Source organism: Archangium lansingense (genome assembly GCF_026626635.1).
Taxonomy (GTDB): Bacteria; Myxococcota; Myxococcia; order Myxococcales; family Myxococcaceae; genus Archangium; species Archangium lansingense.
In genome coordinates this window covers 11,603,318-11,834,003 of record NZ_JAPNKA010000001.1, presented here as the reverse complement: position 1 = coordinate 11,834,003, position 230,686 = coordinate 11,603,318, and the positions used below count along the sequence as shown (strand labels likewise).

167 protein-coding genes, 6 tRNA genes, 2 pseudogenes and 1 riboswitch (2 of these 176 cut by a window edge) are annotated in these 230,686 nt (G+C 68.7%); of the genes and pseudogenes, 105 read left to right on the top strand and 70 right to left on the bottom strand.

Translation table 11 applies throughout. From position 1 onward, the window contains the following. Together OV287_RS47215 and OV287_RS47210 are read left to right on the top strand one after the other, a co-directional pair. A tRNA-Leu gene (locus tag OV287_RS47215) sits at positions 1-2 on the top strand; it begins 73 nt to the left of the window's first position. A gap of 28 nt (positions 3-30) precedes the next feature. Further along, positions 31-105: transfer RNA gene (locus OV287_RS47210), tRNA-Leu, on the top strand. 46 nt (positions 106-151) lie between these two features. Here OV287_RS47210 and OV287_RS47205 read toward each other — a convergent pair. Continuing rightward, a complete protein-coding gene (locus tag OV287_RS47205; protein WP_267540638.1) occupies positions 152-1,657 on the bottom strand; it encodes a glycosyltransferase family 4 protein in 1,506 nt (501 codons plus the stop codon). Positions 1,658-1,779: 122 nt separating this feature from the next. Here OV287_RS47205 and OV287_RS47200 point away from each other — a divergent pair, with 122 nt between their 5' ends. From OV287_RS47200 to OV287_RS47185, 4 genes are all read left to right on the top strand, one after another. Beyond that, entirely contained in the window at positions 1,780-1,932 is a 153-nt protein-coding gene (locus tag OV287_RS47200; protein WP_267540637.1) for a hypothetical protein, read from the top strand. A gap of 96 nt (positions 1,933-2,028) precedes the next feature. Beyond that, positions 2,029-2,100 (top strand) — tRNA-Glu (locus OV287_RS47195). A 94-nt stretch (positions 2,101-2,194) separates the two neighbouring features. Then, positions 2,195-2,268: transfer RNA gene (locus OV287_RS47190), tRNA-Gly, on the top strand. 28 nt (positions 2,269-2,296) lie between these two features. Then, positions 2,297-2,371 (top strand) — tRNA-Leu (locus tag OV287_RS47185). Between the two features lie 9 nt (positions 2,372-2,380). Here OV287_RS47185 and OV287_RS47180 read toward each other — a convergent pair. Further along, positions 2,381-3,274 carry an ankyrin repeat domain-containing protein gene (locus tag OV287_RS47180; protein WP_267540636.1) on the bottom strand — a complete coding sequence of 298 codons (894 nt, stop codon included), beginning with the start codon at positions 3,272-3,274 and terminating at the stop codon, positions 2,381-2,383. Between the two features lie 84 nt (positions 3,275-3,358). After that, positions 3,359-3,578, top strand: a riboswitch (cobalamin riboswitch). Between the two features lie 142 nt (positions 3,579-3,720). Between OV287_RS47180 and OV287_RS47175 the strand changes: the two genes are divergently transcribed. The 6 genes from OV287_RS47175 (at position 3,721) to OV287_RS47150 (ending at position 11,899) form a co-directional block, all read left to right on the top strand. Next, on the top strand, positions 3,721-5,007 hold the full coding sequence (locus OV287_RS47175) for a hypothetical protein (RefSeq protein ID WP_267540635.1): 1,287 nt from the start codon (positions 3,721-3,723) through the stop codon (positions 5,005-5,007). Positions 5,008-5,009: 2 nt separating this feature from the next. Next, entirely contained in the window at positions 5,010-5,696 is a 687-nt protein-coding gene (locus OV287_RS47170; protein ID WP_267540634.1) for a cell surface protein, read from the top strand. Continuing rightward, the gene (locus tag OV287_RS47165) at positions 5,693-6,178 is read left to right on the top strand and encodes a QcrA and Rieske domain-containing protein (RefSeq protein ID WP_267540633.1); all 486 of its coding nucleotides are present in this window, start codon (positions 5,693-5,695) and stop codon (positions 6,176-6,178) included. The genes OV287_RS47170 and OV287_RS47165 overlap by 4 nt, the downstream gene beginning before the upstream one ends. A gap of 93 nt (positions 6,179-6,271) precedes the next feature. Then, complete coding sequence (locus OV287_RS47160; protein ID WP_267542563.1) at positions 6,272-7,960, top strand: adenylate/guanylate cyclase domain-containing protein; 1,689 nt, start codon at positions 6,272-6,274, stop codon at positions 7,958-7,960. Positions 7,961-8,064: 104 nt separating this feature from the next. Further along, on the top strand, positions 8,065-11,082 hold the full coding sequence (locus tag OV287_RS47155) for a serine/threonine-protein kinase (RefSeq protein WP_267540632.1): 3,018 nt from the start codon (positions 8,065-8,067) through the stop codon (positions 11,080-11,082). Positions 11,083-11,104: 22 nt separating this feature from the next. Further along, positions 11,105-11,899: an ABC transporter ATP-binding protein gene (locus OV287_RS47150; protein WP_267540631.1), complete on the top strand. Its 795-nt coding sequence runs from the start codon at positions 11,105-11,107 to the stop codon at positions 11,897-11,899. Between the two features lie 4 nt (positions 11,900-11,903). Here the strand turns inward: OV287_RS47150 and OV287_RS47145 are convergent, their stop codons facing one another. The 4 genes from OV287_RS47145 to OV287_RS47130 form a co-directional block, all read right to left on the bottom strand. Continuing rightward, positions 11,904-12,164: a hypothetical protein gene (locus OV287_RS47145; protein WP_267540630.1), complete on the bottom strand. Its 261-nt coding sequence runs from the start codon at positions 12,162-12,164 to the stop codon at positions 11,904-11,906. 123 nt (positions 12,165-12,287) lie between these two features. Further along, the gene (locus OV287_RS47140; RefSeq protein ID WP_267540629.1) at positions 12,288-13,049 is read right to left on the bottom strand and encodes a YoaK family protein; all 762 of its coding nucleotides are present in this window, start codon (positions 13,047-13,049) and stop codon (positions 12,288-12,290) included. Positions 13,050-13,166: 117 nt separating this feature from the next. Further along, entirely contained in the window at positions 13,167-13,511 is a 345-nt protein-coding gene (locus tag OV287_RS47135; protein WP_267540628.1) for a histidine triad nucleotide-binding protein, read from the bottom strand. A gap of 60 nt (positions 13,512-13,571) precedes the next feature. After that, on the bottom strand, positions 13,572-15,038 hold the full coding sequence (locus OV287_RS47130; protein WP_267540627.1) for a glycosyltransferase family protein: 1,467 nt from the start codon (positions 15,036-15,038) through the stop codon (positions 13,572-13,574). 61 nt (positions 15,039-15,099) lie between these two features. Between OV287_RS47130 and hprK the strand changes: the two genes are divergently transcribed. The 9 genes from hprK to ptsP all read left to right on the top strand — a co-directional run bounded on the left by hprK (position 15,100) and on the right by ptsP (position 24,601). Further along, a complete protein-coding gene (gene hprK, locus OV287_RS47125) occupies positions 15,100-16,065 on the top strand; it encodes an HPr(Ser) kinase/phosphatase (protein WP_267540626.1) in 966 nt (321 codons plus the stop codon). After that, positions 16,062-16,928: an RNase adapter RapZ gene (gene rapZ / locus OV287_RS47120; RefSeq protein WP_267540625.1), complete on the top strand. Its 867-nt coding sequence runs from the start codon at positions 16,062-16,064 to the stop codon at positions 16,926-16,928. Before hprK ends, rapZ begins: the two co-directional genes overlap by 4 nt. Positions 16,929-17,058: 130 nt before the next feature. Next, positions 17,059-19,686 carry a DUF5916 domain-containing protein gene (locus OV287_RS47115; protein ID WP_267540624.1) on the top strand — a complete coding sequence of 876 codons (2,628 nt, stop codon included), beginning with the start codon at positions 17,059-17,061 and terminating at the stop codon, positions 19,684-19,686. A 347-nt stretch (positions 19,687-20,033) separates the two neighbouring features. After that, positions 20,034-20,486 carry a PTS sugar transporter subunit IIA gene (locus OV287_RS47110; protein ID WP_267540623.1) on the top strand — a complete coding sequence of 151 codons (453 nt, stop codon included), beginning with the start codon at positions 20,034-20,036 and terminating at the stop codon, positions 20,484-20,486. A 33-nt stretch (positions 20,487-20,519) separates the two neighbouring features. Next, on the top strand, positions 20,520-21,005 hold the full coding sequence (locus tag OV287_RS47105; protein ID WP_267540622.1) for a PTS sugar transporter subunit IIB: 486 nt from the start codon (positions 20,520-20,522) through the stop codon (positions 21,003-21,005). Between the two features lie 4 nt (positions 21,006-21,009). Continuing rightward, the gene (locus OV287_RS47100; protein WP_267540621.1) at positions 21,010-21,732 is read left to right on the top strand and encodes a PTS sugar transporter subunit IIC; all 723 of its coding nucleotides are present in this window, start codon (positions 21,010-21,012) and stop codon (positions 21,730-21,732) included. After that, positions 21,729-22,496, top strand: coding sequence for a PTS system mannose/fructose/sorbose family transporter subunit IID (locus OV287_RS47095; RefSeq protein WP_267540620.1), 768 nt, complete (start codon positions 21,729-21,731; stop codon positions 22,494-22,496). Before OV287_RS47100 ends, OV287_RS47095 begins: the two co-directional genes overlap by 4 nt. Positions 22,497-22,520: 24 nt before the next feature. Next, the gene (locus OV287_RS47090; RefSeq protein WP_267540619.1) at positions 22,521-22,796 is read left to right on the top strand and encodes an HPr family phosphocarrier protein; all 276 of its coding nucleotides are present in this window, start codon (positions 22,521-22,523) and stop codon (positions 22,794-22,796) included. 41 nt (positions 22,797-22,837) lie between these two features. After that, complete coding sequence (gene ptsP, locus OV287_RS47085; RefSeq protein ID WP_267540618.1) at positions 22,838-24,601, top strand: phosphoenolpyruvate--protein phosphotransferase; 1,764 nt, start codon at positions 22,838-22,840, stop codon at positions 24,599-24,601. Positions 24,602-24,654: 53 nt separating this feature from the next. Here the strand turns inward: ptsP and OV287_RS47080 are convergent, their stop codons facing one another. The 11 genes from OV287_RS47080 to OV287_RS47030 form a co-directional block, all read right to left on the bottom strand. Further along, positions 24,655-25,185, bottom strand: a complete 531-nt coding sequence (locus OV287_RS47080; protein WP_267540617.1) for an MgtC/SapB family protein — start codon at positions 25,183-25,185, stop codon at positions 24,655-24,657. Positions 25,186-25,191: 6 nt separating this feature from the next. Further along, on the bottom strand, positions 25,192-25,785 hold the full coding sequence (locus OV287_RS47075; RefSeq protein WP_267540616.1) for an MXAN_6521/LA_1396 family lipoprotein: 594 nt from the start codon (positions 25,783-25,785) through the stop codon (positions 25,192-25,194). A 61-nt stretch (positions 25,786-25,846) separates the two neighbouring features. Further along, a complete protein-coding gene (locus OV287_RS47070; protein ID WP_267540615.1) occupies positions 25,847-26,872 on the bottom strand; it encodes an inorganic phosphate transporter in 1,026 nt (341 codons plus the stop codon). After that, complete coding sequence (locus tag OV287_RS47065) at positions 26,872-27,498, bottom strand: DUF47 domain-containing protein (protein ID WP_267540614.1); 627 nt, start codon at positions 27,496-27,498, stop codon at positions 26,872-26,874. The genes OV287_RS47070 and OV287_RS47065 overlap by 1 nt, the downstream gene beginning before the upstream one ends. A gap of 106 nt (positions 27,499-27,604) precedes the next feature. Continuing rightward, the gene (locus OV287_RS47060; RefSeq protein ID WP_267540613.1) at positions 27,605-27,958 is read right to left on the bottom strand and encodes a response regulator transcription factor; all 354 of its coding nucleotides are present in this window, start codon (positions 27,956-27,958) and stop codon (positions 27,605-27,607) included. Positions 27,959-28,034: 76 nt separating this feature from the next. After that, positions 28,035-30,482 carry a hypothetical protein gene (locus OV287_RS47055; protein ID WP_267540612.1) on the bottom strand — a complete coding sequence of 816 codons (2,448 nt, stop codon included), beginning with the start codon at positions 30,480-30,482 and terminating at the stop codon, positions 28,035-28,037. Between the two features lie 57 nt (positions 30,483-30,539). After that, positions 30,540-32,066: a pyridoxal phosphate-dependent decarboxylase family protein gene (locus OV287_RS47050; protein ID WP_267540611.1), complete on the bottom strand. Its 1,527-nt coding sequence runs from the start codon at positions 32,064-32,066 to the stop codon at positions 30,540-30,542. Between the two features lie 26 nt (positions 32,067-32,092). Then, positions 32,093-33,706: a xylulokinase gene (locus OV287_RS47045; RefSeq protein ID WP_267542562.1), complete on the bottom strand. Its 1,614-nt coding sequence runs from the start codon at positions 33,704-33,706 to the stop codon at positions 32,093-32,095. Positions 33,707-33,858: 152 nt separating this feature from the next. Continuing rightward, the gene (locus OV287_RS47040; RefSeq protein WP_267540610.1) at positions 33,859-36,516 is read right to left on the bottom strand and encodes an efflux RND transporter permease subunit; all 2,658 of its coding nucleotides are present in this window, start codon (positions 36,514-36,516) and stop codon (positions 33,859-33,861) included. Positions 36,517-36,730: 214 nt separating this feature from the next. Further along, complete coding sequence (locus tag OV287_RS47035) at positions 36,731-38,827, bottom strand: site-specific recombinase (RefSeq protein WP_267540609.1); 2,097 nt, start codon at positions 38,825-38,827, stop codon at positions 36,731-36,733. 90 nt (positions 38,828-38,917) lie between these two features. After that, on the bottom strand, positions 38,918-39,493 hold the full coding sequence (locus OV287_RS47030) for a Tgt2/MlaC family protein (RefSeq protein WP_267540608.1): 576 nt from the start codon (positions 39,491-39,493) through the stop codon (positions 38,918-38,920). 244 nt (positions 39,494-39,737) lie between these two features. Here OV287_RS47030 and metK point away from each other — a divergent pair, with 244 nt between their 5' ends. Continuing rightward, the gene (gene metK / locus OV287_RS47025) at positions 39,738-40,919 is read left to right on the top strand and encodes a methionine adenosyltransferase (RefSeq protein WP_267540607.1); all 1,182 of its coding nucleotides are present in this window, start codon (positions 39,738-39,740) and stop codon (positions 40,917-40,919) included. 110 nt (positions 40,920-41,029) lie between these two features. Further along, positions 41,030-42,337 carry an adenosylhomocysteinase gene (gene ahcY, locus OV287_RS47020; protein ID WP_267540606.1) on the top strand — a complete coding sequence of 436 codons (1,308 nt, stop codon included), beginning with the start codon at positions 41,030-41,032 and terminating at the stop codon, positions 42,335-42,337. Here ahcY and OV287_RS47015 read toward each other — a convergent pair. From OV287_RS47015 to OV287_RS47005, 3 genes are all read right to left on the bottom strand, one after another. Beyond that, positions 42,303-42,650, bottom strand: coding sequence for an oxidoreductase dimerization domain-containing protein (locus OV287_RS47015; RefSeq protein ID WP_267540605.1), 348 nt, complete (start codon positions 42,648-42,650; stop codon positions 42,303-42,305). The genes ahcY and OV287_RS47015 overlap by 35 nt on opposite strands. After that, the gene (locus OV287_RS47010) at positions 42,533-43,720 is read right to left on the bottom strand and encodes an FAD-dependent oxidoreductase (protein ID WP_267540604.1); all 1,188 of its coding nucleotides are present in this window, start codon (positions 43,718-43,720) and stop codon (positions 42,533-42,535) included. Before OV287_RS47010 ends, OV287_RS47015 begins: the two co-directional genes overlap by 118 nt. Before the next feature lie 119 nt (positions 43,721-43,839). Then, positions 43,840-44,643: a penicillin-binding transpeptidase domain-containing protein gene (locus OV287_RS47005; protein WP_267540603.1), complete on the bottom strand. Its 804-nt coding sequence runs from the start codon at positions 44,641-44,643 to the stop codon at positions 43,840-43,842. A gap of 341 nt (positions 44,644-44,984) precedes the next feature. On the opposite strand from OV287_RS47005, the gene OV287_RS47000 reads away from it, so the two are divergent. The 5 genes from OV287_RS47000 to OV287_RS46980 all read left to right on the top strand — a co-directional run bounded on the left by OV287_RS47000 (position 44,985) and on the right by OV287_RS46980 (position 52,281). Beyond that, entirely contained in the window at positions 44,985-46,334 is a 1,350-nt protein-coding gene (locus OV287_RS47000; RefSeq protein ID WP_267540602.1) for a glycoside hydrolase family 1 protein, read from the top strand. A 9-nt stretch (positions 46,335-46,343) separates the two neighbouring features. Then, complete coding sequence (locus tag OV287_RS46995) at positions 46,344-47,276, top strand: aldose epimerase family protein (RefSeq protein WP_267540601.1); 933 nt, start codon at positions 46,344-46,346, stop codon at positions 47,274-47,276. Next, positions 47,273-48,433, top strand: coding sequence for a galactokinase (gene galK / locus OV287_RS46990; RefSeq protein ID WP_267540600.1), 1,161 nt, complete (start codon positions 47,273-47,275; stop codon positions 48,431-48,433). The genes OV287_RS46995 and galK overlap by 4 nt, the downstream gene beginning before the upstream one ends. 92 nt (positions 48,434-48,525) lie before the next feature. Continuing rightward, positions 48,526-50,700, top strand: a complete 2,175-nt coding sequence (locus tag OV287_RS46985; RefSeq protein ID WP_267540599.1) for a mucoidy inhibitor MuiA family protein — start codon at positions 48,526-48,528, stop codon at positions 50,698-50,700. Between the two features lie 12 nt (positions 50,701-50,712). Further along, positions 50,713-52,281 carry a mucoidy inhibitor MuiA family protein gene (locus OV287_RS46980; RefSeq protein ID WP_267540598.1) on the top strand — a complete coding sequence of 523 codons (1,569 nt, stop codon included), beginning with the start codon at positions 50,713-50,715 and terminating at the stop codon, positions 52,279-52,281. A gap of 17 nt (positions 52,282-52,298) precedes the next feature. On the opposite strand, the gene OV287_RS46975 is transcribed toward OV287_RS46980, so the two are convergent. Together OV287_RS46975 and OV287_RS46970 are read right to left on the bottom strand one after the other, a co-directional pair. Further along, a complete protein-coding gene (locus tag OV287_RS46975) occupies positions 52,299-53,102 on the bottom strand; it encodes a hypothetical protein (RefSeq protein WP_267540597.1) in 804 nt (267 codons plus the stop codon). 83 nt (positions 53,103-53,185) lie between these two features. Beyond that, a complete protein-coding gene (locus tag OV287_RS46970) occupies positions 53,186-53,926 on the bottom strand; it encodes a hypothetical protein (protein WP_267540596.1) in 741 nt (246 codons plus the stop codon). A 197-nt stretch (positions 53,927-54,123) separates the two neighbouring features. Here OV287_RS46970 and OV287_RS46965 point away from each other — a divergent pair, with 197 nt between their 5' ends. Further along, entirely contained in the window at positions 54,124-56,301 is a 2,178-nt protein-coding gene (locus OV287_RS46965; protein WP_267540595.1) for a serine/threonine protein kinase, read from the top strand. A 64-nt stretch (positions 56,302-56,365) separates the two neighbouring features. Next, entirely contained in the window at positions 56,366-57,310 is a 945-nt protein-coding gene (locus OV287_RS46960) for a DUF2381 family protein (protein WP_267540594.1), read from the top strand. 63 nt (positions 57,311-57,373) lie between these two features. On the opposite strand, the gene OV287_RS46955 is transcribed toward OV287_RS46960, so the two are convergent. Next, on the bottom strand, positions 57,374-58,657 hold the full coding sequence (locus OV287_RS46955; RefSeq protein WP_267540593.1) for an SEC-C domain-containing protein: 1,284 nt from the start codon (positions 58,655-58,657) through the stop codon (positions 57,374-57,376). 193 nt (positions 58,658-58,850) lie between these two features. Here OV287_RS46955 and OV287_RS46950 point away from each other — a divergent pair, with 193 nt between their 5' ends. Next, complete coding sequence (locus tag OV287_RS46950; RefSeq protein WP_267540592.1) at positions 58,851-60,392, top strand: Do family serine endopeptidase; 1,542 nt, start codon at positions 58,851-58,853, stop codon at positions 60,390-60,392. Between the two features lie 51 nt (positions 60,393-60,443). On the opposite strand, the gene OV287_RS46945 is transcribed toward OV287_RS46950, so the two are convergent. Next, complete coding sequence (locus tag OV287_RS46945; protein WP_267540591.1) at positions 60,444-60,947, bottom strand: YchJ family protein; 504 nt, start codon at positions 60,945-60,947, stop codon at positions 60,444-60,446. Between the two features lie 77 nt (positions 60,948-61,024). Here OV287_RS46945 and OV287_RS46940 point away from each other — a divergent pair, with 77 nt between their 5' ends. From OV287_RS46940 to OV287_RS46920, 5 genes are all read left to right on the top strand, one after another. Beyond that, positions 61,025-61,918: an undecaprenyl-diphosphate phosphatase gene (locus tag OV287_RS46940; RefSeq protein ID WP_267540590.1), complete on the top strand. Its 894-nt coding sequence runs from the start codon at positions 61,025-61,027 to the stop codon at positions 61,916-61,918. Positions 61,919-61,920: 2 nt separating this feature from the next. Beyond that, entirely contained in the window at positions 61,921-62,520 is a 600-nt protein-coding gene (locus tag OV287_RS46935; protein ID WP_267540589.1) for a CoA pyrophosphatase, read from the top strand. Between the two features lie 311 nt (positions 62,521-62,831). Continuing rightward, positions 62,832-63,209 (top strand): response regulator, encoded by a 378-nt coding sequence (locus OV287_RS46930; protein WP_267540588.1) that lies wholly within the window; start codon positions 62,832-62,834, stop codon positions 63,207-63,209. A gap of 20 nt (positions 63,210-63,229) precedes the next feature. Next, positions 63,230-64,576: a sensor histidine kinase gene (locus OV287_RS46925; RefSeq protein ID WP_267540587.1), complete on the top strand. Its 1,347-nt coding sequence runs from the start codon at positions 63,230-63,232 to the stop codon at positions 64,574-64,576. A 226-nt stretch (positions 64,577-64,802) separates the two neighbouring features. Beyond that, positions 64,803-66,050: a hypothetical protein gene (locus OV287_RS46920; protein WP_267540586.1), complete on the top strand. Its 1,248-nt coding sequence runs from the start codon at positions 64,803-64,805 to the stop codon at positions 66,048-66,050. Position 66,051: 1 nt separating this feature from the next. Here the strand turns inward: OV287_RS46920 and OV287_RS46915 are convergent, their stop codons facing one another. Beyond that, on the bottom strand, positions 66,052-67,476 hold the full coding sequence (locus OV287_RS46915; protein ID WP_267540585.1) for an MBOAT family O-acyltransferase: 1,425 nt from the start codon (positions 67,474-67,476) through the stop codon (positions 66,052-66,054). Position 67,477: 1 nt separating this feature from the next. Next, on the bottom strand, positions 67,478-70,228 hold the full coding sequence (locus OV287_RS46910; RefSeq protein ID WP_267540584.1) for a GDSL-type esterase/lipase family protein: 2,751 nt from the start codon (positions 70,226-70,228) through the stop codon (positions 67,478-67,480). A 107-nt stretch (positions 70,229-70,335) separates the two neighbouring features. On the opposite strand from OV287_RS46910, the gene OV287_RS46905 reads away from it, so the two are divergent. The 5 genes from OV287_RS46905 to OV287_RS46885 all read left to right on the top strand — a co-directional run bounded on the left by OV287_RS46905 (position 70,336) and on the right by OV287_RS46885 (position 77,833). Next, the gene (locus OV287_RS46905) at positions 70,336-71,400 is read left to right on the top strand and encodes a mannose-1-phosphate guanylyltransferase (protein WP_267540583.1); all 1,065 of its coding nucleotides are present in this window, start codon (positions 70,336-70,338) and stop codon (positions 71,398-71,400) included. Between the two features lie 9 nt (positions 71,401-71,409). Next, entirely contained in the window at positions 71,410-72,942 is a 1,533-nt protein-coding gene (locus tag OV287_RS46900) for a pre-toxin TG domain-containing protein (protein ID WP_267540582.1), read from the top strand. A 9-nt stretch (positions 72,943-72,951) separates the two neighbouring features. Further along, the gene (locus OV287_RS46895; protein WP_267540581.1) at positions 72,952-73,746 is read left to right on the top strand and encodes a hypothetical protein; all 795 of its coding nucleotides are present in this window, start codon (positions 72,952-72,954) and stop codon (positions 73,744-73,746) included. A gap of 255 nt (positions 73,747-74,001) precedes the next feature. After that, positions 74,002-75,816 (top strand): serine/threonine-protein kinase, encoded by a 1,815-nt coding sequence (locus OV287_RS46890; protein ID WP_267540580.1) that lies wholly within the window; start codon positions 74,002-74,004, stop codon positions 75,814-75,816. 130 nt (positions 75,817-75,946) lie between these two features. Beyond that, complete coding sequence (locus OV287_RS46885; RefSeq protein ID WP_267540579.1) at positions 75,947-77,833, top strand: CotH kinase family protein; 1,887 nt, start codon at positions 75,947-75,949, stop codon at positions 77,831-77,833. A gap of 186 nt (positions 77,834-78,019) precedes the next feature. Here the strand turns inward: OV287_RS46885 and OV287_RS46880 are convergent, their stop codons facing one another. Both OV287_RS46880 and OV287_RS46875 read right to left on the bottom strand, forming a co-directional pair. Further along, the gene (locus tag OV287_RS46880; protein ID WP_267540578.1) at positions 78,020-78,832 is read right to left on the bottom strand and encodes a hypothetical protein; all 813 of its coding nucleotides are present in this window, start codon (positions 78,830-78,832) and stop codon (positions 78,020-78,022) included. Then, on the bottom strand, positions 78,829-79,713 hold the full coding sequence (locus OV287_RS46875) for a DUF2381 family protein (RefSeq protein ID WP_267540577.1): 885 nt from the start codon (positions 79,711-79,713) through the stop codon (positions 78,829-78,831). The genes OV287_RS46880 and OV287_RS46875 overlap by 4 nt, the downstream gene beginning before the upstream one ends. 296 nt (positions 79,714-80,009) lie before the next feature. Between OV287_RS46875 and OV287_RS46870 the strand changes: the two genes are divergently transcribed. From OV287_RS46870 to OV287_RS46835, 8 genes are all read left to right on the top strand, one after another. After that, entirely contained in the window at positions 80,010-81,170 is a 1,161-nt protein-coding gene (locus tag OV287_RS46870) for an LOG family protein (RefSeq protein ID WP_267540576.1), read from the top strand. Positions 81,171-81,307: 137 nt separating this feature from the next. Continuing rightward, on the top strand, positions 81,308-86,617 hold the full coding sequence (locus tag OV287_RS46865) for a trifunctional serine/threonine-protein kinase/ATP-binding protein/sensor histidine kinase (RefSeq protein WP_267540575.1): 5,310 nt from the start codon (positions 81,308-81,310) through the stop codon (positions 86,615-86,617). Positions 86,618-86,838: 221 nt separating this feature from the next. After that, positions 86,839-88,209 carry a phosphomannomutase/phosphoglucomutase gene (locus OV287_RS46860; protein WP_267540574.1) on the top strand — a complete coding sequence of 457 codons (1,371 nt, stop codon included), beginning with the start codon at positions 86,839-86,841 and terminating at the stop codon, positions 88,207-88,209. Positions 88,210-88,227: 18 nt separating this feature from the next. Further along, positions 88,228-88,782, top strand: coding sequence for an NADPH-dependent FMN reductase (locus OV287_RS46855; protein ID WP_267540573.1), 555 nt, complete (start codon positions 88,228-88,230; stop codon positions 88,780-88,782). Positions 88,783-88,803: 21 nt separating this feature from the next. Beyond that, a complete protein-coding gene (locus OV287_RS46850) occupies positions 88,804-89,733 on the top strand; it encodes an ROK family protein (RefSeq protein ID WP_267540572.1) in 930 nt (309 codons plus the stop codon). Between the two features lie 54 nt (positions 89,734-89,787). Then, positions 89,788-90,975: a BMP family lipoprotein gene (locus tag OV287_RS46845; RefSeq protein ID WP_267540571.1), complete on the top strand. Its 1,188-nt coding sequence runs from the start codon at positions 89,788-89,790 to the stop codon at positions 90,973-90,975. A 101-nt stretch (positions 90,976-91,076) separates the two neighbouring features. Next, on the top strand, positions 91,077-91,913 hold the full coding sequence (locus OV287_RS46840) for a hypothetical protein (protein ID WP_267540570.1): 837 nt from the start codon (positions 91,077-91,079) through the stop codon (positions 91,911-91,913). Positions 91,914-91,926: 13 nt separating this feature from the next. After that, positions 91,927-93,015, top strand: coding sequence for a Gfo/Idh/MocA family protein (locus tag OV287_RS46835; RefSeq protein WP_267540569.1), 1,089 nt, complete (start codon positions 91,927-91,929; stop codon positions 93,013-93,015). A gap of 15 nt (positions 93,016-93,030) precedes the next feature. Here the strand turns inward: OV287_RS46835 and OV287_RS46830 are convergent, their stop codons facing one another. Together OV287_RS46830 and OV287_RS46825 are read right to left on the bottom strand one after the other, a co-directional pair. Next, on the bottom strand, positions 93,031-94,251 hold the full coding sequence (locus tag OV287_RS46830; RefSeq protein WP_267540568.1) for an OmpA family protein: 1,221 nt from the start codon (positions 94,249-94,251) through the stop codon (positions 93,031-93,033). A 50-nt stretch (positions 94,252-94,301) separates the two neighbouring features. Next, a complete protein-coding gene (locus OV287_RS46825) occupies positions 94,302-94,658 on the bottom strand; it encodes a DUF4398 domain-containing protein (RefSeq protein ID WP_267540567.1) in 357 nt (118 codons plus the stop codon). 328 nt (positions 94,659-94,986) lie between these two features. Between OV287_RS46825 and OV287_RS46820 the strand changes: the two genes are divergently transcribed. Both OV287_RS46820 and OV287_RS46815 read left to right on the top strand, forming a co-directional pair. After that, positions 94,987-96,105: a TIGR03118 family protein gene (locus OV287_RS46820; protein WP_267540566.1), complete on the top strand. Its 1,119-nt coding sequence runs from the start codon at positions 94,987-94,989 to the stop codon at positions 96,103-96,105. Between the two features lie 160 nt (positions 96,106-96,265). Further along, positions 96,266-97,225: pseudogene (locus tag OV287_RS46815) on the top strand (endonuclease/exonuclease/phosphatase family protein); the annotation flags it as partial. A gap of 95 nt (positions 97,226-97,320) precedes the next feature. On the opposite strand, the gene OV287_RS46810 reads toward OV287_RS46815, so the two are convergent. After that, a complete protein-coding gene (locus tag OV287_RS46810; RefSeq protein ID WP_267540565.1) occupies positions 97,321-97,596 on the bottom strand; it encodes a mersacidin/lichenicidin family type 2 lantibiotic in 276 nt (91 codons plus the stop codon). A gap of 195 nt (positions 97,597-97,791) precedes the next feature. Between OV287_RS46810 and OV287_RS46805 the strand changes: the two genes are divergently transcribed. Together OV287_RS46805 and OV287_RS46800 are read left to right on the top strand one after the other, a co-directional pair. After that, complete coding sequence (locus OV287_RS46805) at positions 97,792-98,418, top strand: hypothetical protein (protein ID WP_267540564.1); 627 nt, start codon at positions 97,792-97,794, stop codon at positions 98,416-98,418. Positions 98,419-98,568: 150 nt separating this feature from the next. Continuing rightward, positions 98,569-98,988 carry a hypothetical protein gene (locus OV287_RS46800; protein WP_267540563.1) on the top strand — a complete coding sequence of 140 codons (420 nt, stop codon included), beginning with the start codon at positions 98,569-98,571 and terminating at the stop codon, positions 98,986-98,988. Positions 98,989-99,007: 19 nt separating this feature from the next. Here the strand turns inward: OV287_RS46800 and OV287_RS46795 are convergent, their stop codons facing one another. Together OV287_RS46795 and OV287_RS46790 are read right to left on the bottom strand one after the other, a co-directional pair. After that, complete coding sequence (locus OV287_RS46795) at positions 99,008-99,817, bottom strand: aldo/keto reductase (protein ID WP_267540562.1); 810 nt, start codon at positions 99,815-99,817, stop codon at positions 99,008-99,010. 43 nt (positions 99,818-99,860) lie between these two features. Continuing rightward, entirely contained in the window at positions 99,861-100,193 is a 333-nt protein-coding gene (locus tag OV287_RS46790; protein ID WP_267540561.1) for a tellurite resistance TerB family protein, read from the bottom strand. Positions 100,194-100,398: 205 nt separating this feature from the next. Between OV287_RS46790 and OV287_RS56845 the strand changes: the two are divergent. The 3 genes and pseudogenes from OV287_RS56845 to OV287_RS46780 form a co-directional block, all read left to right on the top strand. Continuing rightward, positions 100,399-101,019: pseudogene (locus OV287_RS56845) on the top strand (hypothetical protein); the annotation flags it as partial. Between the two features lie 354 nt (positions 101,020-101,373). Continuing rightward, positions 101,374-101,670 carry a hypothetical protein gene (locus OV287_RS46785; RefSeq protein WP_267540560.1) on the top strand — a complete coding sequence of 99 codons (297 nt, stop codon included), beginning with the start codon at positions 101,374-101,376 and terminating at the stop codon, positions 101,668-101,670. 17 nt (positions 101,671-101,687) lie between these two features. Then, positions 101,688-102,416, top strand: a complete 729-nt coding sequence (locus OV287_RS46780; protein WP_267540559.1) for a hypothetical protein — start codon at positions 101,688-101,690, stop codon at positions 102,414-102,416. Here OV287_RS46780 and OV287_RS46775 read toward each other — a convergent pair whose 3' ends face one another. Genes OV287_RS46775 through OV287_RS46765 form a run of 3 tightly spaced genes read right to left on the bottom strand, consistent with a single transcriptional unit; the run spans position 102,417 to position 104,391 of the window. Then, a complete protein-coding gene (locus OV287_RS46775) occupies positions 102,417-103,220 on the bottom strand; it encodes an energy transducer TonB (RefSeq protein WP_267540558.1) in 804 nt (267 codons plus the stop codon). 16 nt (positions 103,221-103,236) lie between these two features. Further along, a complete protein-coding gene (locus OV287_RS46770; RefSeq protein WP_267540557.1) occupies positions 103,237-103,671 on the bottom strand; it encodes an ExbD/TolR family protein in 435 nt (144 codons plus the stop codon). A gap of 3 nt (positions 103,672-103,674) precedes the next feature. Continuing rightward, complete coding sequence (locus OV287_RS46765) at positions 103,675-104,391, bottom strand: MotA/TolQ/ExbB proton channel family protein (protein ID WP_267540556.1); 717 nt, start codon at positions 104,389-104,391, stop codon at positions 103,675-103,677. 480 nt (positions 104,392-104,871) lie between these two features. On the opposite strand from OV287_RS46765, the gene OV287_RS46760 reads away from it, so the two are divergent. Next, complete coding sequence (locus tag OV287_RS46760) at positions 104,872-107,130, top strand: M4 family metallopeptidase (protein WP_267540555.1); 2,259 nt, start codon at positions 104,872-104,874, stop codon at positions 107,128-107,130. 586 nt (positions 107,131-107,716) lie between these two features. On the opposite strand, the gene OV287_RS46755 is transcribed toward OV287_RS46760, so the two are convergent. From OV287_RS46755 to OV287_RS46735, 5 genes are all read right to left on the bottom strand, one after another. Beyond that, positions 107,717-110,659: a DUF4215 domain-containing protein gene (locus OV287_RS46755; RefSeq protein WP_267540554.1), complete on the bottom strand. Its 2,943-nt coding sequence runs from the start codon at positions 110,657-110,659 to the stop codon at positions 107,717-107,719. 21 nt (positions 110,660-110,680) lie between these two features. Next, positions 110,681-111,946 carry a PEGA domain-containing protein gene (locus OV287_RS46750; protein WP_267540553.1) on the bottom strand — a complete coding sequence of 422 codons (1,266 nt, stop codon included), beginning with the start codon at positions 111,944-111,946 and terminating at the stop codon, positions 110,681-110,683. Positions 111,947-111,954: 8 nt separating this feature from the next. Continuing rightward, positions 111,955-115,038, bottom strand: coding sequence for a serine/threonine-protein kinase (locus OV287_RS46745; protein WP_267540552.1), 3,084 nt, complete (start codon positions 115,036-115,038; stop codon positions 111,955-111,957). 232 nt (positions 115,039-115,270) lie between these two features. Next, the gene (locus OV287_RS46740; protein ID WP_267540551.1) at positions 115,271-116,965 is read right to left on the bottom strand and encodes an NHL repeat-containing protein; all 1,695 of its coding nucleotides are present in this window, start codon (positions 116,963-116,965) and stop codon (positions 115,271-115,273) included. Positions 116,966-117,020: 55 nt separating this feature from the next. Next, positions 117,021-117,443 carry an SET domain-containing protein-lysine N-methyltransferase gene (locus OV287_RS46735; protein ID WP_267540550.1) on the bottom strand — a complete coding sequence of 141 codons (423 nt, stop codon included), beginning with the start codon at positions 117,441-117,443 and terminating at the stop codon, positions 117,021-117,023. 312 nt (positions 117,444-117,755) lie between these two features. On the opposite strand from OV287_RS46735, the gene OV287_RS46730 reads away from it, so the two are divergent. Then, positions 117,756-119,543: a M20/M25/M40 family metallo-hydrolase gene (locus tag OV287_RS46730; RefSeq protein WP_267540549.1), complete on the top strand. Its 1,788-nt coding sequence runs from the start codon at positions 117,756-117,758 to the stop codon at positions 119,541-119,543. 86 nt (positions 119,544-119,629) lie between these two features. On the opposite strand, the gene OV287_RS46725 is transcribed toward OV287_RS46730, so the two are convergent. The 4 genes from OV287_RS46725 to OV287_RS46710 all read right to left on the bottom strand — a co-directional run bounded on the left by OV287_RS46725 (position 119,630) and on the right by OV287_RS46710 (position 126,210). Continuing rightward, the gene (locus tag OV287_RS46725; RefSeq protein ID WP_267540548.1) at positions 119,630-121,162 is read right to left on the bottom strand and encodes an Hsp70 family protein; all 1,533 of its coding nucleotides are present in this window, start codon (positions 121,160-121,162) and stop codon (positions 119,630-119,632) included. Between the two features lie 77 nt (positions 121,163-121,239). Continuing rightward, a complete protein-coding gene (locus OV287_RS46720; protein WP_267540547.1) occupies positions 121,240-122,616 on the bottom strand; it encodes a RagB/SusD family nutrient uptake outer membrane protein in 1,377 nt (458 codons plus the stop codon). A gap of 5 nt (positions 122,617-122,621) precedes the next feature. After that, a complete protein-coding gene (locus OV287_RS46715) occupies positions 122,622-125,651 on the bottom strand; it encodes a SusC/RagA family TonB-linked outer membrane protein (protein ID WP_267540546.1) in 3,030 nt (1,009 codons plus the stop codon). Between the two features lie 486 nt (positions 125,652-126,137). Beyond that, positions 126,138-126,210: transfer RNA gene (locus tag OV287_RS46710), tRNA-Cys, on the bottom strand. A gap of 161 nt (positions 126,211-126,371) precedes the next feature. Between OV287_RS46710 and OV287_RS46705 the strand changes: the two genes are divergently transcribed. From OV287_RS46705 to OV287_RS46675, 7 genes are read left to right on the top strand one after another with little or no spacing between them, the layout of a single operon-like run. Next, on the top strand, positions 126,372-127,772 hold the full coding sequence (locus OV287_RS46705) for a hypothetical protein (protein ID WP_267540545.1): 1,401 nt from the start codon (positions 126,372-126,374) through the stop codon (positions 127,770-127,772). A gap of 14 nt (positions 127,773-127,786) precedes the next feature. Further along, a complete protein-coding gene (locus OV287_RS46700; RefSeq protein WP_267540544.1) occupies positions 127,787-128,782 on the top strand; it encodes an AAA family ATPase in 996 nt (331 codons plus the stop codon). After that, positions 128,775-130,601, top strand: coding sequence for a hypothetical protein (locus tag OV287_RS46695; RefSeq protein WP_267540543.1), 1,827 nt, complete (start codon positions 128,775-128,777; stop codon positions 130,599-130,601). The genes OV287_RS46700 and OV287_RS46695 overlap by 8 nt, the downstream gene beginning before the upstream one ends. Further along, a complete protein-coding gene (locus tag OV287_RS46690) occupies positions 130,598-131,581 on the top strand; it encodes an ABC transporter ATP-binding protein (RefSeq protein WP_267540542.1) in 984 nt (327 codons plus the stop codon). The genes OV287_RS46695 and OV287_RS46690 overlap by 4 nt, the downstream gene beginning before the upstream one ends. Further along, positions 131,578-133,080, top strand: a complete 1,503-nt coding sequence (locus OV287_RS46685; protein WP_267540541.1) for an ABC transporter permease — start codon at positions 131,578-131,580, stop codon at positions 133,078-133,080. The genes OV287_RS46690 and OV287_RS46685 overlap by 4 nt, the downstream gene beginning before the upstream one ends. After that, complete coding sequence (locus OV287_RS46680) at positions 133,077-133,943, top strand: DUF58 domain-containing protein (RefSeq protein ID WP_267540540.1); 867 nt, start codon at positions 133,077-133,079, stop codon at positions 133,941-133,943. Before OV287_RS46685 ends, OV287_RS46680 begins: the two co-directional genes overlap by 4 nt. Then, entirely contained in the window at positions 133,940-135,673 is a 1,734-nt protein-coding gene (locus OV287_RS46675; RefSeq protein WP_267540539.1) for a vWA domain-containing protein, read from the top strand. The genes OV287_RS46680 and OV287_RS46675 overlap by 4 nt, the downstream gene beginning before the upstream one ends. 440 nt (positions 135,674-136,113) lie before the next feature. Here the strand turns inward: OV287_RS46675 and OV287_RS46670 are convergent, their stop codons facing one another. Next, entirely contained in the window at positions 136,114-137,481 is a 1,368-nt protein-coding gene (locus OV287_RS46670; protein WP_267540538.1) for a D-arabinono-1,4-lactone oxidase, read from the bottom strand. 491 nt (positions 137,482-137,972) lie between these two features. Here OV287_RS46670 and OV287_RS46665 point away from each other — a divergent pair, with 491 nt between their 5' ends. From OV287_RS46665 to OV287_RS46655, 3 genes are all read left to right on the top strand, one after another. Then, positions 137,973-142,130 carry a protein kinase domain-containing protein gene (locus tag OV287_RS46665; RefSeq protein ID WP_267540537.1) on the top strand — a complete coding sequence of 1,386 codons (4,158 nt, stop codon included), beginning with the start codon at positions 137,973-137,975 and terminating at the stop codon, positions 142,128-142,130. A 269-nt stretch (positions 142,131-142,399) separates the two neighbouring features. Further along, complete coding sequence (locus OV287_RS46660; protein WP_267540536.1) at positions 142,400-142,957, top strand: hypothetical protein; 558 nt, start codon at positions 142,400-142,402, stop codon at positions 142,955-142,957. Between the two features lie 135 nt (positions 142,958-143,092). Beyond that, the gene (locus OV287_RS46655) at positions 143,093-145,846 is read left to right on the top strand and encodes a VWA domain-containing protein (protein ID WP_267540535.1); all 2,754 of its coding nucleotides are present in this window, start codon (positions 143,093-143,095) and stop codon (positions 145,844-145,846) included. A gap of 9 nt (positions 145,847-145,855) precedes the next feature. Here OV287_RS46655 and OV287_RS46650 read toward each other — a convergent pair whose 3' ends face one another. Further along, entirely contained in the window at positions 145,856-149,440 is a 3,585-nt protein-coding gene (locus OV287_RS46650) for a hypothetical protein (protein ID WP_267540534.1), read from the bottom strand. A gap of 232 nt (positions 149,441-149,672) precedes the next feature. On the opposite strand from OV287_RS46650, the gene OV287_RS46645 reads away from it, so the two are divergent. After that, the gene (locus OV287_RS46645) at positions 149,673-150,722 is read left to right on the top strand and encodes a hypothetical protein (RefSeq protein ID WP_267540533.1); all 1,050 of its coding nucleotides are present in this window, start codon (positions 149,673-149,675) and stop codon (positions 150,720-150,722) included. Between the two features lie 36 nt (positions 150,723-150,758). Here OV287_RS46645 and OV287_RS46640 read toward each other — a convergent pair whose 3' ends face one another. Next, complete coding sequence (locus OV287_RS46640; RefSeq protein WP_267540532.1) at positions 150,759-151,628, bottom strand: YIP1 family protein; 870 nt, start codon at positions 151,626-151,628, stop codon at positions 150,759-150,761. A 37-nt stretch (positions 151,629-151,665) separates the two neighbouring features. Beyond that, a complete protein-coding gene (locus OV287_RS46635; protein WP_267540531.1) occupies positions 151,666-152,877 on the bottom strand; it encodes a cytochrome P450 family protein in 1,212 nt (403 codons plus the stop codon). Positions 152,878-153,142: 265 nt separating this feature from the next. Here OV287_RS46635 and OV287_RS46630 point away from each other — a divergent pair, with 265 nt between their 5' ends. The 5 genes from OV287_RS46630 (at position 153,143) to OV287_RS46610 (ending at position 159,830) form a co-directional block, all read left to right on the top strand. Continuing rightward, the gene (locus OV287_RS46630) at positions 153,143-153,595 is read left to right on the top strand and encodes a response regulator (RefSeq protein ID WP_267540530.1); all 453 of its coding nucleotides are present in this window, start codon (positions 153,143-153,145) and stop codon (positions 153,593-153,595) included. Further along, positions 153,595-154,119, top strand: coding sequence for a DUF3592 domain-containing protein (locus OV287_RS46625; protein ID WP_267542561.1), 525 nt, complete (start codon positions 153,595-153,597; stop codon positions 154,117-154,119). Before OV287_RS46630 ends, OV287_RS46625 begins: the two co-directional genes overlap by 1 nt. A gap of 36 nt (positions 154,120-154,155) precedes the next feature. Further along, a complete protein-coding gene (locus tag OV287_RS46620) occupies positions 154,156-156,231 on the top strand; it encodes a HEAT repeat domain-containing protein (RefSeq protein ID WP_267540529.1) in 2,076 nt (691 codons plus the stop codon). Between the two features lie 66 nt (positions 156,232-156,297). Further along, complete coding sequence (locus OV287_RS46615; protein ID WP_267540528.1) at positions 156,298-158,874, top strand: fused MFS/spermidine synthase; 2,577 nt, start codon at positions 156,298-156,300, stop codon at positions 158,872-158,874. A gap of 152 nt (positions 158,875-159,026) precedes the next feature. Next, complete coding sequence (locus tag OV287_RS46610; RefSeq protein WP_267540527.1) at positions 159,027-159,830, top strand: hypothetical protein; 804 nt, start codon at positions 159,027-159,029, stop codon at positions 159,828-159,830. A 34-nt stretch (positions 159,831-159,864) separates the two neighbouring features. Here OV287_RS46610 and OV287_RS46605 read toward each other — a convergent pair whose 3' ends face one another. Both OV287_RS46605 and OV287_RS46600 read right to left on the bottom strand, forming a co-directional pair. Further along, a complete protein-coding gene (locus tag OV287_RS46605) occupies positions 159,865-164,604 on the bottom strand; it encodes a translocation/assembly module TamB domain-containing protein (RefSeq protein WP_267540526.1) in 4,740 nt (1,579 codons plus the stop codon). Then, positions 164,601-166,910, bottom strand: coding sequence for an autotransporter assembly complex protein TamA (locus tag OV287_RS46600; protein ID WP_267540525.1), 2,310 nt, complete (start codon positions 166,908-166,910; stop codon positions 164,601-164,603). The genes OV287_RS46605 and OV287_RS46600 overlap by 4 nt, the downstream gene beginning before the upstream one ends. Positions 166,911-167,074: 164 nt before the next feature. Here OV287_RS46600 and OV287_RS46595 point away from each other — a divergent pair, with 164 nt between their 5' ends. Beyond that, positions 167,075-167,437, top strand: a complete 363-nt coding sequence (locus OV287_RS46595; RefSeq protein WP_267540524.1) for a hypothetical protein — start codon at positions 167,075-167,077, stop codon at positions 167,435-167,437. 68 nt (positions 167,438-167,505) lie between these two features. Here OV287_RS46595 and OV287_RS46590 read toward each other — a convergent pair whose 3' ends face one another. Then, complete coding sequence (locus OV287_RS46590; RefSeq protein ID WP_267540523.1) at positions 167,506-169,056, bottom strand: 4-alpha-glucanotransferase; 1,551 nt, start codon at positions 169,054-169,056, stop codon at positions 167,506-167,508. Between the two features lie 146 nt (positions 169,057-169,202). On the opposite strand from OV287_RS46590, the gene OV287_RS46585 reads away from it, so the two are divergent. From OV287_RS46585 to OV287_RS46560, 6 genes are all read left to right on the top strand, one after another. Then, positions 169,203-169,784 carry a DNA-3-methyladenine glycosylase gene (locus OV287_RS46585; RefSeq protein WP_267542560.1) on the top strand — a complete coding sequence of 194 codons (582 nt, stop codon included), beginning with the start codon at positions 169,203-169,205 and terminating at the stop codon, positions 169,782-169,784. A 35-nt stretch (positions 169,785-169,819) separates the two neighbouring features. Continuing rightward, positions 169,820-170,434 carry an RNA polymerase sigma factor gene (locus OV287_RS46580; protein WP_267540522.1) on the top strand — a complete coding sequence of 205 codons (615 nt, stop codon included), beginning with the start codon at positions 169,820-169,822 and terminating at the stop codon, positions 170,432-170,434. Between the two features lie 60 nt (positions 170,435-170,494). Next, on the top strand, positions 170,495-170,734 hold the full coding sequence (locus OV287_RS46575) for an anti-sigma factor family protein (RefSeq protein ID WP_267542559.1): 240 nt from the start codon (positions 170,495-170,497) through the stop codon (positions 170,732-170,734). Beyond that, positions 170,731-171,798 (top strand): radical SAM protein, encoded by a 1,068-nt coding sequence (locus OV287_RS46570; RefSeq protein WP_267540521.1) that lies wholly within the window; start codon positions 170,731-170,733, stop codon positions 171,796-171,798. The genes OV287_RS46575 and OV287_RS46570 overlap by 4 nt, the downstream gene beginning before the upstream one ends. Before the next feature lie 11 nt (positions 171,799-171,809). After that, positions 171,810-172,436 carry a DedA family protein gene (locus OV287_RS46565; protein WP_267540520.1) on the top strand — a complete coding sequence of 209 codons (627 nt, stop codon included), beginning with the start codon at positions 171,810-171,812 and terminating at the stop codon, positions 172,434-172,436. A gap of 79 nt (positions 172,437-172,515) precedes the next feature. After that, complete coding sequence (locus tag OV287_RS46560; RefSeq protein ID WP_267540519.1) at positions 172,516-174,630, top strand: hypothetical protein; 2,115 nt, start codon at positions 172,516-172,518, stop codon at positions 174,628-174,630. A gap of 3 nt (positions 174,631-174,633) precedes the next feature. Here the strand turns inward: OV287_RS46560 and OV287_RS46555 are convergent, their stop codons facing one another. After that, on the bottom strand, positions 174,634-177,792 hold the full coding sequence (locus OV287_RS46555) for an ABC transporter substrate-binding protein (protein WP_267540518.1): 3,159 nt from the start codon (positions 177,790-177,792) through the stop codon (positions 174,634-174,636). 67 nt (positions 177,793-177,859) lie between these two features. On the opposite strand from OV287_RS46555, the gene OV287_RS46550 reads away from it, so the two are divergent. The 4 genes from OV287_RS46550 to OV287_RS46535 all read left to right on the top strand — a co-directional run bounded on the left by OV287_RS46550 (position 177,860) and on the right by OV287_RS46535 (position 183,709). Then, positions 177,860-178,882: a lasso peptide biosynthesis protein gene (locus tag OV287_RS46550; protein ID WP_373371880.1), complete on the top strand. Its 1,023-nt coding sequence runs from the start codon at positions 177,860-177,862 to the stop codon at positions 178,880-178,882. A gap of 175 nt (positions 178,883-179,057) precedes the next feature. Continuing rightward, the gene (locus OV287_RS46545) at positions 179,058-181,250 is read left to right on the top strand and encodes a DUF4132 domain-containing protein (protein WP_267540517.1); all 2,193 of its coding nucleotides are present in this window, start codon (positions 179,058-179,060) and stop codon (positions 181,248-181,250) included. Between the two features lie 147 nt (positions 181,251-181,397). After that, on the top strand, positions 181,398-182,951 hold the full coding sequence (locus OV287_RS46540) for a Tox-REase-5 domain-containing protein (RefSeq protein WP_267540516.1): 1,554 nt from the start codon (positions 181,398-181,400) through the stop codon (positions 182,949-182,951). Between the two features lie 14 nt (positions 182,952-182,965). After that, positions 182,966-183,709, top strand: a complete 744-nt coding sequence (locus OV287_RS46535) for an Imm52 family immunity protein (protein ID WP_267540515.1) — start codon at positions 182,966-182,968, stop codon at positions 183,707-183,709. 143 nt (positions 183,710-183,852) lie between these two features. Here OV287_RS46535 and OV287_RS46530 read toward each other — a convergent pair whose 3' ends face one another. Together OV287_RS46530 and OV287_RS46525 are read right to left on the bottom strand one after the other, a co-directional pair. Continuing rightward, positions 183,853-184,779, bottom strand: a complete 927-nt coding sequence (locus OV287_RS46530; protein ID WP_267540514.1) for a DUF2381 family protein — start codon at positions 184,777-184,779, stop codon at positions 183,853-183,855. Positions 184,780-184,866: 87 nt separating this feature from the next. Next, a complete protein-coding gene (locus tag OV287_RS46525; protein ID WP_267540513.1) occupies positions 184,867-186,903 on the bottom strand; it encodes a serine/threonine protein kinase in 2,037 nt (678 codons plus the stop codon). Positions 186,904-187,323: 420 nt separating this feature from the next. On the opposite strand from OV287_RS46525, the gene OV287_RS46520 reads away from it, so the two are divergent. After that, positions 187,324-188,877 (top strand): Tox-REase-5 domain-containing protein, encoded by a 1,554-nt coding sequence (locus OV287_RS46520; RefSeq protein WP_267540512.1) that lies wholly within the window; start codon positions 187,324-187,326, stop codon positions 188,875-188,877. Between the two features lie 12 nt (positions 188,878-188,889). After that, positions 188,890-189,633: an Imm52 family immunity protein gene (locus tag OV287_RS46515; protein WP_267540511.1), complete on the top strand. Its 744-nt coding sequence runs from the start codon at positions 188,890-188,892 to the stop codon at positions 189,631-189,633. 13 nt (positions 189,634-189,646) lie between these two features. On the opposite strand, the gene OV287_RS46510 is transcribed toward OV287_RS46515, so the two are convergent. Beyond that, the gene (locus tag OV287_RS46510; protein ID WP_267540510.1) at positions 189,647-190,672 is read right to left on the bottom strand and encodes an arginine N-succinyltransferase; all 1,026 of its coding nucleotides are present in this window, start codon (positions 190,670-190,672) and stop codon (positions 189,647-189,649) included. Positions 190,673-190,939: 267 nt separating this feature from the next. Between OV287_RS46510 and OV287_RS46505 the strand changes: the two genes are divergently transcribed. Continuing rightward, entirely contained in the window at positions 190,940-192,457 is a 1,518-nt protein-coding gene (locus OV287_RS46505) for a pyridoxal-dependent decarboxylase (protein WP_267540509.1), read from the top strand. 15 nt (positions 192,458-192,472) lie between these two features. Here the strand turns inward: OV287_RS46505 and OV287_RS46500 are convergent, their stop codons facing one another. Then, complete coding sequence (locus tag OV287_RS46500) at positions 192,473-192,964, bottom strand: hypothetical protein (RefSeq protein ID WP_267540508.1); 492 nt, start codon at positions 192,962-192,964, stop codon at positions 192,473-192,475. Here OV287_RS46500 and mug point away from each other — a divergent pair. The 3 genes from mug to OV287_RS46485 are packed head-to-tail and all read left to right on the top strand — an operon-like array spanning position 192,963 to position 195,001. Then, positions 192,963-193,469 carry a G/U mismatch-specific DNA glycosylase gene (gene mug / locus OV287_RS46495; RefSeq protein WP_267540507.1) on the top strand — a complete coding sequence of 169 codons (507 nt, stop codon included), beginning with the start codon at positions 192,963-192,965 and terminating at the stop codon, positions 193,467-193,469. The genes OV287_RS46500 and mug overlap by 2 nt on opposite strands. 33 nt (positions 193,470-193,502) lie before the next feature. Further along, entirely contained in the window at positions 193,503-193,697 is a 195-nt protein-coding gene (locus OV287_RS46490; RefSeq protein WP_267540506.1) for a ferredoxin, read from the top strand. Positions 193,698-193,744: 47 nt separating this feature from the next. Then, positions 193,745-195,001: a cytochrome P450 gene (locus OV287_RS46485; protein ID WP_267540505.1), complete on the top strand. Its 1,257-nt coding sequence runs from the start codon at positions 193,745-193,747 to the stop codon at positions 194,999-195,001. 37 nt (positions 195,002-195,038) lie between these two features. Here the strand turns inward: OV287_RS46485 and OV287_RS46480 are convergent, their stop codons facing one another. After that, a complete protein-coding gene (locus OV287_RS46480; protein WP_267540504.1) occupies positions 195,039-196,187 on the bottom strand; it encodes an aromatic ring-hydroxylating oxygenase subunit alpha in 1,149 nt (382 codons plus the stop codon). A gap of 301 nt (positions 196,188-196,488) precedes the next feature. On the opposite strand from OV287_RS46480, the gene OV287_RS46475 reads away from it, so the two are divergent. Then, positions 196,489-197,823, top strand: a complete 1,335-nt coding sequence (locus OV287_RS46475; RefSeq protein ID WP_267540503.1) for a pyridoxal-dependent decarboxylase — start codon at positions 196,489-196,491, stop codon at positions 197,821-197,823. Between the two features lie 79 nt (positions 197,824-197,902). After that, positions 197,903-199,186 (top strand): TIGR04013 family B12-binding domain/radical SAM domain-containing protein, encoded by a 1,284-nt coding sequence (locus OV287_RS46470; RefSeq protein WP_267540502.1) that lies wholly within the window; start codon positions 197,903-197,905, stop codon positions 199,184-199,186. Here the strand turns inward: OV287_RS46470 and OV287_RS46465 are convergent. After that, positions 199,183-199,692 carry a GNAT family N-acetyltransferase gene (locus OV287_RS46465; protein ID WP_267540501.1) on the bottom strand — a complete coding sequence of 170 codons (510 nt, stop codon included), beginning with the start codon at positions 199,690-199,692 and terminating at the stop codon, positions 199,183-199,185. The genes OV287_RS46470 and OV287_RS46465 overlap by 4 nt on opposite strands. 91 nt (positions 199,693-199,783) lie before the next feature. Next, positions 199,784-205,090: a chitobiase/beta-hexosaminidase C-terminal domain-containing protein gene (locus tag OV287_RS46460; RefSeq protein WP_267540500.1), complete on the bottom strand. Its 5,307-nt coding sequence runs from the start codon at positions 205,088-205,090 to the stop codon at positions 199,784-199,786. A 212-nt stretch (positions 205,091-205,302) separates the two neighbouring features. Between OV287_RS46460 and OV287_RS46455 the strand changes: the two genes are divergently transcribed. Continuing rightward, complete coding sequence (locus OV287_RS46455) at positions 205,303-206,559, top strand: metallophosphoesterase family protein (protein ID WP_267540499.1); 1,257 nt, start codon at positions 205,303-205,305, stop codon at positions 206,557-206,559. Beyond that, positions 206,556-209,759 carry an ATP-binding protein gene (locus OV287_RS46450; RefSeq protein WP_267540498.1) on the top strand — a complete coding sequence of 1,068 codons (3,204 nt, stop codon included), beginning with the start codon at positions 206,556-206,558 and terminating at the stop codon, positions 209,757-209,759. The genes OV287_RS46455 and OV287_RS46450 overlap by 4 nt, the downstream gene beginning before the upstream one ends. A gap of 75 nt (positions 209,760-209,834) precedes the next feature. Here OV287_RS46450 and aceA read toward each other — a convergent pair whose 3' ends face one another. Together aceA and aceB are read right to left on the bottom strand one after the other, a co-directional pair. Further along, complete coding sequence (gene aceA, locus OV287_RS46445; RefSeq protein WP_267540497.1) at positions 209,835-211,121, bottom strand: isocitrate lyase; 1,287 nt, start codon at positions 211,119-211,121, stop codon at positions 209,835-209,837. A gap of 74 nt (positions 211,122-211,195) precedes the next feature. Beyond that, the gene (aceB, locus tag OV287_RS46440) at positions 211,196-212,842 is read right to left on the bottom strand and encodes a malate synthase A (protein ID WP_267540496.1); all 1,647 of its coding nucleotides are present in this window, start codon (positions 212,840-212,842) and stop codon (positions 211,196-211,198) included. Positions 212,843-213,094: 252 nt separating this feature from the next. Here aceB and OV287_RS46435 point away from each other — a divergent pair, with 252 nt between their 5' ends. Then, entirely contained in the window at positions 213,095-213,460 is a 366-nt protein-coding gene (locus OV287_RS46435) for a PspC domain-containing protein (RefSeq protein WP_267540495.1), read from the top strand. Between the two features lie 132 nt (positions 213,461-213,592). Here OV287_RS46435 and OV287_RS46430 read toward each other — a convergent pair whose 3' ends face one another. Beyond that, on the bottom strand, positions 213,593-214,075 hold the full coding sequence (locus OV287_RS46430; RefSeq protein ID WP_267540494.1) for an MOSC domain-containing protein: 483 nt from the start codon (positions 214,073-214,075) through the stop codon (positions 213,593-213,595). Between the two features lie 114 nt (positions 214,076-214,189). On the opposite strand from OV287_RS46430, the gene fumC reads away from it, so the two are divergent. Both fumC and OV287_RS46420 read left to right on the top strand, forming a co-directional pair. Next, on the top strand, positions 214,190-215,587 hold the full coding sequence (gene fumC, locus OV287_RS46425; RefSeq protein WP_267540493.1) for a class II fumarate hydratase: 1,398 nt from the start codon (positions 214,190-214,192) through the stop codon (positions 215,585-215,587). A gap of 51 nt (positions 215,588-215,638) precedes the next feature. Then, positions 215,639-215,809: a hypothetical protein gene (locus OV287_RS46420; protein WP_267540492.1), complete on the top strand. Its 171-nt coding sequence runs from the start codon at positions 215,639-215,641 to the stop codon at positions 215,807-215,809. Between the two features lie 16 nt (positions 215,810-215,825). Here OV287_RS46420 and OV287_RS46415 read toward each other — a convergent pair whose 3' ends face one another. From OV287_RS46415 to eutB, 3 genes are all read right to left on the bottom strand, one after another. Continuing rightward, positions 215,826-216,407 (bottom strand): type 1 glutamine amidotransferase domain-containing protein, encoded by a 582-nt coding sequence (locus OV287_RS46415; RefSeq protein WP_267540491.1) that lies wholly within the window; start codon positions 216,405-216,407, stop codon positions 215,826-215,828. Between the two features lie 159 nt (positions 216,408-216,566). Beyond that, on the bottom strand, positions 216,567-218,933 hold the full coding sequence (locus OV287_RS46410) for a glycoside hydrolase family 88 protein (RefSeq protein WP_267540490.1): 2,367 nt from the start codon (positions 218,931-218,933) through the stop codon (positions 216,567-216,569). 167 nt (positions 218,934-219,100) lie between these two features. Further along, positions 219,101-221,503: an ethanolamine ammonia-lyase subunit EutB gene (gene eutB / locus OV287_RS46405; RefSeq protein WP_267540489.1), complete on the bottom strand. Its 2,403-nt coding sequence runs from the start codon at positions 221,501-221,503 to the stop codon at positions 219,101-219,103. A 212-nt stretch (positions 221,504-221,715) separates the two neighbouring features. On the opposite strand from eutB, the gene OV287_RS46400 reads away from it, so the two are divergent. The 3 genes from OV287_RS46400 to OV287_RS46390 are packed head-to-tail and all read left to right on the top strand — an operon-like array spanning position 221,716 to position 223,767. Further along, the gene (locus OV287_RS46400) at positions 221,716-222,819 is read left to right on the top strand and encodes an alanine racemase (protein WP_267540488.1); all 1,104 of its coding nucleotides are present in this window, start codon (positions 221,716-221,718) and stop codon (positions 222,817-222,819) included. Continuing rightward, positions 222,816-223,316, top strand: coding sequence for a DUF1905 domain-containing protein (locus OV287_RS46395; protein WP_308809797.1), 501 nt, complete (start codon positions 222,816-222,818; stop codon positions 223,314-223,316). The genes OV287_RS46400 and OV287_RS46395 overlap by 4 nt, the downstream gene beginning before the upstream one ends. A 55-nt stretch (positions 223,317-223,371) precedes the next feature. Beyond that, a complete protein-coding gene (locus OV287_RS46390) occupies positions 223,372-223,767 on the top strand; it encodes a hypothetical protein (RefSeq protein WP_267540486.1) in 396 nt (131 codons plus the stop codon). Positions 223,768-223,838: 71 nt separating this feature from the next. On the opposite strand, the gene OV287_RS46385 is transcribed toward OV287_RS46390, so the two are convergent. Then, a complete protein-coding gene (locus OV287_RS46385; RefSeq protein ID WP_267540485.1) occupies positions 223,839-224,525 on the bottom strand; it encodes a phospholipase D-like domain-containing protein in 687 nt (228 codons plus the stop codon). Positions 224,526-224,621: 96 nt separating this feature from the next. Here OV287_RS46385 and clpP point away from each other — a divergent pair, with 96 nt between their 5' ends. Further along, positions 224,622-225,239 carry an ATP-dependent Clp endopeptidase proteolytic subunit ClpP gene (gene clpP / locus OV287_RS46380; RefSeq protein ID WP_267540484.1) on the top strand — a complete coding sequence of 206 codons (618 nt, stop codon included), beginning with the start codon at positions 224,622-224,624 and terminating at the stop codon, positions 225,237-225,239. Positions 225,240-225,469: 230 nt separating this feature from the next. Continuing rightward, positions 225,470-225,745 (top strand): hypothetical protein, encoded by a 276-nt coding sequence (locus tag OV287_RS46375; protein ID WP_267540483.1) that lies wholly within the window; start codon positions 225,470-225,472, stop codon positions 225,743-225,745. 99 nt (positions 225,746-225,844) lie between these two features. On the opposite strand, the gene OV287_RS46370 is transcribed toward OV287_RS46375, so the two are convergent. From OV287_RS46370 to OV287_RS46360, 3 genes are all read right to left on the bottom strand, one after another. Next, positions 225,845-226,831 carry an alpha/beta fold hydrolase gene (locus OV287_RS46370; RefSeq protein ID WP_267540482.1) on the bottom strand — a complete coding sequence of 329 codons (987 nt, stop codon included), beginning with the start codon at positions 226,829-226,831 and terminating at the stop codon, positions 225,845-225,847. A 90-nt stretch (positions 226,832-226,921) separates the two neighbouring features. Then, the gene (locus tag OV287_RS46365) at positions 226,922-228,595 is read right to left on the bottom strand and encodes a bifunctional metallophosphatase/5'-nucleotidase (protein WP_267540481.1); all 1,674 of its coding nucleotides are present in this window, start codon (positions 228,593-228,595) and stop codon (positions 226,922-226,924) included. Between the two features lie 72 nt (positions 228,596-228,667). Further along, positions 228,668-229,873 carry an SRPBCC family protein gene (locus OV287_RS46360; RefSeq protein WP_267540480.1) on the bottom strand — a complete coding sequence of 402 codons (1,206 nt, stop codon included), beginning with the start codon at positions 229,871-229,873 and terminating at the stop codon, positions 228,668-228,670. 168 nt (positions 229,874-230,041) lie between these two features. Between OV287_RS46360 and OV287_RS46355 the strand changes: the two genes are divergently transcribed. Beyond that, entirely contained in the window at positions 230,042-230,344 is a 303-nt protein-coding gene (locus OV287_RS46355) for a hypothetical protein (RefSeq protein ID WP_267540479.1), read from the top strand. Between the two features lie 39 nt (positions 230,345-230,383). Then, positions 230,384-230,686 carry the 5' portion of a signal peptidase I gene (gene lepB, locus OV287_RS46350; protein ID WP_267540478.1) on the top strand. The gene runs 267 nt beyond the window's last position, so only the first 303 of its 570 coding nucleotides appear in the window; the start codon lies at positions 230,384-230,386; its stop codon lies beyond the right edge, outside the window.

The window sequence follows — 230,686 nt, the reverse complement described above, 5'->3', positions numbered from 1 at the left end:
CACTTGCAGTCCCCTGCAGTGCAAGCACATGCCGCGGTAGCCCAACCTGGTAGAGGCGCTGCGTTCAGAACGCAGAGGTTGCGGGTTCGAATCCCGCTCGCGGCACTCACAACAACTCGCTACACGCGCTCCCCGTTCGCCTACCGGCCCGTCACGGCCGCCATCTGGCCAGGGTCTCCCGGAGCCGGTGGCGCAGTCCCTGGGATTGGCTCGCTTCGACGCTCCGCGTGAGGGTCGCGGTTGTCTCCGTGAGCGTCCTCAGCTCCGCACTCAGGGCTCCCACCTGCTCCTCCAGCGCCAGCATGCGCGCTCGCATCTGAGCCAGCTCCTCCTGCTGCTGGCCCGCGGTTCGCGCGACCGAGGCTTCGAGGGCCGCACGGCTCTCGTCGACTCGCGACCCGAGCGCTCCCTGGGCATAGGAGAGGGACTCGCCGATTCGCCGCTGGAGCTCCGGCTCCGTCGGGCGCCGGAGGATGAGCGCCAGGGTGCTCTGCAGATCCGGATCGACGAACCAGGGGTGGGCGTGCCGTTGCCTCGTGCGGCGCATCAGGGAGACGACCTGGAGGAGCCTGGCCCGGGCCTCCTCGTTGATGCTGGCCGAGTCGATGGAGCGCAGATGCCGGGTGACCAGCCTCGCCTCGTCGTGTTTCTCAACCATCAGGCTTCGCAGGTCCGTGAGCATCTCGTCGGACACCTGGGCGAGCCCACGCCGCACCACGTCGAGGCTCGCCGCGGGGATGCCTCTCCCGGAGAAGTTGCTCCAGGCCAGCTCGTCGAGGTTGGCCGGGGTGACAACGCCGTGGACCTCCTCGTAGCCGAGGAGGACGCAGGGCAGGCGCATCGCCACCGCTTCGAGCACCACACGCCCCATTCCGGCCACTCCTGCATAGCCCTGGGCGAGCTGCGCGGCCGGATCGTCACACCACGGGTGCAACTCCACCAGCTCCCCGAGTCCCTCGGCGGCAATCGCCTCCTGGAACCGCGCCTCACTCTGGCCCCCCCCGAAGATGTGTACCTTGGAGAAGCCGAGCTGCCTCCCCATGCGGAGGAACTCCAGAATGGCCTGCTCCTTGCCATCTTCGAGCCGCGAGAACACGGCCCAGGGGCCACTCTCCACGCGCTTCACTGGCGGGAACAAGGTGAGGTCCACGCTGTTCGGCATGACGCTCCGTCGCGGTGCGAGCGCCTGGGGGACGAAGCTTCCGAGCTCCTCGGACACGACGTGAATCTCCGACGCGTACGGGAGCACGAAGTCGAAGAGTGTCACGTCGTAGTTTGGCCCTCCCAGGAAGGAGCTCGCGCCATGGAGCGTGACGAGCATGGGCACCTGGGCGAGGGCCGCGGCCATGGCGCCCGGGAGGAGGGATGCGAACGGGTGCGCGTGCACGAGTCCGATCTCTTTTTCCGCGATGAGCTTCGCGAGCTGGCGACTGGCCTCGGCACATTCGAACGCCGTCGCCGCCGCACCGAGGGAGAGTCCGGGATGGACGCTGCTGGCGATGGCCTCGAGGGGGGCGGGAACCGTCGAAGACGAGGTCGCGAAGTGCACCCGACAGCCCGCGGCGACAAGCGCGCGCGACTGGGTCAGCACTCGGGTCTCGAGTCCGCCGCGTAGGAGGTTCTCCGAAACGATGAGGATGTTTCGTCTGTCAGCCATGGGTACCTCCTCGAGAGACATTGTCCGAGTGGTACTCGAAGTAGCGCGAGCGCCGTAATGTTTTCTGCGTTGTCAGGAACGTATTCACGCTGCGTCTATTTCCGCTGAAAGGAGCGGTGACCATGACGACGGTGACGAAGCAGAGCCCGATGAACCTCAAGTCCCTGAACGATACTGACACTGGCATCGACGCGCTCTCGCGTACCGATCTGGCTACCGCTCTGGACCTCCTGCTCGGACTCGAGCTGACGGGTGGTCTACAGCCCGGACTCTGAAGCTTCCGTGCCTTCGTCTCAGACGAGGCACGGGACTCAGAGGCCGGGCTCCCAGAAAGGGACCCGGCCTTTTGCATTTCCGGGTCCTGCTCTCCTGCCCCGTTCGTCTATCGGCGAGGACACCGCGCTCTCAATGCGGAAAGACGGGTTCGATTCCCGTACGGGGTACACGCAACACAAGCTCTTGGATGCGATTGGATCGCAGCACGGCCGTCTACCGTGTGAACAGGGTTCGATTCCCTGCAGGAGCGCAGCAACAAACGCGGCCGTGGCCGAGAGGCTCGAGGCCCCTGAGCGCCACTCAGGGTTACGCGGGTTCGAATCCCGCCGGCCGCTCTTCGCAGTCCCAGCAGTGGAAGCACATGCCGTGGTAGCCCAACCTGGTAGAGGCGCTGCGCTCAGAACGCAGAGGTTGCGGGTTCGAATCCCGCCCGCGGTACTCGCAAGTCTAGGGCGCGATGAGCGCCGCTACAGCCTGATGTCCCGCGTGCTCGGCCCAGCCCTGCGGCGTGGCATCGAATGAGGTGTCGCGCACCGTGCGGTCCGCACCGCGGTCGAGCAGGAGTGACGCCACCTCGGCGTGTCCGCGCAGCGCAGCCCAATGGAGCGGCGTTGCGGCATGATCGAACGGCGGCCGCGCTTGTACGCTGGCACCACGATCGAGCAGCCACGCTGCCGCATCGCGGTTTCCGCCCATGCTCGCGAAGATCAGCGCAAGGCCCAGGATGTCGGCGCGTGATGCGGGGCGGTCTCGCACCTGGCTGTAGTGGACCAGGGCATGTGCGTCCGGCGTGAGTGTCCCATCGTCGCGGACGAACCGAGCCATCAGCTCGATGCGGCCGAGCCCCGCGGCGGTCACGAGGTCGTACCGTGCGCCACGCTCGACGAGGAAGCGCGCCGCCTCGGCTTCGCCGTAGTAGAGCGCGCCCACGAGCGGCCCTCCGTTGCGGAAGTCGATATTGGCGCTGTACGCGAGCAGCAGCTCGAGCAGCTGCCGCTGGTGGCTGGCACTGCGGGCGGCGTCGCTGGTTGCCACCAGGCCGAGGGTGCTCCACCCGATGTCATCGGGCTGCGCGGGTCCTGGCTGTGTGGCGGCGTCGACCTCGGCGCCGAGCTCGAGGATGAGCCGGGCAAGCTCCGTCGTCGTCGCCGGCAGCGGCTGGATGAGCGGGTTGCCGGCAACGTGGTGCAGCAATGTCGCCTGGTGGAAGTAGCCGCAGTAGGGGCCTTCAGCCGACGTCACGCGCGCATGTAGCAACGCTGGATTGGCGCGTAGCAACCGCTCGAGGGCCGCAGCATCGCCCGCGTAGAGTTCGTCCAGCGCCGCATCGAGAGCCGCCATACGCGAAGTTTAGTCGGAGCCACACCAGACGGGTTCGAGTCCTGCCCGTAGTGCTCGCAGTTGACAAAGCTTCCCCGTCGCCATATCCCGCGCCCCGTCTTCGGTTTCTTCACTTTCGGGTGGGGACTCGAGGGAACCCGGTGAGAGTCCGGGACTGCCCCGCAGCGGTGAACGGGAACGAAAACCGTCAGGATGCACTGGTCCTCTCCGAGGACTGGGAAGCGACGGCCAGTAGACAGGGTGGTCTCCATGCGAGGCCACGAGGCCCGTGAGTCCGAAAACCTGCCGAGGACCCGTGCCGATGGCACGGACAACACCGAGGCCTCCGAGGGGAGGCAGCGGGTGCGCCTCCGTGTGCGTCCTCTGTCAGGCCGTTCCCGGTGCGCATCCCGCTCCCGCTCCTCCTCGAAGGCATTCCGCCCGAGGGGGCGAGGAGCAGGACGAGAATGAAGACGGGAACGATGGGTTCGGGGCGGTTCGGCCGCTTCGCGGTGGTGCTGGGTGCTCTGTCGCTGGGGCTGCTGGCCACGGGCTGTGGCGAGGAGTGCGTGGACCAGTTCGACTGCGTGAGAGAGCGGGGCACTCCCGCCGAGGGCAAGCGCTACGTATGTGAGGCCAACCGCTGTGTGGTGCGGGACCTCGCTGATGCGGGAACTGGGGGCACGGATGCCGGGAGCGACGCGGGGACCGATGCCGGCACCGACGCGGGCGTCGCGTGCGCGGACCTGCCGCATGACCCGAAGCTCGGCACGCTCCAGCTCCAGACGGGCTACGCCGCCACCGAGTCCGTGGCGCTCCCGGATGGAATCGGCGCGGTGACCGCCGTTCAGGGTGGGAGCGAGTTCAAGCTGTATGGCCTGCACGGTGCCGATAACAGTCTCTATAACCTCGGCACCTGGCCGACCATCGCCTCCAGCACGACGCCCCTCCAGGCCGTCATTCCCGAGGATGATCGTGGCAGCAGCACCTTCCCGGGCGGGTACCTCACCAACGACGGCACCCGGCTGCTGACGGGCTACACCATGGCGGGGGCCGGCTTCCCCGGCAAGGTGCTCGTCTATGACTCAGCCACCCCGGGCAACACCGTCTATCTCTCCGCGCCTGGCAACTACACCGCCGTGGGCGTCTCCGGTGGCTTCCTCATCAACGGGACGGGCCTCGAGGGTGTGGCCGAGGGCGGCGCCGCCGTCTACGCGTTGAAGACGGACGCCCGGCCCTTCTCGGGCTTCAAGCTGGCCACCTTCCCGGTGGCGAACCCCGCCAGCGGCTATACGGCGCTCGCCAGCAATAATGTGGCGGTGCTCGGGTATAGCGACACCGACCAGGGTTACGCCAACTTCCTGCGCGCGGTGGCCCCCGCCACGTACACGCCCGCCTTCTCGGGTGGAACGACGTTGGCTCTCTCCGACGCCAATGCGCCCAGCATCTACGCCTCGTCCGAGCACCCGGAGGCCAGCCTCGCGGAGATCGACGGTTTCGGTGAGGGCGTGGCCATCCGCCGCAGCGTCTACGACTCCTCGTTCAACGAGTTCACGCACGATGTCTCGCGCATCTCTCTGACGGTGGGGGGCATCACTCCTGGAACCGTTACCGCTGGCGACTTCTCGCCCGTGCTCACCACCAGCAACCGCTGCACCTCGGTGGTGCTCATGGCTCCCATGGGCGCGGACCTCCTCGTTGGCGTGAAGGACAAGAACGGCCGCCGGATCGTCCGTCTCCAGCTGCCGCAATAGTCATGAAGACGCACGGCACCCTGGCGCGCTGGAGCGCCTGTCTCGTCCTGGCCGTGTTCGCCGTGGGCTGCGGGGGTCCCTCCGAGGAGGAGAAGGACCCCCCGGTCCCGGTGGTCTGCGCGAGCGAGAACAACCCGTTCGCCGACAAGGTGGCCTCCTTCCAGCCCGGCGCCTCCGCCGGCTTCGGCCAGGACGGCTACCCCACCATCGTGCTCGGACCGCCCCACGGCGGTGGCTCCGGCATGGGCTCGCTGGACGTGCTCTCGCTGGGCCAGGGGGGGCAGATTGTCCTCGAGCTCACCGACCTCGGCGTGGTGGACGGGCCCGGCGTGGACCTGCTCGTCTTCGAGAACCCCTTCGGCAACTATGCGGAGACGGCCTTCGTCGCGGTGAGCGAGGACGGCCAGACGTGGCACGAGTTCCCCTGCGCCCCCGCGGACAAGGCCAACGGCTACCCCGGCTGCGCGGGCGTGAAGCACGTCTTCTCCTCACCGGAGAACGGCCTCAGCCCTACGGACCCTGCCGTGGCGGGCGGTGACGGCTTCGACCTGGCCACCCTCGGCGTGGCTCGGGCTCGCTTCGTCCGCATCAAGGACAGCGGGGAGAACTCCTATGGCTTCACCTCCGGCGGCTTCGACCTGGATGCCATCGCCGTGGTGAACGCCTCTCCCATCTGCGAGTGGAAGTGAGGTCCGAGCTCGACCGGCGCGCCGTGCTCGGCTCGCTGCTGCACGGTACCTGTGCCCTCGCCGCGCTCTGTGCCGGCTGCGGTCCCGAGTGGCGGGAGGCCACCGTGCTCCCGTACTCCGATGCCGAGGCCTGCGGTGTCACCCCCGGCCGTCCCGAGGAGGGGTGGGTGGAGGTGAAGCTCTCCGAGTACCCGGCGCTGAGGAAGCCGGGGGGCTCGGCGGTGGTGCGCGTCCCCGAGGCCCTGCTCGACGTGGTGGTGATTCACACCGCGTCGGGCTGCCTCTCCGCCGTCTGGCACATCTGCACCCATGGCGACTGCCATGTGGATTACGTGCCCGGGCAGGCGCTCCTGGAGTGCCCCTGCCACGGCTCGCGCTTCGCCGAGGATGGCCGGGTGTTGCTCGGCCCCGCCACCCGCCCGTTACAAGCCTTCAGGGTGGCACGGGTGGATGACTCGGTGTGGATCCACCGGCCGCGCTGACGGCGTGGATCCGCCCGGGGCGGATTTGACTCCGGGTGTCAATGGTTACCCCAGGCGAACGGCGTGGCCGGGTCGTGTAATCTCCCCGCCGCGATGTGGCAGATCATCATCAACGGCCCGGGTTACTTCGACACTGCCTACGAGCTGCCCGAGGGCGTCACGCACCTCGGCCGCGCGGATGAGAACGACATCGTTCTTGGTGGCGACCTCGTCTCTCGCCGGCACGCCCGCCTCGTGGCCGAGGGGGACAGCCTGCGCATCGAGGACCTCGGCAGCCGCAACGGCAGCCGCGTCAACGGAGCACCCCTGCAGGGCAGCATCGACCTGCACCCCGGTGACACCATCTCCCTGGGTGAGAACACCCTCTCGGTACGCCAGCCCAACCAGGTGGAGAATGCCGCCACCGAGATGGTGGACCTGGGCGCCGGAGGCGTGCGCCGCTTCGGCCATGGCGACGACGTGGGGCCCTCCGTCATCCTCGCCAAGAACCTCAAGAACGTGGACCTGTTGCGGGCGCTCGACAACTTCTCCAGCCCCTTCGACGAGACCCCGGCCACCGCCGCACCTTTCGCACCGGTCACGCCCCAGGCTCCCCGCGGCGCCTACGAGACGCTCCTCCTCCTCTTCCACACCGCCGAGGCGCTCGCCACCTCCACCACCCTGACGGCCTTCCTCGAGGCCACCATGGACCGGGTGCTCGAGCGCATCGACGCCACCACCGCCGTGGTGCTGCTGCGTCACCCCACCGGGGTCCTCGTGCCCGCCGCCGTGCGCCACCGCGGCAAGCTCGCCAAGGGCGAGGTGCCCGTCTCCGATGGCATCATCGAGCAGGCCATGAGCGAGGGCCGCGCGCTCCTGGTGGGCGATGTGCGCGACGATCGCCGCTTCGCCGGCCGCGAGAGCGTCATCCTTTATGGTGTGGACCGGGTGCTCTGCATCCCCATTGGGCTCGAGCCGCCCTTCTCCGGCGTCCTCTACGTCAACACCTCCGCGAAGAACGAGACCGAGCTGGAGATCATGCTCGATACCTGCACCGCCGTGGCCCACCTGGTGGCCACTGGCGTGCAGAAGTTCTCCGCCTCCTCGGGCGGGGGGGCGCCTCCACTGCGCCACCACCTGGAGCGCTTCTTCGGGCCCGAGGTCGCCGATCGGCGTGCGGCCGAGGCCCAGCGCTCCGGTGGCAGGCTGCCCGCGCTGGCGGAATGCAACCTCACCATCGTCCACGCCGAGCTCGCCGGCTTCGGCTCGCTGGGCTTGAAGCTCGGTGCCCTGCGCACCACCGAGCTGCTCAACGACTTCCACTCGCGCCTGGGCGGGCTCGTCTTCAGCTTCGAGGGCATCGTGGAGAGCTTCTTCGGCGAGTCGCTGCGCGCCCTCTTCGGCGCTCCCGCCTCCAAGCCGGACGACGCCGTGCGCGCCGTGCGGGCCGCGCTCGCCCTGCGCGAAGACTGGGAGCGCCACATGGCCCGCCGCCCCGCGGAGGAGCGGTGCGAGCTGCGCATCGGCATCAACACCGCCCGCGTCCTGGCGGGCTTCGTGGGCCCCGAGTCCCGCCCCTCCTTCTCCGCCGTGGGCGACGGGGTGAACGTGGCCTCGTTGCTGGCCGCCACCGCCTCGCCCGGCCAGGTGCTCATCACCGGCAAGACGCTCGCGGTGATCGGCGCCCGCTTCGACGTGGTTCCCCTCGGAGAGCGCCTCCTGCGCGCCCCTCGCGACAAGGTCGCTGCCTTCGAGGTCGTGGACGAGGAAATCCCCCAGCTCACCAATCCCGGTGTGCGCTGAGGTGGGGTGGTGTGGTTGTGGTGTTGGGCTGAGGCTCGCACTCGGACCCAGAACAATGCGAGCATGGGTGCCCCCCTTGCGAGCATGAGCGCCCAGCGTCCGGCATGAACCCGTCGTCTTCGAACGCTCGACTGCGTCCGTTCCGGCCCGTGCCGTTCGGCCGCTACACGCTGCTGTCCCAACTCGCCACCGGCGGGATGGGAGAAATCTTCCTCGCACGGCTGGAGGGCGCACAGGGCTTCGAGAAGCTGTGCGTCATCAAGAAGATACTGCCGCAGCTCGCGGAGGACCCGGAGTTCGTCGAGCGCTTCGTGGGCGAGGCGCGCACGCTGGTGAAGCTGTCGCATGGCTCCATCGCGCAGGTGCTGGACATGGGCCTGCACGAGGGCGATGCGTACATGGCCCTCGAGTACGTGGACGGCAAGGACCTGCGCAAGGTGGCGGCGCGGGCCAGGGACAGGCAGAAGCCGCTGCCTCTCACCTTCGTCCTGTTCGTGATGGGCCGGGTGCTGGACGCGCTCGCCTACGCGCACCGCAAGAAGGGAGATGACGAGGGCGAGCTCAACCTCGTGCACCGGGATATCTCTCCGCAGAACATCCTCATCTCCTACGAGGGGGAGGTGAAGGTCATCGACTTCGGCCTGGCCAAGAGCCGGCTGAGCGCGGCGAAGACGAACCCGAGCATCATCCTCGGCAAGTTCCTCTACATGTCGCCGGAGCAGGCGAAGCACCAACCGGTGGACAGGCGCAGTGACCTGTACGCGGTGGGCCTGTGCCTGTACGAGCTCATCTCCGGGAGGAACCCCTTCGACTTGCTGCCCCCGGGCGAGCTGATGTCCGCGGTGGGGCAGCCGAACGTGCAGCCGCTGGGCGAGGTGGTGCCGTTCGCGCCGCCCTCGGTGACGCAGCTGGTGATGAAGGCGCTGGCGGTGGACCCGGCCCAGCGCTTCCAGACGGCGGAGGAGCTGCGCGGGAAGCTGAACGCCTGCCTGCTGGAGTTGGACCCCGCCGCGGGCCCAGAGAGCGTCAGCCGGTACATGCATGAGCTGTTCGGCCCGGAGTACCAGGGTGAGCGGCGGCTGCTCATGAGCCTCCGGGAGGCGGGACGTCCGGCCGAGCCGGAGCCCGTGGTCATCGGAATGCCGGAGGGTGTTCCTCCGAGGCCTCCATCGGAGCTGCCACCGAAGACAATCCGGTTGGATGGCTCCATCGAGCCGCTCTCCTTCAAGCCCACGCCGCGCACCCGCGAGGGTGGCCCGGTGCGGGATGACGGCGAGACGCGGCCGGCCGTGCCCGCCACGGTGGTGGATGAGCCCACTCGGCCTGCTGTCGCAGTGGAGGCCATCGAGGAGTCCAGGAAGGAGCGCCATTCGCCTTCAGGGGGCTCGCCCACGGTGGACATCTCGGGGCTCACGGCGCCCGTGGCTCCTCGGAATCCAGTCCCCGCTCCCAGTGCTCCGCGTGCTCCCGCCGCTTCTCCGCTGCTGTCTCCGGAGCCGGGCTCCGGTGCCTCGAGGGCCGCGGGAATGTCTCGGACCGGCATGCCCGCCGTTCCGCCAGTGCTCTCCTCCGAACCGGGCTCCGGTGCCTTGAGGGCCGCGGGAATGTCTCGGACCGGCATGCCCGCCGTTCCGCCAGTGCTCTCCTCCGAACCGGGCTCGGGTGCGGCACGGGCCGCGATGGCTCGGGCTTCTGTTCTCTCCGGCGGACTGGCGCCTCCCGCGCCGCGGGTCCCGCTTGTGCCGTCTGTGCCGACCCTCGGTGGGGCTCCGACGCGCGAGGTGCAGGTGTCCTCTGGAGCGGTCACCTTGCCGGCGATGCCCCTGGCGGAGCAGCCGCTCCCGGACGAGCCCGGCCCGGTGCGCATCGAGGACACCCCCATCTGGTCGGAGCCGCTCCGCGCGGACGAGGAGCTGAGCGCCAGCGAGTCGGCGCAGGAGTCTCGCTTGGCGCCTCCGGTGTCCTTCGAGACGGGTGAGGCTGGGGGGGCGGCATGGGGGGAGTCCCAGCCCCAGTGGGAGGCTGAGGAGCCGGACTCCGCCGCGCCAGTCACTGGCATGGAGTTGGGCGATGACATCGGTCTGGCGGACACGAACCCGCGCATGCAGGTGCCGGCTCCGGGCCACGAGGACACACAGCCGCGCGTGGTGCTGCAGGACGTGTATCGCCAGGACACGCAGCCGCGCGTGGTGCTCGATGAATCGCTGACGCGCGACTCGGACGATGAGGTGTCGCAGGGAGGCAAGACGCGGCGGCCTCGTCGTCGCGTGACGTCGACGGGCACGCCCGTGGTCTCCCCGCGCCCGACGTCCTCCAGTTCGAGGGTGGCGGCCATCAGCGCTCGGAGCAACGAGACGCGCGAGGCCACGAGTGACACTCCTGGTGAGGTGGAGCCGCAGGTTCCGCAGGAGATCACCCGCCGCACGGCTACCCCGACACGGCCGTTCGCGTGGAAGTGGATCGCCGGGGTGCTCGCCGCGCTGCTGCTGGTGGGCGGTGGTCTGGGGGCCGTCTCCTTCTTCATGCATCAAGAGCCGGAGCCGGTGGTGGAGCCTCCGCCAGCGCGTCCTCTCTTGCCGCCGAAGAAGGCGGCCCAGGCTCCGAAACCCTCCGAGGCCGCGGCGCCTGGCGCCGAGGCTGGCTCCCCGCAGGTCGCTTCTGCGAATGCGGAGCGCACCGGGACGGTGGAGCCCACGTCCGTCCCGGCCGACGTGGGGACGGCTGCTGCTCCGGCGGAGGCGCTCGCCGCGGCTCCCGAGGCTGCACCGGCTGGGGGCACAGGTTCTCCCCTGGGCGAGGACCTGTCCCCGGAGCAGTCCCTGCTCGCTCCGCTCGCGGCTCCGCCCAGCGCGACGGCGTCCGCTTCGAGCAAGCGTCCCGTCTCGCGCAAGCGCGTGTCCTCGCGCAATCAGTCGATGCTGCAGAAGGAGTGGGCCCGCACGCGCGTGGCCTACAAGGCACTCACCCGCATCTACGCCTGCGAGAGTCTCGATCTGCTGTGCAGCCGCTATGAGGACCTCGAGTCCGAGGTGATGGACATGGGGGATGTCGAGAGCGCCGAGCTGCTCGGCAAGGTGCGGGCGCTGCAGCGGGAGATTCAGAAGAGGAAGAAGGGCTCCTGAAGCGGAGCCCTGCCGACGCGCCGTGGACACGCTCCTCGACATTCAGGGCCTCAGCGCCGGTTATGGGCCCGCCCCCGTGCTCCGCGGCGTGGACTGCGCTGTGCGGGCCGGCGAGCTGTGGGTTGTGCTTGGACCCAACGGCACTGGCAAGAGCACGCTGCTGAAGAGTGTGCTCGGGGCCATGCCATGGACGCGCGGCCACATCCGGCTGCTGGGGCGGGAGCGGGCGGAGTGGGAGGCGCGGGCACTCGCCCAGAACGTGGCGTGGGTGCCGCAGAGCTTCGAGCCTGCCGAGGGCTTCAGCGGGCTGGAGCTGGTGTTGATGGGGCGCAGTCCGCACCTCGGCCTGTGGGGCCTCACCTCAGCGAGCGACGAGGCGGTGGCACGCGCGGTGTTGGAGGAACTCGGGGTGGCGTACCTGGCGGAGCGCTCCTGCGAGGCCATGTCAGGGGGCGAGCGCCGGATGCTGTTGCTGGCTCGTGCTCTGGTCCAGCAACCGAAGCTGTTGCTGCTGGATGAGCCTACTGCGTTCCTCGACGTGGCCCACCAGGTGGGCGCGCTGGAGCGGGTGCGCGCACGGGTGGACAAGGGCCTGGGCGCGGTGGCGGTGCTCCACGACGTCAACCTGGCGGCGGCCTTTGCCACCCACGTGCTGCTGTTGCGCGATGGGCACGTGCTGGCCCAGGGCCCCGCGCCGGAAGTGCTCCAGCGCGAGCGGCTCGAGGCCCTCTATGGCGTGCCCATGGAGATGGCGAGCGCGCCCTCGGGAGCGCGGCTGTTCGCCCCGCGCGCACGGTGGACGGCCGAGGGGCGTTAGCGACTCACGGGTTCTTGAGCTGCTCCAGGGCCATCCTTCGGGCGTTGTCCGGCCCCGCGCCTACGCCCAGGGGGGCGTTCCTTCGCTCACGCGGAACTTCCTGCGGGGCGCTGATCTTGTAGGGCCCGAGGTTCTCTCGGACCGCCATGGAGACGCCCTGGTCTCCAGACCCACCCGTTCCGGTGCCCTCCTGCCGGGAGGCACAACCCGTGGCGAGCGCCCCGCCCAACCCCAGAACCATCGTCCATCCCAACCAGCGCTTCATCGTCTCTCTCCTGACGGAAATGCGGCTGTGCTGTCCCATGAAGGTAGGGATGGAGAGGGGAGCGACCACACCGGGCAGGAGCGCTCGCCCGCCCGGTTGTTCCTCGACGCACGGGAGCCTGCTCTAGAGGCTCGTGGCGGGCGCGTGGCTTCCGGCGGGGCTGACGTCGAGCGCCATCACCAGCAGCAGCACCACGCAGGGCATGGCCATGGCGGGTGCGCCGTAGCGCAGGTAGAGCGCCGAGCCGAGGATGCTGCCCAGCAAGAAGGCGAGGGCCAGGCCCACGTGCAGCCGGGTGCGCTCGAACTGCTCGGCGGAGGGCAGGTCCAACATCTTGCGCCAGAGGCCCCGCAGGCCCCGCTCGCGGGCCCCGTCGCGCACCCAGACGGCCATGCGCACCAGCTGGATGCCGATGTCCGTGAGCACGCCGGTGAGGTGGGTGGTACGCACCACGGCGCCGGAGACGCGGGTGACGAGAGCGTTCTGCAGGCCCATCGCGAACGCCAGGCTCCACATGAGCGTGGGCTCGTTGCTGTCGGGGTGCTCGTGGAACCACAGGCCCACCCCGCCGAGCGTCACCAGTTCCACGAGCAGGGCTCCAGCATGGCGGCCCCGCTGCCGGTGGCGCGAGGCATCCAACAGCGCTGCGGCGGTGATGGCACCCACCACGAAGGCGAGCACCATCTGGCCGGCCAGCAGGGCGCCCTCCCACTTCCCGCTGGCGACCGCCTCGCCCACCGCGGTGACGTGCCCCGTCATGTGGGTGAGGTGCTGGCCGAAGGCGAAGAAGCTGGTGGCGTTGACAGTCCCAGCGGCCGCGGCCAACAGCAGGGCGAGCGTGGAATAGGCGAGGCGACTGCGACGCGGTGTCGCTGCGCTGAACATGGTTTGCGAGTCACCCCCGTGAGCGGACGGCGTCGTCCGTGAATAGCATGCCGCACCTCATGGTGCCGATGTGGAGGTGCGGGGACTCCTGTCCGTGGAGCAGCCGGGTGGGCGCCTCTACCCCGGAGGCCACTCCATGGGGCGTCCACCGAGCAGGTGCAGGTGGATGTGGAACACCGTCTGCCCGGCATCGCGCCAGGTGTTGAACACCAGCCGGTAGCCCCTGTCGGCGATACCGCGCTGGCGGGCCAGCTTCGCGGCGGTGAGGTGCAGGTGGCCCACCAACTCACGGTGCGCCTCGGTGAGGTCGTTCATCGTGGGGATGTGCTCGAGCGGGATGACGAGCAGGTGCGTGGGCGCCTGGGGGTTGATGTCCTCGATGGCCAGGCAGTGCTCATCCCGGTGAACGATCCTGGCGGGGACCTGGCCGTCGCGAATCTTGCAGAAGATGCAGTCGGGCATGGGGCCTCGGCTTAGCAGGGCCGTACTCGTGGGGAAATGGTCTCGCGGGCGGACGTCGATTCACGGAAGGCGCGCGGACCAGGCCGGATCCGGAGCGCAGTGGCCACTGGGCAGGCGCACCAGGGCGAAGGGGCCCTCGGAGGCCACCACCTGGCCATCGGCCACGGCGCCGGACACGGTGAGCACGTGGCTGTAGAGGCCGGACTCGCGCCCCGGACCGTTGTGCGCATAGAGGGGCACGTCGCGGTGGAAGTAGCTGTAGCCACCCGTCCATGCCAGGTGCGCCGCCTCCACCTTCAGGCCGCACACGTCCGGGAGCCGGCCGGCGGTGATGAGCAGGCGGTTGACGGGACCGAAGTCGTCCCAGGCGTTCTGGAGGGACTTCGGCCCCGGGTACTGCCCGAGGTCCCGGAAGGTCAGCCCGCTTATGCGCAGGCCGGAGAAGCCCGCCACCGCCACCACCACCAGTGGCAGGGCGAGCCGGGCGGGGGAGGGCGGCAGGTGGCGCATCACCGTGTCCAGCCCCACGCCGGCGATCGCGGCGAACAGGGGCAGCACGGGGACCAGGAAGCGCAGCTCCTTGTGCGGCTGCAGTGCGTGGAGGAGGTAGAAGGCGGCGGCCACTCCGAGCAGCCCAGGGGCCCGCCGCGCCGCGAACAGCGCCAGCACCACCGTCACCAGGGTGACACCGCTCATGGCCCGGAACAGGACGCGGTTGTAGAAGTGGAAAGGCTCGGTGCCGAAGCCAGCGGCCCCGTTCTTCACGACGTTGAAGTCCAGGTACACCAGGGCCGAGTGGAACCAGCGGCCCCAGGTGAGCCTGTCGAGCAGCCCGAAGAGGAGCGCCCACCCGGCGAGCACGGCCAGCGCGTCGCGCAGGGCCCTCCAGTCGCGCCGGGCCGCCAGCACTCCGAGCAGACCCACGCAGAAGACGCCATTCTGCAGGCGCAGCAGCACGGCGAGCCCCAGCAGCGAGGCTCCTGCCACCCCCGCGCGGCGCGAGGCCCCCGGAGCGAGCGCCAGCGCCAGTCCCAGCACCACCGGCAGCGCGGAGGCGTTCTCGCTCATGGCCCGGGGGGCGAAGTACAGGGGCACGGCCGCGAGCGCGAAGAGTGAGGCCCCCGCGGCCGCCGCCAGCGCCGAAGCTCCGTACGCTCGGGCCAGCCGCCAGCTGCCCCACGCAGTTGCAGCCCCTATCAGTCCGAAAACGCCTCGGGTCACGCCCAGGTATCCCCGGGGTTCCTCCAGGCCCACCAGCGTGGACAGCTTGAACAGCGCGGCCACCAGCCCGGGCAGCGTCCAGTTGCGGGCCCCTTCGATGAACTCCCAGGCCTGCATCCCGTAGCCGAAGACGAGCCGGTGCGCTGGCTCCAGGCTCTGGTAGATCTCATCCGGCCACGAGAGCCCGTCTTCCGTGAGCGCCAACCACACTCGGAGTGCGGCCCCCACCCCCAGGCTCAGGACGAGAACAGCCCGGGCGAGGAGCCGCTCGGCGGGGGCTTCAGCGGTGGGGGGGGAGGCGGACATAAGGGTTCACCACAGGGTTCACCACGCAAACGGTCCGGCGGGTGATATTCCACCCTTGCCGATGAACTCAATCCGGGTCTCACAGCTTCTCGAGGATCGCGAGTACGACCTCCGGCTTACCCTGGTGGCGGGCGAGCGTGGGCTGCAACGCCGCGTCAACTCCTCACGCATCCAGAAGCCGGGCCTGGCGCTCACGGGCTTCACCGAGCACCTCCACCCGCATCGGGTGCAGGTGTTCGGCAACACGGAGGTCTCCTACCTGCGCACGCTCTCCGAGGAGCGGCAGCGCGAGGTGCTGGACTCGCTCTTCCAGGAGGAGCTGGCCTGCGTGGTGGTGACCAAGGACATCCCCCCGCCCACGGCCCTGGTGGAGGCGTGCGAGAAGGCCGGGCTGGCGCTGATGCGCTCCCCGCTGCTCTCCAGCCAGTTCATCCAGCAGGTGCAGGCCTGCCTGGAGGAGGCCCTCACCGAGTCCAGCAGCCTGCACGGCGTGCTGATGGACGTGTTCGGCGTGGGCATCCTGCTGCTGGGCAAGAGTGGCATCGGCAAGAGTGAGATTGCCCTGGACCTGGTGATGCGCGGCCACCGGCTGGTGGCGGACGACATCGTGGACGTGACGCGGCGCCGGCCCGGCGTGGTGTATGGCACGGGCAACCCCGTCATCCGCCACCACATGGAGATCCGCGGCCTGGGCATCATCAACATCAAGGACCTGTTCGGCGTGGCCTCGGTGCGCGAGCGCAAGAAGATCGAGCTCGTGATTGAATTGCACGAGTGGGACCCGCAGCAGGAGTATGACCGGCTGGGGGTGGAGGACCGGTTCATGAACATCGTGGGCGTGGACATCCCGCTGTCGGTGGTGCCGGTGCGCCCGGGTCGCAACATGACCACCATCATCGAGGTGGCCGCGCGCAACCAGTTGCTCAAGCAGCAGGGTCACCACTCGGCGAGGGAGTTCGCCGAGCGGCTCAACCGCGCCATCGCCGAAGGGGCGATGCGCCGCTCCATGGGTGAGGAAGTCGAGTGAACACGGCCCCCGCCAAGCACGTCGTCATCATCACGGGCATGTCCGGCTCGGGTAAGTCCACCGCCATTCGCGCGCTGGAGGATGTCGGCTTCTTCTGCATCGACAACCTACCCATCCTGCTGCTGCCCAAGCTGACGGAGCTGGCCGGGGGCGGGCAGTTCGAGCACCTGGCGCTGGTGGTGGACGCTCGCGAGGGCATCTTCCTGCTGGATGCGCCGCGGGTGCTGGACGAGGTGCGCCGGGCGGGGCACCACGTGGAGGTGCTCTTCCTGGACGCGAGCGACGAGAGCCTCATCCGACGCTTCAGCGAGACGCGCCGCCGTCATCCGCTGGCGCCCACCGGCAGCGTGTCCGAGGGGATTCAAGCCGAGCGCGAGGCGCTCCATGACTTGAGGGAGCTGGCGGACCAGGTCATCGACTCGTCGGTGCTCAACGTGCACGACCTGAAGCGCATGGTGCAGGCGCGCTTCAACCCGGAGCCGACGAGCGGTCCGTCGCTGTCCGTCATGTCCTTCGGCTTCCGGCACGGGGTGCCGCCGCAGGCGGACCTGGTGTTCGACGTGCGCTTCCTGCCCAACCCGTACTTCGTCCCGGAGCTCAAGGGGCTCACGGGGAAGGATCCGCGGGTGGCGGCGTACGTGCTGGACCGCGAGGAGACGCAGCAGTTCGTGGAGAAGGTGGTGGACCTCTGCCAGTTCCTCTTCCCGCGCTACCAGAAGGAGGGCAAGGCCTACCTGACGGTGGCGCTGGGGTGCACGGGCGGCAAGCACCGCTCGGTGGCCATCGCCGAGGAGCTGCGCAAGCGCCTCGTTGGGGAGCATCAGCGCGTGCAGCTGTGGCACCGCGATGTCGAGAAGGAGTAGCCGCGCGGCGCTACCTCCTGGTTCGCGGGTTCTGAGGCGCCTCGCTTCGAGAACCGGCGGGGCGAGCCTCCCGTGCGGGCCCTCTTGTTCTGGCTCGCATCCGGGGTCGAATGTGATTCTTCGCCCCGCCATGCCGCGCTCCGCCCTCGTGCTCGCCGCATTCTTCGTCCTGCTCCTCGGGGGACTCTCCGCCCGGGCCCAGCCCTCCGCTCCCGTGAGCGAGCGGCGTCTGGCGGCAGTGCGCGTGGAGCAGGCTCCTCGGGTGGACGGGGTGCTCGACGACGACATCTGGCGGCGCATCCCCTTCACCAGCGACTTCCTGCAGAAGGAGCCCGAGCAAGGCAAGCCGTCCACGCTGCGCACCGAGGTGGCCTTCGTCTACGACGCGGAGGCCCTCTACGTGGGCGCGCGCATGGCCAGCGACAAGCCCGAGGACATCGAGACGGTGATGACCCGGCGCGACGAGAGCGGCTCCGCTGAGCGCCTCATCATCTCGCTGGACACGTATCGGGACCGGCGCACCGCCTACAGCTTCGCTGTCACTGCCGCGGGTGTGCGCGTGGACTGGTACCACCCACAGGACCACGAGTACGTCCGCGACTCCTCCTACAGCCCCGTCTGGGAGGCCCGCACCACGCAGACGTCCGAGGGCTGGGTGGCCGAGCTGCGCATCCCCTTCTCGCAGCTGCGCTTCAACGCCGCTGAGGAACAGGTGTGGGGCTTCAACATCAACCGCTACATCCCCCGCCGCAACGAGGACGCCTTCTGGGTGGTGGTGCCGCGTGATGTCACTGGCTGGGCCTCGCACTTCGGCGAGCTGACGGGCATCCGCGGTGTGGCGCCCTCGCGCCGCATCGAGGTGGTGCCCTACGTGGCCGGGGACCTCCAGGCGGTCTCGGGTACCAACCCACGTGCGGGCACGCCCTTCGAGAGCCGACGCCCGTACTCGGGCCGCGCGGGCCTGGACGCCAAGATTGGCCTGGGGCCCAACCTCACCCTGGACACCACGGTGAACCCGGACTTCGGACAGGTCGACGCGGATCCGGCCCAGGTGAACCTCACCGTCTTCGAGAACTTCTTCGAGGAGCGCCGCCCCTTCTTCACCGAGGGCGGCCAGCTCCTCAACAACAGCAGCGGCTACGGGCCCGTCTACTTCTACTCGCGCCGTGTCGGGGGGGCGCCGCGTCTCTCCGCGAGGGCGGACTTCGTCGAGTCCCCTCGGGCCAGCACCATCTGGGGCGCGGCGAAGCTCACGGGGCGGTTGTCCTCGGGCCTGTCGTTGGGGGCCCTGGGCGCCTTCACCGGTGACGCGTTCGCGGACACCTACGACTTCGCCTCCCAGGCGCAGGGCCGGGTGAAGCTGGATTCGCGCACCGGCTTCGGCGTGCTGCGCGCGCAGCAGGAGCTGGGGCCCGGCGGCTCGGTGGTGGGGGCCACCCTCACCACGATGTACCGGCACATCGGTGATGGGCAGGGCCTCACGCGGCAGCTCGCCCGTGAGGCGTACTCGGGGGGCGCGGACTTCCGGCTGCGTCTGGGCACCGACTACTTCATCTCCGGCTACGCGGGCGGCAGCCTGGTGCGTGGAGACCCCGAGGCCATCACCCGCCTCCAGGAGTCCAGCGCGCGCTACTTCCAGCGACCGGACCAGACGTACGTGGGTGTGAATCCCGAGGCCACCTCGCTGTCCGGCTACGCGGTGGGCGCGAAGGTGGAGCGGGTGAGTGGCGAGCACTGGCTGTGGAACGCCAGCGCCAACGCGCTGTCCCCCGGCTTCGAGCTCAACGACCTGGGCCGGCTCAACACCGCGGACGACCTCGACGTCAACCTGGGCCTCACCTACCGCGAGACGAACCCGGGCCGCCTGCTGCGCAACTGGGAGCTGGGCCTGTCCGCCGCCTCCAACTGGAACTACGGCCTCACACGCCAGTCCAGCTACCTCGAGCTGACCGGCTCGGCCACCTTCCCCAACTTCTGGGCGGGCGAGTTCCGGGTGACGTACCTGCCGCGTGCCTTCTCCGACTCACTCACCCGAGGCGGGCCGCTCATGCAGACGGGGCAGGGCGTGGACGGGGAAGTCATCCTCGAGAACAGCTTCAACGACACCACGCGCTGGAACGTGAGCGGTGGGGCGTGGGCGTACGAGCTGGGCACCCGGGGCGGCTTCGTGTCGGCCTCGCTCACCCTGCAGCCCCACCGGCGCCTGCGCCTGGGCCTGGAGCCCTCCGCCTCGCTCTACACCGAGGGCGTGCAGTACGTGGACACGCTGGCGGGCGGCCGCGCGGAGACGTTCGGCAAGCGCTACGTCTTTGGCGCGGTGCAGCGTCGCGAGGTGGCGCTGCGGCTGCGCGCCAACCTCTTCCTCTCCCCGGACCTGAGCATCGAGGCCTACGCCGAGCCCTTCGCCTCCAGCGGCTCCTTCAGCGGCTTTGGCGAGCTGGAGCGGGCTGGTGGCCTCACCTTGCGCCGCTATGACTCTTCCTCGCGCCTGGCTGACGGGGGGCTGGAGCTGGTGGATGGGGGCACCACCCTCCGCCTGGACGACCCGGACTTCAACCTGCGCTCCTTCCGCAGCAACGTGGTGCTGCGCTGGGAGTGGCGCCCGGGCAGCACGCTCTTCCTCGTGTGGCAGCAGGACCGCTCCATGCGCTCGGCCCAGGGCAACCCGCTGTCGCCTCGCTTCCTGGGGGATTCGCTCACCTCTCCTGGTGGCCACACCTTCGCCCTCAAGCTGAGCTGGTGGTTCCCCGCCGGCTGACTCCTCCCTCTCCCTCCAGGAGAGGGCCGGGTGCGGATTGCGCGCCTGCATCCTCACACCCTCGCTCGCGCGCCTCCATCCCATTGGGTGGCAAGATGCGGAAGTGATAGAGGGTTCCTCCTCTCGGCTGCCCGTGCCTCCTCGTCTGGCAGCCGACAGCGCATCGTCCGTTGGACGGTGAAATTGCGGGCGGGGAGGCGGAACCTGCCTTACCTTCCTTCAGGGAAGGGAAGGTGGGAGCGAGTAGGGTGGTGGCTTGGGTGCCAACGGAAACTTTCGGTGGGGGTTGCGCATCGCACCATTCAGGCGTAGTCAGGCAGCCCTGGGGGGGCTGGTGAGAGGTGATCATGGTCGGCCTCGTAGTGGCATCGCACGGACGTCTGGCGGACGAGCTGGTAGCGACCGCTGAGCAGATCGTGGGCAAGCTGCCCGCGGTGGCCACCTGCAACATCGAGCCTGGAACCTCTGTCGAGGAGCTCCGGGCGAAGATGCGGCAGGCGGTGGCCGCTTTGGATCAGGGTGATGGCGTCATCGTCATGGCCGACCTCTTCGGCGGCACTCCGTGCAAGGAGTCGCTGATGATGTGCTCGGAGCGCTGTCAGTCGGGCAAGCTGGAGGTGCTCGCGGGCGTGAACCTGCCCATGCTCCTGAAGGCCAACTCCCTGCGCTCGGAGGACCTGCCGCTGTCGGAGATGGCCAGCCAGTTGGCGTCCTACGGACAGCGCAACATCACCTGTGCTTCAGCCCTGTTGCGCGAGGCCCAGCAGCGTCAGCCGCAGCCGCCCGCGCCGCGAACTTGACGGCCCCCCGAGGGTGGGCGATTCGAGACTGCTGTGATCTCCCTGGTCCGCGTCGACAACCGCCTCATTCATGGACAGGTCGTCGAGGCCTGGCTCCCGCATTTGAAGGTCTCGCGCGTCGTCGTCGCTGACGACGAGGCCGCCAGCAGCCCGCTGGTGCGCGCGGCCATGTCTCTGGCCGTGCCGAGCGCCATCGAGGTCCAGATTTTTCCTCTGGCGCAGGTGGACTTCGCGGCCATCTCCAAGGATTCCGTCAAGACGCTGGTGCTGCTGCGGGACGTGGCGGCGGCGCCCTTCGCCCAGGCGCACGGGCTGAAGGTGGAGCAGCTCAACCTGGGCAACGTGCACTTCGGCACGGGCCGGAGGCAGGTGTCGCCGTCCGTCTTCCTGGCCGAGTCGGAGCTGCAGGCGCTGCAGCGGCTGGCGAGCTCGGGCATGAGGGTGGAGGCGCGGGCGGTCCCGGCGGAGAAGCCGGTGGAGCTGCCAGAGCTGCTCGAGCGGTGGGGAAAGGGGGCGTGAGTCTGTGAACGTGGGCTGGACCCAGGTGGCGCTCGCCGGCATCTGGGGCGGCCTCGTCGCAGTGGAGCGCAAGGCCTTCCTCCAGGCCATGTTCTCCCGGCCGCTGGTGGCGGCTACCGTCATGGGGGTGCTCCTCAACGACGTGCCCTCGGGGCTCTTCATCGGCATGTTGCTGGAGCTCTTCCACCTGGGCACGGCCAACCTGGGCGCCTCGTTGCCGGACAACGACACGCTGTCGGCCACTGGCACCTCGGCGGCGGCGGCCACCATGGCTGCCGCCACGGGCGCGGGCTCCACGCCGGCCCTCTGGTCCATCTCCATCCTCCTCTTCGTGGGGTTGGGGCGGGTGGGCCAGGTGGTGGACCGCGGGTTGGAGCGCTACTCGTCGCGGCTGGCGCGCAAGGCCCTGGCCTCGGCCGAGGCGGGCCAACTCACCCGGGCCATGCAGCAGAACCTGTGGGGCATGTGGCCGCACTTCGTCCTCTTCGGGATGATTACCGCCGCGTGCGCGCTGGCGGGCTTCTTCCTCGGGCCGCAGCTGGAGCGGCTGCCGCTGCCGGCGCTGAGGGGCCTGGCGTGGGCCTACCCGGCCATGGCCTCGGTGGCGGCCTCCATCGCCGCCCGGGGCAGCCATGCGCGGCGCGCCGCCTTGTACGCGGGCCTGGGGGCCGGAGCCGTCACGCTGGCCGTGGTGGTCTACCTCTACCTCCTGAGGGAGGGGGGATGAGCGTCGTCAGCCCGCCCCTCACCCGCGGAGTGCTGCTGCGCGTCTTCCTGCGCTCGCTCTTCCTGCAGGCCTCGTGGAATCCCCAGGGCATGCAGAACCTGGGACTGGCCTACGCCATCTACCCGGCCCTGGAGAAGCTCTACCCGGACAAGCAGGCGCTCGAGGAGGCGGTGCGCCGGCACCTCGTCTTCTTCAATACCCACCCGTATGTGGCCGCGGCCATCGTGGGCGGGGTCCTCTACCACGAGCAGCGGATTGCTCGGGGCGAGGAGCCGCCGGACAGGGTGGTGGCCTTCAAGGCGGCCCTCATGGGCCCCCTGGCGGCGCTGGGGGATGGCTTCTTCTGGCTGTCGCTCAAACCGGCCACCGGGGCGGTGTGCGCGGCGCTGGTTCCGGTGCTGGCGGCGTGGGCGGCGGTGCTCTTCCTCGTCCTCTACAACCTCGTCCACCTGACGCTCCGGGCCCGGTTGTACTTGCTGGGACTGTCGTTGGGGGACAGGCTGGTGGAGGCGGTGGCGCGGGCAAATCTCCCCACTCGGGGAGCGAAGCTGAGGGCGGTGGCGGCGGGGTGTGCAGGCGGGCTGGCGGCCTGGCTGGCCGTCACTTTCGGAGCCAATGCGGGCGGCCGGTTCGCACCCTTGCTGTCTGCGGGCTGCCTGGCCATGGGGGTAGCGTCCTACCTCTTGGTCGCCCGTCGTGTTCCTAACTACGTGGTGCTCTATCTCGCAGCGGGACTGGCCTGGGTGGCAGGGGCCTTCTTGTAGAAGAGAGGAGAACAGGGACTGGCAATGAGTGTGGCCGAAGGGACATTCGAGATCATCAACGTGCTGGGGTTGCATGCCCGGGCTGCGGCGCAGTTGGTTCAGGTGGCCAACCGCTACAAGAGCGAAGTGATGCTCCTGTGCGAGGGCCAGAAAGCCAACGCCAAGTCCATCATGGGCGTGCTGATGCTGGCGGCGGCCAAGGGCATGGAAGTGACGGTGACGTGTAAGGGGGACGACGCGGAGGCGTGTCTCCAGGACATCCAGAAGCTCATCGCCAATAGGTTCGGCGAGTCGCAGTGAAGCCAAACGCGCGGCGAGTCGCCGCAGACGAAGAAGGGACCGTGAGCAGCCAGGCCACCCCCACGTTGAGTCTGAAGGGCATCGGCGCCTCACCAGGCGTGGCGGTGGGCCACGCCTACATCCTGGACCGCAAGCGGGTGCGTACCCCCAAGCTGCGGCTGGCCGAGGCCGAGGTTGACCCTGAGCGGATGCGGATGAAGACGGCGTTGGACCTGTCCGACCGCCAGCTCTCCGAGCTCAAGGAGCAGATAACTCGGACGGAAGGTCCCGAGCACGGCCTCATCATCGAGGCCCACCGGTTGATGCTCCACGATCCAATGTTCGTGGACGAGGTGAACCGGCTGATTGTCGAGGACCGCATCAACGCGGAGTGGGCGGTGCGGCGGGTGGCGCGCAAGCTCAAGCACCTCTTCGACAACATCCCGGACGAGTACTTCCGGGAGCGGCGCTCGGACGTGGAGTACGTGGCGGACCGGGTGGTGCGCAACCTCATGGGGCAGGTGGTGGACGAGGAGGTGACGCTGCCGGACCACGCGGTGGTGGTGGCGCACGACCTGTCGCCAGCGGACACGGCGATGATGGCGCGCAGCGGGCGGGTGGCGGGCTTCGTCACGGACCTGGGTGGCCAGACGAGTCACACGGCCATTGTGGCGCGCGCACGTTCCACGCCGGCGGTGGTGGGGGCGGGGCGGGCCAGTGAGCAGATTTCGCCGGGAGACCTGGTGGCCTTGGACGGCACGCGGGGCACCATCCTGGTCAACCCCACGGAGGACCAGCTGGCGCTCTTCCACGAGACGATGCGCCGCCATCAGGAGAATGAGGCTCGGGCGCTGGAGGCCAAGGACCTGCCGGCGCAGAGCACGGACGGCTTCCGCATGCGGCTGGTGGGAAACATCGAGTTCCCGGAGGAAATCGAGCCACTGCTGGCGCACGGGGCGGAGGGCATCGGCCTGTACCGCACCGAGTTCATGTTCCTGGACCGCAAGAGCCCGCCGACGGAGGAGGAGCAGTACCGGGCGTACCGGCAGGTGCTGGAGGCAATGGGCGGCAGGCCCGTCACCATCCGCACGCTGGACCTGGGCGGGGACAAGGTTCCGGGCAAGGGGAAGTTCGAGAAGGAGCCCAACCCGGCGATGGGGCTGAGGGCCATCCGCTACTGCCTGGCCAACCGGGAGCTGTTCCGGGTTCAGCTCCGGGCGCTGCTGCGGGCGAGCGTGCACGGAAACATGCGGATGATGTTCCCGCTCATCTGCGGCATGAGCGAGCTGCGCGAGGCTCGGAGCGAGCTGGAGGCCTGCCGCACGGAGCTGGGGCGTGCGGGCGTGCCGATCGGCAAGCGCTTCCAGGTGGGCATCATGGTGGAGACGCCGAGCGCGGCCCTGATTGCCGACCGGCTGGCACAGGAGGCGGACTTCTTCTCGGTGGGGACGAACGACCTCATCCAGTACTCGCTGGCCATCGACCGGCAGAACCGGGACGTGGCGTACCTGTACAAGCCGTTGCACCTGTCGGTGCTGCGCTCGCTGAAGAACATCGTGGCGGCGGCGAAGGAGGCGGGAATCCCGGTGGCCATGTGCGGAGAGATGGCGGGAGACCCCATCTACTCGCTGGTGCTGCTGGCGCTGGGCTTCGACGAGCTGTCGATGACGGCGGGGCAGATTCCGACGGTGAAGGACATCATCCGGCGGTCGAACCGTGCGGATGCGAAGCAGTTGCTCGATACGGCCATGGAGCTGACGACGGCGGAGGAGATCGAGCGCTTCATCCGCACGGAGATGGAAAAGCGCCTCGGCGACGTGCTGTGAGCCCCACCCCATGTCCCCTCTCCCTCTGGGAGAGGGCGAGGGTGAGGGTCTGCCTAGCTTCGGGGCTCCACCGAGTCCTCACCTGCCTTGGGTGTCTCGTGTGAGGCGACGTCGTGGTCAGCGACGAGCTGGTACTTCTTGCGGATGCGGCGGATGGCGCTCTCGAAGAAGCGCAGGCCGGCGAGGGCGAAGAGGGCGAGCCCCGTGGTGGCGACGGCGAGCACGGGCAGACCAAAGCCGACAGCGAGGCCCACGGAAGCGGTGAGCCAGAGGTTGGCGGCGGTGGTGAGGCCCCGGATGCTGGCGCCGTGGCGGAGGATGGCACCGCCGCCGAGGAAGCCGATGCCGACGACAACCTGACTGGCGATGCGGGTGATGTCGGCGCGAACCTCCGCGGGCGTGCTGGCGTCGAGCGGCTGCTCGGCGAAGAGGCTGCACAGCGTGAAGAGGCAGGAGCCGAGGCAGACGAGGATATGGGTGCGCAGGCCGGCGCTCTGCCCGCGCAGCTCGCGCTCGAAACCGAGCGCGAACCCGAGCCCGAAGGAAATACCAAGCCGGACGAGGGCGGTGCTCTGGTCCAGCATGGGCGGCTACTCTCCGAGCTCGATCTTCTCCTCGACATCCGCCTCGCTGAGGGTGGGGCGCGGGAGGGTGTCGAGCGTTGCGCTCAGGAGACGGAAGGTGGGGCCGACGTAGGGCGCGACGTCGGCGCCGAGCTCACCCGTGTACTGGACGGTGAGCTCCTTGTAGCGCTCGTCCTCGGAGGGCCAGCTTCCGGCGGCTTCGGCGGCCCAGACCTCCTGGCCGTCGCGGCAGCGCAGCAACTGGGCCTTCACGGCGGCCTCTACGCCGTTGCCGGTGCGCTTCACGTCGGGGGAGAGCCAGAGGACGCCCTCGATGCCTTCGACGCACAGGCCCTTCTGGGCGGTGTCCTCGGGAGCGCCAGCGATGGCGAGGCTGGTCTTGGCGATGAAGTCGCGGTTCTGGTTGACGTAGCGGCGGGCGATGAGGCTCCACAGCTCGCCGACGTCCTGCTTGCCTTCAGGGAGCGGCTGGGTGACCACGACCAGACGCTTGACCTGAGTCTTGTCCACGGTCTCGTAGTCGGGGCGGACACGGCTGCTCTTCACGGTGGCACAGCCGGCGAGCAGCACGAGTCCCAGCACGAGCGCGAGTCGATTCATCGTCGATTTCCTCTCCCGGCCCTACTCCCGGCGCGGGAGAGGGCGCCCGTTTCTACACCACTCACCCTACGGCCATCACCACCAGCCGGGACAGTCCGTACACCAGCACGGCCATGAGCGCCGCGGCGGGAATGGTGAACACCCACGCCCAGATGATGCGGCCAGCCACGCCCCACTTCACCGCGCGCCAGCCCTTGGTGGAGCCCACGCCCGTGATGGCGCCAGTGATGGTGTGCGTGGTGGACACGGGGATGCCCAGCTTCGCCAGCGCGATGATGGTGACGCCTCCACCCGTCTCCGCGGCGAAGCCGCCGATGGGTGCCAGCTTGGTGAGGCTGTGCCCCATCGTCTTCACGATGCGCCAGCCGCCGAAGAAGGTGCCCAGCGCGATGGCCGCGTGGCACGAGATGATCATCCACCAGTCGATGTGGAAGGGCCGGTCCTTCCAGATGGTGCCGAAGAGCACCACCGCGATGATGCCCATCACCTTCTGCGCGTCATTGGTGCCGTGGCTGTAGGAGAAGATGGCCGAGGATACGAGCTGCAGGCGCCGGAACCACGTGTCCACCTTCAGGGGCGTCTGCTTGTGCACCGTCCACGTGCTCAGCACCATCAGCGCCGTGCCGAGCACCATGCCGATGAAGGGCGAGAGCACGATGAAGACGGCGATCTTCGCGATGCCCGAGCCCACCAGTCCGGCGACGCCGAGCACCGGCAGCGTGGCGCCAATCATGCCCCCGGCCAGCGCATGGGAGGACGAGGAGGGCAGGCCCCACCACCACGTCAGCAGGTTCCACGCGATGGCGCCCATCAGCGAGGAGAAGATGACCAGGAGCACGGCTTCCGAGCCCGCTGCGCGCAGCATCTCGAAGTCGATGATGCCCTTGCCCATGGTGTTGGCCACCTTCACCCCACCGCCAAACGCGGCGACGAAGTTGAAGAAGGCGGCCCAGGCTACGGCCAGGTTCGGCGACAACACGCGCGTGGACACCACCGTGGCGATGGAGTTGGCCGCGTCGTGGAAGCCGTTGATGAAGTCGAAGATGAGCGCGACTCCGACAATGAGGACGACAGCGGTGAGCAGCATTACGAGTGCTCCAGGACCACGCCTTCGATGACGTTCGCCACACCCTGGCACTTATCCGTGGCCGTCTCGATGAGGTCGTAGACCTCCTTCCACTTGATGATCGTCAGCGGGTCCGCGCCGCTCTTGAAGAGCCGGCCCAGTCCCGCGCGCAGCACCTCGTCCGCCTGCGTCTCCAGGCGCTTGATCTCCTTGCAGCCCGCGAGGATCTGCTCGGGCTTCTTGATGAGCCGCAGCGCCGCCACCACCTCCTGGACCTTCTCGGCGCTGATCACCAGCAGCCGCGCCAGCTCCGTGGCGTCCGGCAGGCTCGACTGGATTTCGTAGTAGTGGATGCGGCTCGCCGCCGCGTTGGTCAGGTCCAGCACGTCGTCGATGCGCGACAGCAGGGTGTGGATCTGCCCCCGGTCGAACGGGGTGATGAACTGCTTGTGCAGCCGGTTGAAGGCGGTGTGCGTGACCTCATCGCCCTTGTGCTCAATGTCCTTGAGGGCCTGCACCCGGGTGGCTACGTCCCGGAAGTCGCTCAGCAGGGTGTGCAGCATCCGGGCGCCTTCCACCGTGACGGCACACTGGGCATCGAAGTCGTCGAAGAACTCGTCCGACTTGGGCATCAGCTTCTCGAGCATCGCGCTTCTCCTGGGCCGGACTTGACGCGTCCAGTCACCCATCCGTTGCGAGGGCGTGACTACAACACCTGTTGATAAGTACCAGCATGAAAGATGCGTTCGCGTCTCAAGGCGTTGGCAGCAGCGCGGTTACCCGCGCCACCACCTCCTGCACCTTGAAAGGCTTGAGGATGACCTCCACCCCCTGCACCCGGGAGTGAGCATCCGGACGGGCGGAGAGCACCAGGACGCGCAGGTGACGCGTGTCCGGGTGGGCCCGAAGCTGGCAGAACAGCTCCGCCCCATCCATGTCGGGCAGCATCAGGTCCAGCAAAACCAGGTCTGGCAGGGCCTCGCGTACCCGTGCCAGGGCCTCCGCTCCAGTATGAACCTGGGTGGTCGTGAAGCCCGCCCGCCCCAGGTTGTACGCCAGCAGCTCCGCCAGGTCCGGTTCGTCATCGACGATCAGGATGTGCGGCATGCGCGGACTGTAAGGGCCTCCCTCTCCAGTGCTCGTGACACTTTCGTGACACCTGGGCCCGAGCCGCACCCGCCGTTCAAGTTATCCAACTGCTGAGTGACTCGAACACCCACTGTCCGTTCTGGATTCGCGCCAGGTATCTCCCCCCGCGCCAGCGCGCGTTCCAAGTGATGAGGGCCTGGTCTCCCTTCGCGTTGAGGAGAAGGGAGACGTCGAGGCCGAAGAAGCGGCCGAAGCGTTCCTCGGCCTTCGCGATTTCCTCGGACGTGAATACGAGGGTACGCGAGGTCAGCCGGACGCCGCGCAGGCCGCCGCGCTTCATCTCGAGGAAGGTCACATCGTAGCGGGACTCTGGCGTGGTGCCCTTCGGGAGCCGCAGCACGTCCTGGGGGCTGTCTTCGTCGGGCAGGCCCACCTCCAGGCCCTTCTGCACGTGCTCCCCTTCATTCAGCATGGCGAGGAACGCTGCCAGCAGCCGGGCCTCGGGGCCCTCCGAGCCGCGGTCGACGGCGGGCACCTGCGGCAGGGGATCCTCTCCATCGGAGAGGCCATCCGCATCGGTGTCCGCGGCCTTCGGGTCGGTGAGGAAGCGCTCCTCGACGAGGTCCGGGAGCCCATCCGCGTCGGAGTCCCTCTGGAGCTCGGAGAGGCGGGCCTGGAGGAAGAGGTTCTTCTTCTCCCGCTTCGTCGTGAGCTTGAGGGGAGGGAAGGTGATGCTCTTCTCTTCCAGCTCACGCACCGAGGCCTCGAGCCGGAGCGTGTCGCCGTCGAGCATGGGGAGCGAGGACTTCTTCGCGAGCTCGTAGGGCCTGTATTGCCGCAGGCCCGTATAGAGGAGCGAGCTCCAGGTGCGGCCTCCATCCTGGGACTCGAGGAGCCAGTAGCCGCCGCCGGAGACTTCGCCCACCGGGTCCAGACGCTGCGAGAGGGCGAGGAGCAGGACGCGCTTGCCGGAGCGCTCGGCGCGCACGGCGTGGAATCCCGCGGGCGGCTGGAGCCCACTCTTGATGGGACTCCATCGCGGAGACGGCTTCGTCTTGGGTGCCTCGGCCAGTGGGTGCTCGGTGAAGGCCGAGGCGGACGGTGCGGCGAGCAGCTCTCGGATGCGGGGGGCGACTGGATCTGCCTCCGCTGCGGGCATGCTGTCCCCAGTCTGCTTCGGGAGGGCCGCGAGGGCGGACTCGAGCCGCGCGAGCCGCTCCTTGTCCGCGGCCTCGAAGGTGGCCCGTGCGCCGTCGAGGAAGGTGAGGTGGGCCTGCAGCGGCATCACGTCGGGTTTCCGCCGCTCGGATTCCACCGCGAGGCTCAGGTGATCTCGCGCCTCCTCCTGGTAGCGGGACTGGAAGACCTGGGCGAGCATCAAGTTCCACGGGTACTCGAGTACCCGGCCGCAGCGCGCATCCGCGACGAGGAGCGAGAAGGGGTCGGCCCCAGGCTCCGGCTTCAGGAGGAAGGAGAGGAGGGCGTGATGGACCTCAGGCGAGCAGTCCTTGCCCTGCTCTCGGAGATTCGAGGGGACCGGCGCCGCGTGGGCGAACCAGTCCGCTGCCGCCTGCGTGTCTCCTCCGAGCAGCAGGGCCGCGGCGAGTCCGGGGCGCAGGTCTCCCGGGGGCTCCACCTCTATGCGATCGCCTCCAACGGTGGAGATGTAGTGGGAGTCCTGCACGGTCCATCTCCCCGCGAGGAGCGCCTCCCGCGCCGTGGCCGGGAGCTGCCGGGCCAGCTCCACCGCGAGCGAGGGTTGCTGCTGCTTCAGGAGATTGCGGAGGAGCCGCTCGGCGGTTGCGGCAGGGAAGTCCCCGTCCTGATGGGCGCGCAGGGCCTGGAAGGCGGCGAAGTAGAACAGGGTGGCCGTCCTCCCGTGCTCTCCCAGTCCGAGCGCCTCGAGCGCGCGTGGCAGCACCTCCGGCTGACGGCTGACGGCGAGGGCGGCAAGCGGAACGTGCCAACCATGGAGGTCTCCGCCCATCCGTGAGAGTTGGATGGCCGTCTCGACGGGAGCAGGAGCTGCATCCAGGGCTTCGAGGAAGCGCGCCTCGAACTCCTGTTTTGGCACCAGGTAGCTCTGGGGCAGGGTGAGTATCGCCGTGAGCACGACCAGACTGCCGGGAGCTTCGTGCGCGGCGGTCAGATAGGACTCCAGCGCGCGCCGGACCTGCTCGGGAGTGAGCGTTGCCCAGGGGTCGTCCGGTGGGATGGTCACGAGCTGGCCGAGGAGCAGCGCTCGTGCTGCGGCTGCGTTCAACGCGTACCGCTCCCGCAGCTTCGCGATGACGTGACCGGGCTCGGGGTGTTCGAGCGCGGCTCGTACGATGACCGTGTAGGGATCCTCCAATCCCAGACGCTCGAAGTGCGGCTCCTCATCGTGCTCGGGAGGCTCCTTCAACCTTCTGAAGGTCTGGAGGAGCTCGTGCAACTCGGCAGCACTGGCGGGAGCGGAGGCCGCGAGCGTGGGGCTCGTGAGCCCGAGCAGGAGCAGAGCCAACAGCCACGGGCCCACGACGAACACACCAGGCTTGTGCACGAGGTACCCTCCGATTCACTTCGCGGAGGATACTCTCGTGCTCGGAGCCGCGGGCGCTCAGACCTTGTAGAGCAGGTCCATGTACTTCTTGAGCAGGTCGCTGATCAGCCCCCGGAAGGGAACCGTGCCCGCCATGCCGTAGACGGGCGCCATGGTGCCCTTATCGGACGGGTGGGCGCGCACGTGCTCGACGGCGGCCTTCAGGTCCTCGAGGAAGCGCTCGGCCACGCCGGGCTGGGTGTGCCGCTGGGTGACGCACAGGTGCACCGAGGCCGGCTTGTGCAGTCCATTGAGGCTCCAGCCCTTCTCGCTCAGGTGCTCCATCACCTTGTAGATGTCCACGTCGCTCGAGCCGAAGGCGATGACGAAGAGCGGCTCGCCGAGCACGTGCAGTCCGGGAATGGAACGGATGCCGCGCTTGATGACGCTGGCCGTCTCCAAGATGCGCCGGGTGGCGTCCAGGTAGCCCTCCTCGCCAGTGGCCACGAGCGAGGCCCAGGCGGCCGCGATGAGCGCACCGGGCCGGCTGCCGGAGAAGGTGGGGGAGAAGTAGATGCCGCCGGGCCACTCGGTGGCGGTGAAGTACTGGTGCGAGCGCAGCGCGGTGCCGCGGTACAGCACCACGGACGTGCCCTTGGCCGCGTAGCCGAACTTGTGCGTGTCCGCGGACATGGTCGTCACGCCGGGCAGCCGGAAGTCGAACTCCGGCACCGGGTAGCCGAGCTTGCGCGCCCAGGGGAGCACGAAGCCGCCCAGACACGCGTCAGTGTGGAAGCCGATGCCCCGCTTGCGCGCCAGCTCCGACAGCTCCTCGATGGGGTCGATGACCCCGTGCGGGAACCCCGGCGCCGAGCCGATGACCACGATGGTGTTGCGGTTGATGGCCTTGCGCGTGGCCTTCACGTCCGCGCGGTAGTCCGGCCCCACGGGCACACGCACCATCTTGATGCCGAAGTAGTGCGCGGCCTTGTCGAAGGCGGGGTGCGCGCTGGACGGGGCCACCATCTCGGGCCGGGTGATGCCCTTCGTCTCGTGCGCCCAATCCCGGTACGTCTTCATCGCGAGCATGATGCTCTCGGTGCCACCCGAGGAGAGCGCGCCGCAGATGTGCTCTTCCGGGGGCCTGCCCGCGTTGGCCTCGGCGGCGCCGAGCATGTGGGCCGTCATGGCCACCACCTCGGCCTCGAACTTGGTGGCGCTGGGCCAGAGGTCCGCGTGCAGCGGGTTGCTCTGCGAGTTGATGGCGTACACGCGGTTGAGGAAGTCGATGTGCTCGGAGTCACCGTTGTACACGGCCCCCGACACGTAGCCGTCCTTCCAGCGGTCCTCCTCCTTCTCGCGCATGCCCCCCATCTGCCGCAGCACCTCCTCGTGCGAGAGGCCCTTGGTGGGCAGCGTTTGGAAGGTGGGCGTCTGGCCGCGGTAGGGCTTCAGTCCGCCCTCCAGCTCGGCCAGCATCGAGTCCGTCTCCTTCGACAGCCGGTCGCGCAGCAGGGGGACGTTCTTGAGGTACCGCTCCGCCACCGAGAGCAGCCGGGGCGGCACACGATTGAGGAGATTCGTTCCGAGCTCGGGAAGATCCATGGTGTTCCTGTGCTCCTGTGAGGGCGTTAGGCGCCGCGGGCCCGGTTGAGCCGCGCGAAGATGGCCTTGTTGGACTTGTAGAGGTTCACGAACTCGCCGAAGAGCTCGTCATAGAGCCCGCGGTTCTGGGGGTTGGGTTCGAAGGTGTTGGCGACGGGGACGAGCGAGGGAATCTCGTCCACCGTGAGGTGCCCAAGGGCCAGGGCCGCCTGGAAGGCCGCGCCGCGTGCGTTGGCGAGCACGGGCTCGTCCACTCGCTGGATGGTCCGGTCCAGCACGTCCGCCATGATCTGACACCAGAGCTTCGAGCGGGCACCGCCGCCGATGATGCGGAGGGAGTCCAGCCTGCGGCCGACGAACTTCTCCACGTAGCTGAAGAGCCAGCGCGAGTTGTAGGACACGCCCTCGAGCACGGCGCGCACCATGTGCCCGCGGGTCGTCTTGAGGGACTGGTTGAAGAAGCCGCCGCGCAGGTACTGGTCATCCACGGGGCTGCGCTCGCCGTTGAGCCAGGGCATGAAGAGGAGCCGGTCGCTGCCCGCGGGGATGCGCTCGGCCTCCGTCTCGAGCACCTTGTAGAGGTCCACCGGGGCCTGGCCCTGGTCGCCCGTGTTGGCGTACCGGGCGAGCTCCTCGTGGCCGAAGAGGATGTTGTCCTTGAGGAAGGACAGACAGAGGCCGGCGGACTCCTGCTCGTTGGTGAGGATGTAGCGGCCCGGGAGTGCCGAGGGCAGGGTCCCCATCTGGTGGAAGACGTCCGTCTTCTTGAAGGGCAGGTGGCAGGCGATCCACGAGGACGTGCCGACGCACAGGTGGGGCTCGAAATCGCGCACCGCGCCCGAGCCCACGGCGGCGGCGAGGATGTCCGGGGCCCCGGTGATGACCTGTACCTTGTCGCTCAGTCCGAGGGCGCGAGCGGCCTCGGGCTGGAGTGGGCCGAGCACACTGGCGGCAGGCACCAGGTCGGGCAGCTTCTCGCGCGGCAGGCCCGCGAGCTGGAGCAGCTGCTCGGCGTAGTGGATGCGCTGGAGGTCGCGGTTGTCGGTGACCCAGTGCAGGGTGATGGTGTCGTAGGAGGAGGCGAAGCGGCCACTCAGCTTCAGGTTGAGCCAGTCCTTGGGCTCCAGGAACTTGTAGGTGTTGCGGTAGAGCTCGGGGTGCTCGCTCTTCAGGAAGAGGATGTGGCCGAACGGGTCCTTCCCCGAGAGGGTAGGCGCGCCGCCGGTCAACCGCACCCAGGTGAGCAGGCGGGCGATGCCGAAACCCTCGACGGGGATGAAGCCGTGGACGGCGCGCCGCACGTGGGGCGCGCCTCGCGAGTCCATCCAGATGATGGCGGGATGCAGGGGCTTGCCGCGCTCGTCGACGGCGACGGTGCCGGACCACTGGGAGCTGATGTTGATGCCGACGATGTCGTCCGCGGAGACGACACCCTTGCCGAGCAGGCGCTGCGTGCCGCGGACGATGGCGGACCACCACGCCTCGGGGTCCTGCTCGGCGCCGCCGTCGGCCAGCAGGTGGACCTCTTGGGGCTCCACCTCACCGCCGAGGATGGTGCCGCGGAGGGTGACGGCCGCCAGCTTCACGGCCGAGGTCCCGAGATCGATGGCCAGGATGGATGGGTTACCGGTGGTGGGCACCCCGGTAATGTAGCGAGCCCGGGCCGGGAAGGGACTATTCGTCTCGGCTTCCCTGGTGCCCGGGCTCTTTCTCAACCGGCGAGATACGGCTTTTTACCGGAGGGGCGGACACGCGTGAGGCGCGGCCCGGCCCCTGTCTCGGCGGGAGTGCTTCAGGCCGCCTCGGACTTGTCCTTGCCGGAGGGCTGCTCGGAGGGCGTATTCGTCACGCCGTCCTGCAGCTTGCGCGGCAGCCGGTCCCACATCACCTGCATCACCGCGGCGAGCACCGTGAAGGACACCACCAGCGTGGTGATGAGGCCGATGCACGCGACGACGCCCATGGACTTCAGGCCGTTGTGGCTGGCCACCAGGAGGGCGGCGAAGCCCGCGGCCGTCGTCAGGGTGGACGAGGCCACCGCGGCGCCGATGCTGCGCAGCGCCACCACGGGCGAGGTGCCCTCCAGGAAGCGGTGCAGCAGGTAGAGGCCGTGACTCACCCCGAAGCCCAGGAGGATGGGCAGGATGATGATGTTCATGAAGTTCAGGTGCAGGTCCCACACCGTCATCAGACCCAGCATCATCGCCAGACCCACCGTGAGCGGGATGACGGAGGCCAGCGCCAGCTTCACGTTGCGGAAGTCCAGGTAGTGCATCACCAGAATCCAGAGCGTCACCAGGAGCACGGAGAGCTGGCCGTCGGCGAGCACGATGCGCGCCAGCCGCGCGAAGAGCTGGGCCGCACCGGCCGCCCGGCGAACCTGGGCCTCGGCGATGACGTTGCCCTGCGCATCCTTCACCTCGGGGGTGGGGATGTGGTTCGTCTGGTCCACGAAGGTGAGCATCTTCTTGCCGTCCCAGAGGTCCACGCTCGGGTAGATGAACGTCAGGTAGCCGTGGTTCTCCGGCTTCGTCTCCGGCAGGTGGCGGAACTGCGAGGCGTAGACTTCAGGCACTTCGTGCACGCCGTAGGGCCGGGCCTCCAGCATCTTCATGAAGAGGGCCGCCTTCTCCTGCGCCTCCGGAGGCAGCGCCGCCACGTCGATGTCCTTGAGCTCCTCCTGCCACTCCTGGAGGATCTTCGCGTTGGCCGCGGCCCGCTCCGGCGGCGGGACGAAGGTGTAGATGCTCACCACCTGGTCGATGGCGGAGTACTTCGTCTTGCGCTTCTCCGGATCCTCGAGCTCGTCGTAGATGGCCTTCGCCTCCTCCAGCGTCTTGCTGTAGACGGCGATGGGATCTGCGGACATGTCGAAGCGCTGGCTGATCTCATCCTGCAGCCTTACGGACGACTGGCCCTCGGGGATGAGGGCGCGGCTGTTGTAGTTGAAGCGGATGCCGGCCTTGAGTCGGTCCGCCCAGGAGGCGGGCTTGTCCGTGGGCACGTCCACGTCGCTCCGGGGAACGGCCAGGAAGCACAGGACGCCCACGATGACGGTGCTCACCCCGAGCATCAGGCCCGGCTTGGGAATCCGCAGCTCCTTGCCCGTGGTGGCGTTCTGCGTGGCCGGCGGCTTCATCTCGCCGATGAGCTTCTTGGGCAGCTCGGGGTTGATGCGGCCCGCGAGCGCCAGCAGCGCCGGGCTCCAGGCGAAGAGCAGCACGCCGATGAGGAAGGTGCCGCAGCCGGCCAGGAAGCCGAACTGGCTGAAGCCGCGGAAATCGCTGACCATCAGCACGAGGAACGAGCCGGACGTCACCACCGCGGACACCAGCGCCGGACGGCCGGCGTTCACCACCGCGTCCTGGATGGCCACGTCATAGGGCTTGCCGTGGCCCAGCTCCAGCCGCGTGCGGAAGATGAAGTGGATGCCGTAGTCGATGCCGAACCCCATCAGCAGGCCGCCGAGGATGCTGGTGATCATGTTGAGCTCGCCCACGGTGATGTAGGTGAAGCCCATGGTCATGATGGTGCCGAGCACCGTGCCGACGGACACGATGAGGGTGGGCACCCACTTGCGGAAGGCCAGGATGGTGATGATGAAGATGGCCGCGAAGGCCAGCAGCGACACCGGCTGGAGCGACTCCTCGATGGCATACGAGTCGTCCACCGCCGTCTTGTAGGAGCCGGTGAAGCCGTAGGCCACCAGCGTCTTGTCGCCCATCTTGTCGTAATCCTCGATGAGCTCCACGCCGCCGGCCTTCTCGCTCTTGGAGTAGGCCGCGAGATCCGCGCGCAGCTTCTCCACGTAGACCTTCGTCTTGGCGAGCTGGTTGGAGTCCCACATCGGCTTGATGAGGATGAGCATCATCTTCCGGTCCTTGGAGATGTAGTAGTCATCCCGGATGCTCTTCTTGCCGACGCTGCTGTACTTGTCGACGAGGTCCTGCATCTCGAGCTTCACCGGCTCGGTCTTCTGGATCTCGATGAAGAAGGGGTTGTTGCGGCGGAGCTGATCCTTGAGCCACGCCATGATGCGGCGCTTGCCCTCGGCCAGGTCCTCCGTCTTGATGAAGAGGCCCATCTGCTGTTGCACGAACTCGACGGGCACCTTGTAGGTGATGAAGCGGACGTTCTCCTTGTCCGCGTTCAGCCCGGCCGCGATGTCGTCGGCGACCTTCTTGAGGGTGGCCTCGTCGTCGGCGCGCAGGCCCATGATGAGGTAGCCGCTGCCACCCACCATGTCGATGACCCGCTTGACGTCCTTCACCTCGGGCAAGTCTTGCGAGATGAGGTCGAGCTGGTTGGAGTTGATGGTCAGCTTCGTGGTTCCCCACAATGACACGCCGGACAGCGCGAGGATCGCGAGGATGACGAGCCCGGGCCTACGGACCAGCATTCTGGCGTAGGCGAGAGCAAAGCGGGGCGTCTTGTGGGTCGAGTCACTCATGCGGCCGCGGACCCTACCGGAGAACGGACCTCATCAGAAGCACGGCGAGATGCCTCGGCTGCCCGGCCGCTGTATCACTTGCTGCACACCCTCTCCCTCTGAGAGGGGCTTGAGTTGCGGGTCGATTTATTCCCAGGTTCCACGGGCCTGGGATTTCAATCAGGGTGGACCCGCGTCATCCCTTACCCCGGCCCCTCACCCCGGGGGGAGAGGGTCAAACTCGGGGAGGCAAGAGGAAGGCGCGGGGGTCGCGCAGGAAGCGCACGCTCATCAGTCGGACCAGTCGCAGCACCTCCGCTCGGGGCACGTCTCGTGCCCTCAGGGCCACGCCCAGGGCGAGCGAGAAAGACACTCCGAAGTTGATGGCCAGCGTGAGCCCGATGCCCGCCAGGGCCGCGAGGAAATCCGGCCGCAGGACGGCTGTGGGGCCCAGCGCGTACCCGGCCAGGCAGAGCTGCCCGAAGGACAGCGTCACGTGCCGCACGTCCAAGGGCAGCCCGAAGAAGTTCCCCACCACGGGGAGCAGGGCCAGGAGCACGCCGATGCTCACATTGCCCCCCAGCGCGGCAATATTGTGCGAGAAGACGCTCGCCAGCTTTCCCGCTCCAGCGTCGCCCAGCGTCCGCCGCAGCACGCGGTGGTGCGCGAGCGCCTCGGGGATTTGCCGGTACACCGCCCAGTTCTCCAGCCACCCCGCCACCAGGCTGGACAGCCATAGCAGCACCCCCGTCAGCGCCGCGTAGAAAACGGTGCCGCTGCGCCATGGGTGCAGCGCGTCCACTACGTAGTGGGCCTGGGCCGTGTCGAGCAGCGGGTGCCCCTTCCACCAGGCGAAGGCCATCGACAGGCCCACCGCCGCCGGCAGCACCGTGCACATGTTCCCCACCGCCGTGGCGAGCTGCGAGCGGGTGATGCGCGGAATCAGCTCCACCAGGTGTGACAGGCGCCCAGTCGTGCCGCCCTGGCCGATGGCGCTCCCCAGCGTGGCCGCCGTCTTGGAGGGCTGCTGGGTGGCGAGTGTGGAGCCCGTCACCTGCATCAGCAGGAAGCTGCCCACGTAGGTGCCCGCCAGCACCAGCCCGTAGAAGAAGGGCGCCAGCGCGAGCGTGGTGGCATACAGCATGAGGCCGGCGGTGAAGGCGGTGATGAGCCCGCCGCCCGCGGCCGAGTGCACCAGTCGGTGGTACTCGGCCCGCGTGGTGGTGATGTCGTGCTCGCCCGAGTGGCCCGCGCGCTCGATGACCTTGCGCGCCAGCAGCCGCGCGTTGCTCGCGACCACCGCGAGCACCGAGCGGTCCGCGTGAGCCCGGCGCAGCAGGTCCGCCAACAACACGAGGCTCTCGCGCCAGCGTGCCTCGCCCGGCGCCGCGCCCAGTATCCGGGCGATGGCCTCCATCCGCTCCAGGCTCCGGCGGATGCGCTCCAGCCGGTACACCAGGTCCACGCTCACCCCGTACTGCTCGAGGTGGCTGGTGACGATGGCCACCACCTGGTGGCACTCCGCCACCACGTCGCCCAGCTCCCGCAGCGAGTCCGGTGCGGCGTCGCGGGCCAGCACGCCCTCACACACCCGGCGCAGCTTCAGGAAGGGCGAGGCGCGGAAGGACACCTCCGGACAGCGCTCCCGCACGTCCTCGGCCAGCCCCAGGGCCGCTGCCTGCACGGCCAGCAGGCCCAGGGCATCCACCAGCGAGGCCCGCACCATCTGCGCCGGTGCCCTCACGGGAGGCTGGGTGCCTCCCTGCACCAGGGCGGAGAGTCGCGCCAGCAGCTCCGGCGGCAGGCTCTCCAGCCAGGAGGCGTCCTGGGGCACGGGAAAGAGGCGCAGGAGCAGCTCGGAGAGCTGGTGATCCTCGGGGGGCGTGGGCAGCAGGCGGCGTGCGAGCCGGTCCGACACCTCACCGAAGAAGCCCAGCCCGGCGGGCAGGCCCACCTGGGAGAAGAGCTTCAGCCCGCTCGTCGCGGCCATCACCTCTCGCACCAGGACGGCCACGGGCTCGCGGGCCGAGGCCCTCGTCTCCAGCACACGCAGCAGCAGGGCCAGGCGCGTCACCACCGCGGGGGCCTCGGGCTCCGCGGGCTCCATCAAGCCCAGGGCGGGCTTGGGGTCTTGCAGCCAGGCGACGCACCGCTCCACCCACTCCAGGCGGGCTTCCAGGCCCTCCGAGGGCACTTCGGCCAGCAGCTGTTGGAGGTCCCTGACGGCGGGGTGCCCTGGTGCGCGCGGGGCGAACTGGACGCAGAAGGCGTCCACCTCGCGGGAGGAGCGCCCTTCTCGCAGGGGGGCCGGCTGGGGGAGGGGGACGGACATCGGTCCATCCTCTCTACTCCACCTGTCCGCAGGTACAACCGGCTTCACCTCCGGGCGCCCGTCCGCCTGGCACCCGGAGGGTGGGGGCTACTACTTCTTGGTCAGCTCGGCTTCCTTCGCGCGCATCAGCTGCAGCAGGTGGTCCCAGCCGCCCTGCTTCATGATGGGCCGGACCTGGTCATCGCGGATGCCGGTGAGCATCGAGTCGCCCAGCACCGCCACGTCCAGCACCTTCCAACCGCCCTGGCTCTTCACCACGGAGTACTGGAGCTTCATCTCCTGCTTCTTCAGCGGGTGCTCGATGACGACGGTGGACTTCACGTTCGCCTTCTCCCCCTCCACCGCGGGGTCCTCGTAGGTGATGGAGGCGAGGTTCTTGAAGTTCTCGCGCACCTTGGGGAAGGCAATCTTGGCGAAGAGGCTGTTGAAGAGCTTGGTGAACTCCTTGCGCTGGGCCTCGGTGCCCTTCTCCCAGTCCTCGCCGAGCAGGAAGCGGCCCTGCTCATCGTTGGCGAGCTGCTTGAGGGCCAGGTCATCCTTGCTGTAGCGCACGGACTGCACGACGGTCTTCACCGGCTTGGCCACTGGCTCGTTGGGCGCGGCGAGCACCGGCAGGGCGAGGGTGAGGGTGGCCAGCAGGCTGAGGGAGCGGAGGCGAGCGTTCATTCAGTTCCTTCCTTGCAGAGGGCTGCTTCTGTAGCGCAATGGAACGGACGAGCGCGTGCGAAATTCACGTGGCACTCGGCGCTGGGCTCGGGGGGTGGCCAGCCTGCCAGGAGGGCCTGACAGACACCTTCCCGCGAATTCTCCAGGCCGTCTCGGGGTTTGACTCCTCTGGAGCCCTACGTTTAGTGTCCCCGCTCTTCAAGTAGTTGCCGTGAGCGGTACCCCCCCTGAAGCCGAAGACGACATGCCGACCGACTACCTGTTCACCTCTGAATCCGTCACTGAAGGGCACCCGGACAAGATCGCCGACCAGATCTCCGACGGCGTGCTGGACGCCATCCTCTCCAAGGATCCCCAGGGCCGCGTGGCCGTGGAGACCCTGGTGAAGACGGGCCTGGCCATCGTCGCAGGCGAGGTGACCACCAACTGTTACGTCGACATCCCGAAGATCGTCCGCAGCACGATCTGCCGCATCGGCTACACCGATAGCTCCATGGGCTATGACGGCAACACCTGCGGCGTCATGGTGGCCATCGAGGGCCAGAGCCAGGACATCGCCCGGGGCGTGGACAACAAGAAGGAGCAGGGCGCCGGCGACCAGGGCATGATGTTCGGCTACGCCTGCGACGAGACGCCGGACCTGATGCCGGCCCCCATCCACTACGCCCACGCGCTCACCCGGCGCCTGGCGGACGTGCGCCGCAAGACGCACGACTGGCTGCGCCCGGACGGCAAGAGCCAGGTCACCGTCGAGTACCGCAACGGCCGCCCGGTCCGCATCGACGCGGTGGTGGTGTCCACGCAGCACTCGGATGACGTCTCCAACAAGCGCATCCACGAGGCCATCCGCGAGGACGTCATCGCCAAGGCGCTGCCCAAGAAGCTCATCGACGCCAAGACGAAGATCTACATCAACCCCACCGGCCGCTTCGTCATCGGCGGCCCCATGGGCGACTCCGGCGTGACGGGCCGGAAGATCATCGTGGACACCTACGGCGGCATGGGCCGTCACGGTGGCGGCGCCTTCTCGGGCAAGGACCCGTCCAAGGTGGACCGCTCGGCGGCGTACATGGGCCGTCACATCGCCAAGACGGTGGTGGCCGCGGGTCTGGCTCGCCGCTGCGAGGTGCAGGTCTCCTACGCCATCGGCGTGGCGGACCCCGTGAGCGTGCTGGTGGACACCTTCGGCACGGCCACCGTGCCCGAGCAGAAGATCGAGGCCGCCATCAAGCGCACCTTCGGCCTCAAGCCGCGGGAGATCACCGAGTACCTGGACCTGCTGCGGCCCATCTACCAGAAGACCGCCGCGTACGGTCACTTCGGCCGCTCCGAGAAGGAGTTCACCTGGGAGCGCACCGACAAGAAGGACACCCTGCGTGAGGCCGTGGCGGGCCCGGCTGGCACCTCCCGCCTGAAGGCCGTCTGAAGTCCGTTGGCGGACCGTCAACGCTGAGCGTCCCAGATTGTTGAAACGCGCGTGAGCCCCGGTAAGGCTCACGCGCGTTTTCTTTTTTCTCCACCCCCGAAGGACTCTCCATGGCGAAGGTCGTGAGCCTCAAGAAGGCGAAGCGCGCCAACAGCGCGCCGGTGCACGCGGACATCAAGGATCCCCTCCAGGCCGAGAAGGGCCGTGGCCGCATCGAGTGGGCCGGGCGGACGATGCCGGTGCTGCAGCAGATCCGCGAGCGCTTCGCGAGGCAGAAGCCCCTGAAGGGCGTGCGCCTGACGGCGTGCCTGCACGTGACGGCGGAGACGGCCAACCTGGTGATTGCCCTGAAGGAGGGCGGCGCGGAGGTGTCCCTGTGCGCCTCCAACCCGCTGTCCACCCAGGACGATGTGGCGGCCTCGCTGGTGGTGGACCACGCCATCTCCGTCTTCGCCATCAAGGGCGAGGACAACGAGACCTACTACCGCCACATCCACGAGGCGCTGAACACCCGGCCCCAGCTCACCATGGATGACGGGGCGGACGTGGTGGGCGTGCTGCACAACGAGCGCACGGAGCTGCTGGAGCACGTCATCGGTGGCACCGAGGAGACCACCACGGGCGTGGTGCGCCTGCGCGCCATGGCGAAGGAGGGCGTGCTGAAGTACCCGATCATCGCGGTCAACGACGCGAAGACGAAGCACCTCTTCGACAACCGCTACGGCACGGGCCAGTCCACCCTCGACGGCATCATCCGCGCCACCAACCGGCTGCTGGCCGGCAGCGTCTTCGTGGTGGCCGGCTACGGCTGGTGCGGCCGAGGCCTGGCGATGCGCGCCCGCGGCATGGGCGCTGACGTGGTCGTCACCGAGGTGGACCCTACTACCGCGCTCGAGGCGGTGATGGACGGCTTCCGCGTGATGCCCATGAGCGAGGCGTGCCGGATTGGCGACTTCTTCTGCACGGTGACGGGCAACATCGACGTCATCCGCCAGGAGCACTTCGAGAAGATGAAGGACGGCGCCATCGTCTCCAACTCGGGCCATTTCAACGTGGAGATCGACCTGAAGACGCTTCAGCGGATGACGAAGCGCCGCGCCGTGCTCCGCGAGTTCGTGGAGGAGTTCACCCTCAAGAACGGTAAGCGCATCATCATCCTGGGCGAGGGCCGCCTCATCAACCTCGCCGCCGCCGAGGGCCACCCCTCCAGCGTGATGGACATGTCCTTCGCCAACCAGGCGCTCGCCAGCGAGTTCATGGTGAAGAACCACCGCAAGCTGGAGAAGAAGGTCTACGCGGTGCCGGAGCACCTGGACCAGGAGATCGCCCGGCTGAAGCTGCGCGCCATGGGGGTGAAGATCGACAAGCTCACCCCCGCGCAGGTCAAGTACCTGGGCTCCTGGCAGGAGGGGACCTGACCTTGTCCATCGCGTCGTAGGTGGCCGTCTTGTAGGCCTCGGAGAGGGTGGGGTAGTTGAAGCACGTCTCCACGAAGAGGTGTGCGCCGGCGCCCGTCATCAGCGCCAGCAGCCCCACGTGCACCAGCTCCGAGGCCTGCTCGCCCAGCACGTGCACGCCCAGCAGCCGCAGGTCCTCGCGGCGGAAGAGCAGCTTCAGCAGCCCGTGCGACTCGCCAATGATTTGCCCGCGCGGGTTGGTGGAGAAGGCGGCCCGGCCCACCACGTAGGGGATGTCCTTGGCCTTGAGTGACTCCTCCGTCTCGCCCGCCATGGACACCTCGGGGATGGTGTAGATGCGTAGGGCAGCACCGGAGCCATCCGGTTCGCCTCCAGCCCGAAGGCGTGCATCACCGCGATGCGCGCCTGCTCCATGGACGTGGACGCCAGCGCGGGGAAGCCAATGACGTCCCCCGCCGCGTAGATGCCCGGCACCGTCGTCTGGTACTCGGGCCCCACCTCCACCTGTCCTCGCGCGCCCAGCTTCACCCCCACCGCCTCCAGCCCCAGCCCCGCCGTGTTCGCCGAGCGCCCCGAGGCCACCAGCACCTGGTCCACCTCCAGCCGCTCGCCCTCCTTCAGCGTCAGCCGGATGGACGCATTCGGGTCCGGTGGCACCTCCACCGCCTCCACCGTGTGACCTAGCCGCATCTTCACCCCGAGTGCCTCCATGCGCCGCTTCAGCAGCGCCGAGAGCTCATCGTCCAGGAAGGGCAGCAGCTCGGGCTTGGGGTCCACCAGCGTCACCTGAACGTTCAGCGCGGCGAACATGCACGCGTACTCGGAGCCGATGACGCCCGCGCCCACCACCGCCAGCGCGCGCGGCAGTTGCTGGATGTCGAGCAGCTCGTCCGAGTCGTGCACCCGCGGATCCCCAAAGGGGTAGAGCGGCGGGCGGAACGGTGAGGAGCCGGTGGCCACCAGGATGACGTCCGCCGTCAGCCGCCGCTCCGGCTCGCCCTCTCGGCTCACCACCACCGTGTGCGCGTCCGCCAGCGTGCCCCGGCCGTACACCAGCTCCACCCCGTGGCGCTTCAGGTCCTCGAGGATGCGTTGGCGCTCGATGCCCTTCACCCGCCGCTCGCGGTAGAGGAAGTCCGAGACGGTTGTCTCGTGGGGCAGGTTCGCCTCCACCTTGTACAGGCCACGCTGGCGGAAGCCCGAGAGGTACAGCGACGTCTCGCGCAGCGTCTTGGACGGCAGTGTGCCCGTGTTGGCCGCCGTGCCGCCGGGCACCGGCTCGCGCTCCACCACCGCCACCCGCTTGCCGTGCAGCGCCGCGTGCACCGCGCCCTTCTCGCCAGCGGGGCCAGAGCCGATCACCACGAGGTCGAAATCCGCCATGGCCGGCACCCTACGCGAGCCGTCCGGTGGGGCGGAAGGGCTCCGAACGCGGACGGGCTGCCTCCCTCCTGGGAGACGGCCCGCCGTCATGCTCTGGGTATGAGTGCTTCGCCGCCCGGTCAGAGCACGTCGAGCGCTTGCAGCTCATCCGCCGCTGCATGCAGCGCCACCGGGCCCTCGAGGTGCTCGCCCGTCACCAGGCTCGCGAAGACGTACTCGCCCCGGGGCGAGCTCACGTGCCCCACCAGCCAGCTCACGTCCCCGTCCTCCTTCGTGTTCGTCGAGCCCGTCTTCCCGCTCACCACCGCCCCCGAAGGCCACGGCCCCGCCATCCGCTTCGTTCTCTCCGTCACCGTCTCCGGCGTGTACACCAGCATGCGCTTTACCTGCTCGCGCGTGCGCTCGCTCACTGGCAGCTCGTTCCGGTACAGCTTCGCCAGGAATCGCACCTGCTCCTCGGCGGAGATGCGCAGCGGGTTCCCCAACCAGAAGCCCGTGAGCTCTCCGGAGATGTCCTCGTTTCCGTAGCCGAAGCGGTGCAGCCAGTCCTTCATCCGCTCGCGTCCAATCTCCTTCGCTGTCCCTTGGAAGAACCACACCACCGAGTAGCGGATGGCTGACTCCAGTGAGTGGGCGCGGTTCCAGTCGGCGATGCGGCGCTTCTGGCCGTCCCACTTGCGCACCGCTGTTGGGTCCTTCACCACGCCCGTCTCTAGCGCGATGAGCGCGTGCGGCACCTTGAAGGTCGAGGCGGGAGAGACGCGTTTCGCGCATTGCTCCGCGTCATTGCGCTTCAGCTCTCCTGTCTTCAGGTCCAGCAGCACGAAGCAGCCGGGGTGTTTCTTCGCGGGCGCGGGTTGGGCCAGCTCGGGAGTGCTGGAGAGCAGCAGGGCGGTCAACAGCACGGGCACGGCTTGGGTCATGACGGCTCCAGGTTGAGTGGGACGGCTCCCGCCCTGGAGCAAGGTGTGGGCCAAAGGTCGCTCTTGGGCCCACATGGGGGAACACGGGCTCGGATACCCTCACCCTGTCCCTCTCCCGGAGGGCGAGGGGAGGGGGGGCGGAGTGGGGCGCGGGGCTCGGGAGCTCCAGGGGAGGGGGCGCGGCTCTGGAGCCACGGGGCAGTGGTTTTTCGCCCGCGAGACTCCAGAGGGCCTGGAATTGTTGGATAACCGTCCGGCCCCGGGCCACTCGCGTCCTTTGTTGCGATCGCACAACGGGGGAATCACTTCCCGCCCGTCAGTCGGGCCCATACCTTTGTCTCATGGGCACCAATGAATTTCCGCGCGGATTCACCTTCGGGGTGGCCACCGCCGCTTATCAGGTCGAGGGGCACATCGAGAACGACTGGTCCGAGTGGGAGCGACAGGGGAAGTGCAAGGACCCCAATCACCGCTGCGGCCGCAGTGTGGACCACTGGAACCGCTTCGATCATGACGTCCAGCTCGCCAAGGAGGTGGGCAGCGGAGCGTTCCGCATCTCCCTGGAATGGGCCCGCATCGAGCCCGTCCGCGGTCAGGTGGATGCCGCCGCCGTCGACCAGTACCGCCAGCGTCTGCTTCGGATGAAGGCCGCCGGCATCCGGCCCGTGGTCACCCTGCACCACTTCACCCATCCCCAGTGGTTCCACCGGGAGACTCCCTGGCACGAGCCCTCCTCTGTCGTCGAGTTCCGCCGCTATGCCCGCATCTGCGCGCAGATCCTCCGCGGCCTCGATGCGCTCGTCATCACCTTCAATGAGCCCATGGTGCTGCTGCTCGGTGGCTACATCCAGGGTGTCATTCCCCCCGGCATCGCCGATGGGAACAAGGCCATGCTCGCGCTTGGCAACATCGCGCGCTCGCACGTGGCCGCCCGCGAGGAGCTGCTGCGCGAGTCCGGCAAGTGTGAGATCGGCATCTCGCAGAACATGCTCGCCTTCCGGCCCGACCGCTGGTGGCACCCGCTGGACCGCGCCCTCACCCGGTTGGCTTTCGACAACTACAACCACGCCTTCCATCGCGCCCTGACGGACGGCGAGCTGCGCATCCAGATGCCCGGGCTGGCGTCCACCCGTCAGCGCATCGAGGGGGGTCGTGACAGCGTGGACTTCATGGGCATCAACTACTACACGCGCGCCCACCTCCGGTTCGTGCCCAAGCCCCCCTTCCTCGAGTTCCAGTACCGCGACATCCACGGCCGCGGCCTGACCGACATCGGCTGGGAGGACTACTCCGAGGGCTTCTCCCACCTCCTGGTCGAGCTGCACCACAAGTACGGCAAGCCCATCTGGGTCACCGAGAATGGCATCGATGACCGCCAGGGCCAGCGGCGGCCCCAGTTCCTCTACAACCACTGGAGCCAGATGCTCAGCGCCGTCCGCCAGGGCGCCGACGTGCGCGGCTACCTCTACTGGTCCCTCATGGACAACTTCGAGTGGCTCGAGGGCTGGGGTCCTCGCTTCGGCCTCTACGCGGTGGACTTCGAGACGCTCGAGCGGCGGCCCACGCCTGCGTGTCATTACTTCCGCCGGGTGGCCCAGAGCGGCGTGCTCGTGGAGCCGGAGCAGGTGAGCGAGCCGATGAAGTCCGAGGACTCCATGCCGACCGTGGCGCCTTCGACCGTTGCCCTCTAGGCTGGCTTCATGCTGGCCGAGTCCATGTTGCAGGGCTTCCGCCTCTTGACGCTGTCGGGGCGGGAGCTGGAGGTGTCCGTGCTGCCGGAGCTGGGCGGGAAGCTCCAGTCGCTCCGGCGCAGGGACGGAGGCTCCAACGTCCTGCTCACCCCGCCGGACTTCCCGTACCGGCGGCCAGTGCCGGGCGCCGCCTTCGAGGCCCACGACACCAGCGGCTTCGATGAGTGTTTTCCCACCGTCGCCGCCTGCGCCTCGCCCGATGAGCCGGAGCGCTCCTGGCCCGACCATGGGGTGCTGTGGACTTCGGCCTGGCGCTGGGAGCTGGAGGGCTCGCGCCTGCACATGGAGGCGGAGTCAGGTCCACGCTCGCCCTGGCGCTTTCGCCGCACGCTGGAACTGGACGGCCCCACGCTGCGCCTCGGCTATGAGGTGGAGAACCTGGCGGACGCGCCGCGGCGTTTTCTCTGGGCGGCCCACCCGCTGCTGTCGGTGAGCGCGGGCTCCACCCTCCACCTGCCGGGCTCCGTGACCGAGGTGGAGGTGGAATACTCCGCGGGCGGACGGCTGGGTCCCCGGGGCTCGCGTGTTCCCTGGCCCGGTAAGGGGGAGCACCGGCTCGATGTGGTGCACGGCCCCCATCTTGGCTTCGCGGACAAGCTGTTCGCCGGTCCGCTGCGCGAGGGCTGGTGCGCCCTGCACGACGCGGCACGCGGCTCGCGTGTCACCTTCCGGTTCGACCCGGCCGAGCTCCCCTTCCTGGGCGTGTGGCTCTGCCAGGGCGGCTGGCCTTCCTCCCGCCCAGGCCGACACTTCACCGTCGCACTCGAGCCCTGCAATGGTATGCCGGACGCATTGGATGCGGCGGCGGCGCGGGGGACGTGTGTCACCCTGGAGGGCGGCGGGCGGACGCAGTGGAGCTTGGAGCTGGAGGTCTCGTCATGAGCACATTGGAGTCCCGGGTCCGCGACGCCTTCCGCTCCTCGTATCGAGGTACGCCGCGCCTGTTCCGTGCCCCGGGGCGCGTCAACCTCATCGGCGAGCACACGGACTACAACGACGGCTTCGTGCTGCCGCTGGCCATCGAGCGCGCTACGTGGGTGGCTGCCGCTCCGCGCGCGGACCACGTCGTCGAGGTCACCTCGCTCGGTCTCGGGCAGACGGTGCGCTTCGACCTCGATGCGCCGTGGGACTCCTCGCGGCCCTCCTGGTCTCGGTATGTGGAGGGCGTGGCCCGCGTGCTGGAGGCGGGCGGCGTGCGGCTCCGGGGCGCCAACCTGGTGCTCACCAGTGACGTGCCGTATGGCGCCGGCCTGTCGTCCTCCGCGTCGCTGGAGATGGCCACCGGGCTTGCGCTGCTCTCCCTCTCGGGGCTGCCTGTCGATGGGGTGCGGCTGGCCCTCGCAGGCCAGCGGGCCGAGCACGATTACGTGGGCACCCGCTGCGGCATCATGGACCAGTACGTGAGTGCGCTCGCTCGTGAGGGCCATGCGCTTCTCATCGACTGCCGCTCTCTGGAGGCCACGCCCGTCCCGCTGGCGCTCGACCGCCATGCGCTCGTTGTCCTGGACAGCGGTGTGAAGCACACCCATGCCTCGTCCGGGTACAACGCACGCCGCTCCGACAGCGAGCGCGGCGTGGCCCTGTTGCGCGAGGTCCTGCCTGAAGTGCGCGCCCTGCGGGACGTCACGCCGGACATGCTCGAGGCCCATGCGTCCCGGCTGCCGGAGCTTGTCCTCCGCCGCTGCCGCCATGTGGTGGGAGAGGACGCGCGCACGCTCGCGGCCGTCGAGGCCCTGCGCGCGGGTGAGCTCGAGCGCGTGGGCCGCCTCATGTACGAGTCCCATGTGTCGCTGCGCGATGACTACGAGGTGAGCTGCCCGGAGTTGGATGCGCTGGTGGAGGCGGCCAGGTCCGTGCCTGGCGTGCTGGGCGCGCGCATGACGGGGGGCGGTTTCGGCGGCTGCACCGTGAACCTGGTGGCCCAGGAGGCGGTAGACACGCTCATCGCGCACACGGCGGAGCACTACCAGCGCACCTTCGGACGGGCGCCGGGGGTGCTCGTCACGCGTGCCTCCGCGGGCGCGGCCGAGCTGCCCTGAAGGGACTGAGAGGCGGGCTGCCGCCTCACTCCCGGTGAGGGCGCGGATGCGAGCAGGTGACGGCACCGAGGCTGGGGCGCTACAACGCGTGAATGCCCGTTCTCGGACTTTCCGCCCTGAGCGCGTTGTGGCTCGCGGCGGTGGATGCGCCCGTTACCTCCGTCACCGTCTATAGCGACCGGGCGCGGGTGGTGCGTACGGCCCGCGTGGCCCTCTCCGGCACCCAGCGCGTGGAGCTGCCTCCGCTCTTCGGCACGGTGGACCCCGCCAGCATTCGCGTGGAGGCCCAGGGGGCCGAAGTGATGCGGGTGGACATCCGCACCATGGAGTCCGAGGCCCTGCCCGCCACGGAGGCCCGCCGGCTCGTCACCGAGTTGGAGAAACTCGATGACCAGCTCTCCCAGGTCCGTGCCGAGCGCGAGGCCTATACCGCCCAGCTCACCGCGCTCGGCCAGGTGCGTCCCCCTGCTGGAGACGAGCCCTCGCCCACGCCCGCGAAGGGTGCACCGCAAGGCCCCGCCCGGCTGGATGCCTCCGGTTGGCGTGCCGCCACTGACTTCATGGTGGCGGCCACCGCTCGCCTCCAGGCGAAGCTGCGCGAGGTGTCCCAGCGCGAGGAGGCGTTGGACCGCGAGCTCTCGCTGCGCGTCCAGGAGGCACGCCGGCTCGGTGGTACGCCGCGGCGCCGGGGTCTGGAGGTTGTTCCCACCCTCTCGGGCCAGGGCTCCGCGACGCTCACGCTCACCTATGTCACCACGGGGACTCGCTGGTACCCCTCTTATGAGCTGCGGCTAGAGCCCGAGTCCAATCGCGTCCAGGTGGCCTTCTCCGGGCGGGTCAGCCAGGAGACCGGCGAGGACTGGGAGGACGCAGCGCTCACGCTCAGCACCGCGCTGCCCTCCACCGCCACCACCGCGCCGCAGCTCGCTACCTGGAAGATTGGCCAGCGCGAGCGCTTCATCCCCACGCCCGCCCCCGTCCCCGACTCCTGGCGCCCCCCGCCGCCCGCGCCCCCGCAGCCTCCCGCGGCGCCCAACGAGGATCTGCGGACGCGCGCCCGCCTTCTCTCGCTCATCGGCACCGCGGGTGCGGCTCCCTCCGAGCCGGAGCCGCAGCAGCCCCAGCCCAACGTGGAGACGCGCACCCAGGAGCGGATGGCCCAGGGGCCGTCCAAGAGCGCCATCATTGGCACCGTTGTGCGCGCGGATTCGAAGAAGCCCGAGGTGGACGTGGTCGTCACGGCGACCTCGCCCAACCTCGATGCCGACCAGGTCGTGTTGACGGATGCTCAGGGCCAGTACCGCATTCCCCAACTCCCGTCGGGCACCTACACCCTGCGGTTCGACAAGGAGAGCTTCAGGCCGTTCGTGCGCTCGAACATCCAACTCCGGCAGGAGCGCACCATCCGCCAGAACGTGGAGCTGTTGCCCGAGGACTTCGAGGCGGAGGTCGTCATCACGGCCAGGCCGCCGACGATTGACGTGGGCTCGACGAGCGCGGGTGTCAGCGTCGACCGGGACTTCATCAGCCGCAGCCCGTCTGGGGGCAAGAGTGGTGCGGCGCGTGAGGTGGACGCCCCCGTGGGCCTCGCGCCGCCGGCGGGCTGGCGGCCGCCGGTAATGGATTCGCGCCTGCCGGTCTCGCTCGCGGGTGGCTATGCCCTGGCCTTCCCCTCGCAGCGCCGTGAGACGGTGCGCAGCGGCAAGGGCGAGCGGCGCGTGCCCCTCTTCACCGAGACGTGGCCCGTGCAGGTGGAGCGCAAGCTGTACCCTGCCCTCACGCCCAATGCCTTCCTCGTGGCGGAGCTGCGCAGTCCGTCCAAGCAGGTGATGCCCGGCGGCGAGGCGCAGCTCTTCGTCGGCGCGGACCCCGCGGGCCAGGCCGAGCTCACCCTGGTGTCGCCCGACGAGCCCTTCACCCTGCCGCTCGGCATCGACTCCGCGGTGCGCCCGGTGCGCAACGTGAAGCTCATGACGGCCGAGAAGGGCTTCATCGGCAAGGACGACGTCACCGAGTACCTCGTCACCATCGAGCTGGCCAACCCGTACCCCTTCGCCCTCCCGGTGCGCATCCACGACCAGTGGCCGCTGTCACGCAGCGAGGACGTGGAGGTGAAGCTGGTGCGCACCGATCCCAATGCCGTGCAGGACGCGGACCGGGGCACGCTGGAGTGGCGCCTGACGGTGCCGCCCTCGCAGAAGCAGGTGGTGTCCTTCCTTTATACCGTCCGCCACCCGAAGGGCTGGCGCCTGGAGCAGTCGCAGTAACGAGGAGCCGCCATGCACACCCTGCCCTTGATGATGCTGGCGCTCGTCGCCCCCGCGAAGGTGTCCTCCGTTGTCGTCTACCCGGACCGCGCCCAGGTGACGCGGGTGGAGACGGTGGCCTGCACCGGCCGCGCACTCGCCGTCTTCGAGTCCGTTCCGCCCGCTGCGGACCCCTCCAGCTTCCGGGCTCGCTCCGAGGACGCCACCGTGGAGAGCCTCGTGGCCGAGGAGCGCACGCGCCAGGCGGAGTTCAGCCCGGAGCTCGAGACGCTGCGCAAGAAGCGCGAGACGTTGGAGCGCGAGATGGCGGAGCTGGTGGACGCCCGTGCGCGCGGCCTGGTGCTGAAGCAGATGGGCGAGAGCCTCTCCGAAGTGGCCGTGGCGCGGGTGGCGCGCGAGCTCACCGAGCCCAAGCCGGACACCCGCGCGTGGACTCAGGCGCTCGACACCGCGTTGGAGGCCCGGCTGCGCTCCGCCTCCGAGGTGTCGGCCCGGGCTGCCCGCATGCGTGAGGTGCAGCGGGAGCTGGACTCGTTGCGCAACCGGGAGACGTTCCTCTCCTCCTCCTCCGCGCGCATGGAGCGGCGGGTGGAGGTGCGGCTGGCCTGTCCCTCGGAGGGCCGCGCCCGCGTGGAGCTGCAATATGTGGTGGGCGGAGCAGGCTGGACTCCCGCATACGAGGCGCGGGCCGACGAGGCCGGCGGCCAGGTGGAGCTGTCCACCTTCGCCACCGTGACCCAGACCACCGGCGAGGACTGGAGCGGGGTGCGGCTGGCACTCTCCACCGCTCGGCCCCGCGACAATGCGACGCCGCCGGAGCTGATGCCCCTGACGCTGACGGCCCGGGAGCGGCGCCCCGAGCGCAAGGTGCTGGTCCGCCGCGAGGAGAAGCAGCAGCACGCCCAGGCCGGAGGACAGGCTCCGGGGGAGACCGAGGACGGCGCGCTGCTCGCGGCCTCGCAGGGTATCTCCGTGCAGCTCCTGGTGCCCGAGCTGGCCCAGGTGCCGGGGGAGGGCACGGCCGTGCGGCTGCGCGTGGCGCGCACGAAGCTGAAGACCTCACTCGTCTGGCGCGCCGTGCCCAAGGTGCACCCGGTGGTGTTCCGCGTGGCCGACCTCATCAACGGCGCGCCCTTTCCGCTGCTGCCGGGCCCCGTGGATGTGTTCCGTGCCTCGGGCTTCATCGGCCGCCAGCAGTTGGAGCAGGTGCCCCAGGGCGGTGCCTTCCAGCTCACCTTCGGCGTCGAGGAGTCGCTGCGCGTGGAGCGCGTGGTGGTGCAGGAGATTGCCCGCGACGAGGGCCTCTTCGGCGGCCGGCGCCGCTTCCACTACGCCTACCGCTTCGACCTGGCCAACTACCGCCAGCGCCACGAGGTGGTGGAGGTGACCGAGCACATCCCCGTCTCAGAGCTCGATGACGTGGTGGTGGAGCTCGACAAGAAGACGACTCCTGGCCACACGCTCGAGGAGATGGATGGCATCGTCACCTGGAAGGTGAAGCTCGCCCCTTCCGAGAAGCGCTCCGTGGACCTGGCCTTCCACGTGGACGTGCCCTCCAGCTACGACATGCAGGGGCTGTGAGACGCGCTTCCTTGGACCTAATGACGCCCCAACTCCCTGTCCCAGGTGTACAACTGCCCGGTCAACCCGTATTTGAAGGCGCTGGAGATATCCTCGAACTTCTCCGGAGGAAGTGCGGAGAGGCGCTCGCGCAGGAAGTCCGGGTCGCTGAGCACCTCGCGGTGTTTGAGATCGGCGTTCGCCTCCACCAGGTAGGGAATCATCCGGAGCACGGCCTCCTCGCAATCCTCTCGGGTAGCGCGCGCCATGCGCTCCATCGTCAGGGCCAGGTGCTCGCGAACCGAGGCAGGGCCTCCAGGGCACCAGGCCTCCAGGGTCTTGCGGTAGCTATCATCCATGAGCTCGTCCAGCGTGTACTTCTGATCGAATGACCAGAACGCATAGCGAGGGCCCTGGAGCACGTCCCAGAAGCGGAGCAGAGAGGCGAGCCGGATTGCCATGCGCTCCGCGCTTCGCGGCGGCGGCGGCGGCACGGCATAGTAGATGGCCCCCCAAGGAGTGCTCAGGCAGAAGGACTCGAAGGACTCCCTCATGCGCGGGTACTCCTCGTCCGGGACGCCTTCAGCCAGGTCCACGGAGATCTCGCCGAACAGGTGCATCCGCCAGCGGGGGTCGCCCGTGTCGAAGTTGGCCGCCGAGTGCATCACCAGCACTTCGCCGGGCGGCACCTGACGCATCTGCCGGGGCTGGGGAAAGGCACCGGTCTTGAGGTACTGCCGGGCCCACCAGCGTCCCTCGGTTCTCGCCTTGCGGCGGATGGCGGCGGTGGTGTCGTAGAGCCACGCTGGAAGCTCGAGCACCAGTGGGGGGGCCGGGGTCATGGCTTTTCGCCCTACCACAGCGGTCAAGTGCTCCTCAAGCGCCGGGTACGTCGCTCCGAGGGCGGCGGACGCCTCCCGCCCGCTCAGCGGCAGTCCACAGGCAGGTAGACCTGACCCTGGAAGCCCTTGGGTCGTTCGCCCTTGTCATACGCAGCCCGGATCGCCTGCTCGGCCATCTCACCGCGCTGCTCTACCTCTTCCCTGGGCAACTCCTCTTCCTTCTGGGCCGCCCGCTCCTTCCAGGAGGCACCGGGCTGCTTGCGCCGGTAGCTCCAGCGGTACAGCGTCACTCCGGGCTCTGACGTGCGCCAGGACAACTGCCAGAGTGCTCCCCCGTTCTCGAATTCGAGGAAGAGCGCCCCCTCGAAGCCGGTGCCTCCCACGAGCTTCTTGTCAGGCTCGGCAACCTCATTGAGCGCCGCCAGGTAGCGCCCCGCCTGGTCTCTCCCTTCCACGCGCGACGCCTCATTGTCCGGCTTGAGCTCGAACAGCACGAAGGCATCGATATCGGTGATGTCCGGGCGCAAGCGCCTCACGAGCTCCGAAAGACGCTTGGGATTCCCCAGCTTCCCATCCCCTACGATGGTGGAGAGACTTTCATCGAGGAAGACGATGTGAGTGGGATGCCGTACGCTGTACTCCTTGCCAATGGCGTAATGAGCGGCCTTGCCAAGAAAAGCGCCCCAGGGCTCCTTGGAGTCCGGCTTACGGCCAGGGAGCTTGGAGGAGGGCGGCTCCGCCTGGGCACCGAGGGCCGCTACGAGCACCAAGAGAAAACCCGCCAACCCCAAGGTGCGCCTCGTCCTGGTTCCACTGTTCTTCATGTCCAACATGCTCCTCCCCGGTGCGGTTGGGGAGGGCACCATGAGGGGCTGACATGTCATGATGACAAGTCACCTCCACCCGAGGAAGGGGCCTCCAGACTGGCTCCCGGTGATGGAGGCGGGATAAGGGCGACCGTCCGCGCACACCAGCTTTCAGCGGTCATGTTAGGCTGACCCACCTCGGAGGTGAGGCGCGCATGAGCGAGGCCGGGACGCACAGCGCAGGGGACGAGCCGCGAAGTCTGAAAGCACCGCCGCACCTTCAGCGGGACTCGCCGGAGCACTACCAGCCCCGGCCAGGCCTGGAGGTGGCCGGCTACGAGTTACAGGCGAAGCTGGGCAGCGGCGGCCAGGGCACCGTGTTCCGCGCCGTGCGCCAGGGCCGCACCTATGCGGTGAAGTTCCTCCCCCTGCCACGCGGCCGGCACTGGGCCCTGCGCGAGCGCGACGTCATGCGGAAGCTGAGCGAGGCGGGCGGCCTGCCCCTGGAGGCCCATGGCCTGTGGCCCGAGCACCAGCCCCTCTACCTCTTCCTCGTCATGCCCTACGTGCGAGGACTGCCGCTGGACGTGTGGACTCGCGTGCACAACCCCGACTCGCTCCAGACGGCGCTTCTCTTCCGCCAGGGCGCGCGCCAGCTCTCGGCGGTACACGCGGCCGGAATCATCCACCGCGACGTGAAGGGGGCCAATCTGCTGGTGTATGGCGAGGAGCGGCTGGTGCTGGTGGACTTCGGGGTGGCCACCTATGAGGGCGCTCCTCCGGTGACGGGGGCCTTTCCCCCGGGCACCTGGCCCTACGTCAGCCCTCGCGTGTGGCTCGCCTGGCGCGGCCTGGAGGACTCGCGCCCCTGCCCGGCGGATGACCTCTGGGCACTCGGGGTGGAGCTGTACGTGATGCTCACGGGCCGGTTGCCCTTCCAAGGCAGCGAGGGCGAGCTGGTGCACGCCATCCTCCACGAGGAGCCGCCGGTGCCGCACGAACTCAACCCTCGGGTGCCCAGGGAGTTGGGCGAGGTGTGCTGGCGCATGCTGCGCAAGCGGCCCGAGGAGCGGTACGCGGACGCGCTCGCGGTGGACGCGGCGCTGGGCGAGGCGTTGAAGCAGGCGGACGGAGCGTGGCGCACACCGCTGTGCGAGGCCTGGGGGCCGCACACCGCCACCACCGTGCGCGAGCGCGACATGTGGGCCGGTGGGGACGCGCTGGCGCTCTACGCGCGGCTGGCCTCCTACGAGCACCTGCCCGTGCGCGGCAAGCCGCGTGCGCTGGACGAGGTGTCCACCCTCGCCTCGGACGGGGAGCCGCCAGCGCCCGGGGCGCCCGACGCTCCGCCCGTACGTGAGGAAACCTCGGAGCAGGCCGTGGCGCCAGAAGCGGACACGCCCCAGGCCGCCCCGGGGGAGACCGCGCCGCTCGACGGGCCGCCGGTAGCGAGCGAGGCGGACGCGACGCGAGCAGAGGCACCACCGCCTCCGCTCACCCGCGAGGCGGCCCTGCCCGCTGCACGCTCGCAGCGCTTGCTCCAGGCCGTCGGGGTGGTGCTGGTGGTGGGCCTCGGCGCATGGTTCGCCGTGCACCTGCCGCCGCGTGGCTCCGTGTCCACCACTCCACCGCTGGGGACACCGCGCGCCAGCCTACCGCCGGAGTTCTTTCCTATCACCCTGGAGCCGGAGGGACAGGAAGTGGCGCCCCCGTGGAAGCGGCCAGAAGGTGACGGCGGCGCGGCGCCCGCAGTGGCGGCAACCCCCGCGCCCGTCGCCCGTGCGACGCGCTCCCAGGAGACGCGCGTGAAGAAGAAGACTCCAGCGAAGGCTCCCGCTTCCCCGCAGCAGCCCCAGCCCAAGCAGACAGGCTCCACGGCTGCGAAGGTGAGTGCGGTCGTGCTCACCTGCACCCTGGGCAGTGGCTGTGCCACCGCCACTCCCCAGGTGGTGCCCCCGTCCCCGCTCCCGCCTCCCGCCGAGTGCCCTCCCGAGGCCGCGCAGAACATGAAGGAACTGGGCCTCATCTACCCTGGCTCCCGTGGGAGCGCGTTCATTCCTTACACCAGCGTGCGCATCCCCGTGCGTCCGGGTCCGGTGACCCTGTATCTGACGGGCTCTTCCAAAGGCTGGGGCAAGCTGCCCGCGGGCACCCTGATCACCGGCGAGTGGCTCTTTGGCGAGCGCCGTGTACACGGACGCTTCACCCAGGTGCACACGCCCGAGGGGAAATCGTACGTGGTGTGCCTGGAACTGAAGGACGGACCGGACTGGGGCTTGGAGAAAGAAGAGGGCAGCGGCAAGGACACCGCCATGGTCCCAAATGGCGGATTCCTCTGGCCAGTGGAGCGCTTCGGGGAGGCCTGGAAGTACGAGGAGCGGGAGAAGCGGTAGGAGCTGATAGGGGCTGACGTCGGAAGTCTCTGTTACCCTGGTCACTCCCGAGGTCACCCCGCCCATGTCTCCCCTGCTCGCCGCCCCCCTGCTGCTCACGCTTCTCACGGACCCGTCCGCCCCTGTCTGGCCCGCCTCCGAGAAGTGGGACATGCCGGGCGCACGCCGCCTGGAACTCACGGCGGAGAGCGCGAAGGTGCAACACCCGGTGGACGTCAGTCCTCGTCACTCCACCCATCTGGTGTTCGACACCCCATTGCAACCCGGTGGCGTGGAGGTGGACGAGCGGTGGGTGAAGAAGGCGGTGAACGAGGCCGAGGGCATGGTGATGCTGCGGCTCGCAGGCGTACCACCGCCGGACGAGCCGCTCACGGTGACGGTGCGCTTCGCGGAGGCGCAGGGGCTCGAGCGTGTCACCTTCAGGCTGCGGGTGCACCCCATCCGGGGCGAGCACGAAGTGCAGGTCATCCGCCAGCCCGGTGTCTGTGCGTCGTCGAACCAGGAGGCCCGGCAGCAGCGCGAGCGAGCCGAGCGGTGCGAGGCCGCGCGGGAGCGGGAGCGCACCGGCCCCGAGGCGCCGCGCCCCGAGGGTTTCTCGGACTTTGTCGACGCCGGGCTGGTGGGTGACGGCGCGGGCATCGTGGGGCGGAAGCTCGCGCTCGGAAGGGACTTCTCTCAGCGTCCCGGTGAGACGCTCGTGGTGTGGGAAGCCTACAGCTATCGCGTCGAGAGACGGGGCCTCGTGGCGGCGGAACTGCACGTGGACAGCACGGACACACGGCCCTGGGTGGCGGAGGGCGCCGGGGTCGCGGAGCTTGTGAACGAGCAAGGCGTGCGGCTCAAGGTGGTTCGGGTCTGGCAGCCCGAACCTCTGGTGGCGGGAACACGGCGCCTGCTCGTGGTGGAGGCGGAGGCGACGGTGGCGCAGGCCCGGGGCTCCTTCCGCCTCGAGCTTGGCGAGGCGGAAGGAGCGCGCACCCTCACCGTGCGCGGCGTGACGTTTCCCTGAGACGGGGCCGGGGCCAGGCGCCGCTCCACATGTGTCCTGCCCTCAGCGGGGGTGGGCCGTTCCTCACGCCTTGAGGACGGGGCCTGGCGTGGGCACTCCCCCGCGCAGCAGGGCCTGCAGCCGCCGCACCCGCTGCTCGGCCCCGTGTGCTTCCCGTGCCGCCAGGTGCAGCCGGTAGGGCTCCAGGTCCTCCGCTCGCCACCGCTCGCGCCGCTGCAGCTCATGCACCAGCCCGGCCTCTCCCTCGAAGCGCTCGAGCAGGGGCGCCTCGCGCGCCTTGGCGAACGCTCCGTAGAAGGCCAGCGGGTGCACCACCAGCACCTTGTAGGCCCAGTCGAACCACTGCTGCGCCTCCGGCGGAGACGAGCGGTCCCGGCTGGCCGCTTCCACCCGCGTCAGCACTGCCTGCTTCACCTCCTCGTCCAGCTTCGCCAGCAGCGCCTCGACATCCACGTGCGCGGCCTGCTCCGGAGCTTCCAGCCGCAGCGGCTCGCGCAACACCACCGTCATCCACAGCCACTCCTCGCCGTTCAGCACCTCGGGCGTCTCGCCGTAGATGATGGAGCGCAGGATGGACTGCTCGTACTTCGCCAGCAGCTCCATCAGCTCCGGATCGGCTTGTGCCGCATCCCTCACGGCCGCCAGCACCCGCTCCGGCTCCTCCATGGCTCGCAGCATGGCCCGCGGGCTCATCCCCGGTCCGCTTCCCTGGCCGGGCTCCTCGCCCAGGGCCCACCCCACGGCGGCGTTCATCCGGCTGCGGCGCGCCGCCCACTCCGTGACCTGGGCCATCATCAGCCACGCCATCGACTGGTGCCGCCAGTACGTGTACGGGGGCAGGCGGGAGACGCCCCGCATCTCCAACACCGAAACGGCCAGCGCTCGCCGCTCCTCCTGGGTCCGCCCTGGTTCCATCAACGCCTGGCGCAGCCCCTGGTCGAACCGCTCCACGCGCTCGGAGTCCATCAGCTCCGGTGCGCAGCGGTCGAACAGCCGCTCCCGGCGCTCTTCCATGTCCTCCACCTCTTCCGTCACCCGGAAGATGTGCCGCTCGACGACGGGGACGAGCTCGTCCCAGGACCAGCGCAGGGACGCCAGCGGCCCGTCTTCCCGGAACATCTCCCGCAGCAGGATCATCCCCTCGCGGGTCCGCTGGATGGGATTGGGAGACGCCAGCACATCCTCGGCCAGGACGGCGGCCTCGGCGGTGACCTCATCGACCCCGGTGGGCCGCCCCCGGCGCGCAGGGAGGAGGCCGCTCCAGCCAGAGCGCCGGGCCTCACCGAGGCAGCATCGCTTGTACTTCTGTCCACTGCCGCAGGGGCAGGGCTCGTTGCGGGATGGCATGGCGAGGGCCCTAGCACGCCTGACGGGAGAAGTCGCCTCCGGCGGCACTACTTCTCCCGCCCGGTGAGCTCCGCGCTCCTGGTGGCAGGGGAGCCAGCGGGCGAGGGGTCCCTGGCCGCTGTGCTCCCGCTTGGAGGATGGTTGTCTGTTCGCGCGCGGTCCGCATCTTCCCACCTAGGGAGGATGTCCCTCGATGAAGCACGCCCGCTCGGCTTTCTGGCAGCAACTCATCCTGTTCAATGCCCTCATGTTGGCGCTCACCACCGGGTGTGAAGCTCGCAACCGGGAGCCGGCGAAACCGGCTCCTTCCGAGCAGCGAGAAGCCCCTCCTTCACCGGAACGGGGCACTGGGGGCACGGGTCAGGCGGAGCCGACGCAAAAGCCACAGCCGGCCCCACAGCCGCAGGCCGCGGTGGGGGGTTCAGGACCGGCGGAGTCCATCGCGGACCTGGTCGAGGCCGTCAATGACTCGGTCGTCAACGTACAGATTCAGGCCCGCGCCCCTTCCATGGAGGGCCTGCCGGGCGATCTCTTCGAGCGCTTCTTCGGCGGCCCCGGCCTTCCTCCCGGTGCCATCCCCGAGGAGCGCATCCAGCAGGGCGAGGGCTCGGGCTTCATCATCGACCCCAACGGGCTCGTCCTCACCAACAACCACGTGGTGGAGAACGCCATCGATATTCGCATCCGACTCACCGATGGCCGCGAGTTCGATGCCAAGGTGCTCGGGAGGGATCCGCTCACCGACCTGGCCCTCCTCAAGCTCCAGGGCAACGTGAAGGATCTGCCCGTGGCCCGACTCGGCAACTCGGACGATATCCGCGTGGGAGACGGGGTGGTGGCCATCGGCAACCCGTTCGGCCTCACCTCCAGCGTCAGCGCCGGCATCCTCTCGGCCCGTGCGCGCGACATCCAGGCCGGTCCCTACGACAACTTCCTGCAGACGGACGCCGCCATCAACCCGGGCAACTCGGGTGGCCCCCTCTTCAACATGCGGGGCGAGGTCATCGGCATCAACACCGCCATTGTCGGCGGCGGCACGGGCATTGGCTTCGCCGTGCCTTCCAACATGGCCAAGGCGCTGCTGCCGCAGTTGGAGAAGGGGAAGATCCGCCGCGGCTGGCTGGGCGTGTCGGTGCAGGACCTGACGTCCGAGCTCGCCCAGGCGCTCAAGGTCGATGCGCGCAAGGGCGCCATCGTCACGGGCGTGCAGTCGGACAGCCCGTCCGCCAAGGCGGGGCTCAAGCAGGATGACGTCATCACTGCCATCAACGGCGCGCCCGTCGAGTCCTCGCGTGGTCTCACCCGTGACATCGGCTTCCGCCCGCCCGGTGAGACCGTGAAGCTCACCGTCTACCGCGACGGTAAGTCGCGGGAGGTTCAGGTGAAGCTCGGCGAGCGCCCGGATCTCGAGGGGGTCGCCACCAGCCCGGAGCAGGGCCGCGAGGAGGAGGACACTGGCCACAAGGTGGGCCTGCGTCTCCAGGAGGTGGATCCTCGCATGGCCCCGGGCGTCCAGCAGGGCGCGATGATCATCGCCGTGGACCCCGGCTCGCCCGCGGACCGCGCTGGCCTCCAGCCTGGCATGGTCGTCGTCGAGGCCGGTGGCAAGCAGGTGCGCAACCCGCGTGAGTTCGCCCAGGTGGTCCGCGCTCAGAAGCCCGGGTCCGTGCTGCTGCTGCGCATCCAGGTGGGGGAGAATCGGTTGCTGCGCGCCCTCAGAATTCCCGTGGAGTAGGGGAGTGGGGCACGGGAGTGGCACGGGGAGAACCCGGGGCCCTCGATACCCTCACCCCGTCCCTCTCCCGGGGGGAGAGGGGAAATTGGAGGGGAAGGTGGCCAGAGTGAGTTTCTCCGGCGGTTGGGGGCACTCGCTCGCCGCCAGCCCGTCTCCCGACAGGTAGCGCCAGCCCGTCCCGTCGTGACGGAACTCCGACCGCTCCACGAACGAGCGGTCCTTTCCCTTCTCGAAGATGCGCGCGTAGAAGAGCACCACCGCCTTTCCCGTCTCGTCCGGCGGCTGGCGGTCCAACACGTGCAACCGCGGGTACTTGTGCGCGCTCGCCACCGCTCGCAGCTCGCGCAGCACTTCTTCCTTGGGCCTCGCTCGGTCCGGGTGCTCCGGGTGCAGCGTGCGCCACAGGTACTCCACCTCGCGCAGCGCGAAGGCGCTGTAGCGCGAGCGCATCAGGGCCTCGGCGTCCGGCGCCTCCGCCTCGCCTCGGTGGTAGCGGGCACAACACTCGCGGTAGCGCAGGCCGGAGGTGCAGGGACAGGGTGGGGCAGGGGGCATGGACGTTCCCGGACGACAGGGCCATGCGAAGGCCCTTGCTGCCCCGCAGGGTAGCGCATACATCCGCTTCCCCACGTATGAGTCTTCTTCAAGCCATCGTCCTCGGGCTGGTTCAGGGGCTGACCGAGTTCCTCCCCATCAGCTCCACCGCGCACCTGCGCATCGTCCCGGAGCTCTTCGGCTGGCCTGATCCGGGCGCCGCCTACTCCGCCGTCATTCAGCTCGGCACCGTGGCGGCTGTCCTCATCTACTTCCGCAAGGATCTCGTCACCCTCACCCGGGCCTTCTTCCAGGGACTCGTGCGGCGCCAGCCCTTCGGCACCACCGACTCGCGTCTGGCCTGGTTCGTCCTCATCGGCACCCTGCCCATCGGCATCTGCGGGCTGGCCTTCAAGAAGAGCATCGAGGGCTCGCTGCGCTCGCTCTACGTCATCTCCGGTAGCCTCATCGTCCTGGCCCTCATCCTCTTCATCGTGGAGCGCCTCGCCTCCCACAAGCGCACCCTGGACGACATGCGCTGGCGCGACGGCCTCATCGTCGGACTGTGGCAGGCGCTGGCCCTCATTCCCGGCTCCTCTCGCTCGGGCACCACCATCACCGGTGCCCTGTCGCTGGGGCTGCGGCGCGAGGACGCGGCGCGTTACTCCTTCCTGCTCTCCATCCCCGCCACCTCGCTGGCGGGCATCTTCGAGCTCAAGCACCTGCTGGAGGCCACCGAGCGTCCCTCGACGGCGGCCCTGGTGACGGGCACGCTGGTGGCCTTCGCCTCGGGATGGGCCGCCATCGCCTGGTTGTTGAGCTACCTGCGCAAGCACTCCACCCTCATCTTCATCGTCTACCGGGTGGTGCTGGGCGTGGCGCTGCTGGTGCTGCTCAACCTGGGCATCCTCCGCCCGCTGTCCGGGGTGGAGAACGTGGACACCGCCAACAAGCCTCTGCAGGTCCCCGTGCCGAGGCAGGGAACGGACTAGCCGTGGACGCACTCTTCGACGCCCTGGAGACTCACCTGGCCACCCGGCAGCCGCGGGCCGTCCAACTGCCCGGCTTCGTGCTGCGCGAGGCCGCGGTGCTGGTGCCCCTCCTGGTGCGCGAAGGTACCCCTCACGTCCTTTTCACCAAGCGTCCTACAACGTTACGCCAGCATGCCGGCCAGTACTCCTTCCCCGGCGGCTCGCGAGACGCTGAGGACGCCACCCCCATGCACACCGCGCTGCGCGAGACGCGCGAGGAGCTGGGCATCGACGTCTCCGGCGTGCGGGTGCTCGGCGCTCTGGACGAGGTGCCCACCCTCACCGAGTTCCGCATCCAGCCCTTCGTGGGTGTCATTCCCCATGGCCTGGAGTACCGGCCCAACCCGATCGAGGTGGAGTTCATCCTCGAGGTGCCGCTGGAAGCCCTGTTGGACCCGGCCATCCGTCGCACCGAGCGCCGCCATGTGCGTGGTGTGGAGTACGAAGTGGACTTCTATACCTACGGCACCCACGTCATCTGGGGAGCGACCGGTCGCATCCTCCGCGACCTTCTGCGGTTGACTACTCGGCTGTCTGAGCTCTCGGCTCCAAAATCACGCTGAGCGCGCGCCGCGCGGGTCGGTCTCTGTTATTCTTTCAGGAGTCTCCGACTTTCAGGGCCGGGCCAGGAATCAATGAGACCCGGTGGAGTTCCTGACGTCAGGATTTCCCTGTCTTTATTTCCGCTGTCCCATGCCTGCCCTTCTCAAGCCCACTGCTGTGCCTTGGTTCTCTGTGAATGCACCCGGCTGGCCGCTCGTGCGGCAGGCCGTCGTTCGAGCGTCCGCAGTCCTGTCCAAGCAGTGTCCCGGCACGAGCAATCCCAGCGGCTGGTGTAGCGTGGGTCCACGTGCTGGTGTGGCTCGGAGCCCCCATGGCCAGGATTCTCATCGTTGATGATGAAGTGCATGTGGTCGGAGCCCTGCGCCGGTTGTTGAGGCGCGAGGGGTTCTCCATCGAGGTGGCGCTCAATGGCCAGGAGGCCATCGAGAAGCTGGCCACCTTCGAGGCGGACGTCGTCATCTCCGACTTCCGCATGCGAGGGATGAACGGCCTGGAGTTGCTCTCGCAGGTGTTGCGCATCGCGCCTCGGGCCGCGCGAATCCTCATCTCCGGTCACGCGGACCTGTCGGGTGGCTCACAGTCGGGGGTCATCTCCCACTTCATCAGCAAGCCCTGGGACGATGATCGCCTGGTGGCCGATGTTCGCGCCCTGCTGGGTGGGCAGGGCCCTGTGACCTCGGGACCTTGAGCGGACCGCAGCCCCCAGCCATGGAGCCTCACGCAGAGCAGGCCCTGCTGGACGCGGATCCGGAGCAGCTCCACCGGGGCCTCCAGCTCGTCGCGGGCCTGGGCCCCATTCTGTTCAACGCGGCGTTGTTCACCTGGTTCTGGGGCCAGTGGTCCGTGCTGCTCGTGTTGGCGGGCGTATGGGCGGTGCTCGCCTTCGTCAACGTGCGGCTCGTCGAGTGGGTGGCCCGGCGGCGCGGCTGGGCCGTGGCGGAGACGGTGCGGCTGCTCGCCAATCTGGTGGGGAGCGTGGTGGGCGGGACGGCGACGCACTGGCATCCGCTGGCATGGGTCTTCGTGCCCTACAGCCTGCTCCTGTTCACCGGGATGGACCGGTGGGTCCGCCTCCGCACGGCCTTGTACCTGGGAGTGGTGGCCGTGGCCTCGCTGCTGACGGGAGCCGTGCCGAGCACGGCCCTGGCGTTCATTCTGCTCGGGGTCTGCGGCTTCCTGGTGTCGGAGAAGCGGATCTCCACGCTGCGTGGGGTGCTGGGGCAGGTGCTGCGGCAGCGCGAGGAGCTGGAGAAGGCTCACCGGGAGCTGGAGGCCGCGCACCAGGAATTGCAGCAGCTGCACCAGCGGGCGCTCGAGCAGGAGCGGCTCTCCAGCCTGGGCATGCTGGCGGCGGGGGTGGCGCATGAGATCAACAACCCGATGAGCTTCGTGACGAGCAACGTCAACGCGATGCTCCGGGACCTCCGCGACGACCCGAACCTGCCCGAGGTGATGAAGGAGTACGTGGACGACGTGCTCCCGGCGACGCTGGATGGCATCAAGCGGGTGAACACCATCGTCGGAGACCTGCGCCGCTTCGCACGCGGGGACCCCGAGGCCCATACCTCATACGAGCTCGATGCCGAAGTGGAGACGGCGCTGCGCATCGCGCACGGTCAGCTGAGCCATGTGCGGGTGGAGAAGGAGCTGGGCGGGGTGGGCCACTCGGTGGGCCGCCCGCGGCAGCTCGTCCAGGTGTTGGTGAACCTGCTGGTGAATGCGGGGCAGGCCACTGCGTCTGGTGGACTGGTGCGCATCAGCACGCGCCGCGACGCTGACGCCATTCGCGTGGAGGTGCGCGACACCGGCACGGGCATGTCCGAGGAGACGAAGCGCCACCTCTTCGAGCCCTTCTTCACCACCAAGCCATCTGGAGAGGGCACGGGGCTGGGGCTGTCGGTGGTGCACGGCATCGTGAAGTCGCACGGCGGCCACATCGAGGTGGAGAGCGAGCCGGGGAAGGGCACCTGCTTCACGCTCCGCCTGCCGCTCGTGCCGCCGCTCCTCCAATACGAGCCGTCCACTGACGGGGGCATGCGGCGGCGCATGGGCTGAGGGCAGCCTGCTTCAATCAGGCCCCATCGCCTTGGTGCAATGCGTCATGAGGTCGTGGAGCGCAGCGCCCAGCGGGCCCCGGCTCGGGTTGGCGGGGAGACAGCAGGGGACGTTATGCTCGGCTGTTCGCCCCCCAGGCGCCGTGGCGTTGCCAGGGATTTGTGACTTGGATTGAAACCCCGGGTCCAGGCAGTTTGGAGGGGGAACCGTCGAGAGGACTCACGGCATGCTCCAGGCCTTCACCCCCGTCGTCTCCCACTCGGGTACCGGCTCACCCCCGGGGAACGGGCCTGAGTCAGACGCACGTCAGGCCTCGGAGGTCGTGGCTCAGGGCGTCGCCTGCTACACCGGGCTGCTGCGGGTGATGCGCTCGCCGCGCTGGAAGCGCCTGATGCGCGCGCAACCGGACTGGCTGCGCGAGGCCCTGCGGTTGGAGACGCCTCTGCGTGCGCTGCTGACCCACGACGAGGCCCGTGACCAGGGTCTGCTGCCGCGGCGCGAGCGGCTGGAGGTGCTCGCGCGCAAGCGGCTCTCCCACTTCACCCGGCAGGGTGGGGCGTCCCTGGCCGACGTGCTCGGCCGCCTGGAGACGCTGTTGAGCGAGCCTCTGCCGCAGCCGCCCGGCACCGATGAGCCGGTGCTGCTCGAGGGCCGGCAGGGCTTGCGAAACCTGCTCTCCTGGCCCGGCACGTGGGTCTTCGCGCTGCTGGCCATCACCAACCGCTATGGACTGGAGCGGTTCGGCAGGCCCGCGCCCATGCTCCTGGCGGGCGGGGCGCTCGGCCTCTACTACTACCTGCGGTGCACGGGACGGTTCTGGCTCACCTCGAAGCGGTTGATGTGGCAGCCGCGCTTCGGCGAGCCGGTGCAGGTGTCGCTGGCCTCCATCGGCGCCAAGGGCATCTCCGCGCTGCCCGCCTGGGGCGAGGTCCGCGTCGAGGGCGACCGTACTCTCACCGTGCGCCACGCGGGCCATGCGGGCCTGCTCTCCTCGCTACTCGACTTGCACCGCCAGTCGCCCTTCGCTGGCGCCGTGGATGGCTCGCCGCGGGTGCACGAGGTGTCAGTGCTCCCGGCCTTGCGTGCCCCGGAGACCCCGCGGTCCGGACAGCGCCCCGAGCCCGGTGTGGCGGTGCTCCGGCCCGGCTACGTCGCCTTCCTCCCGTCCGAGCGCCAGGCCGAGGTCTTCCGTGTGCTCACCGCCCCGGGCACCCGGAAGCCCGAGGCGGACGTGACGATGGAACTGCTCGTGGAGCACATGCGGCTGTTGTCCGAGACGGAGTTCGACGTGCGCATGCGGCAGGCCGTGCTCGCCAGCGGGGGCGAGCTGTGGCACGCGGACGAGGTGCGCTCGGCGCCGGCCACGGGCAGCGGGCGGGTTCGGCTCGGGGCTCGGGGCGTCGGCTTGGAGCTGCTTCAGGATGCGGCCCAGGCCGAGGCCACGGACCGCATCGTGCGCCGCTGGGCGGCGTAGCTCAGAACTGGAAGTAGACGTACGGGCGCGTCTCGACCGACGTCAGGTGACGCACGCCGAGGCCCACCAGCACCAGGACCACCGCTCGTACCGGCACTGGCATCCGCACGAACAGGTCTCCCGCCTTGTGGAAGAGGCTCAGCGGCGTCACGTGGCTGATTGCCGCCACCGCCAGCATCGTCCACACGAGGGTGCTCACGTTCGCCAGTCCCAGGCTGCCCTCGAACAGGCGCAGGTACATCTCTCCCGCGTGCGCCAGACTCGGTGAGCGGAAGACGATGCGCGTGAGCACCACCACGGTGAACGTGGCCACCCAGCCGAGCCCCGCGCGCACCACGGCCATCTTGCCTTCCTTCGGCGGCTTGCCCGTCACCCACCACCACACGCGGATGACGCACTCCATGGCTCCGTGTGCGAGGCCCCAGATGGCGAAGCGCCAGTCCGCTCCGTGCCACAGGCCGCCCAACCCCATGGTGATCATCAGGTTGAGCAGCGCCCGGGGCTTGGAGACGCGGTTGCCGCCCATCGGCCGGTAGAGGTAGTCGCGCAGCCAGTTGGACAGGCTGATGTGCCAGCGGGCCCAGAAGTCGAAGAGGTTCGTCGCCAGATAGGGGCGGTTGAAGTTCTCCGAGAACTTGAAGCCGAAGAGCGCCGCCGTGCCGATGGCGATGTCCGAGTACGCCGAGAAGTCGAAGTAGAGCTCGAAGCTATAGGCCACCGCCGCCACGAAGCACTCGGCCGAGGTGTACGCCTCCGGCGAGGCGAAGACGGGGTCCACGAGGCCCGAGCCCAGCACGTCCGCGATGATGAGCTTCTTGGCCAGGCCCACCGCGATGCGGTACAGGCCGCGGCCTCCCTCGTCGGCCGTCAGCGAGGGCGTGTCATCGAAGCGCTCGATGAGGTGAGAGGCGCGCACGATGGGGCCCGCCACCAGGTGCGGGAAGAAGAGCAGGTAGAGCAGGTGCTCGAAGAACGTGTGCTCCTTCTTGATCTCCCCCCGGTAGCTGTCCACCACGTAGCTGATGGCCTGGAAGGTGAAGAAGGACAGGCCCACCGGCAGGAGCAACCCGAAGGGCTGGGTGCGCACGTGGATGCCCAGCGGGCCGAGCAGTGCCACCGCCGTCTCGCGGAACATGTCCGCGTACTTGAAGGTGCAGAGCACTCCGAGCGTGCTGACGACGGACACCGTCAGCAGGGCCTTGCGCACGCCCGTCGATTGCGAGCGACGGATGCCCTTGATGCACAGGTGGTTGATGCCCGTGGCGCCGAAGAAGAGCACCAGCGGCAGCGGCGTCCACATCGAATAGAAGAGGACGCTGGCCACCATCAGCACGCCCAGCCGCGGCCACTTGTGGCGGTGCACCGCCCAGTAGAGGGCGAAGGTGACGGTGAGGAAGAAGAGGAACTGGAGGCTGTGGAAATACACGTCAGCCGCCCTCCGTGGCGAGTGCTGGCGGCTGGGCCTTGAAGGTCTCGTAGGCCGCGAGCAGGTCGGAGAGGAACGTGCCCGCGAGCTTCTCGTAGCCCTCGGGCGTCAGGTGGATGCCGTCGGTGTGGCCCAGCCCGTCGCGCTGCCAGCGCAGCATGCTCAGGTCTCCGCCCATGGCCGCTCGCGGGGACCAGTACGCGCACCCCTGCGCCCGAGCCACCTCGGGCAGCGCCGTCACCACGCGGGCGAGCGCGGGAGCCTCCTCCCAGCCGCCATCCGCGCGCTGCTGCAGCCGGTCGGTGGTTCCGATGACGAGGCACTCGGCGCCGCCTGCGTCCTTGCGGAGCTGGGAGATGAGGGTGCCGTACTCGGTGCGCAGCTTCTCCGCGTCCAGGTCCGCCTGGCCGCTCTCGTTGGTGCCGTACCAGAAGACGAGCAACTGCGGCTTGCGCGAGGAGAGCTGCGCGGACCGGGCCTGCGGCTCCATGCTGGCCAGCGTGGAGGCGGTGGAGCCCGGTAGCCCGACCGCGTCGTAGGCGATGCCCTTCTGCTCCAGGTCCAGCGCCGCGCCCAGCACGGTGAGGGGACCACCGCCCTGGTTGATGACCTCGATGTCGTGGGCGGGGCCGGTGACGGGGAAGGAGCGGACGCGCACCGTGGGCGCGGTGAAGGGCTCGGGCGGCGCCGGCTCGGGAGGCATGGCGCTGCCGTCCACCTTCACCTCCAGCTGTCCGCTGCCAGGGCCGTCCAGCCAATACAGGGAGAGCCGAGCAGGAGGCGTGGTGGCGGCGGTGCAGCCCTCGCAGAAGCGGATGCGCAGCGAGGCCCCGGGGGCTCCCACCGCGCGGACGCCACCGAGGCCATAGGCCTGTCCGGGCGTGGTTGCGCTCAGTGCGTCCTCTACCGTCCACTCGCCCGTCAGCTCGCGGGAGACTCCCGCGGGCTTGAGCCGGTCCGACGGCTTGCCCGCGGAGATGAAGCCGCGCCCGGCGTCACCGAAGCGCTTCGCCAGCGCGTTGCGCATCGCGTCCGTGAAGTAGTGCGAGGCCGTGTGCGAGGCACCAATCTGCAGGATGCCCAGCCGCCCGTCCTCGCCCTTCTCCAGCTTGCTCAGGCGTTTGAAGGTGGCGATGAGGGACTTCTCGGTGTTCTGGAGGCCCGAGGGCTCAGCGGCCACTCGCGGCGGGCTGCTCGCGGCATAGGCGCGCTGGATGGCCAGGTCGAAGAGGTGGCCCAGCAGGTCCGAGCCCTTGGCGCGCGGGTGGATGAGGTCCTCGTTGAGCAGGCCCGAGGACAGCCAGCGGATGGACGAGCCCTCGCCGCCCATGGCCTCGAGCGCGTCCCAGTAGGCGCAGCCGCCCTCCTTCGCCACGTCGCGGAAGACGTCCGCCACCATGCGCGAGCCTCGGCGCGGCACCAGGTCGCCGCCCATGGTGCGCACGGCGGCGTCGATGGGAGACCAGACGAGGCACGCGGCATCCGGCACGGACTCGCGCACCAGCTTCACGAGCTGCTCGGCCTCCTGCTTGATCTCCTCCGGCTTCGTCCAGTCGCGCGAGAGGCGGAAGGCCTCGTTGCCGCCGAACATGAGCACGACCAGCGAGGGCTTGCGCTGGCGCATCTGCGCGCGGAAGTAGGGCCGGTGGGTGCGCAGGAACACGCCCGCGTAGGCGCCCGGCAGGCCGAGGGTGTCGTACACCACGCCCGGGTTGCCGTTCTCCAGCGAGACGCCGTGCAGCTCTATCTTGCCGCGTGTCTTGAGCGTCAGCGTCTTCGTGCCCTCGGGCAGCTTCACCCGGGCGTTGGCCACCTCAGCCGGAGTCCACCGCGTCTGCACGCGCTGCAACTGTTTGCCGTCAGCGAGCACCTGCACGGAGCCGCCACCCGGCTGAGCGAGGAAGAAGATCTCAGCCGTGCGCGCGTCGCCGATGTCGAAGCGCACGTCCTGGGACTCCTTGACGCCCGCGGTGAAGGCCACGCCGGTGAAGGGGAGCCGGTCCTTGGGCGGCGCGCGATCGATGATGCGGATGAACTCCCAGCCCGGGGAGGCCTGGCCAGCACGCACGCCGCGGCCGGAGCGGGTGGGACGGTCGATGTAGAGGAAGCCCTTGCCACCCGAGCCGTGGCGCTCCTGCAGCCGCTCGCGCACCACGTCGTTGATGTGGTCCGAGGCGATGAGCGAGTCGCCCAGGTGCTCTACGCGCACGGGCGTGGTGCGGCTGCCGTCACGCAGCGACCGCAGGGCCTTGAAGAAGGGCTCGAGCCCGTTCTCCTCGCACCCGGAGGCGCCCATGCGCCGGCAGCCGGGGTCGAGGTCCACGTGCTTGGAGCCCATCTTCTCGCGCAGCGCCTCCATGCGCATGGCCTTGGTGAGCGTGGCGGGACCCAGGTTCGCGAGGCCCAGCGTGTCCTCGGAGGCGGCGATGGTGGGCGTCGGGAGCGGGGTGCCGGCGTCGGAGGAGGTCTCGGCCTCGACCACCTCGGTCTCCACCTCCTCCTCGGGGAGGACGGGCACATCGGGCGCGAGCCGCTCCGCATCGGGCTCGACGCCAACGGACTTGCGCTTGGCGGCGGCACTGGAGGTGGTGACGAGCGAGATGAGCTGCGGCACCACCGGCCCCTGGGCGAGGCTGGGAATAGGCCGCCACGCCTCGGGCAGAGGGGCGAGCGACACCCCCACGGCGAGCGCGAGGGTGAGGGCGAGCGTCAAACCCGCCGATGTGTGCTTGGACTCCAACGCGCCCGGCATGAGACTGGCTTTTCGGTGCGTGGTCAAAACTCCTGCCCGTGTTCGTGGAGGAGCCGGGCGAGCGAGCCCCTGGCGAGTGGCGGGCAAGGCGCTATGGTGCGCCGCCCATGACCCTCTATCCCGTCATCATGGCCGGTGGCTCCGGCACCCGCTTCTGGCCCCTGTCGCGCAAGGCGCGCCCCAAGCAGTTCCTCCCGCTGGCCTCGAAGAACCCGCTCATCACCGATACCGCCATCCGCCTCAAGGGCCTGGCCTCGGTGAAGGACACCCTCATTGTCTGCGGTCCCCTGCACGCGAAGCAGGCGGCCAGGCTGGTGAAGGGACTGTCCAAGAAGAACCTCCTGGTGGAGCCGGTGGCGCGCAATACCGCGCCGGCCATCGCCCTGGCGGCGGTGCAGGTGGCCGCGAAGGACCCGGAGGGCATTCTGGTGGTGCTGCCCTCGGACCACCACGTGGCGGACGTGGCCGGCTTCAAGAAGACCATCGCCGAGGCGGCGCAGGTGGCCGCGAAGGGTCACCTCGTCACGCTGGGCATCAAGCCCCACCGTCCGGAGACGGGCTATGGCTACATCCAGGTAGGCGAGGGGCTCGAGGGTGGGGGCCGCCGGGTGAAGGCCTTCCGTGAGAAGCCGGACACGGAGACGGCCCGGCGCTACGTGGAGTCGGGCGAGTACCTGTGGAACGCCGGCATCTTCGTCTTCCGGGCGGACGTCATCCTGGAGGCCTTCGCGAAGCACATGCCGGAGATGCAGAAGGGCCTGGACGCGCTGCGCAAGGCGGCCGGCAAGCGCACCTTCGCGTCGGTGCTCAAGCGCGTGTTCCCCAAGCTGCCCTCCATCTCCATCGACTACGGCGTGATGGAGAAGGCCAGCAACATCGCGGTTCTGCCGGGAGACTTCGGCTGGAGCGACGTCGGCTCCTTCGCGGCCATCCCCGAGGTGCGCCCCGCGGACGAGCACGGCAACGTCATCTCGGGTGCCGAGGCGGTGGTGGTCGACTGCAAGGGCTGCGTGGTGCTGGCCGACAAGCGTCCGCTGACCGTGGTGGGCCTCACCGACATGGTGGTGGTGGACTCGGGCGACGCGGTGCTGGTGGTGCCCAAGGACAAGAGCCAGGACGTGCGCAAGGTGGTGGAGGCCCTCAAGGCCCGCAAGCGCGAGAAGTACCTGTAGGACGCGGCCGTGCGCGGGACACGGTACATACCCGGGTGGAAGGTTGCGCGCGTCCTGCTGCTCCTGCTGGTGGCCTGCACGGGGCCGGGAGCCGGGCGGGTCGCGCGCGCACCCTCGTGGGCCCTGGCCTCCGGTTCGGGGCGTTTCGCTGGAGGTGACTGGGAACGCCCGGAGCCGCTGTCAGTGCCGCGAGCCTCCTCCCCCAACTCCATGAGCCCCGAGGAGGAGGAAGCACGCTGGAAGGCGGTGGAGGAGAAGTTGGAGGAGTACCTGCAGTGGGGCATGCGTCTGATGGAGACACATGCCGCGCACCTGCGGCGCATCGCCCCCGGCCACCTCCTCACCGAGCATCCGCTGCGCGAGAAGTCCCTGGATGCGCTCGTCCGCGCCACGCTCGCCTGGGCCTACAGCCATACCCAGGATCCGGACTTCTTGCGGCGCAGTCCCTCGGAGGTGGCCCTCTACCTGCTGGCCAGCCGCTCTTCCCTGGCCACCGCCATCGAGCTGGGCAAGAAAGCTCCGCCCCACCTCGACTACACGCCTCCGCCTGAAGACGAGTACACCCCCGAGGAGCTACTGGCGGAAGTGGCTGTCGGGCTCACGCCCCTCGTTGGAGAGATGTCGGACCTGGCAGCGGCCATCTCTGGCTACAGCCTCACCGGACATTCCCTCAGCAATCCCGAGCGTTTCATCCATCTCTTGGGAGCGCTGCTGCCGCTCGCCAATGGCAAGCTGCTGACGCGGGGCGGAGAGGAAGCACTTCAAAGGGTGGCGCTCGTCACCGGCAGGAGTCTGGACGAGGTGCGGGCGCTTTCCCGCGTTGCCTCCCACCTGAGCCCCGACGACGTGAAGGAAATCGAGCGCGTCCTTCAGCGGGCCGCGGACAGGGGCGGAGCGCTGACGGATGCGGAGCTGGCCTTCCTCCATCGGATGGCGGGAACGCTGGAGCAACCCCTGCGTCTGGCCGCCAATGCCCTACGGCACGGGGAGGTGTTGCCCGTGCTGGGGATGCGCACGCTGCCGGATGGCACGCGGCTGTTCCCCGGGACTCCGCAGCACATGGCTCAGTGCTGGGTGGACTACCAGTTCCGTCACCCGCGCAAGTACCGGAGCTTCTCCACCGCCGTGGACCCGGAGTGGGAGCGGCTCTACCGCTCCATCCTCGCCAACAAGCAGGCGGGCAACGTCTTCGAGGACGGCATTCTCAAGGCGGGTGGCTTCGTGAAGAACACGGCGGTGATGATGCCTCCGTCCGGCAGGGGGGCCGTGGGCTTCATCCCGGACTCCGTGCGCGGCAACCCCAGTGAGTTGGTGTGGGGCGAGCCCTACCGGTTCATCGAGGCGAAGGCACGCCAGGAACTGGCCTACACGGGGAACCTCAAGGCCATGATCGAGTACGTGCGTGATCATGGCGGGCATATCGAGCTGTGGGTTCGTTCCGCGAAGCACCCAGCGGGGAAGACACATTTGACCGAGCCGCTACTCACTATCCTCCAGAAGATGGAAAGTGGTGGTAAGGCGAGCGTGAAGTACTCCCCTTGAGCTCCACTCATGCCGCGCTTCCGCTACCTCAAGTCGAACATCGACCTTCCGCCGGACTGCCCTTCGAGTGCGGTGATCCGGGAGTTTCTCCGGCTTGTTTTCGAGAAGTACCGGTGGTTCGTGCCCATGCGATACGAGCACGTCCCCTCGTTTGAGGAGCAGCTTGACCCTGACCGCATCGACTACGATGCGCTCATTGCCACCTACGAGGAACATCAGTCTCTCTGCATCGCCGCCCGGACGGACAGTGATTTCATTTGCATCTTCCCCTCGACCGACGATTCCCGGCCCTATTGTTACAACGGAAGCATCCTGTGGCGGGCCTCCGCGAAATGGGCATCCAAGCCTGATTGGCGTGCTGCGCACGTCGAGCAGGTGGCTGAAATCATGCGCCTCGTGAGTTCCCCTCTAGCGCAGGCCTCCTTGGGCGAGGATGTCGAGCGCAAGACCCGGCGTATGATCCCCAACGAGGACGGCCACGGCTCCACCGAGACCTTCACCCTCCGCAACTACAGCGCGGGTCTCTCCGGTCTGTTCTGGCGCAACTTCTTCGGTCCTCCGTTCGTGCGCATGTTCGGCGGACGTCTCGCTTCCCTGCCCGAGGACTGCCGCAAGCCGCTCGGTGAGGAACTCGTCCTCGTCCAACCCTACGAGCTGCCCACCGAGGCTGGCACCGATCAGGGGAATGCTCGGGAGCGCGCGCTGATCGAGCAACTCGGGCCTGAGTGCTTCTACGACCACGAGCACCACACGCCCCCCTCCCGCTTGCCGGCACTGGACCACCTCTCCAAAGTCCTTCATTGAGGCTCTGTCCTGTGGTCGGACCCGGTGTGGCTTACCGGACCTCTCGAACTGACAGGCCTCATGCTCCCCCTCCTTGTTCTTCTCTCTTGAGCGGGAAGAGGGGCCCTCGTTCTTTCAGGGCTGCGTTTGCAGGAATTACCGGACGACTCCGCCTTTCTGCGGGCGCGCAACGGTACTTCCGACGCTTGTCACGTTGGTTTCGTGACGAAGCAAGGGTGCATGGCGGTTGCAAAGCTTCACCGCAGGGGGGCGGCGATGGCTTGCAACTATTGCTTCAATGATCATCCAACGACTGTTCCGTGCATCCGGCCGGAGAGTCCTCCATGCGACAGCGAGGAGCTGTGCGGGACGGGCTTCGGGCCCCTGGTCCTCGTGCGCAAGCTGGGCACCGGGGCGCTCGGTACCGTGTACTTCGCCGAGCATCCGTCCAGCGGAGCGCACTTCGCGGTGAGGGTGCTGCACCCGCACCTGGCCAGCAATCCAGCCGTGCTCAGCCGCTTCTACACGGAGGCCCGTACCGCCCAGCACATCCACCACCCGAGCGTGGCCCGGGTGCTCGACGTGCGCCAGGCGCCCAGCGGCCACCACTGTCTCCTCATGGAGTACGTTGAAGGCACGGCCCTGTCGCACCTGCCGCTGCCGCTGCCTCCCGCGGAGGTCGTGTTCCTCCTCTCGCAGGCGCTCGAGGCGCTGGAGGTCGCGCATACGTGCGGGGCCGTCCACCGTGATCTCAAGCCCGAGAACCTCATCCTCACCACCGGTCGCGACGGTGAGCGGCGCGTGAAGCTGCTCGACTTCGGCATGTCCGCCACCCTGGTCGCGGGCTTCTCCGAGGAGGAACTTTCCGCGGGGATGGTGGTGGGCAGTCCGGGCTACCTCGCGCCAGAGCTGTGGGTGCGTGCCGAGCCGGATGGCCGCGCGGACATGTATGCGCTCGCGGTGCTGGGCTACCGGCTCCTCACCGGGCGGCTGCCCTTCGGGGGCGGCGGGCGCATGGGTGAGATGCTCCTGGTCCACAAGCCCGCGAAGCCGTTGCCGCCGCACATCCTCGAAGCGCGTGTGCCGCCGGCCCTGTCCGCGGTGTTGATGCAGGCCATGTCCCTGCGTCCGGATGAGCGCTTCGCCACCGCCCGAGCCTTCCGCTCGGCCCTGCAAGAGGCCATGCGGCGGCCCGCCTTCGGCTGCCTTGCACCTCCGTCCTTCCACGTGCGCGTCGAGGACCCCGAGGGCAGGGGACTGCAGCCGGTGTTCGTGAATGACGTGAGCCAGGAGGGGCTGCGCATCGCCTGTGATGGGCCGCTGCCGCGGCTGGGGGCACGCCTCGAGGTGGAGCTCTCGCTCAACGGCTGGGTTCTCGCCTGCACGTGCGATGTGGTGCGCCTGCTGCCGACGGAGGAGGCGCGCACCTGGGGCGGTCGCCAGGGCTACATCCTCCAGTTCTCCGGGCCCTCCGATGATGTACGCCGGCTGATCGCCCAGGCGCTGGCCCCGCCTCCCGTGGAGCCCGAGCCGGATGCGGAGCTGGCCCAGCTCTTGTCGCGCGCTGCCGCGTGCAGCCAGGACCCCTATACCCTGTTGGCCGCCCACCCGCATGCGGACTTCGCGGAGGTGATGCGGCGCGTGGTCCAAGCCGAGCGCCGGCTGGAGCCCTTCTGGCAGCGTCCCCTGCCGGCCGAACAGCGTCAGGCGCTCGCGGCCCTGCGGGGGAAGGTGGACGTCGCGAGGAAGACGCTCGGCGAGCCCATGGCGCGTGCGCGCTTCGATGCCTCCCGGGGCAACTTCCGCGGCGTGGCCCGTTGCCTCGCCGCCGGAGTGCCGCTGAACGCCGTGGAGCGCCTGCGCCAGGCCTTCCTCGCCGCCCGCCCGGAGGCCGAGCCCCGTGCGCGTCTGCTCTTCGACGAGGGCATCCTCCTGGAGGCCCAGAACGTGCTCGATGGTGCACTGGCGCGCTACGCCGAGGCGCTCCGCGTGGATCCGCTGAACGTCTCGCTGCACCGCTACTACCAATCGCTCGCCCAGCGGATGCGCGTGGCGTCTGGAGAAACGGCGCGCCCCTCGGCGTCGCTCTGAGTGCACTCCAGGGCCTCCGGTCCACCCGCTCTGGGTAGCCCGTTTCCCTGGAGGCACCCGCGGGTTGTCCGGTTTCCTCCAGCGGATGGCACGCCGGTCTTGGCGCATCACTTGCTCTCTGGTGGGGAGCATGAGAATCGCGTTGCTCACCGGACTTCTCTTCGTGCTGGGTGCTTGTGGCTTGAGCGAGCCACCGCCTGATGCTCGCAGGGATCCCACGAACGTCATCGACTCCGGGCGGCCCGACGCCGGAACTTCTCCCGATGCTGGCACGCCAGACGCGGGCTCCCCCGATGCGGGCACTCCCGACGCCGGTTCGCCCGATGCTGGGACACCACCGGACGCAGGCATGCCTGACGGTGGCAGCCAGACAGGCACGAGACCCTCGCCCGCGAAGCCCCAGTGGCCAGCGCTGCAGAAGTCCATCTCCACCTATGAGCTGACGCTGACCCAGCGCGACTACCAGGCGCTCTATGACCACATCCCGGATCCTCCCTCCCAGAAGTTCCAGGTGGAGGGTCGCTTCACCCATGAGGGTCGTACATACCCGACGGTGCTGAGCTTCCGCGGACGTTCCACGAAGACGGATTCGCGCGTCGTGAAGAAGTCTTGGGACGTGCGCTTCGAGCTGAAGGAGGAGCGCTTCGAGGGGAAGAAGAACCTCGAGCTGCTGGCGACGTGGAAGGATGGCGGCTACCTCACCGAGAAGCTCTGGTACGACCTGGCCGCGAGCGTGGGCCTGCGCGTGCCGACGGCCCGCTATGTCCACGTGAAGCTCCACCTCATCCAGGACGACGGGAGCGTCATCACGAAATACGAGGGCGTCTTCACCGAGCTGGAGTCCATCAACAAGGACTTCCTCGAGGCCCACGATTTCGATGACGACGGGGACCTCTACCGCTGCGGCATGCACGACTGCGAGATGCGCCAGCCGCCTCAGGAGCAGTATCAGGAGCGCTGGGACAAGAAGACGAACGAGAAGGAGCCGTGGGACCGGCTGTGGAGCTTCCTCGAGGGCGTCAACCGCACGCCGCCGCACAGCTTCCCTGCCTTCCTCCAGGAGCGGCTGGAGCTGGAGGACTATCTCACGTGGCTGGCGTTGGAGACGTTCATCAACAACGACCTGCAGGGCGACTCGCGCAGCTATCTGATCTACGACCGCGAGACAGGGAAGTGGACGTATGTGCCGTGGGATCTCAACAACGCGCTGTCGCTCTACAACCGCACCAACCCGGTCATCCAGGGCGTGAAGGAGAAGCATCCGCTCTTCAGCTTCACGGCCTACGATCCTCATGTGTACGAGCTGGCCGAGTTCCGCCGCACCTTCCCAGACATGCAGGACATGAAACCCGGCTGGAGCACGCTCTCCACGCGCATCTATGACGATCCAGGACTACGGGCGCGGTACGTGGCTCGGCTGCGCAAGCTGCTCGACACGTGGTTCACCGAGGAGAACATCGGCCCGCGCGTGGATGCCATGCACAAGCTGCTCGCCCCGTTCATCATGCCTGGCGAGGACGGCAAGACGGTGGACCCGTACGTCAGCCCCGAGCACGTCGCGCGCAGCCCCGAGCACCTCCACCGCTTCGTGCGCGAGCGCCGCAAGTGGCTGCTGGAGCACATCCACAGCATCGAGTCGCTCGGGAGCGGGGAGCTCGTTATCGACCGGGTAGGCCGGGATGACTCGGGCGCCTTTTGGGTGCAGCTCTACAACCGAGGATTCGTGTCGGTGCCGGTGGGGAGCATGTACCTCTCGGGCTTCACCCGGGTGCCTGGCCAGTGGAAGCTGCCCGACCTGACCGTCGAGCCCGGACAGGTCGTCACGTTCCTCGCGGGGGCACCTGGAACGGCGCACCTGGGCGCGGCGCTCGACCCGCAGCGGCCCGAGGTATCCCTCTTCGCGGCGGACGGGAAGTCAGCCATCGACCTGCTCTGGCTGGCGCCGCTGAAGCCAGGCGAGGCCTACGGACGACAGCCTCGCGGCGCGGAGTCCTTCGGAAGCCAACCTGGGCCGTGAGGCCATCCGGGTGCTCCAAGGACAGCTTTCGCCGTGGCCTTCTCTGGCGGAGGGGTCATCATCCTCGCGCCAGTCCTCCTCGTCGCGTCCTCCGACGCTCTCCCGGCGCCTGGCAGCTTTCGGGCGTGGGCCTCGTCCGTTTGTTTGACGGCCGAGACCCGCTCCTCTTGGACTCACGCCTTCTTTTCAGAGTCTTGGCTTCTGTGATTCATCCTCAACGATCAGCACTTCGGCGGCGGACCAGACAGCCACGGTCCCAGGGGGCGGCTGCTTGACGCCCAGCATTCTCAAGGCCTCGGGTGGATTCTTCTCCAGGCCCAGCATCGAGAGCGAGCGCCGCTGCGCGATAACACCGCAGAATGGACCGATCATGCCTAGATCTCGCAGTTGGTGAAGGCGGATCTGGACGCGCTCCTCCTTGAACCGGGCCTCACCGTAGAGCAGCGCTGTCTCGGTGACGATCGTCTTCCCCTTGCATTCAGGTGGAACGACCCAATTCGGTGGATGATCGGTGCAGAGCGGGGAGTTGGCGATCTCGTACGGAACGTAGGCGTGGACAGGGCCCGTGACACGCACCTCGATGGGTCCCTCCTGGATGAGGGCCACATCGCCGACGCTTCCAGGCAAGCCCAGAACCTCCACGGAGAAATAGGAGTGCGGAGGGATACCCACACGCTTCGTTTCGGCGATGGCCTCTGCAGAGCACGCAGCCGTCCCATCCGGGAGCACGCGAACGCCCGAACAACCAGCAATCAGGCAGGCTCCAGTCATTGCTGCCAGGACTTTCGACGGCCCATCATTTCCATGGGGGCGGCGCGATTTGGGTTTCACCGATTCATTCATGACTCTTCCCTTCTGGTTCTCCCAGGAATTGGCTGTGTCCAACACACAGTCAGTGCTTGCTCGGGCGTGGGCCCGTGGCGGGTCGATCTTCCGATGCTCCTCCGTGCCTGTGGCCATGACGAGCGCAAAAACCACGTGGGCGAGCCGAGAGATCATGGAATCACCGTCACCAGCAAGTTGGGCAGGTCCGAACCGGGCTCGTCTACAGTGGCCAGGAGCTCGGAATCAGAAGGAGGGGTCTCATAGGCCAGGACAAGGCGGGACTTTTTTCCCGGGGGAATCACGGCGCGCTCGGATGCGCGAGAGATGATCCGCACCTTGCCGATTGCTGAGCCGACCAGGTTGATCCGTTCCAGATCGACCCGCCAGTTGGAATCCGAGCGATTCGTGATGCTCAAGGTGGCATACGAGATTCCCGCGTCATGAACGACCTCGACAAAAGAGATCGAGAGCCGATCGGTCTGCTTGAACGAGGAACCATTGCCCATGGCCCGGTTGATGACCGCCTCGGAGCCTCGCTCGGCGATGAGCCGGGTCTTGTCGGACACGAGCTCTCCCAATGACTGGGGGCGCAACAGCCGTTCTTGCGCCAGTCGAGCACTCTCCTCTGGGTTGATGGCTGAGCGCTCCCGGATGTTCAGTACAACGTCCCTGATGTTGGGGCGCGTGACGAGGCGCAAGGTGACGCGGGTCTCGTCCACCAGCGTGATGCGTACTTCCAATCCGGGACCCGTCACCACCGGGCGGCGAGCAGCTACCTGGAGACGATTCCCGCTCCTGTCTCCATCCCACCTGCCTGTATCTGGATTCACCAGCGCGTCAGCATCCGCTTCGACATTCTTGACCGAAGCCGGCAAGACCACAGCCGTGGTGGTGTAGGCGTCCTGCTCGACGAACACCCGGACGAACACATCGACGGCGCCTCCGTCAGGAGGCATCAAGACGGACCGGACCTGCGGCTCCGGCGCGCTCACTGCGGCAGTCGCCGGAGTTGCGGATAGGAGCGTTAACGTGAGCGACAGTGCGCTTGAGAGCATAGGTTGAAATCTCCAGCCCGAGGGTCTTGGCACAGAGCGGGAATCGAGCCTGCATTGGTTTACGTACGCGGTAGGACCTCGCTACCAACTTCTCTGGTAAGGCCACTCGCTCATACTCCATCGGGCTCCCGAAGCCCAGTGAAGGGCGCTGCTGAAGCCGGTCGAGGCCTACAGATGGCGGCCTCGCGGCGCGGAGTCCTTCGGAAGCCAACCCGGGCCGTGAGCACCCGAGGAGTCACCCCGGAGGCGAGGGTCTCCTGCTACCTTCGCGATCCCTTCGTCTTCCGGAGATCCTCGTGGTCGAGATTGAGAGCCTCGCGGCATTTGCGCAGCACCTGGCGAACGGCAAGAGCCTCGCCAACGTCATCTTTCAGGGAGTCGACCTGACGGCGCAGACCCGGGTGCTGCTGGATGCGGACCTCACGGGCACTGTCTTCCTGGGCTGCCAGCTCGAGACGCAGGCCCTGCAAGCCGTGCTCGCGCACGGGGCCATGGTCTTCCCGCCCTTCTCGGGGCTGCCCTACTCCCCGTATCGGGGCAGTCTCTACACCCCCGAGGAGCTGTACGCGGGCTTCGACCCTGCGCGCCCCGAGACCTACGCGGACACGCCCGACGCCCGCATCTACGCCCATTGGAACTCGCGCGGTGGAGCCAACTCGCCCTCCCTACTGGAGACGCTCGCACAGCGGCTTCACGACCATGCCATCACCGACGCCATGGAGGAGGTGCTCGCGCTGCAGAGCCAGGGCCGGCCGCGCAGGGCGGTGGCCATCATGGGCGGTCACTCCATGCTCAGGGGGCAGCCTGACTACCGCGCGGTGGCCGAGCTGGCCCGCGAGCTGGCCCGCCTGGGCTTCTTCCTGGTGAGCGGTGGTGGGCCGGGCGCCATGGAGGCCACGCACGTAGGCGCCTGGTTCGCAGGACGTACCGAGGCAGAGCTGTCCGCCGCTCTCGAGGTCCTCGCCAAGGCACCAAGCTACAAGGACCGTGAGTGGCTCTCGCGTGCCTTCGAGGTGCGTGCCACCTGGCCCCTCCGGGATGCGGACCGCGTGGTCAGCGAGAGCCTGGGCATCCCCACCTGGCACTACGGCCACGAGCCGCCCAATCCCTTCGCCACGCACATTGCCAAGTACTTCGCCAACAGCGTCCGCGAGGATGGCCTGCTCACCATCGCCAAGGGCGGCGTCATCTACTCCCCGGGAAGCGCCGGCACCATCCAGGAGGTCTTCCAGGACGCCTGCCAGAACCACTACAACACCGTGGGCGTGGTCAGTCCGATGATCTTCCTGGGCCAGGACTTCTGGACGCGCACGCGGCCCGTCTACCCTCTCCTGGAGCACCTCGCCCGCGGCCAGGACTACGCGCGCTACCTGCTGCTCACCGACTCCCGTGAGCACATCATCCGAGCCCTCGTGGACTTCGACCGCGAGCAGCAAGCACGAGCGCGCGTCCGCTAGAGGTTTACCCTTAGCCTCGCTCACACGATGTGCGGAGACGAGCCACACCCTGAGTAGTCCATCCCCGGCGCCGAGAGGATTTCGCTGGGGCTCCAGCTTTGGGGTACGGCGAGATGTTAGAAATCCGCCGTATCACCATGATGGACATTCCTGGGTACAAGCTCCTCGGGCTCTTTCAGATGACGAGCAGCAGCCTGCTGTTCCAGGCGCTGCGCGAGGCCGATCAGCTGCCCGTCATCGTCAAAACCCCGCGCAACGAGCGCCTCGGCCCGCGCGAGCGCGCGCGCTACCAGCGTGAGTACAGCGTGCTGCAGCACTTGCGAGGGACGCCCGGGGTGCTCTCCACTCGTGGCTGTGAAGTGCTGGGGGAGCGGCCCGTGCTGTTGCTGGATGACGTGGGAGGCAACGCCCTCACGGAGCAGCTGGGCCGGCCCCTCGAGCTCTCCGACTTCCTCTCCATCGCGATTCCCCTGGCCGCCACGTTGGCGGAAGTGCACCGCCGCGGCGTCATTCACAAGGACATCAAACCTGCCAACGTTCTCCTGTCGGTGGGAGGGCAGGTGTGGCTCATCGACTTCGGGCTTGCCTCCATGCGGCAGGTGGAGCGCGTGGAGAGCTCTCATCTCTCTCTCGTGGAGGGCACGCTGCCGTACATGTCCCCGGAGCAGTCGGGGCGGATCAACCGGGCGGTGGACTACCGCACCGACTTCTATTCGCTGGGGGTGACGTTCTACCAACTGCTCACGGGGCGCCTGCCCTTCCGGGGGAGGGATCCTCTGGAGTGGCTCCACGCGCACATCTCGCAGACGCCCGTGTCCCCAAGCGAGCTGCTGCCCTCGATTCCTCCCATGCTCTCGGCGGTGGTGCTCAAGCTGCTGGCCAAGGCCGCGGATGATCGCTACCAGAGCGCAGAGGGGCTGAAGGCAGATTTGGAGCGCTGTCAGGAGGCGTTGCTGCGGGGCGGACGGGAGGACTTCCCGCTGGGCCTCCAGGACTTCCCCGCCCGCTTCCAGCTTCCCCAGCACCTCTATGGACGGGAAGACGAGATTCAAGCGCTGCTGAAGGCCTTCGAGGACGTAGCGCAGAAGGGGCGGCCCGAGTGGGTGTTGGTGCGGGGCTACTCGGGCATCGGCAAGTCCTCCATTGTCCAAGAGCTGCACAAGCCTGTGCTGGAGCGCCGGGGCTTCTTCCTCAGCGGTAAGTTCAACCAGCTGCAGCGGGACGTTCCCTACGCCACGCTGGCCCAGGCCATTCGGGCGCAGGTGCAGCAGATGCTGGCGGGCAGTAATGAGGAGGTGGAGGCCTGGCGTCAGCGTCTGGAAGAGGCCTTCGAGGGCAATGGTCAGGTGCTGGTGGACCTGGTGCCCCAGCTGGAGAGGGTGGTGGGCGCGCAACCGCCCGCGCCGCAGCTTCCGCCCGCCGAGGCGCGCAACCGCTTCAACCTCCTCTTCCAGCGCTTCCTGGGAGTGTTTGCCTCCGCCGAGCGGCCGCTGGTGCTCTTCCTGGACGACTTGCAGTGGGCGGACTTCGCGAGCCTCACGCTGCTGAAGTACCTGTCCACCCATCCGGACACGCCGCCCCTGCTGTTGATGGGAGCGTACCGGGACAACGAGGTGAGCGCCTCGCATCCGCTGGCGCTGGTGCTGGAGGAGGCGCGCAAAGGGGGAGCCCGGCTCACGGAGATTCACCTGGGGCCGCTCGCGTCCACGCAGACGCGGCAGCTCGTGGCGGATGCCCTGCCGGGCGCGTCCGAGGCGCTTCTCGTGCCGCTGTCGGAGCTCCTCCAGACCAAGACAGGGGGCAATCCCTTCTTCCTCCTCCAGTTCCTGCAGTCGCTCTATCAGGATGGTCTGGTGGAGCGGGGGCCCAAGGGAGGATGGCTCTGGAACGCGGACGCCGTGCGGGCCATGGGCTACGCGGACAACGTGCTGGACTTCATGACCAGCCGGCTGCGCAAGCTACCCACCCAGGCTCTGAGGCTGCTGTGCCTGGCCTCGTGCGTGGGCAATACCTTCGCACTGGAGACCCTGGCCCTCCTCTCCCACCAGGAGTCCTCCGAGGTGGAGCTCGGCCTCGAGCCCGCCCTCCAGGAAGAACTGGTGGTGCAGTTCGGCTCTCAGCACTACCGCTTCCTGCACGACCGCATTCAACAGGCGGCCTATACCCTGTTGGCCGAGGTGGAGCGCAAGGCCATCCACCTGGAGATCGGCAGGCTGCTCTGGGCCAGTCTCTCGCCTGGGGAGCTGCGCGAGCGCCTCTTCGACGTGGTGGAGCAGCTCAACGCGGGCGTGGAGTTGCTGAGCGACACGGAGGAGCGCACCCGGTTGGCGCGGTTGAATGCCGAGGCGGGCTTCCGTGCTCAGTCTTCCACCGCGCACCGCTCGGCCATCGGGTATTTCTCCATGGCGCTGCGCCTGATGCCCGGGGACCTCTGGGTGACGGCACCCGAGCTCGCCTTCAAGCTGCGCCTGGGACAGGCCAACAGTGAGTTGATGAGCGGAAATGGCCCCGAGGCCCGCCGCATCGTCGAGGAGCTGCTCGCCCGAGAGCTGTCACACCAGGAGTTGGCGGCGGCCTACCGGCTCCAGAGCAGCATCTACCTCACCGCCAACCAGCCCCAGGCCGCCGCCGCCTGCCTGTTGGAATGTCTGGCGCGCTTCGGTGTGCACATCCCCGCCAGGCCCACCTGGGACGAGGTCACCGCCGCCAACAAGGAGCTGGAGTCACTCCTGGGCAATCGTCCCATCGAGAGCCTCGTCGAGCTGCCCTCCATGACGGACCCGGAGAAGAAGACGATCATGGGGCTGCTCGGGGCCCTGTTCGCGCCGGCCTTCTTCACCAGCGAGACGCTCCTGGCGTTGCACCTGTGCCACATGGTGTCGCTGACCCTGCGCTATGGAAGCACCCACGAGTCCGCGTCCGCCTATGTCTGGTATGGGTTTGTGACGAGCTGCCTCTTCAAGAACCCCCACCGGGGACACGCCTTCGGCAAGCTGGCGATGGAGTTCGTCGAGCGCAATGACATCTCCGCCTACCGGGCCCGGGTCCTCTTCACCCAGGGGCATGTGAGTCTCTGGGTGCGGCCCCTGCCCGAGGCGAAGGAGCTTTACCAGAAGGCCTTTCATCAAGCGCTCCTGTCGGGGGACCTGCAGATCGCCGGCTACTGCTGCATCTTCATCGTCTGGCTTCAGCTCTGCATGGGCGCTGAGCTGGCCGAGGTAGAGCGCGAGGCCGTCACGTATGCCGGGTTCGCGCTCAAGGCTGGCTTTCGGGACGCGGGGAATATCACCGGGCTCCTGCGGGCCTTCGCGCGGCAGATGCGGGGGCTCACCGTGTCGTTCGGCTCCCTGAACGGCGAGGGCTTCAGCGAGGAGGAGCTCGAGGGCCTTTTGAACAGCGCCATGGCCCCGTTGAAGTGCTCGTATGCCGTCATCAAGACCCGGTCCCGCTTCATGAGCAGCGCTTACGAGGAGGCGCGCCAGGCGGCGGACAAGGCACAGGGGCTGCTCTGGGCCGTGAGCGGTCGTATCCAGCTGCTGGAGCACCATCTCTACAGGGCCCTGGTCCTGGCGGCGTGCTGCCGGGAGGCCACGGAGTCTCTGCGGGAGCAGTACCTCAAGGACATCCAGCAGCACCGGCGGCAGTTGGAGGAGTGGGCCACGAGCTGTCCGGAGACGTTTCGCGCGGCCGAGAGGATGGTGGCGGCGGAGCTGCACCGGCTGCACGGCAGACTCGAGGCAGCCATCCGCGGGTATGAGGAGGCCATCGAGACCGCGCGTGAGCTGGGCCTCATCCAGAATGTCGCGGTGGCGAGCGAGCTGGCCGCGCGCTTCTGGAAGGAGCAGGGGGTACCCCTCATCGCCCTGGCCTATGCCCGCCAGGCGCGCGAGGCCTATCTCCAGTGGGGCGCTGAGGGAAAGGTCCGGCACCTGGAGGAGCAGTGGCCGAATATCTCCCACATGGTGCTGAGTGGCCAGGGCACCACCAGCTACGACACGGGCTCCAAGCTGTTGGACGCGCTCAGCCTCGTCAAGGCGCAGCAGGCCATCTCCAGCGAGATGGACCTGGAGCGGCTGGTGGGCACCCTCATGCGGGTGGCCATGGAGAACGCGGGGGCCCAGCGGGGCGCTCTCCTGCTGTTGCAGGGAGAGACGCTGACGGTGGCGGCGCTGGTGGAGTCCGCCGAGGATGAGGTGCGGGTGGTCTCTCCGGGGCACTCCGCCTGGCAGCCGCCGGGAGCGCTGATTGCCTATGTGCGGCGCACCGGCGAGCACGTGCTCATCGACGATACCTCCAGGCCTCACGCCTTCTCTTCCGGCTCGGCCGGTGCCGCCCGCCAGGCTGGCTCCGTGCTGTGTCTGCCATTGATGCGCAAGGAGGAGTTCTACGGCGTGTTGTACCTGGAGAACTCCCTCACCTCGGAGGCCTTCAACTCCGGTCGCATCATCCTGTTGCAGCACCTGGCCTCCCAGGCGGCCATCTCCATGGAGAACGCGAGGCTCTACTCCGAGGTGCGGCTGACCGAGAGCGCTCTGCGGCAGGCCAACGAGGAGCTGGAGTCTCGTGTAGAGGAGCGGACGCGCGAGCTGAGGCAGGCCCAGGCGAACCTGGTGGACACGGCGCGCATGGTGGGCAAGGCCGAGGTGGCCTCCAGCGTGTTGCATGACGTGGGCAACGCCCTGACCAGCCTTGTGGTGGACAGCGATGAGCTGCGCCGCACAGTGGCTGCCTCGCGCATGGGCCGTGTCGAGCAGGTGGTCAACCTCCTGGCGGAGCACCGCGACGACCTCGCGGGCTTCCTCACGAAAGACCCCCGCGGCAGCCAGCTCTTCGCCTACCTCTCCGGCCTCGCAAGTGAGCTGGCGCAGGAGCGGGTCTCCCTGCAGCAAGGCATGGAGGACCTCTCCAAGAATGTCGATCGGGTCCGCACCATCATCCAGATGCAGCAGGCCTACGCGAAGTCCACGCTGCTGGTGGAGGAGTGCGACCTGGCCGAGGTGCTGGAAGAAGCCCTGCGGCTGCAGGCCGGTGCTTTGCTGCAATGGAGCGTACAGGTGACGAAGAAGCTGGAGCCGCTGCCCAGGATGAAGGTGGACAGGCACCGGCTGCTGCAGATCCTCCTCAACCTCATCAGCAATGCCCGGCAGGCCTTGGAGCCGGTCATCCCAGGGCTGCGTCGGCTCCTGCTCCGGCTGTATGTGGAGGGGGAGTGGATCCACTTCCAGGTCGTGGACAATGGCAGGGGCATCGAGCCCGAGGTGCAAGGGCGGCTCTTCACCCAGGGCTTCACCACTCGCAAGGAAGGCCATGGCATCGGCCTGCACTCCAGTGCGCTCGCGGCACAGTTGATGGGTGGGAAGCTGACGCTGGAGAGTGCGGGGCCGGGACTGGGTGCCACTGCGACCTTCAGGCTTCCCGCTTCGAAGGCTGACACTCAGGTCGCGTAGGGGGACGGCGCACCGCTCCAGAAGGAGCTTCCGCCTGGCGGGCCGGGCCTCTCGTGCCCGGTCTACCAGGAGTCACGGGAGGTTACACTGCCTGTGTACCCGACAGCGTGATTTCCAACGGTTGACGGGACTCCGCTTCGGTACCCCCCCGCCCCGGGCTTGTGTATACAGTGCGCCGCCTTCGACTCAGCCCCCCTTCGAGGGCTTCAGGAAACAGCCTCATGAACGCGCATATCTTCCGCGAGTACGACATCCGTGGCCTGGTGGATAAGGACCTCACCGTCGAGGTGGTGGAACTGCTGGGCAAGGGACTCGGCACCGTGGTGCGGCGCAAGGGTGGACGCTCCATCGTGGTCGGCCGCGACTGCCGCGAGTCCTCCACGCGCTTCCGCGACGCCCTCTGCCGTGGTCTCACCTCTACCGGGTTGAACGTGCTCGACGTGGGCGTGGTGCCCACCCCGTTGACCTACTTCGCCGCCAACACCCTGCCGGTGGATGGCCTGGCGATGATTACCGGCAGCCACAACCCGCCCGAGTACAACGGCTTCAAGATTGGCGCGGGCAAGACGACCTTCCACGGCCCGGAGATTCAGGCGCTGCGCAAGCTCATCGAGGCGCGCGACTTCGAGACGGCCGCCACGCCGGGCACCGTCAGCCCGTTCGACATCCACACGCCCTACTACCACTTCGTCCGTCAGACGGTGAAGGTGGGCCGCAAGGGGATGAAGATCGTCATCGACGCGGGCAACGGCACCGGCGGCGCGGTGGGCGTGCCGCTCTTCGAGAGCATGGGCTTCGAGGTGGTGCCGCTCTTCTGCGACATGGACGCCACCTTCCCCAACCACCACCCGGACCCCACGGTGGTGGAGAACATGCAGGACCTCATCGCGGCGGTGAAGCGCGAGAAGGCCGAGGTGGGCATCGCCTATGACGGCGACAGCGACCGCATCGGCGTGGTGGATGACCAGGGCAACATCCTCTGGGGCGATCAGATCATGATCCTCTTCAGCCGCTACGTGTTGAAGGAGAGCCCGGGCGCGGCCATCGTCGGCGAGGTGAAGTGCTCCTACACCCTGTACGACGACATCGCGAAGCACGGCGGCAAGCCGGTGATGTGGAAGGCGGGCCACTCGCTCATCAAGGCGAAGATGAAGGAGGAGCAGGCGGAGCTGGCCGGCGAGATGAGCGGCCACATCTTCTTCAAGAACCGCTACTTCGGCTTCGACGACGCCATCTACTCCTCGGCGCGCCTGCTGGAGATTCTCACGCACGAGAAGGCGAAGCTGTCCGAGCTGCTCGCGGACGTGCCCAAGACGTTCGCCTCGCCCGAGCTGCGCGTGGACACGGTGGAGGAGAAGAAGTTCGAGCTCGTCAAGCGCGCCACCGAGACGCTGCGCAAGGCGGGCCACTCGCTGGTGGACGTGGACGGAGTGCGGGTGACCTTCCCGGACGGGTGGGGCCTCATCCGCGCCTCCAACACCCAGCCCATCCTCGTGTTGCGCTTCGAGGCGAAGACAGCCGAGCGGCTGGAGGAGATCCGCCAGCTCATCGAGGGCACGGTGGAGAAGATGAAGCGCGAGGTTGGCGGCTGAGCTAGAGAAGGGGCCTCAATGGGAACTCCTCACATCCTGGCCCTGTGCGGCAGCGTGCGCGCGGGGGGGTTCAACAAGAAGCTGCTGGACCTCGCCGTGGCGGAAGCCCGAGCGCAGGGCGCCGAGGTCGATGTCGTGGACCCGCAGGTGCTCGCGCAGCTGCCCATCTATGACCAGGATGTGGAGGTCAAGGGCTGGCCCCCGCTGGTGAAGGAGCTGAGGGAGCGGCTGGCCCGCGCCAACGGGCTGCTCATCGCCAGCCCCGAGTACAACTCCTCCATTCCGGGCGGGCTGAAGAACGCCCTGGACTGGGTGTCGCGAGGGCCCGAGCGCCTCTTCCCGGAGAAGTGGGCGGCGCTGATGGGGGCCTCGCCGGGCTTTTTCGGCACCGCGCGCATGCAGCCGCACCTGCGGCAGGTGTTGTCCTCCACGGGCGCGCACGTGTTGCCCTCCCAGGTGCACCTGCCCCGGGCGGCGGAAGCCTTCAACACGGACGGGAGCTTCAAGGACGAGGCTCGGCGCAAGGAAGTGGCGGCGCTCGTCTCGTCTCTCGTTTCCAAGCTCAAGGGCTGATTGCCCAACCGGAGGACACGGATGCCCACGCTGGGAATTGACCTGGGCGGCACGTTCGCCCGCGCGGCGGTGGTGGATGCGCAGGGCCACATCATTGCCTCCGCCAAGATGGCGCTCGGCGAGCGCAGCCCATCGGCGGTGGTGGAGTCCATCGCTCACGCGGCCAAGGCGGCGGTGGATGCCGCGGGCACAGACGTGAAGGGCTGCGGCGTGGGCGCGGCTGGGCAGATCCACGGAGAGTCGGGGGTGTTGGCGGTGGCGCCCAACCTCGGCTGGCGCAACGTGCCGCTGGGGGAGATGCTCCGCACGCGGCTGGGTTACCCCGTCCGGGTGGTGAATGATTTGTCGGCCGCCGCATGGGGTGAGCTCAACGCCGGAGCGGGGCGTGGGGCGCACGACATGTACACGGTGTTCGTGGGCTCGGGCGTGGGCAGCGCCATCATCGCCGGTGGCAGACTGGTGCACGGCGGTGGCGGCGTGGCTGGCGAGCTGGGTCACATCAAAGTGGTGCCCAACGGGCGCCGGTGCGGCTGCGGTGAGCTGGGGTGCCTGGAGGCCTACGCGGGCGGCCACAACCTCATTGCGCAGACGCGCGAGCTGTTGGCCACTGGGCGCTCGCACGTGCTGATGGAGCTGACGGGTGGAGACCCGGCCCGGGTGACGCCGGTGACGCTGGAGCAGGCGGCGGATGCGGGCGACACGGAGGCGCGTGAAATCTACGAGCGGGCCAGCCTCATGCTGGCCATCGCCGTGGCCAACCAGGTGACGGTGCTCAACCCGGCGCGGCTCATTCTGGGCGGCGGCGTGCTGACGCACTGCCCGGGTATCCGGCGGCGCCTGGTGGAGGGGGTGCAGGCGTTTGCCTCCACCACCTCGCGCGAGGGGCTGCTCATCTCCGATGCCGAGCTGGGTGACGACAGCGGGCTGATCGGCGCGGCCCTCCTGGCCTGACTCCTCCTGGGCCCGGCTTGAAGGGGAGGGCGCGGCTCTGCTAAGCGCCGCGCCATGGCCAATTTCCGTCCCTTCCTGCGACTGTCCCTGCTGTCTGCCCTGGTGCTCGTGTCCGCCTGCAAGAAGCAGGAGGAGACGAAGCCGGGGGCCACCCCCGCGCCTACCTCCGCCGCTCCGAAGGAGAAGGCGCTGAAGGTCGGCCTGGTGACGGACGTGGGAGGTCGCGGTGACCACTCCTTCAACGACTCGGCGCTGCGCGGCCTGGAGCTGTGGGGCGCGGGCAAGAAGATGGAGGGCGGCAGCTACAAGGACGCCACCCCGGAGGAGCTGAAGGAGACGCTTCAGCAGGACCTGTCCACGCGCAACATCACCCCGGTGAATGTCACCCCGGTGGTGCTGCAGAGCAAGGTGCCCGAGGACTATGAGCCCAACCTGCAGCTTCTGGTGGACCAGGGCGTGTCCCTGGCCATCGGCGTGGGCTTCATGCTCGAGAACGCCGTGGAGACGGTGGCCAAGCGCAACCCGGACGCGAAGTTCCTGCTCATCGACAGCCCGGTGGTGTCTGCTGACGGCAAGCCCTACACGCTGCCCAACGTGCGCACGGTGATGTACCGCGAGGAGCAGGGCAGCTTCCTGGTGGGCGCGCTGGCGGGCCTGGCTTCCAAGAACAACAAGGTGGGCTTCGTGGGGGGCGTTGAGGTGCCCCTCATCAAGAAGTTCGAGGCGGGCTTCCGCGCGGGCGTGGCCGCCACCAATCCCAAGGCCACCGTGCTGGTGAACTACACGGGGAGCTTCGACAACGTGTCCGCTGGCAAGCAGGTGGGCCAGGACCTGGTGAACAAGGGCGCGGACATCATCTACCACGCGGCTGGCTCGGACGGTCTGGGCGTCATCCAGGCGGTGAAGGAGGCGCGCGCCGCCAACAAGCCGGTGTTCGTCATCGGCGTGGACTCGGACCAGTCGCACCTGGCCCCGGAGGCGGTGCTGACCTCGATGCTCAAGCGCGTGGACCTGGGCGTCTACGAGGCCGTGCGTGACCTGTCCCAGGGCAAGCTCGAGGGCGGTGACGTGATGCTGGGCCTCAAGGAGGGTGGTGTCACCTACGCTCCCGTGCGCGTGGAGTTCCCGGGCAAGGCGGAGGCCCTCCAGAAGGTCGAGGAGCTGCGCGCCAAGATTGTCTCCGGTGAGATCCAGGTGCCCACCAGCCCGTCGCAGCTGCCGGCCGCTCCGGTCAAGCCGTAACGCAAAGCGGGCGGGAAGTGTCAGGCCCCGTTGCCTCCGAGGCGGCGGGGTCTTTTCATTTCCGGAGAAAACCCTCAGCTTCCAGAGGGATGAGCCAGACCGTGTCCCTCCGGAAGAGACTGGGGGCCTTCGCCGTCGGAGCTGCCCTCGTCCTGCTGCCCACCGGGGCGCTCGCCCAGGCCAGCGGCGCGCCTGCAGCGGCCCCCTCCGCTGGACAAGAGTCGTCTGAGGATGAGTCATACTTCCTGCCCATCACCCAGCGTCGGTTCACGCTGCCGTCCCGCATCATCCTGCCGTACGCGGTGCTTCTCGACATCCCGCCCGCCTCTTCCGACGCCAGCAACTTCCTGGCATTGAACCTCGGCACGCTGTTCGGTTTCGCGGACCGGTGGATGGTGGACGCCACCTTCGCGCCGCTCGTGCTGTCCGAGTCCTTCCGGTACGGCAACCCGGAGCTTGGGTTTGCGTATCAGGTGGTTGATTCCCGCCCGTTCGAGCTGGGTGTGACGGCTCGCGCCTTCTTCTCTTCCACGGGAGTCGTCTTCAGCGGCGTCGAGACGGGAGCCTTGGTGCTGCTCCGCTCTGGCCGGGTCCGGCTCGACGTGGGGGCCTTCCTGCCCATCAGCACCTCTGGCCAGCCCGTGGGGGTGTTGCGTGCCTCCCGGGTAGGGCTCCGGGTTCCTGTGTCCGTGCTCCTTCAGCTCAACGAGCACTTCCATGTGGCGCTGCGCTCAGGTGCAAGCTTCGGAGATCTCGGCACGGTCGGTGATACGTTTGCGCTCCCGCTGGGTGTCACCGCGGGCTTCAGCACCAACGTCCATGGTTTCTGGATCGACGTGCTGCCGTTCTTCTCCTTCCCTGCCTTCTATGGCAGGGAAGGGGTGAATACCCGGGTAATGTCTTTCGGACTCAGTACCGGATTCTCCAAGAAGCTGTAGCTCAGGGGCGCGCATGAGCCGGGAAGTGCGTATCGGAGTCGGCATCATTGGCGCGGGTTTCGCCCGCTCGACCCAGGTGCCTGCGTTCCGGGCGTGTCCGGGCGTGGACGTCCTCTGCATCGCCAGCGCGCACCGGGAGAAGGCTGCCGTGGTCGCCAGTGAGCTCGGTATTCCCCACGCCACCGATGACTGGCGCGACGTGCTGGCTCACCCGGGTGTGGACCTGGTGTGTATCTCCACGCCGCCCGCCCTGCACAAGCAGATGGCCCTCGAGGCGCTCGCGGCGGGCAAGGCGGTGCTGTGCGAGAAGCCCACGGCCCTCGATGCCACCGAGGCCGAGGCCATGTTCCTGGAGGCCCGTGCACGGGGAGGGCTTGCGCTGCTCGACCACGAGCTGCGCTTCCTGCCCGCGCGCCAGCGGGCTCGGGCGCTCATCCTGGGGGGCGCGCTCGGGGCCGTGCGGCATGCCCGCGTGGTGTACCGAAGTGACAACCGTGCCTCTGCCTCGCGGGCCTGGGATTGGTGGTCCGATGCTGCGCAGGGTGGGGGAGTGCTGGGCGCCCTCGGCTCGCACGCGGTGGATGCCTTGCGGCACCTGCTCTGGCGCGAGCCCTCGGAGGTTCTAGGGGCGTTGAAGGCTCACACGGTGGAGCGGGTGGAGCCGGGCAGTGGGAATGCGCGGCCCGTGACGGCGGACGAGGAGGCGTCCGTGTTGCTGCGCTTCGGGTCGGATGTCACCGCCACGGTGGAGCTGTCGTCGATGGAGGCGGGCGAGCCCGTGCACATGGTGGAGGTGTTCGGCGCCTATGGCGCGCTGCGCATCGAGCGCCATCGGCTCTGGCACTCGGCGGTGGGCTCGCGGGTCTGGGAGCCCGTGGAGCTGCCCGCGTTGGCGCCGCTCCCGCCCGGACTGCCGGACAACGAGTGGGCCCGCGGCTTCCTGCTCTTCGCCCGGGAGGTGGTGCGGGCCATGCAGGAGGGCATGAGGCTCGTGGAGGGCGCGGCCACCTTCGAGGACGGGTGGCGCAATCAGCGCGTGCTGGATGCGGCACGGCGCTCCCATGAGGAGCGCCGCTGGGTCGAGCTGCCTCCGCCGGTCTAGCCCTTCACCTTGGGGCTATGGGCCCGGAGAGGGCTGCGGAATCTGTCCCGGCTGCGGGGACTCGGGCACGTTCGCGCCCCCCGTGTCACCACCCTGTTGCTGTTGCTGCGGCTGTTGCTGCTCCTCCTGCTCCTGCTCCTGCTGCTGCTCACCGGCGCCGCCGATACCACGCTCGATGACGATCTCCACCCGACGGTTGTTCGCGCGGCCCTCGGGGTTCTTGTTGGAGGCGATGGGTTGCTCCTCGCCCCGTCCCTCGGCCCGGATGCGCTCGCTGTCCACGCCGCGCTCCACGAGGTAGTCCCGCACCGCTCCGGCACGCTCGTAGGAGAGCTCCTCGTTCAGCTCCGTGGGGCCCTGGCTGTCGGTGTGGCCCTCAATGACGAGCGGGCTCTGCGTCTTGTTCAGGGCCGCGGCCACCTCGTCGAGCCTGCGCTTGGCCGTCGGCAGCAGGTCCGCGCTCCCCGAGCGGAAGAGCACGCTGCCGGAGAGCGTGAGCACCAACCCTCGCGCCTCCTCCTTCACCTGGACCTGCCGGATGTTGCGCAGCTCACTGGCCACCTGAGCTTGGGCACGAGCCTCGGCTTCAGCCTGGGCCGCGCGCTGCTCTGCCTGGAGGCGCGCCTGGCGCTCCTGCTCGAGCTGGGCGTTGAGCTGGTCCATCTTTGCCTGGGCCTCATCGAGCCGGGCCTGGCGCTCCTGCTCCTCGCGTCGAGCCTGCTCCAGCTTCTGCTGTTCGGCCAGTTGCGCAGCCTCCTGCTGCTGCTGCTCGGCCGCCTGTTGCTGCTGTTGCTGGAGCTGCGCCTGCCGCTGCTCCGCCTCCGCGCGAAGGCGCTGGGCCTCGGCGAGCTCGGCGCGCGCCTTGTCCAGCTCCTGCCGCGTCCGCATGGCGTCGGAGCTCTGGGCCATGGCGAGCTGTTGCTCCGCCGCCGCCCGTTCCTGCTCAGCCACGATGGCCCGGGCAAGCGACTCGGCGATTTGCGCCTTGCGCAACGCCACGTATGACAACGTGCGCGTGCGCTCCGAGTCCCGCTCCCTCTCGAAGGAGCGGTTGGCCTCGTTGAGGGCCTCGCGCGCCTCGACCAGGGCCTCCGGGCTGTACTGGGCCGCCGGCCCGGTGGAGGCCTGTTGATAGGCATAGCGTGCATCCAGCAGCTCTCGCGGCGTGCTGGCCGCACACCCCGCGAACACGGCGGCTCCCAGCACGCCCCACGTCAGAAGCTTCCATCCCCGCATGACCTTCTCCTCCGGCTATCGAGTCCTCGATGCGCCGTTGCGTGTGGCTGTTACTGCACCGTGCCCTGTTGGAGCTGCTGCACCTGTTGGAGCACCCGGTCCGCCTCGGCCCGTGCCGGCGCCTCATGCGCCAGGGCCAGGGCCAGCTCCGCGTCCGCCTCGGCCCGCTTCAGGAAGAGCGCTGCCTTGTCTCGCTCGTTGCGCTCGAGCAGCTTGCGCGCCTCGCTCGTCTGCTCCCGAGCCCATTGCAGGTGCTGCGCCGCATCCGGCACCGACTCGGCCCCGGCCTCCTCCGCCTGGCGGATGGAGACCTGTGAGTCCACCAGCTGCTCGGTTGGCACCTTCTGCGCTCCCGCGCAGCCAGCCAGTCCCAGCAGCAATCCCGCGCTCACGAGTGCTCTTCGCATCGCTTGTTGCTCCCTTGTACGGGCCGCAGGCGGATTCAGGACCCGCCGCCCCCACGCAGCCGTCAACGACTCCGAGATGTGCACTCGGGAACAGGGCAACAAGCACGGGCCTCCGTGCGCACGCTCGGGCTCCAGGCGTGCGTCCGGGCGCTGCGTTTCAGCAGTGGGTCGATAGACAGTGCGCGACGGCTACGGTCGCCGGGGTGGGTTGTGACTCGAGGTGTGTACCCCCACGTTCCCGTCCAACGAGGCCACTGTCTTGGTGGTCTCGGGAGGGGGGACACATATGAATGCTTCATTCCTTCTGGGCTCCTGGCGGAGCCCTGTCTTGGCCTTGGCGGTTGCCGCATCCCTGGTGCCCACGGTCGGTTTCGCTCACAACTCCTGCAGGCAACCCAATGCCTACGTGCAGCGCAACCTCGTCGCCGACAGGGAGGGGTTCGCGGAGAACGTGGATCCAAACCTGGTCAACGCGTGGGGCATCGCGTTCAACCCGTTTGGCCTCGTCTGGGTCAATGACAATGGGACGGGCGTCTCCACGCTCTACAACGGAGACGGCGTTCGCAACTCTCTCGTCGTGACCGTTCCGCCGCCGGAGGGAGTCGCCGGCCCGGGTCGGCCCACCGGCATCGTCTTCAACGGCACCGGCCAGTTCATCGTCACCCAGGGAGACGCCGCGGCTACCAGCTTCTTCATCTTCGCCACCGAGCAGGGGACGATTACCGCCTGGGCTCCGGCCATCAACCTCACCAACTCCTTCACCGTCGTGGACAACTCCGCCACCGGTGCCATCTACAAGGGCCTTGCTCTCGCGCCCAATGGCACGGGGTTCTTCCTGTACGCGACGGACTTCCACAACGGGAAGATCGACGTCTTCAACAGCTCCTTCGGGCCCGCCACGCTTCCGGGGTCGTTCTCGGATCCCACCCTCCCCGCGGGCTTCGCGCCCTTCGGCATCCAGAACATCAACGGCAACCTCTACGTCACCTACGCGAAGCAGGACCGGGACCGCGAGGATGATGTCACCGGGCATGGGCTGGGCTACGTCAACATCTTCGATGCGAATGGCCGTCTCGTCCGGCGCCTCATCTCGCGCGGCAAGCTGAATGCTCCCTGGGGCCTGGCGTTGGCTCCTGCCAGCTTTGGCAAGTTCGGCAGCAAGCTCCTGGTGGGCAACTTCGGTGATGGCGTCATCAACGTCTATGACCCGCAGACCGGCAACCACGAGGGGCGGCTGGAGCGGCCCGACGGCAAGACGATCAAGATCGACGGCCTGTGGGGATTGGCCTTCGGCAGCGGCGTGGCGAACCAGCCCACCGATACGCTGTTCTTCACCGCGGGCCCGGAAGATGAGACGCATGGCCTGTATGGACGTCTCGATGCGGTGCGCATCCCTTGCGGCGGGTCCCTTGCTCCGGAGCCCGCGCTGGCTCCCGAGTCCGAATGAGGTGTCCTCTCGGCTGAAAGGACGCGCGTAGCGCGCCGCGGCATGGGAAGGGACCGCTGGAAACCCTTGCGGTCCCTATCAAATAAACCGGCCTGTCGCTTGCCCGGCAGGCCGCTTTGTCTTTCCATCACGGCCCTCTCCCGCGGACTGGATGGAACCCATGCACCAGCGCATCCCCCCCTCGAAGAAGGCCCGCTTCGGGTCCAAGTTGCTGCTCTCGCTGTTCTCCCTCGCGCTCTCCGCGTGCGGTGCTGGCACGGAGGTCGAGCCCCCGCAGGAGTCTCCGCAAGTCGAGGCCGAGCCGGGAACTGAGGCGAATCCCAGCGACGCTCTGCTTGCCACTGCGCGGGTGCGGCTGATGGCCGCCAACATCTCCAGCGGCAACTACCAGAGCTACGACCCGGGCCATGGCACCCGCATCTTCCAGGGCACGAAGCCAGACGTGGTGATGATTCAGGAGTTCAACTACGGCGACAACTCGGCGAGTGCCATCCGGAGCTTCGTCAACACCGCCTTCGGCTCCAGCTTCTATTACTACCGCGAGGCCGGAGCGCAGATCCCCAATGGCATCATCAGCCGTTATCCCATCGTCGCCTCGGGCGAGTGGGATGACACGCAGGTGACCAACCGCGACTTCTCCTGGGCGCGCATCGACATTCCCGGCCCCAAGGACCTCTGGGTGGTGAGCGTGCATCTGCTCACCACCAGCAGCAGCGTCCGCAACACGGAGGCGACCAACCTGGTCAACCTCATCAAGGCCAATGTTCCCGCGGGTGACTTCCTGGCCATCGGCGGTGACCTCAACACGGACAGCCGCTCCGAGAGCTGCATCAGCACCTTCGCCCAGGTGGTGACCACCGGCAGCCCGTACCCGGCGGACAAGAACGGTAACACCAACACCAACGCCTCCCGCGCCAAGCCGTATGACCACCTGCTGGTGGACTCGGACCTGCGCGCCTACCAGACGTCCACCGTCATCGGCTCCAGCACGTTCAGCTCGGGCCTCGTGGTGGATACGCGCGTGTACTCGCCGCTCTCGGACATCTCCCCCGCGCTGTCGGCGGACAGCGGCGCCACCAACATGCAGCACATGGCCGTCATCAAGGACTTCCTCGTCCCGCTGTAGCGCGGGGCCTCATGTGCAGCCAGGGAGTCCAGGCGGGCCGTCCACATCAGAGTGGGCGGCCCGCTGTGTTTTGGGCGATGGGGTGATCGCTAGAAGCGCACCGCCGCTACCTGCGGGTTGATGCGGATGTCCACGTCCTGGAAGGGGCAGAACAGCGAGGGGCAGGCGTCGACCGCGCTGAACCTGATGATGCGGATGCGCGCGATGTCCAGGACACCGCCGCCGCCGACTGCCTCTCCCAAGGTTGCGTCATCGAGCTCCGCCACGCCGGATGGATGCTCTGGCAACTCCGTCCGCTGTTCGGGCGACAGACTCGCCCGGTACGCCGGGTCCTTCCAGGCCCGGACGATGCTCTCCTTGTTCATGTCGTATGTCCTCCGGCTGGGCCGCGCTCACACGGCCATCCAGATGGAGGACTCGCGCGCTCCCCGTGATGGAGGAGGGCTTCTGGCCCGGCCGTGACGCAGGAGGCCGGGCTCTCTCCACGGCTGTCACGCCGATATGCCTTTTTGCAGCGTGCGTTTCTTGGATTGTCACAACCAAGTACTTGGAGGGCTGCCATGTCGCGTCTGCTGCTGCTGTCGGGTCTCATCCTCCTGGGGGTCGGGTGTGCGGGTTCCCATGCCAACTCCCGTGTTGGCGAGCCGGCGTACTCTCTGGGTCACCCGGACGGAGAACCCCTGCTGGTGCAGGGCCAGTACATCACCGGTCCCGCGTCCTCCCTCGTCATCGCTGAGGACTCCATGCGAGGCCGCTTCCGCGACCAGCCGGTGTCCCTGACGTGGACCTGGCAGGAGGTCACCGGCGCGGTGGCCGAGCACGAGACGCGGCTGGAGCTGGCCGAGGGTGATGACACCCGAATCTGGGGCAGCTTCGGTGGCATTCCAGTGGACCTCACCCTGGACAAGGAGTGGCTCTATGGCAACGTGGGTGGTTGCGGCTACGCCCTGCAGCGCAACGAGGACGGCTTCGTAGGCCAGTGGAGCTGTGGCGGGCCGTTGGAAGAGGACCTCCGGGTGGCCTTCCCCTCGCCCCTGCTGGAGCGCTCGCTTGGCGAGAGGGCGTCCATGATGACGCTGATGCTGGTCAACTTCACCAAGACCTACTCGCCTTCTGTCTCGCTTGCCCGCTTCATCCGGCCGCGCAATGCCACCGTGGGTGATAAGACCGTGAACGTTCAGCCGTGAGCGTGGTTGCTCCCCTGTCGGCCAGCCCACGTTCTGCCCGCCCGCGTCATGAGAAAGCCCGGCGGTGGGGCGGGGTCTCGGCTGGTACGATGCGGAGTTCCTGGCGGGGCTGTTGCTCCGCCTCACACTCCGGCATCGGACAGGGAGAACATGGTCGACTTCCGCAACTTCATCGGACGTGGCACCGGGGCGGGCTCGAAGCTGAACGTCTTCGCGCAGGTGGTCTTCTTCGTGAACGTGGGCAGCGGTGAGTTCATCGATCTCGGAGCCACCCAGGCGGCCTTCAAGGGGAAGATCGACACGGTCTTCTACAAGGGAGAGTTCTCGCTCACGCTGAAGCTGCTCGAGGATGGCAAGGCCGAGGTCACCCTCAACGGCGCCCGGGCCTCCCAGGCCACGTACACGGCCAGCGGCAACAAGCTGACCATCGATGCGAAGCTCGGCTCTCGCTCGCAGGTCATCACCTTCGAGCCGGGCGGCAAGGGCAACGTGGAGACGTTCCTGGGCGTGACGGGCACGCAGAACATCAACGTGCACCTGGCGCCCGCCGAGAAGCCCGCGGTGGCCTGAGCCTCGCGTCCGCGACGCCTCAGCCGTGGACGACCTGGCCGAAGCGCCGCATCCACTCCAGCTCCTCGGAGGAGAGCGGGCCCCGCTCCAGCGAGGCGAGGTTCTCGTCGAGCTGTGCGCGGCTCGCGGGGCCGGTGAGCACCACGTCCACGTGGGGGTTGGAGAGGCAGAAGCGGTAGCAGTCGCCCGCGGTGGGCACGGGGCCGTCCCAGCCCCGAGGGCGCTTGAGCAGGCGGCGCCAGTCCGTGGCGGTGTAGGCCACGAGCGCGGGTTTGCGCTTCGCCAGGTGCGGGAAGATGTCGCGCTCGGCGCCTGGGTGCGCCGCGTTGTAGCGAATCATCAACGCATCCAGTGGTGAGTCCTCGGCGAGCTTCCCGGCGCGGGGGCGGTCGTGGATGGAGACGCCGAGGGCGCGCACCTTGCCCTCCTCCTTGAGCTTCACCAGCTCCTCGACGGTGCCCTCGGTCCACGCGCTCATCCGGCTCAGCCAGTAGAGCTGGTAGAGGTCCAGGTAGTCGGTGCCGAGCACCTTGAGCGCGCGCTCGGCGCCCCGGCGCACCTGGCCGGGGAACCATCCGAAGGTGGGGCCGGCGGAGAGGACGAAGCGCTCGCGGTCCCGCTTGAGGGCCTCGCGCAGCACGCGGGTGAAGCGGCCCTGGCGCGGGGTCCAGAAGATGTAATTCAGCCCTCGCTCCAGCGCGGCGCTCAAGCCGGCCTCGTCGATGCCGTAGTTGCCGGCAAGGCCCAGGCGATGCACTCGCTTGCCGAAGGCGGGGACGTAGCGGTGGGTGAAGTCCTGCGAGGAGGTGGCCTGCGCGCTGGCGCTCATGGGGGCTCCCGGGTGGAGGCCCCTAGCGTACTCCTGGAATGCCCTAGGGCGTCACGCCCAGCCGGGAGGTGATGCGCTCGAGCATGGACTTCTCCCCCTCGGCGAGCTTGCCGTCGGAGACGCACAAGGCCCGTGCGGCTTCCAGCACTTCGTCCGGGCGGGTGCGCAGCACGTCCAGGTCGGGCTCGGGCATGGTGCCGCCGATCTCCAGCCGGTCCATCAGCGCGTGCAGCTCGGCCTCGGGAACGCTCCAGCTCCGGCCCAGTCCCAGGACGACCATGCGCTCGGCCTTGGTGATCTCCCGGTCCACCCAGGCGACCTGGAGCAGCAGCTTGATGACCTCGATGTTGAAGCGATCCTCGGCGGAGAGCGTCATCCGGATTCCTCGGCGGTAGGTAGGGCGACTCTACACCGGGGATTGGAGCGTCGAGGGAGGCGGGCGCACGGGCGTCCAGGTGTGGACGGCTCACGCATCTACCTCCCGTGTCCTTCAGGGTTCCACGTCCGTCCTTCATCATTGCTTCGTGCTGCTCACCAGACACCCGGCGCACGGTCCTCGATCAGGAAGGAGGAAGGGACTCATGCCCCTTGCAACCTCTTGTCATCCCAGCAGGTGGCGCCTCCATGTGTTGAGCGGGCTCGCGCTCCTGTTGTTGCTCGCGGGATGTGCCGCGACGCCATCCCTGGGTGGAACTCAGTGGTACGGGCGGAACGGTCTGCTCACAGGTGGGGATTTCCCCGCGACGGCGGGAGCCGGGCAACAGGCTGTCGAAGTCGACTTCGAGGTACCCACGCCCCAGCAGTCCGAGGAACTGCACCAGCGCGGCGTCGAATTGCCCCGGGTCTCTCATCTGGGAGAGCCACGAGCGCATCGGGATTTCATCGACCTGCGAGTGACCGCCGTGGGCTTTGGGCTCACCGAGGGAGGGTACCTTCTCTACTGCGAGGGGGTTCTGCTGCCCGTGCTCGTCCCGGAGTCCCATGTCGACTTCGGGCTTACGAGCGTGGAACCGTTGAATGCATCCATCTATCCCGACCGGGACGCGGCCCTGGCGGACATGGCAGCCCGTGCCGCCAGGTCAGAACGCGCGAGGTACGCCTGGTATCGAGGATCGGGAGGGGCGCTCATCGTGCCCACCGTCTTCTCGCCGGCCACTACCCCTCGCATCGCCCGGACGATGCTCGAGGTGCGGCGGCACCTGGCGGAAACGGTCCAGCGTGAGCTGAGGGTGCTGTTGTTGACCCTGTCAGGGACGAAGGTTCTGCAGGGAGTCTTCTCTCGCGTGGTGCGGGTGGGCTCGGAGCCAGCTCTCCGTCCGCTTGTCCGGAAGGAGGGATTCGGGGGCGAAGCTCCGGCGCCGCGACAGCCGGTGTCGCGAGCCGCCCCACCCGTTTCAGAACCCGCGCCAGCGCCAGCGGCGTCTGCTCCCGCGCCAGGCTCACCTATGCCATCGCCGCGTCTGGTTCAGGCACTCACAGGCACCAACCCGACACCACCAGTGGCCGCTGGCCCGCGCCTTCCTCAAGATGTCGCGGTCAACCCGAATGTGCCCAGAATGCGGCGTGTAGACCGGCCCATCAGCTCCAGTCCGAGTCAGAACGCACAGCTCCAGGCGGACATCCAATATCTGCGGGGCATCGGCGCCGAGAACATTCGGGTAAACCAGCAGCAGGTCGTCTGGCGCGATAGTCAGCGCGTGGGAACCAATCGACCGGACCTGCAGTTCGACTATAAGGGGCGCCGCTACCATGTGGAGTACGACACGCCCAACTCGGGCCGTGGTCCTGGCCACCAGTCGCGCATCACGTCCAACGACTCGGACGCGGAGATCATCCTGCTGATCGTGCCCTGACGGGCGAGGCTCACCCGATGACCGAGAACTTGAAGGGACTGCTCCTGGATGACCGCTGGGCGCCTGTCACTTCGGAGATGGGATTCCTGGAGGCCGATGCGGAGCACACTGCCCATGCCTTCGCGGCGTGGCAGGGCGGGCTGTTTGTGTCACGTGGCATCTCGGTCGAGGTGCGCCCTGTGCCCGGCCCTCTGGAGCAGGCCCTTTCCGCTCTGCTGCCCCTGACCGATGCAGAGAGACGGCGGTATCTCTTCATGCCAACGCGCAGTTCCTGGACGGCATACGTCGACAACGGGTGGAGGGGCACCGATGTGTTCGGCCCCGTGTCCTATATGGCCGAGACGTTGGGCTGCCGGGGCCTGCGAGTGGTCGCCGTGCCCAACACCATCCAGAAGGACAAAGGCCGCTTTGGGGCCGTGATGCTCGAGATGTACGGCCCACGCCGGACGGCCTGGCTCAACTACGTGCGCGCCCTGGGCGTATCCAATGACGGGGGCCGCTGGGTCTTCGACCAATCCGGTGAGCCCTTCCCCTTCGAGAAACTGGAGCACTATCAGGCGCGCCGGGTGCGGGACCGGTTCACCTTCGACATGCTCAAGGAGTACCTGCACCACCTGGGACTGTCCCCCTTCGAGGAGGACTTCTACCTACCAGATGGTGCACCCGCATGGATGGTGGAGAGGAAGGGCCCCGTCCTCCCCAACCACAAGGAGTACACCCTGGCCGAGGCCCGGGCGGACTTCTGATCAATCCAGCACGAACGTGTACGAGTACTTCATCTCCGTGGAGACGGCCTCACCGTTCTTGATGGCCGGCTTGAAGCGGAAGCGCAGCAGGGCGGTGCGGGCTGCCTCGTCGAGCCCATAGCCGAGTCCCTTCACGATGACGGCCTTCACCACGCGGCCCTCATTGTCGATGGTGATGGAGAGCGTCACCGTGCCCTCGATGCCCGCGCGCCGGGCCTCGTCGGGATAGGGAATCTTCACCTCGGAGGCCACGCGGGGCTCGGAGTCCACCTGGTACACCGGCACGTACTTGGGCGCCGAGTAGGCTTTCACGTCCTTGGGGTCCACGGCCTTGTCCCCCGTCTTGCCATAGACGGTGTTGCCCACCGGCGCGGAGAAGCCGCCCGCGCTCGTAGTGGAGGACATGGAGATGCCCACCACCAGCGGCACCGGCTTGGAGGGCTGCTCGGGCGGAGGCGCGTCGTTGGGCGGCGGAGGGGCCGCGTCCGGCGGTGGGGGAGGGGGCGGCTTCTCGGCCTGGGCCACCTTCACCGGCGGCGGCTTGGGCGCCACCTTCGGCTTGGGCGGGGGCGGCTTGGGCTCCTCCTGGGGCGGGGGCGGCGGAGGAGGCGGCGGCTTCGCCACCTCCACCATCACCAGCTCCACCGGGCGCTGCACCGGAGTCAGCGTGCGCTCCTGCATCCGTGACAGCAGGAAGAAGCCCCCGCCGTGCACCCCGAGGGACACCAGCAGGAAGATCAGTACCGCCCGCGACGAGTTGTCGCGGCGGATGGAGACGGGAGGATGGAGCGCGGCCTGGCTCATGGCCTTGTGACACCCCTCAGGGCGCCGCGGGTGCAGCCGCGGGCGCCACGTCCTTCTCGATGTTGAGCGCGAACTTCGCGATGCCCTGGCCCTTCACCACGTCGATGAGCCGCATCACTCGTCCGTACGGCAGGCTCTGGTCCGCGCTGATGATGGCGCGCGTCTCCTTGTCCTTCGCCAGCGACTCGGTCACCTTGCGCCGCAGCTCGTCCTCGCTCACCTCCGCGCCGTCGAAGAAGAGCTTGCCCTGCTTGTCCAGCACCACGTTGACGAGCCCTTGCACCGTCTCGCCGCCGTTGGCGGCCCTGGGCAGGTCCACCTCCACCGTCTCGCGGACGATGAAGTTGGCCGTCACCATGAAGATGATGAGCAGCACCAGCACCACGTCCACCAGCGGCGTGACGTTGATGCCGGTGATCTCCTCGTCGTTGTCCTGTGCGCCGCCGGCCATGACCTAGCGAGCCTCCGCGGAGGCCACGGCGTGCGGAGTGCTGGCGCCGCGCTGGGCGCGCAGGCTGCCCACCAGCGCGTGGCCCAGGGCGTTGGTGCGCGAGGTGATCGTCTTGAGCTGACGGTTGAAGACGTTGAAGGCCACCACCGCGGGGATGGCCACCGCCAGGCCCACCGCCGTGGCCACCAGTGCCTCGGAGATGCCCGACATCACCGTCTGCTGCATGGAGGCGCCCTTGGCGTTCATCTGGCCCAGGTCGTTGAAGGCCTTGATGATGCCGAGCACCGTGCCGAACAGGCCGATGAAGGGGGCGTTGTTGCCCAGCGTGCCCAGGAAGGACAGGTAGCGCTCGTACTGGGGACGCTCGCGCGCCACCGTCGAGGCGATGACCTGCTCCACCGTGTCCGCGCCCTGCTCCACCGAGGCCAGGGCCTCGCGCAGCACCGCGGCCTCCATGCCCTTGTGCTTGGCCACCGCCGTGCGCACCGCCTCCAGCTCACCCCGGGCCAGCCGCACCGCCAGCTCCTCGGAGTTCGGCAGCCGGTGCGTGGCGAAGTACACCGCCCGCTCCAGCATCAGCGCGATGGAGAGCACCGAGAGAACGACCAGCACCCAGAGCACCCACTCGGCGCTGGTGAGCGTCACGCCGAGCAGCTTGCGGCTGAGCCAACCTAGCTGCTCGTTGTGGCCCATCTGGGCCAGGAGAACGAAGGACGTCATGGGAACCTGTGATGGCGGAAGGGGGGTGAAGCGACGCTTCCAATTCTTCCGCATCGCGTCGAAAGTCAAATGAATCAGCCACCTTGGCCCTTGCCGCCTCGGCTGCCATGGGGCTGTTGCATGCCTGCTTGTAGAGTCGCCCGGGAATCAACTAGACAGTCGAATGTTGGGAGGGCGAAGAAAGTCTCACCCCCTGGGGAGGCCTGGGTCAGACAGGACTTCTTGGCCCCCTAAGTGTCCGAAACCAGGGCAGTCTGTTGACTAGTTGGATCGTCAATTATTTCGCGCCCTTGGCCCGTCGTGTGTCAACGCGAGTTACAAAGTGGCGCATGGACATGGGACATCCATGCTCCAGTGCATCCTCTCGGGAAATGAGCGTGAGACGGGAAGTACGAGGTTTAAGGGATCGGCACGACTCCTGCTGAAAGCGGGACCGGCTGCGGTGGCATCTCCGCCATCGGCCAGCAGGAGGTCCCCCCTTTGGTTCGTAATCGGATTCTGGCTGCACTCTTCGCGCTGCCCCTGGCGGCTTGCGCGGTTGAGGACTCGAGCGAGGCGCTGACGGAGAACACCGACGGCGTTGGCTCCCTCTCCTCGGCGGACGTGAAGTCCGCGCTGAGCGCCATTCCCGGCGCGCTGGTACTCGGCAAGCACGAGGACGGCGTGGTGCCCTACTTCGTGCGCGGTGACTTCGGCTCGGCGGGCCAGTCCCTGCGGGGCCTCGCTGCCCGCGATGCGAGCGCCCGGGTGGGTGACGCGCTCCACCGCATCGCCCCCGTCTTCCGCCTCCAGCCCAACGATCTGGTGGTGAAGCGTATCTCCGTGGATGAGCAGGGCCACAGCCACATCCGCTATGCCCAGACGAAGAACGGGCTGGAGGTGGTGGGTGGTGAGCTCGTCGTGCACGTGGACCAGGACGGCAGCATCTACGCCGCCAACGGCTCGGCCCGCGACGGTGAGGCTGCTCCCGCGCTGGCGCGCGTCTCCGATGAGGCCGCCCGCGCCGCTGCCCTGGAGAACACGCTGGGCCGCCGCCTCGCCACCGAGGGCGAGGCCCGCCTGGTGTACATCCGCTCCGAGAAGGACAGCCGCCTGAAGCTGGCCTACCACGTGGTGGTGACGGGCGAGGGCACGGACCTGCCCATCCGTGACAACGTCTACGTGAACGCGCTGACCGGCCAGGTCGAGGCCACGCACTCGGAGATCCACTCCGCGAAGAACCGCGCGGTGTACTCGGCCAACAACGGCACCTCGCTGCCCGGTACCCTCAAGCGCTCCGAGGGTGGCGCGGCCACTGGTGACACCCATGTGGACGAGAACTACAACCACCTGGGCACCACCTACGACTGCTACAGCGTGAACTTCGGCCGTGACTCGTACAACGGCGCGGGCGCGCAGCTGCGCAGCACGGTGCACTACAGCACCAGCTACACCAACGCCTTCTGGAACGGCACCCAGATGGTGTACGGCGACAGCAACGGCGTGGACGCCGCGCCGCTGGGCAAGTCGCTGGACGTGACGGTGCACGAGCTGACGCACGCGGTGACCAGCTCCGAGTCCAACCTCACCTACGCCAACGAGTCCGGCGCTCTCAATGAGGGCCTGAGCGACATCTTCGGCGCCTACTGCGAGTCGTGGAGCCGCGGCTGGACGGTGGACGCGGCGGTGTGGATGGTGGGCGACGACGTGTGGACGCCGGCCACCCCGGGTGACGCGCTCCGCTACATGGCCAACCCGACGCAGGATGGCTCGTCGAAGGACTACTACCCCACCCGCTACACGGGCAGCTCCGACAACGGCGGCGTGCACTGGAACTCGGGTATCGCCAACCTGGCCTTCGTGCTGCTGACCCAGGGCGGCACGCACCCGCGCGCCGTGACCACCACGAACGTCACGGGCATTGGCATCCAGAAGGCCGGTGCCGTCTTCTACAAGGCCAACGTGGACTACATGACGGCCTCCACCACCTTCGCCCAGGCGAAGACGTACACGGAGCAGGCCGCGACGGCGCTCGGCTACACCACGGCGGAAGTCGCGTCCGTGTCGGACGCCTGGACGGCCGTGGGCGTGGGCGGTGGCACCACCCCGCCGCCGACCTGCACCACGCCTGTCGCGCTCTCCAACGGCGTGACGGTCACGGGTATCTCCGCGTCGGCCAGCTCCTGGAGCTGCACCTACACGCTGGCGGTGCCCGCGGGCTCCACCAACCTGGCGTTCAACCTGAGCGGTGGCACGGGTGACGGCGACATGTACGTGAAGTTCGGCTCCGAGCCGACCAGCTCCTCGTACGACTGCCGTCCGTACCTGGGTGGCAACGCGGAGACCTGCACCTTCGCCGCTCCGAGCGCCGGTACGTACTACGTGAAGATCTACGGCTACTCGGCCGCCTCGGGCATGAGCCTCAATGGTTCGTACACGGCCGGCTCCGGCGGTGGCGGCCCGGTGACCGAGACGGCCAGCGGCTCGGTGACCGCGGGTGAGAACGACTACTTCGGCGGGTTCAGCGTGGTGCCCGGTACGCAGTTCAAGGTGGTGATGACGGGCTCGGGTGACCCGGACCTCTATGTCCGCTTCGGCGCCCAGCCGACCACCACCACCTACAACTGCCGTCCGTACCTCTCCGGCGCCTCGGAGACGTGCGACGTGGCGGTGCCCGCGGGCCAGAGCAGCGCGTACATCCTGGTGCGCGGCTACACCGCGGGTAGCTACAACCTGACCATCAACTACACCAAGCCGTAGTCGCCGGTGAGAAGGATGGGTTGTTGAGCGGGCGGCTCCCCATGAGGGGGGCCGCCCGCTGTGTTTTTGGGGGTGCCCGGCATGGGCCTCGGCCGGAGGTGGATGCCCTCGCGGGAGCACGACCCCTCTGGCTGGTGGAGGCAGGTCCGCCCGCGAGGTCCTACAGCGGTCGGTGATAGGCCTGAGCGCCTCAAGGAAGTGGCCGGATGTTCCCTCTCCCTTCGGGAGAGGGTCAGGGTGAGGGTGTCAGGACCCGTTCTTCAACCCGTGACCCTCAGTGTGGGCAAGGGGGTTCAACCCGGGTTCACCCGAAACCCTCACCCCGTCCCTCTCCCAGGGGGAGAGGGGAAATGGCCGCAGGGGAAATGGCCGCAGGGGAAATGGCCGCAGGGAAATGGCCGCAGGGGAAACGACTGCGGGGAAGGTGTTCGTGTCCCAGGGTTGCTTCTTCGCAGACCTGGCTGGAAGGGATTGATGCGTGGCGCCCGGTGGGTGGGCCGGAAACGAGACCGCCGGCCACGTCCTGGCTCGCTCTCGTGACGAGCGCCAGGCCGCGCCGGCGGCTTTCACTTCCGGGACAGCGGACCTACGGGACGCAGGTGCCGCTGCCTCCGCACACCAGGCCCGGGTTGCAGTCCTGGCTGCTCGAGCACCGGGTGTTCTCTGGGCAGTCGAAGCCACCGCCTCCGGACATCCCGCTCACCAGGAGGTTGTTGTTCGTGGAGCTGTTGTTCGACGCCGTCTTGATGATGAGCTGGTTGCCGAACGAGCCCGCCTGTTTGTGCGTCAGACTCACGGCGTTCGAGGAGACCGTCGAGGTGATCTCAAGGGCGCTTCCGGATACGCCGGTGATGGCCGTCGAGATGGCCGAGGCCACGGAGTTCGCCGAGGAGCTGCCCGAGATGGAGACGGCGACCCGGGAGCCCCCGACGCTCCCATTCTTGTCGAATTCGAAGACCACCGGGACGTTGAGCCCGTCGTTGATGGTGAAGGTATCGCCGTCCCTCATGTCCCAGCCCCCCGAGCTGGACTTGATGGTGATGGTGCCGGTGGCCTTCCCAAGCTGGTTCGTCGTGCACGTGTTGTCGCAGGTGCCGCAGGTGCTGGTGTTGTTGTCGTCGCAGACCTCGGGGCCGTTCTTGGTACCGTCGCCGCAGTAGGGGCCGTTGAGGCTCAGGGGGGCCGTGCAGGTGTCGTTGCACGTGGTACAGGTCGCGCTGCCGTACGGGCACGTGGTCTCGTTGGCCGTGTTGCCGTCATCGCAGGCCTCGCTCGCATCGTTCTTCACGCCGTCGCCGCAGTAGCGGCCCGTGACGGGGCGCACGGCGGTGCAGGTGGAGTTGCAGGTGTTGCAGCTCGCGGTGCCGTAGGGGCACTCGGCCTCGTCGACGGTGTTGCCGTCGTCGCAGGCCTCGTTCGAGTCCTTCACACCGTCACCGCAATAGCGGCCCGTGAGGGGAATGGCCGCCGAGCAGTCCGCCTTGCACATGCTGCAGCTCGCCTGGCCATAGGGGCACTCGGTGTTGTCGATCTTGTCCCCGTCGTCGCAGACCTCGCTCGGGTGGTTCTTCACGCCGTCACCGCAGTACGTGCCCGTCAGGGTGCGCACGGCCGAGCAGGTGGCGTTGCAGGTGTTGCAGCTCGCGGTGCCATAGGGGCACTCGGTCTCGTTGAGGGTGTTGCCGTCGTCGCAGACCTCGCTCGCGTCGTTCCTCGAGCCGTCACCGCAGTAGCGGCCGGTGCGGGAGATGGGGGCCGAGCAGTCCGCGTTGCACAGGGTGCAGGTCGGGTCGCCGTACCTGCACTCGGTCTCGGTGACTCGGTTGCCGTCGTCGCAGACCTCGCTCAGGTCGTTCTTCGCGCCATCACCGCAGTAGCGGCCCGTGAGGTTGAGGGTCGCCGAGCAGGCCGCGTCACAGGCCTGGCAGGTCATCTGCCCGTACGGGCACTCGAACTCGGTGAGGTCGTTGCCGTCGTCGCACTTCTCGCTGGCGTCGTTCTTCGCGCCGTCACCGCAGTAGCGGCCGGTGAGGTTGAGGGCGGAGGAGCAGGTGCCGTTGCAGGCGGTGCAGGTGCGGGTGCCGTACGCGCACTCGGTCTCGGTGGAGGTGTTGCCGTCGTCGCAGGCCTCGGTGCGCACGGGGCCGGAGACGTTGACCCTGCCATCGCCGCAGACGTTGGGCTTGCAGGTGCTGAGGCAGTCGTCCTCGTTGCTGGTGTTGCCGTCGTCGCACGTCTCGCCGGCGGCCGTGTTGAGCGTCCGGTCACCGCACAGGGGCGGGGTGCAGTCGTTGTCGCAGTAGGGCGAGTTCGGGCCGTCGTCGCACTGCTCGTTGGCCGCGGTGTTGAGGTACCTGTCGCCGCAGCTGGCCGGCTGGCAGTTGGCGTTGCACGTCAAGGTGTTGCCGCGCGTGTCGCACAGCTCCCTGTCGGGGGTGGTGAAGTTGACGTGGCCGTCGCCGCAGAAGGCGATGGTGCAGTCGCTGTCGCAGGCGGCGCTGTTGGCGTTGGTGCCGTTGTCGCACTGCTCCCCGGCGCTGGTGTTCACGACGCCATCGCCGCACCTGCGCAGCATGCAGTTGCTGTTGCAGTTGGCGGACTCGCCCCGGTCATCGCACTGCTCACCCGCGGTGCGGTTGATGACGCCGTCGCCGCAGATGCGCAGCGTGCAGTTGGCGTTGCAGGCGACGGACTCGCCCGCGTCGTCGCACTGCTCCTCCGGGTCGCGCACGCCGTTGCCGCAGCCCTCGCCGGAGAGGCAGTCGGAGCTGCAGCCGTCGCCGCTCACGACGTTGCCGTCATCGCAGAACTCGCCGACGGAGACGTCCTTGGTGCCGTTGCCGCACGTCTCGTTGGACTTGCAGTCGGAGCTGCAGCCGTCGGCGTTCACGTTGTTGCCGTCGTCGCAGACCTCGCCCTTGACGGTGTCCTTGTAGCCGTTGCCGCAGCTCTCCTGGGACTTGCAGTCGGAGCTGCAGCCGTCACCGCTCTCGTTGTTGCCGTCGTCGCACTTCTCGCCCTTGGCGGTGTCCGTGTAGCCGTTGCCGCACGTCTCCAGCGACAGGCAGTCCGCGCTGCAGCCGTCACCCGAGCGGGTGTTGTAGTCGTCGCAGACCTCGCCCACGGCCCGGTCCACGATGCCGTTGCCGCACAGCTCGCTGGACTTGCAGTTGCCGCTGCAGCCGTCCTTGTCGGCGGTGTTGCCGTCGTCGCAGACCTCCTCGCGGGCCACGTCCACGATCTGGTTGCCGCAGATCTCGGTCGACGTACACGTCCGGCTACAGCCGTCGCCATCGACGATGTTGCCGTCGTCACAGGCCTCGCCCTGCTGGATGATGCCATCGCCACAGTCGGTCTTGATGCACACGTCCTGGCGGGCGGCGCACTTCTGGCCGGCGGGGCAGAACAGTCCGGAGGGGCACTGGACGCTGGTGGGCTCGAAGCAGGAGGAGAAGAAGGGAAGGGCCAGGAGCGCCAGGGCGAGCGCGGTGGCGTGGCCGGTCAGCTGGAGAGGCTGCTCTCGTTTCATGGGGGGGACTCTCGAGGGCTCTCAGAAACGGAAGGTGGTGAGGATGCCGCCCGTGCCGCTACCGACGAGGGGCGCGACACCCACGACCTCCACCTTCTTCTGGGTGGGGTCGATCCGGAACGGCTGGGGCTGGTTGATGAAGACGAGCACCACACCGGTGACGAGCGCGGCGCCGCCGAGGGCGTACCCACCGATGGCCAGGGACTGGTAGGTGTTGCCCCGGTTGAGGGTGGCGTCGAGGGCCGGGGTCAGGAAGCAGCCACCGCACTGGGTAACGCCCTCGTCGAGGGCGCGGAGGTTGTCCCGGGCCTGGAGGTGGAGCCAGCCGCTGCCCGCGCCCACGGCCACACCCGCGCCCACCACCATCCAGGGCATCCACGCGGCCCACTTGCGCCGGTACTCGATGAGGTCCTCGGAGGTGAACATCTTGAGCTGGAGGGCGGCCGTTTCGCCGGGCAGCAGCGTGCGGCTCTGGTCGGAGGGGAGGAAGCCCTCCTTGGTGGCGACGATGCTGTGCGCGCCGGGGCGCACCAGCCCCGCGTAGTTTCCGGGGGCGACGAACAGGGTCTGGCCGTCCAGGGTGACGGTGGCTCCGGGCGTGTCGCAGGAGATCTCCACCCGGGCGAGCTGCCGCTCCATGAGCGTCTTGTAGTTGCGGGCGTACTCGTACTTCTCGGTCTCCAGGGGCGCCGGTCCGTAGCGCAGCGCCTCCACGAGCTGCTCGTGGACTTCCACGGGCTGGTCCAGGTTCATCAGCGCCAGCGCCAGGTTGTAGTGGATGGCCGGGTGCTTCCACGACTGGAGCGCCTCTCGGTACTTCTCCACGGCCTGGACGAAGACGGACTCCTTGAGCAGCGCGTTGGCCGCCTGGAAGAGCACCATCGCAGCCTGCTGCTGCTCCTTGGACACGCCCTTGGCCCAGGGCCGATCCCCGGTTGGTTCAGGCATGGTGGCCGCCTGCGGCGCGGAGGGAGGCGGAGGTGCCAGGTTGGGCGCCTCGGTGGAGGGTTGGAGCGCGGCGCCCAGGGGGGCGTCGGACGCGGTGGGGATCTCGGAGGTAGGCGCGTCGGCTGCGGGTTTCTCCACGGCTCCGGGCCGCTGCTTGGAGCGGAGCCGCTTGGAGCCGGACAGCTTCGCACCGGCCTGCCTGGCGCCAGCCTGCTTCTTGACGGGCTTGCGCACCGCCGCGGTCTTCTGCTTGCCGCGGGCCGTCTGGGCCTCCACGGGCGCCGTCCACAGCGCAAGGAGCGCAGCGGACAGGGTGAGCACGAACCTGGACCTGTTCATCACCATTCTCACTTCAGGACCTCGATGACCGGACTGCCGAGCTGGGCCTGCAGGCGTTGCGCGCGCTCCTGCTCACGGCGCAGCAGATTGGCGAGACTCTCCGCCGCCTTGATGGCCTCTTCCTTGGCCTGGCGCGCTTCCCGCGCACTGGACTCGGCGCGTCGCTTGGCGCCCTTGGCGCGCGTTTGCGCCTCCTGGGCCCGCTTGAGCGCCAACAGCAGCTCGTCGTTCTTGCTGAGCAGCTCCTGGTTGGTGAGCGCCACCTGCGCGTTGGCCGCCTCCGCCGCCTGCTGCGCCTTCTGGCGCTCCAGCTCCTTGGCCTGCACCTCGGCCAGACGCTCCTTGGCTTCCACCTCGGCACTGCGCGCCGTCTGCTCGGCGGTGCGCGCCACGGACTCCGCCTTGAGGGCCACCTCCGCCTGGCGCTCGGCCTCCCGCTGCGCATTGCTGATGACCACCAGCGCCACCGCCGCGGCGATGACCAGCAGTCCCAGGAAGGTGGCGCCGCCGAAGAGCAGCGCCTTCCTCAGCCGCCTGCCCTTCTTCGCCTGGGCGAAGACCGACGCGAGGTAGTCCTGCTGAAGCTGCGGCAGCTCCCCGCGGAAGCGCCGCTGGAAGCGCAGCGCTTCCTCCACCATCTCGCCGCGCCACAGCAGGTTGCTGTCGAAGTTCTTGGCCTGCCACTGCCGGGCCGCGTTGCGCAGCTGCTCCAGGAAGCCTGCGTCCTCCTGGCCCTCGTCCAGCCAGCGCTTGAGCGTGGGCCAGCTGTGCAGCAGTGACTCGTGGACGATTTCCACCGTCGCGCCCGTGGCCCCGCTTCCCGTCTGCACGACGAGCAGACGCGCCTGGACGAGATGGTCGATGAGCCGCTGCATCTCCCCCGAGTCCTTCGTCAGCTCACGCAGCTCGTCCACCGAGACGATGGCGCGCGTGCGCTCGGGCGTGACGAGGCGCAGGAAGACCGCGCGGACCAGGGTGCGCTCCGCGTTGGACATGCTCGCGAGCACGCTGTCGGCGTGGCTGGCGAGCGCGCCCGCGATGCCACCGATGGACTGGTAGGCGCTCTCGGTGAGCAGCTTGTTCCGGGTGTCGCGAGACTCCCAGAGCTTGGTGGCCGCGAATTGCAGGAGCGGCAGCGCGCCCTGGCTGGCGTCCAGGTGCGCCAGCATGTCGTCCACCATCGCCGGAGACTCGAACTGGTAGCCGGCCATCTCCGCCGGCTGCACCAGCGCGTCCCGCAGGCCCTCGCGGTTGGGCGCGGTGAGGAAGTAGAGCCCCTGGCTCAGCTCGCTCATGAAGCGCTCGTCCTCGGGCACCCGGTCCAGGAAGTCCGAACGGATGGAGAGGATGACGCGGATGGGCGAGGTGGCGTCGTCCGCGATGCCCGACAGGCACGCGGTGAAGGCCAGGCGCTCCTGCTCGTCCGGCACCAGTGTGTAGAGCTCCTCGAACTGGTCGATGAAGAGGAGGATTTTGCGGCGCTCGCGGCGGGCGCGGCTGCGCAGCAGGCTGCCCACGTAACCGGGCTCCGCCTTCAGGCGCTCGACGAGCCGCTGCTGCTGCTCGATGTCCTCGTCCACGGTGGTGGAGGAGCCCACCAGCGGCGCCACGATGTTGGCCAGGGCCGTCAGCGGGCTGCGGCCGGGGCGGATGACGAGCGACTCCCAGGCCGTACCGGAGCGCTTGAGCACGGGCACCAGACCCGCGCGCACGAAGGAGGACTTGCCCGTACCGGAGGGGCCCACGACGGCCAGCAGCGGCCGATCGCTGATGCGGTTGACCAGCGCGGCGATTTCCCGCGTGCGGCCGAAGAAGCGGTCCGCGTCCGCCTCCTGGAAGGAGCTGAGGCCCGCGTAGGGGCTCTCGTCGATGCGCAGCTCGCGGCTGTAGCGCCCCGGGAGGAAGGGCTCCAGGGCCTTCAGCAGCGAGTTGGCGTCCGGGAAGCGCTCGTCCTTGGGCTTGAGCAGGCACCGGTCGATGACGGCGGCCAGGTCCGGCGGGGCATCCGGCACCACGCTCTGCAGGCGCGGCATTGCCTCGTCCATCATCGCCGTGACCATGAGCTGCGGGCCGCGCAGTGGGTCCAACGGATGCTTTCCGGCGATCATCCGGAACAACATGATGCCCACGGCCCAGATGTCGGCCCGGTGGTCGATGGGGATGCCGATGCCCCACTGCTCCGGGGCCATGTACGCCATGGTGCCCATGATGGCGCCGCGGCGGGTAAGGTTGGAGACGTCCTCGCCCAGCTCGTGGGCGGAGGGCAGCTGGGGCTTGCCGTGGCCCTGGGCGATCAGCCCCTCGTTGGGCTCGTCCCCCTGGAGCACCTTGGCGATGCCGAAGTCGAGCACCTTGATGGCGCCCGCGTTCGTCACGACGATGTTCTCCGGCTTGAGGTCGCGGTGGACGATGCCCTGCTCGTGGGCGCACGCCAGCGCACGCACCACCGGCACCATCAGCTCCACCGCGCGCGTGGGCGGCAGGCGCTGCTTGCCCATCACCTTCATCAGCGGCTGGCCCTCGAGGAACTCCAGCACCATGAAGGGGCCGGCCTGGGACTCGCCAACCTCGTAGATGATGACGATGTTCTCGTGGCTGCAGCGCGCCGTGGTTCGCGCCTCGAGGATGAAGCGCTTGGTGACGTCCGCGTCCTGGGTGTGCAGGAACTTGATGGCGACGCGCCGGCCTAGCCGCGTGTCACGGGCGAGGAAGACGGTGCCCATGCCGCCGCTGCCCAGCTCGCGGATGAGCTCGTAGTGCTGGATGCGCGTGCCGGGCCTGAGTCCGTGGCCCTCCTGCTCTCCGGAGCCCGTGGAGCCAGAGCCCGACGGATTGGAGCCCGAGTAGCCCGAGCCTGAGAGACCCGAACCGGAGTGGCTCGAGCTCGAGTGGCTCGAGCTCGAGTGGCCCGAGCTCGAGTGGCCTGAACCGGAGGGGCCATCCCACGTGTTGGGTTGTGAGCGCTCTTCTTGTGGGGCGGGCGTGAAGAGCGACTCCACGTCCGCGGCGAGGGTCCGCTCGTCCAGGTCCGCATCCACCACCACGGAAGGGGCGGAGGACCAACTCACGGCGGCTGCTTCGTTCTTCTTCATGCCGGTGACGTCCCCTAGGAATCACTCACGCTCGGGGAGCGGTCCGAGGGGACGTCACCAGTTGCTCCGGATCAGCGAGCCTCCAGCTCCATCCCCTTTTCTCCCCATGATTGGGCGTAATCATACATGGAGGATGGAATTCGGATAGTCCGCGTCCCCATGGAAGCACCGGTTCCTTGGAAAGCGGGGTTCCAAGGCAGGGGGGCGGCCGGGCAGGCGGGTCGGGAAGGGCTCAGCGGCTGGTGAAGACGAGGACGCGGTTGTTGCCGTAGTCCGACACCAGGACATGGGGCCACGTCAGGAGCACTCCCCCTGGCTGGTTGAGGGTGCGCCCGCTCGGGGTGGTGCCCGTGGGCGGATCATTGAGGTCCGCGTGGGTGAAGTCGGCCTGGCCGAGGACGGTGTCCGCCGGGGTCCCGTTGAGGGTGGGGAGGGTGTTCCAGACCAGCACCCGGTGCTGCTGGCTGGCGGTGACGAAGAGCTGCAGCCCAGTGGAGGCGACGGTGTAGGGCGTGTTCATTCCGGTGGCGGTGAGGGCCGTGGCGCGCGAGGTGAAGTCGGCCTGGCCCAGGACGACGTCCGCGGGCTGCCCGTCGGTGGTGGGGAACTGGTTCCAGAGGAGCACCCGGTTGTTGTAGCTGTCGGCCACCACGAGGCGGGTGCCATCCGTCCACACCCCGGTGGGATTCCAGAGCGTGGTGGCGCCGGGGGTGCTGTCCTTCACCGCATCGCCGTTCGCGTCATTCTCGACGCAGGTGGTGAAGGAGCGCTGGCCGAGGACGAGGTCCGCCGGCGCTCCGTTCGTGGCGGGCAGGGTGTTCCACACCAGGACGCGGTTGTTCGAGCTATCCGCCACGAGCAACTTGCCGTGGCCGAGGAACACGTCCTCCGGGAAGGAGAGCGACGTCCGGGCACATCCGGGGAGCCGGTCGCCGGGGTCGAAGCCCGGCTGCCCGAGGACGAGCGAAGGTGTGGCCCCGGTGCTGGCGGGGAGCGTGGTGTGGAGCAGGACGCGGCTGTTGCGTGTGTCCGCCACCGCCAGCCGGGTCTCGTCACTGGAGAGGCCTTCCGGAGCGCCGAGACCCTGCTGTCCGCTGCCGGTGTCGAAGTTCGAGAAGTCGGGTTGGCCGAGGACGAAGCCCGCGCTCGCGCCGTTGGTCGCGGGCACCCCGTTGAATCCGAGCACCCGGTTGGAGCCCGTGTCCGGGACGTAGAGCCGCCCCTGCGCGAAGGCTGGGTTTCCCACGGGATTGCGCAGGGTGCTGTCCCCGATGGTGCCGCCCCGGTCTGCCGCCTTGCTCGTGAAATTGCCCTGGCCGATGACGACGCTGGCGGCCTGGAAGGTGTCCAGCGCGTACCAGTCACGGCACCGCACGGCGAGGTCCGCCACGTTGCCGGCCACCATCCCGCTTCCGTTCGACACGGTGCAGCGCTGGCCCTGGGGCTGAGTGGCCACGCTCACCCCGTAGGAACTGCCCCGCGGCAGCTTCGTCGTGAAGGTGAAGCCACCATTCGTGGTGACCTGGAGCGTCTCGTTCCCGAGGCTCAGCCCGAGCGTCCCGCGCAGGCCCTCCACCGTGCCGCCGAGCGTGTACGTCTTCGTCGCGCAGCGCACCTGCACGGAGCTCACGTCCGCGCCGGCCACCTTGCCCGTTCCGCCCTCGACGGTGCAGTCCTGCTCCGGGGGCGTGGCGGTCACCGTCACGCTGTAGCTGCTCTGGTCTTCCAGCGGCGTCTCGAACGAGAAGGGCCCATCCGCGCCGCGGGTGAGGCTCTGGTGCCCGTTGAGCTGGAGGGTGAGGTTGCCGCCGGAGAGCCCGGTGATGCTTCCTCCCACCCGGTACGTCGCGGGGGGGGCGGGTGGCTCCTCACGGCACGCGGCCACCAGCGTGGACAGACTCAGAAGACCCAGACGACCGATGCGCATGCCTGGGTTTATGTCACGGGCCCGGACGGAGCGACAAGCCGAGCCCCCCGCCGGCTCAGGGCATCTCCTGGCCGCGCGTCTTCCACCAGTTCTCCCCGTAGCTGATGCACAGCTGCTCGCCGGCCTCGATGTCGCGCAGGGCGTAGAAGGTGAAGACGTCCTTGGGCGACGCGCCCTTCTGGTAGCCCCGGTAGTACGACACGTTGGGCTCCTGCGAGTGGTTGTAGATCATCCCGAAGCCCATCACGATCGCCACCCACTCACCGCCCTGGTCCTCCTCGTGTGGACCCCACTCGATGTTGAACACGTAGTCCGAGAGGGCGGAGTTGCGCACGGAGCGGAACGGCACCTTGAGGTAGTGGCACTCTTCCAGGATGGTGCCCTCCGGGATGGCCTCGTCCGCGAAGACGCCATAGCCCCACTCGCACGGCTTCACCTTCAATCCCGGGTGGACGAAGAGTGGCTCTCCTGACTGCATCCTTGAAACCCTTTGTCGCGATGCCGGGGGCGGCCCGGTCCGTGGCCGCGTGCTACCACGATCGTCGCGCCGAGCACCTTCTCACTGGGGAGGGGGGATGAATTCGTTGGCCTTCCTAGGATTGCCGCACGGCGGCGTTTCCTCCCGAGTCTCTTCGTGGGCTCGCCGCGAGTCCTACACTCCAAGTTCTTTCCTGATGTGCCCGGAGTGCAATAAGTTCTCGTGTTGGCGGATAAGTCTGCCTTCCTTGCGAAACGGGTAGGTACGATTCGCGGGATTCCCCCCATGAAGCACCAGCGCCAGGAGAAGTGTATGGCAATCAGGAAGTTCGGACCGGTCGTCGCGTTGCTCGCGTGTGCCGCCCCCGCATTCGCGGAAGCAGCCCCGAAGGAGAAGGAGGTGTGGATCACCATCGGGTCGGACGCGCTGGAGCCCGCGCGCGCTTCGTTCAAGGAGAAGGGTCTGGTGGCGCTGCCCGCGCCGGCGCTGGAGAAGGGTGGCGTGGCGGCGCTGCGCGTGCCCGAGTCGCAGCTGGAGAAGCTGGCCGAGGCGATGCACGACAAGCTCAACCGCTGCGCGGGCTTCATGGCCCATGACAGTGAGGCGCAGGCGCGCGCGGCCGTGGAGGGCACCAGCGCTCCGCAGGCCCTGGCGTCGCTGGTGAGCTACACGCTCAACAACAGCGCCTCGGTGAACGTGATGCTGGGCGGAGTGCAGGAACTCAACATCCGCAACACCATCAACTCGCTGTCCACCAGCTGGACGTCGCGCCGCTACAACCAGCAGGGTGGTGCCGATGCGGCCACGTGGCTGAAGAACCAGTGGACCACCATCGCCAACGGGCGCAGCGACGTGCAGGTCGCGTTCTTCACGCACACGAGCACCGTCTCGCCGCAGCCGTCCGTCATCGCCACCATCACCGGCACCACGCACCCCAACGAGGTGGTGGTGATTGGCGGTCACCTGGACTCCATCAACACCGGTGGCTCCACCCTCTCGGCGCCGGGCGCGGATGACGATGCCTCGGGCGTGGCCTCGCTCACGGAGGCCTTCCGGGTGGCCATGGCCAATGGCTACAAGCCGGCCCGTACGGTGAAGTTCATGGCCTATGCCGCCGAGGAGGTGGGCCTCAAGGGCTCGGCCGACATCGCCGCCTGGCACGTGACCAACGGGGTGAACGTGGTGGGCGTGCTGCAGCTGGACATGACGAACTACAAGGGCTCCAGCTACGACTTCGCGATGGTGACGGACAACACCAACGCGGCGCAGAACTCCTTCGTCACCAGCCTCATCTCCACGTACCAGCCGACGATGACGTACACCAACATCTCGTGCGGCTACGGCTGCTCGGACCACGCCTCGTGGCACGCGAGGGGTTTCGCCACCTCGATGCCCTTCGAGGCGACGATGAGCACGTCCAACCCGTACATCCACTCGGCGAACGACACGCTGACGAACTCGACCAACAGCAACGCGAGCAACTCGGTGAAGTTCTCCAAGCTGGCGGTGTCCTTCCTGGGTGAGCTGGCCAAGGGTGCGACGACCGGCAACACCCCGCCTCCGGTGGACAGCGGTGGTGGCGGTGGCACCATCAACACGGCCACCTACGACGCGACGCTGAAGGCGCCCCGGTGCACCGCGGCGGGCGCGGGCTGCGACTCGGGCTCGCTGCTCAACGGCCGCGGCGGCCTGGGCCCCGAGGTGAACAAGCCCAACACCATCAACGCCTCCTGCACGGATGGCGCCTCGGGCACCTACCACTCGGACGAGTCCAACGACCGCCTCAAGGTGGCCACGACGGACGGGACGAACCTGGCGGCTGGCAAGCAGGTGACGGTGACGGCCACGGTGTGGGCCTACTCCGCGTCGTCGGACACGCTGGACCTGTACTACACGGCGAATGCGAGCAGCCCGTCGTGGACGCTCATCGGCTCGTACAAGCCGAGCGGCTCTGGAGTGCAGACCATCACCGCCAACTACACGCTGCCCGCCGGCGCCAACCAGGCGATTCGCGCGAACTTCCGCTACCAGGGCAGCGCGGGCACGTGCACCACGGGCTCGTACGACGACCGCGACGACCTGATCTTCTCGGTGCAGTGACGAGCCAACCACCCCTCTCCCCCCGGGAGAGGGAGGGGATGAGGGTATCTCTCACCCCGGGTTGAATCCCGCCCCGGAGCCGTGGCTCAAGAAGCCGCGGCCCGGGGCGCTCTCATTTGAGGGGACGCGTCGATGATGGGGGCGGGGACGGGCTTCCCCTCGGCGGTGGCGAGGAAGGCCCGGAGGACGAAGTCCTGGCCCATGTGCAGCTCGAGCCGGGGAGCGGAGCCACTGCGGCGCCACTCGGGGCCCACCTGGAGGGTGCCGAGCACCTCACGGTCCACGCTGGTGGTGTCCAGGGACTCGAAGACGAGCACGGGCAGCGGCGTGGGGCCTGGGGGCAGGGACTCCAGGGACACGGACTTGCGGCAGGGCACCGGGGTGTTGGCGGGGATGACCTCGTGGGTGGCGCCGCCGGGGAGCATGACGCTCACGGGCATGGGCACCACGTCCATGAGGCCGGTGCCGCCGGGCCGGGACAGGTTGCGGCCGAGGATGGCGGCGCCCACCGCCACGCCCAACTCCGGGTGCACGTCCTTCTCCGAGGAGAAGCGGCGGAAGTGCGAGAGGCGCTCGCGGATGGCGGGCATGCGCGTCTGGCCGCCCACCAGCACCAGCTCGTCCACCTGGTTCGGCTTGAGGCTCGCGCGCTCCAGCACCTCGTCGCAGGCGGACACGGTGCGCTCGATGAGCCGGAAGGTCATCTCCTCCAGCCGCTTGCGGGTGAGGCGGAACTGGAAGTCCAGGAAGCCGCCGTCCGGCCCCTGGGTGATGCAGGGCACGCGCAGGTCCGCCACCTCGGCCCGGGAGAGTTGAATCTTCACGGACTCGGCGGCGAAGACGAGCCGCTGCATGACGACCTTGTTGGCGCGCACGTCCACGCCGTGCTGCTGGTGGAACTCCTCGGCCAGGTGCTCGACGATGCACTCGTCGAAGTTGGCGCCACCCAGGAAGGCATCGCCGCCGGTGGCCAGCACCTTCACCACCCGGTTCTGCACGGACATGAGCGTGGCGTCGAAGGTGCCGCCGCCCAGGTCGAACACCATCACCGTCTGCTCCGGGTTGCGCAGGTTGGCGTAGTAGAGCGCCGCCGCGGTGGGCTCGTTGATGATGGCGCGCACCTTCATGCCCGTGCGCTCGGCCGCGTGCCGCACCGCCTCGCGCTGGCGGATGCTCGCGTGGGCCGGCACGGTGAGCACGCACTCGGAGAACGGCTCGCCCGCGGCGTGGTTGGCCAGCGTGAGGATGTGCCGCAGGATGAAGTACGCCACCTCGTTGAGCGGCGTCACCCGGTTGTACACCTTCACCGCGCAGTAGCCGTCCGGGCCCTCCACCAGGTTGAAGGCGAAGCGCTCCCGGTGCTTCTGCACGTACTCGGACTGGTAGCGCCGCCCGAGGAAGCGCTTGGCGCCGAAGATGGTGTGACGCGGGTCGTCGATGATCTGCCGGCGCGCGGCGGGGCCGACGATGGCCTTGTCCGCTGCGTGGTACCAGGCCACCGACGGGAGGATGAAGTTCTTGTCCGACACGGGCACCAGCTTCAGCTTCCCCTGCCGGTCGAAGAACGCCGCTGCCGTGTTGGTCGTGCCGAAGTCGATGCCGAGGATGGGGCCACTCATGGGGGGGGCCCACTCTAAAACGAAGCGGGCGGGTATCGTATGGATACCCGCCCGCTCATGCCCTCAGTGAGGGTGGTCTACTCCCGCGCGTCGGTCTCGGTGACCGGGATGGGGAAGTGGTGGTGCACCTTGAACTCCACGCCCGTGGGATCCTCCCGGCGCAGCTCCTCCAGGCGGCCGTAGCGGCGCATGTCGATCCACCGGTGCCCGGCCTCGAAGAGCAGCGAGAAGCGGCGCTGCCTGAGCAGCTGGTCCTCGAGCGGCTTGCCGGTCAGCACCTCGGGGATGGCGGGCACCTCGCCCGACTCGGTCCGGAGGAAGTTGAGGAGCTGCATGGCCTTCGCGTCCTCGCCCTGCTTCATGTGGGCCTCAGCGCGCAGGAGGATGAGCTCCTCGTTGCGGATGATGGGCAGTGGGTCCGAGTTGTTCAGGTACCGGGTGAACTTCACGTCGGAGGTGATGCCCTGCCAGTTGCCCTCCTTGCCCGCTTCCACCTTGGTCACCTTGTCCGCCACGCGGGCGTCCAACACCTTCTGCTCCGAGTCGACGAGCGGCTCCAGGGCGTCCGTGAGGAGGATGGGGTTGGCGTAGATGTTGGCGCTGTTGAGCCCGTTGCCCGTGTCACCCGAGCTGCCGCTGAAGACGTGGTACACGCCGGTGTCGAACTCGCCGGTCTCGTCCAGGAAGGACTCGTCCAGGGCGTTCTGCGCGTCGGGCCAGTTCTCCGTGTAGACGGCCACCCGCGCGCGGATGGCGCGGTTGAACTTCAGGAAGGTAGCGGGCTCGTCGAAGTCCACGAAGCCGGCGCTCAGCTTGAACGGGAATTTGTCCCCGCCCGCCTGCAGGTGCACCTTGGCCTCATCCAGCAGCTTGGTGATGTGGGCGAACACCTCCGCCTTGCTCACGATGGGGGCCAGCTCCGCACCCAGCTTGCGGTTCACGTCGATGGGCGCGCCCGCTTCGTCCCGGGTGTTGATGATGGTGAGGAAGTCCAGGGCCATGAGCGTCTTGGCGAAGCCCCGGATGGCCTCCTTCTCGGCGTCCGTCACGCCCGTGACAATCTCCGTGGCGTCCAGCACGGTGTGGGCGTTGCGGATGTTGAGGTAGGGGCCGGTCCAGAAGTTGCCGCCGAAGGCGGGGCTGCCGGGATCCAACCGCTCACCCGACAGCATCTCGCTGACGTAGCGGGGGTCGGCGATGTCGAGGATGTAGCCCTCGCGGCCGAGCGTGCCGAGCTGGGCCACGTACCCGTTCTGGGAGGACATGCCCGCGCGGTAGCCGATGAGCAGACCGGTGCTGGCGCTCATCACGCTGGAGCGCGTGGGGTTGTCGCGGATGGACTCGACGCCCGGGTTGTTCAGGTCCGGGACGTACAGGTCGCAGCCTCCGAGGCCCATCGTGGCGCAGAGGGCCAGGGCCACCTTGGTCATCTTCTTCATATTGCGGATTTTCATGGTCCTCAGAACCCCAGATCGATGGACGTCCAGAAGCTACGGCTGGGCGGGAAGGGGGCCACGTCGATGTTGCGGGCGATGGCCTGGTTACCGAAGTTGCTCACCTCGGGATCCAGTCCCGAGTAGTTGGTGAAGGTGAACAGGTTGCGGCCGCTGACGGTCAGGCGGGCCGACCTCAGGCCGGGGACGCGCGTCACGTAGCTCTCCGGCAGGTTGTAGGAGAGGGAGACCTCGCGAATCTTGAGGAAGGAGGCGTCCTCCACGTACACGGCCGCGTTGGTGGCCCAGTCCTTCTGCCGCTGCGCGCCGTTCTGCTCGTAGTCGCGCGTGTTCTTGGAGGCATCGTAGAGGAAGCGCGTCAGGTTGATGACGTCGCTGCCCTGCTGCCAGTCGAGCAGGAAGGACAGGGAGAAGTCGCGGTACTTCACCGTGTTGGCGAAGGCCATGCGGAAGTCCGGCTCGGCGTCGCCAATCTTCTTCACGTCGCAGCAGGTGCCGTCCGCCTTGGGAACGCGGCCGACGATCTGCGTGGCGCTGGCCCCCTCCTCGATGCGGAAGGCGCCGAGGCTGGTGCCGAAGCCGCCGACGTTGAAGGCGGGCACGGGCATGTTGGTGATCACGCTGCGGTTGAGGGCGAAGGTGGTGTTGGACACCCACTCCCAATCGTTGTTCTTCACCGGGGTGAGCTGGAGCATCGCCTCCACGCCGCGGTTCACCATCTCGCCACCGTTGAAGATCTCGGTGGTGTAGCCGGTGGACGGAGCCACCGCGCGCAGCAGCAGCATGTCGTTGATGGTGCGCTGGTAGACGTTGAGCTCCACCACGGCGCTGCCGTTGAGGAGCAGCGCGTCCACACCGGCCTCGATTTCACCCTGGCGCTCGGGGCGCAGGTCCGGGGAGGCGGCGATGCCGCTGCCGATGATGCCGGAGTTGCCACCGATGTTGTTGCTGGCCAGCCAGGAGTTGAACTTCATGCCGTACACCGGCTGGTTGCCCGTCTCACCGTACGCCAGACGAACCTTGAGCTCGTTGATGGCGGGGTGGAGGTTGGGCAGGCGGTAGGCGGTGGCGATCTTCGGGTAGAAGAAGACCTGGTTGATGTTGCTGTTGTTGCTGCTCTGCTCGCCGAGCACCGAGCCCACCAGGGTGAGGCGCTCGTCCAACAGCAGCATCTCCTCCTGGAGGAACACGCTGCGGTCGCGCACGATCTGGCGGTTCTGGCGCACGCCCACCTGGGTGGCCGAGTCCACGTTGGGCTGGCCGGCGGTGAGGTCGCGGGCGGTGACGTACAGCGAGTCCAGGCTGCGCTGCTCGAACTGGAAGCCAACGGAGGTGTTGGCGCTCAGCACGCCGGAAGCGGGCCGGTACGAGTGCACCGCGTTGACGCTGGTGTTGAGGTTGAGGACCTCGCTGGTGGCGAAGAGCGAGGTGCCCGGGAGCTGGTCATCCGCCGGCTCGAAGTGGAGCTCGTTGGGGAAGACGAGCGTGTTCTTCTGCTGGAAGCGGTCCACACCCACGGTGGCGCGCAGCTTGAGGTTCTGGGTGTCGCTCTTGTAGGCGTTCCACACCGCGTCGGCCGAGCCCATCAGACGCCAGACGTCCTCATCGTTCTTCATGAGGGCCGCGGTCTGCAGCGGGTTGGAGCCGTTGGTGAGGAAGGGGTTGGCGGGGAAGGAGCCGTCCCGGGTGGCCTGCAGGTCCACGAAGTTGGGCGTGGAGGGCAGCACCATGTGGTACGACACGCTGTTGTTGTCGTTGTTGGTGAGACCGCGCTGGCCCAGCGAGTGGATGAAGCTGGTGGTGGTGTTGACCTCGAAGTTCTCGCTGAACCGCTGGCCGAGGTTGAGGCGGAAGCTCTGCTTCTCGTAGCCGGTGTTGGTGATGATGCCCGCGTCGTCCTTCACCATGGCGGAGGCGAAGTAGCGGGTGTCACCGGCCGCGCCGCTCACGCTGGCGAGCGTCTCGTAGGACGGGGTCCGGTTGGCGGCGAGCTGCTCCTCGTGATCGTAGATGCGGCCGGACTGGAAGTAGTCGGCGGCCTTGGTGCCGAAGACCTCCTGGGCCTCCTCCATGGTCTCGATGCGGCGGCTGCCCAGCTTGTTGGCCAGCGAGTACATGCCCACGCGCTGGGTGACGGCCACCTGGGGACCCGCGCCGGCCTTGCCCTTCTTGGTGGTGATGATGACCACGCCGTTGGTGGCCTTGGAGCCGTAGATGGCCGCGGCGGAGGCGCCCTTGAGGACCTCGATGCTCTCGATGTCGTTGGGGTTGATGTCCGCGATGCGGTTGACCTGGTTGTCCTGGGTGGGCGAGGGGTTGGAGCCGCTCACCGAGCCCGTCACCTCGAAGATGCCGGAGGCGATGGCCACGTCGCTGATGATGACGCCGTCCACCACGTAGAGCGGCTGGTTGGAGCCGTTGATGGTGGAGACGCCGCGCATCTTGATCTGCATGCCGCCGCCCGGAGCACCCGAGTTGCTCTGGATGTTGGCGCCTGCCACCTTGCCCTGGAGGGCCTGGTCCACCGTGGAGGCGGGAGCGCGGTTGAGCTCCTCGGTGTTCACGGAGACCACCGAGTTGGCCACGTGCTTACGGGCCAGCTCGCTGGCGCGACCGACGACGACCATCTCCTCGACGAAGGTGGCATCCAGCGCCACCGTCACGCTGTCGCGGTTGGCGCCGACCACGACCTCGCGGTCCTTGTGGTCCTGGCTGGAGAAGAGCAGCGTCACCGGGCCCTTGGGGATGTCCAGGGTGAAGGAGCCGTCGAGCTCGGTCTCTACGCCCTTGGTGGTGCCCTTGATGATGACGCGCGTGAGCGGCAGGCCATCATTGGTCAGCGCGTCCAGCACCTTACCGGTGATCTTGCGCGTGTTGGCCGGAGCCGGAGCCGGAACCACGGTGGCGGCCGGTGCTTCGGCCGGCTGCGGCGCCGCGGCAGGCTGCGGTGCGGCCGCATCCTGCTCCTGCGCCCTGGCTTCGACGGAAAGGAGTGCAAGTGCACACCCTGAGATCAACGCTTGTTTCAGCGTCATTCGCTCTTCACCTCAACGTTGCTGCGGATGGAGCGGCCCCCCTGTGCGGGCTGCCGTTGGGCGCAGATCGTGTGTGGGAAGCCGGCGTACAGTCAACGTCGCTTATCCGACGCAAAACCGTGTATGCTAGGGCTCACTTTCCGATAGTGCGGAAATTTTTGAGTCCCAGTTGACGCGTTTCACTCTCAGTGTTGCTGCGGACTGAATTGCCGGAGATGGGACCGGAGCGGGAAGCGCCGCGGGCCGCCATCGGGCGCTCCTGGGTGGATCAACTCGGAGCGGGGATTTTTATTCACGGGGCTGACGTCCGGAGGGCTGCCGGCCGGATCAACCATCCCTGTAGCACGCGGGGTTGGCGTCTCTCGGCGGAGAGCCAACGGCGCTGCGCGTGGACGTGACGAGCCGGGGCCTGGGCATCGGCGGCAGCGAGGAGCCGGGCAGCCAGGGCGGGCAGTTGCAGCGGTAGCCACGCGAGCGGGGTAAAGGTGGAGGCCCGTCCGGGAGTTGAACCCGGCAACAACGGTTTTGCAGACCGCCGCCGCCCCGGGCGGAACGGGCCTCATCGAGCCTCCGAGGTGTCCCTCGAATCGCTCTGAGAAAAGAGACGGCGCGTGCACGGAGTCCTGACAGGCGATGGAACCCGCACCGGGGTTGCCGTGTCTCACGGGGCCACCCCTGTCTTGTGGAAGGGCGGCCGACTGTCCGAGACTCAGAGCCCTCATGCCCGCCAGCGATGAACGCCGCCTGCAGGCCCTCATCCTCGCTCCCGTCCGGCGCGTGCGGCGGCGCCTCAATGCCGTCATCTGGGCCGAGGCTGCGGTGGCTCCTGTGTGGGCTGCCGCCACTGGGTGTGTGCTGGCCCGGCTGCTGTGGCGTGAGGCCCTTCCCTGGGTGCTCCCGGTGCCGCTGCTCGCCGCGGGCGCGTGGTGGTTCGTCCGGGCCCGTGCCCGGGGCGTCTCCCTGGCATACGCGGCGGTGCTGGCGGACCGCTCGGCCGGCGCGGGCGGGCTGCTGCTGACGCGGCTGGAGCGCCCCGTGGGTGAGTGGGAGCTGTCCGCCAACCAGTACGCCCGCGCGGTGACCCTGCCTCCCGTGGCGTGGAAGCGCCCGGCCGGGGCGTTGCTCGCGGCGTTCGCCTTCCTCCTGGTGGGCTTCCTCCTGCCCCTGCCCGCCCGCCAGGTGCGCCCCGTCAACGCGGCCGCCGCGGCGAAGGTGGCCTCCGTGCAGGCCAAGGCCGAGGCGCTCGCCCGTGAGGAGCCGCTGGGCACTCCGCTGGAGGAGGAGCTGCGCCGGCTGTCCGAGGAGGTTGCCGAGGGCCGCTTCGACGCCGCCGACTGGGAGGCCTCCGACAGCCTGGAGAAGTCACTCGAGGCCCGCGCCGCGAAGGCCGCCGCCGAGCTGGCCGCCGCGTCCGAGGCCGCCCGGGAGTTGGAGGAGTCGCTGGATGCCGCCACCGGAGCCGAGGCCGCCACCCGGGAGCGCGAGGCCCTCGAGCGCGCGCTGATGGCGCTGGGCCCCGACAAGGCCGCCCAGTCCCAGCAGGGCCAGGAGAATGGGAATTCTTCCTCCTCCCAGGGGAGTGGTGGCCAGGGGGCGGAGGATGGGGGCACCGGCTCCGCTCAGGCGAGGCAGGGCGGTGGCTCCAATGGAGGCTCGCGCTCGCGCGATGAGGTGGCCAGCCTGCGCGAGACGCTCGAGCGCCGTCAGAGTGAACTGGAGCAGCGCTTCGGTCAGGGCTCCGGGCGTGGACGCTCGCGGCCGGGGGATGGAGAGGGAGAGGGCGAGGGGCAGGGACGTCAGGGGGGTCATGCGAGCCGCCAGACGCGGCCGGGCAAGGGCGGCGCGGGACGGGGCGGAGAGAGCCAGCCGCTCGTCTTCGGCGACAAGGCGGAGATGGATCCGGAGCGGCTCGCCTTCAAGCCGCTGCCGCAGGGGCAGGGCGGCGAGGCACAGGGACTGTGGGGCCTGCGCTCCGCGGACCCGGATCGGCGCGAGGGCGGCGGTGGCGGCGGCGGGCAGGGGACGGGCGCCCAGGGCGATGCGGAGGCCGGACATTCGGCGGGGCCGCTGCTGCCCCGCAACCGGGACTTGGTGAAGCGGTATTTCGGGGGGGAACCCTAGGAGAGGAGTCGGCCGTGTCGGAACTGTTGAGCCCCGCTGAGGTGCAGGGCGCGGTGGAGAGGGTGGCGCAGCTCCAGAAGGGGCTGAACCAGGTGTTGCTCGACCAGACGCTGGTGGTGGAGCAGGTGGCGGCGGCGGTGCTCGCTCGCGGCCACGTGCTGCTGGAGGGCCTGCCGGGCCTGGGCAAGACGGAGCTGTGCAAGGCGCTCGCGCGGCTGCTGGGGCTGCCCTTCCGCCGCATCCAGTTCACCCCAGACCTGCTGCCCGGCGACATCACGGGTACCTACGTCCTCGAGGGTGAGGGCCGCCGCGACTTCACCTTCCGCGAGGGCCCCCTCTTCGCCAACGTGGTGCTCGCCGACGAGATCAACCGCTCCAGCCCCAAGACGCAGTCCGCGCTGCTGGAGGCCATGCAGGAGCGCAGCGTGACGGTGCTCGGCCAGACACGCCCGCTGCCCGACCCCTTCTTCGTGCTCGCCACCCAGAACCCCATTGAGCTGGAGGGCACCTATCCGCTGCCCGAGGCGCAGCTCGACCGCTTTCTCTTCCGCGTCCAGGTGCCGCCGGTGGGCGCGAAGACGCTCACCACGCTGCTCACCACGCGCGTACGTGGCACTCCGCCCGCGCTGTCGCCGGTGACGGATGCCGAGGGCCTTGCCTCCCTCTTCGCCGCGGTGGACCGGGTGCACCTGCCCGTGCCGGTGGCGGACTTCATCGGCCGGCTGGTGGAGGCGAGCGACCCGCGAGGCCCGGGTGCTCCGGAGCCGGTGCGCCGCTTCGTGCGCTATGGAGCCAGCCCTCGTGCGGCGCTGGCACTGGCCGCGGCTGGACGGGCGCTCGCGTTGATGCGGGGCAAGCCCAACGTGGGCTTCGACGAGGTGGTGGCTGCTGCCCCTGCCGTCCTCAACCACCGGCTGGTGCTCGCCTACGAGGCCTCGCTGGAGAAGGTGGGCGCCCTGGACGTGGTGCGCGCGCTGCTCCAGTCCGTCCCTGAGGTGTCCCGTGCATGAGCGTCTTCCCGCCGCGCTCCTCGCCCTGCTGCTGTGCGCGAGCCCCGCGTTGGCCGCGTTCGAGCCGGCGGCGGCGGTGGCAGTGCCGGACGAGGAGGAGTCCGCTGAAGGAGAGGAGGGCTCCGAGACGCTCAACAAGAACTGGGTTCCCGGCTACCAGGAGGTGTCTGGCCAGGCGGTGAATGTGTCCGACGGGGACCTGCAGGCCACCGTGGTGAATGGCCCGCTGCGCCCCTCGTGCGGCTACACCCCGTTGGAGGTGACGCTCCACAATCCGGGTCCCACGCCTCGCACTGTGAGCATCCGTGTGGATTCCCATGTGAGCATGGGCCGCGCCGGGGTCACCACGCGGCAGGTGGAGGTGGGCCCCCGCCAGCGGCTCTCCGCCTGGCTTCCCGTTCCCATCTCCGGGCGCGGTGGCATGGTGCGCCTGGACAGCCTGGGGGCCTCCTTCCGGCCCTTCTCCTTCTACTCGGTGGACCCGGTGGGCCAGCCGGTGCTCGTGGTGGGCTCTGAGGAGGCCTTTCAGTCGGGCACGAAGCTGCCCCGCGTGAAGGACAAGCCGAAGCTGTCGGTCCGCTTCATCGCGCCGGGGGACGCGCCGCGCGAGCTCGCCGCCTACGTGGGCTATCCCATGGTGGTAGTGGCAGGGGATGTCACCGCGCTTCCTGCGGACGCGTGGAGCGCGCTCGAGGCCTATGCCTCCACCGGTGGCTATCTGGTCCTCCTCCGCCCTCCGCGTGACGTGGCGGGACGCCTGCCGCTGCTCGCCCGGACCTCCTCGGGCGTGAGCCCGAACCCCTACGGATTCGGCAGGGTGCGGGTGTGCGGCAAGGCCGAGGAGTGCGGCTCCGGGCTGCTCTCCGACGTGAACCTCATGGAGGAGCCGGAGCGGGGCCACGTGGGCGTCGTCACTCCCGCCGGGCCTCCGCCGAGCTGGCAGCGGGGCTTCGGCAGCAGCCGCCACCTGCTGAACGACGGCGAGGTGCCGCTGGTGCCCGGAGTGCAGGCGCCAGTGGGCCGCTTCCTCTTCCTCATCACCCTCTTCGTGCTGGCGGTGGGGCCCGGGGGTCTCGCGCTCGCCCGGCGCAGGGGACCCGTGGCGTTGCTCATCGCCGTACCCTCGGTGGCGCTCGTCACGTGTCTGGCCATCGTTGCCTGGTCCGTGCTCGTGGAGGGCTTCTCCGTCCATGCCTCCCGCTACAGCCTCACCTGGCTGGACCGGGAGCGGGACCGGGCGGTGACGGTCGGTCTCGGCGGTTACTACGCCAACCTGGAGCCGGCGGGGGTTCGTGTTCCGGCGCAGGCTGTGCTCCTTGGGCCCGGTGTGGACTGGGACACGCAATTCCCGGATGCGGACTGGACGAACGGCATGGTGGTGTCGGGCGGCTTCCTGCCCTCGCGCACCTACCGCGAGTGGGGCGAGGTGGCGGTGGTGCCCTCACGGGCCAGGCTCACCGTCCGGCGCGAGGGACAGGGGCTGCGCGTGCAGAACGCGCTCGGCGCACCGCTGGCGGCGGGCTACGTACGCTCCGGCGGCAAGCTGTGGCGACTGCCGGCGCTCGCCGATGGTGCCGAGGGCGAGGCCACGCTGGCGCCCGCTTCCGATGACAAGATTTCCTTCTCGGAGTTGGTGGCCTTCCCGGAGCCAGTGAAGCGCCGCTTCTCCCGCGTGCCCTGGCAGACGCTCAACGCGCCCCTGCTGGAGGGAGGGTTCGCCGCGAAGCTGGAGGGGCCGGGGCCGGCACCCACGTCGGCGCTCGAGGTGGAGCTGCACGAGGGACTGCATTTCGTGCACGGAAGGGTGGACGGACCATGAGCCTGCTGGAGGTGAAGGGACTGCGGCGCGACTACGGCGCCCTGCGCGCGGTGGACGACGTGTCCTTCGAGCTGGAGGCGGGCACCATCCTGGGCTTCATCGGCCCCAACGGCGCCGGCAAGAGCACCACCATGCGCATCCTCGCCACGCTGGACACGCCCAACGCGGGCCAGGTGACGCTGGACGGGCACTCCCTGGTGGACACCCCGGACAAGGTGCGCCCGCTCATCGGTTACATGCCGGACCGCTACGGCACCTACGACGACGTCACCGTCCTCGAGTTCCTCGACTTCTTCGCGCGTGCCTACGGCCTCCAGGGCCGAGCCCGGGCGAAGCGCGTCGCCTCGGTGATGGAGTTCACCGGGCTGATTCCCCTCCAGGACAAGCTCACCAGCGCGCTCTCCAAGGGTATGAAGCAGCGCGTGGCGCTCGGGCGGACGCTGCTGCACGACCCGAAGCTGCTCATCCTCGATGAGCCGGCGGACGGCTTGGATCCGCGCGCCCGGATTGAGTTGCGCGAGCTGCTGCGCGCGCTCGCCGACCAGGGCAAGGCGGTGCTCATCTCCAGCCACATCCTCACCGAGCTGGCCGAGATTTGTGACACCTGCGCCATCATCGAGCAGGGCCGGCTGCTGGCCACGGGCAAGGTGGCGGACATCCTGGCGCAGGCCTCCGGGACGGCGGTGGCGGAGCTGGTGGTGCGCTTCTTCCCAGGCGAGGAGGGCGAGGCGGTGTGGGCTCGCGCCGAGCGGTTGTTGCTGGAGCAGCCGCGGGTGAAGCAGGTGGCGCGCGAGGGTGACGCGCTGCGGATACGGCTGGAGAACGAGGGCGGCGCGGCGGCCGGAAACTGGGTGGACGAGTCGGCGGCGCGGCTGCTGGCGGTGCTGGTGGGGGCGGGCGTGCCCGTGTGCGCCTTCAGCCATCGCGAGCGCAACCTGGAGGATGCGTTCATGCACGTGACGAAGGGGAGGGTGGCGTGAGCGCGCTTGCCACGGACACCGCGGGCAGCGCCCCGCGCGAGGAGACCCAGCCTGGTCTGTTGGAGCGACTGGGCGACAGGCTCAACCCGCTGGTGGTGAAGGAGGTGCGCCAGGGCGTCCGCTCCCGCATCTTCTGGGTGAGCTTCGGGCTGATGCTGCTGGCCTGCTTCATCATCTCCATGGTGGCCTACGTCTCCACGCGGGATGACGGGTTCTCCACCCAGGGGCAGGCGTTCTTCTTCGCCTTCTACGTCTGCCTGGGGATGGTGCACTTCTTCATCATCCCCTACAGCGCCTACCGCTCGCTGGCGCGTGAACGGGAGGACGAGACGTGGGTGCTGCTCATCCTCACCGGCCTGGGGCCCCGGAGGATTCTCCGCGGCAAGGTGGCCTCCTTCATGGTGCAGGCGGGGCTGTACGCCTCCGCCGTGGGGCCCTTCCTCCTCTTCAGCTACTACCTCAACGGCATCGACCTGCCGTCCATCCTCCTGGTGCTCGGGCTGGGGGCCAGCTGGCTCTTCTTCCTCACCGTGGTGGCGGTGTGCGCGGCCACGCTCGCCGATGGGCGCATCGGGCGCGCCATGGTGAACCTCGTCCTGCTGGGCACGCTGGGCCTGGCGCTGCTGTACGGCCTGATTGCCGCCTTCGCCCTGAGCGAGCAGGGCTTCCGCTCCATCGTGCGCGACGATGACTTCGCCATCGCCACCAGTGCCTTCCTCTGGGCGATGCTCTCCTACGGATGGCTGCTCTTCGAGACGGCCGCCGCGCGCCTGTCGCTGGCCACGGAGAACTACACCCACGGTCCGCGGCTGGCGTTCACCCTGCAGACGCTGATCTCCGGCGTGCTGCTGCTGGGATTGTGGCTGACGGATGTCCGCTCGACGGGTAACGCCACGGGAGCGAGCATGCTGGGGTGCTTGCACCTGGCCGTCATCGGCATCTTCGTGGCCACGGACGTGGACGGGCAGGCCCGAGCGTTGCGCGCCGCCACGCGCCCCTGGTCCCTCTTCCGCCCGGGAGCGGTGCGGGGCTTCCGGCTCGTCCTGTTGCTCCTGCTCGGCTGGACGGCGCTGTGCCTCGTGTTCTTCTCCATGTCCACGAAGAGCGACGCCTCCGAGGCCCACCTGCTCACGGTGCTCGCCGCGCCGGCTTATGCGATCTTCTTCCTGTCGCTGCCGCTGCTGGTGGGACGCCTGCCTCGCTCGGACCGGCTCGCCGCTCCGGCGGTGGTGCGCGTCCTCTTCTTCGCGCTGGTGGGCCTGGCCGGAGCGCTGCTGCCGTTGCTGGCCCTCCTCTTCGACCAGCGCGCGGATGACCCACTCGTCAACCTGCTCAACCCCTTCATCGGGTTGGATAACTTCAGCGACTACGACTACTCGCTGAACGAGTCGAAGATGAACCTGGGGCTGCTCGCATGCGTGTGGGTGGTGGCCACGCTCGCCGCGTTCTCCGCGGACCGGGCCCTCGTGGAGCGCGAGCACCGGGCCCACGCCTCATGAGCACTCCCCAGGACTTCGACGAGGCGGAGGTGGCCCGGTTGGCCCCGGGCCTCGCCCTGGCACTGCCGCGCACGCCCCATCGGGGCCGGGTGGGCGAGGTGCGCGCGGCCTCGGCCGGGGCCTCGTTGGAGCTGCACGACTTCCGTGCCTACCAGCCGGGAGACGACCTGCGGCAGATGGACTGGAACGCGGTGGCGCGTACCGGCGACCTGATTCTGCGCGTGCGCCAGGACGAGGTGTCCCCGCGCCTGGAGGTGTTGCTGGACGGCTCGCGCAGCATGGCGCTGTCGCCGCGCAAGGCCGGGTGCGCACGCGAGCTGGCGCTGCTGGCCACGGAGGTGGGCGCCCACCAGGGACTCAGCCCCACGCTGCTGGTGGGTGGCGCTCGTCCGGAGCGCGTGCAGGGCCAGGTGTGCCGCTCCGCCCTGCGCTCGGCCACCTTCGACGCGAAGGATGACCTGCACGCTGCCCTCGGGCGTCTGCCGCCGCTGCGCCCGTGCGGCCTGCGCGTGGTGGTGAGTGACTTCCTCTTCGAGGCACCGCTGCCGGCCCTGGTGTCGCGGCTGGCGCAGGGGGCCTCGGCCCTCTTCCTGGTGCAGGTGCTGGACGCGGAAGACATCGAGCCCACGGGCGGCGAGGGTGCACGGCTGGTGGACGCGGAGAGCGGCGCGGCGCTGGAGGAGCTGCTCACCGAGGAGGTGCTGGCCGCCTATGCGAGGCGTTTCGGCGAGCACCAGAAGTCCCTCGGGGCGGCGGCCGTGAGAGCCCGAGCGGTGCACCTGGTGGCCCCCGCGCCCCAGGCCCTGCGTGTGTTGGTGGCCGGAGCGCTGCGGCCTCTCTTCCTCCCGGCGGGGGTGGCATGAGCTTCGGCTTTCCCTGGGGACTGCTGGTGCTGGGCGCGCTGGTGCCGCTGGTGGCGGCGTACTTCCTGCGGCGCAAGCAGAAGCCGGTGGTGGTGAGCGCTCTCTTCCTCTGGCGCACGCCCCGCCCTCGCGCCGAGGCCGGCCCGCGCTTCGAGCGCTTCACTCGCGAGGCCTCGCTGCTGCTGGAGGCGCTGGCGGTGGTGGCCGCGGCCCTCTTCCTCGCGGACGTGCGCCTGGGCGAGGACGCCCGGACGCGGCACCTGGTGCTGGTGGTGGACGGCAGCCTCTCGTTGTCGGCGCGCGGTGCGGATGGACGCCCCGTGCTGGAGAAGGTGCGCGCGGAGGCGGCCAAGCGTGTGGAGGAAGAGAAGGCCACGAGCGTGACGGTGCTGGCCAGTGGCACGGTGCCGCGCGTGCTGGCGGGGCCGGAGGCGGAGCCCTCGCGGGCGCTGGCCGCGCTGGAGTCCTTCCGGGCCCTGGGGGCGGACCATGACGTGGCGCCCACCCTGCTGGGGGCCCAGGAGCTGGCGGGTCCGGGACGGCGCGTGCACTTCCTCACCGACGCTCCACCGGCAGAGGGCATGGCCGTGCCCGCGGCGGTGCGCTGGACGGCCCTGGGGGCACCTCGGGACAACGTGGCGCTGGTGTCCGCGTGGCGCCGGGACGAGGGCTCCACGGCCACGGTGACGCTGCGGGTGGCTCGTTTTGGCACGGGGCCCGAGGAGACGGAGGTGCGCGCGGTGGCGCGGCCCGGCCCGGGTGCGAAGGAGGGCACCGAGCGGCGTGAGCGCGTGCGATTGCCCGAGGAGGGTGCGGCCACGCTGCGCTTCACCTTCGAGAACGCGGGAGACGTGGAGGTGTCCCTGCCTCAGGACGCATTGCCCGAGGATGGCGAGGCCCGCCTCCCGCCCGCCCCGGAGCGGCGGGTGCGTGTGGCGCTGGCCGAGGGACTGGATGCACAGGCGCGCTCAGCGCTGGAGCGCTTCCTCGCGGTGTCGCCCGGCGTGGAGCAGGGGCCCGGAGAAGGGGCGCTCATCATTGGCCCCCGGGGCTCGGACGCGCGGGTGACGGTGGGCGCGGGCGGGGCCGTGCGCACCTTCGTGGGCCCCTTCTTCGCGGAGAAGGGCCACCCGCTGCTGGATGACGTGCAGCTCGGCGGCGTGCGCTGGGCGGCCGGTGCTGAGTCACCTCCAGGCCGGGCCCTGATGACAGCGGGCACGGTGGTGCTCCTCTCCGAGGCGGAGGGACAGGTGCACCTCAACGTGGACCTCTCACGCTCCAACGTGCAGCGCACGCCCGCGTGGCCGGTGCTGCTGGGCAACCTGTTGCGCGAGGTGCGGCGCTCGCAGGAGGGCTTCCCCCGGAGGCAGCTCTCCCTGGGCGAGTCCCTGGCGGTGGTGACGCGCTCGGGTGCTCGCTACACGCTGGAGGGCCCGGAGGGAACGCGGCCCCTCTTCGGCGCGGGGGCACTGAGCCTGCCGCCTCCCGCCGTGCCCGGCCGCTACACGCTGGAGCGGGACGGCGAGCCGGTGGACGCGGTGGAGGTGCTGCCTCTGGATGCGCGGGAGTCGGACCTGCGCGGGCGCGGCGAGGGCGACAGGCCCGCGGATGCGGCGGGGAGTGACGAGGAGGGAGGCGCAGCTCCCGGACGGGCGCGCTGGCCGCTGCTGGTGCTGCTGGCGGCGCTGCTGGCGGACTTCCACCTCACGCGCCGTACGGAGGTGAAGTGAGCTTCTCCCTCCTCTCGAAGACGTGATCCCCTTTCCGGTACGGGATGAGATCCGACTGTGTTTCATCGATCAGCGTGAGCCCGGTGAAAGCCATGCTGCGGTTTGGGCTGCGTGTCCGCGGGCAGCGGAGTGAACCAGTGGTCGCACACGCAGTACTGCCTGGCCAGGAAGGATGTCATCCAGGCTCCGTTCGAATCGACGTACCCCATGGGAGGCGAGTCCTCCACCCGGTCCTGGGTGTAATGCCCTGTCTCGATGTCACGTTCATGAATTCCCCTCGTGCCCATCGTGTCCCCTGGGCCAATGCCGCGCCGGAAAGCAAAGGCGCCCAAAGCGGCAGAAGGAAGGCGCCCCTCCTCGTGACGCGGTGCCGGCCGCGAATCTCCTGGACCTCACTGGAGGGGGGGACAGGTGCTCAGCGTAGGACGGTGTAGCCACGCTCAAGGATGCAGCCGGTCGTCCAGGTACGGATTCATGAACAGGGGATGGGTGAGCTGCTTGAATTGCTCGCAGCCTGGGTAGTTCTGATGGACGAAGTCGTGGTCCATGGCGTTGATCTTTCCCCAGTGGGCCTTGAATTGAACCTGGGCATCGGTGAGGTGCTTCCAGAGGCCTTGGAGGTGCTCGTCGATCCCGTCCCTCTCCTCCTGGGTCGTGCAGACGTCGGTGAGGTACATGAAGTTGAACTTGACGACATAATCCAACCCGGGCCAGTTCCACGGCGACATGTGGTAGCCGTCCGTCTTGGTCAGCCCGATCTCGATAGGCAGGTTCGGCCAGCCGTGGGCCTTGAAATACGCCTTGCAGAGGTTCCGGACGTTGGGCAGGTCCTTCGGATCGAAGCTCAACTCCGCCATCGCCACACGGAGAGGCACCCGCCTGTCCACGGGGATCATGTTGCGGAGCGGTCCGGCCGCATCCTGTGTGACGTAGATGCTGGCCATCAACCCGTAGACCAACTTCTCGAAGGGCCCCAGCAGGGGGCCACTCGCGCCGCCGCTGAACAAGTCCCAGAAGTTGAAGACGAACTGCAGCACGTTCACTGCCTGGTCTGGCGGGTAGTCTCCGTTGGGAACCGCCTCGGAGCTAGAGATCTTCGTCGCCGTCCACAGCAGGCCCACATCCATATCGGGGAGCCAGTCGATCCTCCAGAAGTCGTACAGCTTCGAGGTCGCATCGACGTCGTCCAGGACGTCGTTGAGGGGGACGATCTCCTGGGTGGTTTTGAAGAAGGGCTCGTCGATGAGTGAGAACTGCATCTTCGTGATGATCCCGAGCGCACCGAGTGAGCAGACCACCGAGGAGAACTCGGGCTGGCCCTTCGTCACGCGCTTCACCACGACGTAATCGTTCGCATCGTAGGTGACGTACTCGACCCACTCGAGCAAGTCGAAGATGGCATACTTGGACGAGGCCGGAGCCGTATTGGTCGTGAGGAGCCCCGCCAGCGTCTGCGCATCCGTGCCGCCCGTCGCCTCGAGAGACTTGTTCCGCTTGCTCAGCTCCAGCAGGAAGTCATGCAGCTTCCAGTTGGAGGACACCGTGACCTTGGTGTCATTGTCGCTGAATTCGAGCTCCAGGGGCATGGCGCTCGTGTCCAGGATGGCATCGGACTCGAGGATCCTCGCGCACGAGTGCAGACCGCCCGGGACACGGATGCGTTTGCCCTTGAATAGACCCTGCGCAATGAGTTGCAGGAACCCCTCGAGCTCCTCCTGGTCCTGAGGCTTGAAGTACAGGCTCGGCTCGAATGAGGCGACGCCGGACCAGTCCTCGATGGCAGGGACGCTGCTCGCTCTCCCAGGCACTTCAGCGAACGCGAAGTCCAGACCCGAGGATGGGACGACCCGACCGGAAGGCAAGACGATCAGGCCCGAAGACGGGACGACCCGGCCCGAAGGCAAGACGACCCGGCTCGAAGGCAATACGGCCCGGCCCGAAGAGAGCCCTCTTACGAATAACAGCTGTTCGAACTCTCCTGGCATGCGCCTACTCCCCTGTCATGTTCTCGTGACGGCTCACGCTCGGCCCTCCCTCTTCCGCCATCTCGCGCCCTATTCCTCGAAAGCAATCCTTCGAGGTAGGTGTGGCGGGCCCTTGGAGACCCAAGAGGGAGTCGTTGTGAGTCATGAAGAGGGAGGTGGAACGTCCCCGTTGTGAGCGGATGAGCACGCGCTGGCAGCCTTCCTGCCCGGCGAGCCCACTCCCGAGGCCCCTCCCCCTGACCGCTCTCCCGAGGGACGGACGGCAGGGGTTCCATCCCTTCCAAGGTGCACATCGTATCTGGGCGGGGATGGGTATGAGCCGAAGCGATGATGACAGTCAGGGGACCGGGTCTGACTTCGGAGACTCCTTTCTGCATGAAGTGCTCGAGTCCTTCCCCCTCCCGCCCATTCCCCAGCCCGGAGAGCGGCTCGGTGGGACGGACGGCAGGCGATTCGAGATCCTCGGGAAGCTCGGCAGGGGAGGCATGGGGCTGGTCGTCCGTGCCCGGGATGAGCTGCTCCAGCGTATCGTGGCGCTCAAGTTCATCTCTCCCGGGCGGGAGTTCACCCAGGAGTCGCTGGACAGGGTGCTCCAGGACGAGGCCCAGCTGGTTGCCCAGCTCGATCACGAGAACATCGTCCGCATCTTCGATGTCTCCGAGTGGAAGGGCTCTCCCTTCCTCATCATGGAATGTCTGGAGGGACAGTCGCTCTCGGAGTTGTTGCGGCGTGGGCCGCTCGAGCTCCCCCGTACGCTGCGCATCCTCGACGACATCACCGCCGGACTGGCGCATGCCCACTCGCGTCACATCATCCACCGGGACCTCAAGCCCAGTAACGTGTTCGTCCTGCCGGACGGGCGGGTGAAGCTGCTCGACTTCGGCCTGGCCCTGCTCGTCTCTTCGCTCGGGTCAACGCAGGCCCGCTCGGGGACGCCCGCCTTCATGGCTCCGGAGCAATGGCGAGGGCAGCCCCAGGACATGCGCACCGATACCTGGGCGGCCGGGCTGCTGCTGTACGAGATGCTCACCGGAGAGCTGCCCTATTCCATCAAGGAGTACCGGGCGCTGCGCGAGCAGGTGGTCTCGAGCGAACCCGTTCCCTCGGTACGGGGACGCCGTCCGGATCTGCCCGAGCCGGTGGAGCGGTTCCTGGCGCGGGCGCTCGCCAAGGAGCCCGCCAGGCGCTTCCAGAGCGCACTCGAGATGCGCGAGTGGCTGAGGGAATTGGAGTGGAGCCTGGCTCCTTCCGACGAGCTCCCTCCCCCGCGCTTCATCTCCCATCGCCGGCAGGTGTCGTTGGTGTGCTGCCGGCTCTCGGGGAGCCTGGTCTCCTTCGAGCCCGAGGACCTGAGCGACCTGCAGGCGACGTTCCATCAGGCCAGCGCACGCATCCTCGAGCGCCATGGGGCATGGGTGGCGCTGCGCATGGGGGACGAAGTGCTGGGCTGCTTCGGCTGTTCGCTGGCCCGGGAGGATGACGTCCTGTGCGCGGTGCGGGCCGCGCTCGTGCTGACGCGGCTGGCCGAAGAGCTGCCCCAGGCCGCCGAGACCGGGCTCACGGTGCAGGTGGGCGTGCATACGGACATGGTGGTGCTGGACGTGTTCAATCCGTCCGGGGTGCAGGGGCACACGCCCTCCATCCAGGGCGATGCCCCTCGCATGACGATCTGGCTGGCCGGACAGGCGGCTCCGCACACGGCGCTCCTCAGCGAGAACACGTGGCAGGGAGTGCGAGGCAACTTCGTGACGGAGCCGCTGGGCCAGCGGGTCTTCTCCTCCTCACGGGGGGCCGTGCGGTTGGGCGTCCACCGGCTGGTGGCCGAGCGGCTGGAGACCACCCGCTTCGGGCGGGCACGGTCCCGGGGCCTCACTCCGCTGGTCGGCCGGAGCGCCGAGCTGCGCCAGTTGCTCGCGAGGTGGGAGCGGACCCGCCAGGGAGAGGGCGCGGTGTTGCTGCTCAGCGGCGAGGCGGGAATTGGCAAGTCCCGGCTCATCCAGGAGCTGTGTGAGCACGTCGAGGCAGAAGGGGTGTCCTGCGTGTCCAGCCAGTGCTGGCCCCAGCTCAGTCGCAGCGCCTTCCACCCGGTGCTCGAGTGGGTGGTGCACCTGCTCGGGTTGGCTCCGGAGGACCCGCCCGCACGGCGCTGGGCGTGCCTGGAGGAGGGGCTCGGGGGGCTCGAGCTCCCCCATCCGGAGGCCCTGCTGTTGCTCGGTCAGCTCCTGGGCCTCCCCCTTCGCGAGGACCTGCCCCCCCTGCTGCTGTCACCCGAGCTGCAACGGGAGCGAACCCTGGAGACGCTGGCCTCCGTCCTGCTGCGGCTTCCCGCGAGGATTCCCCAGAAGGGCGGGCCGGGCGCGCTGCTCCTCGTCCTGGAGGATCTGCACTGGGCCGATCCCTCCACCCTGCAGCTCCTCTCCTTGCTGCGCGAGCGCATCGAGCGGGTGGGGCTGTGCGTGCTGTTGAGCACGCGTCCCGAGCTGCGGCTCTCCTGGGGGAGTCACCCCCACTTCCATCCGCTCATGCTCGAGCGGCTCGAGACGGACGAGACCGCCGAGATGGTGCGGCGGCTCGCCGGGAATCAGGCCGACCTGTCCGCACGGACGGTCGAGTTCCTGGTGAAGCAGACGGAAGGCAATCCCCTCTATGTCGAGGAGCTGACCCGCATGGTGCTCTCGCGGGCTCCCTCCGACGGCGGGGCGCCCCCGGAGGAGGGCCCGCTCCCCGTCACCTTGCAGGAGCTGCTCCTGGCCCGGTTGGATCCGCTTCCCCAGGAGCAGAAGGAGTTGGCGTGGATGGGCGCGGTGATGGGCCGCAGCTTCACGCGGGGGCAATTGGCTTCCCTCTCCGAGCGAGAGGAGGGCTCGCTCGACAGGGAGCTCGAGGAGCTGGTCGAGGCGGGGCTGCTCCTGCACAAGTCAGAGGGCCCGGTGCCCCGCTACGAGTTCAGGCATGCCCTCATCCGCGAGGCGGCCTACGAGTCCCAACTGAAGTCTCGCAGGCAGCGCTACCACCACCGGTTCGCCGCGCTGCTGGAGAACCCGGGCGTGGGATGTACCGCGGCCCCGCCCGAGCTGATTGCCCACCACTACACCCAGGCGGGGGAGTTGGAACCGGCCATCCGGTACTGGACCCAGGCTGGGGAGCTGGCCCTGCGGCGCTCGGCCTTCGAGGAGTCCGTGAGTCATCTGGAGATGGCGCTCCGGTTGTTCCAGCGCCTGCCCGGAGCGGCCCGGAAGGTGGAGGAGGAGCTGCGGCTGCTGGTGCTCCTCGGGCAGGCCCTGATCACCACCCGGAGCTACGCGGTGCCCGAGGTGGAGCGGCTCTATGCCCACATCACGGAGCTGTTCCAGGAGGTGAAGGACATACCCCTGCTCATCGCCGTCTGCAGACACCTCTTCAACCAGAACCTGATGCGGTTGAACGTCCCGCTAGCGGGCAAGCTCGCGAAGCAGATCGTCTCGCTGGGCCAGCGCGTCCACGAGCCCCAGCTCCTGAGCATCGGCTGGTTGCTGGGAGGAATAAACCAGCTCATCCAGGGCAACCCCATCGAGGCCCAGCAGCAGCTCGGCGAGGCCCTGGCGTACGGCGGCTCGGGTCTGGAGCGGGAGCCCCAGGCGCTCGGCATGCTCGAGCCGGAGCCGCTGGCGATGGCCCTGGCCTATCAAGCCCTGACCCTGACGATTCGCGGCGAGCAGCCAAAAGGGCAGCAGCTCCTCGAAGCCGCGTTCCAGCGCAGCGAATGGCTGTCCCATCTCTATACCCACATCCTGACGAGCCATGCGGCCTGCATCCTCTATCAGATGCGGTTCGATGTTCACCGGTTGCTGGAGATGACCGAGCAGGTCATCTCCATGTACGAGCAGAACCAGTTCCCGAGCCGGGAGTCCTGGATGCCCGCCCTCCGCGGCTGGGCGCTCGTATGGGCAGGCAAGCGGGACGAGGGCTACGCCCTGTTGCTCGCGGGGCTCAAGGAGTTGAGCCAGGTGGGCTCGGAGACGGGCCGGCCGTACCTGCTGTGTCTGCTCGCGGATGCGCGGCTGAGGATCGGGTTGATTGCCGAGGGGCTGGCCGCGGTGTCGGAAGGGCTGGCCTGGGGAGAGCGGACGCAGCAGCACATGGAGGATGCCGAGCTTCACCGGCTGCGCGGCGAGTTGTTGCTGCGCACGGAGGAAGCCGCCCAGGCGCCAGCAGAGTTCCACGAGGCCATGCGGCTGGCCCGGCAGTCCGGAGCACGCTGCATGGAGCTCCGGGCGTGCCTGAGCCTGTGCCACCTGCTGCGAGCACAGGGGCTCGGCCGGGAAGCGCGGCGATTGCTGGAGGAGCTTCTCGATTCCTTGCCCCCCGGCCTCGACTCCCCGGAGCTGCGGGTGGCCCGGGTGGTGCTCGGCAGGCTCCAGGAGGCTCACGCCGAGCCGGATGTGAGTGATGGGTCCGTGTTCGATACGCCCTGGGACGTCCAGCACAGCTGACCCGGGAGGTCGAAGGTGAACACCGACCCTCGCGGCGCTCGGAGGTGAAGTGAGCTTCTCCCTGTCGTGAAGTCACCGGCCAGACTTGTGGCCGGGCCGTCCACCCAGCACTGAGTCAGTGGACTCTGGAGCTACACCCCAATCCCTCCGCACAGAGGGCCCAATGGTCCGGCACGGGACATGCTCCGGCTCGGAGCGCTACATCCCGGTCGCCCGAGTGTCGGCGGTGCGAACGGTGACGCGCTCCCCTCCGACAGAGAACCCCCTCCATGAAGGCGTTCCGCTACATCGCAGGCATTCTTTTCTCGCTGACCCTCTTCTTCGGTGCTGATGCGTCAGCGCAGAGCTGCACGAGCCTGGTGCAATCCCAGTTCACCTGGATGCAGCAGGGCGGTGGCTATTACGTCAACGTCACGGGCGTGACGCTGAAGCCGGCTACGGGGTCGGTGGGGCCGGTGGCCTCGTCCTTTACGGGCTACCTGGACGTCGTGGTGCCCCAGAGCTGGTACTACAACCCCTCCACGGGGGTGTTCACGCGGGTTCCCGCCCGGCTGACCAGCCCGGCCAACAGCGGCCGCCAGGTCTTCAACGACCGGAGCTATCTCTCGACGCAGGGGGGTGTTTCGCGCTGGCAGAACTACTCCGCCTTCGCGCAGGACAACATCCAGCTCGAGTTGGACGACACCGGGAAGGCGACCGTCATCCTCAACAGCTGGAGCAACACCCGGGTGGTCATCAACTCCCCCACGTGCACGGGCAACGTGTTGACCGGCTATTCCGGGTCCGTGCTGCATGCCTTCACTTTCGAGCAGTTCTATCTGGGCTGAGCCGGGCATCCGCATCACGGCACGAGCGGCGGGGTGGCACTCTCTGTCACCCTGCCTTCGCCGCCCCCTTTTTCGGCCAGAGCCGGGTGGGTAGCATGGCGTGACCTTCTCCGAGAGAGCCTGGTCCCTTCCCGAATGAGCTTCTCCCTACCGCAGGCGCTGGTGCTCCTCGTCCCGCTGGGCCTCTTCCTGTGGAAGCGAGGCCATCGGCCCGGCCCGCCCATGGCACTGCGGTGGGCGCTGCTGCTGCTCGTGGTGGGAGCGCTGGCCGGACCCGAGTGGGTACTGCGCCACGCGGGTAGCGACGTGGTGGTGGTGGTGGACCGCTCGCGCTCCATGCCGACTGACGCGGGGCGCGTGGCCTCGGAGTTGGTGGGCCTGCTGGAGACACAGCGACGGCCCGGGGACAGGGTGGGCGTCATCTCCTTCGGGCGCGAGGCCCGGGTGGAGCAGCCGCTGTCGGAGGCAGGGCGCTTCGGCGGCTTCACCCGGCCGGTAGATGCGGAGGCCTCGGACCTGTCGGTAGCGCTGGACGCGGCGGGCGCCCTCATTCCTCCAGGCCGCACGGGCCGGGTGCTGGTGGTGTCCGACGGACGGGCTACCGGCGCGGATGCTCGGGGCGCGGCGCGGCGGCTGGCGGCCAGGGGAGTCGCCGTGGACTTCCGCCACGTGGCGCGCGAGGACTCGCCGCTCGACCTCGCCGTGCTCTCGCTGGACGTGCCGGCCGCGGTGAAGGCGCACGAGCCCTTCCAGATGACCGGGGTGGTGGTGGCCTCGGCGCCCGTCACCGGCACGGTGCGCCTGGAGCGCAACGGCCGTGTGCTGGTGAAAGGGCCCTTCGAGTTCCAATCCGGACCCAACCTGCTGCCCTTCCGCGACCTGGTGGAGGAGCCGGGCCTGGTGGCCTACCGGCTGACGGTGGAGGCGCCAGGGGACGGCGTGGTGGAGAACGACGTAGGGCAGGGAGTGCTGCGGGTGGAGGGGCCGCCCCGGGTGCTGCTGCTCACGGCGCAGCCGGAGGGCACGCTCGCCAAGGCTTTGCACTCGGCGGGGCTGTTGCTGGAGGCGCGCGCGCCCTTTGCCCTGACGCTCGATGACCTGGATGGCGTGGGCACGGTGGTGCTGGAGAACGTGGACGCGAACCAGCTCGGCGAGCCGGCGCTCCGCTCATTGGCCTCCTACGTGGAGCAGGCCGGTGGCGGATTGGTGATGACGGGGGGCCGCTCCAGCTTCGGCGAGGGAGGTTACCGCCGCTCGCCGGTGGAGCCGTTGCTGCCGGTGTCGCTGGAGATGCGCGAGGAGCAGCGCCGCATGGCCCTGGCCATGAGCGTGCTGATGGACTGCAGCTGCTCCATGGGCGCGACGGTGCCGGACGGGCGCACGAAGATGGAGCTGGCCGCCGAGGGCGTGGTGGGCGCGCTCACGCTGCTCAACGAGAAGGACGAGGTGTCCGTGCACATGGTGGACACCGCCGTGCACGAGATCTTCCCGATGAGCCCCGTGGAGAACGGGCTGCCGCTGGACGAGGTGTCGCGAGGCTTCAGCGGAGGAGGAGGCATCTACGTCGGCGAGGCCCTGCGCGAGGGGCGCAAACAGATTCTGCGCAGCGACAAGACCACGCGGCACGTGCTGCTCTTCTCGGACGCGGCGGACTCGGAGGAGCCGGCCGACTACATGAAGACGCTCGCGGAGCTGCAGAGCCAGAAGGTGACGGTGTCCGTCATCGGCCTGGGCTCGGAGAAGGACTCGGACGCGGCGCTGCTCAAGGAGATCGCCACCCGGGGCGGAGGCCGCATCTACTTCGCGGAGGACGCCACGAGCCTGCCGCGCATCTTCAGCCAGGAGACCATCGCCGTGGCGCGGGCCACCTTCGTGGACGAGCCCGCCTCACTCGAGGCTGCGCCGGACCTGCCGCTGCTCGGAAAGCTGCCAGCGCTGGGCTTGCCGCAGGTGGGTGGCTACAACCTCACGTACCTGCGGCCGCGCGCGAGCGTGGCCCTGAGGACGTTGGATGACAACGCGGCGCCGGTGCTGGCGCTGTGGCCACGTGGCTCGGGGCGGGTGGTGGCCCTCATGGCGGAGGTGGACGGTGAGTTCACCGGCGAGCTGCGCACCTGGAGCGGGCTGCGCGCGGCGCTGGAGGGCATGGTGCGCTGGAGCATGGGCGGCGCGGGCGAGGCGGGCGAAGCGGTGGCGCGCTCGGAGCGGCGGGGCAACCTCCTGCGGGTGACGCTGGACTTCGCGCCGGGAGAGGCCTTGCCGGGGGCGCTGCCCTCGCTGGTGCTGCTGCCGGGAGACGGGCAGGGCTCTCCGGTGGAGCTGCCCATGCGCTGGGAGGACGAGGACCGGGTGTCGGCCGAGTACACGCTGCCAGGCAGCGGCACGTGGCACCCGGTGGTGAAGCTGGGCGCGCGGGTGCTGCGGGCGCCTCCGGTAACGCTGCCCTACGCGCCCGAGTTCGAGCCCGGAAGTCCCCGAGAGGGACTGGAGGTGCTGCGCGGGGTGGCGGCGGTGGGCGGAGGCCTGGAGCGGCTGTCCATGACGGGCCTCTTCTCGGACGCGCCCGAGTCCGAGGGACGCGTGGCGCTGGCGCCCTGGCTGGTGGGCCTGGCGGTAGCGGTGCTGCTGGCGGAGGTGGCGGTGCGCCGCTTCCTGTCGGGCCCGAGGCTCCGGCGCGCCGTGGCTGCCTCCCCGGCGGCCGTGGCGGTGCCGGGGATGCCGGCTCCTTCCGCCGCGAGCGCCTCCCCGGTGAAACCGGAGTCCGGGGCTGGCCCCTCGCTGGAGGCCCCGGCCGCGGCTCCGCAAGAGGCGAAGCCACGCGAGGAGCGAGGAGTGGATTCGGCGCTCGAGGCCGCCCGCGAGCGGGCCCGCCGCCGCCTCGGGCGCTGAGGTCTTCCTTCACTGGTGCATCGGCGGCTCGGAAGCCTGGGCCTCACTGGAAGCCGAGGCGAGCTCCGGTTGCCCGGCCGTGCGCTCCGTGGGCGTGAACCGCCGGACCAACCAGTACTTCCGCCACTGTCTGGTGGTCCTCCCGGGCCAGTCCAATGTCGGGTGCTCGTCGAGCTCGCCGTCGAGTGATTCGAGCACCTGCCGCAGCGGTTGTTCGGGCTCCGCGAAGCCATGGGACCGGTAGAGCTGCACGTCATCCGCCCACCTCTTGCGCCGGGCGGCCGAGGCGTCCGGGTCCACGAGGAGCCGCACCGCCAGGATGCAGTCCTCGTGAGCGTCCGTGACGTAATCGAGCAGGCTCTTGTCCGAGTGGAGCAGGCTCAGGAAGTCCTCACCGATGCCAGCCCCCCACAACCCGGGCGGCACATAGAAGTCATCGCCCTGCCACACCAGGAGTTGTGTGTCCGATCTTCCTTCCCTGTAGCTCAGCCGGCTCCCATCGGCATGCCGGGTGCGCACGATGAGCTGGGCGGCCTGGATGTGGTACTGGGGCTGCCCTCCGTATGGCATGTTGAGCTGGTAGGAGATGAGCGACTCCGGGCGGGCAGGTGGCACGTCATGGGGGGGCCGGCCCCGCTGCTCGCGCCAGCACCGCATCGCGAAACCCCGCACGTTGGTGAGCTGTCCGAGTTTCCCCCGCACCATGCCGGGAAGGCTGAAGTGCTCCTCGAGGAAGAGGGCGAAGCGCGGCGAATACTGCGTCTTCAACAGAGGCCACCAGGTCCGGAAGAGCGGAGCGTAGGCCCAGCGCGCGAAGTAGTTCATGACCCCCGTGTAGGTGGGGTGGTTGTAATGGATGTCCAGCCTCTCCGAGAGGAACACCTCCTCCATGAAGAGGAGCGCGCGCCGGAGCAGGTGGAGTGCTTCGGCCAGCTTCCGGGCACTCGGGACACCCTGCTCCCTGCTCGAGTGCCGGGTCGGTTCACCCGGGTGCTCCCCGAGCTGCTGCTTGGCCTGCTCGTCCAGTTCCGTGATTTCGTTGAAGACCTGCCGGAACAGCGTCCGGCCGCTCCTCTCCTGCAGCAGCGTGTCCAGCGACGCGGCTTGAGCCGCCAGGCGCGCATAGCGCTCCTCATATCCGGCGGGCACGGGCAGCCAGTGGTGACGGGCGCGGGTGAAGACTTGCGCGGCCACGGGCTGCTCCCCCTTGGACTCCAGCTCCTTGCGCATGGACCGGAAGGCCGTGAGCGCGGCGTGCTCGCCGAGCCGGCGGTACGCCTCCCATTGCGCCTCGTCGTAGAACTGATCTCCCGTCGACTCGTGGGGAAATGCCGCGTTGCGCGCCTTGTAGTGGGTGATGTCCGGAGGCTCATTGCCCAGCAGGCTGGGCTTGATGAGCAACAGCACTCCGGTATTGCCGTCCGGGTACTCGATGTCCCCGGCGACGATCGTCTGGCGCGACATTCCATCCGCTCCCGGGCGCAAGGCCGAGAGATCGATGCGGAGCTCCACCTTGAAGTCCTCGCGCACGCGCCGCACCGCGTTGGCCAGGTCGTTGAACTCGGCATTCGTGTCCATGCCGCAGTCGGCCACGAGGATGAACTGGCAGCGCCGGCGCACCAGCTCGTAGAGCGCCAGGTTCTCGAAGTGGCCTCCATCCGAGAGCAGCACGTGTTCGCTCTGGGCCCGGGACCGCCCGAACAGCTCCGCGTAGAAGGGCTCTCCCACCCAGATGTGTTTCTTCTCCGGACTTCGCGCCCGGGTGGGATGGTGACACCACATGCCCAGACGGAGGTTGAACGCGGTCATGAGGAAGGTGACGGCGGGTCCCATCCGCATGGACATGGAGCCCATATGCGAGTTGAGGGCCGCTCCAGACGCCGTGATGGCCGACGCCAGGGTCGGCACGAGCGCGCCTTTTCCCATCTCCTCCCATCTCCTTCCATCTCCTCCCACGGAGAAGCCCAGGCACGAGAGCACCGCGCTGGTGGCTCCCCGGTAGAGATTGAGCATGGGGTCTTCCGGCGTGAGATCATTGGCCGCGCAGCAGATGAGATGGAAGGGCCCGGACTGGTACTTCAGCTCGTTGAGGGGCAGGTCATCCTTCTCGTGGGGCTCGCTCTGGCCCTGCGCCATTCCGTGGGCCGCGCCGATGAAGGTCCGCGCGATGCGCGAGCGGTAGAAGGCATGCAACCCCACGTTGTTGGGCTCGAAGAAGAGCAGGGTGAACACGGTGATGGCGGCCGCCACCAGCGCGGACACGAGGAGCCAGCCCAGGCCTTTCGCCTCGGTCCTCTGCAGCAGCCGCACCATCCCGAGGGCCAGCAGGATGAGGATGGCGTACGCCAGCAGTTGGGGAAGGAGTTCCTTGACCTTGCTCTTCCGGGTGGGCTTGACCGGTTTGCTCGCCTGCCTGCCGAAGAGCTGCTGCATCTTCGCGAACAGCGTCGCGAGCGCCAGGATGGACCCCACCCATCCCGTCCGCAGCAGCGCCTGGTAGTCCGGGTGGTATCCGATGAATTGCCCGATGACCCAGAACGCGGAGAACACCGACCAGAGCGCCGCGAGGATGAGCAGCCGGCTGATGATCCGATCGGATGCGCGCTCCTTCTGGTGCTGCCACTGTTGAGTCCTCCGCCGCGACAGGCTCCATCGTCTCAGCACGAGCACTCCCACCGTTGCCACCCAGGCGAGAGCGGGTGCGAACACGTAGCGCCACGCTCCCATGTACCAGCTCATGTCGTAGAGGAGCCAGACCCAGACTCCGAGCACGACGACGGACGTTGTCAGCGAGGCTGTCAGGTAATGGCGGGCGCCACTCTGCGCGGGAGTCGGGCCGGGAGTCTCCTGGCCGCGGACCCTCTTCACCCGCTCCTCCTGCGCGAGCAACAGCCGCTCGCAGAAGTTCAGCCACGCGTACGTCACCAGCAGCATCACGGCGCCCGAGAGGATGAACTGGAGGGGGGGCCGTGGCTGCCCCGTCCTCCATTCGGGGACCAGGAGACAGGCGAGCGCGTACCAGCAGAGGAGCGCCAGCACGATGATGGCGAGCGCGGCGAGGAGCGCCGGGATGATGGCGCTCAGCACCGAGGTCATCATCCTCCCCGTGTCGGGGCTCAACAGCCCCAACCGGGGGCTCAGGAAGTTGCTGAACTCCCGCAGGTGGCGCACCTCGGCGAGATGCGTCCCGCGGGACCGCTGCTCTTCTTCGGGGAAGAGCCTTTCCCTGCCCGGGTCGCCGGGAGCCGGCTTCTGCCCGTGGTAGTGCCGCCACGCGGTCCAGAAGCCACCGATGTAACCCCCTCCGGAGACGGTGGCGAGGTAGTCGAACATCCCCAGCAGATTCAGTTGGTGCAGGCCCTGCAGCAGTCCCAGGTTGAACGTCGCGCTGCGCATCCCTCCCCCCGAGAGGGCCAGCCCACACAGCGCACGGGGCGGCTGGGGGATGCCGCCCGGCCCGTCCGCGGGTGGCTGCCTTCCGTCGCCTGGCGGGCTCTTCTCCCCGGTGCTTTTCTTCTTCAGGAAGTTCTTCTCGTACTCCAGGACAATCCGCTGACCGCAGACGGGCTCCCCGGGGTCTGGTGCGGTGCTCATGTCGACTCCCTCGAATGCCGTGCGAAGAAACGTGACAGCCGAAGCCGGTCATCACGGTAGGCATTCGTGCGACATGCGAGGGATTGTCTCGGGGCAGGACCCGACTGTCTTCTGGTCTCCGAACTTCTAGAAAAACGAGAAAATCATCCTTTTGGATGCTAGGACGCGGCCTCCCCCCGCCGTGGAGCCGGGCCTCCCCCGCCTGGTTTCGCGGCAATACCCGAGGCACGTGATGAAGCTGCGATACACGCTGTTGCTGTTGCCGGCGCTGTTGGGAGTGAGCTGCGGTCCGTCCGAGGACGAGGTGGTGGTGGACGAGCTCACGGGCCAGGTGCTCGAGCCGGCCACGACCGAGTACGACATGCACCGGTTGCTCGAGGACACCGACATCACCGGCGGGCAGTGGATTACCGTCGCGCAGGTGCAGGCGTTCTTGCAGCAGAAGGGCTCGTACCTGGCCACCTATAAGGATCCGGCCTGGAACAACAAGACGGCGGCGACGCTCATCGTGGAGCAGTCCAAGCTGCAGACCATCAGCCCGCTGTACATGCTGGCGCGCATCCAGACGGAGTCGAGCCTCATCACCAGCGGCACGTCGACCAACCTGGCCAAGGCCACCGGCTGTGGCTGCCCGGACAGCGGCGGGTGCAGCACCTCCTACGCGGGCTTCGGCAAGCAGATTGAGTGCTCGGCGAAGAAGCTGCGCGGCTACCTCACCGACCTGGACGCGGGCCGGGCCACCATCTCCGGGTGGAAGCCGGGCGTGACCAAGAGCACCTCGGATCCGTGCTCGGTGAAGCCGGCCAACAAGGCCACCGCGGCGCTCTACACGTACACCCCGTGGGTGGGCGCGTACGCCATCCAGTGCGGCCGTACGGACATCGGCGGCTCGTCGCTGGTGTCGGTGAAGTACAACCAGTTCAAGGGCGAGTACAACTGGGGCACCGGCTCCGCCGTCACCTGCTACACGGGCACGGTGGACGCGAACGTGGCCGTGGGCGTGTGCGTGCAGAGCTCCTCGGACGCCATCTGGCGGCAGTGCCAGAGCGACGGCACCTTCACGGCGGGCACCACCACCAAGCCCACCAACTGCACCGCCTCCTGGCCGTGGTGCTCGTCCGCCACGCTGGGCTACTCGGTGCCGGCGCGCACGTGCGTGCAGTCCTCCTCGGACCAGCAGTGGCACCAGTGCGGCGCCGAGGGCGCGTGGCAGTCGGCTCCGAGCGCCCCCATCTCGGGTGCTGGCCCGGTGGGAAGCTGCTACGCCTCCTATGCCCTCTGAGGTGGATGGAGGCGGTAGTGCATCAGCGGCGGCGCATCAGAAGTTGTTGCGCATCATGCTGAACATGAGGGCGTAGAAGCCGCCGCACATGCAGCAGGAGAGGACGGGCACGATCAAAGTGCCTGTCAGCGCCACCCCCCAGGTAGTCCGGTGCAGCCCGCGGTAGGCGAAGGCGCGGGCCACCAGCGCCCAGGGCATGGCCGAGTACATGCCGCAGAAGGGAATCAGTCCGAGCACCCAGGGCGCCTGGGAGAGCGAGTGGGCCCGGAGCGTCACCCCGTAGCCCCGGGTGACGCCTCCGAGCTTCATCACGAGGTGGTCGAGCCCCGAGAGGATGACGGTGGAGGCGACGGAGAACAGCGGGACCAGGAACAGGCAGAGCACGAACATGAGCGGCCCTATCCACGTCGGCAGGTCCCCCGACGAGCGGGCCTCCGCCGGGAGCATCGCCGGCATGAAGGAGAAGATGCCCATGTAGGTGAGCCCGGTCATGAAGCCGCTGGGCAGAGAGCACAGCAGCGAGAACAACAGCGAGCTGCTGGCGCTCCCCTCGGGGCGGACGGTGTAGAGGGCCTCCGGGTGGAGCATCACCGTGTGAATCGTCTTCCACAAGGCCGTGAACGTGCCCAGCTCCTCGCGCTTGTCCCACGGGAGCAGCACATCCGGCTCGAGCTCGTGGCAGCGCTGGCACACCACCTCGCCGCGCGAGTTCTGATGCAAGCACTCAGCGCAGGCGAAGGTTCCGCAGCGGTCGCAGCTGGCCAGGCTCACCCGGTTCGGGTGGATGGCGCACGTGGGCTCGGCGCTGCCCGGGGTGGCTTCCTGCAACAGCGAGACGCCGCAGCCCTGACACGACAGGGCTCCGGGGGTGATGGGGCGCTGACAATGGGGACACTGGAGGTGCATGTGTCCCCATCCTCGCACGGAAGGAGGGGCCGTGCGCTCAGAAGGTGACGGGCAGCCGCAGCAGGCCGTTGACGAGGACGCCGTCCCGCCAGCGCAGCCGGGCCGGCTCCTCCGCCAGCCTCAGCCGAGGCAGGCGCTCCAGCAGCAGGTTGATGGCGATGGTGCCCTCGAGCCGCGCCAGGGGCGCACCCAGGCAGAAGTGGATGCCGAAGCCGAAGGCGATGTGCCGGTTGGGCTCGCGGGTGATGTCGAAGCGCTCCGGCTCACGGAAGTGCTCGGGGTCATGGTCGGCCGCCAGCAGCGAGGCCACTACGCTCTCGCCGGCGGGAATCACCTGGCCGCGGAACTCGAGGTCCTGCGGCGCCCAGCGCTGGGTGGTGGTCTCCACCGGGCCGCGGTAGCGCAGCATCTCCTCCACCGCGGACTCGATGAGGGCCGGGTTGGCGCGCAGCCGCTCGAGCTGCTCCGGGTGGGTGAGCAGCGCCCAGATGCCGTTGCCGATGAGGTTCACCGTCGTCTCATGGCCCGCCACCAGCAGCAGGAACAGCATGCTGATGAGCTCGCGGGGCGAGAGCCGGTCTCCCTGTTCCTCCACGGACAGCAGGGCGCTGAGCAGATCATCACGCGGCTCGGCCCGGCGCCGCGCCAGCAGGCCCTGGAAGTACTGGGCGAACTGCAGGCCGGCCGTCTCGATGGTCTGCATGTTCCCGTCGGTGGGCGGGTTGACGATGACGTTCGTCCATTCGCGGAACTGCTCCTGGTCCTCCTGCGGCACGCCGAGCATCTCGGCGATGACCGTCACCGGCAGGGGGAAGGCGAAGGCGTCGAGCAGATCCATGGAGCCGCTCGCCTGCACGCCGTCCAGCAGCCGGTGGGCGATGGCGGTGATGCGCGGGCGCAGCTCCTCGACGCGGCGTGGAGTGAAGGCCTTGGACACCAGCGTGCGCAGGCGCGTGTGGTCCGGCGGATCCACCGAGAGCATGTGCTGGTTGATGGCCTCCATCGACTTGGTGCGGAGCTGTCTGGACGGCGAGTCCTCGGGCACCTTTTGGATGTCCTTGGTGAAGCGCGCATCCCTCATCAAGTCCACCGCGTCCTTGTAGCGGGTCGCCACCCAGACCGGGGTTTTGTAGTAGGGGTCGACCAGACGGACGAGCGGCGCCTCCTGCCTCATGCGTGCATAGACGGGCAGTGGGTTGGCGCGCGTCTCCGGTGCCCATAGGTCGTAACGGTTGGTGCTCGAGCTCAAGCTGGACTCTCCAGGGTGTCGTAGGTGGGGTGGCCGGCCTCCTCCCCACCGGGGGGGCTCCTGGATAACGCTTACGGAGGCATTTCGCGCGGGATGTGACGCGCGAGGGAGCGCTATCCGACGGGCTTGTGTGGGGCAGAGTGCCCCCTGTGGGGCAAGATGACCCGTTTTGACGCGTCCGGGCGGACTGTCCTCATGGGGCGGGAGTGCGTTGGCACGGGGACTGCTGTGTGAAGAGGGTTCCCTTCCGCCCGGGTGGTGTGCAGTGCTGTCTTCGCTTCCATCGGAACCCCACCCTCCGCGCATTCTCCTGGCCGAGGACGATGCCGAGCTGCGCGCGCTCCTGACGCTGACGCTGGCGCGGGCGGGCTGCGCGGTGGTGGCGCTGGAGGATGGCTTCGAGCTGTCCGACTACGTGTCGCTGACGAAGGTGTGCGGCGGTCCGCTACAGCCGCCGGACCTCATCCTGTCGGATGTGCGGATGCCGGGGCTCACCGGGCTGGAAGTGCTCACCCAGGTGCAGGCGGCCGGCCTCTTCTGCCCGGTGGTCATCCTCTCGGCCTTCGCGGATGACGCAACGCGAGAGGCGGCGAGGCGGCTCGGAGCGAGCGCCTTCCTGGACAAGCCGGTGGACCTGGACGTGCTGACGGCCACCGTGCGCCAGGAGATTTCCACGCCCCATGGCCCGGGGCTTCGGATGAGAGAGGTTTTGCCGTGATGAAGAAGCTGGTGCTGGGGTTGGTGCTGTGGGTGTTCGGCGTCGTGCTCGCCTTCGGCGGCGGGAGGATGGTCTACCGGGCCTGGGCGAGCGAGCGCTGGCCGGTGGTGCGGGGCTCGGTCCTGTCCTCCTCGGTAGAGACGCTGCGCAGCCGGCGCTCGGTGAGCTTCCGGCCTCACGTGCGCTACAGCTACACAGTGGGGACGGAGCACTTCACGTCCGAGACCATCGCCTTCGCTGCTCTGGACACGGGCAACTCGCAGGAGGCGAACGACTACGTGAGGCGCTTCCCGGCTGGAGCCCCTGTCGAGCTGCGCTATTCGCCAGAGCACCCGTCGATTGCTTGCATCGAGTGCGGACATGCAGGCCTGGCGGATTACGTGGTGACGGTAGGGGGTGGACTGCTGGCCCTGTACGCCGCCTGGGGGCTTCTGGAACTGCTGCGCAGCGGCCTTCGTGCCCGGCGGCGCCAGCGGCCCATCCCTTCGGGTGGCGCGGCCCCTCCGCAAGCGGCGCGCGGTTGAGTTGGCGTTCCCCCCTTCGTTCTCGAGCTCCTTCGCATGTCTCGCTCCGTAACGCTCTTCCTCGTGGTCGGTGTCCTCCTCGTGGTGGCCGGCGGAGCTGTCATCTCGCGCTCGTCCACGCCGGACGCACCGCCCGCCGTGTCTTCCACCGCTGTCGCTCCAAAGGAGACGGCCGCTCGTGTCGCGGAGCCCGTGGCTGCTCCGCCCGCGCCGAAGGTGACAGCGGAGCTGCTTCCGCCGCCTCCTGGCTACGTCGGCTCGGAGAAGTGCGGCGAGTGCCATGACGACGAGCACGCCGCATGGCGCAAGGACTGGCATGCCCGCGCGCTCTCGGAGGCCACCCCGGACTACGTGGTCGGCGATTTCAAGAATGCTCATTACAAGGGGGACTCCAGCGAGGCGTGGATGGCCTCGCGGGACGAGCAGTTCTCCATGCGCACGAAGGGGCCTGGTGGCGCGCTCGATGCGTACCCGGTGCATTGGGTGGTAGGCGGCAAGCGGATGCAGGACCCCGTCACCATGATGCCGGACGGGCGCTGGCAGGTGCTGCCCATCTACTTCCACGTCACCGGCAAGGGCGAGTGGGTGGACTACTCCGAGTCCAAGCAGGGCGCATTGACGCCGGAGCACCCCTTCTTCTGGGCCAACTGGCAGCGCAATACCCAGCACTCGTGCCTGGACTGCCACGTCACCGGCCTCAACACGCGCTACGACCGGAAGAGCCACCGCTGGAGCACGGGTTTCGCGGACGCGGGAGTGGCCTGCGAGAGCTGCCATGGCCCCGGCGCGCGCCACGCGGACACGCAGCTCACGAAGGACATCATCCAGCCGACGAAGCTTCCGCCCCAGCAGGGGCTGGCCGTGTGCGCGCAGTGCCACGGCCCTCACCGTACGCTCTTCCCGCTGCTGGACGCGGAGCACCGGTATCAGCCGGGCCAGCGCTACGAGGACTTCTATCAGCCCATGGTGGTGCTGCTGGGCAGCCAGCGCTCCGGCGACTTCTTCGAGGACGGGCGCCCGAAGACCTCCAGCTTCGAGTACCAGGCCCTCACCCAGTCCCGCTGCTACCTGCAGGGCGGCGCCACGTGTCTCACCTGCCACACCGCGCCCCACGCCGAGCACGCGGACAATGAAGTCAAGCAGCCCAAGCACCTCGCGAAGGGCGTGACGGTGGGCTCGGCGAGCTGCCAGGGTTGCCACGCGAAGGTGTTCGCCGAGGGCTCCAAGCATACGCACCACACCTCGGCCGAGGCGCAGGACTGCGTGGCCTGCCACATGCCGCCGACGGTGTCAGGCGTGCTGGACCACTTCGCGGACCATGCCATCGACGTGCCGGTACCGCGTAACACGGTGAAGCACGACATCCCCAACGCGTGCAACGCGTGCCACACGCACGAGAAGGCCTCACCCGAGGCGATGGTGGAGTCCCTGGAGAAGTGGTGGCCCAACGCGAAGCAGCGGCAGGCGCGGCGCATGCGGCTGGCGGACGCCATCGCGATGAAGACCGCCGCGGACAGTCGCGAGCCGCTGGAGCAGGTGCTGGCGGACAAGAAGGAGGCGCCGGCCCTGCGCGGCGTGGCCGCCCATCTGCTGGCCCAGCGCTTCCGCAAGGAGTCGGTGCCCGCGCTGAAGGCGGCGCTCGCCACGGCCACCGACCCGAGCCTGCGCTCGGAGCTCGCCGATGCGCTGGCCATGACGGGCACACGGGACGTGGTGGACGTGCTCGTCCCGCTGCTGAAGGACAAGTCGCTCTGGGTGCGCCAGACCGCCGCCATTCCGCTCGCGGGGGTGGGGGACCCGCGTGGGCTCTCGGCGCTGGAGACGCTGGCGAGCCGACCCGAGTCGGAGGGGCTGACGATGCCCCACGTGATGCTCGGCCAGCTCGCGCTGCGCCGGGGAGACCTCGCCACGGGAGTCCAGGAGCTGGAGCGTTCCCTGGACCTGCAGCCGTACAACGCTGAGGTGTTGGTGGTGCTGGCGGACGTCTACGCCCGCCAGGGGGACCTGCCGAAGGCGCGGGAGCGGCTGGAGGAGGCGCTGCGCTTCGACTCGCAGCACCGCGGGGCGCGGCAGCGGCTGGAGTTCCTGCGGCGGGGGGGCCCGGCTCGCTGAGCCCGCCTGCCCTTCTTGCTGGCAAACCGGCGGGAAGGCGGGAGCCGGGGTAGACTCGCACCTCCCGTGAATCGCATCTCCGCCAGAGTGTTCGCCGCCGTGGGTCTGCTCTTCGTCGCTTCCGGCATGAGCGGGCTCGTCTTCGAGGTCATCTGGGTCCGCTACCTGACGCTGGTGGTGGGCCACACCACGTTCGCGGCGAGCCTGGTGGTGTCCGCCTTCCTGGCGGGGCTCGTGCTGGGCAGCCTGGGGTGGGGGCGGCTCGCGGACAGGCTGAAGCACCCGCTGCTGGCCTACGGGTTGTTGGAGGTGGCCACGGGGGTGCTCGCGCTGGGCATCACCCGGGTGTTGGCCTCGCTGCCCGAGTTGCTCTCCGCGCTGGGCCTGCCGGGTGGAGGGCCGCTGCCCGTGCGAGGGGTGCTGGCCTTCCTGCTGGTGCTGCCACCCACCTTCTTCATGGGCGGCACGCTGCCCGTCCTCATGCGCTTCGTGGCGCGCGAGCTGGAGGGCCTGGGGCGCTCCTTCGGCGTGCTGTACTCGCTCAACACCCTGGGCGCGGCGCTCGGTTGCGGGCTGGCGGGTTTCTACCTCATTGGCGAGGTGGGGCTGTGGCGCACAGCGGCGATCGCCGCGGGGCTCAACGTGCTCGTGGGGCTCGTCGTGGCGCTCCTGCACCTGTGGCTGCGTCCCGAGCCCATGTCCGCCACTGCGCCTGCCGCCACCGAGGCCCCTGGTGAGGGCTCCGGCTTCCAGGGCATGCGCCGCACGCTGCTCGTTGCGGCCTTCGCGCTGTGCGGCTTCGCGTCTATCTCCTACGAGGTGCTCTGGTTCCGCGTCCTCTCGACCTCGCTGGACTCCACCACGTATGCCTTCACCATCCTTCTGGTGACGTTCCTGCTGGGACTCGTCATCGGAGGGCTCGTCTACTCGCTGCGGCTGGCCGGGCGGGTGCGAGAGCTGGAGCTCTTCGTTACCGTGGAGTCGCTCCTCGCCTTCGCGGGCCTGCTGTCGATGGCGTTGCTGGGCATGTCGCGCCCGGTGAGCCAGCTGCTGTCCGGCCTGGTGGGTGGCTGGGGCCCCAACGCCGTCTACGTGGGCATGCTGCTGCACGCGGCGCTTGTCATCCTCGTGCCCGCCTCGCTCATTGGCGTCATCTTCCCGCTGGTGGTGCAACTCACCACCCGGCACGTGGCGAGCGCGGCCAGCAACGTGGGCCTGCTGTATTCGGTGAACACGCTGGGCGGCATCGTGGGCTCGCTGGCGGTGGGCTTCGTGCTGGTGCCGGCGGTGGGGACACAGTGGACGTTCGTCCTGATGTGCGCGCTCAACATGGCGCTGGCGCTGGGAGTGCAGGCACTGGACACGCAGGCGCACCCGCGTGCCCGCCGGAGCATGTGGACGGGGGCGGCGCTGCTCGGGGTCGCGGTGGTGATGGTGCCAGGGGACTTGCTGGTGCGCGCCTTCGCCGAGCACTCGGACTCGCGGGTGCGCTTCGTGCGCGAGGGCGTGGACGGATCGCTGGCAGTGCTCGAATACGACAACGAGTCGGTGTGTGACTCGGGGCTGTACGCGTGCGGACCGGGTTGCCGGGAGCGGGGCTTCCGCCACCAGCAGTTGTTGTTCGGCTCGGTGTCGTACGCGAATACGGCGCTGCCGAGGAAGCGCTACATGGCCACGTTGGCGCACCTGCCCATGCTGCTGCACCCGGAGCCAAAGGAAGTGCTGCAGGTGTGCTTCGGCACGGGAAGCACCGCGGGTTCCTTCGCGAGCCACCCGGGCCTGCGCTCGCTCACCATCGTGGACACCAACCCGGACGTGCTGGCCGCGGCGCCGCACTTCGCCGAGCACAACCACGGAGTGGCGGAGGATCCGCGGACGCGTGTGGTGTTCGACGATGGGCGCCACTTCTTGTTGGCTTCACAGGGCCGCTACGACGTCATCTCCTTCGAGCCGCCGCCGCCCCGCTCAGCGGGAGTGGTGGGCCTCTACACCACCGAGTTCTATCGAGAGGTGAAGCAGCGGCTGGCGCCGGGAGGCGTGCTGGCGCAATGGATTCCCTTGCAGCAGCAGCCGGACAACCTGACGCGGGGCATGGTGGCTTCGCTGCTAGAGGCCTTCTCGGAGGTGACGCTGTGGATTCCCTCTGACTACGAGGCGGTGCTGGTGGCGGCGGACCGGCCGCTGGGAGTGGACGTGGCGGGCTGGGAGACGCGGTGGGCGCAGGCGACGGTGGCGCGCTCGCTCGCGGACGTGGGCTTCACCTCGCCGTATGGGCTCATGGGGACGTACGTGGCGGGCACGGAGGCGCTGCGGCGCTGGACGCAGGGCTATGCGCCGGTGACAGATGACCACCCGGCGGTGGAGTACTTCTTGTTCAACGCGGATCGGCCATTCGACCCGGAGGCGCTGCTCGCGATGGCGGAGCGTCCTGCTGTCGAGCGAGGGGAGGGGTTGGACACGGTGCGGCTCTCACGCGAGCTGGAGGCCAATCGGCGAGTGCTGGAGTCCACACGTCTCAAGAGGGAAGGGGAGTGGGAGGCGGCGCGGGCGCGGGTGGCTGAGGCACGCGCGCAGGTGGGCGACAACGCCTTTCTGTCCTTCTTGATGGACCTGGAGTTGGACTGCCTGCGGCCGGCGCGGTGAGTTGCTTGTAGTCGGAAAGAGGAGTTGCCCCGGGGATGGTCTACCTGCCTGGGGACTGCCGTTGAGCGGGCAGGAGACATCCGCTGCCCTCGACACGGGCGAGGTGCCTGACGGTTGAGGAGCACTCGGCTGCTGTAGTACGGCGCGAGGCCATGACCACGGAACAGTCTCCGGTGCTCGAGTTTCCAGCGTGGCTCCATGGCTCCATCACCACCATTCGCCGCAAGGTGAGAGCCGAGGGCCAGTGGTGGGCTCGGGAGTACCTCGAGACCGGTGCCTTTCCCCAGCCCCGGCAGATGCGCCAGGTGCAGCCCGGTGAAGTGCTGGTGATGCACTCGGGGGCTGAATTCGGCTCGCCCCACGCTTGCTGGCGGATGCACATGTTCATCAGCGTCTTCATGGCCTTGAATGAAAGTGTTCCGGAGGAGGAGTACCAGCGCACGAGGGCCGCCTTCGAGTCCTATTGCCTGAGCACCCCCTGGGGAGCGCTCTACCAGGCCGTGTCTCCGTCGCCGCCGCGGAGTGCTGAGCGTATGGCGAACCGGCTCGCCTCGCTGTTGCGCTTCTGGGAGGTGCTCCAGGGCCCGCGCTACGCGTTCTGGTCGTTCGATGACAACTACACGCTGGAAGAACTCATGGAGGACATCTACCGCAAGACGTTGGAGGCCTGGTGCCCCGGAGGCCCTGCCTCCGTCCAAGAGCACCTGGCGCTGACGGTGGAGCGCATGGCTCGCGCGACCCGAGAGGAGTGCCTGGAGGCCGTGCTCCGGGTGATGCCTGTCGTGGTGGAGGCGAACCGCGACTTGCAGAACCGCGAGGTGCTCAGGGAGCCGGGTTTCCTGCGCGAGCGCCTCTCCGCGCTTCCCCCGAAGAAGTTCGAGTCGCTCTCCAGCGCCGACAAATACGCGGTGAATGGGCAGTTGTATGACTGGGACAGGGAGCTGGGACGGCACTAGCCTCTTATGCTGAACTCCTGCGACCCGTGAGGCGTCAGTAGTCCTTGCTCCAGATGACGTCCGCGCCGCCCTGCTGAGCGTCTCCGTACTCGCCTTCGACGCTCCACTGCGGGCTGAACTGGTACTCCAGCCGCACGGCGTTGTTGTTCTGGCGCCGGGTGCTGGGCTGGTTCTGCGCGGCGCCCAGGCGGCCGGTGTAGCCCAGGTACAGGTCGTCCGTGAGGTAGGTGCCCACCTCCAGCCGCGTTCCCGCCAGGCCCTCCTCACCGGCCTCGATGGTGAACACGTCCAGCGGCAGCTTCGCGGCCAGCGCCTTGCGCGCCTGTGAGGCCAGCGCCGAGCCCAGCACCGACGCTACCTGCTCTTGGTTCATCGACGCGCCCGAGCCCGCCTTGAGCGTGCGTCGGCCCGTGGCCAGCAGCGTGTAAATCTCTGTCTCCGGCAGTGGCGGCTCGCTGGTGGGCTTGATGGTGAACTCCTTGCCCTGGCCGCGCACGGTGACGAATACCTTCACGCCCGCGCGCTCGTTGTCGTACTCGGCGGTGGCGTTGATGTAAGGCATGGCCGCCGGGCCGGTGAAGCGCACCTGGCTGGAGTTCTGGACGGTGAGGCGCCGGCCGAGCACCTCCACCTCGCCACGCAGCACGCGCACCTCGCCGTAGATGGAGGTGGTGTCCGCGTATTCGATGCGGAAGTCCTCCGACATGCCGAGCTCCGTGTTGACGTCCGAGCCCTGCACCCAGAGGTTCTTCGGCGCATTCACGATGAGGGTGTACTTGCGCTGCGGCTCCCCGTCCTCAACGCCCGGGCCCGCGCCTCCCGTTGCCGTCCCCGGGCTGGTCGCGTCAGGCGGAGGGGTGGTCCGCTTGCGCCGAGGCGCTTTCATCGGCGTCCCGTTGCACACCAGGACAATGCCCTCGGGCCGGTCCAGCGGCTGCAGGTCCTTGCGCTTGGCCTCGGGCAGGAGGATGTGGGCCTCGGGAATGGTGACGTTGCGCAGGTTGATGTGCTCGCTGGACACCTCACCCTTGAACTGGGTGCGCATGCGCAGGAGCGCCAGAAGCTGGTCCTCGAAGACGAGGGGGAAGTCGTTGAGGGTGCCCTCGCCGGTGAGGGAGTACGCGCCCGGTGATGTGCGGTTCGCCTGGGCCGTGAACTTCAAGGAGCCGCCGCCGCTGCTCGCGGAGAGGTCGGAGAGGAACAGGTGCTTGTCGGTGACGTCGAGCGCCACGTGCACGTCCTGGTAGTCGCCCATGCCCTCCAGGGCGAGCCGGCCCTTCTCCCACTCGAGCGTGCCCCGGTAGGTGAGGGCTCCGACGGTGCCGCCCACGTGCACCTTCTCCATCCGCAGCACGCCGCCGATGGAGCGCACCATGGGCAGCTGCGAGCCAGAGAGGAAGGACAGCTCGAACTGGTGCGCGTCCACGTCCACTTCCAGCGGCATCCGGGAGAAGTCCACGCCCCGGCGCAGCGCGGGCAGGGACAGGTCTTGCTTCGCCTCTCCCTTCGCCACCAGCGTGCCGCCCTTGGGGGCGGAGAGCAGCGCATTGAACACGGAGCGGGCATCGCCATAGGTGTAGTGCAGGCGCGCCTGGCCGAGGCCAATCTGACTCAGGCCGATGTTCTGCACGCCGGCGTTGAGGTCCACCTGGGGGTCCGCCAGCGTGCCGCGCGCCCGCAGATTCAGGGAGAGGACGTTCTGAATGTCGGAGCTTCGGGAGTCCTCATCTTCGGTCCGGCAGACCGTGCCTGCTCTGTTCAGGGAACCGGAGGACTCGGCCAGGCCCATCAGCTCACGCTGCGAGATGGGGCCGGCCCGGAGCGCGAGCGTGAAGGGCACATGGCCCACCACCTCCTGGTCCTGCAGCGCGGCGATGGGCGCCTCGACGTGGGCGTCCACCTGCGCCAGGAGTGTGCTCTCGCGCCGCGCGACGAGCTGGAGCTTCACCGAGTCCTTGTCCGTGTTCAGCGCGAGGTTGCCATCGAGGGGGTGGAGGCCATTCACCGTGGCCCGCCGCGCCTCCATCTTCACCTCGCCCACGGGCGCCAACAGGGGGCCGGTGAGGCTGGCCGTCATCGACAGCATGCCGCCCGCGCGTTCAGCCAGGCCCAGTTGCGACAGCAGGCCCAGGGGCAGCTCGCTCAACTCAGCCCGCAGCTCGCGCATCGGCGTTTCCAACACCTGGGCCGCCGTGGGAGGGCTCGTCAGCAGTTGGCCGAGCGTGAAAGGGGTTGCGAGGGAGGCAGTGGCCCTCGAGCCAATGCCGTGCAAATCCAGGCTCGCGCTGAGCGTGCCGTCCTTGTCATCGGAGCGGGCGGTGAGCTCGAAGCCGAGCGGCTCACCACGCAGCTTGGGAGGCAGTGAGCCCGGAGCGAGCACCACCGGCGGAGGCTGCTGGGGCGGCACACCCCAGTAGCGCAGCCCCGAGCCCTTCAGCGAAAGCTGCAGGCGCGGATCATTCGCCATCCCCTTGAGCGTCATGCTGCCGGAGAGCAAGCCAGTGGCGGACTCGGGCTGTCCGGCCATGCGCAGCGCGGGGCCGATGTCCACATGGTCCAGGGTGAGCTCCAGGTCCACGGGCTCGCGGCGGTGCTGCATCAGCGCCTGCACGGGCACGTCGTACTTCGCGGAGACGCGGCCCGCGGGAGCGTTGGCTGCGAAGGTGCCGGTGGCGCGGTCCCGCACGTAGCGGCCCTGCAGGTCGAAGCCCAGGTCCTCGTACTGCTGGTAGCGGCCGCCGCGCAGGGTGAGGTCCACGATGGCGTCTGGTCGAGCCATGCGTCCGCTCACCGCCACGCTGCCGGAGAGCTGGCCGTCCACGTCGAGGGTCTCAGGCAGGAAGGCCTTGGGCAGCCGCCCGAGGTCGAACTCGCGCAGGTCGGTGCGCGCGTTGATGCGCTCGCCTTCCATCTGCAGGGCCAGCGAGAGAGACTGAGGACCGGAGGTGAGGGTGAGGGGCTCCTTCTCCGTGGCCACCTCCACGCGGCCATTGCCCCAGCCCAGGTGGGTGGGGCGCTGGAGCGCCCAGCCCGCTTCGGGGTAGCGCAGGGTGAGGGCGTCGAGTCCGAGGCCCTGGTTGTCCTTGTCCACGGTGCCCTTCAGAGACACGAGGAGGTCCGTGCTGCCGCCGGTACTCACGGTGGCCTCGAGGGCGCGGCCGCGGGTGACGAGTGAGGCGTTCAGGTCCTCGTAGGTGCGGCCGCCGGCGCTCAGCTTCGTGGCCTTCAGCGTGGCATCCGTGGTGAGGGGCTGGGTGACGTCCGGCACGCGGGCGTCGAGCGTGAGGCCCTCCACGGACGTCTCCGCCCAGGCGAGGGTGTCGAAGCCGCCCTTGAGGCTGGCGGCGGGATGGCGGACGGGGCCGGACACGGTGAAGTCCAGGGCGCCGCGGCCCGACAGGGGCAGGGGCTGGTTGTCGCCCAGCCGGCCCACGGTGTTGGCGAAGGTGTCCAAGTCGGAGGCCACGAGCCGGCCCTCGAGCCGCATGTCCTCCTGGGTGCCACCCCCTCGTGCGGTGAGGCTTGCGCCGGGGGCTTGGGCCTGGAGCTGGGAGAGCTCGAAGCGTCCCTGCTTCGCGTTCGCATGCAGCTCCACCGGTCCGAGCGTCCGGCCTCCGACCTGCGAGGGCGGCATGGTGAGGTCCACCGTGCCATCCAGGGTGTCCAGGCTCTTGCCGCCACCCGTCACGTGCAGGTCCGCGGCGAGCACGGTGCTCGGTCCTCCGCCCAGCAGCCTGGCCAGGTCCAACTGGCGCACGCGGGCAGTGAGGCCGTCGGTGCGGAGCTGCTCTATATCCAGTGCGCCCTCCACCTCGGCGGTGCCGTCCGCGGCCTGCGCATCCAGGTCCACCCGCACCGTGTTGCCCGCCTGGGCCACGGTGCCCGAGAGGGTGACGGGCGCGGCCACCGGGTAGGAGGGCAGGACGGCGCGTGCCGTCTCCGGGGCGAGGGTGAGCTGCTTCACCTCGACGCGCGCCTGCTTCTCGCCCTCCAGCGCGCCGGTTGCCCGCAGTCCGAGCCCTGGGGCGCTCATGTCCACGTCGGCGTTCAGCTTGCCTTCCTCGCCCCAGGCCTTCAGTGCCAGCCGCACCGGGCCCGCCACGGGACGGCCAAGGCTGGCCGTGGCGTCGAGCTTCGCGTCGAGCGCCTCGGTGGCCGAGGCCCAGGAGGCTGCACCCGAGGCATCCAGGTCATCCAGGCGCACCTCGCGGTTTCCCTCGGGCGACTGCATCACGTAGTCGACGGAGCCATCCACGAGCTGGAGCTCCTCGAGGGTGAAGCGCAGGGTGCCGCGTGGGGCGTTGGGGTCCTCCGGCTTGGGCTGTCGGGGCTCGATGGCGCGCGAGAGGTTGAGACCGCGCTCGTCCTGGTGGAGGTAGAGGTGGGGCTGCTCCACGCGCGCGGAGCTGAGCACCACGTGCTTGCGCAGCAGCGGGGCGAGCGCCAATCGCGCCTCCACCCGGTCCACCTCTGCCACCAGCTCGCCCTCGGGGTCGTACAGCTTCAGGCCGGTGAGGACGACGGAGCGCAGGCCCAGGTCGAGTCCACCCACCTCGAGCTTGCCCGAGAGCTGCTCGTTCGCCTGCTGGACGACGAGGGCCTGGAGGCGGGCCTCGCCAGCGGGCCCGGTCAGATAGATGAGCGCGCCGGCTACGAGCACCAGCACCAGTCCGAGGAGCCCGAGCAGGCCCCAGAGCAGCCAGCGGCCCCGGTGCTTCCGGGGCGGCGAGGATGGGGGACGGGCTTCAGGCGTGGATTCGTTGCCGGTACTCAAAATGCCTCTCCAATCGAGAGGAAGAACGTGCAGTAACCTTCCGGGGCTCCCGCATATTCTTTCGTCACGTTGACGACCCGGGGCTCCGTGGGGCCATTGGGATTCCTGGGGTTTACAGGGACCTGGATGGTTTTCTGTGTGATTCCGAGTCCGAAGCAGTCCCCCCATCCCCCGAGGGTGGTGGCGCCGCCGGTCGCAGGGTCGAAGATGGGCAGGGGCCGGCCAATGTTCAACCTCCGGGCAATGTCCAGCCGCAGCGGCCCGACGATGGTGAGGTAACGCAGGCCGAGCCCTACTGCCTGGTAGTGATAGTCCCCGAAGATCCGGCTGCTCTCCTTGCGGACGTTGGTCTGCCGGGGCCCGAAGTTCAGCGGGTCGGCGCCCACGAGGCCGCTGTCGTGGAAGAGGGCGAGGGACAGGTTTCCGACCACCTTGAGGCGCAGCTCCACGGACGTCTCGACGAGGCTGTTGCCGCCGATGGGGACGACCCGGTCCGTGGGCGACAGGAGCTCGTCATCGCTGACCTTGTTCATGGGCGCGAGCCGCCGGCTGTTGAAGCCTCGCATGGAGGCTCCGCCGCCCGCGAAGAAGCGGTTGACGATGGCGCTCTCCTGCCGGATGCGCTCGCCCGCCTCGTTGGTGATGACGGGGCTGAGGAGGGTGCCCATCCGCAGCCTCGCCGCCAGGGTGAAGCGCTCCTTGGGGCCGAACGTGTAATAGCCGCGCACGTCCGGCAGCACGCGCAGGAAGGTGTAGTCGCCCTGGAGGGGGCCGCCTCCCTCCTGTAGCGACAGCGCGGTGTAGAAGCCCTTCCTCGGCGCGATGGGGTCATCGCGGCGGTCCCACTCCGCCACCTGCTCGAAGTAGCTCACCGAGATGTTGCAGGTGTCCTCCAGGCTCGTGCCCGCCGGGCAGCCCAGCACGAGGGGCGGGACGGTCGTCTGGTCCTGCGGGCCCCGCTGGCCCTGGAGCCGGTAGATCTCCAGGTTGTAGCTGGGGAAGAGGGAGAACTGCGGAATGGGCTGCCAGATGACGCCGCCGCGGAGGCGCCCGCCGATGTAGTTGTACGCCTGCTCCAGTCCCCGCTCCGCGGTGAGGGTTGTCTGCAGTCGCAGGTCCCGAGCGAGGAAGCGCGGCTGCTCGAACTCGGTGGACAGCTCGAACACGAGGCCGTGCGGGGTGCTGAGGTTGGGCGCGTCCGCCTCGCCGTCTCCATCCGTGTCGACCTGATCGAAGGCAGCGCCCAGGGTGGGGATGAAGGCATAGCCCACTCGGCCGCCCACGGTGAGCCGGCGCAGGCCGCCGAAGAAGTTGCGGTCCGTCCACTCGCCCACCGCGCGCACTTCCTGCCGGGCCGAGTCCAGGCCGATGCCGCCACCCAGGCGGATGGAGCGGAAGGGGGCCTCTCGGACGTCCACCACCACCGGCACCGTCCGGGCCTCCCGGTCCGGCGCGCCGCGGTTGACCTTCACCGCGCCGAAGACGCCCATGCGGAAGATGCGTGCCTGGGCCTCGGACAGCGCCGTCTCGCTGAACCACTCGCCCTTGCGGATGGCTCCCTGCGCCTGCTCGATGATGCGCCGCGGCTTCACCTGCGGGTTGGCGTCCGTGGCCACGAAGATGTTGCCGAAGCGGTAGCGCAGGCCCGGCTTCACCTCCAGGAGTACCTTCGCCTCGTTCGTGGCCAGGTCCACCTGCACCTCGCCGCTGACCTCCGCCTCGGCGTAGCCCAGTTCGCGCAGGCGCTGCTGCATCAGCGCCTTCGTTTCCTCCCAGGCCCCCTCGCGGAAGATCCTCGGCTCCTTGCCCTCCTGCGCGGGCTCCAGCGGCAGCTCCGCCAGCACCCGCGAGCGCTGCTCCTGGGGCAGCTCCTCCATCCCCTTCACCTCGAAGACGCCGACCCGGGTGGGTTGCCCCTCCGTCCGCACCTTGACCCGGAGCGCGACGCCATCGCCCCCCTTGCGCACCACCGTGTCCTCGAGCTGTTCCGACTCGAGCTGCACCTGGTAGTAGCCCTGTGACTGGTAGTAGCGCTTGATGCGCCGCAGGTCCGCCTGCCACGCGTTCTCGTCGAAGTAGCTGGGGCCCACGAAGGGGTTGAGCGGCTCCCACCAGGGCGTCTCGCTGGTGACGATCTTCTCCTTGATGTCGGAGGCGCTGACCTCATCGGCGCCCTCGATCTTCAGGTCCACGACCTTGGGCTGGTCCGGCCGGGTGGCGCCCGCGGGGGTGCTACACCCAGTGGCGAGGAGGAGGAGGCTGGTGACGAGGAGGAACTGGCGAAGGAGAGGGGCCGCGACGTCCACCCAGGATACATAGCCCGGAAGGCCGCCGATGCATCCCCCCGGTGTAGGGCTTCTCTGCCAGCGGACATTTGGTGCTCCTTGGAGAGGAGCCTCTGTCCGCTGGCGCGCGCCAGCGTGCGCTCGGCACGTGCATCCCGGGCCCGGCTGCTCCAGAGTGGGGCCGTATGCCATGGCCAATCAGAGGATTCCTGGGGGCGGCGGCGCTGGTGGTGCTCACCTCCTGTGGTGTGAGCGAGGACGAGATCGTACACGTCAAGGAAGGTGCGAAGCTGGGTCATTCGGATCCAAGGATCGGACTCCAGTACTGCACCACCCTCGGCTGTCCTGATCCGGCACTCCTCAGTCCCCCGGCGGAAGACACGGACCCCCTGTACTGCCTGGAGGTGTTCTTCGAGTACGGCCGTTCTCCCGCGCTGTGCCTCCCTCTGGACGTGTGCCAGAAGCTCGAGTGTGCGAAGCAAGGGCAGGAGTGCGCCATCTTCGACGGCTTCCCCGGCCAGGTGAAGTGCATCGAGCCGAAGGACTAGAGCGGGACACGCGCAACGGACGCGGCACCGGGCCCCCATGAGAAGAGAAGCCCGGGCCGGTGGCGCGCCTAGCGGCGGGCCGAGGCGGTGAGGAGCCCCAGCCGCTCAGCGGCCGTGCGCGTCTCCTCGGTGGTGAGCAGGTCCTCGACGTTCTGGCTCATGCGGTAGGACCAGTTGGCGTCGCTCATAGAGCCCGGCAGGTTGATGCGGTCGCGCGTGCCGAGCACGTCCTGCCAGGGCAGCACGCACAGGTCGCTCCCCGAGTTGAGCGCGGCGGCGAGCATGGCCCGGTGGAGTTCGGGGGTGAACTCGCGCGTGACGCCGATGCCCTGGAACTCGGGATAGACGTGTGCGATGGCCAGACGTTCCTGGTCGTTGGCTGCGTTCTCCCACCAGTCGGCCACGGGCTCGGTGTCATGGGTGCCGGTGGTGACGAGCGACACGGCGGGGAAGTCGTGCGGGTTGCGGTAGACGTTGTCGTCGCGCTCCCAGCGCATCACCCGGTAGCCCGGCAGGCCCAGGTCCTTGAGGATGGCGCGCACGAAGGGCGGAATCACCCCGAGGTCCTCGGCGACGATGCCCGCGTCCTTCGACAGCAGGCGGAAGTTCTTCTCGCCGTAGCGCTTCCAGGCCTCCTCGGTCTCGGGGATGAAGCGGCCGAGGGGCGTCTTCTCGTCGCGGATCCACTGGCGGAAGTAGCCCACCGCGTGGTCCACCCGGCGCAAGTCGTAGTAGCTGGCCGCCTTGACGGCGCGCGACTTGAGCCAGCGGTAGTCGTCCTTCTCCATCCGCTCGAAGTCGAAGTAGGGCAGGCCCCAGTCCTGGCCCGTGGCGGAGAAGGCGTCCGGGGGCACGCCCAGGCGCGCGTCGCGGCGCAGGATGTCCGGGTGCGCCCACACGTCCGAGCTGTCCTGGCCGATGATGAAGGGCTCGTCTCCGCACAGGAGGACGCCCCGCGCCTTGGCCCGTTCGCGCACCGTGTTCCACTGGGCCTCGGCCACCCACTGCAGCCAGGCGTGATAGCGCACCTCGTGCTCCAGCCGCGCCGACTCGGCCTTCAGCGCCTCCGGGTTCCGGTTCTTCAGCGGCTCCGGCCACTCCCACCAGGGCAGTTGGTGCCGGTCCATGGAGATGGCGGTGTAGAGGGCGTAGCTCTCCAGCCATTCACCCTGCTGCTTGCGCCAGGTGTCGAACTCCTTGGCGCGCGGGGCGTGGGGCCACTCGGTGCGGTTGAAGTGCTCGAAGGCCCTCCGGAAGGCGGCGCCCTTGAGGCGGAAGACCAGGTCGTAGCGGATGCGGGGCGCCGCACGGGCCTCGGCCAGCAGGCGCTTCTCCTCGTCGGACAGCGCCGCCTCGCCGCCCGTGGCATGGAACTCGGGCAGCATCTCCAGGTTGATGAAGAGCGCGTTGAGTCCGAACGCCGAGCGCGTGGAGTAGGGGCTGGGGTCGCCCGGGGACGTGGGAAGGAGCGGCAGCAGCATCAGCAGGCGCTGGCGCGCCGCCTCCATCCACTGGAAGAGGCCGTCGAACCCGCCGAAGTCGCCGATACCGAAGTCGTTCTTCGAGCGGAGGGAGAAGAGAGGAAGCAGGAGACCGGAGATCCGGCCGGTGGATGCCATGGTGGGCGCACAATGCACCACGTGCCCTCGGGTGTGAACTGTCCTGACGCACAGTCAAGCGGCGCCGTGTCTGCCCGCCTGCCAGGGGGCTCTCGGGCTGCTGGCCGTTGACGGCAGGACGGGGTGGCGGCATCCGTTTCACCACCGTGCGCCTCCCCGTCTCCTTCTATGCGCGCCCCGCGCTCACCGTGGCCCGAGAACTGTTGGGCACTCGCCTCATTGTCGATGAGGGGGGCTGGCGGCGCGTGGGCCGTATCGTGGAGACAGAGGCCTACGTGGGTGAGCACGACCTGGCCTGCCACGCCTCCAAGGGGCGCACGCCCCGTACGGAGGTGCTCTTCGGGCCGCCGGGACGGGCCTACGTCTACCTCATCTACGGCATGTACCACTGCTTCAACGTGGTGACGGACGCCGAGGGGATAGGGGCGGCGGTGCTGGTGCGGGGGGTGGAGCCGGTGGAGGGGCTGCCCGAGGAGGCTCGGACGGACGGGCCGGGGCGGCTGTGCCGGGCCCTGGGACTGACGCTGGCCCACAACCGCTGGGATTTGCAGGACACGGCCCTCCACCTGGCGCCGGGCACGCCCGTGCCGGAGATCCAAGTGGAGCGGGGGCCGCGTATTGGGGTGGACTATGCCGGAGCCTGGGCGCTGGAGCCCTACCGGCTGTGGATCCGAGGCAGTCAACACGTAAGCCGTCCCCCAGCGCGCAGGCGTGGAGAGCGTGCTTGACGCCGCACGGTCTTGACTGGGAGGGTGCGCCGCAAATGTCCGACGAGGCCGTCAAGGAAGAGGACCGCCAGCTCGTGGCGAGGGCCCAGGCCGGCGACATCAGCGCCTTCGAGGCGTTGGTGGAGGCCCACCGGGACAAGGTGTACGGCCTGACGCTGCGGATGACCCGCTCCGAGGCGGATGCCGCGGAGATCACCCAGGACACCTTCCTGTCCGCTTATCAACATCTCAAGGATTTCCGCGGGGATGCGGCTTTTGGCTCGTGGGTGCACCGAATCGCGGCGAACAACGCCCTGATGCGGCTGCGCCACCGCCGGGTGGTGCAGGCGGCCGAGGAGGAGCTCCAGAGCCCGGAGTTTACCGAGCGGGGGAGCCTGGCCGAGTACCCTGCCTGGGACTGGAGCCGGGACGCGGAGGGGAAGATTCTCGACGCGGAGCTGGGGCGGGCCATCCAGGGGGCGGCTGACCGGCTGCCCGAGGGATACCGGGAGGTCTTTCTCTTGAAAGACGTCGACGGCCTCAGTTACGAACAGATCGCCGAGGTGACGGGGGACTCCATCCCCGCCATCAAGAGCCGGTTGCATCGCGCCCGGCTCGCGCTTCGCGAAGCCATCGATCAGTTCTACAATCAAGGCAATGCGGGCGGGTGAAACCCATCAGGAGGCTGGGCATCTTCGTGAATGACGAGGCAGGCCACGGCCGAGGTCCGGATGTACACGTGTAAAGACGCCATCAACCTCCTGTTGGACTTCCTCGATGGCGAGATGTCGCCCGAGGATGCACAACACCTGCGCGAGCACCTGTCGGGGTGCGCGCCATGCATCGATTTCCTACGGACCTACAAGGCCACGCCGGGGCTGTGTAAGCGTGCGCTGGCCCAGCAGATGCCGCGGGAAGTGTCCACGAAGCTCACCGAATATCTGCGCGCGCGCATCAAGTCTGCCTCGTGAAGCTCAACCTGAAGTCGCTGTCGCTGCCGGAGTTGCAGCAGGTCCTGGCCCCCGCGGAGCCCTCGCCGGTCGCGGTGCGCAAGGTGTTCGCCTCCGTATTCGCCCATGGGGCCTCCTCCGTCGAGGAGGTGTGTCAGGCGCCACAGGTGCCGCGACGCGTCGCGGACTTCCTACGTGAAAATACGGAGATGACGCGGCTGGAGGTGGTGGAGCGGCGCAAGGCCGATGACGGCTTCGTGAAGTACCTCTTCGCCTCGCCCCTGGGCGGGCGGGTAGAGGCGGTGCGCATCCCCATCTTCGACCACAAGTACGTGGTGTGTATTTCCAGCCAGGTGGGGTGCGCGCTGGCGTGCGACTTCTGCATGACGGGCAAGCTGGGCTTCAAGCGCAACCTGCAGACCTGGGAGATTCTGGACCAGGTGATGCAGATTCGCGCCGAGGCGGACCGCCCGGTGCGCGGCGTGGTGTTCATGGGGATGGGGGAGCCGCTGCTCAACTACACGGAGACGCTGCGCGCGGCGCAGATCCTCTCCAACCCGGCGGGCTTCGCGATTGCCGGGCCCTCCATCACCTTCTCCACGGCGGGCCATGTGCAGGCCATCCGGCGTTATGTGCGCGAGGGTCACCCGTACCGGCTGGCCTTCTCGGTGACGAGCGCCATCCCGGAGAAGCGGGTGAAGGTGCTGCCGATCGAGAAGACGCACCCGCTGCCGGAGCTGGTGGAGGCCATCCGCGAGTACGCCACGGTGCGGCGCGAGCGGGCGATGATTGCCTACGTGGCCATCAGCGGCTTCAACCTGGGGCGCGAGGACGCGGAGGCGCTGAAGGCGACGTTCGAGGGCATCCCCATCAAGGTGGATCTCATCGACGTGACGGATCCAACGGGCAAGTACCTGCCGCCCTCGGCCGAGGAGCTGAAGGCCTTCCGGGACCATCTGCAAATCCTGGGAGCGCCCATTGCCCGGCGCTACTCGGGGGGCAAGGACATCGGGGCGGCGTGCGGGACGCTGGAAGCTTCACAATATGGTGGCGTGGTGGTGCCGCCGCCGGTGACTGCTGCTTAAGCTGATGGGGTATGGTCGAGTTCCTCGACAACCTCATCTCCCACATTGGCCTGTTGGGGCTGCTGGTGCTCGGGCTGGCGGCGGCGGTGGAGTACGTGGTGCCGCCCTTCCCCGGGGACACCATTACGCTGCTGGGCGGGGTGTACGCGGTCCGGGGTGAGCATCCCTGGCCGCTGGTCTTCCTGGTGGTGGTCGCGGGGAGCGTGGTGGGAGCGCTCATCAACTACCAGGTGGGCCGGTGGCTGGTGGGGCGCTTCGAGCGGCGGCCAGGGGATGTGTTCTTCGGCATCTCCCATGCGCGGCTGGAGGTGGTGCAGTCGCAGATGCGGCACAAGGGGCCGTGGCTGCTGCTGGCCAACCGCTTCATCCCGGGCGTGCGGGGATTGATTTTCGTGGCGGCTGGGGCGGCGCACATGCCGCGCAGCAACGCGCTCATCCTCGGGGCGTTGTCGGCGATGGCGCACACGGGCCTGGTGCTGGCGCTGGGGGCAGCGGTGGGCGGCAACCTGGAGCGGCTGGAGGCGCTGATGTGGCGCTACCAGCGGGCTGTCATCGGGTTGGTGGTGGTGGGTGTGTTGGCGGTGTTGGTGCGGGCCCTGGCGAAGCGGAAGGCGCAGGCGTCGACGTCCGCCGAATGACAGGCCGACTGTCGTTCATCCATCCGTCTCGGAGAGCGGGCGTTGAGCGTACGCGCGGAGCCGCGATCAAGTGGCGGTCATGCTCCGTTCCCATCCGTGGTTGGTGCTCCTCGTGGCGCTCGTGCTCGCTGGCGGTTGCCGGTGTGACGAGCCTCCCGTGGGCGGGACACGGGGGGAGTTCGACGTGGAGCAGCGGGTGCTCGACTTCGGCCGGGTGCTCGAGGGTGAGACGGCGCGCCGTCCGGTCACGGTGGTGGGCACCGGCCGCGCCAGCGTCACGGTCTCTGCCTCGGTGCGCAGTGGCCCCTTCTCCTTGTCCGAGACCGAGGTATTGGTCCCTGGCGCCAGCTCGGTGTCGCTGGAGGTGCTGTTCCCGGCGGGCGTAGGTCCAGCAGAGGGGACGCTGGTGCTGTCCGCCGGAGGCCGCACGGTGGAGGTGTCCCTGCGGGGTGAGGGCGTGCGGCCCTTGGTGTGCGTGCCCTCGACGCCGTGCCGCCAGTCCCACTTCGAGCTGGAGCCGGGCGTGTGCGTGGAGTCGGATGCGCCGGACGGAACGGCGTGTATCCCCAGCAGCCGGTGTCAGGAGAACGGACGCTGTCAGGCCGGAGCGTGCGTGGGCTCGCCGCGCTCGTGTGACGACGGCAATCCATGCACCCAGGATGCGTGTGCACCGGACCAGGGCTGCGTCACCTCGCCGGTGGTGTGTCCCGCGCCGCAGAACCCCTGCCGCGTGGGTGTGTGTGATCGCGAGCGGGGATGCTCCGAGGTGGATGCCCAGGACCGCTCCATCTGCGGCAAGGTGGACTGTGTCACCGCTCGCTTGTGCTTCTCCGGTGCCTGCAAGGAGGTACCCACTCCCGAGGGTTTACTCTGTGCGCCCTCCACGCCTTGTCAGGGCGAGGGCCACTGCCAGGCCGGAAAGTGCGTGCGTCCGGACGTGCAGGAGCTCGTCCCCGTCTTCGCGCAGGAGCTTGGTGGCAAGCCCTCCTTCGCGCCCGGTGGGCCGGTGCTGCTCTCGCACGGTGAGGCCCTTTTCGCCTCGGTGTGTGGCGGCGATGCCGGCTGCCGGCTGGTGTCGTATACGAGCGAGGGCTTCCTGCGCTTCGAGACGCCCTACCCGGAGGGGGCTCCGCGTGCGCTGCTCGCCGTCTCGGACGCGGGCGTGGTGCTGCACGAGCCGGAGGCACTCGAGTCCTATGCGTCCTCGGTGACGGGTGCCCCCCTGTGGCGCGCTCCTCTCGCGAGCCTCGATGCGCCACCTGGAGCGGAGAGCTTCGTTCCCTCCACGAGCGCGGGGCGCGTCGCGCTCGGCCCCCAGGGAGAGGTGGTGTCGCTCGTGTCGTGGGCACCGCCGGGCGCGGGTGGAGATGCGGGAGTGGGCAGCGGTGCGGCGCTGGTGGTGCTCGCCCCGGATGGCGGCGTGTTGCGCCAGGGCGCTGTGGAGGGCTTTTCAGAAGGGGCGCGGGTGGCGCTGGATTCGCGCGGGGAGATGTTCCTCTTCGCCGCGGGTGGGCCGCTGGTGCGCACCGAGCCAGAAGATGGAGGCACGGGCTTCCGGTCCATCCCGCTGCTCGCGGAGGTGCCGGAGTCGGGGGCCTCGCTCGCGGTGGCGGGGGACCGGCTCTTCGCGGGAACGAGGGCCTTCGTGAGCGCCGATGGGGGATTGCCCGCCCTGGCGGAGTGGGGCGTCGGTGTACCGGGGCTCCGTCCGCTCGACGAGCCCGTGCTGTTGCTGGGCGACACCGGTTACGCCTTCGCCCGGATGTGCCTGCGAACCGACGGCACGGCCTGCACCCCGGAGGAGGAGGGAGTGTTGCTGCGCGCGTTCGATACGGGTGGAGGCGCGGTCCGCTGGGAGACGCCCGTCTTTCCGGACATCGCTCCCGGAGTGCTCCACGAGGCCGCGCTGGTGCAGGGCGGCGCGGTGAGCACCGTGACGAGCGTGCAGCTCGCGGGGGCGATGCGGGCCCACATCCAGGTCTTCGCCAGGGGTGAGCTGCTGATGATGTGCCCGCTGCGCGGCACTCCCCACGTGGCCGGCGCCACCTACGCGGGGAGCTTCGTCTATGTCGCCCTCGAGCGAGGGGGGAGCTGGTGGCTGGAGGCGTTCGACCTCGGGCCGAACGTCACAGCGGAGACGCGCGGGTGGTCCCAGGGGTCCGGCCTCTCCGGCTCTCGGCGCGCGAGCCCCTGAGGCTCAGTTCGTCTCCAGTGACTGCTCCGGCGTGTCCAGCCACAGGTCCTCGAAGCGCACCTGCGGGGGCGCCTGATGCAGCCGCAGCGACTGCACCAGCCCGCCCGCGGCTGCGTACACGCGGTGGTGGAAGATGGGGATGATGGGGCACTCGTCGTGGGCAATCCGCTCCGCCTGACGGTAGAGCTGCTTGCGCCGCTCCGGGTCGATGGTGACGCGTGCCTCCGCCGTGAGCTTGTCGAACTCCCCGTTGCGGTAGCCCATCGAGTAGACGGTCTGCCCCTTCGAGTTGAGGTGGAAGTAGAGGAAGTTGTCCGGGTCCGGGAAGTCGGCGATCCACCCCACCCGGAAGGCTGGCAGCTTTCCCTCGCGCCGCCGCTCCGCGAACTCCTCCGCGCGCAGCTCCACGTGCTTGAGTTCCACCAGCCCTGCTTCCATCAGGGGCCGGAAGAGCACGGCGTCCTCGGCCGTCGTGTCGCGTCCCTTCGTGTAATAGAGCGTGAGCTGCAGCACCCGCACTCCGGCTTCGCGCAGCAGGCGCTCGGCCAGGTTGATGTCCGGGCGCGGCTCGGGCAGCAGGCCTTCGTCATCCAGCAGCTCGGGCGGTGTCACCGTGCGGGCGACGCGTGCTCCCTTGTGGAAGCGGTCCACCAGCCCCTGGAAGTCCATGCCCGCCCGGAGCGCCTTGCGTACCCGCACGTCGTTGTACGGCGGCTCGCGCAGGTTGAAGCCGAGGAATGACGTGGACGGCGTGGTGCTGGTGACCACCTGCTGCCCGTCCAGCTCGAGCGAGCCCACGTGCATGGCGAACAGGTGCGACACCAGGTCCACCTTGCCCTCCTGCAGCGCGAGCACGGCCTGCTCTCGCGAGTCCACCAGGTGGAACTCGAGCCGGTCCAGCAGCGGCTGCCCCCTGCGCCAGTAGGTGGGGTTGCGCTCGAGCACGATGCGCTCCTGCCCGAACTCCACCTGCCGGAAAGGTCCCGTACCGATTGCCTGTCCGCTCGAGGTCATCCGGGCCACCGCCGTGCGCGGCAAGGCCATCAGCTGCAGGAAGAAGGCCTTGGGCTCCTCCAGCCGGATCTCCAGCGTCAGATCATCCAGCACCTCGATGCCCGTCACCTCGCTCGCCAGGCCCGAGGAGAAGGCTCGGGCGCCCTCCACGTCGTCCAGCAGGGTGCGGTCCGGCGACTTCACCGCGGGGTCCAGCAGCCGCTCGAAGTGGCGCTTCACGTCGCGCGCCGACAGGGGCACTCCGTCGTGGAAGGTGATGCCCGGGCGCAGGTAGAAGCGGTAGCGGCGCGCCGAGGGGTCCGCCTCCCAGCGCTCGGCCAGGTCCGGAACCAGTACGCCGTCGTCCAGCCGCAGCAGGCCGGCGAAGGCACAGCAGCTCATCTCCAGCAGCTGGTTGTCCACGGCGAAGAGTGGATCCAACCCGCCCAGGGCCCGGACGAAGGCCGTCTGGTGGATGCCCGCGCGCAGCGTGCCGCCCTCCTTCGGAGCCGGGAGCCGGAAGCGGAACACCTCGCCATCCAGACTGGCCGCTTCGTGCGCCAGTTGCTCCACCGTGCGGCTCAGCCCGTCGCCAATGCGGATGACCTGGAGCGCGTCCTCGCGCACCCGCGCCACTTCTTCGCCAATGGCCGAGTCCCCGCGCATCAGCACGCCATGCGCCGCGCGAATCTCCTCGATGGCCGTGCTCAGCTTCACCACCGCGCTGGAGAGGTCGCGGCCCGTACGCGCCTGGCCCTCCGCCTTGTGCGAGGCCTCCTGCGCCAGCTTCGCCATCTGCAGCGTCTGGTGCACCAGCTCGCGCCCGTGCCCCGACTGCTCCATGGCTGCCCGCGTCACATCGTCCACGCGCCGCGCCACCCGATGGCTGGCCTCCACCACTGTGGAGCCCTGAATCTCCAGGCGCTTCGTCTCCGCCAGCGTGGCCTCCACCGCCGAGAAGGTGCGCTGGGTGATGGTGCGGATCTCCATCAGCGCCTCGGCCGCCCGGTCGCCGAGCTGCACGCCCGCGCTGGCCTGCTCGCGGCCCTCCTTCACCAGGGCCACTGTCGTGTCCACCTCCCGGCGGATGCCTCCGACCATGGTGGCGATTTCCCGAGTGGAGCGGGCGGTGCGCTCGGCCAGGCCGCGGATCTCATCGGCCACCACGCCGAAGGGGCGGCCCTGCTCACCCGCCTGGGCGGCGATGATGGCCGCGTTGAGCGCCAGCAGGTTCGTCTGGTCCGCGATCTCCTGGATGACGTCCACGATGCGGCCGATCTGCGTGGAGCGCACGCCCAGCGAGTCCACCAGTCCGGCTGCCTTGCGGACCGTCTCCTCCACCCGGTACATGCCTTGGACGCAGTCGTTGACGAGCACCTCGCCCCGCTCGGCGGTGGCCGTCACCGCGTGTGCGAGCTGGTTGGTCTCCGTGGCGCGGTGGCGCACGGCGTCGATGCCCGTGTGCACCACCTGGACGAAGGCCTCCGCCTCACTGGCGAAGCGCCCCAGCTCGTCGCCCGAGGAGGCGATGTGGTGCAGCCGCTCGCTCATGGCCTGCACCTGCTGCGTGGTGCGGTGCGAGAACTCGTCCAGAGAGAGCAGTGCCTCGGCCACCTGTCCGAGCCGCTCGGTCATCTCCACCAGTGAGCTGTTCGTCTCCTGGGCGAAGGTCTCCAGCTGCGTCACGCGCTTGCCCGCGGCCTGGAGGCTCTGGCCCATGCTGTTCACCGACTCCTGCGAGCGCTCCACCGCTCCGCCCTGACGGCGCGCGGCCTCCAACAGCACCCGCACCTCCTCGGAGACACCCTGGCAGGTGCGGCGCACGTTGCTCGTCACCCGCTGCACCTGGCTGAGCGCACGGCGCAGCGAGAAGAGGAGTCGGCGCACCTCGCGCTGATCTCCCATGCCGCTGTAGGCGGTGTTGGTGAGATCTCCCTCTGCCAGCCGGGTGAGCAGGCCGTTGCGTTCCTCGGCGCGATCCGCGGCCCACCAGAACCAGAAGACATAGGCTGTCACCAGCAACAGCGGCGGTGTGCCGAGGAACAGCACGGCCCAGCCCGTCAGGTCATTGGGGTGCCCGGTGACGAGCTTGAGCAGGAGTCCGAGGGCGCCGGCCAGGGCGAGCCCTCCGAAGACCATGAAGGCGAAGAGGTACTTTTTGGCGGCCATGAGAGAACGGAGTCGCACCGTAGCGCGCATTCTCGCCCGGGTCCTCAAATCGGCGCAGACTTGGAGTGTGCTTGCCCTTGTCCCCGCTCTCCTGCTCGCTCTGCCTGCGGGGGGAACCGCGTCGACTCCCTCTCCCGAGGAGACGGCTCGCTTCGTCTTCGCCTGGAAGGGCGTGCCCGTGGGCACGGTCACTCTCTCCCTCACACCTGAGGTGACGCGCTTCACCTATACCTCTCGTCACCTACATACCCGGGGAGAGCACATGGGCGAGCGCGTGCGGGAGGTCTCCCTGGTGGTGGGACCGGGAGAGACCGTGGTGGGGCGCGCGAGCATTCCGCAGGCGTTGTGGTTGTGGCGGGGTCCTCGCGCTCCCGGATGTGTGTCGGGGCGAGAGGAGCTGTCCGGCCGCGAGGGGCCCCACTGTGTCACCGCCGTCCGCGGAGACGCGGTGGAGGGCACGATGTTCGGCCAGCCCTTCACCGCGCGCTATGACGAGCGCGGGCGGATGGTGACGTTGGATGTGGGAGAGTCGCGCTTCACCTCGGTTGCACCGGGCGTACGGCTGAGGCCACCACCGGAGCTCTTCGCCGAGGGCGTACCCGTGGAAGGGAGAGCGGGTCCGCTCGCCTTCTCACCCTCCTGGCCTCTCGTGACACGGCCTGGCTGGCTGACGGACTGGCGGGCCGGGGACGCGCGGACGCTCGCGGAGGCGGTCCACGCGGCCTTTCCGGAGAAGGGCCCGGGAGCCGCGGACTGGAGCGACAAGGGCGAGGGCGAAGCGGGCGGGTGTCTGGCGCATGCGCTGCGTTTCGCGGCTTGGGCAGCGGCGCGTGGGCAGAAGGTGGCGCTGGTGCACGGACTGCTCGTCGTGGACGGCGGCCCTGCGCGGCCTCATGCCTGGGTACGCGTGGGCCTCGCGGGAGGGGGCACGCTGGACCTGGACCCCACCTCGTTGGACCCCGTTACCCGGGAGACTCACCTGCCGCTGGCGGTGGCCGAACCTGGGGGCCCCTCGGTGGATGCCGGGGAGCGGTGGCTGGCGCTGCTACGCGGCGAGCACCGCGTGGTGCGCCAGCCCCTTTCGCGTTGAGCCAGGTGGGGCCGTGCGGTCTCACCCTGGGATTCCATCCTACCCATTGGGAAAGACCACTCTTTCAGCTCTTCGAGCTGTGGGCTTGCCCTGGTTACGTGGACAGTAGGATTTAGGATGCCAACGTCTGCCGTCCAGGAGGCCGCGCCCGGCTGCTATAAGAGCGGAGGCCCCCATGCTCCCCCTCACTCCCGATCCTGCTCCCATCCTCGACGCGCCTTCCCCCGAGCCCGAGCGCACTGACCTCTCTCGGCTCTCCGCGGTGCAGCTGGGCGAGCAGCTGCGGGGGGAGGCGGCGGTTTCGCGCGTGGCGGCGCTCACCCTGCTCGGGCGGCTCAAGGCCGTCCATGCCGTCCTGACGGGTGTGGAGGACGCGGCGCTGGCTGCGCGCATGGCCGGGGTGCCGGAGTCCCGGGAGGAGGCGGGCGCGGAGCGTGAGCGCCTGCGCCCGTTGGCGCTGGATGCGCTCACGCTCCATCCGGAAACCCTCGCGCAGACGACCTCGACGTCCTTCCGCGACGGCTCCCCGCTCGCCGCGCTGCCTGCGGAGTCCCTGCCGGCCCTGGTGCCGGCGGTCCGCGCGCTCCTCGCGACGACGCAGGCGCTCGAGCCCGTCCGCACCGTGCAGACATTCCTGGCCCGGGCCGCGCCGCGCCAGGTGGTGGAGGCGGGGCTCGCCTCGGATGCGCACCCCCGCGTGCGCCGCGCGGTTCTCCAGGCGCTCTGCCGCTCGCGCGTGGACGGAGCCGTGGAGGTGCTCCGGCAGCTCTGCACGCGGCCGGAGCTGACGGCCGTGGACCGGGGCCTCCTCCTGGACCGGCTGGAGGCGCTCGGCGAGGACGTCTCCCTTCTGGACCCGGAGCGCACGCTCCCGCTCGAGGCCTGGGCGGAGCTCGCCCGGGCCGAGGGCGCGGATGCGGTGCCGAAGGACCTTCGCGGGCTCTCACTCGTCACCGCGCTCGCGCCGCTCGGGGAGCTGCCGGTGCGGTGGCTGCTCATGCAGGCCAGGGAGCTGGGGGAGGAGCGGCTGCCCCGCCCGTTCCGGCACCTGCTCGAGCGGCACCTCCCCCCTCAGGTGCTCCCAGCGCTCGGGCGGCACGCGCTGGAGAGCTGGCTCTCGGTGAAGGGCAAGACGGGCGCCGCCTGGATGCTCTCGCTGATTGCGGAGTACGGAGGGGACGAGGCGGTGACGACCATCTGCCGCCAGATTGACGCGTGGCGCCGCCACCAGAAGCCCAAGGCCAACACCGCCATCCGCGCCCTCGGCAGGATGGGCACCGTGTTCGCCCTCTCGCAGCTGGAGCGCATCGCCTCCGCGGGCGGGAGGTACACCGAGTCGCTCGTGCAGAACGCACGCGAGGGGCTCGCGGAGGCCGCGGCCGCGCGTGGCCTGACACCCGAGCAGCTGCGCGAGGAGCTGGTGCCGGACCTGGGCCTCACGCCGGAGGGCCTGGTGGTGGACCTGGGCCCCCGCCGGCTCCGGGTGAAGGTGCGGGCGGACCTCTCGCTGGAGGTGCACCACGAGGGCGGCAGGGTGACGCAGTCCTTCCCGGCCCTCCGCAAGGACGAGGACCCGGTGAAGCACGCGGAGGGCAAGCAGCGCTTCGACGTGCTCCGCAAGAACCTCCAGCCGGTGCTGAAGGCGCAGCTCGCGCGGCTCGAGGAGGTGCTCTTCGTCCAGGACGACTACCCGCTGGAGCGCTGGCAGCGGCTCTTCCTGCGCCACCCGGTGCTGCGGCTCGGCATCCAGCCCGTGCTCTGGTCCCGGCTCACGCCCACGGGCGAGGTGGTGGGCTCCTTCCGCGTCGCGGAGGACGGGACGCTGGTGGACGCGCAGAACGCGGAGGTGCGCCTGCACCCCTCCGAGCGCGTCGGCCTCTGGCACCCGGTACTGGAGGATGAGCGCACGCACGCGCTGTGGGGGGAGCACCTGGCGGACTACCGGCTCGTGCAGCCCTTCCACCAGCTCCAGCGCGAGGCCCTCCGACCCACCGACGCGGAGCGCGGGGCCACGGCCATCACCCGCTTCCAGGGCGTGTCCCTGTGGGCCAGCCGGCTGAGGAATACCCTGGAGCGGCTCGGGTGCCGGGCCCCGGTGGGGGAGAGCGGCATGCTCCACGAGCACGCGCGCGCCCTGACGAACCACGGGGTGGCCTTCCGCGTGCTCCACTCCCCCATCCAGCGGCAGTTCGAGCTGGAGGAGCGGGTGGAGCTGGGGCAGCTCGAGTACACGCTCGAGCCGCAGTACCGGCAGCGCCACGGCCTCGCACAGGAGGGCCAGCCCACGCTCGGAGAGCTGCCGCCGGTGCTGTGCGCGTGTCTGCTCGGCGTGATGCGCTCGCTGGCGCTCCAGGCGGACACGCCCTGAGCCCTCCGGGGTGGCGTCCCTCCACCACGTCCCTCCCTACCCGTTGGGAAAGCCCTGTCTTTCCCTACCTGAAGGCTTGACTGCCCCTGCCCTGTCCTCCTGAAGTCCAGGGGGCTGTTTCAGCCATGCGGCTGGGGGAGATACGGCTTGTCCACTCATTCCGTTGGCGCGCAGAGGTGCCGGCTCGGTGCGCTCATCCTGACCATGGCCGTGGCCGTGCTCGTCGAAGGGTGCGCCACGGGCCCTCCGCGCGCGAGCCTGACGAGCGGCTTCGGTCTCCACTCGCTGCCTACCGAACACCGCAACAGCGCCTCCTCATGGGAGCCAGCAACCCCGCCTCCGCCCGGAGAGGGCGCCGCGGGCGGCTTCCCCGAGCAAACGGAGGACTTCTTCCAGGTGGTGCAGGAGGCCAGTGGCCTCGGGGAGGAGGTCCGGCACCCGGCGGGCGCGGCGCTCTATCTGGAGCAGGCGCGCCAGCTTCTGCGGCATCTGTCGGAGACGCCCGTGACGCAGCGCAACTTCGCCCCGCGCCGGGCATTGTCCTGGCTGCTGCGCGAGGTGCTCGAGGGCGGCGAGCGCGTGGACTATGCCGACTTGAAGTGGCGGGCCGAGCGCTTCGGGTTCCTGGTGCTGGTGCGCCCGGACGGCTACCTGGTGGCCGCGCTCGACGGCACTCCTCTTCAGCGCCGGGGCCCGCTGAAGCTGGTGGAGGGCGAGTGGAGGGTAGGCCTCCTGGTGGTGGGCGGCTTCTACTACTCGCACGGGGGCGTCTTCTACCCGGCCACCGAGGCCCTGCGGCGCGCGGACAGCGATTCCCTGGCCGAGCTGGGCCTGGGGAGGGACCCGTTCAACGCAGCGCTCGACGGGGCCCAGGACGCCATGGCGGAGATGGTGCTGGCACTGGCCAATACCGTGCTCCACCCCATCCGCACGCTGGAGGACCTGGGGCAGTTGCCCACCACGGTGGCGCAGCTCATCGCCTCCTCGCCCGAGTACTTCGCGCGCTACGGCGCCATGTCGCGGGAGGACCAGATACGCGAGGCGGCGCGCCTGTCTACGCACATCATCCTGATGCTCGGGGGAGCGCGGGTCACGGTGGGACGCATGAACGGGCTGGGGGCGGAGCTGCCGGTGCTGTCACTCACGGCCAGGGGTGAGCTGGTGCTGGGTGGGGCCGTGGTGGCGGTGGGCACGACGATGGACCTGGGCGCCCTCTCCATCCTCCACATGGCGGGGAAGGGCGGGGGAAGAAGCGGCGGCGCGAGCGGCAAGGCGGGGAAGGGCTCCAAGACAGCTCCGGCGCGGGGTCCCGGAAAGTGGACGTACAAGAAGCCCACCACCGAGTCAAAGCAGGCTCTCGATTACCAGGAGCAGATCACGGGACGGCCCGCCTGGTATGTGTACATGGTTGGTGCGGTGGAGTTCGACGGCTTCACCGGCAAGGCGCTGCTGGAGGCCAAGGGGGGAAGCTACAAGCACTTCCTCGCGAAAGACGGTGCGGCCAAGTCCTGGTTCGAACCTGGAAAGGGTTACAAAGGGCTGGTGGAGCAGGCGGAACGGCAATCGAAAGTAGCCGAGACGCTGAATCTGCCGGTGGTGTGGCACGTGGCCGAAGTGGAGTTCGCGAACTTCCTTCAAAAACTTTTCGAGAAGAACGGATGGGACAACATCACCGTCATCCATACACCGGCAGCACGGTAGAGAAGGAAGCCATCATGCAGGAGGATTACTACCTGGGGGCCTACTGGGGCCCGCGGAAGGAGACGGCATTGGAGTGTGCCCAACGCGCGGTGCTTTTCTTCCACATGCTGGCGCGGTGCGACCCGACGTTCGCCCAGTGGTACCGGGGAGGGCGTGGAGCCCCCCGCGACCTGCCGGGTCACCCTGTTCGCGCGGAGGAGACAGAGTGGGAGCAGTTGTTCCTTCACGGCAGGAATCGTACGGACTTGGGTAAGAAGGTCATCGAGGATCTCGGGTTCAGAGAGCACGTGTGGAATGCGAAGAAGGAGCGGACCCGCGTCGAGCTTCACTGCGGTGAGTACTCGCCCTTTGGAGCAGGAAATACCTGCCTGTTCTACCCGCCCGAGGAGGGCCCGGGGCGGGAGCGGATACTGAGCGCCCCGGTGCTGGCCGAGGTGCTCACCCGTGTGGCCACCGCGTGGGACCCTGACTACGCCATGGCGAGCTCAACCGAGATGGTGCGCCTCATCAAGAAGCGGAAGCGGGAGGTGCGGGTGGGCTGGCTGACGTACCTGTCGCGCCGCCTGGGGACGCTGCCGCCGCTGCCCGCGCCCGTGCGCATCGAGCCGGTGGGGACGCTGGGCTGGCTCCTCGTGCTCTCCCCCGAGCCCATGACGGCGAGCAACCCCGAGCACGTGGCGTTCACCGCCCGCGTGCGAGAGCTGCTCGACCGGGCCGGTCTCATCGAACGTCCGAAGCCCGGGTCCGCCAGCGAGTGACACGAGCAGGTGCCCGGACAGGACGTCCGCGGGAGCGCATGACCGCGAACCACCTCGGTTCATCCAAGAGGTGACGGAGCAGTGGGGTCACCGGACGGTTGTCACGCGCGGAAAGCTGTGAAGCACATACGGGCGGGTCCGCTTCATGGGAAGGTGACGTTCCCGAGGCTGACGGTGCGCTGGCGCTCCGCGTCCCAGAGCGTGAGGGTGTACGTGCCCCGGGCCTCCGCCGCCGTGGCCGGCACTTCCACCACCACGCTGACCCAGTTTGGGGCCTCAGTTCCCGGGATGGGCTCCGGTTGCCAGAGGGGCAGCGGCTTCAACACTTCACCCTTGGGCCCACGCAGCACCGCGCCCGCCGCCGTCCAGGCCGCCGTGGTGGGTCTCTTGAGTTTCACCTCCACCGCGACGCGGTCCTTGGCGCGGCAACTGCGGATGTCGAGCAAGCCAAGTGCACTCCCCTTCGCCGCGGTGACGATGTTCAACAGTTGCGTGCACACAATGCCCGCCTCTGTCAGCAATTCCGAAGCGAACACGCCTCGCAGCCCGTCTGGCATGACGCGCTCGGCGCGCAACTGCCGCACCTCCTCGCGCAGCCGCTGGTTGTCGGCCTGGGCCTCCTGTGCCACCTCCCGGAAGTACGCCACCGGGAGCGCCTGGCGGAACACCTTCACCTGCTGCATGCCGAGCGCCGGGTGCGCCAGCAGGAGCACGGTGGCGCAAGCCGGGGCCGCGCCATCCGCGAAGCACACCTCCACCTTGAAGCGCTCCCCGGCCACCAGCCGCTCCGGGGGCACCAGCATGAGTGTCCTCTCCCCAGGGTTGACTTCCTGGAAGCGCTCGCGCTCCTGAAGTTTCTCGGAGCCAGGCTGAATCAGCGAGTCGAAGCGCAAGGTGAGGGACAGGTCCGGGCTGATACACACCACGGGGGGATTCGCGGTGGACTCATCCGTCAGGACGATGAGGGGGCTCGCCGTCTCACAGGTGTCCGGAGGTGACGGCTCGGCGGCCTTGGGGGAAGTGGCGAGGAGGGCCAGCGCGAGCAGGCCCACGGGGGACGCGAGGGACACGGGGGAGTCAACCTCCAGGAGAAGGCGGGGCGTGGTGACCGGGGACGTCGGGCTCTACCACACCGTCTCGTTTCATGCCGCCCCGGCCTACTCGAAGTGGTCCACCGCCTTGACGTACTGCGTGGACCAGACCACGGCGGAGTCGGCGGGGCCCCCGACGTCCTCCCGCTCCACGCCGGGGATCCATCTCGTTCCTTTCCACTGGCCCAGCTCCACGCAGACCGGGTACGTCTTTCCCTGCATCCTGGCTTCGGTGAAGCGGCCGTAGATGCGCTCCGCTCCGATGTGGATCCGCCCGTGGAGCCTGGCGATCAATTTCCCCAGGCGTTCACCCATCTGCACCGGGGTGGACTCATTCACGGTCACAGGACTCGCGTCGCGTGTGTCCATGGGGAAGGTGACACCGGCCGTTGTGTCGCTCTTGATGGGGACGTCCAATTCCTTCATGGCCTCCAGGGCGCCGGGAGGACAGTCGGCGGGCCTGGGCTCTGGACGCACTACCTGCGGCGTGGCGGTACAGCCGGTGAGCAACACGGTGCAGATGCCCACCAGACACATCTCCTGGCGGGCGGGGACACAGCCCGGGGCCTGGCGCTGCGGCCTCGGGGTGGACTTCTCTTCGGGCTTCAAGCGGGTGTCGTTCTTGCGGAGCATGGTGGCGAAGGTGGGCGCGGGGGGAGGAGCCAGGAAGGGCACCGCGCCCCTCCCAGATTCGGATGACCCGCTCGACACCGCCACTTCGTGGACGAGATAGGCATGCAGCGTCGGGCTGCTCGCCAACCACCCGGGAGGTAGCGGTGCCACGGAGGGTGCTGGTGCCGGAGCGCGCGCTTGACCGGAATCCGTGCGCAAGCGCAGGGCCCACGTGCCGGCCAGCACCAGCGCCCCCACCAGCAGCGTCACGGCCAGCACACGCGCTGGCGGGCCCGAGCGCGCGGGAGGAGCAGGGACGGACGCGCGAGCCGCCACGACGAGGGCGGCTCCTTCCACCTCGAGCACCGGGGCGGCCACTGGCTGGGGCGCAACCGGCTCTTCTTGCTTCAACTGCGCCGCGACTGCGGCAGGCGCCTGCGGCGGGGGCGGCGGCTTGCGCCGGGCCTTGCGCACCCGCCCACGCCGGGGCATCGCCGCCTTCATCTCCTGTTGGACGCGCTCCCACGTGTTGCGGTCCACCACCTTGCTGGGGGTCCGCTCCGTTGTGCGCACCTGTGGCGCGTCCGGGTCCATCAGCGGCACGTCCCAGCTTGCGTCGGCCCCGGCCAGCGCCGTCTCCAGCGCCGCGGCCACCGCGTCCATGTCCACCAGCCGAGCCCCGGGCTCCTTCTCCAGCAGGTGCATGCACACCCGGCTGAGCTCCACCGGCACGCGCGGGTTGCTCTCGTGCGGCGCCTCCGGAGTCCGAGTGCGGATGTCCTTCACCATGTGGGGATTACTCATGCGCGAGCCGAAGGGCAGCTCGTCCGTCAACAGCTCGTACAGGGTGACACCGAAGGCCCACACCTCGTCGGCCACACCCGGCTGGTAACGCGCCTCCTCGTCCGGGTTCTTCTGGAGGAAGCGGTACGCCTCCGGGCTGGTGTACTCCGGCGTCCCCGGCGGCAGTCTCCACAGCCTCGGCAGCGTGGTGCGGCCCTCCAGGTGGCCCACCCCGAAGTCTACCCACACGGGCTTGCCGTCCTCCTCCCTCACCATCAGGTTGTCCGGCTTGATGTCCCGGTGCAGCACGCGCCGGCGGTGCACCACCGCGAGCGCCCGCGCCGCCTCCTGCATGAACGTGGCGCCCCAACGGGCCGAGGGGTTGTGCTCCAGCGTGTGCCTCAACAGCGTCTGTCCCTCCACCTGCTCCATGGCGATGTAGAGGTAGCCATCCTCCGGGTACGGCCAGTGGCCATGGCCCAGCACCCGCACCACGTTGGGGTGCTCCAGGTGGCGGAGGATGTCCAGCTCCAGCTCGCCGCAGGGGTCCGCCGGGTTGCTGCGGTAGAGCTTGAGGACATAGAAGCAGCCCTCCCACTCGGCCAGGTAGAGGTGGCCCTGGCCGCCCTGGCCCAGCGGGCCCACCACGCGGTACTGGCCCACCTTCTCCTCGGACTGGGGCAGCCTGTAGACCTGCCCTCTCTTCAATGCAGCTCTCTTCAAGGAGGCTACCTCCGAAGTCTGGAGGCTAACATGACTCGACGGCTCCTCCTTCGGCGCTCCGGGCCCGGTAGCCGCCTGGCCCTGCGTGGGCGAACACGGGCTCCGGCTCGGCTCGGTGGTAGACGTCTACCAGTGAGGCGTGGAAAAGGCATACACCACTGGTAGGCGTCTACCAGTGGGAGGGGTCTCCTGCTGAAGTCCCCTCCCGCCGCCGCGAGGAATCCGCTTCGTCAGGGACATGTCGCGTCCGAGACGGCGTGCAGCAGCCAGCTCCATTCTCACCGAAGCTCTACCTACCTGGTGAGGCGGTCAGTGGTTCACCTACCTGATGACTTGATCGCCCCTGTCCTGTGCCCGTGAAGTCCAAGGGGACTGTTTCAGCCATGCGGCTGGGGGAGGTATGGCTTGTCCACGCGTCTCGTTGTTGCGCACAGCAGCCGGCTCGGCGCGGTCGTTCTGGTCCTGGCCGTGGCCGTGCTCCTCGAAGGGTGCGCCACAGGCCACCCGCGCGCGAGCCTGACGAGCGGCTTCGGTCTCCACTCGCGGCCCACTGCATTTCGCGACAGCTCCAGGCGGCTGGTCACCACGCCTCCGCCCGGAGATGCGGCGGGAGCCGCGGGTGGCTTCTCCGAACAGATGGAGGACCCCTTTCAGGTGGTGCAGGTGGCCAGCGGCCTCGGGGAGGAGGCCCGGCACCCAGCGGGCGCGGCGCTCTACCTGGAGCAGGCGCGCCAGCTTCTGAGGCAACTGGCGAAGACGCCCGTGACACAGAGGAGCTTCGCCCCGCGCCGGGCGCTGTCCTGGCTGCTGCGCGAGGTGCTCGAAGGCGGCGAGCGCGTGGAGTACGCCGATTTGAAGTGGCGTGCCGAGCGCTTCGGGTTCGTGGTGCTGGTGCGCCCGGACGGCTACCTGGTGACTGCGCTCGAGGGCACTCCCCTTCAGCGCAGGGGCCACCTCCAGCTCGTGGAGGGCGAGTGGCGGGTGGGCAGTCTCGTGGTGGGCGACTTCTACTTCTCGCACGGTGGCGTCTTCTACTCGGTCACCGAGGCCCTGCGGCGCGCGGACAGCGACCCCCTGGCGGAGCTGGGCCTGGGGAGAGACCCGTTCAACGCCGCGCTCGACGGAGCCCAGGACGCCATGGCGGAGATGGCGATGGCGCTGGCGCACACCGTACTGCACCCCATCCGCACGCTGGAGGACCTGGGGCAGTTGCCCACCACGGTGGCGCAGCTCATCGCCTCCTCGCCCGAGTACTTCGCGCGCTACGGCGCCATGTCCCGGGAGGACCAGATACGCGAGGCGGCGCGCTTGTCCACGCACGTCATCATGATGCTCGGGGGCGCGCGGGCCACGGTGGGACGCATGGGCGGGCTGGGCGCGGAGCTACCGGTGCTGTCTCTCACGGCCCGAGGCGAGCTGGTGCTGGATGGAGCCGTGGTGGCGGCGGGCACGACGATGGACCTGGGCGCTCTCTCCATCCTCCACATGGCGGGGAAGGGCCACGGAAGAAGCGGCGGCGCGAGCGGCAAGGCGGGGAAGGCGTCCAAGACGGCTCCGGCGAAGAGCCCCGGCAGGTGGACTTACAAGAAGCCCACCACCGGGTCCAAGCGCTCCCTGGATTACCAGGAGCAGGTGACGGGACGGCCCGCCTGGTGGGTGTACATGATTGGGAACCTGGAGTTCGACGGCATCAAGCTGGGGGAGTTGCTGGAGGCCAAGGGCCCTGGCTACTGCTCCTTCTTCGAGGCAAATGGCACGCCCAAGTACTGGTATGTGAATTCCGGCAAGTTCGACGAGATGATGGAGCAGGCCAGGAGACAATCGCAGATGGCCCAGCAGGTTGCGATGCCGGTGAGCTGGCATGTCGCCGATGCCAAGGTGGCGGAGTTCCTTCGCGAAGTCTTCAAGAATAGAGGATGGAAGAACATCACCGTCCGCCATACTCGGCCCGTGCAGTAGGAAGGAGCACGCATGCCGGACAAGTACTACGTCGGGGCGTACTGGGGCCCGCGCAAGGAGACGGCGCTGGAGTGCGCCCGGCGCGCGGAGCTCTTCTTCCACATGCTGGCGCGGTGCGACCCGGCGTTCGCCCAATGGTACCGGGCGGGCCGTGGCTTCCCCCGCGAGCTGCCGGGCTGGCCCGTGCGCCCGGAGATGAAGGAGTTGGAGACACTGTTCCTCAAGGGCAGGAGCCGCACGGACGTCGGCAAGGAAGTCATCGAGGATCTGGGCTTCCACCAGATGGTATGGAATGCCAAGAAGGACGCCATCCACGTCCACCTGACTTGTGGCGGATACTCACCGTGGGGAGGGCCCAATTCGTGCCTGCTCGACCCACTCTGGCCGAGCGCGGTATGGGAACGATTGGTCCGCTCGCCCGTGCTGGCCGAGGTGCTCACCAGTGTGGCCACGGCGTGGGACCCCGACTTCGCCATGGCCAGTTCCTCGGAGATGGTGGACCTCATGGAGAAGGACAGATTCGAGGTCCGCGTGGGCTGGCTGACGTACCTGTCGCGCCGCCTGGGTACGCTGCCGCCGCTACCCGCGCCCGTGCGCATCGAGCCGGTGGGAGAGCTGGGCTGGCTCCTCGTGCTCTCCCCCGAGCCCATGACGGCCAGTAACCCCGAGCACGTGGCGTTCACCGCCCGCATCCGCGAGCTGCTCGACCGGGCAGGGCTCATCGAGCGTCCTCAACCCGAGCCCGCCAACACGTGATGGACGAATCCCCTCAGTCGAAGGGAATCACGGACAGCTTCGCGCCCGCGGGCACGTCCAGCAGCTCCTTGGCCTTCGCTGGCAGGTAGGCGTTCTTGTCGTCCAGCCGGGCCGTGGTGCGCACCGAGCGGAAGCGGTTGCGCCCCGACTCGCGCTCGTAGGACACGAGCACGTCATCGCCCTCCATCTCGAAGTCCTCTTCCGCCAGCTTCACCGAGCGGTAGCGGCGCACCAGGGTGATGTCCGAGAGGTTCGCCTCGAAGTGCGGACCCCCGTCGAATGGATCGATGCGCTCCACGTAGCGGAAGCCCACTCGCTCCAGCATCCGCTGCACGCCCTTGGTGTTGGGCCCCACCTCGCCGAGCACCTTCTGCACGCGCTCGGGGAAGAGCGACGCGTAGATGTCCGAGTTGGGGAACAGCTCCTTGATGAACTCCTTGTTCTGCCGGCTGAGGCGATCCGCCTCGTGGTAGGTGAGGCCGGTGAACTTCTTGCCGCACGCCTCCCACAAGAGGCTGCGTCCGTCCGGCAGCAGCGGCGGCAGCAGCTCGGCGAGCACCCGCGGGCGGAAGAGCCGCTTGTGCATGGCCATGAAGAGGAAGCGCACGTAGGACAGTTGCTTGCCGGGCTTGTCCGGCGTGGCGCGGTAGGGCGGATCCACCACCAGGCCGCCAATCTCCGTGGGGCCCTCGTAGTTGTAGCCGATGGACAGCACCTTGTGCCGGAAGTGCCGGCCGATGGTGGCCGAGTAGTGCTCGCGCTCGGAGACGTCGTAGTAGGTGTGCGGCGCCTCGTAGGTGCCGTGCTGCGCGATGATCATCGACGTACCGATGATGAGCTCGTTGCGCACGTCCTCCAGGACGAAGAGGTACTCGCGCTCGAAGGGGTTCTTCACCTTGCCCGCGAAGCTCTTCACGGACTTGTCGATGATGGCCTCGAGCGTCTCCTCGTTGTTGGGCAGGTTGACGGTGTTGAGCACCGCGGCGAGCCGCTTCAGGCCGGGTAGGTCGGTCTTCTGGACATCGCGCAGGACGAGCATGGGAGCACCCGGATCACCCCTCGGACGGGTAACCCCAGAGGGGGGGCACCATACACCACCCGGGTACGCAGTCAGCCGCTCGTCTGCTACCCCGCTTCGACGCGCCGCGTCGAGCCCATGGTTTGCTCGGCTGGCCGCCGGGTTTCGCTAATTCCTTACACCTCTAAGAAAGACAGTCTCCGAGGGACAACCGCTCTCCTGGTCGCCTGCATGGCTGTCAAGGCAAAAGACGTCGTATGAGGGCACACCCCCGAGAGGAGAACCGAGATGAGCGACGCGCGTGAAGGGGCGGTGCCCCACCTGAGCTCCGAGGAGTTTCGACGACTGGGCCATCGGATGGTGGACTGGATCGCGGACTACTGGTCCCGGCTGGAGTCCTTCCCGGTGCGCGCAGCGGTGGCTCCGGGCGAGGTGATGGCGAAGCTCCCCGCGCACCCGCCCGAGGACGGTCTGGGCGGCGATGAAGGCTGGGAGGCCGTCTTCCGCGATCTGGAGGAGGTGGTGCTGCCCGGCATCACCCACTGGCAGTCGCCGTCCTTCTTCGCCTACTTCCCCGCCAACGCCTCGGGGCCCGCGGTGCTCGGTGAGCTGCTGTCCGCGGGCCTGGGTGTGCAGGGCATGCTCTGGTCCACCAGCCCCGCGGCCACCGAGATGGAGACGCGCGTGCTGGACTGGCTGGCCGAGCTCACCGGACTGCCCGCCTCCTTCCGCTCGGACTCGGGCACCGGCGGCGGCGTCATCCAGGGCACTGCCAGCGAGGCCACTCTGGTGGCCATGGTCGCCGCGCGTGAGCGTGTGCGTCGCGCGCTCGGCCGGGAGACGGAGCTGGTCGCCTATACCTCCACGCAGGCGCACTCGTCCGTGTTGAAGGCGGCCATGCTGTCCGGCGTGGTGCGCGGCGTTTCAGACGACGTCCACCTGCGGCAGCTCGGCACGGACGGCACCTATGCCCTGCGCCCGGAGGTGCTGGAGCAGGCCATCCGCGAGGACCTGGCCGCTGGCCGCCAGCCCTTCTTCGTGTGCGCGTCGTTGGGCACCACCTCCTCGGGTGCCATGGACCCGGTGCGCGCCATCAGCGAGGTGCTGGAGCGCACAGGTTTCACCGCTTCGGGTGGCTGGCTGCACGTGGACGCGGCGTGGGCAGGCTCGGCGCTCGTCTGCCCCGAGCACCGCGCCATGTTGGAGGGCCTGGAGGCCGTGGACTCCTTCGCCTTCAACCCGCACAAGTGGCTGCTCACCAACTTCGACTGCAATGCCTTCTACACGCGCGAGCGCAAGGCCCTGCTGGACGCGCTGAGCGTCATGCCCGAGTACCTGCGCAACGCGGCCACCGCGAGCGGCGCGGTCATCGACTACCGGGACTGGCAGGTTCCGCTTGGCCGTCGCTTCCGGGCGCTGAAGCTGTGGTTCGTGCTGCGCCACTACGGGGCGAAGGGCCTGCGGGCCTACATTCGCGAGCACGTGCGACAGGCGGAGCTATTCGCGTCCTGGGTGGAGGCGGATGAGCGCTTCGAGCTGTCCACGCCACGCTCGCTGGCGCTGGTGTGCTTCCGGCTGAGGCCCGCCCCCGGCGAGGCACCCGCGGCCACGGACGCGCGCAATCGCCAACTGCTGGACCGGCTGAACGCGGGCGGCAAGGCCTTCCTTACCCACACTGTGTTGCCCGGGGTGGACGGAGCGCCCGCGCGCTACGTGTTGCGCATGGCCATCGGCTCCCCGCGCACCGAGGAGCGGCACGTGCGCGCGGTGTGGGAGCAGCTCGCGGCGCTCGCGAAGGAGGCGTGAGCCGCGGCCGGGCGCCTATTGGTTGATGAGCGGCTGCAGCACGCCGAGCCGCTCGATGTCCTGGCTCACGGCCGAGCGCACCGCGTCGAGGACGGCCTCGTCGGAGAAGTGCTTCACGAGGAGCATCCCGGGGGTGACGAAGGAGAGCGCCTGGTCGAGCTGACGTCGCAGGTGCTCGAGGGTGAAGAGGGTAAGGCCGAAGCGCCGGCCATCCCGCAGGCGGACCACGACGTCCAGGCTGTCGCTCTGGGTCGAGGCGAATTCGTCGGCGACCAGCACGGAGGCGATGGGCCCGTCCTTCAAGTCGAGGGAGCGCATGGTGGGAGGAATGTAGCCATCCGCCGGGCAGGGGAGGGGTGCCCCGTGGGGCTCCCGTCCACCGTTGTACCTTCCGGCGGGAATGCCATGGCGGGAGAGACGGTATAGGTTCAGGTCACGGGAGGAACGTCTGAAGTCACCTCGCAGGCCCACGAAGGACCAGTTGCTCGCCGCGGTGGGGCGCCACATGCCGGACCTCATCGCGCCCGGGTTGAGGATCCTCTTCTGTGGCATCAACCCCAGCGTGTACTCCGCCGTGGTGGGCTACCACTTCGCGCGGCCGGGCAACCGCTTCTGGCCGGCGTTGCAGGCCTCGGGCTTCACGGGCCGCCTGTTGGCGCCCTCCGAGCAGGAGGAGCTGCTCACGCTCGGGTACGGCATCACCAACGTGGTGGACCGGGCCACGGTGTCCGCGGACGTGCTGACGGCTGAGGAGCTGGCCGAGGGCGGGCGGCGGTTGGAGGCAAAGGTGCGGCGCTATCGTCCCCAGTGTCTGGCGGTGCTGGGGATTGGCGCCTGGCGCACGGCCTTTGGACACCCCAAGGCTTCACTGGGCCCCCAGCCGGAGTCGCTGGGCGGTGCTCGCGTCTGGGTGCTCCCCAATCCGAGTGGGTTGAACGCGCACTACCGGCCCGAGGACCTGGCGCGGCTGTTCCTTGAACTACGGCTGGCCGTGGACACGTCGCGCCCGTAGTCTTGAAAACCTGATCACCAGGAGAGCAACAACATGAAGATCGTGGTCGATTGGGATCGCTGTGAAGCCAATGGCGTCTGCGTGCGCGCTGCCTCCGAGGCGTTCAACCTCGATGAGAAGGACCAGCTGCACGTGCTCGTCGAGAACGTGACGCCCGAGCTGCGCGCCAAGGTGGAGCAGGCCGTGCGCGACTGCCCGCGTCAGGCGCTCTCGCTCTCCAAGGATTGAGTCTGGGTCACCCGTCGTCATTCCCCCAACACAGGAAGGACCGATTCATGCAGCCCAACGAGACGAATCAGAGCGCGGCCCGCCCGGCCGCTGACTTCAACCCGTACGCCCCCGGGTACGACCAGAACCCGTACCCCGCGCTCGAGAAGTTGCGGGCCGAGGCGCAGCTCCAGTACTGGCCCGCGGGGCGTGCCTGGCTCCTCAGCCGGTATGACGACGCCGTCGCCGTGCTCCGTGACAGCAAGCGGTTCACCGCCGACCGGAGCGAGTGGGAGTTCGCTTCGGTGCTGGGCTCGGCCGTGCTCATCCCCGAGCTCGAGGAGTTGAACAAATACGGGCTGTTCTCGCTGGCCAACCAGGACCATGCCCGGGTGCGCAAGCTCGTCAGCCCGGCGCTCACCCCGCGCGCCATCGAGCGGCTGAAGCCGGAGATTCAAGCCATCGTCGAGGATGTGCTCGACGCGGCCGCCGCCAAGGGCACCATCGACGTGACGCTCGACTTCGCGGAGAAGATTCCCGCCCGGGTGATCGGCTCCATGCTGAAGATGCCCAAGGGCCGCGAGGAGTTGTTCCTGCGTTTCACGGACGCCGTGGTGAAGTGCTTCCTCCCCGGCATGGTGAACCCCCAGGAGCTGGACGGCCTGCGCGCCGACATGCGTGAGGGCATCGAGCTCGTCAAGGCGACGATCGAGGACCGGCGCAACGCCCCCTTGGAGAACGACATCCTCACCACCCTCATCCAGACCGAGGAGCAGGGGGAGCGGCTCAACAAGGGGGAGCTGCTTGCCCTGGCGTCCGCGCTCATCGTGGGAGGCTTCGAGACCACCGTCCACCTGATCGCCTTCACCATCTACAACGTGCTCCATCGTCCCGAGGTGCTCGCACAGGTGAGGGCCGAGCCCGACCTGCTGCGCAACACCATCGAAGAGGTGCTCCGCCACGACAACTTCGGGAAGATGGGCATCGCGCGCTACGCCCTCGAGGACGTGGAGATGGGCGGGGCGACGATCAAGAAGGGCCAGATGCTCCTGGTCATGCTGGGCAGCGCGCTGCGGGACTCGGCCACGTTCGACAAGGCCGAGGTCTTCGACGTGCGGCGCAACACCAACGCGAGCATCGCCTTTGGTCACGGGGCCCACTACTGCCTCGGGGCGAACCTGGCGCGGCTGGAGGTGCAGCTCGCCGTGGGCGCCTTCCTGCGCCGCTTCCCGGAGATGAAGCTCCTGGGGCAGCCCTCGTTCGGGCAGCACCCGGTGATTCGCAAGATGGAGTCGCTCAAGGTCCAGCTCAACCCGACGGTCTGAGCACGAACGTTGTACCGGCTCGTGGGTCCGCGGCGCTCTACTGGCCGCGGCCCCCGAGTGCCTGCTCCACGGCCTCGTGGAAGTAGCGCAGGCCGTGCTCGAAGCGGGCCAGGCGCAGTGCGGCGTTGGCGCCCGAGCGCAGCCCGCGCTGGATGGACTCGCCCAGGTGGATGTCCTCCCGCACCGAGTCCATGAGCAGGTCCACATGCTCGTCCCAGTGCCGGAAGGCCTTCTCGTTGGCGGGCGCCTCGGGGATGAGCGTGAAGGTGCGGAAGTCCGTCCGATCCAACTCCAGCGGGAACACGGTGGTGATGTTGACGTGGTCCTCGAGCACCAGCATCAGCGTGTTGGGGAAGATGAAGTAGAGGATGTTGGCGTGCTGGCGCAGCCGCCACGTCTCCTCGGGAGTGCCCGCCAGGTCGCGCAGGGTGCGCTTGGGGAAGACGCACCGCTGGTGGGGCGCCAGCCGATCCATCAGCCCCACGTTGTCGATGAAGAGCGGGTAGATGGAGGTCCGGTGCGCGTTGCGCACGTGGTAGGCCTCGAGGAAGAGCTCGATGGCGAGCTTCCAGTTGAGCTTCAGCTCGAAGCGCTGGGGCCGGTACACCACGTGCGTCTCCAGCCGGTAGCTGGCGAGCTCGGCAGCGAGGGGCGATAGGAAGGCATCCGCGGCGAAGCGCGAGTCCTTACGGCCCTGGGCCCAGAGGAAGCCGAAGCGCTCCGCGACGGATACGCGCGCCAGTCCCACGGACTCGGAGGGGCGGCTGGGGAAGCCCGCCTCGTGGGGCACCGCGCGCAGGCTGCCCTCGGTGTCATACGTCCAGCCGTGGTAGGGGCAGACGAAGGCGTGCTTGTGTCGGCCACACGCCTCCTCCACCAGCCGCGTCCCCCGGTGACGGCAGACGTTGAGGAAGGCGGCCGGTTCTCCCAAGGGCGTGCGGCACAGGAGCAGCGGCAGGCCACTCGCGTCGTGGGTGAGGTAGTCCCCTGCCTCGGGCAGTTGCGAGCGGTGCGCCACCAGCAGGGGGCGGCGCTGGAAGAGCAGCTCCCGCTCCGCTTCCAGCCGCTCCGCGCGCAGGTAGGCCTCTACGGGGATGCGCGACTCCTCGGCCTCCATGTGCGTGGTGCCCGTGCGCAGATGCTCCTGGATGCGCCGGATGAGCTCGACCTGGGTCGCGTGGTCCATGAAATCCCCCTGGGGGCGGTGAGGGTATTCCACCCACATCCTGGCCGCACACGGAATCGGGAAGGGCGTTCGCCCGTGTGCACTGCGCCTACGCCGTGTTGTGGAGTCGCTTCGAACGTTGCTTCGCCAAGGGTGGACTGTGTGGCGAATGGAGCCGGGACGCGGAGTGCGAGCGGCCACGGGCGCAGGACACGCTGCGAGTGGAGCAGGTGCATCCGCCCTCTCAGAAGTCAGAAGTGCGTAATTCACATACGTGTGTGTCAATCATTCGTCACTCGACAGCGGAGCGTGCGGCCGGTACATGCGCCGCCCTTCAATGAATCCGTCTCTTCCCGCACTGGCGCGCCTGTTTTCCCCCGAGGGCTGTACCCCGGAGCAGCAGCGATTGTTGCTGAGTCTGCTCGAGCGGCTCGCCGTGCCGGTAGACACGACACGTGAGTCGGCCGTGCTCGCGCAGGAGTGGCAGCGGACGAGCACGCTCGATGATGGGCGCCGAGTGGATCCGCGCGAGCTGCCAGCGCGGGGTGAAAGCCCGGAGTTGGTCGTGGAGCAGCTGCGGCACCTGATGAGGGGCACGGCATCTGGCCTGAACCTGTCTGGGATGATCGGGGCCGTGGCCACGGTGCTCGCGAGCAGCGGTGAGGCGCGGCGCGACGAGGGCCTTCGGGCGGATGAGGCGGAGTCGCGCGTGGCCGCCATGGTGTCGCGAGTGGTGGGCTATGACGAGGAGCGGAGCGGAGGCCGCATCACGTCGGGCGCGCGGGCGGCGGTGCTGGCGGGATTGCGCGTGGCCATCGCGAAGCATGCGCCGGAGGCTCGGAGGAAGGGCGTGCCGCGCAACCTCTACTGCTTTGTCTCGGAGGGGATGGAGGACTCCCTGCTCGAGGCGGTGGAGACCACGGGGCTTGGCAGCTACCACCTCATTCGCGTGAGGACGTGCGAGGACGGCACCATGGCCGCCGCGGATCTGCGCACGAAGATGTTGGCCGTCGCCTCGGGCGGGGACGTGCCCCTCTACGTGGTGGCCTCCACGGGGGCTGAGGGCTGCCCCACCTTCGACGACGTGAAGGAGCTGCGTGAGGTCGCGGACTCTGTCACCACGCAGTACGGGTTGCAGCCCGTGCACCTGCACGCGGATGCGGCGTGGGGTGGCCTCTACTGCGTCTTCAACGGCTATGACCTCCAGGACAACCCGCTCGGCTTCGAGACCCCGGTGCAGGAGGAGCTCACGCGGCTGCGGACGCGGCTGCGACACCTGCACCTGGCGGACTCGGTGGGCCTGGACTTCCGGTGGTTGGGGCGGGCCTCGTACCCCGCGGGTCTCTTCCTGCTTGGGAACGGCGCGGAGCTCCGGCTGGTGGGCCTGCGCGCATTGGAGGCTCCGAGTGCGCTGGCCCTCCACGCGCAGCTGCGCTCCTTTGGGCTGGAGGGGTACCGCCGCCTGTTGGCCGAGATGCTCGAGCTGGAGCGCGCGCCCCGGGGTGGCGCGGGACGGGGCCTGTCGGGTGTCTTGACGAGGTCCGGCTCGACGCGGCGGAGCGGGTCCCCCGAGGGACTGGAGCTGCCCTCGGACCTCGTGCCGGGGGTGATGCCCTTCGCTGGAGCCCGCTCGTCACTGGCTCGGCCGCGGAACTGAGCCGAGCTCCTGGCCGGACGTCCCTGGAGTGAGCGGGCGGCCTCTTGACGAGGGGGGCCCATGTTGGTTTTCAGGGGAGATGCCGTCCACGAAGAACAAGGTCGCGCTGGTCCTGAGCTACCAGTACCCGGGCAAGTACGCGCTCACCGTCCTCGCGGGGGCGGTGGAGGCGGATGCGGTGGGGCAGGACGTGGCCCTGCGCTTCCCGAGGGACCGGGAGTCGCTGCTGGCCGCGGTGCGCGAGTGCCACGACGCGGGGTACCGGGTGGTGGTGGCGTGGTCGTTCTACTCGGCGAGCTTCCCCGGCGCGGTGGAGGAGCTGGCCTGGCTGCGGGAGCGGCTGGAGGGCCGTGAGGTGCTGTGCATCGCGGGTGGGGTGCACGCCACGGCGGAGACGGAGCAGACGTTGCGAGGGGGCTTCGAGCTGGTGGCGGTGGGCGAGGGAGAGCCCGTGCTGCTGGAGCTGCTAGGCCGGCTGGTGCGCGGGGAGGACCCGAAGCAGACGCGGGGAATGTCGAGGCTGGTGGACGGGCGGATGGTGTCGCAGGGGCGTGGGGAGGGCGTGGTGATGGACACGTACCCGCCGTTCGCGGCGAGGCACAGGATGTTTGGGGCCATCGAGATTACGCGGGGCTGCATCTACGCGTGCCGGTTCTGCCAGACGCCGTTCATGAACAAGGCGCGGTTCCGGCATCGGAGCGTGGAGAACATCGCGCGCTGGACGCGGGTGTTGCGCGAGGCGGGCAAGCGGGACGTGCGCTTCATCACGCCGACGTCCATGTCGTACGGCACGGCGGACGAGTCGGTGAACCTGGAGGCGCTCGAGCGGATGCTGGCGGCGGTGCGCGAGGCGATGAGCCCTGGGGGGCGGGTGTTCTACGGGACCTTCCCCTCGGAGGTGAGGCCGGAGCACGTGACGCCCGAGGCGCTGGCCTTGCTCAAGCGCTACGTGGACAACGACAACCTCATCATCGGAGGCCAGTCCGGGAGCGAGCGGATTCTGCAGGCGAGCCACCGGGGGCACGACGTGGAGACGGTGGTGCGGGCGGCGAGCCTGGCGGTGGAGGCGGGCTTCGTGCCGAACGTGGACTTCATCCTGGGGCTGCCGGGAGAGACGCCGGAGGACGTGAGGGCGACGCTGGCCCTGATGCAGAGGTTGTCGGAGCTCGGGGCGAAGGTGCACGGGCACACGTTCATGCCGCTGCCGGGGACACCGTATCGCGATGCACCGCCGGGCTCGGTGGATGACGAGACGCGGAAGGAATTGGACCGGCTGGCCTCACAGGGCCGGCTCTACGGTCACTGGAAGCAGCAGGTGGCCCTGGCGAACGGAATCGCCGCGAGGCGCCAGCCCAGACGCTAAGCCATTTGCTTCCGCTTCCGGCTGTCGAACACCTGGGCCGGCTCCCCGTCGAGGGTGGTGTCCTCGAAGGCCCCGTCCATGTACTCACCAATCACGCGACGCCAGAATGCGATGGCGGCCTGATTGGCGGAGAGCTGCGACAACTCCCACGTGCCCGGGAATCGGTCGAAGAGGGCGAACGCGGCCTTGCGTCCCACGCCGTGCCGGCGCTCGCCGCGGAGCACGAAGAACTCGGACAGGTGGAAGTCGCGCCCGGGAGTCATGAACGGGAAGGGCGCCTGGCCCACCATGGCGAAGCCCGCGGGCCGGCCGTCGAGCCGGAAGAGCATGGGGTGACAGCCCTCCTTCCCCGAGAGCCAGTAGGGAAGGTAGTCGGGCTGCCAGAGGCCGTCGGCATCCAGCGAGTAGCTGTTACCGAACTCGCTCAGGTCGTGCAGGTACAGCGGGTACAGGTGGCGCAGGAGCGTGTGCTCCGCGGGAGAGACGGGGAGGACCGTGAGCGTCATGGTCCTCGCACCGTACCTGCTCCCTCTCTTTTTGGGAGAGGGCCGCGGGAGGAGCCGGAGTGATCGGCCCCTCCCACGGACTGACTACGGACTACGGGTTGGGCAGGCCGAACGAGGAGGAAGTGCTCGAACTCGACCAGTCACTGGCCTGGTTCGTGTCCACCCCTCCGGCCAGGCGCTGCATCGACTTACCGGTGGTCGAGGACGCGAGGCCGCTCCAGATCACGCCGACTTCCACGGCGGTCGGGGCGGTGGTGTACGTGCAGAGCGCCCCGCCGCAGTTAGCCGGCAGCCAGAGTCCCTCGGCCTGGATGGCCTGGAGCTGCCCCGGGTACTGGGTAACCGTCTGGCCGGGGGCTACGAAAGGAACAGCGTCCTGCGTGTTCCCCGTAGCATCCTTCATCCGGATGACGCGGTTCGAGTTGACGCCAAGGCCCGTGGCACTCCCGACGACATCCCACGCCGTGTCGTAGTTGTAGGTGGCGGGGTACTGCGCCTTCCCGGTGGTCTCCGAGAGGTCGCCGGCCGCGGGAGTGAGGTGCACCACGATGATGTCACCGGCCGCCACCGAGATGTTGGGCAGCGTGGCGAGCGGGGTGGAGGTGCCATCCGCCACCAGGGTCATGTTCTCCACGGTGCCCGCCTGCACCACGAGCAGCTCGATGAGGTCCTTACCGCCCGAGATGTTGGGGTTCATCTCGTTGATGAGGAGCCGGGCGGGCACCCGGTAGCCGTTGAAGCTGGCGTTGTTGGCCGCCGCATCGACGCCTCCGCCCGCGGTGTCCTTCACGCTGGAGGCCGCCGTCACCGTGTAGCCCGTGCCTCCCACCTGCGTGGAGGTGGTGAGCTGGACCTGGCGGCCCGTCACGGTGGCGGCCGAGGCCACCAGTCCGTTGTTGATGGCGAACTGGCTGCCATTGGCGAGCACGCTGGCAGGGTCGACATGCCGGTCGAAGTTCACCACGACGCTCGTGCTGCTGGTGGCCGTGGCACTCGTGACCTTGGGAGCCGGGCACGAATGAACGGTGAGGTCGCTGGTTGCCCAGGCGGAGGGCTGGGCCTGGTTGTTGGTCGCATTGACGAACCGCCACATGGGAGCATTCGTGGTGACGGAGCAGTTCTGCACCACGTCGAGCGCGTCCTGCACCGCGTTGGTGATGCGCAGCTTGAGGCCGTTGCTATTGGCGGTGTTGCCCAGGGTCACGATGCTCGCCGAGACGTTCCCCGTGCTGGCTGCGACGAAGGCGCTGCTCACCGTGCCACTGAGGGTGATGAGCTCGCTCTCATAGTCAGCCCCGCCGTTGGTGGCCAGGTCGACATTGCTCACGTCGTTGCGGAGGAAGTCCACCGACTCCCCGGTGCTGTGCACGGTGAAGGAGGTGGTGTCGATCTTGGTGACGCGCACCATGCCGCCCGACGTGGCCCGCTCGGTGGCAAAGAAGGTCACGCGGTCACCCACCGCGGGCACGGGGGTGAGCGTGGCCGGGTCCACCGCGACGAAGACGGCCGGACCGTTCTTCTCGCCCTGGATGAAGAAGCCCGCGGGGTCGTTGGCGGCGGTACCGGTGAGCGGCTTCGTATAGGTGACGAGCGCGTAGGTCACGGGCTGGTTGATGGCACCGTCCGGCTGACTGCGGATGGCGGCGATGTTCGCCGAGATGTCGGCCGGATTGATGAAGTTGTACGTCTCGGGCTTCACGGCCTCCGCGTTGCCCGCCACGTCCACGGAGAAGAACCTCAGCGAGGTGGTGGCGGAGATGGCGATGGCCGCGGTGTAGCGCGTCGAGCCCGTGGTGGGCTCGCTGCCGTCGAGCGTGTAGTACGTGGCCGCGCACCCGGTGTTGCTGTCGGAGCAGGCCAGGGTGACGCTCTGGGCCGAGGCGTACGTGCCGCCCTTGGGAGTGGCCGTGGTGGTGGGCGCCACCGTGTCGATGACGTACGTCACGGTCTTCACGGCCTCCGCGTTGCCCGCCGTGTCCACGGAGAAGAACTTCAGCGAGGTGGTGGCGGAGATGGAGATGGCCGCGGTGTAGCGCGTCGAGCCCGTGGTCGGCGTGCTGCCATCGCGCGTGTAGTACGTGTTCGCGCAGCCGCTGCCGCCGGTGTCATCGGTGCAGGCCAGGGTGACGCTCTGCGCGGTGCGGTACGTGCCGCCCGCAGGGGTGGCCGAGGTGGTGGGCGCGACCGTGTCGAAGTCGTACACCTCCGTGTGGGTGGTGCTCACGTTGCCGACCTTGTCCACCGCCAGGAACTTGAGGGTGGTGTCGGCGGAGATGGCGATCGGCGCGGTGTACGTGGCCGAGCCCGTGGTGGGCGCGCTGCCGTCGAGCGTGTAGTGGATGGAGGCGCAGCCGCTGCCCGAGGCGTTGTCGGTGCAGGTCAGGGTGACGTTCTGCGCGGTGGTGTAGAGGCCACCGGCCGGGGCCGCGGCCACCGTCGGCTTCACCGTGTCGATGACGTACGTCTCGGTGTGCACGCTCTCGTCATTGCCCGCGGCATCCACGGAGAAGAACTTCAGCGTGGTGTTGGCGGCGATGGTGAGGGGCGCGGTGTACTTGCTGGAGGAGCGCGTGGGCGTGCTGCCATCCACGGTGAAGTGCGTGGCGGTGCAGCCGGTGCCCGAGCCGTCCGTGCACAGCAGCGTGACGGACTGCGTGCCGCCGTAGGAGCCACCGAAGGGGATGGCCGAGCTCGTGGGCGCCACCGTGTCGATCGTATAGGTCTCGGTGCGGACGCTGCTGGCGTTGCCCACCGAGTCCACCGCGTAGAACTTGAGGGTGATGTTGGCCGTCACGGAGATGGGGCTGGAGTACGTCGCCGAGCTCGCGGAGGGCGTGCTGCCATCGGTGGTGTAGTAGATGGCGGAGCAGGAGTTGCCGCTGGAGCCATCGGTGCAGCTCAGGACGACGCTCTGCGCGGTGCGGTAGGTGCCGCCCAGGGGAGCGGCGGACACGGACGGCGCCGACGTGTCGATGACGTAGGCGGCCACCTGCACGGCCTCGGCGTTACCGGCCGTGTCCACGGAGAAGAACTGCACCGTGGTGTCGGCGGTGATGGAGAGGGCCGCGGAGTAGACCGGCGAGCTGGTCGTCGGCGTGGAACCGTCGGTGGTGTAGTACGTGGCCGTGCAGCCGCTACCGGTGCCGTCGTTGCAGGCCAGCACCACGCTCTGGGAGCCGCCGTACGTACCCGCCGCAGGGGTGGCGGTGGTGGTGGGCGCGGCCGTGTCGATCTCGTACGTCTCGGTGTGAATCGCCTCGGCGTTGCCGGCCGTGTCCACGGAGAAGAACTTCACCGTGGTGTTGGCGGTGAGGGAGAGAGCCGCGGAGTAGACGGGAGAGCTGGTCGTCGGCGTGGAGCCGTCGAGGGTGTAGTACGTGGCCGCGCAGCCGCTGCCCGAGCCATCCGTGCACGCGAGCACGACGCTCTGGTGGGCGTTGAAGAGGCCGCCGGCCGGGGTGGCCGTGGTGGTGGGGGCCGCCGTGTCGATCTCGTACGTCTCGGTGTGAATCGCCTCGGCGTTGCCGGCCCGGTCCACGGAGAAGAACTTCACCGTGGTGTTGGCGGTGAGGGAGAGAGCCGCGGAGTAGGTCGGCGAGCTGGTCGTCGGCGTGGAGCCGTCGAGGGTGTAGTGCGTGGCCGCGCAGCCGCTGCCCGAGCCGTCCGTGCACGCGAGCACGACGCTCTGGCTGGCGTTGAAGAGGCCGCCGGCCGGGGTGGCCGTGGTGGTGGGGGCCGCCGTGTCGATCTCGTACGTCTCGGTGCGGACCGCCCCGGCGTTGCCGGCCCGGTCCACGGAGAAGAACTTCAGCGTGGTGTTGGCGGTGAGGGAGAGGGCCGCGGAGTAGACGGGAGAGCTGGTCGTCGGCGTGGAGCCGTCGAGGGTGTAGTGCGTGGCCGCGCAGCCGCTGCCCGAGCCATCCGTGCACGCGAGCACGACGCTCTGGTGGGCGTTGAAGAGGCCGCCAGCGGGGGTGGCCGTGGTGGTGGGGGCCGCCGTGTCGATGTTGTACGTCTCGGTGTGAACCGCCTCGGCGTTGCCGGCCCGGTCCACGGAGAAGAACTTCAGCGTGGTGTTGGCGGTGAGGGAGAGGGCCGCGGAGTAGACAGGAGAGCTGGTCGTCGGCGTGGAGCCGTCGAGGGTGTAGTGCGTGGCCGCGCATCCGCTGCCCGAGCCATCCGTGCACGCGAGCACGACGCTCTGGTGGGCGTTGTATAGGCCGCCGGCCGGGGTGGCCGTGGTGGTGGGGGCCACCGTGTCGATGTTGTACGTCTCGGTGCGGACCGCCTCGGAGTTGCCAGCCTGGTCCACGGAGAAGAACTTCACCGTGGTGGTGGTGGTGATGGAGAGAGCCGCGGTGTAGGTCGGCGAGCTGGTCGTCGGCGTGGAGCCGTCGAGGGTGTAGTGCGTGGCCGTGCAGCCGCTGCCGGTGCCATCGTTGCAGCTCAGCACGACGCTCTGGCTGACGTTGAAGAGGCCGCCAGCCGGGGTGGCCGTGGTGATGGGGGCCGCCGTGTCGATGTTGTACGTCTCGGTGCGGACCGCCTCGGCGTTGCCGGCCTGGTCCACGGAGAAGAACTTCAGCGTGGTGTTGGCGGTGAGGGAGAGGGCCGCGGAGTAGACGGGAGAGCTGGTCGTCGGCGTGGAGCCGTCGAGGGTGTAGTGCGTGGCCGCGCAGCCGCTGCCGGTGCCGTCGTTGCAGCTCAGCACGACGCTCTGGTGGGTGTTGTACAGGCCGCCGGCCGGGGTGGCCGTGGTGGTGGGCGCGTCGGTCTCGAGCGTGTACGTCTCGGTGTGAACCGGCTCGGAGATGCCGAGCTTGTCCACGGAGAAGAACTTCAGCGTGGTGGTGGCGGTGATGGAGATGGCCGTGGTGTAGGTCGGCGAGCTGGTAGTGGGCTCGGAGCCATCGGTGGTGTAGTGCGTGGTCGCGCAGCCGCTGCCGGTGCCGTCATCGCACGCGAGCGCGACGCTCTGGGGGGCGTTGTACGCGCCGCCGGCCGGGGTGGCCGTGGTGGTGGGCGGCGCCGAGTCCACGACGAAGGCCTGGCTCTGGGCGCTCTCCGCGTTGCCCGACTTGTCCACGGAGAAGAACTTCACCGTGCCGTTCTGCGTGAGGGCCACCGGGGCCGAGTAGCGCGTCGAGCTCGTGGAGGGCGCGGAGCCGTCGGTGGTGTAGTACGTGGCGTCGCAGCCGCTGCCCGTGCCGTCATCGCACAGCAGCGTCACGGAGACGCTCTCCTTGAAGGTTCCACCCTGCGGGGAGATCCGGGTCGACGGAGGCGTCGTATCCGCGGGCGGCGTAACGGGTGGGGGATTCGGATCACACGCGCTCGCGAACTGGAGCGCGAGCAGAGCCAGGACGAGCCGGCTCGACCAGGAAGAGATGGGGGTCATCAATACTCCAGTGGCGGATTTTTACGGCGAGAGAAGCCTTCCACTGGCTGGTACTTCGTCGCAAGTTCCCCCCCGGATGACGCATCGCGCTCCCGTCTCGTGGACGTGACAGACGGGTGAATTCCTGAAATCCCTCCTCGGGAATTCCAGCCGAATCTGGAACCCGGGGTTACTGGTGCGCAGTTCCAGGACGGCTACTGTGCGGAGCCGCGATGCGCTTCAAGTTTGTCCATGCCGCCGATCTGCACCTGGATACTCCCTTCCGCGGCGTGCCCGCCGACTCGGGACTGCTGAGCATCTTTCAGCAAGCCACCTTCCGGGCCTTCTCCCGCATCGTGGACCTGTGCCTGCGCGAGCACGTGGCCTTCCTGCTGCTGGCGGGGGACCTCTTCGATGCGAAGGACCGCTCGGTGCGCGCGCGGCTGGCGCTGCGGCGGGAGCTGGACCGGCTGCATGTGGCGGGCATCCAGACTTTCATTGTCCACGGCAACCATGATCCGTTGAGCGGGGACACGGGAGCGCTCGGGCTGCCGGAGTCGGTGAAGGTGTTTGGCTCGGAGTGGGAAGAGGTGGAGGTGCGCCGCGAGGGGCGGCTGCTGTGCCGGGTACAGGGCGTCTCCTATCCAGAGGTGGAGGTGCGCGAGAACCTGTCGGCGCGCTTCCGTCGGACGGCGCCGGACTTCACGGTGGGCCTGCTGCACGCGAACCTGGGCGGAGTGGAGGGGCACGCCAACTACGCGCCCTGCACCGTGGAGGAGCTGAGCGCGCGGGGCCTGGATTACTGGGCGCTGGGCCACGTGCACACACGCGCCGAGTACACGCTCGCGGGGGGCGCGGTGGCCGTGTACCCGGGAAACCCGCAGGGGCGGCACGTGAACGAGCCGGGTGAGCGCGGCTGTGTGCTGGTGGAGGTGGAGGAAGGGAGGACGCGGCGCCGCTTCGTCGCGGTGGACCAGGTGCGTTGGCACCGGCTGGAGGTGGGGCTCACGGGGCTCGGGTCGCTGGATGGGCTCGTGGCCGCGGTGACGGAGCAGGTGGACGCGAGCTGCCCGGACGCGCTGGACGGGCACGCGGTGCGCCTCACGCTCACGGGCCGGGGGCCGCTGCACCGAGAGCTGTCCGGACCTGATGCACTCACCCAACTGGAGGCGGACCTGCGCGAGCAGCTCGCCCTGCGCCATCCGCCGGTGCTGCTGGAGTCCCTGCGCGATGCGAGCCGGCCTGAGCTGGACCTCGAGGCGGTGCGCCTGGCGGGTGGCTTCTCCGGGACGCTGCTGGCCGAGGCCGAGGCACTGGTGGCGCAGCCGGAGGCGCTGGAGGCGTTGTGGAGGGAGGATGCGGAGCTGCGTGCGCTAGGACAGCGCTTGCGGCGGCTGGGCGTGGAGGTCCTGGACGCACCCCGTCCGGAGCTGGTGGAGCAGGCGAGTGTGCAGGTGGTGGAGCAGCTCAACGAGGAGGACGTGGCGTGAGTGGGGGCCTGCGAATCGACGTGCTGAAGGTGCACGGCTTCGGCCACTTCTCCGGCTACGAGCTGGAGCTGGGGCCGGGCCTCAACCTGCTGTACGGGCCGAACGAGGCGGGCAAGAGCACGCTGCTCGCGTTCCTCCGCGGCATGCTGTTCGGCTTCGAGAGGCGTGGCCGCTCGGAGTCCCGGTACGAGCCCGAGTCGGGGGCCTTCGGTGGCGAGCTGTGCGTGAGGTCGGGGGCGGGCCCGCTGGTGGTGCGCCGGGTCGCGGACAAGCGCGGGAAGACGGCGGTGACGGTGCTCAGCGCAGAGGGGCAGGAGCTGCCCTCCTCTCGGCTGGACGAGGCACTGGCGCACGTGTCGCGGGAGCTGTTCTGCGAGGTGTTTGCCTTCAGCCTGGACGAGCTGTCCAGCTTCGAGAAGCTGGTGGAGGAGGATGGCGTCTCCCGGGCACTCTTCGCGGCCGGACTGAGGGGCGCGCGCAGGCTGCCAGAGGTGGAGAAGCATCTGGAGAAGCGCGCCGAGGGCCTCTTCAAGAAGGGCGGGAAGAATCCCGAGCTCAACCAGCTCCTCGTGCAGTTGGAGGAGGTGCGGGCGCAGCTGGACGCGCTGAAGGACCGGCCGGAGAAGTATTTCGAGGAGCGCGAGCGGTTGGCCTCCCTGGGGCGGCAGCAGGAGGAGGCGGTGGCCCGCCAGGAGCACATCGCGCGAGAGCTGGGACGGCTGTCCCGCCTGGAAGCGGTGCTCGGAGAGCTGGGGGAGTTGGGGCGGCTGAGGACAGAGCTGGCCTCGCTGCCGGACCTGTCGGCCTTTCCGCCCGGAGGTGAGGCGCGGCTGGAGGAGCTGCTCCAGCGGTGGAAGGAGGCCCGGGCCCAGCAGGCCCGCGTGGAGGAGCTGTTGTCCACGGGCGCGGCGGAGCTGACCAGGCTGTCGGCGGCCTCGGCGGTACGGGAGCGGGAGGAGGGGCTGCGCCTGGCGCTGCTGGCCTTCACCGCGAGGGCCGAACTGCTGCGGGCGCTGCCGGGCCGCCGCGCTGCGCTCGAGGCGAGGCACCGCGAGGTAGCGCATGCCCTGGGTGGACTGGGGTTGGCGGTGGACGCGGCCGGCTTGCTGGCGCTGGAGCTGGGAGCGGCGGCGCGAGGCTCATTGGAGTCTCTGGCGGACCGGCTGGCGAAGGCGGAGGCCGAGCGGCGTGAGGCGGAGGTGGCACTCGGACGGGCCCGCGTGGAGCGGGAGCGCATCGAGGCCTCCCTGGCGCGGCTCCAGGCAGAGCGCACGAAGCTTCCGGACGTGTCCGCGGCGGAGCTGCGCCAGCGGCAGGCCGCGCTGAGCCGCTCGAGGCTGCTGCGAGTGGAGAGGGACCAGGTCGCGGCGCAGCGGGACGAGCAGCGGCAGCGGCTCCAGGCCCTGCGTGCCCAGGCCGAACCGGAGCCCGGAGCGGCGCCCGCGCCCTGGCTGGTGCTGCTCGGCGCGGGCGTGGCGGTGGTGTGGGTGGGCGCGATGGCTCTCCACGCGGGAGCGCTGGAGGGGGCGATGGCCCTGCTGGGCGCGCTGCTGCTCGTCGTCCCGCTGGTGCTCGGCTACGTGCGCTCGGTGCGGAGCCACCAGCGGAACGTGGAGGCCCACGCCGCGCGCCAGCAACAACGTGCGCAGGAACTGGCCCGGCTGCAGTCGGCGCTGGACACCTTGTCGGGACGGCTGTTGGGGCTGGAGCGGGAGCTGGCGGCAGCGGCGAGCGAGGCGGGCCTGGCTCCCGGAGTACCGGTGGACGGGCTCGCCGGGGCGGAGGCGGCGCTGGCGGAGGCGCTGCGGCAGGCCGAGCGGGTGGAGCACCTCGGGCGCGAGCGAGAGGCGCGTGAGGCGGAGCGGGACGGCGTGGTGCGCGAGGCGCAGGCGGCGGAGCTGGCGGGGCGGCGGGCGGACCTGCTGGTGCGGACGCTCCGGATGGAGTTGGAGGCGCTGCTGGAGGCGCGGGGCTTTCCTACGGACCTCTCTCCGCAGCGTGCGTTGGCGCTGTGGCGCGACGCGGCCGAGCAGCGGCAGCGGCTGGCGGACCTGGACGCGGACGAGCGGGCCCTGACCGCGGACGAGGCGGCCTGTGACGCGGTTGCCTCCCGGTTGCTCGAAGAGGCTCGGGAGGCGGGGTTTCCGGAGGGAGCCGTGGAGGCGGTGGCCGCCCGGGTGGCCTCGGCGCTGGAGGAACTGAAGACGCAGGACGCGGAGGCTCGGACGCTGCGAGCGCGCACGGATGAGTGGGCCGGGGACAGGGCGCGGTACGTACGGCTCCGGGAGTCCGAGGAGCAGGCCTTGGCGGCGCTGCTGGCCCGGGGCGGTTCCGACACCGAGGAGACTTTCCGCCAGCGGGCGCAGCAGGCGGCGCACTTCGAGGCGCTGACCCGGCGCGTGCGTGAGTTGACCTGGCGCATCGAGGCCGCCACGGGCCTGGAGGAGCCCGCGGCGCGGGAGGCCATCCTGGCAGCGGGAGGCGAGGAGCAGTTGAAGGAGAAGCTGGGGCAACTGCGAATGCAGGAACCCGCCTGCGCCAAGCACCTGAAGGAACTGCACACCGAGTACGGCTCCGCCCGAAGCCAGCTCGAGCACTGGGAGAAGGACGAGGAACTGGCGGTGCTGCGCATCCAGGAAGAGCGGCTGCGGGCTCGTGCGGCGGAGCTGGCGACACGCTACGCCACGGATCGGCTGGCGCTGGGACTGCTGGCGCGGGCGAGGCGACGCTTCGAGGAGGAGCAACAGCCGCGGGTCATCCAGCTTGCCTCGGAGCACTTCGCGACGCTGACGGCGGGCCGGTATCGACGGGTGTTCATCCCGGCGGGAGGCAAGCGCGAGCTCCGGGTGAGCGATGCGCGTAGGGACTGGAGCGCCGAGCAGCTCTCGCGAGGCACGAGGGAGCAGCTCTATCTGGCGTTCCGACTGGCGGTCATCCAGGACTTCGGTGAGACGCGAGGGGCGCTACCGCTCATCGTGGACGACATCCTGGTGAACTTCGACCTGGCGCGGACTCGGAGCACACTCGAGCTGCTGTCCCACCTGTCCGAGCACCACCAGGTCATCGCCTTCACCTGCCACCCGTGGATGCGCGAGTGCTTCGAGGCAGAGGGAGCACGAGTGCTGGAACTGGGGCACACAAAAACAGAAACCGCGACCCCCATCATGGGAGCCGCGGCCTCGTCATCACGTCACAGGTGAGCCAGTGCCCAACACATCCCCTCTCCCTCTGGGAGAGGGTATGCACTCACCCGGGCTGCTCCCACGCACCGTGGCTCAGAACTGGTGGGCCTCGGTGGAGTCGTTGAGCGCCAGGGTGCTGGAGCAGCCGCCGGAGATGACCTCGGCGACCTTGTCGAAGTAGCCGGTGCCGACTTCGCGCTGGTGGCGGGTGGCGGTGTAGCCGTCCTTCTCGGAGGCGAACTCCTTCTGCTGCATCTCCGAGTAGGCGGCCATGCCGCGGTCCTTGTAGGTCCGGGCCAGCTCGTACATCGAGTAGTTGAGCGCGTGGAAGCCGGCGAGGGTGACGAACTGGAACTTGTAGCCCATGGCGCCGAGCTCGCGCTGGAACTTCGCGATGGTCTTGTCGTCCAGGTTCTTCTTCCAGTTGAAGGAGGGCGAGCAGTTGTAGGCCAGCAGCTTGTTGGGGAACTTCTTGCGGATGCCCTCGGCGAACTTCTTGGCCTGGTCGAGGTCCGGGGTGCTGGTCTCGCACCAGATGAGGTCCGCGTACGGGGCATAGGCCAGTCCGCGGGCGATGGCGCACTCCAGGCCGCCCTTGAGGCGGTAGAAGCCCTCGGCCGAGCGGCCCGCCTTGCGGTCGATGAAGGCGTGGTCGTACTCGTCCGCGTCGCTCATGAGCAGCTTGGCGCTGTCGGCGTCCGTGCGGGCCACGAGGAGGGTGGGCACGCCCATCACGTCCGCGGCCAGACGCGCGGCCGTCAGCGTGCGGATGAAGTTATTGGTGGGCACCAGCACCTTGCCGCCCATGTGGCCACACTTCTTCTCGCTGGCGAGCTGGTCCTCGAAGTGCACGCCCGCGGCGCCCGCCTCGATCATGGACTTCATCAGCTCGTAGGCGTTGAGCGGTCCGCCGAAGCCGGCCTCTGCATCCGCCATGATGGGGGCGAACCAGTAGCGGTCGCGCTTGCCCTCGGCGAAGTCGATCTGATCCGCGCGGCGCAGGGCGGCGTTGATGCGGCGAATCACGTTGGGGACGCTGTCCACCGGATAGAGGCTCTGGTCCGGGTACATCTGCCCGGCGGTGTTGGCGTCGGCGGCCACCTGCCAGCCAGAGAGGTAGATGGCCTCGAGACCCGCGCGCACCATCTGCACGGCCTGGTTGCCGGTGAGGGCGCCGAGCGCGTGGACATAGTCCTTGGTGCTGAGCAGCTCCCACAGGCGACGGGAGCCCATCTCGGCCAGCGTGTAGCTGATGCGGATGGAGCCGCGCAGCTTCTCGACGTCCGCCTCCGAGTAGTTGCGGGTGATGCCCTCAAAGCGCTGAGCGTGGAGCTTGGCGTGGGGCGAAGCATCATTCTTCATCGTCACGGCGTCGTACATGGTGGCTCCTCACTCGAGAGATATGAATCAGGCTGCGGAAGAGAAAGGACTGCGGGTTGCTAGGGCACGGCTGCTCAGCCGTGCGACATCAGGGCCTCGTAGGCGGGCAGGGTGAGGAAGTCCTCGAACCGCGGTGCGGTGGAGAGCTTCTCGAAGAGCTCGCGCGCCTCCTTCATCCGCTCGGCGCCGTAGCGCTCGTTGGCGCCCTCGGCCTCGAGCCTCTTCATTTCCTCGGTGAGCACCTGGCGGAAGCGCTCCGCGGTGACGGGCTTGCCATCAGCGAGCGGCATGCGGTGGTGAATCCACTGCCACACCTGTGCGCGGGAGATTTCCGCGGTGGCCGCGTCCTCCATGAGGTTGTAGAGCGGCACGCAGCCCAGGCCCCCGAGCCAGGCGGCCATGTACTGCACGCCCACGCGGATGTTGTGGTGCAGGCCCTCCTCGGTACGCGTGCCCTCGGGCATGGCGATCAGGTCCGCCTCGGAGATGCGCACGTCGGGGCGCTTCTTGGAGAGCTGGTTCGGCCCGGGCATGTGCTGGTCGAAGATGGCGCGGGCCACCGGGACGAGGCCCGGGTGGGCCACCCAGGTGCCGTCATGACCGTCGCGCACCTCGCGCTCCTTGTCGGCGCGCACCTTGGCGAGCGCGGCCTCGTTGGCGGCCGGGTCGCTCTTGATGGGGATGAAGGCCGCCATGCCGCCCATGGCGTGCACGTTGCGGCGGTGGCACACCTGGATGAGGCGCAGCGAGTAGTTGTGCAGGAAGGCCTTGTCCATCGTCACCTGCCCGCGGTCGGGCAGGACGAACTTCGGGTCGGCCTGGAGCTTCTTGATGAAGCTGAAGATGTAGTCCCACCGGCCGCAGTTGAGCCCCGCCGAGTGCTCGCGCAGCTCGTAGAGGATCTCATCCATCTCGAAGGCGGCGGGCAGCGTCTCGATGAGGACGGTGGCCTTGATGGAGCCGCGGGCGACACCCAGCTCGCTCTGGGCCAGGTGGAACACGTCGTTCCACAGCCGGGCCTCCAGGTGGCTCTCCATCTTGGGCAGATAGAAGTAGGGGCCGCTGCCCTTCTCCAGCAGGGCACGCGCGTTGTGGAAGAAGTAGAGGCCGAAGTCGAAGAGCGAGGCGGACACGGGCTTGCCGTCCACCTCCATGTGGCGCTCCAGCAAGTGCCAGCCGCGCGGACGGGCGAAGAGCACGGCCGTCTTCTCATGGAGCGCGTAGTGCTTGCCGTTCTCGGCGGTGTAGCTGATGGTGCCGCGCACCGCGTCGCGCAGGTTGAGCTGCCCGCGCACCACGTTGTCCCAGGTAGGGCTGTTGGCGTCCTCGAAGTCCGCCATGAAGACGTTGGCCCCCGAGTTGAGCGCGTTGATGATCATCTTCCGCTCCACCGGGCCGGTGATCTCCACGCGCCGATCCAACAGGTCCGCGGGGAGCGGGGCGACGGTCCACTCCGACTCCCGGATGTCCTTCGTCTCCGGAAGGAAGCGGGGACGCTCGCCCTTGTCGTAGGCGGCCTGCACTTCCTTGCGCCGCTCCAGCAGGGCCTCGCGCCGGGTACCGAAGGCGCGCACCAGCTTCGCCACGAACTCGAGGGCCTCAGGCGTGAGGACGGCCGCGTAATCCGGATGCCAGGTCCCCCGGAGGGCGACACCCTGTCCCGCGGTCCCATGCCCTTCGGGACGTTGCGAATTGGGAGAGGAGGGAACGGCCGCGGCCATGCAAAGCTCCTTGACGGGGTGCGTTGTAAAAGACGTAGACGGTCAGCAATCTGTGTCTGCTACGAGGAAGTGTGAAGCCCCTTTGGCCGAAAGTCGACAACTTTGTAAGGATGTCAACACGACGGGGATTAAATTTGTAAATTGACCGAACTGAAAAACGGTGGGGGAGCGGGCGGTGCAATAGGGGGCGCGGTGGCGCGTAGGGAGGAATGAGGCCGGAGAGGGAAGGGGCCTCCACTGAGGAGCGGAACTATGGACGAGACGAAGCAGTGCGTGGCGTGCAGGATGGACATCCGGGCGGATGCCACGAAGTGCCCGCACTGCCGGGAGCGGCAGCAGGGGGCGGAGCCGATGCACCGAGGAGGGCCGGGGCGGGTGGTGGCCGGGGTGTGCACGGCGCTGGCAAGGCTGCTGGGCCTGGAGGTCGCGCTGGTGCGGGTGGCCTTCGTGCTGGCGCTGGTGGTGACGGGCGGGACGGCGCTGGGGTTCTACCTGCTGCTGTGGCTGCTCACGCCGCCGTCGGCGCTGGGAAGGGCTCCGATTCAGCGGGTGATGAGCTGGGCGGGGCGGGTGGCGAGCACCCCCGTGGAGGAGCCGCGGATGGAGCGCCGGGTCTGAAGGCTCGGTTGCCCTCAGTAATTTTGTAAAAGCGAGCAACCCCCTTCGGAGCGACCCCCCTCTCCCCTTGGGAGAGGGCTGGGGTGAGGGTCTTCCCGGGTCAGGGAGTCGGGTGCGCCCCGGGCGCGTTGATCAAGGCAGCTTGGGGCGGATGGGGCGGGGCGCGTCGGGGTTGACGTCGAGCAGGCGCACGCCGTCCCCCTCGCGGACCGTGCCTCCGCGCAGTACCTTGGCGAGCTGGCCGCGCTGGCCCCAGGACTCCTTGAGCAGGCCCGGGCGGATGTGCTCGAGCTTCGAGCAGGGCACGCAGGGCTCGGTCAGCTCCACCACCACCTCTGAACCCAAGGCCAGGCGCTGCCCTGGCGGCAGGGACTCCAGCGGCAGGCCGGAGATGACCACGTTCTCCTTCAGCTCGCCCGGCCCGAGCCGCAGCGCCCCATGAGAGGCCTCGTCGAGCAGCAGGAGTTGACGCTTCCCAAAGGGCTTCTTCTTCCCATGGCGGTCACCCACGAAGCCGCGGCCCTCCAAGGCCTGGGCCTCGGAGACGCGCTTCATGGGAGTTCCCCGCTCCTGGGCGAGCAGCAAGGCATGGATGGTGCCGGAGGGAGTGTCCACTTCCAGAATCCTGTCCAGGGCCTCGTCCCACCGCAAGACGGATACGGAGCTGCATGGGGAGCGAGGAGGCCGAGTGCGTGTTATCGCACCGGCTCCCGCCGAGGAGGCAGCTACGTGAGCAACCAGAACGTCCGCATCGAGAAGGACACGTTCGGTCCTATCGAAGTCCCGGCCGATCGCCTATGGGGCGCGCAGACGCAGCGCAGCCGGCAGAACTTCGCCATCTCCACCGAGCGCATGCCGCCGGCCCTCATCCGCGCTCTGGTGCTGGTGAAGAAGGCGGCCGCGCTCGTCAACATGGAGAACGGCACTCTGCCCAAGGACAAGGGCGAGGCCATTGTGAAGGCCGCCAACGAGGTGCTCGACGGCCAGCATGACGAGGAGTTCCCGCTGCTGGTGTGGCAGACGGGCAGCGGCACGCAGACGAACATGAACGTCAACGAGGTGCTGGCCAACCGGGCCTCGGAGCTGCTCGGGGGCGAGCGCGGCGAGAAGCGCAAGGTGCACCCCAACGACGACGTCAACAAGGGCCAGAGCTCCAACGACGTCTTCCCCACGGCCATGAGCGTGGCTGGGGCGGAGGCCGTGGTGCGCAACGTGCTGCCCGAGCTGCTGGCGCTGCGCGATGTGCTCGCGGAGAAGTCGGAGAAGTTCCGGGACATCGTGAAGATTGGCCGCACGCACCTGCAGGACGCCACGCCGCTGACGCTGGGCCAGGAGTTCAGCGGCTACGTGGCGCAGCTCGAGCACGCGCGCAAGCACCTCGAGCTCTCCCTGCCGCACCTGTCCGAGCTGGCGCTGGGAGGCACCGCGGTGGGCACGGGCCTCAATGCGCCCAAGGGCTTCGCCGAGCGCGTGGCCCAGGAGCTCGCGCGCCTCACGGGCCATCCCTTCGTCACCGCACCCAACAAGTTCGAGGCGCTCGCAGCCAACGATGCGCTGGTGCAGGCCCATGGTGCGCTCAAGGGGCTGGCGACCGTGCTCTTCAAGGTAGCCAATGACGTGCGCTGGCTGGCGTCGGGGCCGCGCTCGGGCATCGGGGAGATCACCATCCCCGAGAACGAGCCGGGCAGCTCCATCATGCCGGGCAAGGTGAACCCCACGCAGTCCGAGGCGCTCACCATGCTGTGCGCGCAGGTGATGGGCAACGATGTGGCCATCTCCCTGGGCGGCGCATCCGGCAACTTCGAGCTGAACGTCTTCAAGCCGCTGCTCATCCAGAACTTCCTGCAGAGCTGCCGGCTGCTGGCGGATGGCATGCGCAGCTTCCGGCTCCACTGTGCGGTGGGAATCGAGCCGAACCTGCCCCGCCTGAAGGAGAACCTGGAGCGCTCGTTGATGCTCGTCACCGCGCTCAACCCGCACATCGGCTACGACAACGCGGCGAAGATCGCCAAGAAGGCGCACAAGGAGGGCAAGACGCTCAAGGAGGTCGCGGTGGAGCTGGGCTTGCTGACTCCCGAGCAGTTCGACCAGTGGGTGCGTCCGGAGAAGATGACCGGAAACCTGTAGGGCCGTTCTGGAAATAGCCGGAGGGAGGGCGCGGGGGTATAGCACCGAGCGATGGACGAGAAGCCTTCCTCACCGCCTTCCCTCATGCCCTCGGGACAGCAGGCCAGTCCCGAGGTGGTGATGCGCACCTGTCCCAACTGCGGCGCGCAGCTCGAGGAGCGCAAGTGCAAGCTCCTGTGCACACGCTGCGGCTACTACATGAGCTGCGCGGATTATTACTGACGAGCGTACCCGAACCTCAGTGCACGGCGGGCGGTTGAGCCGCGGTGGCCTCAGGGGCCAGCGGGGACTCGAGGCGCGGGGCAATGCCCTTGTCCACCTGGCGCAGCAGCGCGGCGCAGAAGGCCTTCAGGTCATCCGGCTTGCGCGAGGTGATGATGTTGCCGTCCTCCACCACCTCGCGATCCACCCAGCGCGCCCCCGCGTTGAGCAGGTCCGTCTTGATGGACGGGAAGGAGGTGACTGTGCGGCCGTCCGCGATGTCCGCCTCCACCAGCATCCACGGCGCATGGCAGATGGCGGCGATGGGCTTGTCCGCCTTGAAGAAGTCCCGCACGAAGCCGACCATCCGGACGTCCATACGCAGATGGTCTGGTGAGTAGCCTCCCGGAATCACCAGCGCGGCGAAGTCCTCCGCCTTCACGTCTTGGATCGCCTTGTCGGCGCGGATCGTCTCCTTGCCCTTCTTGCCCTTGAGCTCCTTGCCGGTCTTCAAGCCGATGATGACCGGCTCGTGCCCGGCTTGCTTCACCTGGTCGTAGGGCACCCGGAACTCCGAGTCCTCGAAATCCGTGTCCACGATGAATGCGATGCGCGCCATGAGCGCCTCCTTGGCAGAGGAATGCCCTCTGTCCGTGCAAGGTGCCCACGACGCGCCCGCGAACAATGGGGTGCCTCGCCTGGCGGAGGAAGCGGGCGGCGCCTGTCCGCCCGGATGCCTCATTCCCGGGGAGTTCCCGGTGCCAGGGCGCTGCGCGGCCTATGACTGACGCCGGCTGCGCCGTCCCGCTCCCAGCAAGACCAGCAGCACTCCGGCCATGGCGAGCGCGGAGCCAGGGGCCGCGGCGCAGCCCCCGAGGCTCTCCTCCTCGGAAACCGCCGTGCCGAGTGCCTCCGGCGCGGGGAGGTCCGGATCGCCCAGGCCCGCGCTGGTGATGCTCATCACAGACCTCACGCTGTGCCCCGCCACCTTGAAGTCTCCGTCGGCGGCGATGCTCCTGAGCGACACCTTTCCGAGGTCATCGGTCAGGGGGGCTCCGGTGCGGAAGGCGAAGCTGTCGGCCAGCAGCACCTCGTTCCCGCCCGGCGGCGTAATCCAGACGCTATAGACCTTCGCGTTCAGGTCCGTCCTCATGCGGACGCGATAAGTGGTGTTGGCCAGATAGGGCAGGCTGGTGAGCGCGGCGAAGGCACCGCCCCGGCGCACGTCGAAGAATCCCTCCGGGTTCATGCGGATGGTCATGGCCAGGACGGAGTAGCCGGTGACGGTGACCGAGCTGTCCGCATAGCCGACCACGGCGTCGATGGGCCTTCGTGCCGGTGTCACATCGAACACGACCTCCCGTATCCCGGTGTTGCCGGTGCCCAGGTCATGCACGCTCCTGGAGAAGTCGGTCGTCGAGAACCACTCCACCGGCGGAGGAGCTCCCTCGGGCCTTACGGTGTGGTTGCTCACCCGGAAGTCGTAGTCGAAGCGGACGCTCCGCAGCGACACCTTGCCGAGGTCGTCAATTGCTGGTGCGCCAGTCCGGAAGACGAAGCGATCGGCCAGCAACACCTCGCTCCCGCCGGGTGGTGTCACCCAGACGCTATAGACCTTCGCGTTCAGGTCCGTCCTCATGCGGACGTGGTAGGTGGTGTTGGCCTGGTAGGGCAGGCTGACGAGGGCCGCGAAGGTATCGCCTCGTCGCACATCGAAGAATCCAGCCGGGTTCATGCGGATGGTCATGGGCAGCGAGCCGTAGCCGGTGACAATCGTCGAGCTGTCCGCGTAGCCGACGACACCATCGACGGTATTGCTGAACGGCGTCACGTCGAACTCGACCACCTGTATCCCGGTATTGCCAGCACCCAGGTTGCGCACGCTCCCGCTGAAGGAGATTGACGAGAACCAGCTGCCCGGGGTGAGCCGCTTGAAGCGCAGGACGGCCTCGACGAAGTAGTAGTCCCCGTAGATGAGGGTCTTGTCGATGTCCTCCCCACTCGGCTTGATGGCAGTCTTGTAGAACGCGGTGCCGTGCAGGAGGAGGCCCGGGCTGGCACTGGTTGCGGGCGTCAGGTATGCCGGGGAGCTGAGAGAGTCGAGCATGGCCAGGGCCGCGTTGCGGTACCGCTGGGCCACAGCGGGGTCGCTGACGTACAGGCTCAGCTCCTGGAGCGCCGAGGCGACGATGGCAGCGGCCGAGGAGTCCTTCTGCTGCTGGTCCGCCGGTGCGTTGAAGTCCCAGTTGGGGATGGAGTCCGCGGGCAGCCGGGCCAGGTAGTACTCGGCGGTTCGCACGGCGCCCTGCAGCATGCGCGTGTCCCGCGTGTAGCGGTACGCCATGGTGAAGCCGTAGATGGCCCAGGCCTGCCCTCGAGACCAGGTGGAGCTGTCGGAGTACCCCTGGAACGTGCCTCGGGAGCGGATGCCGCCCGAGGTGTTGTAGTCCACCACGTGGAAGGTGCCGCCATCCGCGCGGACCATGTCCGTCAGTGTCTTCAGGGCATGGCTGAGCGCCATGTCGTTCCAGGCGGGATTGCCTCCGTTCCGGGCGCCCCAGAAGAGCAGCTCCAGGTCCATCATCGTGTCCGTGACCATGGGCACCTGCCAGACGCTGTCATTCCAGTCGCAGCAGTCGATGACGCCCACCGTGGGGTTGTAGCGTCTGGCCAGCGAGCCCGCCGCCGTGATCATGACCTGCCGGTAGTAGTCATCCCCCGTCAGCCGGTACGCATGGCCGAAGCTGGTCATGAACTTGAAGCCCAGGTCATGGGTGATTTGACGGATGTCCGGATGCTCCTTCTGAAGCTCCAGGTTGCGCGTCCACGCATCCGCCCTGGAGCGCCAGAAGGGATCTTTCACGTGGTCGTACATGAACCAGAGCTGGCCCGGGAAGAAGCCCTGGACCCAGTCGATTCGAGCTGTGTTGGCGACGGTCCTCCACGGACCGTTGGTGGTGGCTTTGGGGTACTGGGTGGTCGGTATCGCGGAATTGGTTGCTGTGGCGCGCAGCTTCTGTTGAGCGTGCAGCAGGACTCGGTCCGCCGCCGCTTCATCGAAGGCGCTGGCCGGCGCCGCCGCGAGCACGCAGAGGCACCCCACCAGCAGCCATGGGAAAGATTTTTCTCTGGATCCGCCCACCATTCCCGCTCCTCCCTGTGTCATGTGGAGTGGGGAAGATGGGGTGCGAGAAGGAGATGGCCAGTGGCCCCGTGAGGGATGGCTGCGTCCATGCCTCGACGCTTCCATCCCGTACGGGCTTCCCGGTACGCGACCGTCGTCAGGCGCTCAGGCTCTCGTGGATGTTCACCTCAGGAAGAGATGAGCCGCTCGAGGATTCTCACGGTGTCCACCGCGGCGGTGGACGGCGAGAGCGCCGTGTCCGCGATACCCGACACCACGCGGGTGATGTCGTGGTCCACCTCGCCTGCCTGGGCCCACGTGCTCACCTTGGGCGCGGTGATGTAGACGGAGTAGGCGTGGTGCCCCGAGCCGGGTCGCTCTCCGATGATGTGCAGGACGGCCCGGTGCGAGTCCTTGTCCGGCAGCGAGCCGAACAGTACCTCGCCGATGTGGTAGCCGGCGCGCACCCGCCCTGACGACACCACGATGGGTTGCGGCGCTACCTTGTAGCCCGCGGCCTCCAGCTCCGAGCGCACCCGCTCCAGGTATGGCGTGAGGTGCCCCTCGTCGGTGAGCGCGTAGGCGTTGAGCCCGTCGGAGATGACGAGCTGCACGTCATACTGGCCCGCATGCGCCTCCTTCAGGACGCGCAGGGACTCCAGCGCCTTGTCGGAGAGCTGCTCGCCCGTAGGCGGATGGAGGATGTAGTCCTCACGGTCCTTGGAGCCGGTGGCCACGGAGACGGCGCCGGGCATCATGCTCACGAAGGTCGCGGGCAGCTCGGCGTGGATGCTCTTCTTCGCGTCGTCGTAGAGGTAGCGGATCTCCTGGTCCAGCGTGGGGTTCAGGTCCCAGGTGTTGACGCCGTGGCCCTCGGCGAGCCACACGCCGCGCTGGCGCACCTCGGCCATCTTCGCCCGGGCCTCCGCGAGCAGCTCCTCGTCCGAGCGCGTGTCGCCCTTGCGCCGCTGGTACTGCAGGTACACCCAGGAAGGGTCTCCGAAGTGCGCGGTGGGCCTGCCCTGGGCGTCGAGGATGCCGAGCTCGATGAAGAAGGCCCACATCCGGTCATCCACCTTGTAGCCGAACTTCTCGCGGAGGCGGACGTGGTCCTGGAACGCCGTGGTCAGGTAGCTGAGCATCGGATCGTTCTTGGTCGGCAACGCCATGAGGTAGGCGGGGTTGGCCGGCATGATCTGCTCCAGGCACCAGTCGAGGTCATCCAGGTTGACCTCCATGTGCAGCGTGGAGCAGACGTCCAGCCCGAGCGTGAGCCCGTGCAGCTTGCCCATCACGATGTCCTCGAGGCAGCAGCGCACGAGCTGCTCACGGGTACGGAACACCTCGGGGCCGATGAAGCCGGCCACGTCGTTGAGGTGCACCCAAGGGGCAGAGGGTCTACCTGCTCCGAGCTGGGCCTGGGCCACGTGCTCCTTGAGCACACGCGCGAAGCCGTACTTGCGGGACTCGTGCACCACCATGTCGAAGCCATTGCCGTGGCCGTTGGTGCCGTCGGCGCCCTGGCCCGTTTCGAAGTAGAGGCCGTATTTGCCGGTTCGCTGGGCCGCATGCTCCAGCATCTTCGGGATGGTGACGTCGAACGTCTGGTTGGCGCCTTCGGTGCCTCCGAGGCTCTGGAACCAGAGCGCAGTGGAGCCGGGCTCGAGCTTCTCCACCTCGGCCTGGATGTCGATATGAGACAGCACGCAGTGGGGCATCACGTCCGCGATGCCGAACGTCTCCAGGACATCCTTGAGCGTGTTCTCCACCGTCCGCACCGAGGCCACCTCGCTGGAGACGGGGTTGGTGCCGAGCAGGACGTCCCCCACGGCGAAGGCCCAACCGTTGAAGACCTGCCAGCGGATGTCGTCCGGGTGGTCCGTGGGCGAGTTGGGCTGGATGCGCGCGCCCAGGTAGCCCTTGGAGCCGATTCGACTGCCGGGCAGCGGGTTGAAGAGCTTGCTGCCCACGGCGATGAGCTCCGCGTTGCTCATCAGCTTCACGATGCAGCCGATGATGTCGCTGCTCAGCCCGGGCATGACGGCCTTGACCTCCGCCTCGCTCTTGTCGAGGAGGAAGCGCTTGAGCTCGCCCATCGTCCAGCCCTTCACGGTGTCAGCCGCGGAGGCGTCCACGCCCTGCTCGATGAGCGTGAAGAGGCCGTCCTCGAAGAGCGGGTGGGCACGCAGGTCCCCGATGCGCGTGTTGGTCAGGAGGAGGCGTGCGTTGGCGCGGGAGGTGGCGTCCGCGGCGGCCAGGCTCGCGGCCTCGTCGCCTTCCTTGTACTCGTTGGCAGCGCCGATGAGCTGCCGATAGCGGATCGGGTCGAAACCGCCCCGCGTGCGCTCCAGGTAGCCGAAGAGGGTCTCCCCCTCGTTCACCGAGGGGATGTAGACGCCGGGCGGAAGAGGCTGGGACGGCTGGGGCGGGTCTTTCCGGCAGGCCGCGAGGGCGAGCGCGGAGCTGCCGAGCATCACCGCCTTCATGAACGTTCGGCGGCGCATCACCACCGTCTCCCCTCGCGGGAGCGAGAGGGGCGTGGGGTGGAGTTGCATGCCACGGCGTGGCCGGACTCGATGCATCGTCTTCATGGCTGTCCCCCTTGTGCGGATGGGGAGATCTTGAGGAACGCCGGCACCTCCAGGCAAAACGGCCCTGCACGACATTGCCCACTGGTGAGCGTTGCGCGCAGCCCGGGTTCCGGAGAGCCTCGGGGGCGCATGAAGGAGCCGGTGCACGCATCGGATGCTCTTCACGTGGGGCTTCGAGACGTCTGGCTTCAGGAGTACCGTCCGGAGCCCGTATGAGCCTTCCCTCCCTGGACAGCATCGAGACCCCCGCCGCGCTGGTCGATGATGACCGCCTGGAGAAGAACCTCCAGAAGGCGGCCGCGTACATGCGCGAGCACGGGCTGCGTTGGCGGCCTCACACGAAGACCCATAAGGTGCCGGAACTGGCGGCGAGGCAGCTCCAGGCCGGAGCCTCCGGCATCACGGTGGCCACGCCGCGAGAGGCGGAGGTGATGGGCACGGTGGCCGACGACGTGCTCCTGGCCTACTCGCCCGTGGGGGCTTCCAAGCTGGCGCGGCTGATGGCGTTGCCCTCGCGGGTTCGGCTCTCGGTGGCAGTGGACTCACGGGAGGCATTGGCGGGGCTGGCCGAGGCCGCTCGCGGTGCGGGGCGCCGCGTGAGCGTGCTGGTGGAGCTGGACCTGGGGATGCGCCGCGTGGGCGTGCCGACGCCGGAGGAGGCGGTGGCGTTGGCGCGAGCGGCTGCCGGGACGGAGGGGCTCGAGTACCTGGGCGTGATGTTCTACCCGGGGCACATCCGCATGCCGCTGGCCGAGCAAGGCCCGGCGCTCGCGGAGGTGTCGCGGCGATTGGGCACGTTCCTGGATGCGCTGGAGGCCGCGGGGTTGAAGCCGGGTGTGGTGAGCGGCGGCTCTACGCCCACGCTTTGGCGCTCGCACGAGGTGGTGGGGATGAATGAGATTCGTCCGGGCATCACGCCCTTCTTCGACCGGGCGAGTGCGTGGATGGGCGTGTGCGGCTGGGACGAGGTGGCCTACTCGGTGCTAGCGACGGTGGTGAGCACAGCGGTACCAGGGCAGGCCGTCATCGACGCGGGCTCCAAGGCGCTGGCAAAGGAAGAGCTGCCGGTGGGCTCCTACGGCGCGCTGTTGGAGCGGCCGGAGGTGGTGGTGCATGCCCTGTCCGAGGAGCACGGGATGCTGGACCTGTCACGCACCACGTGGAGGCCGCGCGTAGGTGCGCGGGTACGAGTAGTTCCCAACCACGTCTGCGTCTCGGTGAACCTGCAGGACGAGCTGTGGGCCGTGCGCGGTGGACAGGTGGTGGGCCGCTGGGACGTGACGGGGCGGGGCCGCGGGCCGGCCATCCGGGAATGAGCCGGGCGGGGCGTATTACGTCCGTTGTCTTCGAGGAACCGATGCGCCAGGAGAAGTTTGCGACAGTCGTAGAGGCTGGGCACATGGGGCTGGTCTACATCCAGCTCTCGTTCGACCCGTCGGTGGCCTGGGACGTACGGCCGCGCCAGTTCGTCCAGGGGCGCTTGAATAGCAGCCCCTTCCAGGGAGAGGTCGGCTTCAGGCGGAGGAAGTTCTACATGCTTCTCGACGAGGAGCTTCAGCGGGTGGCGGGGTTGTCACCGGGCGACGCAGTCGAGGTCGTCATCGAGCCCCGCGAACCGGCGGAGGCGGAGCTGTCCTCCGATGCCCGCCTCGCGTGGATCCGGCCAGCCGGGGTGGCGGCACCGCGCGCAAAGAAGACCGTCAGAGCCGCCACGAAGAAGAAGGTCACCCGCGGGGCCACGAGCGAGGCGCGGCCTGTGAAGACACCCGCTCGGAAGAAGCCAGGGGCGCGCAAACGGGCCGTGAAGACTTGACCCGGTACATGCACGTTGCTTGTGTGCCTCTGCCCAACACGAAATCGAGCCCCCCATGAAGATGCAGAAGCTGTCCGTGTTCGCCGTCCTCGCCCTCGGGGCCTCCGTCGCGCTCCTGGGTCCAGTCCCGTCCCATGCGGCGAAAAAGCCCGCGGTCATCGAGCCCATGGGCATGGTCCTGCCGGCCAGCCTTCCCAAGGTCATCTTCTACTTCCGGGCTCCGGGGGGCACGACGCTCACGGGGTCCTTCATCGCCGAGGACGTGGGCCAGTCCGCTCCGAAGAACTTCGTCATCGACTCCGCCACCGTGACGGCCCAGGACAAGATGGCGGCGACCTTCGCGCTCGGACGGCCCACCAACGGCTGGCCGATCGGGCAGTACCGGCTCGAGATCAAGCAAGGAGCGAAGCTCGTGCACACCGAGCGCTTCATGATCATGGACGTGAAGTAGCGCGCCGCTCAGTACTCGACGCGCCCCTTCTGGCTCTGCCGGTACACGGGGAGCCTCATGGGCAGGGAGCCTCAGCCCAGCGCGGTCCAGAGGTCGTCGAAGGCCCGGCAGAAGGGCTGTACCAGCCGAGGGTCATCCGACACGAGCACGTTCTCGTGGTTCTCGCTTGCCGCCGAGCGCGTCCAGTTGTAGCTGCCGGTGAGCAGCCGCATCCGGTCGAACACGGCGAACTTGTGGTGCATGTGCGCCTCGGTCCGGTCCACCCGGACGGGAACCCCGGCCTCCCGCAGCCGGTGGATGTCCGAGCCAGGGTCCAGGGCCTTGTCTCCGTCCGATACCACCCGCAGGCGCACGCCCCGCTCATGGGCCTCCAGCAGGGCCCGGGTGATGCGGTCGTCTGTGATGGTGAAGACACAGACGTCCGCGCTGCCCCGCGCCTCGCCGATGAGCCGCACGATGGCCCTTAGCGGTGCTTCTCCAGGGCTGAAGTGGGCCTCCATCCGGCTCGCCTCCCGCAGCTCGCGCGAGGGCTGCAGGGCCTTCACGGTGTCCTCCAGCCAGCCGATGACCTCGCGGGCGCGGGGGTCGCTCACGGAGTCGCGGGCCAGCTCGAACGCCCGTGAGCGGAAGAGGGCCAGCACGGCCTCACCCGCCTTGCGGTCGTCCAGGACGGCCTGGAGCGCCTGGCGCTCGGTGCGGGTGAGCGTCCGGTCCTCCAGGGTGGCGGCGAGGATGGCATCGATGTCGGAGGCGTTCATGGGGGCGCTCGGGTTGAGCCCCGAGCGTAACCTGGAGCACGGTCCATGAAGAACGGACGGGCGCCGGGCGGGAATGCGGATTAGTGTTGGGGGGCCATGAACATCCCCTTCGTCATCGAGACCACCCACCGGGGCGAGCGCGCATACGACCTGTACAGTCGGCTCCTCAAGGACCGCATCGTCATGCTCGGCACGCCGGTGACCGATGATGTGGCCAACATCATCGTCGCCCAGCTGCTCTTCCTCGAGTCCGAGGATCCCGACAAGGGCATCAACCTCTACATCAACTCGCCCGGAGGCTCGGTGACGGCGGGCCTGGCCATCTATGACACGATGCAGTACGTCAAGTGTCCGGTGTCCACCATCTGCATCGGGCAGGCGGCCTCGATGGGCGCTCTGCTCCTGCTCGCCGGGGCTCCGGGCAAGCGCTACGCCCTGCCCAACGCGCGCATCATGATTCACCAGCCGCTCGGCGGGGCTCAGGGGCAGGCGTCGGACATCGACATCCAGGCCAAGGAGATCCTCCGCCTGCGCTCCTACATCAACGGCCTCATCGTGAAGCACACGGGCCACACCATCGAGCGCATCGAGAAGGACACCGAGCGTGATTACTTCATGAGCGCCGAGGAGGCTCGGCAGTACGGCATCCTCGATGAGGTGGTGACCAAGCAGGTGCTCTCGCCCGCGGTCAACACCAACAAGGACAAGAGCTAGCTTCACCCAGGCTCGGACGGCAGACGCAGGGGTTGCAGCTCGGAATTCCCCCGGGTGCAACGCTTGCGTGCCGGGCGCGGGGGCTCTCGTCGCGTCGCGAGGGAGCCCCCCTTGGCACGGACCATGCTCACTTTTGGACTGTCATGGTCCCTCTTCGTCCTGCCCTTGCCTTTGTCCTCTCCTCTGCCCTTCTCGGCCTCGGTTGTACCGGCCCCACCACGGAAGGGCGGATGCGACCGGAGTCGTCGAACACCGTGCAGCAGGAGCTCGGTTACAACGAGATCATCCGCCTCGGTGAGGAGTACGCCGTCTCCTCCGGCTACGAGGTGACGGATGTCGCCGAGGCCGTGGAGGTGCGTCCCAACTACTGGCGCGTCCGCTTCGGCCTGGCACCCCGGGGCTCGGGCAAGCTGCTGGATATTGAGTTCGACGAGACCCGGCGCGAGGTCGTGGGCACTACCGAGGTGGAGGGCGCGACCGGTGGTGGCGGGATACCGGTTCCCTAAAAGGGGTCCGGGAAGGTGCATCGGGTCCCCAGTTGCTGAGCCAGGGGCCCGGATACCCTCACCCCCGTCCCCTCTCCCGGAGGGCGAGGGTGGGAGTGCTCACGGCAGGGACGACAGGAACTGCGCCACGTCGTAGGTGAAGCGCTCCGACTCCTCCAGGTAGGGGAAGTGCCCGCTCTGCTCGTACTCGAGCAGGGTGGCATGGGGCAGCGCCTTCGCCAGCGCTCGCATGCTCTCCACACCGATGGAGGCGTCATGTTGGCCGCCGATGACGAGCACCGGCGCGGTGACTCGCGCCGAGGCTGAGAAGCGGTAGCGGAGCAGCTCGGTGGAGAACAGCGCCCGCGACATCTCGCCCGTGTTGCGCAGGCCGCTCTCCGCCTCCACTGCCTCCTGCATCTGCTGGTACATCGGGCTGCGGAACTGGAGCTGGTTGAAGAAGGCCTGCGCGTCCATGCCCTTCAGCGCCTTCATCACCTGGGCGTAGTCCGAGGGGTCGCCCGAGGCGCTCGCGGGCGTGGTCATCCGCCCGGGGTGGAGGCGCTCGAGCTCGCGCTTCCAGGTGGCGAAGGTGCTCTCCGCGTCGGAGAAGCCGCTCACCACGACCAGGCCCGTCACACGCTCGGGGTGGCGCGCTGCGTACTCCAGCGCGAGCGTTCCGCCGAAGGAGTGGCCCAGCAGCACCCAGCGCTCCACGCCCAGCTCCTGGCGCAGCGCCTCCAGGTCCGCCACCAGCACCTCCAGCGAGTAGCGGCCATCCCACGGGCGCTCGGAGCGGCCACAGCCACGCTGGTCCAGATACACCATGCGCCGGCCCTTCTCCAGGTGCGGGCCCATCAGCCGGGCGAAGCTATAGCTGTTGTTGCCCGGGCCTCCGTGAAGGAAGAGCACCGGCGCGCGCTCCGCCGGAGTCTCCCCGGCGACGCGGTAGTACAGCCTCACCCCGTTGATGATGCGCTGGTGTTCTCCCTGGGCCAGCGGGGCCACGGGGGGGCTGTTGTTGACGCGGGGCGCGTGGTGCGTGCAGGCAGTCACCAGCGCACACACCACGGCACAAGCCAGAAGTCCAAGACGCGAGGAACGCATGGCCTCTATGTGTGTGGCCTCTCCCCGCGGGTTGCCCGTGCCGGGCTTGGGAAGTGTCACCCGCTGTCCGGCACGACTGTTGGCTGGGCGCTATTCCATGCGAAGGATGCGGTTCGTCTCGGGTGGCTGCAGGGGGGCGTGGGCCTTCAGCCAGGCTTCCATGGAGTCCACGTCCATCGGGCCGCCTTGCCGCTCGGTTCCTTCGGTGAACACGCGGAACCCGTCTCCACCATTGGACAGGAAGCCGTTCACCGTCACGCGGTAGTGGCCCGCCGGGTCCACGGGCGCGCCGTGGAGCCGAATGCTGGCCGGGTCTACCTTCTGGCCCACCGGCGCAGAGCTCTTCCACGTGTACGAGAAGCCCTTCGACGGCTGGAGGATGCGCACGAGGCTGCCCTCCCACTGCTGCTCCAGCAGGGTGTGGAGCTGCGCGCCGGTGAGCGTCATCGTCACCAGGCCATTGCCGAAGGGCTGCACGGTGAAGGACTCGCCATAGGTGACGTCGCCCGCGTCGATTTCCGCGCGGATGCCGCCGGGGTTCATGAAGGCCACCTGGGCCTTCGCGCCCTGGGTCGCGGCGAGCTGTGCGTCAGCGAGGGCGTTTCCCAGGGTGGACTCACCCGATGGCCACCGCTTGGAGTTCGGCTGCTGGAGTGGTGCCGTCACCTGGCCGAGGACGCGGTTGCGCTGGGGCGCGGCCAGTCCGTCATAGCGCTCGATGAGCGCCTCCACCTCGGGGACGCCCTCCGTGTCGCGGGTGACGGGCACGTTGTGCGCGGTGGTCTCCACCACGTCCCCGGTGGTCGTGTCCAGCACGAGCTTCATGTCCGTGATGAGTCGTCCGTAGGAGGCCGCGCTGGTCACTCGCTTGCCGGCGACGACGCAGTTGTAGGCCTGGTGGGTGTGGCCGCTGATGACGACGTCCACCTCCGGGTCCATGTGCTGGACAATGTCCACGATGGGTCCGGAGATGCCCTCGCACCCGTCGTACCCGCCCGGCTGGACACCGCCCTCGTGCACCACCACCACGATGGCGCGCACGCCCTGCTTCTTCAGCTCGGGCACCAGGGCGTTGACCGTCTCGGCCTCATCGCGGAACTGGTACCCCCGGATGCCAGCGGCGTCGACGATCTCCGGAGTCCCCTCGAGCGTCATGCCGATAAAGGCCACCTTCACGCCCTCGAACTCACGCACGGCGTAGGCCGGGAAGAGGGTCGTGCCCTGGCCGTCCACCACATTGGCGGAGAGGAACTGGAACCGCGCACCCTCGAAGGGCGTGCCGTCCTGGCAGCCGTCCACCGGGTGGCAGCCGCCGGTCTGCATGCGCCGGAGCTCGGCGGTGCCCTCGTCGAACTCGTGATTGCCCACGGCGTTGATGTTCAGCCCCGCGAGGTTCATCGCCTCGATGGTGGGCTCGTCGTGGAAGAGCGCGGAGACGAGCGGGCTCGCGCCGATGAGATCTCCTGCGGACACCACGATGGTGTTCTTCGGGTCGCGAGCGCGCAGCCGGGCGAGGTGGTGGGCGAGGTGGCTCACGCCTCCCGCATTCACTCGTGCGGGGCTGCCGTCGGGGTTGCTGCCCGTGCGGAGCTCGCCCGAGGACCCCGCGGGGGGCGTGAGGTTGCCGTGGAAGTCATTGATGGCCAGCACCTGGACGGTCACCGTGCGGGAGGCTGTGCTGGGCCCGGGCCGTGGGTGGGCGCAGGACAGCTGCAGCGCCGTGGCGAGCAGGAGGAGGTGGAGGGAGGGGAAGGAGGAGCGCATGAGATGGCCCCTATCTCACAATCCGCCCCCTCCTGCATGCCCCCGCTTGTCCCGCGCGGCGGTGGGCCGGCGTCAGTGCACCGGCCGAGGCCCGGACCGCTCCGGCGTCGAGGGCGAGAGCTGCTCGCGCGAGACGGTCTCGTGGCCCGTGGCCTTCCCCGTCTCGACGAGCGACTTGAGGCGCATCAGGTCATCATCCATCTGCTTCTTGGGGTCGGCCCCCAGCAGCCGGGCGAAGGCGTGACCCAGCGCGCCCGCGGGTGGGTTGTAGGACATGCGGATGTCCAGGCGCGTGGAGCGGCCGTTGTTGCAGGGCTCGAAGTGGATGATGCCCGCGTTTTCCACCGTGGAGTTCTCCACGCTCTTCCAGGCGAGCACCTGGTAGGGGATGAGCCGGGTGACGATGGCATCCCACTCGAAGACGGTGCCGGCCGGGCCCCTGACGCGCCAGTGCGAGCGGTCCTCGCCGCTGGTGCGCACCTCCTCCACGTGGCTCATGAAGCGCGGGAAGTTCTCCATGGCCCGCCAGAAGCCGAACACCTCCTTCACCGGCGCGTGGACGGTGATGTTCTTGTGAATCTCGATGGCCAGCCGGCCGCCGCCGATGCCGGTGAGGCGCTTGAGCTCGATGTTGGTGATGCTGCGCAGGGTGAGCAGCGAGCCCAGGAAGACCGAGGCCATGCCGCCCAGGCCGCCGCCGCGGATGCCCCACGTCAGCAGGCTCGCGCCCCCAAGGCCCGCGACGAAGCGCGCCGCGGGTGACCAGTTGTGCTGGAGGAACTCGGGCCGGTCTCCAAGGCGGATCGCGCCGCCCTGGAGCTCCGGGTGCTTGTCCGAATGCTTGAACACCTGAAGGTTGTCCGTCACGTCCAGGACACCGCGCACGCGCGTGAGGCGGGAGAGGATTCTCGGGTGCTCGGGCTTGAGGACGACGCCGCTGAGCTGGACCCGGCCCTGCTCGACGACAAGCTGGATGGAATGCGGGTGCGAGCACACGCGGCCGAGCGCCGAGCGGATGCGGGCCTCGATGGTCCTGTCATCCACCTCCTCACGGCGCATCCGGCTCAGGGTCTCGAAGACATAACCGCGCGAGCGGTGGGCCAGGTCGCGCACCACCACGCCGGCCGCGTCTCCCGTCTCGTGCACCACGTGACGGGCCTTGTCCTGCGCCACGGCCCGGCGGCGCCGACCACTGCGCGGGTCCGCTAGGTACATGAGTCCCGCGCCCAACCCTACACCTCCCACGAGCGACCCTAGCATCCCGACTGGAACTCTCATCTCCCTGCCCTCCTTGGAAACCCAGTGGCCCCAACGTGGGGCTGCCGGGCGTGCGCGACAGCAGGCAGGCGAGGGGTTCTCTCCTTGGCCGTCTCATACCTGTACCCACCTGGATGAGCAGATTGATGACGCTGGGCGGACAGCCCGATCACCCAGGAGGGGGGACGCATGCCTGAGAAGACGCCGACGACACCCGGAGCACCGACGAAGGAGCCGGAGCCGCAGAAGCCTCCGCAGCGGGATCCGGGGCCGCAGCCATCACCGGAGATTGAACCGCCGACCCGGAGACACCAGCCGGAGATTGAGCCTCCCACGCGTCAGCCGCCGGAGATCGAACCGCCCAGCCGACGTGAGCCTCCCATGGAGGAGCCGGGCCGCCAGGCCGAGCCGGAGCTCAATCCTCCGGGCATCCACGAAGCTCCGGATCCTGGCCAGCAGCCGATGGGGGCTCCACCCGACGTCATCGCGTGAGAGCCGCCTTCGACGCGCGCCGGCTGTAGACTCCCGCGCGTGGAAGAGGCGACAGGGAAGAGTGACGGGAAGAGCGAGGCCAGGGCCGGCAAACGGCAGTGGAGCTGGCTCGTCCTGCCCGGAGTCGCCCTGCTGCTGGCAGTGCTGGTGCGCGGCTGGGTGGCGGAGCCTCGTTTGATCATCTCGGACTCCATGGAGCCGGCCCTGACCTATGGGGATCGGCTGCTCATGGAGAAGGTGTCCTACCGGTTCCACCCACCGCGCGCCGGGGACCTCGTCGTCTTCGAGCCACTTCCCAGTGCGGACCGGCGGGGTGCCCTCCGGGTGGATGCCCACATCAAG

Excerpts from the sequence above, each read along its gene's own strand:
- OV287_RS47205 (WP_267540638.1), bottom strand. The coding sequence starts at position 1,657 with ATGGCTGACAGACGAAACATCCTCATCGTTTCGGAGAACCTCCTACGC.
- OV287_RS47200 (WP_267540637.1), top strand. The coding sequence starts at position 1,780 with ATGACGACGGTGACGAAGCAGAGCCCGATGAACCTCAAGTCCCTGAAC.
- OV287_RS47180 (WP_267540636.1), bottom strand. The coding sequence starts at position 3,274 with ATGGCGGCTCTCGATGCGGCGCTGGACGAACTCTACGCGGGCGATGCT.
- OV287_RS47175 (WP_267540635.1), top strand. The coding sequence starts at position 3,721 with ATGAAGACGGGAACGATGGGTTCGGGGCGGTTCGGCCGCTTCGCGGTG.
- OV287_RS47170 (WP_267540634.1), top strand. The coding sequence starts at position 5,010 with ATGAAGACGCACGGCACCCTGGCGCGCTGGAGCGCCTGTCTCGTCCTG.
- OV287_RS47160 (WP_267542563.1), top strand. The coding sequence starts at position 6,272 with ATGTGGCAGATCATCATCAACGGCCCGGGTTACTTCGACACTGCCTAC.
- OV287_RS47155 (WP_267540632.1), top strand. The coding sequence starts at position 8,065 with ATGAACCCGTCGTCTTCGAACGCTCGACTGCGTCCGTTCCGGCCCGTG.
- OV287_RS47145 (WP_267540630.1), bottom strand. The coding sequence starts at position 12,164 with ATGAAGCGCTGGTTGGGATGGACGATGGTTCTGGGGTTGGGCGGGGCG.
- OV287_RS47140 (WP_267540629.1), bottom strand. The coding sequence starts at position 13,049 with ATGTTCAGCGCAGCGACACCGCGTCGCAGTCGCCTCGCCTATTCCACG.
- OV287_RS47135 (WP_267540628.1), bottom strand. The coding sequence starts at position 13,511 with ATGCCCGACTGCATCTTCTGCAAGATTCGCGACGGCCAGGTCCCCGCC.
- OV287_RS47130 (WP_267540627.1), bottom strand. The coding sequence starts at position 15,038 with ATGTCCGCCTCCCCCCCCACCGCTGAAGCCCCCGCCGAGCGGCTCCTC.
- hprK (WP_267540626.1), top strand. The coding sequence starts at position 15,100 with ATGAACTCAATCCGGGTCTCACAGCTTCTCGAGGATCGCGAGTACGAC.
- OV287_RS47115 (WP_267540624.1), top strand. The coding sequence starts at position 17,059 with ATGCCGCGCTCCGCCCTCGTGCTCGCCGCATTCTTCGTCCTGCTCCTC.
- OV287_RS47110 (WP_267540623.1), top strand. The coding sequence starts at position 20,034 with ATGGTCGGCCTCGTAGTGGCATCGCACGGACGTCTGGCGGACGAGCTG.
- OV287_RS47095 (WP_267540620.1), top strand. The coding sequence starts at position 21,729 with ATGAGCGTCGTCAGCCCGCCCCTCACCCGCGGAGTGCTGCTGCGCGTC.
- OV287_RS47090 (WP_267540619.1), top strand. The coding sequence starts at position 22,521 with ATGAGTGTGGCCGAAGGGACATTCGAGATCATCAACGTGCTGGGGTTG.
- OV287_RS47080 (WP_267540617.1), bottom strand. The coding sequence starts at position 25,185 with ATGCTGGACCAGAGCACCGCCCTCGTCCGGCTTGGTATTTCCTTCGGG.
- OV287_RS47075 (WP_267540616.1), bottom strand. The coding sequence starts at position 25,785 with ATGAATCGACTCGCGCTCGTGCTGGGACTCGTGCTGCTCGCCGGCTGT.
- OV287_RS47070 (WP_267540615.1), bottom strand. The coding sequence starts at position 26,872 with ATGCTGCTCACCGCTGTCGTCCTCATTGTCGGAGTCGCGCTCATCTTC.
- OV287_RS47065 (WP_267540614.1), bottom strand. The coding sequence starts at position 27,498 with ATGCTCGAGAAGCTGATGCCCAAGTCGGACGAGTTCTTCGACGACTTC.
- OV287_RS47060 (WP_267540613.1), bottom strand. The coding sequence starts at position 27,958 with ATGCCGCACATCCTGATCGTCGATGACGAACCGGACCTGGCGGAGCTG.
- OV287_RS47050 (WP_267540611.1), bottom strand. The coding sequence starts at position 32,066 with ATGGATCTTCCCGAGCTCGGAACGAATCTCCTCAATCGTGTGCCGCCC.
- OV287_RS47040 (WP_267540610.1), bottom strand. The coding sequence starts at position 36,516 with ATGAGTGACTCGACCCACAAGACGCCCCGCTTTGCTCTCGCCTACGCC.
- OV287_RS47035 (WP_267540609.1), bottom strand. The coding sequence starts at position 38,827 with ATGTCCGTCCCCCTCCCCCAGCCGGCCCCCCTGCGAGAAGGGCGCTCC.
- OV287_RS47030 (WP_267540608.1), bottom strand. The coding sequence starts at position 39,493 with ATGAACGCTCGCCTCCGCTCCCTCAGCCTGCTGGCCACCCTCACCCTC.
- metK (WP_267540607.1), top strand. The coding sequence starts at position 39,738 with ATGCCGACCGACTACCTGTTCACCTCTGAATCCGTCACTGAAGGGCAC.
- ahcY (WP_267540606.1), top strand. The coding sequence starts at position 41,030 with ATGGCGAAGGTCGTGAGCCTCAAGAAGGCGAAGCGCGCCAACAGCGCG.
- OV287_RS47015 (WP_267540605.1), bottom strand. The coding sequence starts at position 42,650 with ATGGCGGGCGAGACGGAGGAGTCACTCAAGGCCAAGGACATCCCCTAC.
- OV287_RS47010 (WP_267540604.1), bottom strand. The coding sequence starts at position 43,720 with ATGGCGGATTTCGACCTCGTGGTGATCGGCTCTGGCCCCGCTGGCGAG.
- OV287_RS47005 (WP_267540603.1), bottom strand. The coding sequence starts at position 44,643 with ATGACCCAAGCCGTGCCCGTGCTGTTGACCGCCCTGCTGCTCTCCAGC.
- OV287_RS47000 (WP_267540602.1), top strand. The coding sequence starts at position 44,985 with ATGGGCACCAATGAATTTCCGCGCGGATTCACCTTCGGGGTGGCCACC.
- OV287_RS46995 (WP_267540601.1), top strand. The coding sequence starts at position 46,344 with ATGCTGGCCGAGTCCATGTTGCAGGGCTTCCGCCTCTTGACGCTGTCG.
- galK (WP_267540600.1), top strand. The coding sequence starts at position 47,273 with ATGAGCACATTGGAGTCCCGGGTCCGCGACGCCTTCCGCTCCTCGTAT.
- OV287_RS46985 (WP_267540599.1), top strand. The coding sequence starts at position 48,526 with ATGCCCGTTCTCGGACTTTCCGCCCTGAGCGCGTTGTGGCTCGCGGCG.
- OV287_RS46980 (WP_267540598.1), top strand. The coding sequence starts at position 50,713 with ATGCACACCCTGCCCTTGATGATGCTGGCGCTCGTCGCCCCCGCGAAG.
- OV287_RS46975 (WP_267540597.1), bottom strand. The coding sequence starts at position 53,102 with ATGACCCCGGCCCCCCCACTGGTGCTCGAGCTTCCAGCGTGGCTCTAC.
- OV287_RS46970 (WP_267540596.1), bottom strand. The coding sequence starts at position 53,926 with ATGAAGAACAGTGGAACCAGGACGAGGCGCACCTTGGGGTTGGCGGGT.
- OV287_RS46965 (WP_267540595.1), top strand. The coding sequence starts at position 54,124 with ATGAGCGAGGCCGGGACGCACAGCGCAGGGGACGAGCCGCGAAGTCTG.
- OV287_RS46960 (WP_267540594.1), top strand. The coding sequence starts at position 56,366 with ATGTCTCCCCTGCTCGCCGCCCCCCTGCTGCTCACGCTTCTCACGGAC.
- OV287_RS46955 (WP_267540593.1), bottom strand. The coding sequence starts at position 58,657 with ATGCCATCCCGCAACGAGCCCTGCCCCTGCGGCAGTGGACAGAAGTAC.
- OV287_RS46950 (WP_267540592.1), top strand. The coding sequence starts at position 58,851 with ATGAAGCACGCCCGCTCGGCTTTCTGGCAGCAACTCATCCTGTTCAAT.
- OV287_RS46945 (WP_267540591.1), bottom strand. The coding sequence starts at position 60,947 with ATGCCCCCTGCCCCACCCTGTCCCTGCACCTCCGGCCTGCGCTACCGC.
- OV287_RS46940 (WP_267540590.1), top strand. The coding sequence starts at position 61,025 with ATGAGTCTTCTTCAAGCCATCGTCCTCGGGCTGGTTCAGGGGCTGACC.
- OV287_RS46930 (WP_267540588.1), top strand. The coding sequence starts at position 62,832 with ATGGCCAGGATTCTCATCGTTGATGATGAAGTGCATGTGGTCGGAGCC.
- OV287_RS46925 (WP_267540587.1), top strand. The coding sequence starts at position 63,230 with ATGGAGCCTCACGCAGAGCAGGCCCTGCTGGACGCGGATCCGGAGCAG.
- OV287_RS46920 (WP_267540586.1), top strand. The coding sequence starts at position 64,803 with ATGCTCCAGGCCTTCACCCCCGTCGTCTCCCACTCGGGTACCGGCTCA.
- OV287_RS46910 (WP_267540584.1), bottom strand. The coding sequence starts at position 70,228 with ATGCCGGGCGCGTTGGAGTCCAAGCACACATCGGCGGGTTTGACGCTC.
- OV287_RS46905 (WP_267540583.1), top strand. The coding sequence starts at position 70,336 with ATGACCCTCTATCCCGTCATCATGGCCGGTGGCTCCGGCACCCGCTTC.
- OV287_RS46895 (WP_267540581.1), top strand. The coding sequence starts at position 72,952 with ATGCCGCGCTTCCGCTACCTCAAGTCGAACATCGACCTTCCGCCGGAC.
- OV287_RS46890 (WP_267540580.1), top strand. The coding sequence starts at position 74,002 with ATGGCTTGCAACTATTGCTTCAATGATCATCCAACGACTGTTCCGTGC.
- OV287_RS46885 (WP_267540579.1), top strand. The coding sequence starts at position 75,947 with ATGAGAATCGCGTTGCTCACCGGACTTCTCTTCGTGCTGGGTGCTTGT.
- OV287_RS46880 (WP_267540578.1), bottom strand. The coding sequence starts at position 78,832 with ATGATCTCTCGGCTCGCCCACGTGGTTTTTGCGCTCGTCATGGCCACA.
- OV287_RS46875 (WP_267540577.1), bottom strand. The coding sequence starts at position 79,713 with ATGCTCTCAAGCGCACTGTCGCTCACGTTAACGCTCCTATCCGCAACT.
- OV287_RS46865 (WP_267540575.1), top strand. The coding sequence starts at position 81,308 with ATGATGGACATTCCTGGGTACAAGCTCCTCGGGCTCTTTCAGATGACG.
- OV287_RS46860 (WP_267540574.1), top strand. The coding sequence starts at position 86,839 with ATGAACGCGCATATCTTCCGCGAGTACGACATCCGTGGCCTGGTGGAT.
- OV287_RS46855 (WP_267540573.1), top strand. The coding sequence starts at position 88,228 with ATGGGAACTCCTCACATCCTGGCCCTGTGCGGCAGCGTGCGCGCGGGG.
- OV287_RS46850 (WP_267540572.1), top strand. The coding sequence starts at position 88,804 with ATGCCCACGCTGGGAATTGACCTGGGCGGCACGTTCGCCCGCGCGGCG.
- OV287_RS46845 (WP_267540571.1), top strand. The coding sequence starts at position 89,788 with ATGGCCAATTTCCGTCCCTTCCTGCGACTGTCCCTGCTGTCTGCCCTG.
- OV287_RS46835 (WP_267540569.1), top strand. The coding sequence starts at position 91,927 with ATGAGCCGGGAAGTGCGTATCGGAGTCGGCATCATTGGCGCGGGTTTC.
- OV287_RS46830 (WP_267540568.1), bottom strand. The coding sequence starts at position 94,251 with ATGCGGGGATGGAAGCTTCTGACGTGGGGCGTGCTGGGAGCCGCCGTG.
- OV287_RS46825 (WP_267540567.1), bottom strand. The coding sequence starts at position 94,658 with ATGCGAAGAGCACTCGTGAGCGCGGGATTGCTGCTGGGACTGGCTGGC.
- OV287_RS46810 (WP_267540565.1), bottom strand. The coding sequence starts at position 97,596 with ATGAACAAGGAGAGCATCGTCCGGGCCTGGAAGGACCCGGCGTACCGG.
- OV287_RS46805 (WP_267540564.1), top strand. The coding sequence starts at position 97,792 with ATGTCGCGTCTGCTGCTGCTGTCGGGTCTCATCCTCCTGGGGGTCGGG.
- OV287_RS46800 (WP_267540563.1), top strand. The coding sequence starts at position 98,569 with ATGGTCGACTTCCGCAACTTCATCGGACGTGGCACCGGGGCGGGCTCG.
- OV287_RS46795 (WP_267540562.1), bottom strand. The coding sequence starts at position 99,817 with ATGAGCGCCAGCGCGCAGGCCACCTCCTCGCAGGACTTCACCCACCGC.
- OV287_RS46790 (WP_267540561.1), bottom strand. The coding sequence starts at position 100,193 with ATGACGCTCTCCGCCGAGGATCGCTTCAACATCGAGGTCATCAAGCTG.
- OV287_RS46785 (WP_267540560.1), top strand. The coding sequence starts at position 101,374 with ATGCGGCGTGTAGACCGGCCCATCAGCTCCAGTCCGAGTCAGAACGCA.
- OV287_RS46780 (WP_267540559.1), top strand. The coding sequence starts at position 101,688 with ATGACCGAGAACTTGAAGGGACTGCTCCTGGATGACCGCTGGGCGCCT.
- OV287_RS46775 (WP_267540558.1), bottom strand. The coding sequence starts at position 103,220 with ATGAGCCAGGCCGCGCTCCATCCTCCCGTCTCCATCCGCCGCGACAAC.
- OV287_RS46770 (WP_267540557.1), bottom strand. The coding sequence starts at position 103,671 with ATGGCCGGCGGCGCACAGGACAACGACGAGGAGATCACCGGCATCAAC.
- OV287_RS46765 (WP_267540556.1), bottom strand. The coding sequence starts at position 104,391 with ATGACGTCCTTCGTTCTCCTGGCCCAGATGGGCCACAACGAGCAGCTA.
- OV287_RS46755 (WP_267540554.1), bottom strand. The coding sequence starts at position 110,659 with ATGAAACGAGAGCAGCCTCTCCAGCTGACCGGCCACGCCACCGCGCTC.
- OV287_RS46750 (WP_267540553.1), bottom strand. The coding sequence starts at position 111,946 with ATGAACAGGTCCAGGTTCGTGCTCACCCTGTCCGCTGCGCTCCTTGCG.
- OV287_RS46745 (WP_267540552.1), bottom strand. The coding sequence starts at position 115,038 with ATGAAGAAGAACGAAGCAGCCGCCGTGAGTTGGTCCTCCGCCCCTTCC.
- OV287_RS46740 (WP_267540551.1), bottom strand. The coding sequence starts at position 116,965 with ATGCGCATCGGTCGTCTGGGTCTTCTGAGTCTGTCCACGCTGGTGGCC.
- OV287_RS46735 (WP_267540550.1), bottom strand. The coding sequence starts at position 117,443 with ATGCAGTCAGGAGAGCCACTCTTCGTCCACCCGGGATTGAAGGTGAAG.
- OV287_RS46730 (WP_267540549.1), top strand. The coding sequence starts at position 117,756 with ATGGCAATCAGGAAGTTCGGACCGGTCGTCGCGTTGCTCGCGTGTGCC.
- OV287_RS46725 (WP_267540548.1), bottom strand. The coding sequence starts at position 121,162 with ATGAGTGGCCCCATCCTCGGCATCGACTTCGGCACGACCAACACGGCA.
- OV287_RS46720 (WP_267540547.1), bottom strand. The coding sequence starts at position 122,616 with ATGAAAATCCGCAATATGAAGAAGATGACCAAGGTGGCCCTGGCCCTC.
- OV287_RS46715 (WP_267540546.1), bottom strand. The coding sequence starts at position 125,651 with ATGACGCTGAAACAAGCGTTGATCTCAGGGTGTGCACTTGCACTCCTT.
- OV287_RS46705 (WP_267540545.1), top strand. The coding sequence starts at position 126,372 with ATGCCCGCCAGCGATGAACGCCGCCTGCAGGCCCTCATCCTCGCTCCC.
- OV287_RS46690 (WP_267540542.1), top strand. The coding sequence starts at position 130,598 with ATGAGCCTGCTGGAGGTGAAGGGACTGCGGCGCGACTACGGCGCCCTG.
- OV287_RS46680 (WP_267540540.1), top strand. The coding sequence starts at position 133,077 with ATGAGCACTCCCCAGGACTTCGACGAGGCGGAGGTGGCCCGGTTGGCC.
- OV287_RS46675 (WP_267540539.1), top strand. The coding sequence starts at position 133,940 with ATGAGCTTCGGCTTTCCCTGGGGACTGCTGGTGCTGGGCGCGCTGGTG.
- OV287_RS46665 (WP_267540537.1), top strand. The coding sequence starts at position 137,973 with ATGAGCCGAAGCGATGATGACAGTCAGGGGACCGGGTCTGACTTCGGA.
- OV287_RS46660 (WP_267540536.1), top strand. The coding sequence starts at position 142,400 with ATGAAGGCGTTCCGCTACATCGCAGGCATTCTTTTCTCGCTGACCCTC.
- OV287_RS46655 (WP_267540535.1), top strand. The coding sequence starts at position 143,093 with ATGAGCTTCTCCCTACCGCAGGCGCTGGTGCTCCTCGTCCCGCTGGGC.
- OV287_RS46650 (WP_267540534.1), bottom strand. The coding sequence starts at position 149,440 with ATGAGCACCGCACCAGACCCCGGGGAGCCCGTCTGCGGTCAGCGGATT.
- OV287_RS46645 (WP_267540533.1), top strand. The coding sequence starts at position 149,673 with ATGAAGCTGCGATACACGCTGTTGCTGTTGCCGGCGCTGTTGGGAGTG.
- OV287_RS46640 (WP_267540532.1), bottom strand. The coding sequence starts at position 151,628 with ATGCACCTCCAGTGTCCCCATTGTCAGCGCCCCATCACCCCCGGAGCC.
- OV287_RS46625 (WP_267542561.1), top strand. The coding sequence starts at position 153,595 with ATGAAGAAGCTGGTGCTGGGGTTGGTGCTGTGGGTGTTCGGCGTCGTG.
- OV287_RS46620 (WP_267540529.1), top strand. The coding sequence starts at position 154,156 with ATGTCTCGCTCCGTAACGCTCTTCCTCGTGGTCGGTGTCCTCCTCGTG.
- OV287_RS46610 (WP_267540527.1), top strand. The coding sequence starts at position 159,027 with ATGACCACGGAACAGTCTCCGGTGCTCGAGTTTCCAGCGTGGCTCCAT.
- OV287_RS46595 (WP_267540524.1), top strand. The coding sequence starts at position 167,075 with ATGCCATGGCCAATCAGAGGATTCCTGGGGGCGGCGGCGCTGGTGGTG.
- OV287_RS46590 (WP_267540523.1), bottom strand. The coding sequence starts at position 169,056 with ATGGCATCCACCGGCCGGATCTCCGGTCTCCTGCTTCCTCTCTTCTCC.
- OV287_RS46580 (WP_267540522.1), top strand. The coding sequence starts at position 169,820 with ATGTCCGACGAGGCCGTCAAGGAAGAGGACCGCCAGCTCGTGGCGAGG.
- OV287_RS46575 (WP_267542559.1), top strand. The coding sequence starts at position 170,495 with ATGTACACGTGTAAAGACGCCATCAACCTCCTGTTGGACTTCCTCGAT.
- OV287_RS46565 (WP_267540520.1), top strand. The coding sequence starts at position 171,810 with ATGGTCGAGTTCCTCGACAACCTCATCTCCCACATTGGCCTGTTGGGG.
- OV287_RS46560 (WP_267540519.1), top strand. The coding sequence starts at position 172,516 with ATGCTCCGTTCCCATCCGTGGTTGGTGCTCCTCGTGGCGCTCGTGCTC.
- OV287_RS46555 (WP_267540518.1), bottom strand. The coding sequence starts at position 177,792 with ATGGCCGCCAAAAAGTACCTCTTCGCCTTCATGGTCTTCGGAGGGCTC.
- OV287_RS46545 (WP_267540517.1), top strand. The coding sequence starts at position 179,058 with ATGCTCCCCCTCACTCCCGATCCTGCTCCCATCCTCGACGCGCCTTCC.
- OV287_RS46535 (WP_267540515.1), top strand. The coding sequence starts at position 182,966 with ATGCAGGAGGATTACTACCTGGGGGCCTACTGGGGCCCGCGGAAGGAG.
- OV287_RS46515 (WP_267540511.1), top strand. The coding sequence starts at position 188,890 with ATGCCGGACAAGTACTACGTCGGGGCGTACTGGGGCCCGCGCAAGGAG.
- OV287_RS46510 (WP_267540510.1), bottom strand. The coding sequence starts at position 190,672 with ATGCTCGTCCTGCGCGATGTCCAGAAGACCGACCTACCCGGCCTGAAG.
- OV287_RS46505 (WP_267540509.1), top strand. The coding sequence starts at position 190,940 with ATGAGCGACGCGCGTGAAGGGGCGGTGCCCCACCTGAGCTCCGAGGAG.
- mug (WP_267540507.1), top strand. The coding sequence starts at position 192,963 with ATGCCGGACCTCATCGCGCCCGGGTTGAGGATCCTCTTCTGTGGCATC.
- OV287_RS46500 (WP_267540508.1), bottom strand. The coding sequence starts at position 192,964 with ATGTGGCGCCCCACCGCGGCGAGCAACTGGTCCTTCGTGGGCCTGCGA.
- OV287_RS46490 (WP_267540506.1), top strand. The coding sequence starts at position 193,503 with ATGAAGATCGTGGTCGATTGGGATCGCTGTGAAGCCAATGGCGTCTGC.
- OV287_RS46485 (WP_267540505.1), top strand. The coding sequence starts at position 193,745 with ATGCAGCCCAACGAGACGAATCAGAGCGCGGCCCGCCCGGCCGCTGAC.
- OV287_RS46480 (WP_267540504.1), bottom strand. The coding sequence starts at position 196,187 with ATGGACCACGCGACCCAGGTCGAGCTCATCCGGCGCATCCAGGAGCAT.
- OV287_RS46475 (WP_267540503.1), top strand. The coding sequence starts at position 196,489 with ATGCGCCGCCCTTCAATGAATCCGTCTCTTCCCGCACTGGCGCGCCTG.
- OV287_RS46470 (WP_267540502.1), top strand. The coding sequence starts at position 197,903 with ATGCCGTCCACGAAGAACAAGGTCGCGCTGGTCCTGAGCTACCAGTAC.
- OV287_RS46465 (WP_267540501.1), bottom strand. The coding sequence starts at position 199,692 with ATGACGCTCACGGTCCTCCCCGTCTCTCCCGCGGAGCACACGCTCCTG.
- OV287_RS46460 (WP_267540500.1), bottom strand. The coding sequence starts at position 205,090 with ATGACCCCCATCTCTTCCTGGTCGAGCCGGCTCGTCCTGGCTCTGCTC.
- OV287_RS46455 (WP_267540499.1), top strand. The coding sequence starts at position 205,303 with ATGCGCTTCAAGTTTGTCCATGCCGCCGATCTGCACCTGGATACTCCC.
- aceA (WP_267540497.1), bottom strand. The coding sequence starts at position 211,121 with ATGTACGACGCCGTGACGATGAAGAATGATGCTTCGCCCCACGCCAAG.
- aceB (WP_267540496.1), bottom strand. The coding sequence starts at position 212,842 with ATGGCCGCGGCCGTTCCCTCCTCTCCCAATTCGCAACGTCCCGAAGGG.
- OV287_RS46435 (WP_267540495.1), top strand. The coding sequence starts at position 213,095 with ATGGACGAGACGAAGCAGTGCGTGGCGTGCAGGATGGACATCCGGGCG.
- OV287_RS46420 (WP_267540492.1), top strand. The coding sequence starts at position 215,639 with ATGGACGAGAAGCCTTCCTCACCGCCTTCCCTCATGCCCTCGGGACAG.
- OV287_RS46415 (WP_267540491.1), bottom strand. The coding sequence starts at position 216,407 with ATGGCGCGCATCGCATTCATCGTGGACACGGATTTCGAGGACTCGGAG.
- OV287_RS46410 (WP_267540490.1), bottom strand. The coding sequence starts at position 218,933 with ATGGTGGGCGGATCCAGAGAAAAATCTTTCCCATGGCTGCTGGTGGGG.
- eutB (WP_267540489.1), bottom strand. The coding sequence starts at position 221,503 with ATGAAGACGATGCATCGAGTCCGGCCACGCCGTGGCATGCAACTCCAC.
- OV287_RS46400 (WP_267540488.1), top strand. The coding sequence starts at position 221,716 with ATGAGCCTTCCCTCCCTGGACAGCATCGAGACCCCCGCCGCGCTGGTC.
- OV287_RS46395 (WP_308809797.1), top strand. The coding sequence starts at position 222,816 with ATGAGCCGGGCGGGGCGTATTACGTCCGTTGTCTTCGAGGAACCGATG.
- OV287_RS46390 (WP_267540486.1), top strand. The coding sequence starts at position 223,372 with ATGAAGATGCAGAAGCTGTCCGTGTTCGCCGTCCTCGCCCTCGGGGCC.
- OV287_RS46385 (WP_267540485.1), bottom strand. The coding sequence starts at position 224,525 with ATGAACGCCTCCGACATCGATGCCATCCTCGCCGCCACCCTGGAGGAC.
- clpP (WP_267540484.1), top strand. The coding sequence starts at position 224,622 with ATGAACATCCCCTTCGTCATCGAGACCACCCACCGGGGCGAGCGCGCA.
- OV287_RS46375 (WP_267540483.1), top strand. The coding sequence starts at position 225,470 with ATGCGACCGGAGTCGTCGAACACCGTGCAGCAGGAGCTCGGTTACAAC.
- OV287_RS46370 (WP_267540482.1), bottom strand. The coding sequence starts at position 226,831 with ATGCGTTCCTCGCGTCTTGGACTTCTGGCTTGTGCCGTGGTGTGTGCG.
- OV287_RS46365 (WP_267540481.1), bottom strand. The coding sequence starts at position 228,595 with ATGCGCTCCTCCTTCCCCTCCCTCCACCTCCTCCTGCTCGCCACGGCG.
- OV287_RS46360 (WP_267540480.1), bottom strand. The coding sequence starts at position 229,873 with ATGAGAGTTCCAGTCGGGATGCTAGGGTCGCTCGTGGGAGGTGTAGGG.
- OV287_RS46355 (WP_267540479.1), top strand. The coding sequence starts at position 230,042 with ATGCCTGAGAAGACGCCGACGACACCCGGAGCACCGACGAAGGAGCCG.